This is a genomic window from Ochrobactrum sp. WV_118_8 (assembly GCF_039631535.1).
GTDB lineage: Bacteria > Pseudomonadota > Alphaproteobacteria > Rhizobiales > Rhizobiaceae > Brucella > Brucella anthropi.
Window position 1 is genome coordinate 2,047,403 of sequence record NZ_JBDIUZ010000001.1, and the last position, 230,686, is coordinate 2,278,088.

The following is a 230,686-nucleotide window of genomic DNA, read 5'->3' on the forward strand; positions in this document are numbered from 1 at the left end:
TCTGATAAGTCGAGATGATCAAAACCTATTTCATTCTGAAGAACTTCGAACATGCGGATCACCCATCCGCTTGCTGAAACTCTTTGTCAGCCCGAAGCGACTTCAGCATATTGCGAACCTGCTCCTCGGTGATTTCTTTCACTTTGGGAGCATCCTTGCTGGCAACACGACTGGATATGGCATCTGGCAGCGCCGATAGATGACTTCGAATTTCGGAATAGTCGGTCGAAACGCGCTCACGGACATACGAAATACGAACGACGGTTTTCACATCCTCGGCTGCGGCAATACCGTCGATAATGGCGTTGGAGACAGCACGTAGGCGCTTTGCTTCTGCCTCCGACATTTTGCCATCCATTGAAGCGCCAAGCTTCTCCGCCGTGGCTTCTGCTGCTCGGTTTTCGAGCCAACGCACCACTTCTGCCGAGTCAAAAATCCATGGCTTGCCGATGCTGACATCAGCCTTTTCTACGAATGGCAACCCGGCATCCAACCATTTTGAAATGGTGTTCCTGTCGCGGTCGAGAATCGCCGCCAACTCCTTCAGAGAAACCTGACGAGACTTAGCGACGTCGCGACGCGAACCGTTACGAGTTGTCGGTGCTGTGCTGGTTTCTACCGCAGTTTCGTCACCGGATTTCAGCACCCTCTCAGTTGATTTATTTCCAGCCATGGCCGCTCCAAGATTTGAAAACTCCTTGGATTTATTGGACTTCAGCGGTCTGCAAGATTCTAGACTAAACCCTTCGAGGTCAGGGGTGGTGATGATGAACCCTAAAAAAAATTTTGCGAAAGAGAGATAGCATGCGGTCGCCAATTACCCGCATCCTTTCAGAATTCTTCAGGGTCCCATCGAATAAAATTAAATCTTCATTATATCTTTTACGGTAAGAGAAAATTTACCTGTTGAAACAAAGTATACAGCCATTCCAATTAAATTAACAATTACCCCTACAACACCAAAGCCAAATAGTGGACTTGGGTCAAATCGATAGTGATTTTCGATGTTAACTAAAACTGTAATCACGACACCAAGCACGTATAAAACATAAGCGAGGCAATAAATTACAGCGCTGACCCGAACTACGTATTTGTTAGGTTTGTTTTCCAAATCTATCGCCCCAAATCACGAATTCAAATGCAATTAAACAAAGAACTAATTTACCGCAAGGCCAAGTTCGCGCAAAAATTGTGGCTACCGGAGAAATTTCGGCGTTCGAATTACTTCTTCTGAAAGTTCACGCCAGCGGCTTCTTGCAATTCCGCATTCGTAAAGAGATTGTAGCCTTCTTGAGCAGCTTGACGATGTAGATCAGCCCAGTACTTGTTGCGTCCCTCATCATCTGGGGCCATGTCATACCATTCACCCCACTCATATATTTCATACTCAGCTTTGTGCTGTTTTATGTATTCGTCCGTTTTGTAAAGCATCTCTAAACAAGTACTTCTAGACTCTGGATTGCAATCATACATTGATTTCATTGTTCCAGATAATCTCGCTGAAACAAGGTCATCTAGAGCAAGCTTTGCCTTCTTTATTCCGATATTTGCTGCGTTCAAAAGAACAAGTTTTTTAGGATCTTTATCGCAGTCCATCTTGGAATAGACGTTCGGTGCAATGAGACGTTCTTGCTCGAAGTCTGATTTGTTAAACCTATCGACGTCAATTCCACCTGAGTACCATGCGCTCTGAGTTAACGCGGCTAAAACGATGTATCTATTTTCATTCTGATCATCTGAAATCGTTTCATATGAGACCGATAAACGGTCATCCTCTTTCTTTTTCTCGTCACGGTATTGTTCAAGCTTTGGAAAGAGCATGTAACAAGTCGATACGCCATTGGAACATGTACGCTCTGGAGCCACGCGCCAAGTCAGCGATCCTTTATCCCATCTTTCCAGATACAGCTTACTTTCCCAGTCAAAGCCTTTAGTGCCATAAAGATAGAAGTCGGCTTTCTGCTTACCTTGAGCATGCCAAGCAGGCTGACCAGCTGGGCATTGAAAATCGGCATAAGAAGCTGAGACGGATGCAACGAGAGCAGCTATGCTCAACGCAATTGTACGCATGTAAAATCCCCCTAATCACTGCATAATAGCAAAGCCGATGGGGATTTCTATCTACACTTTCAGATGATTAGCCGCCGGCGGAAAATCCATAAAAGAAGCCCCCGAAACGGAGGCTTCTTGGTTTCGATGTGATGCTCGTCTTACGCGGTCACACCCGCATATTCGAGAGCCTTCGATTCTAGCTGAGATTTCTGCTGTTTTGAAAGCTTCGTTATGATGCTAGCGAGAGCAACGAGATTTGGATTGCCTTCGTCGCGGCCCTTATTCATCAGCTCAGCGAGAGCGTCGTATTCGAATTTTGCGTCTTCGAAAAGCGCCGTCATTGCGCCCCAATTGCCGCCATTCTCTTTATAGAATTGACCAAAAGTGGCTACGATATCGTCAAAATATTCTTGTTTTACAGTCATCCAATATTCCTTTCGTGCTGACTATGAGAATAATGGTCACCGAAATTTTTATCGGCGGCAACCCAAAAATCACGTTTGTGCAAAAATAATTTAACACACTGATTTAGCGTGTTAATTTCGACATCTGACGATTCAGTTCGTGTGCAAAAGACTGCTGAGTAGCTTTCACGCGCAGAGCTTTAGTGATCTGTGCTTGAAACTGATATCGAGGTTTGTAACGCGCGTGATCTGCGACGGAGAGAAGCGGCTTCAGCTGTTCTGTCGGACGAACAGATATCACGCCGGGAAGACGCTTGCGAGCGGCCTTTGAACGCTTCGGTCGTTGCCAATATCCCTTGATTCCGCCGACTTCGCCGAAGAAGATTCCTGGCCGATTTCGTGACGCTCTGAAGTATGCAAATGGGCTGGTGTCTTCACCTTGCGCGCGAGCGGATTCTCTCTGGGATCTGAGGGACGCACGCTTGGATTTCTCTTCTCGATATTGCTTTGACAACTGTTTTGGGTAGCCCCACCTGATGTTGCCTGCTTTGTTTTTGCGAGCGCCAAAAACGAATAGGTCAAAAGGCCCTGAGCCTGCGTCGCCCGTTTTGCGAGTGCCGCCGTCGATCTGAAAACGGAGATAAGCTGCTTGAGCGGGCTGTATTCGAACCTCAGCAAACATCGTACTGAGATTTGAATTTGGCTTCGCTTTTGACAAGACGAAGCCGCGCTCCGTGAATGGAACGCTGCCGTCAAAAGCTTCTTTTACGTGATTTTTCAACGTTTTTTGGGCTTCGAAAGCCAAGCCATTCAGGAAGCCTGCTGCGGCCTTTGGGAATACAGATTTTTCGAGGTTGGTCAGGGATTTTTGTAATGCTTTTTCGTCGAATTGAAAATCCAGTCTCATGCTCAAATATCTCGACTTTAAAATATGTCCGCACAGTAAACCCTGAAAAACTGTGCGGACTTTGGTGCTACTACTACTACCAATAAACTAGACGGAAAGGAAACATCTAGTTTTTATATATTGCTTGCATGACATGTAAATTGCAAGAGAAAAATAAAATAATGACAAAAATTTATCTTCTCTCTTCTAGATAAGCTACTCTAATTCTTAAATCCTCAACGTAATCCTCTAATCCTCTTATTCTACTTTCAGAATCTCTGCATAAAGCTCTTAGTCCGCTACGGTTAGTGTCAATTCTGTTTTCTCCGTTAAATTCGTAAAAAACCAAGGGATTATATATTTCTTCTTTGTGTAATTTAATGGCGTCATACAAACTATTTACAAAATTACCTAGACCTCCGCTTCTAAAGTCATCTAAATTTTCCGTATTTCCAAATATAGTTTCGCTTAAAGATTCATTCAATCCGAATCCGAATTTTTTGACAAAATCTCTGCCGAATACTCTTCCGTACACGGACGGTACTGTAGTTGAATTGCCCATTTCATCATCTATATAATCGTCGAAAATCAGCCACCACAGGTTGTGAATAAATTTCACATGATTGTATCTGTGCGCGTACCCTGTTCCGTCACCGAAAATCGCGCGTGACATTGAAAAACCCACATCATCAAAATGATATTGGAGAGTTTCCCAAGGTTCGTAAATAGATCCGCTTATTTGGCTTCCTTCAATAGTCATTTTAGCTAGTCGACGGATCAAAAGATCAATTTCGGTAAGATTTTCACCTTCATCAAGCTCGTCGAACTTTTGCTCAAGATTATTTAAACGCGTTGCTATAACAGCAGAATGAGCAGATTTTTGCATATCTATTCTCCTTATTTGAGGAATAGCTTCCGCGTCGGCTCTGCAAGATTCTAGATTTATTTTCCTTTCTACGTCTCGAAGAGCATCACTAGAATCGCGTTGTAAAAAAGTGGAGTAATGGGGGGACTACTTATTTTTTATAATTTGCGAGACGCTTATGAAAACGTCCTTTTTCGACGAAATGCTGAATTTCCGGACGAGCAAGTAATGACATCCGACGACGCAGGACTTTGCTAGAAGCACCACGATCAAAGCCATCTGCATCTAGAATGTCCAAAACGCCACGAATAAGCGCATGAAGCGCAGGTCTGAGGGTTTCTATGCGCTCGGCATCTACATGCGCTAAAAGAGCAACGCATGCCTGCGCAATAGCCGTATCTACACGATCAGCCTCTGGCTCTCCGCTTTGCACGAGCTTATTGCGATACTTCGCTTGTCGCTGTGCCTTTGCAATACCTGCTGCACTCAAATTCACTGGACGCGGCATATTCAATCTCCTCTGTCTCTACGAGATGAGAATGAGATACGGCGTTGCAAGAAACTAACTGCCGTTAAATCAGCCGATGAAACTCGTGACGTGACAAACGTCAAGCGGCCGACACCGACGTGAGCATGCTCCGCTAAATCGCACTATCTACGACCGAAGAAAAAGGCTCTACCAGACCCGTGCGAAGCACCCCCGCGAAGCGGAACGGTACAGTCTCAAAAACAAACCGAAAATCGACATCGAAACTCTCTATTTAGAATCGTCAAAATCAGTGTTGACACTTTCGGTCTAAAACCGTTTGACGGCCTACGCTCGTCAACATTGTTTTTATGACAAGAATCCCAGATTGCGTTTAAATGACACGTCTCGAAAACGCGTCATATAGACGCCAAAAATGTTTAAATGACACGAATCCCAACCATGTCATCTAAACGATGTCACGACTAAATGACATGATCTGAAAACGTGTCATCTAAACGCTGATAAACGCAAAATATGTTTAAATGACACAACTCAAAAACGCGTCATCTAAATAATATGAAGGACTAAATGACACGATTCCAAAGTATGTCATCTAAACAAAATCGTCTATATGACACGTTTTCAAATCATGTCATTTAAACGTCTTGACTTATTTGCGCCGACGAAATCATACTCAATACATAAGCCCTGAGTAATACAAAAATGACTAGATTTATACAGCCTGAACCACGCGGTTCCATTTCAGAAGCAGTCTCTACGAGATCACTGACAAAGATAGCACCGGAAAGCCCGCGTCCGCTTGAAATGCTTGATGCCGTGGAAATAACCTCTGCTGACATCTTAACGGCCGATGACGCGGCTCTACATGAACTCCTGATATCTGCTGCTTATGAAGCCGATAAAGATATGGCCAGCGATTTCACGTCTCTGCCCGTCGCAACAGCCTTAAAATTTCTCGGAGATCACGCTCGCAGAGACGCTCTGAAGGTCTCCATGAGACGTTTGATGTCTACAACCGTATCTTACGGCACAAAGAAGACACGTCGCTTTGAAAACGTACCCCTCCTTTTCAGCTGGCTCGAAAGTACTGAAAAAGAAGACATCATCAGATACAGCCTACCTGAGCCAATCCGCATACTGATGCGCGAGATGCCCGCATATGCTTATCTCGAACTCGCGCCTATCAGCCAGATGAAATCTAAATATTCGGTACGCTTATATAGAGTGCTTGCCGCAGCGGCTGCTCGTGAAAAATGGACACCACATGGACAAAACAAGGTTATCGTATCAGCGAGCTTGGAAGACTTGTTTCAATGGACTGGATTTCCAGCTGATAAAGACGGAAGCATGAGCTTTGGTAAATTCCGTCAGCGTGTCCTGAGCGATTTAGACAAAGAGCTGGCAACAGTTAGACGCTTTGGACTGCGTGTTGAAGAAATCAGGAGAGAAGGCCGTGGTCGTCCGCTGGAACGTGTCGATTTCCATTTGAACCTCCGCGCACCATCTCATCACATGACGCGTGCAACTTTCGAACCTGGTGAACATAAGCAGCGCCATATAGGCGGCGTGGACGCTTCGGATTACCGCGTGAATTCAAATATCTGGATCAAAGCCCAAAACGAATTCTGGCGTATCCAGAAGCGCCCTCACGATGTTTACTTTTCGGCTTGGCAGGTAGCTCTTCAAGAAGCACTGGACAAGGCTCCAGTGTCACCGTGTTACACGACGCGCGAGTATCGCGGACAGCGTTTGCTCAACGCTATTGCAACGCTCGGAGCTGATGAAGCAGCATTCAAATTCTGCGCTGAAGAAGTCGCCAATCCTGACATTATTGAACAAAATTCTCCATCGTTGACTGTCGATCATGAAGACGCTGAGAGTGCCAGAAAAGCCCGAATAGAAGCATCAAAAAACGTTCAGACGTCGAACACTGCTTCTGTTAGTGAACGCAAGTCCCCGAAATCGGTCGTTCCGTTCACCAAGCCTGCAAATCTGGGCGTTCAGTCATCTCCTGAACAGGTGTCCTATATCGAAGAAGAGGCACTTGACATCGATATAAGCGACATCGACGTCGAGATGCTCAACGAGCTGATATCCAATGATGACGTGCCGGTGGCGAAAAAACAAAAAGTCGAAACCGTTGTTGAAGAGATAATCGAAGCCGAAATCGAGGAACCAGAAGACGATTTTGGCGTAGACGATATTGCTGCTGCATTTTTAGCAGAAATCGTAGCGGACGATGAAGAAGCACCGAAGAGCAAGCTGGACGGTGTCAAAGAGATAATATGGACAGCCGACCGCGAACTCGATGAAGAAGAAGTTAAGGATCAAGTCCTGCCAATCCTCGCTTCGTATTATTACGATGAATATGAGCACACGCACCGACCGAAGTTGACTATTAGATGGTGGAATAATGGAACGGTAGTTGAAACAACTTTCGGTAAGAAACCAGTTAATGAGCGGGATATAGAAGAAATTACAAAAAGACTTGATGACGAGCGCGTACTTGATGAAGAATTGCCAGAAGTGGAGTATGTAATATGAGCAATACTATAATTGATAACGGTATAGACGAACCATATACGATTACACATGAAGATGGCACAGACGTATACAGATATGTAAGTGACAACCGTGTTTTCTATAAAACGACGACTTATAAAGCTATAAAGGAAGTCGTAGAACAGCCTAAATATATCGTCGAAAAAGCGCTAGTTCTTGAGTACAATGTCGCTGTATTGAACGATTGGGCTGATCTACAGAAGCCATATATCAATAGAATTGTAAAAGAATTCTCTGAACTGCATTCGGCGACTGGCGACATATATGAAATCGTGTTTTCCAGTAAGAACAAGCAATTTCCATTTAAGTGCCCGACATCGATTCAAATCCCTGCAGACATCCGTCTCATCACGGAAATAGAGAGACATTTCAGGGAATTGCATGGAGAGGATTTTTCTGGTTGGACGCTCAAGCACAATCTCGATTGCATATCGACGGCTGCGGAACCTGAGAAATCCAAAAACGCCATCGACAAGAAAGACGTTCTTCGTCCGTCCGTAGATGTGAACACGGTGCCAGAGCATTTGCGCTTCATGTGCACCGCAGCTTTCAAAGACCAAGCCAAGCAGTTCTACGAGGCTTTAAACCGTATTTTTCCATCGTCTGATAGGTCTTGGGTTCGCAAATACTATGTAGAAAAGCTTGATACGTGGTCGCATATAGCTCGTGCAGATGACGCTATCGGCGGTTTGATAAAAAATGTGATGTCCGTCATCGCAGAACACCCTCATTTTCCAGCGTGGTGGCGCTCTTTCGGCGTTCATCTGACCAAGGGAAATCCGCAAGGAGCCATCGATAGCTGCCAGCGCATCCTCAATTACAACGGCGATAAGAAGGTTTTCATCGAAAAAGAAAGCGACCACGATTCAAGTACAATGAGCTATTAATGACTTGAAATAGGAATGAGATCCTAGTATACGACATTCATCAACGACATCGATGCCAGACCTTTTCCGGAATAGATGTCATTCCCGAGGCGTAAGCAAATGAGGTTCTTCTCGATACGAATAACTGCATGAACGGTAACAAGCCAAGTGCTTGTAATCATTGCATAAACGTATTCGAAAGGAACCTAACATGACTTACGTTCAAAAGTTCTATATGGCTGATACTCACTTCGGTCACGAAGCTATCATCGGACTTTGCAACAGACCTTTTAATTCAATTCGTGAAATGGACGATTATATGGTCGACGCGTGGAATTCCGCCGTTCGTCCGACAGACATCATTTACCATCTCGGCGATTTTTGCTTTGGAAGTGCTGCATATGCTAAGCATATTTTCCGTCGTCTGAACGGCAGAAAAATCCTTATACTCGGCAATCACGATGTCGACAGAAATGGGAACGCGCTCCAACATCTTTTAGATCTGTCTTGGGATCAGGAACCCACGCACGCACTTGTCACATCAGACAGCGGCGAACGCATTTTTTTGTCGCACTATGCTCATCGCGTGTGGCCATCCAGCAATCGCGGGTCTGTCCATTTCTACGGACATTCTCACGGCAAACTTGACGCCGTTGGCATGTCTCGTGACGTCGGCTGCGATCTTCCAGATGTCGCTTTTACCCCACGAACTTTCCAGCATCTTAAAGCCAGTCTTCCTGCCTTGACGACCTTCGCCACGGCCTGATTTTCGGCCGTAGCCATTATTCCAAGCACTACGCATACGCATGCCAGCTCCCTGATTTTTTCAGGTCGAGCGCTCAAACAAGGAGATAACCATGAACAACAAGGATAACGGAAAGCCGCGCTTCGGCGCTGAGGTCGCAAAAGAAATGGATGCAAAAGACCAGCATCACGACATTCTGGATGCGATCAATATCGATGACGAATTTAAATTTGATGATGACTATGAATCTGAAAATAAGCAGAGCAATTTCTTTGACCCCGTCATCGAAGATTTCAAAGCAGGACTTCTGTACGAAATCTTTTCTGAAAGTGTGCGCGCGCACTCAGATGAAGCACGTAAAAAATTCTTTGATGTAAATTCAGCCTGCATTTTTATTCTGCGCGCGTCCGAGAATGAAATCCATCTGTTTAACGCCGGAATCGAGGATGTGCTCGAAGGAAATTTTAAGCAGTGCTATCACGGGAATCGGCCTAATAAAACGACCACTCTGAATTTTGAAAATTATTCAGAGGTCTATCAAAAAAGCGCCACGGAACTTCTAAGTCATATCTTTGACTACACTCGCGTATTCATCTACGCAACGCCAGATCATGACGTTTACAGCGAAGTTCATAAGCTTTCCGACGCCGATATCGAGCTTAAACTCACGCCCGAAATTCTTGAGAAATCTATCAAAAAATACATTGATCCGAGTTTCTTTTTGCCGAAAGAGATCGGTCTTCAGCTAGTGAAGATTCCACTTTTCACGTTGATGAAAATCTTCTCAAAAGATCGGTCGACGGGTCAGAGCATCATGATGTCACGTACGTATCTAAACGTCGCTCTTTCCGACGGCAGCGCAAAAACTAAAGGCGACTATCGTCCAGAGAACGATGGCCCAACCCTCGATGATCTTCACGGACTTGGAGCCGCAGGCGAATGGGGACGCGACCTTGCAATCGATCTCGCAGATTGGAAGGCTGGCGAAATTTCATGGGCTGAAGTCGACAAAGGCATCCTTTTGCACGGCGCGCCAGGTACCGGAAAAACCACGTTTGCGTCAGCTCTTGCACGCACATGCGGCGTCGAAATTGTCATGACTTCATATGCTCAATGGCAATCAAAAGGGCACCTTGGCGACTATCTGAAAGCCATGCGTGCAAGCTTTGCTGAAGCCAAAAAGAAAGCTCCATGCATTCTATTTCTCGACGAATTCGATAGCGCGGGCGACCGAAATTCGGGATCTTCGGGAAATGAATCGTACGACAATAAAGCCATCAACGGGCTTCTCGAATGTCTCGACGGCTCTGAAGAACGTGAAGGGGTGGTTGTAATTGCGGCTACCAATCTTCCAAACAAAATTGACCCCGCACTTCGTCGTCCTGGTCGGCTCGATAAGGTAATCGAAATCCCGTTGCCTGATGCTGGAGCGCGTACAGGAATCCTGAATTATCATCTGAAAGGCGACCTCGACGGCGTCGATCTAGAAACTGTTGTTACACGCACTCAGGGCATGGCAGGCGCTTGGCTTGAGGCACTTGTTCGCAATGGACGTCGGTCAGCTCGACGCGCGCGTCGGGATCTGAAGCTAGAAGATTTGTTGGCAGCACTTCCAGCTCGCACGCCGATGCCTGCAGAAGCCTTAGCACGATCCGCAATTCACGAAGCCGGACACGCAATAATTGCAATTGAGTATGAGAAAGAGATCGATTACGCGGAAGTTTGCCGCGAGGTTTTGACAGATTCAGGTGAATTTAATGGCGGTTGCGTAGCAATCATCAGACCGCCATCTGAGATCTTTTTGCGAACGAAAAGCCAAGTTTTAACTATGGTTCGTCATCTGCTCGGCGGTCTCGCAGCTGAAGAGATTGTTTTTGGCGACAAAGGTGACGGCGGCTGGTCTGACTTGAAAGAAGCAACTTTCTGGTGTGCGCGCATGTGGCTATCTACCGGACAGCAGGATCAGCTTACTTTCCTTGCCGAAACGGAAATCGACCCTGTTTTGTCAACGCTCAGGAGCCGTCCAGACGTCCAGAAAAAGATCGAAGCGCTTCTTCAAGAGTGCATGTCGGAAGTAAAAACCATCATCGAAAAGCGCCGAGATGATGTTCGGAAACTGGCGAATGCACTTATCGAACGAGGTCGACTTTCTGGTGATGAAATCAATAAGATTCTGAAGCCAAAACCACGCCTTAGACTGCTCAAAAGCATGCAGAAACCCGAAGAATTCTTTGAATTTCCAGGGGCGTACTATGAGTGCGCATAACGGAAAATGACGATGGCTTTGCGTCGAGTGTGAAACAGAGGGCTGGGGCTGGAAGCCAGAAAAGTGTCCGACGTGCGGACGTACTGACAGCTGGTATATGAATAATGCCTGCATCGATGATCCGCGCACAATGTCGCAGATATTAGCGGATGACATAATTGGGCATCTGAAATTAAAAAATCATTTGCAATAATAAAGGGAGGCAATTGCCTCCCTTTTAATTTCCTGCTTTCATCTTTGCTCTAACTTTATAGTACGCTTCCAAGCAAAACTGCTCCCATTCACATAGAATTTTATATTTTATATCAAGATACTCATTTTTATCATACACGGATGTAGCTGTAGTATCTCGACCCTCGTTCGCGTGTGTGATCATCTTAATATCATTTTTAGTAAGTCGATTTCCATCAACAACAAATTTTGACAGACGTGGAGTCATGGTGGTTGTAAAAGCTTTTCTCAAGTGATGAGTAGACGGAGAAAAAGGCAATGGTTCGAGAATACCACCCTCACCTCTCAATTCCTCAATAACCGTCGAAACCGTGCGCTCGTTCATGTGTCCGTCCATTGAATCACCTTTTTTGTAAGCACGCTGTTGCGGAAAAAGGTAGTCATTATCCGATCTCGAAAGAGCCATCGCGGATTCAACCGCCGATTTTGCAGTCGGCGAAAGCGGAAGAGTACGCCATGCATCTACCTTGTCATCCAGCCGCCAGATCATCCCGTATTCTTCACTTTCGATAAAATCCGACTTTAGAGCTTCGAGCGGGGTTATCCGGCTGCGTAGCGACAATCAAGGTGAGATTCAGCGTCAATCAGGATGAGACTCGCGCCGGGGTGTGACGGAGAGAGGGCGTAGCCCGACCGTAGTCATATCCCGGCGCGGCGCAGATTTTCGACGTCTCATGATCGCGGTCGGTCCGATACATTTCAGGTTTTCTGGATTGGAGAACCAGTTTGTGCCGGGTCGTCATGTAACCGATCATCAGATGAGATTATTCATGAAGTATCGACAAATGCATTCAGTAGAGGTCGCCGCTGCAAAAGCGTCGATCAGCCGGGCCACGGCCTATCGTCTCGATAAGGAGACGCAACTTCCATCCCAAAGCAAAGCACCACGCGGGCGTCGTCGTCCTGATCCGCTTGAGCCGATATTCGATACGGAAGTTGTTCCGCTCCTCAAAGCAGCACCGGGCATCCGCGCCGTGGCCGTTTTCAACGAGATGCTACGGCGGCATCCAGAACTGCCCGAAGGTATCCGCCGCACGCTCGAGCGTCGCATCCGGTCCTGGCGTGCTGTTCACGGTGAGGCCCAGGAGGTCATCTTCCGCCAGACGCATGAACCTGGTCGGCTGGGCCTTTCGGATTTTACTGACATGAGCAGCCTCGGCATCACAGTCGCCGGCCAGCCGCTCGATCATTTGTTTTATCACTTCCGGCTTGTCTGGTCTGGGTTCGAGCATGCTCATGTCATTCTCGGCGGCGAGAGCTTCGTTGCGCTGGCAGAAGGGTTGCAGAACGCCCTGTGGTCTGTGGGGGGCGCGCCCCTTTATCACCGCAGCGACAGTCTGTCGGCCGCCTTCCGCAACCTCGATGCCGATGCCAAGGTCGACCTGACAAATCGCTATGACGAACTGTGTGCCCATTATCGCATGACGCCGACGCGCAACAACAAGGGCATCGCACATGAGAACGGCTCGATCGAAAGCTCCCATGGCCATCTCAAGAATGCTGTTCGTGATGCCTTGCTGATGCGCGGTACCAGGGAATTCGCTGATCTCAGCTCTTACCGCGCCTTTGTCGACGAGATTGTCAGCCGGCGCAACGCCGCCCATGGCAAGCGTATCGATGCCGAGCGGTCCCATTTGCAGGCGCTGCCCGAGCGCCGGACCACGGACTTCGAAGAGGTTGTCGTGACGGTATCTCGCACCGGCGGCTTTACCTTGCGCAAGGTGTTCTACACCGTGCCGTCCCGCCTCATCGGGCATAGACTTCGGGTGCGCTTGTTCGACGATCGGCTTGATGTCTTTGTCGGGGGTACGCACCTGATGACGCTGCGCAGGGGACGTGGCCATGCCGACGGGCGGCATGATCAGGTCGTCAATTACCACCACATCATCCATTCCCTGCGCAAAAAGCCGATGGCGCTGCGTGGTCTCGTCTATCGTGACAAGCTCTTTCCACGGCAGGAATACCGCAGAGCCTACGAGACACTCATCGAGCATCTTCCCGACAAGCAGGCCTGCAAGATCACCGTCGAGCTTCTGGCGCTGGCGCATGATCGCGGCTGCGAGCGCGAACTTGCCGAAGAATTGGCCACGACACTCGATGCCGGAGATCTGCCCGATCTGGCTGCAATGCAAGCGCTCTTCGGTCCCGATCCAGCCAAATTGCCGACCGTCCATGTCCAACTCGCATCGCTTCATGGCTACGAGGCCTTGATCGGGACAGGAGAAGCAGCATGAAGAACGCTCATGTCATCGATGAAGCGCGGCTCGGCATCATGCTCAACGAACTCCGACTGCCGACAATCAAGACTCTATGGTCGCAATTTGCCGAACAGGCCGATCGAGAAGGATGGCCGGCCGCACGCTTCCTATCGGCCATCGCCGAGCACGAATTGGCCGAGCGTGCCCACCGCAGGATTGAAAGGCATCTCGCTGAGGCACACCTGCCACCTGGAAAGACCCTGGATAGCTTCGCTTTCGACGCCGTGCCCATGGTCTCAAAGGCCCAGGTCATGGCAATTACCGCTGGCGACAGTTGGCTCGCCAAAGGTGCCAATATCCTCATGTTCGGCCCACCCGGTGGAGGAAAGAGCCATCTCGCTGCCGCTATCGGCCTCGCACTTATCGAGAATGGATGGCGCGTGCTATTCACCCGAACAACCGACCTCGTGCAAAAGCTACAGGTCGCGCGCAGGGAACTGCAGCTCGAATCTGCTATCGCCAAACTCGACAAGTTCGACTTGCTCATCCTCGATGATCTCGCCTACGTCACCAAGGATCAGGCCGAAACGAGCGTGCTCTTCGAGCTGATATCGGCACGCTACGAGCACAGATCGGTCTTGATTACCGCAAACCAGCCATTTGGAGAGTGGAACCGGGTCTTCCCAGATCCTGCCATGACACTCGCAGCGGTCGACCGGCTTGTTCATCACGCTACGATCTTCGAGATGAATGTCGAAAGCTACCGGCGAAGAACGGCGCTGGAGGAAAAACGCCAACGCGGACGACCGGCATCTTTTGCGACAATCAAAACCTCGACGGTGATTGCCGCGGAGCGACAATCAGAAAGCGACGAAGAGCTTGCCAGCGACATTCAACGTGATAACTTCAACTCGACCGCGACATAAGAATCTCATCCAGATTGTCGCCCGCGTCTCATCCTGATCGCCGCGCTATATCCGGCGCTGTCCCGTGAAGAGCTGGATCATAAGTGATAAACGAGCGGCTGGATTTGTAGCAAATTCAAGTCCATAGATGAGGAGTCCAATCTCGTCTTGTATAAAAGTCCTCTCCTGCTCTGGAGATTTTTTTACTTTTTTAGCGCGCTCAAGGGCTTTCGTAAGTTGCGCAGCAGGCGATGTTTCTATGAGTGAATCAGGTTGATTTAGATACCAACTGAAGCAAGCTTTCAGTGCCGCCACAGTCAGATTTGCTTGTCGAACGAGTTCCCCCTGCCCCCGCTCGATGATATTTGAGCGCACTCTGACGAGGTCTTTTGTCGTGATAGAGGCCACGGGCACTCCGTGCAGTGGCTCAAAATCTCGTTCCAAAACGCTGCCAGACGTTGCGCCGAGAGCCGACTTATAGCCGCGCACAGTGTCTTTCTCTTTATGATCTGATGCCCAAGTGAGGTATGCATTCCTCACTTCTTCCCACGTTTTTCCAATTCCGTGAGAGACGGCAGCTTTATTCTTTGCAAGTGCGACATCCCGCTGTTCACGAAAAGCATCAAAAAGCTCCTGCGGATCTCTGCCCTCTTTAAGCAGCTGACGAGCTTCTACAACGAGCTGACGAAGCGCTGGGATATCTTCGGCCGCAAACATCTCAAAATGCGCAATTGTCCACTTTCCATCGCGCATGATCATCATCCAAGAAGCCTTCGTTTTGTAAGCTCTAAGTGACAATCCAGGTGACTGACTATCGCGAATATCCCCCGTCTGCCCTTTACGGAGCATAGTCTGGATTTTGCGGATTGAATTGCCGTCCAAATTTTCCGACGCCATGTGTGACCTTTTCTGCTGACAGCCTTCTTTTAATTTGTGACCTTGATATGGTCAATAAGGTCACGGCCAAAATAGTTTACAAATGTAGACGCCACCTGCATTAGATATATGGTTTATCAATATGATAGAAACACAATATGTTGACAAACGTAGCTATAGCTAAGAAGATTGTGACCTTACCAGCTGACTCTTAATCAGCGGGTCGTAGGTTCGATCCCTACATCACCCACCACTTTTTCTTCTGAAAACAACCGCTTCCGCTGATAACTGATCCCGATGGATCAGAAAAATTCTTCTTGCCCGAACGTGTATGTGTCTCAGTGCCTGCGGATGATTTTTCGCTTTGGGGAATACTTCAGCTCTGGTTTGCTCATACACTCCCAATACATTACCGATAATTAATTGGCATATTCATATGCGGTTCATCTAAAAAGACAGACATTACTCGCACGCCTTTTAGCGGCGCCCCTGTAAAGAGTAATGGAGTCAAATAGCCATGAAATCGAAGACCGCATTTATCGCTGTAATTGCAACATCTTTGCTTGCTGTACCCGCACTGGCACAAGAAAATAGCAGTGCAAATACTGATAAACCGGCAGCAGAGACGACCGTTGCCCCAAACAAGGACATGAAGGGCAAGCGTGGCCCCGTCGATCTTGAGAAATTCTCACGCATGGATGACCTCAAGGCCGCCGATACCGATGGCGACGGCGTACTTTCTCGCGCCGAAATCGAAGCACTGGCACTCAAGCGCATCGTGAGCCGGGCAGCTGACCGCATGGAGCGTCGCCTCGACGTCAATGGTGATGGCAAGGTTACGCTTGCGGAAGTGGAAAATCAGCGCAAGAAGGAATTCGCTGCACTGGATCGAAATGAGGATGGCAAAATCGATCGCAGCGAAATGCGCGCCGCGAAGATGCATCACCAAGCCAGAGGCTCTCACCACAAAGGTCCACATCATATGGGCAACCACAAAGGTGGTGAGCACAAAGGCCCGATGAAGGATCAGGCAGAGAAGCCACAGGAATAAAGCTGAAATAAAAAAACCCGGGCTCAATGCCCGGGTTTATCATACGCCGATGTCAATTTCACCGTTCAAGAGCGGATGACACCCTTCTTGAAAATGATATTGCCATAAAGCCGCTTCTCACCGGTCCGAATGATCGCGAACGCATCGCGAGCGCGGTGATAAAAGGCAAATCTTTCAACTGGATCGACGGAAATCTTTCGCCCCTCAGCCTTTTCTATGACCGATTCAAATTCCTTGAAAATCGCCGGCGTTTCATTGGGCGCCTGCATGACGGCGGCTGGCTTGTCGACAAAATCGTCCAAAGGCAACAGCGACAACACAGCCTCGGCCATATCCGTTGCAGTGATCCCCGGAAAGTCCAGCACGTGGACACCAGAGGACTGCGCCGGATAATTGGCATCAACAATCACGAGATCGTCTCCGTGCCCCATATCGGCAAGAACCTCGAGCAGCGAGCCGGTCAGCAATGGATTGATGTTCTTCAACATAAGACGTGAGTTCCTATAAAAATTCTGTCGCCTCACACTAAACAACTCGCTTTCAGAATCGCAAGGTCCAAGTGTTGGAAGTTGACCGGTCTTATCTCGTGGTCGGGTCCAGCTTGTCGCGTAGCCAATCACCCACAAAGCTGATCGACAGCGTCGTGAACATGATCACAAATGACGGCGCGAGCATGATCCACGGTGCGCGAGTGAGATATTCGCGACCATAACCAACCATATTACCAAGGCTGGTCATCGGCGGCTGCACGCCGAGGCCCAGAAACGAGAGGCTGCTTTCAAGGAGAATAATCTCCGGGAATGTCAGCGTCATCGAGACGATTAGCGTTGAAGCAATGTTCGGGAGGATGTGTTTGAGATACACTCGCGACGGCGTAGCGCCGAGCTGGGTAACCGCTGCTGCATAACCCTGTGCATTCGCTGAGACAGCCAGCCCACGCGCGATACGGGCATAACGTTCCCAGCCGTAGAAGCCCATCAGGCAGGTCAGCAAAAGAAGCGAGCTTCCGAAAAATGCCAGCACGGCAAGAGACAAAATCAGGAATGGCAACGCCGCCTGAAAATCAGCCAGCATGACCACAACCTGCTCCACCGCGCCTCGAAAATAAGCTGCGAGAAAACCGAGTGTCGTCCCGAACACCGCTGAAATGATCGTCGCACCAAACGCGATGAGCAGCGAAATGCGAATGGATTCGATGAGGCGTGAAAGCACGTCACGTCCCAGCTCATCGGTACCCAGCCAATGCTGTGCGTTCCCCGGCAGTGCGAGGCGGTTTTTCAAGTCAAAGGCTGTGATGTTGTAGGGTTTTATCCAGTCCGCAGTCAGCGCAATCAGGATCATTGCGGCGATCCAGATAAAGCCGATGATAACCATCAGCGGAATGCTTTTACGGCTCTTTTTCGGTTGCGTGGAAACAGTGGCAGTATTGGCGGTCATATCCGTCATCGGTTCAGCCTCACGCCTTGCCCTGCGCCTGACGCAGACGCGGATCGAGATAACCATAGAGAAGATCAACAATGAAATTGGAGATCACCATCGTCGCGGCCACGAGAAGCAATATGCATTGCACGATAGCAAGATCGCGATTGGCTACCGAAACCACGAGCAGTCTGCCCACGCCTGGCCAGGAAAAGAGCGATTCAACCACCACCGCACCTGCAATCAGCGATCCGACCATAAATCCGACGATAGTGACAATCGGAATGGCCGCGTTAGGCAGTGCATGACGCCAGACAACATTTCGCCAGGACACACCTTTGGCGCTCGCCGTGCGAATATAGGGCTGCCCCAGAATCTCGATCATTGCGCTGCGGGAGAACCGCGCCAGAATGGCCGCGCCGCCGAGCCCCATGGTGATTATGGGTAGAATGGCATGCATCCAGCTGTCCTGCCCGCCCGAGGGCAACCAGCCCAACGAAACCGAGAACACCAGCACGAGCAACAAGCCAAGTACAAAACTCGGTAAAGTGAAGCCGATGACGGCAGTAGCCATGACAGCCCGGTCTATGAAGCTGTTGCGATGCAACGCAGCATAAATTCCGGCCGGAATGCCAAGCCCAAGTTTGATCAACAATGCCGGTATCGTAAGTTGAAGCGTCGCGGGAATGCGCTCGGTCACCAGTGCGATTGCAGATTGGCCATCGCGCATCGATATCCCAAGATCGCCGCGCGCAATAGCGCCGAAATAGCGCAAGTATTGCTGCCAGAGCGGATCATCGAGCCCCCAGTTCTTCCGGAAGGCAGCTATCGCTTCCGGTGGCGCGTCCGGTCCCATGATGATCTGGGCCGGATCACCGGACATACGCAAAACGACGAAAGCGAATGTCACCACAAGAAGAATGGTCACAAATGCGCGAACCCCGCGAACCATCAAAAATCTAAGCATGAATATTGTCCGTCTGCAGGCTTCCTGCAAAATGGCAGGCCACTTTGCGTCCCGCTGGCATGTCGAGAAGTTCAGGTGTCTCGCTGCTGCAGCGCGGAGCCGCGAAACGGCAGCGGGGGTGAAACGCACAGCCATTAGGTCGCGCGGCAGGGTTCGGCGGCTCTCCCTGCAGGATGATGCGATCACTGAGAGGAGTTCCAGCGACAGGGACACTGGACACCAGCGCCTGCGTGTAGGGGTGAAGCGGTTTGGCAAAAATCTCGTCCGAGGACGCCTCTTCGACGATCCGGCCCAGATACATGACCGCAACACGATCCGAAATATTGCGTACCACCTTCAGATCATGGCTGATGAAAACCATGGCGATGCCTTCGCGTTCCTGCAAATCGCGCAAAAGATTCACAACCTGCGCCTGAATGGAAACATCCAGCGCCGATACAGGTTCGTCGCAAACAATGAGTTGCGGCTTGCATGCGATGGCGCGTGCAATGACGACACGCTGGCGCTGCCCGCCTGAAAGCTCATGCGAATAGCGCGAAGCCTGATCGGGACGAAGGCCGACCGCTCGCATCAGCTCTGCAACACGCGCTTTCTGCTCAGCAGCGATTCCAATTCCGTGAATCTCCAGTGGCTCAGCAATCTGACGGCCAATCGGCAACCGTCGGTCCAAAGCTGCCAGAGGGTCCTGATAGACAAGCTGCATACGCGCCCGCAAAGCGCGCCAGCTGGCGGTTTTCTGGCGAGGTAGGGCTGAACCTTCAAACGTCACCTCTCCCTCGCTGGGATCTTCCAGACCGAGAAGCAGCCGCCCGGTCGTGGATTTACCCGAACCGGACTCGCCAACAATGCCCAGTGTTGTCGCCGGAGCGACCGATATGGAAAGCCCGTCGACCGCGCGCACCGCGACCGGTTTTGCGAACGGACCTTTGCGCGATGTGTAGGTTTTGACAAGGTCGCGAGCTTCGATGAGAGCGGCTGTCATTGTGCTATTGCCCTTGTGCTCGCCGGGGTTGAAATATGGCCGCCGATGGACGGCAGCAAATACGACGCGGCCGAATAGGGATGAAAACACGAGACCATGCGCCCCTCACCGGCATCGTCCTGCGGAACACCGAGTCTGGGGAGGCTTCGCGCGCAGAGATCATTCGCGCTCAAGCAGCGTGGCGAAAATGCGCAACCTTGCGGAAGCTTGCCCGGCTCAGGAACTGTGCCCTCAATGGGGATCAGACGATTGCGCCCGCTATCAAGGTTCGGAATGGAATCGAACAGGCCGTGCGTATAAGGATGGCGCGGAGCAGCAAAGAGTGCTTCGGTCCGGGCCTGTTCAACGATACGCCCGGCATACATGACGGAAACACGTTCGCAAATTTGCGACACTGCACCAAGATCATGGCTGATAAAGACCACAGCCATGCCGGTTTCCGCACGCAATGCAGCCAATAGATCAAGAATTTGAGCCTGAATCGTAGCATCAAGTGCTGTCGTGGGCTCATCCGCGATAAGGATATCAGGATTGCCCGCCAGCGCCATGGCAATCATCAAACGCTGGTTCTGGCCACCGGAAAATTCGTGCGGATAATTATCGATGCGGCGACGGGCATCGGGTATTCCCACCAGTTCCATCAATCGCAAAACTTCTGATCGGGCTGCAGGTCCTCTCAAATTGCGATGAAGCCGCACGGCCTCCTCAATCTGGCGCCCGACCCGAATAACCGGATTTAGGGAACTCGATGGATCCTGAAAGATCATCGCAACACGGCCACCCCGAACACCTTCGAGCGTGCTGCGCGATGCGGTCAGCAATTCTGTTCCTTCAAGGAGAACACTACCGGAGATCGACGCCTTTTTCGGCAAGAGACCGAGCGCTGCCAGCCAGGTGACAGACTTGCCGCAGCCGGACTCCCCGACTAATCCGACAGCTTCGCCTCGCTCAATCGAAAGGTCGATACCATGCAGAACCGGTACGCCATCAAAGGCCACTTTGAGATTGGAAATTTCGACCAGCGGCATCATGCAATCCTTCTGGTTCATTCACAGTCGCGGGGTTTGAAACCCCAAAGGAAAAGCGAGCCCGATTGAACCGGGCTCGCCTCTACAAATGGATCAGGCCCAGTTGTTTTTGCGGAAGTCCATCGCGAAAGCGGGCGCCGCCTTCCACTTCAATGACTTCGGCTTGGCGGTGAAAGTCGCGTTCTGGTGGAGGACGGTGTAGGCTGGATCTTCACGTTCGCAGATTTCCAGCATCCGCTTGAATGCTTCCTTGCGCTTGGCGTGATCCGTGCTCGTTTCCATAATGACGGAAAGCTTGTTCGCCTCCTCATTCGTCCATTCACCAACCTGTTGCTGCTGACCGTTCGGACCATGCTGGCTGACGATAGACGAAACCGGATCGTTGAACGGTGCGGAGTTGGACCAGTCGCGTACGGCACGCCCCGGGCTCTTCTCCAGAACCTGCTGCCAGTTTTCCTGCATCTGAATTTCGACGTTCAGCCCCACCTGGTTCCACATCTCCACAAGGATCTGCGCGGTTGGGGTCTGGTTCGTGTAGTAGTTGTTGAGCAGGCGGTAAGGGATGGCATCGCCCTTGTAACCGGCTTCCTTCAGAAGCTGCTTGGCGAGATCCGGGTTATATTCCGGAACACTCCAGCCCTGAACGAACATATCGCCATAGTAGTCCCACTGGAGACCAGCCGGAACGACCGTACGACCGGCCCACAACGAATCCACGATCGCCTGACGGTCGATCGCATGGGTAAATGCGCGACGCACCAACGGATTTTCCAGCTGCGGATGGAACTTGTCGAACACAGTTAGACGGTGGTTGAGGATCGTACCGCCCTGAACCTCGAAAGCGTCATTCTTTTCGATACCTTCGATCTGATCCGGTGGAATATCGCAGGCAAACTGATATTCGCCCGAGAGCAGACCATTGACGCGGGAGGCAACTTCCGGCACCTCGATGAAACGGATTTGCTTCAGCGGTGGGCGTCCACCCCAATATTCGTCGTGAGCTTCGAGCACCAACATGTTGTCCGGCTTGAACTCGACAACCTTGTAGGGCCCGGTGGTAACCGGCTTGCGCGCCCAGTCGAGATAGCTAGGCGACTCTTCCCAGCCACGACGACTCATAATCTGGCTGCCGTAACGGGAGATACGGCCTTCCATGGTGACGTCTGGCGTACCGTTCTTGAAGCGCACCGTGTATTTGTCGACAATTTCGACACCCAGCAAGGCTGGCCAGGAACGACGGGCCGTCGCTGGCACTTCAAGCGGCAGTTCCTTGCTTTCACGACCGAGCGGATTTTTCTCCGTGACGTAAATCGTCTTGCCTTCGGCTGGTTGCGTGTCGCCAAACATGCGCTCCTTGCCAAAAGTGAAGGCAACGTCTTCGGCGGTCATCTCATCGCCATTGTGGAACTTCACCCCCTGACGGAGCTTTAGCTCAACCGTCTTGTCATCGATGCGGGTCCATTCGGTCGCAAGACCAGGCACAGCCGAAAGACCGCCCAGCCAGTCGCGGTCGATCAACGCCTCCCAGATACTGGAAAAGAAAACGCGTTCGCCGACATTCGACTGTTCGCGAAGAACGTCGAGCGTGTTGCTGTTTGCCACCTTCTGCACAGCAATAGTGATCGATGGGCGATTGTCAGCCTGTGCGATTGCAAATCGCGGCAGGACGAGCGAACCGGCGGCACCGGCTGAAAGGCCAAGCATCCCGCGTCGGGTCAGATTGATCATTTGGTTGCTCCTGAGATCAATGGTTGCGCGTTGTCAGCCCTTGCGGGCCGGATCTGTAATGGGTCAGTGTCCGGTCGGCATGAGACAGCCGCCACGACAAAGCCTTCTGGGCGTAGTCGCGAACGAGAGCCGCATAAGCGGGGTCTTCAGCCAGGTTGTTGAATTCGTGCGGGTCCGCCTTCAAATCGAAGAACAGCGGCGGCAGGGCCGCAAAATGCACGTACTTGTAGTTTTCGTCCTCGATCACACAGAGGCTGCAATCATCCTGGGAGAGCTGTACCGAGTTCTGCGGCTGATCGTAGAAGACGTCGCGGAAATCGAACTCGTAATGCAATTCTGTGCGCCAGTCGGCGGGTTTCCCCTCACCCAGAAACGGCAGCAGCGAACGCCCGTCGCAAGCGCGCGGCGTTTCCCCGCCGAGCCATTCGAGGATGGTTGGCATGACATCGATGCTTTCGGAAAACCCATCTTCGATCTGGCCAGCGTGCCGGTTCTCTCCCGCATCCTTTATAACCAAAGGAATACGGAAACTTTCGTCGTTGTAGCCGATCTTGCCGAGCAGATGATGATCGCCGAGCTGCTCGCCATGGTCGCTGGTGAAGATGATTAGTGTGTCGTCCCACTGACCAGTTTCATCAAGGTAAGCGAAGACCCGCCCCAGACAATCGTCGATTTCCGTAATCAGGCCGCAATAGGTGGCGCGCATCTGGCGAATCTCGCCTTCGTCCAGCGTTGCGCCGGAGCCTTCCGCCCCATGGAAAAACGAACCACGCCTGATATGATCGATATAGTGCTTCATAAGCGGGTGCTGTGCCGCTTCGGCGTCCGGACTTTCCGCGCGAACCGGCGCAGGCATATCTTCGGCCTTGTACATCGCATGATAAGGCGCGGAAGCGACGAATGGCGGGTGCGGGCGGTAGTAACCGAGATGCAGGAAGAAGGGCTTGCCGTCCCTGCCCTTCAGATATGTCAGCGCACGTTCGGTGAAGAATGTAGAATCCGAGAATTCCTTCGGGATACGCGACGGTTTGTCGGTAGCACCGGGAACGGAATGCTCACCTTCTGGCAGCCAGATATCTTCCCGGTTCTCCGGCAGTTCAAAACCGTTCTGCGCCACCCAGCCGAAATATCCGTCCATATTGGGTTCGAATGCGCCCACTGAGCGAAACCCGTCCATGATATCGCCAAGAACCGTGAAACGCGGATCTCTTGGGGACGTCGAACGCGGGTCAGGCGTCGTCGTCGTGTAACCAATGAGCGCGGGATCATAGCCGATGGCGCGGAGGGCTTTGCCGAGGTTCAAATGGCGCTGATCAAGCGGAACAGTGTTCTGCACTGCCCGATGGTTCATCAGGTAAAGGCCAGTAAGCAGGCTTGCCCTTGCTGGTCCACATGGCACACAGGTCGTGACGTGGTTGCGGAAGGTCAAGCCTTCCCGGCAAAGGCGATCAAGATTGGGAGTTTTGAGGAAGGGGTCGCGCCCCTCCGCCCGCATCAGGTGGGGGATAAAATCTGCTCGCCATTGATCAACGACGATAAGCAGGACATTTTTTCTGGTCATGTTGGCCTCGTTATTTCCGAGGCTTACTAGGACCCTTATATATCAAGGGCATGACCCTTGTGTAATGTTTTGGTGAAGCTCTGATTACAGAAACGCCGGCCAAAGGCCGGCGTTTCGCTCAGATCAGCGGAATAGTCGATCATTCCGCCTTGGCTTCGATATCGACCTTGTCGAGCAGCAAGGTCGGATCCTGCGATGCAGCTACCATTTCGAGAGCGCCAATGCCTTTTTCGGCTTTCGACTTGACAGTCAGCTCGAAAATATTCGGCTTAGCCAGGAACGTCGAAAACGCCGTCGCAACATCCTGCAACTGTGGCTGCTCCGCTGCCAGCTCTTGCAGAGCGGCTGCAGCCATCAGAGACATCGTGCCGCGTACTTCGTCTTCCGACATATCTTTTTCTTCGGCATAAATTTTGATCGCGTTGGCGATAATGCCCTTTTCCTCAACCTTCAGGTTTACCTGCTTGGCCTTGAGCCCGAGCAGAGCGACCTGCATCATCACCTTATCGCCAGAGAAGAATTCCTTCGTCAGGCCGCCCATCAAACCAGACATGGATACGGAACCCATATCCTTACCGCTGATCGAAATGTCCTTGATGATCAGATCCTGATTTGCCTCATCCCAGCTTGCTTCGAAGTTTGAAGACATGGTGAGACTATCATAACCAAGCTTCCGAAGCTGCTGGTAGAACTCGTCATCAGCCTGTGTCGGCACTTTGATCGACATGTCTTCGTAAGCGACGCGCACATCGGTCGGAATACCGTTGTAAGGCTTGTTGAGAGCGACTTCATAGCTCTTCATGGCAAACTGAATGCGTTCAGGCAGCGAAGGAACCGACGATTCTTCGGTTGCAGCCTGCTCTCCTTCATCCGCATTTTCCTCGCCTGCGTCCACATCTTCAGACTTTTCGTATGGCAGATCGGCGTCGATCCCCACTACCCGAAGCGTGCCGAATTCCGGAAGCATGGTCGTGAAAGGGAAGTTTTCAACTTCGTCCTCATTCAGCGCCGCAAACTTCTTCAAGGCTTCGACTGAAGTCGCCCAGGAGAAGCCCTTCAAGGAAGCTTCCTCCATCTTCATGTAGTCCTGACCTTCGGAGAAGGCCAAGCCTTTGATGGTCGCGTCCATCTTCTGATTGTCGAAAGCAACTGCGACGCGTTCGATACCGCCCTTGCCTTTCGATGCATCAGTTGGCTCGATCTTCATGCCGAGCATTTCGACATCGCCCTTACCGATCGTGTCGAACAGGGAACTCAACTGAAGAATAAGCTCGCGCGTCTCATCCTGTGAAAGTTCGTCCGCATTTTCGAGAGACTGGAGCTTCTCCAAGGTTTCGGTGAACGGTACGGCGGGCATACGAGCCGTGAAACCGTTGCTGCGAATCTCATCGTAGCTGAAGTTCGCATCCTTCGTCTTCATGACGATGTTCTTCGCCGAAAACGGGCCATAGACCGGCTTTGCTTCCTTATCGTCCGGGCCTGCCTTTTCGGTATAGAGGCGGGCGAGGAAGACACCATCAATGTCTTTGCCCTCTGCGGCACCCAAGGTGCCTGTCATCTTGTCCGTGACTTTTTCACCGTCTTCACCCGGCACTTGGATCGTGAAGTCGAAAATCGTGCCGCCCGCCGTATAACGAGCAACCTTACCGAGGTTGATATCTTCCAGCGCAACGTCTTTATAGACGATGTTCTGATCGTTATTCGCGACTGTCTGGACAACCTTGATTTCCTGCGCAGTTAGGCGCTTTGCCGAGAAACGACCAACGCGTTCCGGCAGCGTCAGACCGCTATTGCCGAAAGTATCCTTCAGCATGGCTGTATCGAAATTAGCGTCTTCGATTGCCACGCTTGGAATGGAAATCTTGTAGTTTCCGATCTCCGTATCAATGCCCGACGCATTCAACATGCCGGTCAGGAACAGAAACTTGGGGCGACCGTCAACCGAAGCGATACGGACGTTGGAGCCATCCTTCAACGGCAACGTCACGTCGCGCAGATGAATACGTCCGAGAAAGTCGGCTTCGACGGAAGATGCTTTGCCGCCACGCTTTTCAAGCTGCGACGTGATCGTCTTCTCAAGTGTGATCTTGTATCCGGTCAAACCGGCGGCAGCGATAGCGATTACCGCAACTGCCGCCCACAGCGCCTTGCGCCCACCCTTACGGGTTCCGTTCTTTGCCTGCTCCACGATGCTGGTCCTTTCAGCGCAAATTAAAACGGTGTCTGTGCAAGCCATTGCCAGAACGAATTCGCTGACGAAAGGGAGGTTTCGACATCGCGTAAATACGGCTGAAACAACTGCTTAAAACACACAGCCTGAATCGGTCAGGCAGACAGATGCTCTAACTACCTGAAATTGCAAGCGCAAGCAGGATCGTAAAAGTTCCTCACAATATTTTTGGGCTTTCTCAAGCAATACTCGAACAAGGCAACACAACAATCATTGGTAATTTCAACGAAATACCTTCCGCGCCATTTCAGCTATTGAGCCGGTTACTATCCCGTTCATTCAAACACACAGATACTATCAAACGCTCAAAGCGGCTGATCGGGATGCGGAGATGAACCGTAAGCGCCCCAAATGGATTGATCGAAATTCACGATGGCGCCAGTCATCAAGCCGGATTCTTCCGAAGCCAGAAATGCTATCGCGCGGGCAACTTCGACTGGTTCAATCAGCCTTCCGAAAGGCTGGCTCTTAGCCGCTTCATCCAGCCAGTTCTCCGGCGCATTGTGAAACTCGCGTTGGATACGGTCTTCGCCGTCTGATGCCATCCAGCCAATATTCAGGCTATTGATGCGAATACGATTGCGCAAAACCGAATAGGCTACGTTGCGGGTCAGTGTATCCAACGCCCCCTTGGAAGCGCAATAGGCTGCAATGAAAGGCTGGCCGCCCATGGACGACATCGAAGAAATATTGACAATCGTTCCCTCGACCTTGTCGCGCCGGAACAGCTCTATCGCTTCTTGAATGAGGAAGAATGGCGCTCGTGTATTCACCGCAAACAAACGGTCGAACAATTCCGGGCTCGTATCCAGAATAGTGCCCCGATCCGTCAAACCAGCAGCGTTTACGAGAACGTCAAGCCTTCCAAAAACACGGTCGGCTTCCGAAACGATCCTGCGGCAGTCTTCCACCTTCTCAAGATCAGCCTGCACGAAGACCGCTTTGGCTCCGAGATTTGCTAACTGATCGACTTGCGCTAGCCCTTTTTCAACCGAACGCCCGCATATAACGAGACCTTTGGCGCCTCTCTCTGCAAACAGTTTCGCAGTTGCTGCGCCAAGCCCTTGCGTGCTTCCGGTAATGACGGCAACTTTGCCATTGAATTGTCCGTTCATTCTACGCTCCGAAAATCCCGGTCAGACCCGACCGCCCAGTTCAGCAGTCAGGTCGGCGAGTTCCTGCCCACCTGCCATGAGGCTTTGCAATTCGTCCATGTCCACATCGTTCTTCGTTCGCGTTCCAAGCGTTATCCCGCGATTGAGAACTGTGAATTTGTCACCGACCGCATGAGCATGACGGACATTGTGCGTAATGAAGATCACACCCAGCCCGCGTGAGCGCACCAGATTGATGTATTTGAGAACCATCGCCGTTTGCCGGACCCCCAGCGCGGAGGTCGGTTCATCGAGGATCAGCACTTTCGCGCCGAAGTAGACGGCGCGGGCAATCGCCACACACTGCCGCTCACCGCCGGAAAGCGTTCCGACAGCCTGCTGCGGGTCACGGACATCGATCCCGATCTTGCGCATCTCCTCACGCGTAACTTCTTCCGCCTGCTGCGTATCGAACCAGCGTATTGGGCCGATGCCCTTGGTCGGTTCTCGTCCCAGAAAGAAATTCCGCATGACCGACATTAGCGGGATCATCGCAAGATCCTGATAAACTGTCGCAATCCCATGATCGAGCGCATCGCGCGGACTGTTGAAGGTGACGGGCTTTCCTTCGACCAGAAAGTCGCCGCTGGTCGGCTTGTGCACGCCAGAAAGCGTCTTGATCAGCGTTGATTTACCGGCACCATTGTCGCCAAGCAGGCAATGGACCTGCCCCGGCTCGACACTCAGCGAGACGCCGTTCAACGCTATGACGGGGCCGAAATGTTTAACGAGATTGCGAACTTCGATGATGGGTGTCGTCATGGCAAATCTCCCTCTCAGCGCTCGCCGGTCGCACGCTTGCGAATGAAATTGTTGAAGAGCACCGCGATCAGAAGCATTCCTCCCAGGAAGACCAAATACCAGTCCTGATCGATCTGGGTATAGGTCAGCCCGATCAGAACCATGCCGAAGATGATCGCGCCGAAGAACGCACCAATTGCAGAACCATAACCGCCGGTCAGCAGACAGCCGCCAATGACTGCAGCGATAATCGCCTCGAACTCCTTCTGGAAGCCACGGCGCGCATCGGTTGAACCGGCATCCAGAACGGTAAGAATAGCCACCAATGCCGCAGCCATTGCCGTGCACATGAATAGCGTTGTCTTGACGCGACGGACAGGAACACCGGAATTGCGTGCAGCCAGAGCATCACCGCCGGCCGCGAAAATCCAGTTGCCAAAGCGTGTGCGTACCAGCACATAGGTTGCAATAAGTGCGATGGCGATGAACCACAGAACCTCGACCGGCACGCCTTTTACCGAAGGCTCACCATTGGGAAATTTGTCAATCAGATCGTTTTCAGCCATCCAGGCGAAAAGTCCCTGAAAAGCATCGCCGGAAAACAGGCCTGCCAGATAACTGCCCGCTACAGCTTCCTTCACGCCACGCAGCTGCGTAGCGCCACCTGTTGCCCATTTCAGCCCGACCAGCGACAGACCACGCAAAATGAACAGGAATGCGAGCGTCACAATAAATGATGGCAATCCAGTACGGATAACAATCTGCGCATTCACCATCCCCACGAAAGCGGCGAACAGCAGCGTGACGATGATGGCGACACCGAGCGGCACCTGCCAGACGACCAGAGCAGCGGCAAAGATCAGGCCTGCAAAAGCTACCATCGAGCCGATAGACAGGTCGAATTCACCACCGATCATAAGAAGCGCTGCGGCGACTGCCAGAATGCCGAGCTGCGAAGCAGGAGCCATGAAGTTCATGATGCCGGCAGCAGTAAACATCGCCGGATTGGCAACTGAAACGAAAAAGACCGTAATTAGGATCAGGCCGGATACCGCTCCTAATTCCGGTCGGCTCAGGAGCCGTTGCATTGGGCTCGCCGACTGAAGCCGCTCATCCTTCGATAGCGCCGCTGTGTTGGCCTTTTCATGGGGAAGTGGCTCACTCATGATCTTCTCCTGATGCATTCTGGGCACAGAGACCCGTTCCCGCCCATTTTCATGGGCGGGTTCGATATCAGATAGTCGAAACAATGCTTACCGGATGCCCTTGGCCGAAAGTTCCACGACCTGCTTGGCCTTGTCCTTGGTGATCAGGTTCGGGCCCGATGGAACATTACCGCCCGGCATCAAACCGTACTTTGCATTAAGCGCGAGGAACGAGACCGGAAGGTAGCCTTGCAGGAACTGCTGCTGGTCGATGGCGAAGTCCGCCTGTCCCTTTTCAACAGCTTCCAGGAAGCCAGCCGACATGTCGAACGTCGCAACGTGGATTCCGCTGCGACCGCTTTCGGCAGCGGCTTTCACAGCCGGTTCTCCTGCAAGTGTCGCATTGAGCGTCAGGATTGTGTCGACGGCAGCATCAGATGCCAGAGCAGCGCGAACCTTGGCTTCGTTTTCAGCAGGATCGGTCGATGTCGGCAGAACCGTTACATCACCAAAGCCCTCCTTGAAGCCTGCGCAGCGCTGATCGAGCGAGACGTTACCCACTTCCTGGTTGACGCAAATGCCCTTCTTGCCGCCAGCATTCTTCAATGCTTCGCCTGCTACCTTACCGGCATCGAACTCATCCTGACCGACATGCAGCAGAGCGCCAAGCTTCTTCGAGGCATCGGAACCGGAATTCATGGAAATGACGGGAATACCGGCTGCTACAGCACGCTGGATCGATGGTCCAAGCGCATCCGCATCTGGAATGGAAACCACAATACCCTGCGGCTTCTGATTGATCGCCGCATCGATAAGCTGGGCCATCTGCACCATGTCAAAGGTTTCCGGTGCACGATAATCGACCTTTGCGCCCGTATCCTTTGCCGCTTCGGCGACGCCGTTCTTGACGACAGACCAGAACGGATCCGATGCCTGACCGTGACTGACGACAACGATATTAATATCGGCCGCGTGGGCTGCGAAAGACGCAGCCAGCAACGCCACCCCGGCCACTGCCGATTTCAATAGAGATTGCATGTTCACTCCTCCCTTGTCCGGCACTCCCCGCCGGTTTGCGTTAACGCTTTACCTTCCGCCTGCTGTATTCCGGCGCTCCTCCAAGCGTTTTACCCGTGAATACATGCAGATCGTGGATCTTTTCAATAGAATGAAACATTCATAACAAATTCTCGTAGAATTATAATTCCATTTCTGGTAGCTCATGTCAATCGCATAAGCTGCCGACGATATGCTTATTTCCCAAAGGAGTTGCGCAGCACCAAACGCTTCGACCATCGTTTCTGGAGGAATGACAATGGCTGATAGAGCTGAGGTTGTGGTGGCGGGCTTGATCGGGTCCGGCTTCATGGGCAAGACGCACGCCCTTGCGCTCGCTAACGTCAATCGCATTTTCGACCTACCTATCGATGTGCAGCTTCACACATTGGCCGATGTGAATTCTGAAACGGCGTCAAAAGCCGCAAAACAACTGGGATTTGCAAATGCCACTGGAGATTGGCGGGAATTGATCACCAACCCGGATATCAATCTCATCGACATCACGACGCCAAACCGGTTTCACAAGGAGATGGCGCTCGCCGCCATTGAAGCGGGCAAACACGTTTATTGCGAAAAGCCGCTTGCACCCACCGCTGCCGAGTGCCTCGAAATGACGCTCGCCGCAGAACGGCGAGGTGTTCAGACAGCCGTTGGGTTCAACTATCTGAAAAACCCTATGATAAAACTGGCCAAGGAAATCATCGACAGCGGAGAGCTAGGTGAAATTCGCAGTTTTCGCGGTATTCATGCCGAAGATTTCATGGCCGATGCCCGCATTCCGTGGACCTGGCGGCTCTATCCGGCAGGTGGGGGCGGAGCATTAGCCGATATCGGCAGTCACATCATTGCCGCCGCGCGCTATCTCGTTGGGCCGATAACAACGGTCATGGGAGACGCCGTCACCATCATCAATGAACGCCCAGATAGTTTGAACCTTTCGCAGATGAAACCCGTGGAAACAGACGATGTCTGCCGCGCTTTCGTGCGTTTTGAAAACGGGGCAACGGGCACAATCGAAGCGAGCTGGATCGCCAGCGGTCGCAAGATGCAGCACGACTTCGAAATTTCCGGATCGAAAGGCTCCCTCTTCTTTTCACAGGAACGCTTCAATGAGCTCGACCTGTTTCTCTTTTCCGACAAAAAAGGACAACAAGGCTTTCGCAAGATCTTTGCTGGCCCCGAACACGAACCCTATGGCGCATTTTGCGTAGCGGGCGGCCACCAGATCGGCTTCAACGATCTCAAGACGATCGAAGTTCGCGACTTCCTGTTGGCCATTGCGGGGCAGAAGACCAATCACGCCGACTTCCGCGAGGGTTACGAAGTCCAGAAGGCTGTAGAAACCATCTACGCCTCTTCCCGCGAGCATCGGTGGAAAAATGTCTAGTGGTCTGATTCCGACATTTGTATCCCTCGGATATGAGCGCTGAGCAAATGTCGGAATCAAAAAGACCACTAGTAACTTTATGAATCTAGTGGATTTTTCGAATTTGACGTTTGAAACGAAATTTATATCGGACGGGTATCAAACGTCAAATTCAATCCACTAGCCAATACGTGAGGTCGGATGGACGATGAACTCGCCATCCACCGTCATGATTTTCGCTCGAATACCATAGACGTCGTGCAGCAACTGTGGCGTGAGAACTTTCGTTGGCTCCCCATCTGCAACGATACGTCCCTTGTCGAGCAAAATAAGGCGCGTGCAATGCTGTGCCGCAAGGCTCAGCTCATGCAATGAGGCGACAACAGTCCTCCCCTCTTTTGCAAGTTCGGCAAAACTTTCCATCAATCCAAGCTGATGAGAAGGGTCGAGCCCAGCCACCGGCTCATCGGCGAGTATTACGGGCGTATCCTGCGCCAGAACGCGCGCAATCAGCGCGCGTGCCCGTTCTCCGCCGGAAAGCTCGATCGCCGACCGTTCCCGAAATCGGGTAACATCCATACGCTGCATTGCGGTCTCGATGAGCATTTTATCCTGTGCGCTCATGCTCGCAAAAACCGGCTTCAAGGCGGAGCGTCCCAAAGAAACAAGCATCTCCACGGATACCGGCCACGCGACATCACGCTCCTGCGGCAGATAAGCGAGGTTCTGTGCTTTTGTCGAAGCGCTCATGTGGCGCACATCGCCTGTGTCGAGCGAAATTTCCCCGCTGGACCTCACAAGTCCCAAAATGGCGCGCAACAATGTCGTCTTGCCAGCACCGTTAGGTCCGATCAGTCCGATGAATTCACCACCATGCATATCGAAACTTGCCTCGCTGAGTACTGCCTTCCCGCCAAGCGTAACGGAAAGATTCTTTATCGAAAGCGATGTCATACGAGTTGCCTCCGATACTTGAACACAAGCCAAAGAAAGAATGGTGCGCCAATGATTGCCGTCAGGACGCCCAGTTTCAGTTCACGTCCCGGCATGACGATGCGCACCAACACATCAGCAGCCAACAATAGGGCAGCCCCGCCGAAACCGCTGGCAACCAGCAATCGTGACGGACGTGCACCGACAAGCGGTCGCAGAAGATGAGGAACCACCAACCCCACAAAACCGATTGCACCGGCAACAGCGGTGGAAGCACCCACGCAGGCCGCTGTGCCCAGCACGGCAAAAAGCTGCACACGAGCCAGATTGACGCCCATCGTTGCCGCAGCATCAGCCCCCAGTGTCAGACTGTTGAGTGATCGCCCGAGTGCCAGAAGCATCGCCCAGCCAACAAGGATGAATGGTGCGGCGAGAGCCACATGCGTCATCGATCTGTCGGCCAGTGAACCGAGCATCCAGAAGACGATCTCCATTGCAGCAAAGGGGTTAGGTGACAGGTTGAGCGCCAGCGCCGTCAATGCACCGGCGAGACTGGTCACCGCGACACCGGCCAATATGACAGCAAGCGTACCAGCATTGCGCCCCGCCAGAAGCTTGACGAGAAACACCGACACAAAGGCACCTGCAAGCGCGAGGAGCGGCAAAGCCAGCGGGAACAGAAGCGAGAGACCGCTATAAATAGCAATAACAGCGCCGAATGACGCGGATGCGCTCACACCGAGCAGGCCGGGTTCCGCAAGCGGATTGCGCAGGTAACCCTGCAAGGCAGCGCCTGATAATCCAAGCGAAGCCCCGATAAGGAGCGCGAGCAGTGCCCGAGGCAAGCGAATTTCGCGCATGACCAGTACGATCATCTCGTTGTCATCGCCGAAAAGCGCCTTAAGACTATCGGTGATACTAATCGCGGCAGGCCCCGTCAGCAGTGAAACGATGAAAAGCAAAGCCACAAGCATGGCCAGTCCGACGAGCAGAAGATAGAAGCGGTTCCGTTCAGTCACGCGCCGCCTCCGCAAGTTCTGCCACAGCTTCGACGCTGAATGGCCCACCGCAAACCGTCAGATTATCCGCTATCGTCACCGCCCTCGCCTGTTTTTCAAGCGCTCGCAACGCCGGATGTTCGAAATTCTCGAAAGCCAGCGCAGGCGCACGATCTCTTGAACTGCGCACCAGAATATCCGGCTTCTCAAGAATCAGCTTTTCCAGCGGCAGCGGAGCTGAACCGCTGACGCCTGCCTTGTCGGCCAGATTATCAAGTCCGGCAAGACGCACAGCCTCATCGACCAGCGTTCCCCGGCCGGATGTGTAACTGTTGGCATAATAAAGCGCGACTGTCTTGCGACGGGTCGGCGGCTGGATTGCCGCCAGAGCAGTTTTCATTTTATCGATTTCCCGGCTGGCTTCCGTTTGTCTGCCGAGCACCTCGCCCATGCGACGCAGATGATCTTCTATATCGCCGAACGTGCGGGCGGGCGCGAACTCTTCCACACGGATACCCAGTCTGCGCAACAGCCCAACCGTTGCTCTCGACGAGAATGTGCCCGCCAGCACAAGATCTGGTTTCATCAGAAAGACTTCTTCTGCCTGCGCATGGTTGACCGGAAACTCCCGGGCTTTCGCAGCCATGACGGATAGTTCCGGGTCCTGCGACAAGTAAGAAACCGATCGCAACTGGCCCTCATTGGCCAGCAACAATGCCAGCTGATCGGTGCATACGTTGATGGAAACGACGTGATGGGGAATGTCCCCCGCGTTTGCTGAATTTCGAACGAATAGGGCCAGCCCCGCCGCGAGGCAGAAGCTGGTTATCCAATTTGCGGACGCCCTTTTCATTCTCTGTTCAGCCTCAGAAATTCCGGGTCAATCCGACATTGATGGTGCGCCCCGGCGCAATATAGCCAGAGCTGGTCTGATAGTCCTTGTCAAAGATATTCTCGACCGAGAACTTCAACTGCGATTGCTTGTCTATGGAATAGAGTGCCACGAAATCAGCAGTCACATAATCTCCGAGTTTCTTGCTATTTGCAGCATCTGCATAACGCGAACCGCCATAGATCAGCCTTGCGGTCAGATCGAGCTTTTCAATCGGCGTGAAATTGACCTCAGCCGCAGCCTTGAAACGTTCACGATAAGGAAGATCCTTATCCGTATCCTCATCAATTGGCTGCTTCAGGTCGATAGAACCCTTGACGCCCCAGCGATCATCAAAACGATGCGCCAATGTGGCTTCGAAACCCGTAACCTTCGCGCTGGCAACATTATAAGGCAGATAGGATGGTGCGGTGCTCATGATCGCATCGCGCAACCATGTCTGGTAGAAAGCCATATCAAGGCTTGTCGAAGCCGTAGCCTGCCAGTTCAAGCCGATTTCATATGATCGGGACTTTTCCGGCTGCAAATCAGGATTGGCGAAGCCTGGATAATAAAGCTCGTTGAAAGTCGGCGCCCGAAAACCCGTGGCATAGGATGACCGCAAAACAAGGTCCGGCAGAACTTCATAACTCGTACCGAGATTGTAGGTCACGACATCGCCGAACTGCCCATTATGGTCGTAACGCAGCCCGCCATCGAAGCGCAGCGCCTCATACTCCAGCGAATACTGACCAAATACAGCAGCCAGATCGCGGCTGGTTTCATCATAAGCAACGGTGGTGTTGATCTCCTCGCGATAGGCTTCCACACCGGCGGTCACGGTGTGGTTAACCGTGCCGGTGTCGAAACTCTTCTCGGTCGAGGCAAAAACGCCATAACGCTTGGTTTCAAACCGGTCCGAACCGCTCACGTCTTTTCGGAAGTTACGGCTGTTGTCGATACCGGTGCTGAATTCCAGCGTGGATGACCAATCCGCCGTATGATCAATGCGTGTTCCGATCTTGCCCGTAAATGCGGTACTATCGGCCTGGTTCGGTGACGGTGCCTTGGCATCATACTGATTGCGCCCTCGGCTGAGGAGACCGTCTGCATAGATTTTACCCCAGTCGAAATCCTTCGACAGGGCAAAGTTGAACGAGCCCTGCAAGAATCCATCGCGATCTGGTTCATGGCCATAGGCATCCGATGTGGTGAAGTCATATCCTTGCGTGCCGGTTATGGCCGCACCAAAGGCATAGTCGACACCGTCGTTGCTTCTTCCCTGTATGGTCCCGGAAGCATATCCACCCCATGGATGGCTGACACCGGTAGAAAGACTGCCGCACCACGAGCGCTCACCGCAGGCTCCGCCTTGCTTGGTGATGATATTGATCACCCCGCCCATGGCATCGGCACCGTATTGCGCAGAATGAGAGCCCTTGGCAATTTCAACACGGTCGATGGAACTCAGAGGAATGTTCGCAAGCGCAGTTGCTCCGGTTGTCGCCGACGCCGTGCGCGCACCATTGATGAGAACAACCGTCTGCTTGGAAGACATGCCACGCATGTAAATGTCCGACGACGAGCCCTGCCCGCCGTTCGTCTTTATGGAGATACCGCTATAGGACTTCAGCAACGATTGGAGATCGGGAGCAGCCGACCGTTCGATATCCGCTGAATCGATAACCGTTACAGATGAGGTCGAGCGCTGCAGCGAAGACGCGCGGCGCAATGGCGTAACCACGATTGTATCGAGGACGACACTGTCAGCACTATTCGGCAGACTTTGAGCAAGCGTCGTGGACGGCAGCGCAAGAACGCTGGCCGATACCAATAAAACAGATGATTTCAAAAGATGCATTTTTCCCTCAACCCGCCGAACCGAAGAACGATACCGGCTTTTCATCGCACCGCAGGTTGAAGTGATAGTGGCACTGAAGGCCCTTCTTCCTGACGGCAACATTTCAACAATGTCACCGCCACGGACAGCCGCGCCTGGACACACCCCGTATCCATGCATGGGTGACCGGATACGGCAGGTCTCCTGACTTCCGGGTCGTCGCTTTCCCTCCGCCTTCCCGAGTGCACCTAATGCTTTCAGTGGCTTTTACCGCTTGCACGGCTGTGGAGGATAGCTCTCCGGTTACAGTTGCGGGGGCAGTCGCGGCATCAACCAGGATGGCTTCACCGTGTTCCCTTTTCATCCGCCTGAACAGCGGAACCGTTTCCTGAGAATTGCGATAGCAACATGGTTAAGGATTCGCAACTCCGCTAAAGCACAATCCGGCACAGAAAACTGAATCACATTCGCAAGGAATGGATTCAGCCTCCTGATTTTAAAGAATTTTCCTATCGCAGGAACGCACGGAAACGCTGAAGCGCGAAGTAGAACAGCACAGAGCCAATGACGATCAGCGCCAGAAATTGCGGCCAGACGACACCGAGCCCTGCTCCGCGAAACAGGATCGATTGGGCCAATATGACGAAATGCGTATTCGGCGCTGCCAGCATGATTGTCTGGATGATTTCAGGCATGCTTTCGCGAGGTGTTGTCCCTCCCGAAAGCACCTGCAAAGGCAGAAGCACCAGCATGAGCAGCATTCCGAACTGCGGCATCGAACCAGCCGCAGTTGCCAGAAAGATGCCAAGGCTGGTCGTCGCAAAAAGCTGGAGCGCCGCGCCAACGAGAAACAGCGATACCGACCCATAGATAGGAACGGCAAGCAGCCCCTGCACCACGAAAACCAATGCAAATGCCGAGGCAACCAGCACGACCAGCCCCATGGACCAAATCTTGCTGACCATGATTTCAACCGGCGTCACGGGCATAACCAATAGATGTTCTATGGTTCCGTGTTCGCGTTCCCGAATGAGCGCCGCGCCCGTCAGGATGATCGATAACATCGTAACCGATGAAATCACATTGTTGATCGCGCCGAACCAGCCCTTGTTCAAATCCTGATTGAATCTCGCTCTGAGATTGAGTTCAACCGGCGTTTGTGCGCCACCGCGATAGCGATTTAGAAACTCGCCCACCTCACTCGACACAATCGACTGCACATAGCCGCCACCGGTAAAGGCCTGGCTCATTCGGGTTGCATCGACATTGAGCTGAATTGTCGGCGAACGACCCGCCAGAAGATCACGCTGGAAATTCGGCGGTATATTCAGAGCGAAAGTATCAAGCCCCTCATCCATCCGGGCATCCATTTCATAGGATGAAATCAGCTTCGGAGGCACGAAATATGGCGGATAAAATGCCGTCGTGATCCGGCTCGAAACCGGCGACTGATCTTCGTCGACAATCGCTATCGCCGCATTGTTGAGGTTTTCGGGCATTGCCTTCGATGCCGTATAGATCGCAAGCGTAAAGGCATAGACAATCAGGATCAGCAGCATCGGATCGCGAGCCAAACCACGCAGTTCCTTCACGCCAAGCTGGAATATGTTAGATACCCGCATCTTAGCTCGCCTGTTTCTTGAGAAGAACGATAGCGAGCGCCATGAGAACCGGCACCGCGATCAACAACGGCAAAAACGAACCTGCCAGATCGGCAAAACCCAGTGCCTTGGAAAAAACCCCGCGCGAAATGGTTACGAAATAAGTCGCGGGATAGATTTTACCGATGAACGCGCCTGCACCTTGCAGCGACGATACGGGGTCAATGATACCGGAATACTGCACAGCCGGAATGAGTGTCAGAAGTGCCGTTCCGAAGATCGCTGCAATCTGGCTGTTCATGAAGGTGGACAGCACCAGCCCCATGCCGGTCGCAATTGTGACATAGAGCAGCGCCGCCAGCGCATAAGTCGGAAAACTCCCTGTGAACGGCACCCGGAAAATAAACACCGCAAAGGCTGTCAGCATCAGGAAATTCAAAAATGCCAGCCCGATATAGGGCAACTGCTTGCCGAACAAAAACTCGAATTTCGTCACCGGCGTCACGTAAAAATTGATGATCGACCCCAGTTCCTTTTCCCGAACCACGCTCAACACTGCCAGCATCGAAGGGATCATGAGAAGCAGTAGCGGAATCACTGCCGGCACCATAGCTACGAGGCTTTGTACGTCTGGGTTATAACGATAGCGTATCTCCAGATTGAAACTGCCAACATTTGCCGCGTTGCCATAAAGCTCGCGGGCTTTTTGCGTCAGCCAGTTGGCGTGCATGCCTTGAACATAGCCTTTGATCGTCTCGGCACGAGTGGGCATCGCGCCGTCAATCCAGGCAGCAACTTCCACCGGGCGGCCGCGCATGACATTTGCGCCGAAATTTGGTGGTATCTCGATAGCCAGACTGATCTCGCCATCGCGCATTCGTCGGTCCAGATCGTCATAATCGGTTATGGGAACCTGTTCAGAAAAATATCGCGAGCCTGCAATCTGCTGCGTGTAATCGCGGCTGATCGTCGTATCGTCACGATCAAGCACGGCAAACTTCAAATCCTCGACATCCAGGTTAATACCGTAACCAATAACGAACATCAGGATAACGCTACCTAGAATAGCCAGCGTTGCGCGGATCGGATCACGCTTCAGTTCCAAAGCCTCACGTCGTGTGTACGCCAGCATTCGCCGCAGGTCCGGCCACCAGCCTGGAGCCTTCTTTGGATGTGCTTCACCTGCCTCTCCCATTTGATCTGAAATAGCTACCGGCAATGGCGCTGACTGTTCTGTCTCGCCAATAGCGTCCTGCAGATATGCGACGAAGGCTTCTTCCAGAGTTTCAGCATTGCGACTCTTGGTAATCGCCTTCGGCGTATCGCTGATCAGCACCTTGCCCGCATGCATCAGCGAAATCCGGTCGCAAAGCTCCGCTTCGTTCATGAAATGGGTAGAGACGAAAATCGTCACATTGTCCTTTCGCGACAGATCAGCGAGGATTTGCCAGAAAGCATCACGAGCGACCGGGTCCACACCCGATGTCGGCTCATCGAGAATGAGAATATCAGGTGAATGGATCAAAGCCACAGCCAGTGACAGGCGCTGGCGGATACCGAGCGGCAAGGCATCGGGTAAGGAATCCATGACCTCAATGAGATCAAAGCGTTCGGTCAATTCCTTGATACGGCGTTCGGTCAGATCCGGCGCCATATCGAACAATTTGGCGTGGAGTTCCAAATTCTGACGAACAGTCAACTCCGAATAAAGCGAAAACGCTTGCGACATATATCCGACATGGCGGCGTATATCGATATCCTTGGGATCGACCTCTCGCCCGAACAGTCGCGCCGTTCCGTCGCTGGCAGGCAACAGCCCGGTCAGAACCTTCATGGTCGTGGTCTTGCCGCAACCGTTGGAACCCAGAAAACCGAAGATTTCACCGCGCGGAATTCGAAAACTTACATTATTCACCGCAGTGAAGCTGCCAAAACGAACGGTGACGTGTTCTGCCTCAATCGCGATTTCAGCATCCGCACCGAAGTCGCGGTGCGGAATTTCGATGTCCTGATGGCCTTTCCGCAATTCCTCCGGCAGGAGCGCAATGAAGGCCGCATCGAGATTTGGAGTGTTGGTGCGCTGCAGCAATTCCTGCGGTGTACCTGTCGCCAGAATCTGTCCATCATTCATCGCGACCAGCCAGTCGAAACGCTCGGCTTCTTCCATATAGGCGGTCGCGACAATGACGCTCATTCCGGGACGATCCTTGCGGATATCGTCAATCAGTTCCCAGAACTGGCGCCGGGATAGAGGGTCGACACCGGTCGTCGGCTCATCGAGTATGAGTAGATCGGGATCATGGATGAGCGAACAGCAGAGGCTGGTCTTCTGCTTCATGCCGCCCGATAGTTTGCCAGCCGGACGATCCGCGAAAGCCGACATACCCGTGCGCGCCAGAAGATCGGCGATACGACGCTCACGCTCTTTTCGATTATGCCCGAACAGCCGTCCGAAAAAGTCGATATTCTCGAACACCGAAAGCGTGGGATAGAGGTTCTTCCCAAGCCCCTGCGGCATATAGGCGATACGGGGATAGGCAGACTGAAGATGACGCTTGTCCGAAATATCACCGCCGAGAACCTCAATGCGTCCCTGTTGCATCGTTCGCGCTCCGGCGACCAACGATAACAGGCTTGATTTCCCGACCCCATCAGGTCCGATCAGACCGACCATGCAGCCGACGGGAATATCAACGTTGACGTTGCGCAGAGCACGCGTCTTCCCATAGGACAGCCCTACGCCTTGCGCCCGGACGACAAAGCTGTCGTCATTGGCGCCAGCTTTGACAGTAGAACCATTCATTTCACGGTTTCCGCGAGATTCTTCGGCCATTCGGCATTGGGGTCAAGCTTGACATAGGCCATGCCCGGCAATCCGGTTTTCACCTGTTGGATATATTTTTGAAGCAGTTCTTGCGGGATTTTAGCCTTCACGCGGAACATCAGCTTCTGGCGCTCTTCCTCCGTTTCTACGGTCTTCGGCGTAAATTGGGCCACATCGGCCACAAAGCTGATCTTTGCAGGAATGACATATTGCGGCGCGGCGTCGAGAACAATCCGGGCGTCGGCCCCCATGGCCACCCGCCCGGCTTGCCCCGTCGGCAGGAAGAAAGTCATGTAAACGTCGCTGACATCTACAAGATTGAGCACCCTCCCACCTGCGGAAAGCACTTCACCCGGTTGGGCAACGCGGTATTGAACACGTCCTGGCTTGGGCGCTCTCAAAGTGGCGTCGTTGATATCTGCCTCAATGCTTGCGATTGCAGCCTTGGCTGCCTCGACCGACGCCTCGGCATCCACCACCTGCGCCTTGGCGGCACCAATAGCTGCTTCCGTGGCCGCAAGTTGCGCCTTGGCTGCACCGACAGCAGCTTCTGCACCCTGCGCAGTTGCACGGTCATCGTCCAGGACTTGCTGGGAAACCGTGCGCGATTGCGTCAATTGCTGGGAGCGGGCCAGACGGCGCTGGGCGGCATCCAGTTGCGCTTCGCGCTGTGCCACGGTCGCCTCTGCAGCCGTGTGTTCGGCTTCGCGCTGCGTGACAAGACTGCGCGCTGTCTCGATACCGATCTCTGCCCGGCGCAATTGCGCCTCAGCTTGCTTGCGCTGGCTTTCCAGCTGATCCGTATCCATACGTGCAAGAATATCATTTACCTGAACGAAATCCCCTTCATCTGCGAGGATTTCGCGAATGCGTCCCGGGCTCTTCGTCGAAATATCGATTTCAACCGCCTCGATGCGTCCATTGCCCTTGGCGATACCGTCCGGCAACCCATCGCCATTCAGCGTTTTCCAAGCATAGTACCCGCCTGCGGCAAGGACGATAATCGCTCCAGCCAATATCCATTGCTTACGGTTGAAAGCCATAATGAAACACCCTCATTGCCATCGTCGTCACAACGCCGTCTTCAAACGAAGCACCGGCAAGCAGTCGCCGCCTGCAAGGGTTTTGATTGTCCCCACCGCCCCGCCTCCGGCATCTGCCAGAACCTTCTCGGGAATGATATGGAACTACCTTTTCATTTAGCAACCGGTGAATTGGGGGAAGCGATCCAGAATCGCAAACTCCCGGTTAGACCTACTCTAATCGGAGTAAAGGTTGCCCGCCTTGATTAGGATCAAGAACTGCTAGAGCGTTTCCCTTTCAAGTTGGATCATATCCGCACGAGTTGAAGTAATTCTGAGCCTCTTGCGGTTCGATGAGTTCAACCATCTGACCGATGCGATCCCAAAGCCCATTGACTGTTCTCTCGGCAGCCTTTCGTAAAAGCGCCTTCAGCTTGGAGAAGGCCTTTTCGATCGGGTTGAAGTCTGGACTGTAAGGTGGAAGGAACATCATTGTCGCGCCGACCGCCTCGATCAATTCTCTTGCTGCCGGTCGTTTGTGGCTGGACAGATTATCGAGGATGACAATATCACCTGGTTTCAATGTTGGAACCAACACCTGAGCGACATACGCCTCGAACCAATCACCGTTGATGGGGCCGTCGATGACAAGTGGCGCGACCATTCCCGTATTGCGCAGCCCCGCAACCAACGTGGTCGTTTTGCGATGGCCGTGAGGAAAACCCATTCGCAACCGCTCACCCTTGCGGCACCGCCCATGACTACGGGCCATATTGGTCGCTGTCCAGGTCTCATCGATGAACACGAGCCGCTCTGGATCGAGATCAAGTTGCTCCTCGAACCAGCATTGCCGCTTTTCCAGAACGTCTGGACGGCTTTGCTCTACAGCATGGCCAGTCTTTTTTTACGCGTTTGTTCGTGCCGGACAAGAAAGCGGTGCAGTGCCGACTTGCTGATTATGATGCCTTGGGCGGCCAAATCACTGCGAAGTTCGAAGAGAGTACCGTCCCTGTGTTCGGCGAGCCAGATCATGATCTGATCAGCATGAGCTTCTGTCTTGTGAGAATTGCGGTCGCCGCCCAGTGGACCGGGTCGAACATTTCCCTGCTGGAGTTGAAGGTTACGCCAACGGCTAACGCTGGCTGCGCTTACACCGAAACGCTCAGCAGCCTCTCGATGCGATGCACCGCCATCAACGGCAGCAACTACACGTATTCGAAGATCAATGGAAAGGGCTCGCGACATATCTGCCGACCTCCATCGGCAGATAGCTTGAATCAGAAAGTAACTGATTTGCAAAGCCTGCTGATTCAATCAGGCAGGGAAACGCTCTAAAATATAGAACAATGTTGCTAGAGACGCGGGTGCTGATTTTATGAAACAGAGGGGAGTAACGCCGACAGCACCCGCTGGCTGTCGATAGACGACGTTACAGAAAGATCGCGCTCATGCGCTCGACAGATTGATTTAGCCGGGGTGCCATTCGAGTAGGGCCTCGGCACCCCGGGTCACCGACTCTGGTGGAAACCGGCAACGATTGTTGGTTAGCACCCGCTCAAACGAAGCTCTTTGATTTCAATCAAACAAACAACAATTCCGCACATCGTCGTCGTTTTTTGCCGTTAGTTTTTCCGGGGCCTGCACTTGCCCCACGTCTTTTTCAGATAGTTCGACACACCTTTCAGCTTCGGGTCGGAGAGGAAACCCTGACGAAAGAGAATGCTCCCTTTCACCTCCGGCAAAGATTCATTGAATTCTAGCTGGCGCTTGATTTCAGTCACGCCCTCGCCCGCCTGCCAACTGGGTTCAAGTGTGGTTCCAGAACCGGCCCGATAGAGTGCCAAACCAATATAAAGATCGGTCTTCGTGCCGCGAACGGTATCGGCCCACCATTTCGCAATCGTCCCGTAAGACACATCCTTGCGGCCAAAGGACCAGTAAATCTGCGGCGCGATATAGTCGATCATGCCTTCTTTCACCCAACGCCGGGTGTCGGCAAAATCTCCGTCATAGTTCGTTTTCCCGGCGCGGGTTGCAGAACCGCGGGGATCGTCCGCAGCGTTGCGCCAAACGCCACTCGGGCTGATGCCGAAACGGACATTTGGTTTGATGGCTTTTATCTTGTCCGAAATCTCCCGCACCAATGTATGGGTATTGTAACGTCGCCATTCGTATTTGCTCGAAAAGCGTGTGCCAAACCGTGCATATGATTTGTCGTCGTCGAGTTTCGACGATGCGGTTTCGTAGTAGAAATAATCATCGAACTGAATCCCATCGACATCGTATTTCTGGACGACCTCTGCCGTCACATTCGTCACCCATTCACGGACAGCCGGAATGCCAGGATCAAGGACGTAACGGTCGGCTGAAACACCGACCCAGCCGGGATGGGACTTGAAAACACTGACTGGCGACTCGTTTGACGAATTCCGCAATTCCTTGCGGGTAGACGGCTTCGTATCCATCGAAACACGGTAGGGATTAAGCCATGCATGCAGTTCTATGCCGCGCTTATGCGCTTCCTGAATTGCAAATTTCAGCGGATCAAAGCCGGGATCTTTACCGAGAGTTCCAGTCAGATAGGACGACCACGGCAAATAGGATGACGGATAAAATGCATCGGCAGTCGGCGAAACCTGAAAGATGACAGCATTGATACCATGCTCAGATGCTTCATCGAAAAGTCTGAGCAGCTCTTCTTTCTGACGCTTTATGCGTTCGGCATCGTCCTCGATACGGGACGAACTGCGTGACGGCCAATCGAGATTGAGAACTGTCGCTATCCAGCTGGCATGAAATGCATCGCAGTCGAGGGGCATGAAATCGTTCCGTCTAAACAACTCGTCAGGCAAGGGTTTGAAATGGTTCTTTAACGCATCAGAGCGCCGTGGGTCCATTTGGACGCACAAAGGTCGCTCTAATTTACTGAAATTACGCATCGTGCTTTCCAAAAAATCGATCCCGATTTTTGGCCCGATGCTGTAGCTTAAAGATAGAAAAGCAACAGCGAGGGCAGCATGTACAAGAATATTCTCGTAACCACCGATGGGTCAGAATTTGCAGAGCGCGGGCTCGTCCACGCATTTAAACTGGCACGAACAGTCGGCGCGAAGGCGACGGTGCTGACTGTCACCGCTCCCTATTCCGTTTCGGGGCTTCCTGGCGGCTGGACTGATAGCCCTGCCTTCATCGAGCGCTTCGAACAAGAATGGAACGAGTATGCCGATAAATCCCTCGCTCGTGCGCGCGAACTGGCGGCTGAAACGGAAGTCGAAGTTCATACGCTGCATGTGGTTGCGCCACATCCGGCGACATCAATCATCGAAACTTCTAAAGAACTGCGCAACGATCTTATCGTCATGGCTTCCCATGGTCGTCGCGGACTGAAAGGTATGCTTCTTGGCAGTCAAACCTACGAGGTCCTGACGCGCAGCAACACACCGGTTCTAGTGGTAAAATAAAGCCACATCGAAAGGGCCCGAAATTATCGGACCTTCTTCCTTTTCAGCCAGTCTGGTGACCCGTCGCGCTTTCGATATCGATACGGAAGAAGATCGGTTCAAGTTTGCGTTCGTGTCCGTCCTTCGCGACCGTCTTTATGTATGCCGGTTCCCACCAGGTCGGTTCCGAAGCCATAAGCGCGACGATCGCATTTTTTTCGTCATCACCATCGATTTCCCGATAATGACCGTTCAGCACAACGGTGCGCCAGTTTGTCCGGGATTCGATATGATCGAAAAGAATACAAACTGCATCATTCTTGCGCAGGGCCTCGGTCTTCTGCCCATCGGTGGTAAAAGAATAGAGCGAGCCGCCGCTGAACCGGAAACTAAGCGGTACGATAAACGGGCGATTTTCGAGAACATAAGCCAGCCGCCCGAGATGGGTGTGCTGTATCATGTCCCGGATATCGTATTCCGACATTTCCCTGATCATCATGGCACGCCTCCGTTGTTTGTTTATCTGCCAACAAACTAACATAGGGCGGGCCTACAGCTTTGACTGCAATCAAAACACAAGCAGAGCTAATTTATCAGACGAACAAACGCCCTTCCGCGATCTTGACCGCCGTGCCTCCAATCCTCGCTCCTGTGAGCTGCTGCTTGGCAACGTCCAGTTCGAGACGGATCCGCGAAGGTCGCCCCATCTCCATTCCCTGCTCGATCCACCACTGCGAACTGCCGTCAACAGGTTTGTCGTTCTTCTGGATCATGCCTGCAAAGGCGGCTGCAGCCGAGCCCGTAGCCGGATCTTCATAGACATTCGCCCCCGTTACAAACATGCGCGCATGGAAATTGCTGTCGAACAAAATCGTTTCGCGGCAATAGACGTAAATCGGCAAAGGTCGGCCATCGACGTGTGGGAGGCTTTCGTTCACATAGACCGGGTCAATGGACACTTTTGCTGCGGCAATCAGATTGTGAACCGGCACGAGCAGATAAGGTGTACCCGCGCTCCAGACGCCAGGCACATGGTTCTCAAATCCGATCTCATGTGTACCGAGACCGATCGCAGCAGCGGCCTCCTCTTTCTCGACCTTGACATCAACTCGCTCTGGCAGGCGGGGCAAATCGAACTCGGCGAAGGCGCTATTCTCTCCCAATATCACACCGCAGCGAACAATACCGACCTTCTCTTCCAGAGCCACGAGCCTGTCGGTCTCATCACCCGTTTTACGACGGCGAGCCAGCGACACGGCAGCCCCTACTGTCGGGTGCCCGGCAAAGGGAAGCTCATAATCAGGCGTGAAGATACGCACCGCCGCTTCATGTGCGGGATTGTTCGGGGGAAAAATGAAAACCGTTTCGGAAAGATTGAACTCGCGTGCGATGGCCTGCATACGCGCATCGGTCAAACCTTCGCTATCATGGACGACAGCCAGCGGATTTCCAGCCAGAGCCTTGTCGGCGAAAACGTCGAAAACCTCATAGAATCTGCCGGAAACGGCGGCGTCATTCATCCCTTATTCTCCCCTCGACCTACACACAAAACCGACTGCGAGGTCGGTTTCACTCCATTGTCTCATGCTTCGCATTGTCTGCGAGCATAGCCAATTTCGCGCCGCTGTCATCTGCAAGTCTGGCCAAGCTTTAGAGATTGTTGAAATGCCAGTCGGCAAATGCTCGCACATAGGACGGTGTTGCGTCTCCCATCGTTTGAGCTGCCTTCACTGGTATGATCTCTGATAGTTCCGGTTCTTCCTCCGCAGAAAGATATCGTTCAATCCGTGATACCAGATCGGTTGACGGTGCATCGAAATAATAACGGCGGAAAAGCGCGATGCTACGGTTTCCTGTCACAAGATTGATCTGTCGCTCCGCACGTGCGTCAAGAAGATCAAGACCCGTTTCCTCGCGAACCTCCCGTTGCCGATTGGCGTCATAATCGACAGCTCCATCGACAATGTCATTATCATCCACTGAGCCTGCCGGAAAATAGACCCTTCCCGCCCCGGCATTTTGTGTGCTCATACGCCCGGCGATCAAATGTCCTTCGCTCGAGACAATCACACCGACACCGAAAATGTGCCACGGACGTTCCTGCGATACGTCATGCCGCCAGTGCATCAGCGTTGCAAAACTGGTGCGCTTGAAGCCGGCCTGAAACATGCCGCCAATCAGTTCTGCGTGTGGTGCCAGATAGAATTCGCCATCGAACAAAGTGGGGTTGGCTGCCCGCTCACGTGTCCAGTTCGAAGCAATCGCTTCGTGGTTATCCACGGTATATGATAAAGGACCGGGCAGTACCCGGACATCGGCACTGTCAATAATGTGGACAGTATTTTCCCGAACCTGCTTCATCGCTCAAACCATGTTCAATGTCACTGCAACCGGACAATGATCGCTTGCTTTCGGGCGATCCCAACCTGTTCTAGGATAACGCTCGATCTGCTGATCAGGTGGAAAAATCGTGCGCCAAGGCTGGCCACGCCGAATGATATTCGGAACCGCCTTCTCATTCTTCTTCGCAAAAGAAGGCGATGCCATGATGTAATCAAGCTGGCAAAGATGACGCTCCTGCGGCCCGCGCGTATGGTAAAGCGTCCAGCGGTCCATAACGGGACGGCGCTCGACCAGATTGACCGCAAACCCGTCGGCTAAGAGCACGTCCAACGCACTTTCTTCTTCAACCATTGGCGTGAACTGATAGCCGTTCCATTCATCGCCCCCGATAATGATCCGCTCACGATAATCATTGAAATCACCACAAATCAGCCAGCGGCGATCTGCAACATTGGATGGTCCGAACTTATCTTCGATGATACGGCGCATGGCGCGCGCCTCTGCGCGTCGCACCGGCAGAGATGCTGTCCGTCCGTCAAATCCGTTGCGCGCGCCCGTCATCGATTTCAGATGCGTAACGAAGAGCGATATGGGCTTCCCGGCAATGCGGATATCCACATTCAGGCAATCCCGCTTGAAGATTCGGTCATGGGGTTCCAGCCCAAGTTCCCCAAGTACGGGCTCGTAGAGGCCAAAATCATTATAGGTTACATAAGCATAGCTGGTGACTTCGTCGACTTCGATGGGCTGTCCGTCCCGTGTCGTGTCGCGCATCATAACGGCAACATCTATGCCGCGGCTGTCATTGCCATCTATGAGATATTTATGTCGGAAACCGTGGCCTATCATCTTGAAAAGATAGCCATATTCAAACGCATTCAACGCCGCCAGATTATCCACCTCTTGCAGGCAGAGAATATCAGCCCGCGTTTCGGCAATCGCCAGAGCCGTCATCTGGCGTGTGTCGTCTGCGTGCGCCACAGCGCGCGCCTGCTCAAGAAGGCGATACTGCGCCTCATCGTTGATCTCGAACAATTGCAGGGTGCGATCCTGATGCAATTCATTGCGAAAGCCGGAAAAATCAAACCGGCGCATCAGATTTTCGACATTGAAAGTAGCTATGGTAAACATGTCTTCGCAATCTCTCTGCTTGCTGGGCGATTGGCAAGAGGATGATTTCCGAAACCAATAAATTTCTGCCGAAGCGGTGACTTGGATATAAAGTATACCCATATATCGGGAGAACGATGATTAAAGCGAGCTGAAACGATGCGAAAAATTGTGCGCCTGACGATACTGACAGGGCTATTCGTTGCAGGCATTGCAAGTGTGGGTTCAGCCGTCGAACTGCGTAACAGCCAATATCTTCCCTCGCTGAAACCGAGCGGACCGTTGATTATCGGCGGTCAGGCGGGTGCCAATCGCACAGATCCGAGCGCTCGCAACTGCTACGGTTCAACGCTTTGCCGGGAAAGTGGAACTTATATCACCGAACATGGCGTATTAAACTACAAGAACGGCGATACTCTGCAATATCGACGCACGATGCAGCCACCGACCGCAGGCGCGCGCCCCAGCAGCAATCATATCCAGTGGTGTTCAAATCGGTATCGCAGTTACCGAACATCCGACAATACATTCCAGCCGTTGGCTGGTCCCAGGACAGGCTGCAATTCGCCATTCCAGTAAGAAAAAAGCCGGGTCTGAACCCGGCTTTTTTATTTCCACCAACCTAGGCGGCAGCGGATTTCGTATGAGCACGTATCAAACGACCAAGGCGCTTGATGCCTTCATCGATCATCTCATCGTTGGCGCATGAATAGCTGAGGCGCAGCGTGTTGGCACCGCTGCCATCAGCAAAAAATGCCCGCCCGGGAACAAACGCCACTTTCTCGCTATCAATGGATGCAGCAAGTAGCGCTGCGCCATCCATGCCTTCCGGCAGCGTGACCCAGATGAACATACCGCCTTCAGGCTTCGTCCAGCTTGTGGTTTCAGGCATATATTTCGCCAGCGCTTCGAGCATCTTGTCGCGACGGTGCTTATAAACCTTGTGCAGCTTCGCGACCTGAGTACCAAAGCCGCTGCTCGCAACACGCTGAATAGCGATCTGGTTGATCGTGGACGAATGAAGGTCCGCAGCCTGCTTCATGAGAACAAGCTTACGAATGACTGGCTTCGACGCAACCACATAGCCGACACGCAAACCCGGAGCCAGCGTCTTGGAGAAGGAACCGCAATAGATGGTGCGGGTCTTCTCGATGTCACTGCCATTGCGGGCAATGTCCAACGCCAGAATTGGCGAAATCGCATCGCCATTGTAGCGAAGATACTGGTAAGCCGCATCTTCGATAACCGGAATATCGAGCTCATCAACCTGTGCGAGCAGTTTCTCACGACCGGCAAGATCGACGGTTTCCCCTGTCGGGTTGCTGAAATCGGCAGACAGATAAGCGAACTTGACCTGACCGCCGGCTTTCTTGGCAGCCTCTGCATAGGATTCCGGCGTGCGGTTGCCGTTGATCGCCAGCATATCGTAATTGGGCTCGTAAGCGTTGAAAGCCTGCAGCGCGCCAAGATAGGTCGGTGCGGTCACCAGTGCTGTGTCGGCGGGCGACAAAAACAGCTTGCCCAGATAATCGAGAGCCTGCTGCGAACCCGATGTGATGAACACATTGTCTTCCGTGCAGGGAATGCCAATCTTGGCAAGTTCTCCGACCAACCAGGTGCGCAGCGGCTTGTAGCCTTCCGAAACGGAATATTGCAGCGCTGCGTTGGCTTCTGGACCCGTAAGAATGTCCTTATAGGCTGCCTGGAATTCTTCGTGCGGGAAAAGAGCCGGATCAGGAATTCCGCCCGCAAACGAAATAATATCTGGGCGTTCCAGAAGCTTCAGCAGTTCGCGGATTTCCGATGCGCGCATACGTTTCGAGCGCGTTGCAAATACATTTTCCCAGTCCAACACGGGAAATCTCCTCAATTAGACTATCCGTACATTTTACGGAACTTGTAATAGCTAAGTCTCCTCAAAACTTGGCTATTGGATGTGAAGCTCTAGCGCACTTTTCGGCAAGCGAGAACAGCTTTTCCCATGCTTCTATGGAATAAAGATATTCGGAATTGTTTTGGGCCTCAAAGTGCACGAAACGAAAAATCTGGCACAGAATTTGGGTTCTTTTCGTTCGCCTTACGTTGACGATCAACCCGGCCATAGAGTGCCAACTACGAAGGGGGCGCAAGAAGCGCCCCCTCTTTTCGACCTTCATCGAGGCCGAAAACCAGATGGCATTCTGGTTCTGGCGCCCATGTCATTTGCAGACGGCCAGAACCTGAACCCCGCCGATTTTAGTTGCGAGCCTTGTCGACAAGCTTGTTCGCTGCGATCCATGGCATCATGCCGCGGAGCTTTTCGCCAACTTCTTCGATCTGGTGGCTATCGTTGTTGCGACGGATGCCCTTGAAGCGAGCAGCACCTGCGCGATATTCCTGCATCCAATCGGAAGTGAACTTGCCGGTCTGAATGTCTTTCAGAACACGCTTCATTTCTTCCTTGGTTTCGGCGGTGATGATGCGCGGACCAGTGACGTATTCGCCCCACTCTGCAGTGTTCGAGATCGAGTAGTTCATGTTGGCGATGCCGCCTTCGTAGATCAGGTCCACGATCAGCTTCATTTCGTGCAGGCACTCGAAGTAAGCCATTTCCGGCGCGTAGCCAGCTTCAACGAGAACCTCGAAACCGGTGCGGATCAACTCAACCACGCCGCCGCAGAGAACAGCCTGCTCGCCGAACAGATCGGTTTCGCACTCTTCCTTGAAGGTAGTTTCGATGACGCCTGAACGACCGCCGCCAACGCCCGAAGCGTAGGAGAGAGCCAGATCATGAGCATTGCCCGAGGCATCCTGATGAATGGCGATGAGGCAAGGAACGCCGCCGCCCTTCTGGTATTCGCCGCGCACCGTATGGCCTGGGCCCTTCGGTGCGATCATGACGACGTCAACCGACTTCTTCGGCTCGATGAGGCCAAAATGCACGTTGAGACCATGAGCGAAAGCGATTGCCGCGCCATCACGGAGATTGTCGTGAATGTGTTCCTTGTAGATGTCAGCCTGTAATTCGTCAGGCGTTGCCATCATCATGAGATCGGCCCACTTGGCGGCGTCAGCAACATTCATCACCTCGAAGCCGTCAGCCTGTGCCTTCTTCGCGGTCGCAGAACCTTCACGAAGGGCCACACGCACGTTAGCGGCACCGGAGTCTTTGAGGTTCAGCGCGTGGGCGCGGCCCTGGCTGCCATAACCGACGATAACCACCTTCTTCGACTTGATCAGGTTAACGTCTGCATCCCGATCGTAGTAAACGCGCATTTCCTTATTCCCTTCGTTCAGATTGTTCTTCGGCTTCCTTGCGTCCACCGATGTGATTAGGCCCCATAGAGGGCGAAAAACTGCTTGGTGGCGCGCCGGGCGTCCCGGATGACCACGTCGTCAGTCAGTTCGAGATGGTCGCCAAGCAGCAACCGTATTTGCATGTCCCGGACGACAAGCCCGAAAAACGTGCGAAATGCCTCATCGATATCGTCGAAGGCCAGCAAACGTGCCTCCTGCCCCATATGGAGAATGGGCTTGAGGCGCTTGGCCATGGCCACAGGACCGTTGGCCAGCACGATATCACCTAATGTGGACTTGCCGGACGCCGCATGGCTGACCGCCAGCCGGTTCAGGGCAATGGAGGTTTTTCCCGACAGCACCAGCAGCCAGTCGCGCGCGAAATGTTCCAGGCTCGAAAAAAGAGATTCCGCATCCAGCTTTTCACGGGTCAGCGGAACGACGCGAACTTTCGATGCCTGCCAGCGAACCATTGCCGTCAACAGACCGTCGCGATCGCCAAACCATTTATAGAGGCTTTCTTTCGAGCAGTTGGCGGCACGAGCAATACTTGCCGTCGTCAAAGCGCGGTCCCCGCCTTCCACTAGAAGGCGCAACGCCTGCTCCAGAACATCGTTCTGACGCGGCGAAAGAGCCTGCATTTCGTCGCTGGTATCAGTCACGGGTCTTTTCCTCCACCTTGTACCGTACGGTACGGTTCCCAATTCATAATTACTGTTTCTTCAGCGGTCAAGCATGTTTTCAAAAATTACGGTCGCCTAAAGCGGGATTAATTTTCATCGACAACAAATGCAAAAAAGCGCCTCCCCAAAACCGGAAAAGCGCTCTTTAAAACTATCAATTCAGATGAGTTACAGATTCACCTGCGTTCCAATTTCCACAACACGACCGGTGGGAATCTGGAAATATTCGGTCGCGTCCGATGCCGTTCGGGCAAGCAGGATAAACAGCTTGTCCTGCCATAGCGGCAAGCCGGAATGAGCCGACGCCTTGAGCGAGCGGCGCGACAGGAAGAACGACGTCGTCATGATATCGAATTTCCAGCCAAGCTTTCGACAGATGCCGAGCGCTCGTGGAATATTCGGTTGCTGCATATAGCCGAAGGTAAGCGTCACCTGCATGAAGCGCTCGTTATATTGGGATACACGCGCGCGGTCGGCACTTGAAACCCACGGCTTCGATGCCGTCACAACCGTCAGTATGACGTTATTCTCGTGCAAAACCTTATAGTGCTTCAAGCTGTGCATGAGCGCAGTGGGAGCGCTTTTAGGGTCGCCCGTCAGAAACACAGCCGTGCCCGGCACGATGGTCGGCGGACGTTTGGTCATTTGTTGGACGATCAGATCCAGTGGAACTTCGGCCTTGCGGGTCTTGTTAAAGAGATGCCGCGTTCCGCGCACCCAGGTCCACATGATGAGAACAAGTATCGCGGCAATACCAATCGAAGCCCAACCACCCTCATGGACTTTGATGATATTTGCACCGAAGAACATAATATCGATGATCAGGAAGCCAACAATAATCGGCAGGGCGCGGCTCACGCGCCAATTCCAGATGCGTGTCATCACGATATAGAGAAGGACCGTCGTGACCAGCATGTTGCCGGTAACTGCAATGCCATATGCAGCGGCCAGATTGCTGGACTTCTCGAATCCGAGCACCAGAATAACCACCGCCAGCCCCAGAAGCAGGTTGACGCGCGGAATATAAATCTGGCCGTGCAGCTTTTCCGAGGTGTGCTGGATTTCAAGGCGCGGCAGAATGTTGAGCTGAACGGCCTGACGTGCCACCGAATAAGCGCCCGTAATAACTGCCTGGCTAGCGATAACAGTCGCTGCAGTTGCCAGCAGGACCATGGGCAACAGCGCGAAGCTCGGCATCATCTGGAAGAATGGCAATGCAGCGGCTTCGCCATGTGAAAGGATGAAGGCTGCCTGTCCAAAATAGTTGAGCAGAAGGCATGGGAACACGATCCAAAGCCATGCGCGAACGATTGGCTTGCGTCCAAAATGACCGAGATCGGCGTAAAGAGCTTCGGCACCGGTCATTGCGAGGAACACGGCACCAACCGTGATAAAGGCAATGCCCGGGCTGATCATCAGAAAGCGTACAGCATAATAGGGATTCAGCGCCACCATCACCGTAGGATCATCGAAAATATGCCAGAGACCCGACGCACCCAGCGCCAAAAACCACAATGCCATAATCGGTCCGAAGACGATGGCCACCTTGCCAGTGCCGAGTTTCTGCACCGAAAACAGCGTCACAAGAATAACGACAGTTATGGGAACGACGAACGGAGTAAGATCAGGAGCGACAATCTCAAGACCTTCCATCGCCGATAGAACGGAGATTGCGGGCGTGATGACCGCGTCGCCGAAGAACAGCGCCGCACCGCAGATGCCTACCCCCAAGATAAGGTCAGGCCGGCCTTTCAACGCACCTCTGACAAGAGCCATCAACGAAAGAATGCCGCCTTCGCCGTTATTATCGGCGCGCAGAACAAACAGCACATACTTGATGGTCACAACCAGCGTCAGTGCCCAGAAGATCAGTGAAACAACACCCAGAATGTCGCTGCGGGCGAGAATGCCATCGCTCGCCGCCGCATGAAGGGCTTCACGAAAAGCATAGATGGGGCTGGTGCCGATGTCACCGTAGACAACGCCCAGCGCCCCAAGCACCAGCGTTTTCATGCTCTCATTGTGCTGTTCGGCATCTTCAGCAAAAGCGACGCTTTCAGGAACACCAACGGCAGGCATAGCGGCCTGTGTGGGCGTGTCATTGCCATTTAGCTCGCCGCTCATATGCAGGCACCTCGCAACTTCCTGAAAAGATTCTGGCTGGAGTTACTGGAGATCGATTTCAGATAATGAGTGTATTCGCAAAAAGTTGCGAATTGCCGCATCGCCGCCGCACCGTTGCCCAAATCAGCTTTAATCATAAGCATGGTATCGATTGAACGTAGCAATTCGTCCAAACGCAACCGCAATAGAACTGCCTCGGCGCAGAAAGCAGACGTCGGAAAACTGCTTCAATGCTTCCCTCATACGATCCCGCGTCCCCCAACGCATCTGAATAGTGGCGGACGCCTAAAGCTTGTCTCACCCGAATGCAAATGCGCTTTTTGCAAAGCTTCAACCCGAGCCATGCACCAAGCGCATTGACTAACATCTTATGCCAATGCCGCAATATAGCGGCTTACAGTTACCGGCATTCCATACATGAGTGCATCGGCGGTCAATCCATGTCCAATGGAAACTTCACTCAACTGAGGGATACGTTTTACCAGCGCCGGCAGGTTGTCTACTGTAAGATCATGCCCCGCATTGATATCGAGGCCTAGCGCCGTAGCGGCATTTGCAGCCTTTTCCAGTCGATCCAGTTCACGTATTGCGGCTGCCCGGTCATCATAGGTCGCACCATAAGGGCCGGTATAGAGCTCCACACGGTCCACACCGATAGCAGCTGCGCGTTCGTATCCAAGCGGATCGGGGTCGGCGAACAATGACACCCGCATTCCGCCTACTTTCAAACGGGCCACGATAGGAGCCAGAAAGTCAGATTTCGACACGAAATCCCATCCATGATCCGAGGTCGCCTGTGTTGGATCATCAGGAACGAGCGTCACCTGCTCAGGCTGATGTTTCTCCACCAGATCGAGAAATGCTTCGCTTGGAAAACCTTCGATATTGAACTCCGCCTGCGGAAACTCGTCATCGATCAAAGCGCGTATATCACCCAGATCGGAAAACCGGATGTGACGCTGATCGGGACGCGGATGCACTGTCAATCCCTCAGCGCCTGCTGCAAGCGCAGCGCGGCCCAGACCGGTAACGCTTGGCCAAGGCAAATCACGCCGATTTCGCAGCATCGCAACAGCGTTGAGATTGACCGATAATTTCGCAGGCATTGGAGACTCCCGGATAGATATCCCGCTTTATAACGCCTGCCACGAAAAAATGTGAGTGCTTTGCCGTCGCACCGCAGCCGCAATCCCCAACCATGAAATCTGCCTGCAACAAACTGGGTTTGCATAGTTTTTCCAGTTCGCATCAATTTGGAGACTGTCCGCAACCTTTGCCCCCGCTTCGACGTTTAAATCTGATCAATGATGGAGGTCTATGATGCGAAATGAGGACATACCCGTCATTCGCCGCATTCCAACAAACCGGGAAGACGTTTTTGCTTTTGCAATTGAAGGACATCTCGACGATGCGTCATTGGAGAACCTCTACGGGCTTCTCGACGCAGCTTACGAAACGCATGAAGAAATTGACCTCCTGATCCGCCTCACCGGATATGAAGGTTTCGACTGGACGGCTGCGTTCTCGGAAAGCATGCTGTCCATGCGCTCCAAATCCCTGAAAAAGCTCCGACATTATGCAATCGTCGGTGGCCCCTTGTGGATACAAGCCAGCATAACCCTCATGCAGCCTTTCCTGTCCATAGAGCTTCGCGCTTTCGAAGCCGACGAAGAAAACGAGGCCTGGGAATGGCTGAGTGCCCGACCGACAGACGAATAATTATTTTACAATGGTCAAACGTTCGGCAGCCCGCGTGATCGCCGTATAAAGCCACCGCTCACGCGTATCGCGAAACGCAAAACTTTCATCGAAGAGCACGACTTCATCCCATTGGGAGCCCTGTGCCTTGTGCACAGTTAAAGCATAACCGTAATCGAAATCGTCGTAGCGTTTTTTGGTCTGCCACGGAATTTCACTGTCGGGGTCTTCGAACTGCGCCTTCAGCAGCTTGATCTTCGCCACACCGCGATCATCATCCTCAGGTGTAACCAGCAGATTGATACCGGGCTTCACCGTTTCCTTGGACGATGTCATCACCTTCCAGAGCGATCCGTTGAGAAGTCCCTTGGCAGGATCGTTGCGCAGGCAAACCAGTTTGTCGCCAGCCTGCGGGTAATCAGCAGTAAAGCCTTTTAGCTCCCGAAGGCGCTGGTTATAGCGGCGGCGCGTCCGGTTGGTACCGACGAGCACCTGATCGGCGGCTAACACCATCTCCTGATTGACGTCGCCTTTTCCGATAACCTTTGCAGCGCCATGGTCACCATAAGGAAGTTCACGCCCTTCCCGCACATCAAGCGCCATACGGATGATCGGATTGTCCTGCGCCTGACGATGAATCTCGGTCAGAAGATAATCCGGCTCGTGTTCCGTAAAAAAGCCGCCGCCGGAAATCGGCGGCAACTGCCCCGGATCGCCAAGAACGAGGATGGGCGTGCCGAAACTCATCAAATCCCGCCCCAGCGCCTCATCGACCATGGAACATTCGTCCACGACGATCATCGCGGCTTTGGCGACAGGGCTCTGCCGGTTAAGCGAGAAGGTCGGCGCGATGGAAGTCTTGCCAGTCGTTTCGTCCTCAATCGCTTCTTCGCCACGTGGGCGATAGATCAGCGAATGAAGCGTGCGTGCGTTGCTAGCGCCTTTCGAGCGCAGCACCTGTGCCGCCTTGCCGGTAAAGGCCGCAAACTGCACATCGCCATCCACATGCTCGGCAAAATAGCGGGCGAGCGTCGTCTTGCCCGTACCCGCATAGCCGAACAATCTGAAAATAGGGCTGCGGCCGTCTTTGAGCCACTGCCCGACGGCCTTCAGCGCCTGATCCTGTTCCGGTGAAAACTGCATGATCCTTTCAGACAGGATTCGCCGCCCGAAAACAAGATCAAACCGTGATCAAACGGTTTTGCTCACCAGTGCTGCAAATCTGTCGAGATCGACATTGCCACCACTGACGATCACCCCCACACGCTTACCTTGCAGCTTCGACGCCATCTGTCGTGCGCGAGCAAAAGCGAGACAGCCTGTCGGTTCGACCACCATTTTCATCCGGCTGGCGAAGAATTTCATGCCGTCAACCAGTTCATCGTCGCTAACGGCCAGAATATCACGAACAGTTTCGCGGATGATGGCAAAGGTCATGTCGCCAAGAGCTTGCGTCTGGGCGCCGTCCGCCAAGGTCTTCGGCACGTCGATGTGCACAATCTTGCCGGAGCGGAGCGACTGCTGGCCATCATTTCCGGCCATCGGCTCGACACCGTAGACGTCGCATTCCGGCGACAAGGCTTTTGCCGCTAGCGCTGAACCGGCCAACAGGCCACCACCGCCAAGACAGACAAACAGGGCATCAAGGGGACCGGTTTCCTCAATCAATTCCTTTGCCGCAGTTCCCTGCCCCGCAATTATATCAGGATGATTGAATGGCGGAATGAGGGTCAGCCCACCCTCTTCGGCCAGGCGCTTCGAAAGCACATCGCGGTCTTCTTCATAGCGGTTATAGGTAACAACCTTCGCGCCATAGCCTCGCGTTGCATCAAGTTTCGCGCGCGGCGCATCCTCAGGCATGATGATGGTCGCGCCAATACCGAGCAGTTTTGCCGCAAGCGCGATCGCCTGCGCGTGATTACCGGACGAAAAAGCCAGCACACCTCGCGCTTTTTGCTCATCCGTAAACCGCGACAGAGCATTGAAAGCACCACGAAATTTGAAGGCACCGATGCGCTGGAAGTTCTCGCATTTGAAAAAGAACTGAGCGCCGGTTTCGCGGTCGATAGTTGACGACGTGAACACCGGCGTATGGTGCGCGTATCCTTCGATCTGCTTTGCGGCCGAAATAACATCATCATAAGTTGGAAGCTGGTTCATCATTCGCCTCTTCATTCTCTATTTCAGCATCGGCCATAGGCTCAGAACGAGCAGCAGGGCCATGATAAGGTTGAACCATTTCAATCGAACAGGATCGGAAAGCCAGTTGCGCAGCAATGTGCCAAACCCTGCCCAGACCGAAACGCTCGGCAAATTCACAATCGCGAAGGCGGAGCTGACCAGGAGCACGGCGACATAATAGTTGTCGTGATTGGCATAGGTGGCAATTCCCGTGATCGCCATTACCCAAGCTTTCGGATTGACCCATTGGAATGCCGCTGCCTGCAAGAAAGTCATTGGCTCAGCTTTATCTCGATGCTTTGCCTCTCCGATGGAACGCGACATAGCAATCTTCCAGGCAAGGTAAAGCATATAGGCGCCACCAGCGAATTTCAGCGCGGCATAGAATGACGGCACCGTTTCGATCAAAGCGCCGAGCCCGAAGCCGATCGCAAGCAGCAACACGAAGAAGCCCACACCGATTCCCAGCATATGCGGGATCGTTCGACGGAAACCAAAATTTACGCCTGATGCCAGAAGCATGAGATTATTTGGCCCCGGCGTAACGGACGACACGAAGGCGAAGACAAGAAGCGCCAGAAAAATTTCAACAGACATAGGACGGCCCCAATTTATGGGGACAAATTAGCTCAATAAAAAACCGGCACAATCGAAACATTGTGCCGGTTTTCAAACATATTGTATCGATTTCAGTTGAAAGCTTTTACATGCCTTCCGGGCCACGATTCATGGCTGCAACACCCGTACGGCAGGTCTCAACCAGTCCGAGTGGCTTCATGATCGAGATGAACTGATCAATCTTGGCAGTCTTCCCGGTGATCTCCAGGATGAAGTGATCCGTCGTCGCATCAACCACCTTGGCCTTGAACGCGTCGGCAAGACGAAGCGTTTCCGCCCTCGCCTCACCTTTGCCGGCAACCTTCACCAGTGCCAGTTCACGTTCAACCGGACGGTCGTGGCCAAGCTCAGAGGCGCGATGGCTGAGATCTACGACGCGGTGAACCGGAACAATCCGGGCCAGCTGGTGGCGGATCTGGTCAAGCACGTGCGGCGTGCCGCGCGTCACGATCGTAATGCGCGACAGGTGCTTTTCATGCTCGGTTTCCGAAACCGTCAGGCTTTCAATATTGTAGCCACGTCCGGAGAAAAGACCGATCACACGGGCAAGGACACCCGGCTCATTGTCGACGAGTACCGCAAGCGTATGCGTTTCCGGCGTTTGCGTTTCGGCTGCAATGAAATAGGCCGATCCGGAAGCTAGGTTCTGTGCATTCATGATTTCTTTCCTCCGGATCAGACGAGCGCGCGGCCCTTGGCATCGATGGCGTTGGCGACAGCTTCATCCGTTGCTTCATCCGGCAACAACATTTCGTTATGCGCCTTACCCGATGGGATCATTGGGAAGCAGTTGGCGAGATTTGCCACGCGGCAATCGAAAATAACCGGCTTGTCGATGTCGATCATTTCCTGAATGGCGGCATCGAGGTTGCCCGGCTTGTCACAACGGATACCATGTGCGCCATAGGCTTCAGCCAGCTTCACGAAATCCGGCATCGCCTCGGTATATGAGTGCGACAGGCGATTGCCATGCAGGAGCTGCTGCCACTGGCGCACCATGCCCATATACTGGTTATTCAGGATGAATATCTTGATTGGCGCATTGTGCTGGATGGCAGCTGACATTTCCTGAATGCACATCTGGATCGAGGCATCGCCCGCGATATCGATAACCAGTGCATCAGGGTGTGCGATCTGTACTCCGAGCGCTGCCGGCAGTCCGTAACCCATGGTGCCGAGGCCACCAGAGGTCAGCCAGCGGTTCGGTTCCTCGAAGCCATAGAATTGCGCAGCCCACATCTGGTGCTGACCAACTTCCGTGGTGATGTAAGTCTTCCGATCCTTGGTCAGTTCATAAAGCCGCTGAATTGCATACTGCGGCATGATGACGTCCTTGTTCGGCGCATAGGCGAGTGAATTGCGGGCACGCCAGCGATCGATCTGTTCCCACCAGGCACCGATTGCCTGCTTTTCCGGCTTCTTGTCAGAGGCACGGAACTGCCGAACAATATCTTCCAGAACATGCGCAACATCGCCGATGATCGGAACATCAACGCGAACGCTTTTGTTGATGGAGGATGGGTCGATATCGATATGAATTTTCTTCGAGTTCGGAGAAAATGCGTTCAGACGTCCGGTAATACGGTCATCGAAACGGGCACCGACGCACAGCATGACATCGCAGTCATGCATGGTCATGTTGGCTTCGTAAGTGCCATGCATACCGAGCATGCCGAGCCAGTTCTTGCCGGAGGCCGGATAGGCGCCCAGCCCCATCAGCGTGGATGTGATCGGGAAATTGCTGATCTCAACCAGCTCGCGCAGCAGACGGGAAGCTGCCGGGCCGGAATTGATCACACCGCCGCCAGAATAGATGACGGGCTTCTTTGCATTGACGAGCAGACGAACGGCGTCCGAAATTGCCTGCGCCTTGCCGTCGAGAACCGGACGGTAGCTGGTGCGCGGCGCGGTTTCCGGCGGCGTGTAAATACCCTTGGCGAACTGGATATCCTTAGGAATGTCGACCACAACGGGACCGGGACGACCGGTGGAAGCGACATGAAAGGCTTCGTGCAGGATGCGTGCCAGATCGTTGACGTCCTTCACCAGCCAGTTGTGCTTGGTGCAGGGGCGCGTGATACCGATCGTATCGCATTCCTGAAACGCATCGGAGCCGATCAGCGTTGTCGGAACCTGACCGGAAATGCAAACCAGCGGAATGGAGTCCATCAGGGCATCCTGCAGCGGCGTAACGGCATTGGTCGCACCCGGACCGGAGGTAACAAGCATCACACCAACTTTGCCGGTCGAACGCGCGTAGCCTTCCGCAGCGTGTCCTGCGCCCTGCTCGTGTCGGACCAGAACGTGCTGAACCTTGTCCTGCTGGAACAGTTCGTCATAGATCGGAAGCACAGCGCCGCCGGGATAACCGAAGATGCTCTCCACACCCTGATCGATCAAAGCCTGAATGACCATTTCTGCGCCGGTCATTTCGCGTGGATTGCTTGCTTCCTGCGTTTCTGCGGCGTTTGCGTCCGCCTCACGTTTACCTGCAGTCATTGTTCTCTTCCCGTCGTCTGCATTTCATTTCTTATTTGGATAATAAAAAAGGCCCCCGAGGGAGCCTGTCTTTCGCGCATGGGAGCTTTCGCCGGATGGTTACACCATCCTGCCCATGCGCGCCCGTACCACAAGAATAATAATCGTGTTCATGGTGGCGGACACTAATAGCCGGATTTGGCGTCGTCAACGCATAAATACATCGCCCGCGATATTTTCTTAGGCTCACCCGCCCCAAACGATAACTTTATTTCAACGGAAGATTCTTATCCTGACGCGAAACCTCCTGTTGAAAGTTGGGGCGGAGTGGGCAGCATGAGCGAAATCGGGGACAGTTCCAACGCGCGAGAACAGAGCGAATATGTGCAGCGCAATCGCACGGAAGGCTATGTCATCCAATGCGATGGCGAGAGTGCCATCGTCTCAGCGCTATCAGGCCCCTCTTCGGCAGCATCTGACGATTATTGGGCCGTAGGCCAGCTTATATCCATTCAGGCAGGCGACAATCGCGTCGTGGGACTCATCCGCAACGTGCTTGTTCCCGGTGATGTCTGGATACGCGGCGGTGACAACACGCTCCATGTCCATGTCGAGTTTCTGGGTGAAGTTCGCGTGCAACCGACCGGGCAGACCACTTTCAACGGCGGTATTTCGCAGTTTCCCCATCCCGGCGCTATTGCTCACCGTATCCGCGCCACCGACCTTGCTGCCATTTATGCGCAAACAGGTCACAGCAGCGTTTCAATCGGTACACTCACGCAGGACGCAACCGTTCCGGCTTACATATCGGTCGATGATCTTATCTCCCGACATTTCGCTATCGTCGGCACAACGGGCGTCGGCAAATCGAGCGCAGTCATCCTGCTGCTACGCCGGATCGTCGCCGAAAAGCCCAATCTGCGTGTGCTCATTCTTGATCCACACAATGAGTTCGCGAGCGCATTTCCCGATCTGGCCGTGGCGGTCGATCAGACGAATATCGAACTGCCATTCTGGATGCTGCGGCTGGATGAATTTGCAGATGTGATCTTTCGCGGGCGCGCGCCGGACCCGATGGAACTCGATATATTGCGTGATCTGGTTCAGCTAGCCCGCGAAAAAATGCAGGGCACAGAACTGTCAGCCGCGAAAACATTGCGACGGCAGCTTGCCGACCGCCAGAGCGTCAGCGCCGACACTCCCATCGCCTACCGTCTGCTTGACCTGATAGCCCTCATCGATGAGCGTATGGGTCTCCTCGACAGCAAGGCGGAACGTCCCTATCTGCGCAGCCTCAAAGCTCGGCTTGAATCGATCTCTGCCGATCCCGGCTTCCGTTTCATGTTCGCTGTAACTGGCGGCTCGGAAACAATGCGACAGGCCATTGGCCGGATTTTTCGCATCCCGCTGAACGGAAAACCCATCTGCACATTCCAGCTTGCAGGCTTACCATCCGAGGTTGTCAACGCTGTTGCTTCCGTCTTGTGCAGACTGGCATTCGATATCGCCCTTTCAAGTGAGGGCAGCCTACAGACACTGGTAATCTGCGAGGAAGCCCACCGCTATATTCCAACCGACCGCGACGCCGGGTTCTGGCCGACAAGGCAGGCAATATCCCGAATTGCCAAAGAAGGTCGAAAATACGGTTCCTATCTCGGAGTTATAAGCCAGCGCCCCGGCGAGCTTGATCCAACGATCCTCTCACAGTGCAATTCGATTTTTGCGATGCGGCTCGGTAATGAACGTGATCAGGAAATCATCAAAGGTGCCATTCGCGGCGGCGCACAGAGCATGGCAGGCTTCCTGTCATCCATCGCCAACCGCGAAGCGATAGCCTTCGGCGAAGCGTTCTCAACACCGATGCGTCTCACATTCGAAACCATCCCACCTCATCAGCTTCCCGGACGCAGCAAAAGCGAGAGCGCTCTTTCCAGCTGGCGCAACGACGAAAAGATATCCCTCGACCGTATCGTTGAAAAATTACGTGCTTTTGAGAACAGTTCACAGACGGAACCGGTGGACCAACTCGGAGACGAGGATAATCTGTGGGGCAGCCCAGTCTCCACCAGTCGCCGTGACCAAGCGCCTACCGACGAAGCTTACCATCGCTCATCTTCTTCGCCGAGGCCACAAACATCACTCAGTCTCGACACAAAACAGAGTATTGAGAAGATGGGCGAACTGGTGCGCAGCTTTCGCAAGGATCGCGAGCGCTAGATAGTGTAGCGAATCCGAAAGTCCTATCAGCCTGAAGCTAGGCGCAGACGCGGTTACGGCCCATATTCTTCGCGGCATAGAGCATCTTGTCAGCGCGACGATAGAGATCTTTCGAGGTCTCGCGCCGATCCCATATCGCAAGACCGATACTGACGGTAACGCCAAGCTTTTCATCGCCAAGATCGATTTCGAGCGTCGATATGGCCTTGCGAATACGATTAGCAAGCTTGATCATCAATTCCGCGTCCATGTTCGGCGCAAGGACTGCGAACTCCTCGCCACCAAGCCGGGCGACAACATCATGATACCGTGTATAGTCCTTGAGACACCGCGCCACCTCCTGCAGCACGACATCGCCAATGTCATGTCCGTAGGTATCGTTCACGGCCTTAAAGTGATCGAGATCGATAATCATCAGTCCGACAGGCCGCTGTATACGGTCGAACTGGACCAGATATTCCTTTAGCGCCTCGTCGAAATAGCGCCGGTTCTGCATACCGGTCAGGCTGTCCGTCAGCGCGGCATGTTCGAGGGTCTGCGACCGTTCGGAAAGATCCTGCGTGATGACCTGCAGTTTGCCGTGGTCCAGCGCATCGGTGCGAATTTGGGGATAGATCAGGAACAACCCGCAAGCGATTGTCGCAATCAGCACCCAGATTGTGACGTGGTTCAGTTGGTCGAGTCTCGAAACCAGCTCATAGGCGTTCGCATCAAGAGGCAATGTCTGCAATTGTCCGATGTCGACACGAGCTTGATAAAGCAACAGCCCGATACCGAACATCAAAACAATCAGAATAAAAAATGCCCGTTCCGATTTATGAAACCGCATAGCCCGCGCCCACCTCTCCTGTTTCAGAGAGTGCCAGCGAGTTATTTCGTTGTCGTTAATTGAGCGAAGGCATCATCGGAATTTGCGTGCGTGCACCAGCGATCATCAAGCTGATTTCGAAACCAGGTCGACTGACGCTTTGCATATTGCCGAGTGGCGATAACCGAACGTTCAATGGCTTCTTCCCGCGACATCGAGCCTTGCAAAAATGCCGTGATTTCACGCACACCGATGGCCTTCATTGCCGGCAATGCCGGGTCGAGATCAAGCACCAGCAATGCCTTCACTTCGTCAATCGCACCATTGTCCCACATCAGGGCAAACCGCCGGGCAATACGCTCTGAAAGCCATGTCCGGTCCGGCAGCAAGACGATCTTGCGGGCGCTATCATCGTCTACCAGTGCCTGTCCCTTCGTCTGTTGCCATACAAGAAGCGACTTTCCAGTGCCTTCAAAAACCTCCAGCGCCCGAACGATGCGCTGGCTGTCGAAAGGTTGAAGGGTTGCGGCCATCTCCGGGTCACGTTCGCTCAGAAGCCGGTGAAGAAGTTCCGGACCGTCCGTCTCCATACGTCCTCGCCAATAGGCGCGAACATCACCCGGCACCTCTGGCATCTGCGACAGTCCACCGAGAAGCGCTCTGAAATAAAGCCCCGTCCCGCCAACGAAGATCGGGGTCCTGTGCTTCATGGCAGGTTGCGTTAGCAGGTCAGCTACATTATCCAGCCATCGTCCGGTCGAATAGGACGTCGATGGCGCGACGTGTCCATAGAGATGATGTTCTGCCGCAGCGAGATCCGCTTTGTTCGGCCGCGCAGTCAGAAGGTCAAGAACATCGTAAACCTGCATGGAATCAGTGTTCACGATGAAACCGCCGGTCTCATGAGCCATGCGAATGGCAAGTGCCGACTTGCCGCTGGCCGTCGGGCCAGCTATCAGGATTGCATTCGTGATCGCACCCTCATTCATCGTCGGAATTGCTCTCCATGTCCCAACAGGTTTCTCTCGTCGCCACTTTGATTGCCAATCCGGCCAAGGCCTCGCTTGCATCAGCGCTTGGGATTAAAGCCTCAGCGGCAGTGAATGCAACTGGACTCTATTGGCTGGCCGACAACATTGCCTGCGACATTGCGCTTCCATCGGGGATCAGCAGTGACGAAGCCGAAACCCTGCTGCGCCATTCGCTTGATGGCGCGCCGGTCGACGTGGTGGTGCAGGAACAGGAGCACCGACGCAAGAAAATTCTGATTGCCGACATGGATTCCACGATGATCCAGCAGGAGTGCATCGATGAACTGGCAGAGGAAGCCGGGCTGCGCGAGCATGTGGCTGCAATCACCGCGCGCGCCATGAACGGCGAGATCGCTTTCGAACCAGCCTTGCGCGAGCGGGTCGCCTTGTTGAAAGGTCTGCCGCTCAACGTAATCGACAAGGTCATTTCAACCCGCATTACACTGATGCCCGGCGGCCCGGAACTCGTGCGCACCATGCGTAAACATGGCGCCTACACGGCGCTTGTGTCCGGCGGTTTCACCTCATTCACCCAGCGTATCGCCGAAATGATCGGCTTCAACGAAGATCGTGCGAACAGGCTGATCGACGATGGCTTGCATCTGACCGGGCTGGTCACAGAACCAATTCTCGGCCGGGAAGCCAAGGGCGAGAAACTCGAGGAAATCGCCGAACGTCTTGGCCTCACACCAGATGATGCAATCGCAGTAGGTGACGGGGCGAACGATCTCGGCATGATTCAGCTTGCAGGCACCGGCGTCGCACTCCACGCAAAGCCGACCGTAGCTGCGCAGGCCAGAATGCGGGTTGACCATGGCGACCTGACCGCCCTCCTCTATATTCAGGGCTATCGAAAGAGGGATTTCGTTCAATGATCATTCTGGAAACGCCACGCCTCATCATCCGGAACTGGGAAGATCGCGACCGCAACCTTTTCCATGTCATCAATTCCGATGAAGAAGTCATGCGTTTCTTTCCCTTTCGCAGAAATCGCTCGCAATCGGATGAACTGTTCGACCACCTCCGGAAGATGATTTCTGAAACGGGTCTCGGTTTCTATGCGCTGGAAGAAAAAGAAGAAGGTCAGTGCATCGGTTTCGCCGGTCTCGCCCGCACTGACCTTGAACCTTATTTACCGGATGGCACCGTTGAAATCGGCTGGCGGCTGGCCCCTCCCTTTTGGGGCAAAGGCTATGTGACCGAAGCAGGCAAAGCGCTGATCGAATACGCTTTCGGCACCCTTGGCCTCACCGAAGTGGTTTCCTTCGCTGTCCATAATAATGAGCGGTCTACAGCCGTCATGCGCCGCATCGGCATGACCGGCGACCCGTCGAGCGATTTCGACCATCCCCGCGTGCCGGATGAAACTCCGCATTTGAAGCTTCATTCGGTCTACCGCATTCAAGCAGCCTGACCGGCCACCCAGCCCGAAGACCATGCCCACTGGAAATTATAGCCGCCGAGCCAGCCGGTAACATCGACGACTTCGCCGATGAAAAACAGGCCGGGAACGGATTTGGCTTCCATGGTCTTGGAGTCGAGATCGCGCGTATCGACCCCTCCAAGCGTAACCTCCGCCGTACGATAGCCTTCCGAACCGGCGGGCTTGATGCGCCAGTCGTTTATCACGGCCTCGACACGGCGGAACATCTTGTCGGACATATCCGCCAGATGACCGGTCACACCAATTTCCTCGGCTATGGTCTGCGCAAGTTTTCTCGGAAGATAAAGCGCCAGTGCGGTCTGCAATGCCTGCTTGCCGTTCTGTTTGCGCTGCTCACGCAGGGCTTCGAAAATGTCCGTCTCCGGTAGCATCGCAATGCGGATTTCATCTCCTTCACGCCAGTAGGAAGAAATCTGCAGGATCGAAGGACCACTGATACCGCGATGTGTGAAAAGCATCGCTTCGGCAAATTTCGTTTTGCCACAGGAGACAACGGCATCGACGGCAACACCGGCCAGCGGTTTCAGCCGTTCCAGCGTGTTGGGTTCAAACGTCAATGGCACCAGTGCCGGGCGCGTTTCGACAATCCGCAATCCAAATTGTGTCGCGATATCGTAGCCGAAGCTTGTAGCTCCCATCTTCGGGATCGATTTTCCACCGCATGCCACAACCAGTGATCGACAGCGAACAGGTCCATCCGTTAGCTGAAGCGTAAAACCATGTGCGGATTTTTCGAGCGAACTGACACTGCAACCAAGCTTTAGTCGTGCACCATGGCGCTTCATTTCCCCCAGCAACATCTCAATTATCTGCAACGCCGAGCCATCACAGAAGAGCTGCCCGAGTGTCTTCTCGTGATAGGCGATACGATGACGTTCCACGAGCGCAATGAAGTCGCGCTGCGTGTAGCGGCTCATAGCAGAGATACAAAAATGCGGGTTCTGTGAGAGATAATTTTTCGGACTTGCATGAAGATTGGTGAAATTGCAGCGACCACCGCCCGATATACGGATTTTCTCACCGGCTGCCTTTGCGTGATCCACGACCAGCACGGAACGCCCGCGTTTGGCCGCCTCGATGGCACACATCATGCCTGCCGCGCCAGCGCCTATGACCACAATATCGACTGTTTCCAACTCACCCTACTCCGAATGGCGCCGGTCCATAGCATACCGGAGGCGAATGAAACAGAAGGCTCTGCCATTTCGAACGACAAATAAGGAAGTACTCGAATCTCTTTGTACGGTTCTGGCGCCAAGTGGCTCAAACCGCAAAACAAAACGGCATTGCAGATTTCCCTGCAATGCCGCTTCAGCAGTACATTCAATTGAGGATCAATTGATCCGGACAGTCACGAAACGCAGTTCCCCCGAACGAGAAGCCAGCATCATAAGTGCATTCTTGCGTCCTTCTCGGCGCAGTGCGTCAATGCGCTTCTTCACGTCTTCCGGCGTCTTCACGTTCACCTGCCCGATATCGACGATAACATCGCCGGTTTCGATACGCTTCTCGCCAGCAGCTGAACCAGGAGAGACGTAAAGAACAGCAACGCCTTCTACATCTTCGGCAATGCCAAATTCTCCGCGAACATCGTCATTCAGCTCGCTGAGCTTCATTCCAAGAACGCTCGGGGCAGCGTCACTCTTCTGTTCTTTTTTTGACGTATCCGGCGTTTCCGCACCTTCATCACCGCCCTCGCCCTCGGGCAGCGGAGCCTGATCTTCCGTCGCAGCTTCGGTGCTCTTGTCATCCTCGACCAGACGTCCGAGCTTGACCTTCACCGTCTTTTCCTCACCCTGACGAACCACGACAATCTCGACTTCCTTGCCAACCGGGGTTTCTGCAACCAGTCGCGGCAGATCGCGGGCGGTATCGACCGGCTTGCCTTCGTAGCGGATCACGACATCTCCGGCTTCAATGGCCTTGTTGTCGACACCGGAATTTTCGATCAGCCCGGCAATCAGCGCGCCCTTGGCTTCCTTCAGTCCAAGGCTCTGAGCGATATCCTCGGTAACAGGCTGGATACGTACACCAAGCCAGCCACGGCGAACTTCACCGAACTCCTTGAGCTGGTCGATAACACCCACAGCCATTTCCGCAGGGATGGCAAAGCCGATACCGATAGAGCCGCCCGAGGGCGAGATGATTGCAGTGTTGATACCGATCACCTTGCCATCCATATCGAACAGCGGCCCACCGGAATTGCCACGGTTGATGGCCGCATCGGTCTGGATGAAGTCATCATAGGGACCGGAATTGATATCTCGCTTGCGGGCCGAAATAATGCCCGCAGTCACCGTTCCACCAAGACCGAAGGGATTGCCAATCGCAAGGACCCAGTCGCCGATACGCGCCTTTTCCGAATTACCGAACTCTACGGCCTTCAGCTTATGCTTGGACGGATCAACCTTGAGGATCGCCAGATCGGTCTTGATGTCTTTTCCGACCAGTTCCGCTTTCAGCTTGGACCCATCGTTGAAATTGACTTCGATCTCATCCGCATCGGCGATGACGTGATTGTTCGTGACGATGAAGCCCTTTTCGGCATCGATGACGAAGCCGGAACCCAGCGACTGGACCTTGCGTGATTCATCGCCTTGCGCGCCGCCCTTGTCACCGAAGAAGTCCTTGAAATATTCCTGGAACGGAGAGCCTTCCGGCACCTGCGGCATCGGAACCGCACCGTCACCTTCGCCATCTTCCTTGACGGTCTGTGAGGTCGAGATGTTCACCACTGCATCCAGCAGCCCTTCGGCCAAATCGGCAACAGAAGCCGGCCCCTGAGCCGCGATTGCCGGAGGTGTTCCTACCGAAAGAGTGCCAGCGACGGTCATCGCCCCCAATGCCACGGTTGCGAAAAGGGTGCGAGCAAATCCCGCCTTTGGTGCAATTACCATGAAGCCCTGCTCCGTTCCTGTCTGCTTGCAGTCGTTTGATTAGCGATAGATGTACTAAGGCTTGATCGCTGCAAAATACGGCCTGTTTACGGCCCCGCATAGACTACAGACAATAAATAACGGAAGGAAAGCGGCTTATCCCCTGACAAGCCAGACAATGCCGACGCCGATTGCGAGCGCTGCAATCCCGGCAATGCGCAACATGTTCTCCGGCGTCTCACTCGCTTCACGAGCAAGCTTCTTCGCCAAGGAAGGAAAGCCGCCGTAGAGCAGCCCTTCGAGAACGAAGAGAAGACCTACGGCGGCTAGAAAATCGCTCATGAGCGTTTGACCCGGTTGTTACTGGGCAGGCGTTGCCAGCTTGCCGCCAGCATCGCGGAAGAACTTGAAGAACTCCGAGTCCGGCGAGAGAACCAGCGTTGTATCCGGGGTCTCAAGGGCTTCACGATAAGCAGACATCGAGCGGTAGAAGGCGAAGAAGCCAGGGTCCTTGCCTGCAGAGCCTGCGAATATCTCACTGCGCTGCGCATCGCCTTCACCACGAAGGATTTCCGATTCCTTGCGCGCTTCTGCAATCGTTTCGACGACCTGACGATCCGCGACAGCGCGGATGCGCTGGGCAGCTTCACGGCCACGGGCACGCAGGCGCTCTGCTTCGGCAAGACGCTCTGCCTTCATGCGGTCATAGGTCTGCTGCGAAACTTCAGCCGTCAGATCGGTACGACGGATACGCACATCGGCGATGGTCAAGCCAAGCGACGTCGCATCGGGACGAAGCTGGTCACGCACTTCGCGCATCATGTCGCCACGCTCTTCCGAAAGTGCCGCTTCGAATCCGCGCTGGCCGTAGACGCTACGCAATGCAGCATCAAGACGAGTACGAAGACGCTGCTCGGCAAGCAGCGTGCTGCCCGAAACGGTTTCACGGAACTTGCGCGCATCGGTAATGCGATAAACGAGGAACGCGTCGACGTCATAGAACTTGCCGCCCGAAACCTGAACGCGGATATCGTCCAGATCGAAGCGCAGCAGGCGATCATCGATCAACTGCACAGTATCTGCATCAAGGAAGCCAAAAGGTAGTTTGAAGTAGATGCCCGGTTCCGTCTTCACATCAACGATCTGACCGAAGCGAAGCACGATAGCCTGCTGACGCTCGGATACGATGAACGTGGCGGAGTAGATCAGGAAAGCGATGACGGCGATAATGCCGCCAATGATTGGGAGCCTGTTCTGAGCCATTACTGGTTACCTCCGCTCGGGGTCGTCGTGGTCGCATTCACGCCTGGGCGTGGCTGCTGGCGCATGAGTTCGTTCAGCGGCAGATAAGGCACGACATCCTTTCCAGGTTCGACAATGACTTTCTTGGTGCTCTTCAGCACCTGTTCCATGGTTTCGAGGAACAGACGGTTACGCGTTACTTCCGGCGCCTTCTGGTATTCACCCAGAACGGAGCTGAAACGCTGCGCCTCACCTTCCGCGTCCTGAACGACACGGTTCTTGTAAGCGGCTGCTTCTTCGCGAAGCTGGGCTGCTTCACCACGAGCCTGACCGAGCTTCTGGTTCGAATACTGGTTCGATTCTTCCACGAAACGGTCTTCGTCCTGTTCGGCACGCTGCACTTCATCGAAGGCATCAGCCACTTCACGCGGCGGTGCTGCATCTTCGATGGAAACGGCATTGATCTGGATACCCGTTTTGTAGGTATCGAGCGTCTGCTGAACAATATCGCGAACACTGGATGCGATTGCCGAACGGTTGTCGCGGAAAACGTCCTGAGCCGGTCGACGGCCAACGATTTCGCGGATCGCGCTTTCAGAAACCTGCTGCACCATCGCATCCGGATTATCGACGTTAAACAGATAGGCCTGCGGATCGGAAACGCGATACAAAACCGAGAACTGAACGTTGACGATGTTCTGGTCGCCCGTCAGCATCAGGCCCTGCGTCGCACTTCGGTTGCCCTGCCCACCGATATTGATCTGCTTTTCGACGATCTGCGCCTTTTCATAGGTTTCAATCGGCCACCAATGGAAATGCAGTCCCGGTTCGGACACTTCTTCCTTCGGCTTGCCGAAGCGCAATTCAACAGCGAGTTCGTCCGGCTGCACGGTATAGACGGACTGGAAGAGCCAGAAGCCGACAACTGCCGCGCCAATAAGGAAAAGAACGCCGCGATTGCTGCCGCCCTTGCCACCACCACCGGGGAAGACCTGCTTCAGACGATCTTGTCCTTTGCGCAGAATATCTTCGAGATCAGGTGGTGTGTTCTGGCCGCCGCCACGTGGGGCCTTTGGCCCTTGTCCCCAAGGACCGCCATTATTGTTGTTATTGTTATTATCGCCGCCGCCACCCCATGGGCCGCCGCCACCATTCTGATTACTCCAGGGCATCCTCACCTCTCGTCCAGGCGACGGGAAAGCGAGCTGCCCACTCCCGTCATCAACTAATGTTTCCGTTTTATAGGCATCGGGAGGTCCGCTTTCAACGCGAAGACGACAAAATTCGTGAACTATGCTTTACACAGCACGTTTTTCGTACACAAAATAGCGCGTTGGGTGACTATCCTTGTCACCAGCGGGCACATCCTCCTGCGAAACGACGCGCCAGATTTGGAGGTCGATTTCTGGAAAATGCGTATCTCCATCGATCTCGGCCAGCACGCGGGTCAGGTGAATATGGTCCGCGAGAGGCAAAGCCTGCGCATAAATTTTCCCGCCGCCTATGACGCAAACCTCTCCGACACCCAGGTCAGCGGCCAGTTTTTGTCCGAGCGCAATTGCCTCTTCGAGAGAACCGATAGCACTTGCACCTTCAGCCTGAAATCCGTTGTCCCTCGTCACGACAATATTGGGCCGTCCCGGCAAGGGGCGCCCAATAGATTCCCAAGTCCGCCGCCCCATGATAACCGGCTTGCCGAGCGTCAGGGCCTTGAAGCGTTTGAGATCGGTTGAAAGCCGCCACGGCATATCATTGTCGCGCCCAATGACGCCGTTTTCGGCGGCAGCAACAATGATCGAAACAATCGGTTCTTGTACGGACATGGAATGCCTCAAACAGCAATCGGCGCTTTGATCGTCGGATCGGCCTCGTAGCGCTCAAGCTGGAAGTCCTCGAAACGAAAGGCAAAGAGGTCCTTCACATCCGGATTGATCCACATTGTCGGCAATTTCTTTGGTATTCGGGTAAGCTGCAGGCGCGCCTGATCGAAATGATTGGCGTAAATATGCGCATCCCCGAGCGTATGGATGAACTCTCCCGGTTTCAGACCGGCAACCTGCGCGATCATCATCGTCAACAACGCATAGGAAGCGATATTGAACGGCACGCCCAGAAATATGTCCGCAGAGCGTTGATAAAGCTGGCAGGAGAGTTTTCCATCGGCGACATAGAACTGGAAAAGACAGTGGCATGGCGGCAAAGCCATTTCATCGACCAGCGCCGGGTTCCATGCCGATACAATCAGTCGCCGCGAATTGGGATTTCCATGCAGCATCTTGAGAAGATTCGCGATCTGATCGATATGACGACCATCCGGCGCTGGCCAGGAGCGCCACTGATAACCATAAACCGGGCCCAAGTCGCCATTCTCGTCTGCCCATTCATCCCAGATCGAGACGCCATTTTCCTTCAGATAGGCGATATTCGTATCACCTTTCAGAAACCAGAGCAGCTCATGGATGATCGAGCGAAGATGCAGCTTCTTGGTCGTGAGAACCGGAAACCCCTCTTCGAGATTGAAGCGCATCTGATGTCCGAAAACCGATCGCGTACCTGTACCCGTGCGGTCACCACGGTCGGTGCCGTTATCCAGCACATGTTGAAGAAGATCGAGATAGGTGCGCATGGGGGATGATCCAGAATCCGATTCGTTTAAGCCACTATAAAGAAAAACCCCGGTGTAAGGCACCGGGGCTTCGGATTCACCAGATCGCTGTGGATCAAAGGCCGCCGAGTTTTCCGAGCTGCTTGGCGACCAGATAATAGAAGGTAACGCGATTCTTGTTGCGATCACCCTTCATGACTTCCGCAACATGCGCGACGACTTCGTCACCCTTAGCTTCGTCATCAACGCCGAGTTTCTTGGCAACCCAATTGGTGCGGACGCGCTTCAATTCTTCCGGGTCCGTTGCCGAAACGAGCGAGGAATCGCGATTGCGCAGCGCAATACCCAGATGCTTGACGATCTTGTCGACTACAGCTTCATCGGCACCGGCATCGTAGCGACGGACATCCGCGAGATATTCACTCATATATCCACTCTCCTTCGAATGGGGTATCAGCACCCCGTTTCAGCCACGGAATCCGGCTATATAAGAATTTACTTGCCGACCCCGATATGTTGCGAGGATTGACCAGCAAATGCAGGCTGTCAATGAAAAATGAACACAAGGGCTGGTTGTCGGGAGCCTATTGGCAAAACCCGTTAAAAACTACGCACCCTCTTCCAATCATGATCAACCGCGCCTATATACGGCGTGTCGGCGCAAGCTGACTATGGTGATAAATGGACGGTGTAATAAACCCATTGGACCCGGGGGCGGTACCCGGCGCCTCCACCAGAATACAAATCAGCCTATCGGTTTGTATTGTGGCGGGGGCGAAACAGGATCGACAAGGGTGTAAAGATCGCTCTTTTACTCGGCATGATACCACCGTTATCGGGTCAATTGAGTAGTTGCAAATGACAACAAAGCTCAGGGTTATGCTCTCGCTGCCTAATGGCGGTGCGGGAAACCCACTCTAAAGTCCTTAGGGTTAGCCCCTTAAGGCGGGGTTCGGAGGCACCTGGCAACAGAAGCCTCCACTTTCCCTTTCACATTGCTTATGCAGCGGCGGCTTCCGTATCGAGTTCACTTGCCTTGCGCGAAAGAACGATCTGCGTCAGCACGAAGGCTGTGAGCGCACAACCGGCAATTCCGCCGACCATCGGCACAGCCGTTCCGTCAAAGAACGAGCCTGTCACACCAATGGCAACGCCGCCAATCACGAAATGCAGCGTACCCATCAGCGCAGAAGCAGTTCCTGCAATCTCGCCGTGGTCTTCCAGAGCCAGCACCGCCGTTGTCGGGATGACAAGGCCAAGGAAACCATAGCCAACGAACAGGAAGCCTGCGATCAACCAGAGCGACTGATGCCCCATGAGTGCGGCGGCGAACATGGCGAGCATTGCCGCTGCAAATCCGGAAACGGCGAATCGCATGACACGGCGAAGCCCGAAGCGTGCCCCCAACCAGCCGTTCAACTGCGAAACGCCAAAGAACGATACTGCATTGGCCGAAAACGCGATGGCATATTGCGTCGGCGTCAGGCCGTAATGGTCGATAAGCACGAAGGACGAGTTGGCGAGATAGACGAAAAAGGACGCGATGCCAAAGCCGCCAACAAAGACCAGTCCGAGGAAATAGCGATCCTTAAGCAGACGACCGTAGCCGCGCAAGGCGCTGCCCAGATTGCTTTCAAGCCGGGCCTCTGCTGTCCGCGTCTCTTTCTGTGCAGTGGCCACCAGAATGATACCAATAACGGCAGCGACCAGAACCGCCCAGAAAACACCACGCCAGCCAAAGAAGCTGATGATGACGGAACCGGTCAGCGGCGCCAGAATCGGCGAAATGGAGAAAACCAGCATCAGAAGCGACATCAGACGCGCTGCCTCGATACCTGTGTGAAGGTCTCGCACGACGGCGCGCGGGATGACCATACCAGCTGCGGCACCCAGCCCCTGAACGAAGCGGAAAAGCACGAGCACATCTATATCGGTCGCGACGGCGGAGCCAATGCTGCCGATACCGAACAAGACCAGACCGCCATAGAGCGGAAGTTTACGCCCGACCATATCGGACAGCGGCCCGCAGAAAAGCTGCGCAACCGCGAGAGCAATGAAAAAGGCCAGAAGGCTCATCTGCACCGCACCAGTTTCCGCGTGCAAATCGGCGGCAATGGTGGGCAGAGCTGGCAGATACATATCGATCGCAAATGGGCCAATGGCGGAAAGAAGGCCAAGAACAATGGCATTGCGCACAAGACTGGAAGCCATGGGGGACGCGCTTTCATCAATGTTTCGTGAGGTTCCCGCACCGATTTCGGATCTCCGGTTTTGCTTGGGAGGATGGCGCCGTCGGGCTCGCAAAACCGGTACAGGACAGATAAATATTTGTATTCGCTACCGGTTTTCGTTCCATCTTAACGATATCGACCTGTTTTCCATTACGGTCGACACTTGAAAACTCTGTAGCGAAAGGCATTCTATACGCATGGTCAAAACAGATTTGACACTGATGTCAAATTAGACACCATTGTCCAAAACGTCAAGCTATCTTATGTTGGAGTCATGAAGCCTACTGACATTATCGACATGGCCGCCCTGCCCGAGAAGCGTGCTGCATCCGAAAAGGGCCTGAATTCCGCGGTAATAAAGCCCGGACAGTGCATGAAGCGCGACTTCATTTTGTGCTCTGCTGCGCGTGTTTTCAATCGCGACGGATTTCAAGGCGCGAGCATAGACCTCATTGCCAACGAAGCGGGCGTGTCACGTCAAACCATCTATAATCACTATCGCGATAAGGAAGCTTTGCTTGCTGCCGTCGTCGAGGATGCGCTTGCACGTATGAACGCGAGCCTGTTCGCAGTTCTGGCCACTTTCCCCCAGACTGGCGAAAATCTGGAGCATGATCTGGTGGCTTTCTCGATCCGTATGAGCCGGAATTGCATATACGATTCGTCCGGTGCGTTTCTGCGCAAGGTAATGCAGACCAATGAGACCAACCTGCCGCTTGCAGCCAATATTTGCAGCACCAAAGGCCCGGCACAAGCCATCCCGGCCATAGCAGCCCGTCTGGCGCGCCTCGCCATGGATGGTCATCTGCGCGTCGACGATCCGGACCTTGCCGCACGCCATTTCATGGCGCTTATCAATGCCGACACGCACTACCATATGCTAACCGGTCAGGGTGTGGACGATGCAATCATCGAAAAGAGCGCCGTCAACGGAGTACGCACGTTCCTGATGGCCTTCGGAAGTCGATAGAGGCAAGCGCACCCTATTGCGTTCAAAAATTGCACATCTTTCCGCCACAGGCGTCGCCCTATTGCTTTTTCAGATCATATATCATCCGTTCCGGCGAGAACGAACTTGACATCGACCTCCGAATCCGTGGGATAAGCAAACCATGGTACAGGACCTAATCCGTTACGATATTCTCGCTCAGGAAGCCCTACGCGGCGTCATTCGCAAGGTTCTTGCGGAAGTGGCCAAGGCTGGCTTGCCAGGCAACCATCATTTCTTCATCACGTTCCTGACTGGAGCGCCCGGTGTGCGAATTTCCTCGCGCCTGAAGGAGAAATATCCCGAGCAGATGACAATTGTTTTACAGCATCAGTTCTGGGACATGCTCGTTACGGATCAGTTGTTCGAAGTCGGTCTGTCTTTCGGTGACATTCCTGAAAAGCTGACTGTACCTTTTTCTGCCGTCCGTGGTTTCTACGACCCTTCGGTCAATTTCGAACTCGAATTCGATGTCGCGATCGCACAGCCAGAAAGCGACAATGACGAAGGCGGCAATGTAGCCCCTATCGAAATCCTCCCCACGGAAGCACCGGTCGAGAAGGCAGAAAAGCCTAAATCGAAGTCGCGCAAGACTGCAGCCGAAAAAGAAGCCGCTGCGGCCAAAGACAACAATCCAGATGATGGCACCGACAAGGAAGCCAAACCTTCTGCCGATGTTGTTTCACTGGATGCTTTCCGGAAAAAGTAATTCCGCACACACCATCCTCATGTGAATAATGGGCCAGAAACCCGTTTGTTTGATTGGACAGTTCCGTTTCACTGTTGATCGTGATCAATGGTGAAAAGCAAACCGGCGCTTTATACTCTGTTCTGACGGCAACCAGTTCAGGATTGAGTTCGATGATTCGTGCAATTGCTCAGGCAGTATTGTGGGTAAGCGGCATTGTCGCGGCTTTCTTCGTGGCAAAAGACGAACCCAACTTTCCGCTTCTGCAGATGACAGTTGGGCTTATACTTCTTATTCTGGCGTCCTTGGCCATCTGGTGGTTCACCAACCCCAAAGATCCACAGAAGTAGAACCAGCCTATTACGAGCTTGCGAGACAGGGCCGAAACGCGGTAATTTTTCAGGAGCCTTCAACATTTCCGCGTGGTTCCATGAGCGATATCGTCAATCTCAGACAGTTCAAAAAGCAGAAAGCCCGCGCTGAAAAAGAAAAGCAGGCTGACCAGAACCGCATTCAATTCGGTCGTACGAAGACCGAAAAAGCTTTCGCTCGCACGGAGACGACAAAAGCGGAACGTTTTCTGGATCAGAACCGTCTGGAAAAAAACGATAAGCCGGACGAGACAAAGTGAACTCGTCAGGACGTTTACGCAAACATTCCGTCAGTATTCGCGGGCACGCAACCAGCTATACGCTTGAAGACCCGTTTTTCGAACTGGTTGAGGAAATTGCGGCCACACGGGAGCTTTCCGTAGCGGCCCTGATCGCAGAAGTCGACAGCAAGCGTGACAGATCAATCAATCTGTCTTCCGCACTTAGACTTCATGTTCTGGATTGGCTCAAATCCAGAGTAACTCAAGGCTGAGGTACAGGCACCACAGGCGTCGTTTCCAGACTTTTCAGGAATTCGTTGAGGGATTGACCACCTTCCGGCGATGCCAGAGGATCTTTCGATCCACCCGCCGGTCCGCCTTGCGGCTTCTCAGCCTCAAGCCGTTGAGCTTCCGCGGCGGTTTTCCGAGCCGCTTCGCGCGCACTGGCTTCGGCACGACGTCTCACCTCGTCCTCACGCTGCGAACGATCACGTTCCACTTCATCTGCTTCGAACAGCCCAAGCTGACGACGAAGGCGCTGCTTCTCCATCAAACTCGCCTGCATGGATTCAACACGTTCCTGTTCGCGTTCAAGCGCACGCTGGGTCAGAAACTGAACGAGCGGCTGCTTGTCGAATGACACCTCCGGCGCGCTATAACTTCCGCCGAGAGAAAAGGCCACCTGCGGAGAAATACCTGTATCGGCGCCATCCCCGTTCTGGAACGTCAAAGTACCGTTTCCGCCAATTCCCAGTGTCGACAGATCGAATTGCAGATCGCTGAGAAGAGCCGCATTTCCATCGCTCAGATTTGCCGCAGCCATACGCGCGACACCGCCGCTGATCGTAAAGTCAAACCGCGCGTTGCCTGGCGCAAATGTGCCCTGCCCGGCTGCCTTGTCGGCAATGCCGACAAATTGCTTGGAAGCAAGCTTGTCGGAACCGGAGAACTGATCGCCCGTTGCATCGGCCGCCGCTATCATTGCAGGCAATGCCGCCCCATCCAGACCGTCGACGGTGAAATTCTCCACGTCAAAACTTGCCGCTCCCGCCAGCGATCCGACCAGCGCCGCAACGCTCTCGCCGCTACCATTCAGATTGACGGCAGCTTTCACCACACCGCCCAGCGGTGCAGAACCGTTCTCTAGCTGGTAAAAATCCTTGAGCTTTGCGCCACTCCATTTGAGCTCTGTCGAGAGGAGTGCATTCTTGTCGCTATTGCTCAGAGAAACGTTTCCAACCAGATATCCACCTGCCCAGTTGCCGGTCAATTCGTTCAACTGAAGACTATCCATGGTCTTCAGAAGCCGTGTTGAAAACTCCGTAGCGGTCCCGAACCCTTCCATATGAGCTTGCGCCACGTTGAGCTTCATATCCAGCAATAACGGCAGGGACGGACGGACCGCGAATGCACCACGCGGCCAGATTGTCTTCGCGGTGGGCTTTGCCGGCTCAAATGCATCCTGCCCAAGCATGATAGCAGCAAGACTATCAACCTCGAGCGTTGCGAGCTTTGCCTCACCCTTCAACTGCGGCAGGCCGCTATCGGCAAAATTGGCCTCCAGCCGCGCGGAAACATCTTCTCCATCCAGCTTTCCTGTCAGATTGGGAAACCGCAAGATACCCTTTGCGAACTGAAAATCGCTGGCAAGGTCTGCTGAAAGACCTTCACCAAATCCGGGCAGCGCGAAACCGACCGTTGCGATGAATGGTTGCAGATCGGCGGAACTCAGCTGGGCCTTGCCGCTGGCAGCGATATCCCCTCCGACCAGCGAAATCACACCATCAGTTGTGGCCGTCCCGTCAGGCGCCGTCAGTTTGAGTAATGTCCGCATACCTGCACTCGGCGCGCCCTGCATGCTCAGGTCGGCGGTAAGTTCACCAGCCAGCCCCAAGGGCAAGGCGGGCATACCGATCAACGCAAGTACCACTTCACCTTGATCCGATGTAGCAGTGCCGTTCAATTGCATCTGCAACGGCTCGCTCTCACCCTCGCCACCGCTCGCCGTGCCCGACAGGTCCAGCTTCATGCCGCCTGTTTTTCCGGTAACACTGAACGAAAACTCCCCGACACCGGGAGCGCTTTCGGTGTTCGCCTCAGCAGGCCGGGCACTCTTACCCTTGGATGCCGCGCCTTTAGCAGGTGTCTTGTCCGCCACTGGCACGGACGGCGCCACCGCATTGGCGATGACATTGATCTCGCTATCCTCGAACAGCCCAGGGAAATTTGCCGCGCGCAACGAAAGCGCATGAAACAGCGGTAGCTGGGGATAGCGGTTGGCCATCAGCGAGAGGAAACGCGAAAGATCTCCAGACAGTATCGTCGCATCGAGCGAGCCGGAAGGCGTATTGGAGAAGGGTTCGTAGGTGCCTGTTGCAGTAAGCGTCGTGCCCGCTACATCGCCAACCAGCAGCCGGTCGAAATCGAAGCGCCCGTCATGCAGCCGGAGCGCCATGTCGACATTGGCCGCTTCCATGTCCTGATAGCGGACAGGCCCCGCCTTGAATGCCAGGTTCAGCGATTGGCCATCGAGAAAATCCAGCCCGTCACCACTGGAAAAAAAGGCTGTAAAAGCTTGCAGCGCTTCGCTTTCCACCGCTCCACCATTGAGGGCGAGCGTAATTGCAGGCTGTGCCAGACCCTTTACTTCGCGAACAAACGAACCTTTGAGTGTGGTTTTCCCCAACGCAATTTCGAGATCGTTGATCCGCTGCATTCCGTCGCGAAGATCGACCTGTCCTGAAAAACCCGCGCCTTCGAGCTTGCGCACGGAATCGTCCACAGTCTCGTTCAGCCAGCTTGCGAGACCGGACGGCTGACGCGAGGCAACGAGCATATCCCCCTTGAAGCCGAAATCCTTGCCAACCGAGAGCGTACCCTTGGCTTCCACCTTGGTTCGCCCCGGAAGATCAGCAGCGAACTGACGAATATTCCAGTTCTTTCCGTCAGGTTCCGCGCTCACTGTGACCGAGCGTATCGTTGTGCCGCCCGCGATGACGGCAGGAAGGCGCAAATCCACATTGCCGGGTATGGTGGGAATGGGAAGTTGTTCGAGAACGCGGCGCGCTATCGCAATACGATCAGTAACCGGCACGGCAGAACCGGATTGTTCTTCGCTGGCGGCTTCATTCGGGCCCCAGAAAAGCTGCTGTCCGTCGGCGCTGACCTCGAAACGCGGCTTGGCGCCATAATCAATGAATGCCTTGCCATTCACCACATAAGGATTGTCGGCAGGCCCCTGCTCCATCCGGAATTCGCTGGCATCGAAGCGACCGCGATCCGCCTTGAATTTACCGGTTACGCGTACGCCACTGAAAAAAGGCATTACCGTCGGTGTCTTCTGATCCTTAGTCGTCTTGACAACCATATCGGAAGAGCGGAGCGAAAAATCACCGGCGTAGTCGAGCCGACCTTCTGTCACGGTCACATCGCCATCGGTCTCGAAAGTAGCCGGGATTGCCTCCGGCGAAATGCGAGCGCGTACGCGCAGCGAACCGTCCGGCTTCGCCTCGCCGCTTGTAAGGTCGATCGCCAGCTTTTCGCCTTGAAGAACGAGACTTCCGTTTGCCTGCCACGGACCTGCAAGACTGTTTGCGGAGATCACGGCATTGAGTCCGGTAGCTGTGTGACTGCGACCGCTTGCCTCTTCGCGAAGGGTAATTGTTCCGTCACTAACGGAAAGCCGCTCCAGCTTGATTTTCGTCGGATCGAGCGGCGTCGACGGGCGGATTGCCCAATCGACCTTACCGCTTTTGTCCAAGGAAATCGTGGCTCGCGGGCGATCCACGCGCATATCGAAAATCAGAAGTTGGCCGCGCAGAAACGGCATCAGTTCGGCATCCATCGAAAACGTATCGACGGTCATCACTGGATGAGCCGCATCGGATCCAACACGCACATCGGAGAAAGCGACAGAAGGAAACGGCAAAAGCCGTGCGCTGACGTCACCAGCGACCTTAACAGGGCGCCCCAAAACACGGCTGGCCTCGCGCTCGAAATCGGCACGATAGCCGCTCCAGTCAACAAAAGGCGGCACGACAAGTGCTGCCGTCAACAGCAGCACGAGAAGCCCGCCGACGATGACGAATATGCGGCCCAAGAACCAGCTCCGGTCAAACAGATTGCAAGTTAGCGCGAAACAAAGAGTGAATCACGCTGTCTTTATCTGCGCAACATAACGGCATCGATCCGGCGACAACAAGGCAAATTGCATCACAGCCATATCGATATGCACGCCTGCCCGAATCAAACTCTTGGCAAACCCGTCCAAACGGCTGATTTGAATCAGGAAATCAGTATTTTGCCCGGATTCATGATGTTGTCTGGATCGAGCGCTTTCTTGATGGCCCGCATGTAGTCCGTGGCTTCACCCAGCTCCATGGCCAGATACTTCATCTTGCCCTGCCCGATGCCATGTTCGCCGGTGCAGGTTCCTTCCATGGCAATGGCACGTTTTGCCAATCGGTCCATGAATGCTTCGGCACGCTCCATTTCGCTCACATCATCCGTGTCCAGAAGCAGGAGAAGATGGAAATTACCATCCCCCACATGCCCGACAATTGGTGCTATCAGGCCTGTTTCGGCAAGGTCTTTTTCCGTCTCGCCGATGCAATCGGCCAGACGCGAAATCGGTACGCAGACATCGGTGGAAACACCCTTGCAACCGGGCCTCAGCAAAAAAGATGCAAGATAGGCGTCGTGACGCGCCCGCCATAGCCGGTCGCGTTCCTCGGCATCGTGGGTCCACTGGAAATTGCCCCCACCATTGCCTGCAGCAATTTCTCCAAACAATTCCGCCTGTTCGGCAACGCCGCTTTCCGTGCCGTGGAACTCGACAAACAGATAGGGCTGTGCCTCATAAGGCAGTTTGGAATGGAGGATCAGCGCCTGCATCTGAAGCGTGTTTACAAGCTCGATACGTGCAACGGGGATACCCATCTGGATGGTTTCAATCACCGTGCGGCAAGCCGAATCCACATCCGGGAAAGGACAGATACCGCCGGAGATCGCCTGCGGTATCCCCTGTAGTTTCAATGTCAGTTCGGTGATGATGCCAAGTGTTCCCTCGGCTCCGACAAGCAGCCTCGTGAGATCGTAACCCGCAGCCGTCTTCTTCACGCGCTTGGAAGTCTCGATCAACCGCCCATCGGGCATCACGGCTTTCAGCGCCAGCACATTCTCGCGCATAGTCCCATAACGCACCGCATTCGTACCGGACGCACGGGTGGAAGCCATACCGCCCAGCGTGGCATTGGCACCCGGATCAATTGGAAAGAACAGTCCGGTATCGCGCAGATATTCATTCAATTCCCGGCGCGTAATACCCGGTTCCACCACGCAATCCAGATCTTCCGCATGTACGGCAATCACCCTGTTCATGCGCGTAAGGTCAAGAGAGACACCACCAGCGGGCGCGTTCACCTGCCCTTCGAGCGACGAACCGGCACCGAAGGCGATAACCGGAACGCGATGTTCAGCACAAATGCGGACTACATCCTGCACCTCCTGCGCAGTCTCCGCAAAGATGACGATGTCCGGCGCCTGCGTCGGCACATAGGTCGTCGTGTGACCGTGTTGTTCGCGGATAGCCTGACCGGTCTGCGCACGCTCACCGAAACGCTGCTTGAGAATACCCACTGCTGCGGCAATACCGTCCTCATTGCGTGCAAGCGCGACAACATTTTCAAGCGACATCGTTCATTCTCCGAAATTCATAGTCAAACAGCAGGCAACGCCAATGCGACCGGGTCTTGTCCAAGATGCTCGGCAACGGCGCGGATCACCAGATTATGGTCCTCGCGCTGCGGCAGCCCCGATACGATTACGGCGCCGATCACGCCTGCCCCTGCAACGCGGATCGGAAATCCGCCGCCCGCCAGCGCGTAATCTTCGACATTCAATGCTTTATGGAGAGCAAACATGCGATCGTCGCGATTCTGTTCCAGAACAAGACGATAGGTCGAAGCATGAAAGCGGCGCACGACATTGAACTTACGGCGCAACCATTCCTGATTGTCCACTGTGCTTCCGGCGGTCGTCGCATAAAACAATTGCCGGTCCCACAGGGAAATTTCGGTGGCAATGCCGAGCTTTTCCTTCACGGCGATATCGCGAATGCGATGACCAAGCGCGAATGCTTCATTCTCGTCAAATGACGGAAAAATAAGCGCCTGTTCCTGCCGGATGATCTGCGCAATCGCCTGCTTGCTGTCGTCGCCCTGTGCCATTCTCTGCATTTCCCCGATGAGCTGCACGAAATCTGTGCGTTCCTTGTGCGCCTTCGATCACGTGATTGCAATAAGGGTTGTCCGCCATCAAACTTGATTGATCGGATGCAATCCACTAGTGGAGCCCTATGGTTCAGAACCCCAATATAGATGTGCCCCTGAAAGGCGATCAAATACCGGAATTTGTCGAAACCGCCGTATTCAAGCGCGACGTGTTCTCGGAAACGCATGCCGGTTATTTCATAGGCAACCCCGAGACCCGCATCATTCGGCGCGTCGTAAGCGCTGCTCCCTGGTGGTCGAAGCCGCTGGCATGGATATTGGCCCGGCGCGAAATCCGCGGCCTCAAGACGGTACGCGGTATTGAAGGTGTCCCACAGCTCCTCGCCGTCGACAAGGACGGGCTGTATCGATCCTGGACGGAAGGCACACCGCTGCATCTTGCGCGGCCTTCCGATCCGAAATGGTATCGCACCGCACACCGCATCCTGCGCGATATGCGTCGTCTTGGTGTCACCCACAACGACCTCGCCAAACCGCAAAACTGGCTGATGACACCCGAAGGTGAAGCAGCGGTCATCGATTTCCAGCTTGCAAGCGTTCATCGTCGTCGTGGCGCGCTCTATCGCCTGATGGCCTATGAAGACTTCCGCCATCTCATCAAGCAGAAGCGTGCTTTCGCAAAAGACCTGATGACACCGACGGAAAAGCGCATTCTGGCGCGCCGTTCTCTGCCGTCGCGCATCTGGCTGGCGACAGGCAAGAAAGTCTACAACTTCATCACTCGCGGCATTTTCAGCTGGTCGGACGGTGAAGGCACTGGTGACCGGATCGACAATGAAGGCCCTGCAATTCAGGCTGCCCTCAAATCCGATCCACGCGTGACCGATGTAGCGCTCGCGCTCTATTCACTGCCAGCCAAGGGCGTCGGCATCTACGCTTTCGTGGAGACTCTCAACGCCGACGAAAAAAGCCTGCGCGCGCGCTTGAAAGGCCAGAAGGTTGAACTGATCCAGCCAGTTGCCCATCTGCCCCGGCGCGCTGACGGGACCATCCGGGACGACATTCTGCGGCTGATCGCGATGAACCAGATGACGGAGCTCGATGATCTTCTGCAGCGTGAACCGGAACTGCGTGGACTGGTTGAAGCACTGGCCTCGCATCGCCTGAACTTTACGGATCGTCGCGTTACTCAATTAGAGTAGTCGAATATTTTAACCCTTTCGCTGGTCTTTCAGCCGCGAATCATTACATTCGGGTCAAATGTCTGACTTTCCCGACGATATGCCGTTTTTCGGCGATGACGACGCTCCGGCAGGCCGCACGCCTGCTCCCGGTGGCATTGCCGCACGTGCCATGGCAGCACGCAACCAGCAACGTGGCGAGCCTGATTACCTGAAAGGGCTGAACCCCGAGCAACGTCAGGCAGTCCTGACGACGGAAGGTCCTGTTCTGGTGCTTGCCGGTGCGGGCACGGGAAAAACGCGCGTTCTGACAACGCGTATCGCACATATTCTGACCACCGGCCTTGCCTATCCAAGCCAGATTCTCGCCGTGACTTTCACGAACAAGGCCGCGCGCGAAATGAAGGAGCGTATCGGTCATCTGGTCGGCGGCGCAGTCGAAGGCATGCCGTGGCTCGGCACGTTCCACTCGATCGGTGTTAAGCTTTTGCGCCGCCATGCGGAACTTGCAAATCTGACATCGGATTTCACCATCCTCGACACTGATGACGTGATCCGCCTCATCAAGCAGCTCATTCAGGCTGAAGGCCTCGATGACAAGCGCTGGCCTGCCCGCACCTTCGCCAACATGATCGATGGCTGGAAGAACAAGGGATTCGGGCCATCCGATATTCCTGAAGGCGATGCGCGCTCGTTCGGCAATGGTCGCGGACGCGAGCTTTATCAGGCCTATCAGGAGCGCCTGCGCACATTGAACGCCTGCGATTTCGGCGATCTTCTGCTGCATCCGATCCGTATCTTCCGCAATCATCCGGATATCCTGCGCGAATATCACGCGAAGTTCCGCTACATTCTGGTGGACGAATATCAGGATACGAATACGGCGCAATATTTGTGGCTGCGTCTGCTGGCGCAACGACCAAAATCACGAACGACAGCGCCAACGCAGGCCGGAGGCTCGCCGGTACAGCCCGCCAAGGCATTCGAAGCCTCCCGCAGGACCGATGAGCGCAGCGAATTCGGCGTGAGCGGAGATAAAGTTAATCTGTGTTGCGTCGGCGACGACGATCAGTCGATTTACGGCTGGCGCGGAGCAGAAGTGGACAATATTCTTCGCTTCGAAAAGGATTTTCCGGGCGCAGTCGTCATCAAGCTTGAGCGCAATTACCGCTCCACAGCGCATATCCTCGGTGCAGCCGCCCACCTGATCGCACATAACGAGGGTCGCCTTGGTAAAACGCTGTTTACCGAAGCACCCAATCCGGACGATCCACGGGTCAAAGTTCATGCGGCCTGGGACTCGGAAGAGGAAGCCCGCGCTGTCGGCGAAGCCATTGAGCAGGCCCAGCGTCAGGGGCATCTCCTCAACAACATGGCGATCCTCGTCCGCGCTTCTTTCCAGATGCGTGAATTCGAAGACCGTTTTGTCACACTCGGTCTCAACTACCGCGTCATCGGCGGCCCACGCTTTTATGAGCGGCTCGAAATCCGTGATGCGATGGCCTATCTGCGTGTCGTTGCACAACCGGCCGACGATCTGGCGCTGGAGCGCATCATCAACACGCCGAAGCGTGGTCTGGGTGAAGCCGCGATCCGCCAGATCCATGACTATGCACGTGCACGCGATATTTCGATGTTTTCTGCGGCCTGCGATCTCATTGAAACCGAGGAATTGAAGCCGAAGCCACGTTCCGCACTGCGCGAAGTGGTCGAGAATTTCCTGCGCTGGCAGTCCCTGATCGACAACACGCCGCATACCGAACTGGCCGAAACCATCCTTGATGAATCCGGCTATACGGCCATGTGGCAGAACGACAAATCGGCAGAAGCACCGGGCCGGCTTGAAAACCTCAAGGAACTGATCCGTTCCATGGAGGAGTATGAAAGCTTGCGCGGTTTCCTTGAGCATGTCGCACTCGTGATGGACGCCGAGCAGAATGAGGATCTGGATGCCGTCAACATCATGACGCTGCATTCGGCCAAAGGTCTGGAATTTGAAACCGTCTTCCTTCCCGGCTGGGAAGAAGGCTTGTTTCCGCACCAGCGCGCGCTTGATGAAGGCGGGCGTTCCGGCCTTGAGGAAGAGCGCCGCCTCGCCTATGTCGGCGTGACCCGCGCCAAGAAAAACCTGCATATATGGTTCGTTTCCAACCGACGCATCCACGGCATGTGGCAATCGACCATTCCTTCCCGGTTTCTGGAAGAACTACCGGAAGCGCATGTGGAAGTGGCCGAACTGGAAGGCAATTACGGCGGTTACGGCGGTGGCTATGGACAGTCCCGCTTCGACAAGGCTGATCCATTCCAGAATTCTTATTCGACACCCGGCTGGCAGCGCGCGCAGCAGAATCGCTCCGATGCCACCCGTAACAACTGGGGTTCTCGTTCGGGCAGCAAAGTGGAACGCATCGGCTATGGCGAGACCGATTCCGGTTTTGGAGCTGGTCGTGGCTCCATCAAGGGACGCACGATTGACGGTGAACTGGTGGCCAAGTCAGTGGCCGACAAGCCATCGGCCTTCAAGGCGGGCGACCGCGTGTTCCATATCAAGTTCGGCAACGGAACGATCTCGCTTATCGATGGCAACAAGCTGACCATCGATTTCGACAAGGCCGGACAGAAGCGCGTTCTCGATAGTTTCGTCCAGCCGATCTAGTTTCCATCACAGATGAAGGATCAGGGCAGCCGGACTATTCCGGCTTGCCCTTCGCCCATGTTACATCACCCTTGTAAAGCGGCACGGTTGAAAGCGACGTTTTCGCTGAACCGTCCTGAACCTGTGTCGCATGGGCGAGATAAAGCAGAGTATTGTTTGTCTTGTCGTATATGCGCGTGATGACAAGCTTCTTCCAGATCAAGCTTGTACGCTCGGAGAACACCCGTTCCCCGCCCTTGCCGAGATCGATATCTGCGATAGTGATCGGCCCTGTCTGCTCGCATGAGATGGAAGCATTGGACGGGTCCTCGAACCAGTTGCCTTTTTGCAACCGGTCGATCATGCCGCGCGAAAACGACGCCAGATGACAGGTTACGCCCTGCACTTTCGGGTCCTGTACCGCATCGATGACGATATCGTTTCCAAGCCAGTCGACGCCAACCTTGCCAACTTCTTCAGCCGGAGCGGCCGAAGCCGCAACGACCAACATGGGAGCAAGCAACAACCCGGCAAAACGCTTCAGTCCGACCATATCTTCCAGCCTCCAGAACTGTTGTGATGCCAAGGTGGGTAAACAATTGCGGCTTTGCAAGAGCCGGAATTCAGCCGCTCCACTTTTCCAGAAACGTTTCGATTTCGAGCGTCTGGATGTCTGGAACCGCTTCATAGAGCTTTTCCACCGACCAGTTCCACCATTCGAGTTCGAGCAGTCGGTCTATGACAACATTATCGAAGCGTTTGCGGATGAAACGAGCTGGAACACCGCCGACCACATGATAGGGTGGCACGTCCTTTGTTACGACCGCATTCGCGCCAATCACTGCCCCATGTCCGATCTGAACACCTGGCGTGATGACCGCACCATGACCAATCCATACATCGTTGCCGATCGCCACGCGCTGCGCCTGACGCCTTGCCCGGAACTCTCCATCAACGCCTAGATAGCGAAAATATTCATTCGGCCGATAGCTGACTTTATGAGTCGTCAGCCGCTCCATCGGGTGTTCGAGAGCGTTGATGCGAACATTCGCGGCAATGGAACAAAACTTGCCGATCTCGGCATAAATCCCCTCACCGTTTCGCTCGAAATAGGTGAAGTCGCCGACCGTGACTTCACGAAGAATCACGCGTTCGCCAATATCGGCATATCGCCCCAGCTTGACGGATTTCAGTTGAGCCGTGGAATGAATGCGGGGTTCGCTGTTCTGGAAACGCAGATCATCCGACGATGTCATTGCAAATTCACCTCAAACTTCCCCGCAGCACAGTCGGTTCTGGAACGAACCGCCTAAGCCGCTTCCTGCGCACTATCTTCCTCGCCGGAAAGATAATCCTTGATAACATTCGGCAGAACATCGTCAAACTTCGCAATAAGGGTCTGGTGAATTTTGGCACGGAACGCGGGATCGAAACGCTCAAACCCCTGCACACAGCCGAAGGGTGCTGATCCTGTTTCGATTGCTTGCAGTTCTTCCACCCAGCGCTTCTCCTGGACGAAATCCAGATAAGCCAGTTCTCTCACCGGGCGAACGGAGGCTTTGTGCCGCAAAATCTCCAGATGATTGGCGAGAGCGACCGTATTGAACTGTTCGATATCGCGATATCGAAAACCGACCTGCCGATTCAGAACATCGGGACGTTCGGTGAAAAAAGCCGCCAGCGTGCTGCGCCGCAACGGATGTGGGTGATGATGAATCGACATGAATCGATCCTTCATGCCAGCAGTGACAGCGCCTTTCCATTGCGCCATGCGGAATTTCGGAAACGTATATTCATACCGCGATATCTTGCCAAGCAAATGGCGCAGCTTGTACTTCCAGCGGGTGTTTTCAGGTCGCACCCAATCGCCATGAAGAACAGGGCGCTCGTTCTCATAGAGATCGGATACTGTCAGCGGAGCATTCACGAAGAAATCGTCGTTGGAATAAATAAAATGCTCCGACAGCCCAGGTATCCGCCACATCGCACCTTCAATAGCGCGGGCGTTGAACGAAGGGCGAGCAGCCGGCAAACCATCAAAAATATCATCATGTGATACGATCTGGATAAAAGAAGCATCACATTTGCCCTCATGCTTGAATGCATCGAGGAAACGGGGCTTCTGATGATCGGTGATGATGAAAATGCGCTTGATGAACGGGGCGAATTTGATGACGGAAGCGATGTTATAATAAATCTCGCCATTATCGAGATAACGTTCGTTTGTAACGGCTTCGAAATGCGTGCGATCAGAATTTGGCGCGAACCTTTTTCTGGCAGCCATATGCGCGGGATCCTGCCCGTCAACCCAAGCGATTACGTAATCGACTTCCAATATTGCTCTCACAAGAAATTGCAATTTTATGACCGAAATATATCAGTTCGATCAACCTTGCAAAAAGAAAGAACGAAGAAGCTGTTCAACTTTAGTCACGCGAATGAGACAGGAGCCAAACTGTGCGAAGAGCCATTTCCACCGCGCGACAAATAGTCAAAAGTTTCAGAAATTATTGAAAATTGAGCAAATGGCCGTACATTACCGCCATGCTCTTCATAATGCAGGATGCGGCTATATCGACCGTTCTGCAACGCATAAAGAAAAGATAGATTGTTGATCAGCGCATCAAGGCGCGTTCGGAAATTCAAGGCTGACTGGACATGAAAAAATTCCTGCCCATCTTCATCATCGCCTTCATCGTCGTTATCGTCGGCGCTGCGGGTCTCAATCTTTTTCGAGACAAGGAAGCGGCTAAAGAACCCTTCGGCGGTCCGCTTAACCTTGTGACCATGGATGGCACGCCTTTCACCGAGAACGACCTGCGCGCTGCGCCAGCAGCAATCTTTTTCGGCTTCACCCATTGCCCGGACGTCTGTCCCACCACGCTCTATGAGCTTGATGGCTGGCTGAAGCAGCTTGGGCCGGAAGCCAGTGACATCAAGGCTTATTTCATCACCGTTGATCCGGAACGCGACACGCAGGAAGTCATGAAGACCTATGTCGGCAACGTTTCCGACCGCATCATTGGCATCACCGGTACACCACAGAATATTGCTGATATGGTCAAATCCTACCACGTCTATGCCAAGAAGGTTCCGGGCGAAGACGGCGAATATACGATGGATCATACAGCATCGGTATTTCTGCTCGACAAAGGCGGCCGCTTCCGCAGCACAATCGCCTATCAGGAAAACCCGGATACGACTCTGGAAAAGTTGAAGAATCTGGCCAAAGGCGCTGCAAAGAGCTAAATAGAATCTACGAAGCATTTCCATCGGAAATGCGTCAGAGCCTGAATCAAAAAGCGGCATGTATGTGCGAAAATGGTGATTCTCGAGTACCGGAGCGCAATGTACTTCTGAGCATGGTCCCGAAAAGTTGCAGACTTTTCGGGACCATGCACTAGAGAAAGCTACATGAGCACCGGAACGCAGAAAAATTGCAACTTGCAGCCATACAGGGCGGCTTTTGGAACAGACTCTCAAAGATAGAGAGCTTTATTACTTCATGGCCCAGTCACGACTTTTCTTTTCGGCGGATAAGGCGGAAGCCGAGCGCGTCTACAACATTCTCGAACAGGCTTTCGAGGAAGACGGCTTCCCCATCGCTATCACCGAAATCGATGAAGACCGGCAGATTTTCGAGGTGTCGGTCTATGTCGAGGGCGATGCCGAAGATGTCGCCAAGCGGATCGATGCGTTGGTCGGTGCAGACATTTTCTCCGTTGAAGAACTGCCCGACATCGACTGGGTCACGCATTCGCTGGAAGGTCTGAAGCCTGTCAGAGCCGGGCGTTTCTTTGTCCATGGCTCGCACGACCGCGACAAGATCGAAGCAGGCGACATCCCCATTGAAATCGATGCTGGTCTTGCCTTCGGCACCGGCCATCACGGAACGACGGCAGGATGCCTTGAACTGATCGAGGAAACTGTCAACAGCGAACACCCGACCAATGCGCTCGACCTTGGCACCGGCAGCGCTGTTCTTGCCATCGCCATAGCCAAGCTCGCTCCCATTCCTGTACTGGCTACCGATATTGATCCTGTCGCCGTCACCGTCGCCGCAGAAAATGCCGCCAAGAACGGTGTGGCAGAACATATCGTTACGGCAACGGCAGAAGGCTTCGGCCACCCGATCTTCCGTTCCTATTCGCCATTCGACCTGATCGTCGCCAACATTCTTGCCAATCCGCTTATCGAGCTGGCACCTTCCCTCAAGGAGCATCTGGCATCCGGCGGTTCCATCGTTCTTTCCGGAATACTTGACAGTCAACACGATGCAGTGCTCGCTGCCTATCAGGCACAGGGACTCACCCACCAAAAGACGCTGCATCGCGAAGGCTGGGTAGCAATTCATCTGAAATAACAGGCCGTTTGAACCACGGCGTATTCCTGTTTTGAGCGAGTTAAACCTATGGCTTTTCAGAGTTTCGACGTCACCACAAATCCGGCCAATGGCGGCCCACGCGTTGCGAAGCTGCGCGCGAAAATGGCCGAACTTGGCCTTGACGGATTTCTGGTTCCTCGCGCAGACGAGCATCAGGGTGAATATGTTCCGCCCCATGCGCAGCGCCTTGCCTGGCTGACCGGCTTCACCGGATCGGCTGGTGCCGCGCTCATCCTCGAGAACAGCGCCTATATCTTCGTCGATGGACGTTATGAACTGCAGGTCCGCGCCCAGACCGACCCGAAGGTCTTCTCCTATGAAAGCCTTGTCACAAATCCACCGGCTTCCTGGCTGGCAGAAAACGGCAAAGGCCTGAATATAGGCTTCGATCCCTGGCTCCATACAATTTCCGAAGCCCGCGCCTTGCGCGAAGCGCTTGAAAATCAGGGCGGTCAGCTCGTTCCCGTCGAAATCAATCTTGTTGACGCCGTATGGAACGATCAGCCTGAAGTGCCAACGGCAGAGGTGACGATCCAGCCTGCCCGCTTCTCCGGCCATGAAGCGGAAGACAAGATCAAGGAAATGCAGGCGGCAGTCGCCGCAAGCGGCGCCAGCGCAACTGTCCTGACCGATCCGTCATCAGTTGCATGGGTGTTCAATATCCGCGGCAAAGACGTGTCCAACACACCACTGCCGCTGAGCTTTGCCATTATCCCTGCAAAGGGCGAACCAGAGCTTTTCATCGATGAACGCAAGCTTGCCATTGAACCGCGCGCCTATCTGACCCAACTCGCCAAGCTCTCGGCACCGAACGATCTGGAAGGACACCTCAATGCTCTCGCGGCCAAGGCAGAAGCTATTCTTCTCGACCCGACCCTTGCGGCTGAGCAGCTCCGCCTCGTTGTCACCAGCGCAGGCGGCAGTGTGATCGAAGGCAAAGACCCTGCCCGTATTCCACGCGCAATCAAGAACAAGGCTGAACTTGATGGCTCACGCGCCGCCCATGAGCGCGACGGTGTGGCTATGGTCAATTTCCTCTCATGGGTCGACGGCCAGAAGCCCGGCACAATCGATGAAATCAGCGCAGCGCAGAAGCTGGAAGAATCGCGTGCCGATGCCGGGCGCGACTTCCAAATGCCGCTGGAAGACATATCCTTCGACACGATCTCCGGTGCGGGGCCGAACGGCGCAATCATCCATTATCGCGTCAATACCGACACCAACAGAACGCTTGAAGATGGCGAGCTATATCTGGTCGATTCCGGCGCACAATATCGCGACGGCACCACCGACATCACCCGCACCGTCCCCATCGGCAAGGTAACACCGGAGACGATCAAGGCATTCACGCTCGTGTTGAAAGGTGTGATTGCGATCACCACGGCTCGCTTCCCGAAAGGCACACGTGGGCAGGATATCGACGTTCTGGCGCGCATCGCACTATGGAAGCATGGTTTCGACTATGCGCACGGAACCGGCCACGGCGTCGGCTCCTACCTGTCGGTGCACGAAGGCCCGCAGAGCATTTCGAAAAAGGGCGCGCAGGAACTGCTGCCAGGCATGATCCTTTCCAACGAGCCGGGCTATTACAAACCCGGTTCATTCGGCATCCGCATCGAAAACCTTATCATCGTTACCGAACCGGAAGTGCCGGAAGGCGGCGACATTGCGATGATGGGCTTCGAAACACTGACGTTCTGCCCTATCGACCGTCGTCTGATCGACAAGTCGCTTTTCACGCACGAGGAAATCGACTGGCTGAACAGCTACCATGCCAGCGTGCGCGAGAAGCTTTCAGGCCACCTCAAGGACGCTGAACGCAAATGGCTTGAAGCGGCAACCGCACCGCTTTGATAATGCATTCACACCGTGAAATGGCGTAGCGCGATCAAAAGCGCTACGCCAGCAAAGAACATGGTCATCATGCTGAGCCGCAACGAAAGCACGATGCAAACCGCGAGTACGAGCAGTTCCCGCCAGCCATGATCCGAAGCAGGCGCAGCCACGATGGCCGTCAGAACGGCTGCAGGCACGGCGTTGAGCGCCGCTTCCACCCGGTAATGCACACGGCTGAAGCGTGACAGGACCAGATGCCCGCCAATACGGGTGAGATAAGTGCAGAGCGCGCCCGCAAGAATGATCCAGATCGTGGTGGACATTTACGCCTCCCCTTCGCGTGGCTTGGCAATAATCGCCGCAAGAACAATGCCGCCAAGTGCGCCCAGCGAGACATGCCACGGAGATCCCACGAACTTGTAGGCCGCCACGGCTGAAATCGCACTGACGACAACGACCGGCAGCCAGTTTTGTCGATGACGGAAACTCATCACCATGCCGAGAAAATAGATCGGCAGCAGAAAGTCGATGCCAAAGGCATAGGGATTCGTGATCAGATTGCCGAACAGCCCGCCAATCAGCGCTTCGAGAACCCAGGTCAGATAGAATGTGAGGCCAATGGCCATATACCAGACGAAGGTGACCGGCTTACCGGCTTCCGCTCGTTGTTCAACTTCCGCATACTGGATGTCTACCAGTACGAAAAAGGCCAGTGCCTTCTGCCATGGCTTGAAGTGACGGATACGCCGACCCGTGCTCGCCGAATAAAGCACGTGCCGGAAATTGACGGCGAAGATCGACATGACAATCATCCACGGCGCAATGTTCTGGCCGAAAAGATCGAGCCCGACCATCTGGCTGGCACCGGCATAGATGATGGAACTCATGAACACCGCTTCGGCGAGCGACAATCCGTTATCGACAGCAAGCGCACCGAACAGCAGGCCAAAGGGCGCGCCGGCAACGACAAGCGGAAGTCCGCGCCGGACACCGTCAATAATATCGGCGCGCGCTGAAGCCCTTACGGGCCGAAAAGTCTGATCCACGAATATTCACTCCTCCGAATGAAGAGTAGTTAGGAAATTCTGGGGCCTGTTGGAATATGATTTCCCAAAAAATCATACTATTAAACAGGAATGCCGCATTTGCGCATCACTCATAAATCCGGCTGATGCATTCATGAACGATTATGATTGTTGTGGAACGGTCTTTTCGATTTTGTGCATCCAGTCTACGAGCGGACGAGCCCGTTCGGTGAAGTCGACAAGACGATCCGCCAGATCGGCACGGGTAATCGTTTCAGGGTCGATTTCTATCCGCACCGAGAAATGCCGATTGCGAATTGCTTCCAGCAAATCATCATCGGTCACGGCCTCGAAACCACGTGGCGTGCGTTTCAGCCGGTCGTAATCGCTGATTTTCAAACCATTTTTCTTGAGTTTCGCGACCATGGCGCGGAATTCTTCCGGCTTCTCGGCAATGGCCGTGCGTATAGCCAGAAGCAGTTCCTTCTTTGGCCCCCACCAAGCCACACAGGCGTAGCAGTCGCGGACACCCGGCAGGCCGATGCAGACATAGAAGCAACCACTCTCGTCCCATTTGGTACCCGATTGTGACAGCAACGCAGACAGGTGACGGTTATAGGGGGCCTTGTCCTTGAAAAATCGCGTATCGCGTTTGATGCGGAACTGCGATTTCACCCGATCGCCCTTGAACGGCAGACCGGCTTTTTCAAAACGACCCGTTAATTCCTCGACAAGATCTCCAAGAGGTTCCTTCAGCTGCTGCTCGAAAAGATCCTTGTTCTCTACGAACCATTCGCGATTCTGGTGAAAATCCAGAGCTTTCAGAAACGGGATCGCTTTTTCACCAAAACCGCTGAACGGGGCCATTATTCTTCTCCGACCAGTGTAAACCAGGCGTCTTCATCGATGACTTCGATGCCCAACTCGGATGCCTTGGCGAGTTTGGAACCAGCGCCCGGTCCGGCCACCACAAGATCGGTCTTTTTCGAAACCGATCCGGCTGTCTTTGCTCCATAGCGTTCGGCCATGGCTTTCGCCTCATCGCGCGACATACGTTCCAGACTGCCGGTAAATACCACCGTCTTGCCTTCGACCGGCGAACCGGTCGATACGAGTGCAACTTCGTCTACAGGAGTCACTCCTGCTTTGAACAAGTTGTCCAATACTTCGCGATTATGCGGCTCCGCATAAAAATCCACGACAGCTTCAGCAACGATGGAACCGATGCCCTCAACGGCAATCAGTTCCTGCCAGGCTTCATTGCCCTTGTCGGTGCGGTCACCCTCTTTTGGCGGAACTGCTTCCAGAGCAGCTTCTTCAAAGGCAGCATAAGACAGATAGGCGCGCGCAAAGCGCTTGGCATTCACCTCACCAACATGACGGATACCAAGGCCGAACAGAAAGCGATGCAGGGCAATCTCGCGCCGATCATTGATCGCATCATAAAGCTTCTTCACGGAAGTCGCGCCGAAACCTTCAATGTTCTCCAGTTTCTTGAGAGGCGATTCAGCCTGTCGCTGTTGCAGCGTGAAGATATCGGCAGGCGATTTGATCTTCAGGCTGTCATCTTCGGCATGGAAGAAAAACTCGACCTGCTTTTCGCCAAGGCCTTCAATATCGAACGCATTGCGCGACACGAAATGACGAATGCGCTCGACCGCCTGCGCAGCACAGGTCAGGCCGCCAGTGCAGCGATAGACCGCCTCGCCCTCTTCGCGCACGGCATGACTGTGACAGACCGGGCATTCATGCGGGAAATGGAACGGCGAGGCATCGGCCGGGCGCTTTTCCAGTACAACATCGACAATCTGTGGGATCACATCGCCTGCGCGCTGCACGATGACCGTATCGCCGACGCGAATATCATGCTCATCAGCACGAATACGCTCACCCTTGAGTCCGATACCCTTGATATAGTCCTCGTTGTGCAGCGTCGCATTGGTCACGACCACGCCACCGACGGTGATTGGCTCCAGCCGCGCCACTGGCGTCAGCGCGCCGGTGCGCCCGACCTGAATGTCGATGCCGCGCAAGATCGTCGTAGCCTGTTCTGCCGGAAACTTGTGCGCAATGGCCCATCGTGGGCTGCGCGAGCGGAAACCGAGCCGCGTCTGCAGATCGAGCCGATCAACCTTATAGACGACACCGTCAATGTCGTAGTCGAGCTGAGCGCGCTCAAGACCGATGGCGCGGTAATGCGCGAGCAATTCGTCTGCACCGTGAAGCCGCTTCGTCAGCGGATTGACCGGGAAACCCCATTCGCGGAAAATCTCGACCATGCCCATCTGCGTATCGGCAGGCATGTCCGACATTTCGCCCCAGGCATAGGCAAAGAATTTCAGCTTGCGGCTCGCCGTCACCTTGGCATCGAGCTGGCGCAGGGAACCTGCTGCCGTGTTGCGCGGGTTCACATAAGTCTGCTTGCCTTCCGCAGCCATCTGCTCGTTGAGCGCGAGGAAGTCACTTTTGGCCATATAGACCTCGCCGCGCACTTCCACGACGGAAGGCGCTCCAGCCGGAAGCCTGTTCGGAATTTCGGCAATGGTGCGGATATTCGCCGTCACATTCTCGCCGGTCGTGCCGTCACCGCGCGTCGCACCGCTAACCAGAATTCCATTCTCATAGCGGATCGACATGGAAAGCCCGTCGATCTTCGGTTCAGCGGTAAATGCGATGGAATTATCCGGCAGATGCCCCAGAAAGCGATAGACACTGCCCACGAAATCGCGGACGTCATCGTCTGAAAACGCATTGCCGAGCGAAAGCATCGGGCGTGCATGAACAACCTGCGCAAATTTGGAAACAGGTGCTGTACCAACACGCAAGGACGGGCTGTCTGTCCGCACCAGATGCGGGAAGCGCGCTTCAATCGCATCGTTACGCCGCTTCAGCGCATCATACTCGGCATCCGAAATCTCTGGCCGGTCATTGGCATGATAGAGCTCATCATGATGCGCAATTTCACGCGCCAGCCGTTCCAGTTCTGAAGCGGCTTCAGGTTCAGTCAGTTTTTCGACGGGAGTATCGGTCATAAGCGGAGCAAAACCTGCTGATTCAATTTTGCTCAACATAACCAAGAAATGGCATCGCGCCTACACCGGCCCGACATTACGAACATGCATATCCCCTGACAGCGTCATGTCAGGAGACGAGCGCACTATCTCTTTGTTTGTACGCATTATCCGACGCAAAACCGCTTCGCACTTTTGCTGGAAACGCTCAATTCTCGGCCAGCAGGCGTTCTGCTGCTGCGCGCGCTTCGTCGGTAATGCTGGCACCGGCCAGCATGCGGGCAATCTCTTCCTGCCGCTCATCCACCCCGATGGAACGGATCGAGGTAGACATACGGTCTTCATTGGTCGCAGACTTGGCAATCAGGAAATGCGTGGAAGCACGCGCCGCCACCTGCGGCGCATGTGTGACCGAAAGCACCTGCACGCGCCCGGAAAGCCGTGCAAGGCGCTGCCCGATGGCATCTGCCACCGCACCGCCCACGCCGGTATCAATTTCATCGAATACGAGTGTCGGAGCAGAACCGCGATCCGCAAGCGCCACTTTCAGCGCCAACAGGAAACGTGAAAGCTCACCACCCGAGGCGACCTTCATCATCGGCCCGGCCCGTGTGCCCGGATTGGTGCGTACCCAGTACTCAACCGTATCGATGCCTTCAGCCGCCCGTGCTTGCGCGTCGGTCGTCATCTCGACAATGAATTCGGCGCGCTCAAGCTTCAGCGCCGGCAATTCGGTCATTACTGCAGCCTTTAGATGCTCTGCTGTTTCCTTACGCAAACTGGAAAGCTTGGCCGCCGCCGTGTCATAGGCCACCCGCATTTCGGCCGCCTGACTTTCAAGCTGGATCAGCTTTTCTGCTCCGGCATCCAGATCGGCAAGATCAGCATCCATCTTGTCACGCAGCGCAGGCAATCCCTCTACTGCGACAGAATATTTGCGTGCGGCGGCGCGCAAAGCAAAAAGCCGCTCCTCAACCTGTTCCAGCACGCGCGGATCGAAATCGATTTCGCGCATGGCATGATCTATACCGTCCTGCGCGAGAGCCAGACTGTTGAGCGCCTCGTCAATTGCCTTGCAAACCGGCTCCAGCAGATGCGGCGCTTCCGGGATCTTGCGCTCCAGACGACGCACAAGGCTTGCCAGAGACGGCACAGGTGATCCCTGCCCCGACAGTAACTCACCGGCTTCGTTCACATCACCCGCGATCTTTTCGGATTTCATCATGATCGCGCGGCGCTCGGCGAGCTCTTCTTCCTCGCCGGGCTGCGGATCGAGCTTGGTCAGTTCTTCAACTGAAGACCGCAGGTAATCGCCTTCACGCTCGGCCTGCTCGACGCGGGCACGATGCTTGGCAAGTGCTGTTTCCGCATCGCGCCAAGCCTTGTGACGCTCGCGAACCACTGCGGCCTCTGGCTCGAGACCGCCAAAAGCATCCAGCAATGTACGGTGAAGATCGGTATCGATCAGCGCGCGGTCGTCATGCTGGCCATGGATTTCCACCAGCCTGCGTCCGAGATCACGAAGAAGCGCGACGCTCGCCGCCTGATCGTTGATGAAGACGCGCGTGCGACCATCACCCATCTGCAGGCGACGCAGAATGATGTCGCCATCATCGTCAAAACCGTTATCGCGCAGAAATATCCGGGCCGGATGCGCGCCCGGCACATCGAACACTGCAGTCACCTGCCCTTGATCGGCACCATGACGCACCAACGAGGCGTCGCCACGTGCGCCAAGTGCCAGTGAAAGCGAATCAAGCAAAATAGACTTGCCCGCCCCGGTTTCACCGGTAAGTACGGACAAGCCTGTCTTGAACTCGATGTCGAGCCTTTCAATCAGAACAATATCGCGGATCGACAGGTGCGACAGCATGTGAGAATCAGCTTATGAGCCGCCGCCGGTGATGAGCGACGAAGCCTTGGCCAGCCACGAATTACCGTTTTCGCGTGGCTCAAGACCACCGCTCTGCAGAAGCTTGTAGCTGTCCTTGTACCACGGGCTGTCCGGATAGTTCTTGCCGAGAACCGAAGCGGCCATCTGGGCTTCCGACGTCAAGCCAAGCGCATAGTAGGCTTCGACGAGACGAGCCAGTGCTTCTTCCACCTGACGGGTATTGGAATATTCCTCCACAACGCCGCGGAAGCGCTTGATAGAGGCAAGGTATTCCTTGCGTTCCAGATAATAGCGACCAACCTGCATTTCCTTGCCAGCGAGCTGGTCGCGGGCGAAGCGGATCTTGGCCTTGGCATCATCCGTATATTCGGAATCCGGGAAACGATCGACCACTTCCTGCATCGCAGCGATTGCGCGACGGCTTGCAGCCTGATCGCGGGTCACGTCCGGAATCTGGCGGAAGTAGGAAAGACCGATGATGTAATAGGCATAGGCCGATTCAGGCGAAGTCGGGTAAAGCGTGTTGTAACGCTTCGCCATCGAGATCGCTTCTTCGTAATTGCCCTTGCGGTAGTTGGTGAAGGCAGCCATCACGAGCGACTTGCGTGCCCATTCTGTGTAGGGATGCTGGCGATCGACGGCGGCGAACTTCTTCGCAGCTTCATCAAGGCGACCTGCGTCCAGATTGGCGAGACCTTCATTGTAGGTTTTGTCGGCAGGATCAATCGTCTCGACATACTTGGTGAGATCGATGTCGTCGTCCTTGCTGGCACAACCGGCGAGCGGGATAAGAACGGCGATAGCGCCAGTCAGCAGCGCGGTTTTCGTCACACCCTTGAATTTGAAACTCGTCATGCGGTCTCCGGCCTTCTGACAGCGTCATTCCTGTTTGGAGTTGCGTGCTTCTAGCACTGCACGGCAGCTCCATCCATACAAATCATTCAGCTTCAGCGAATGTACGAACATAGCTGACGCTGTTTTGGCCGTCCATAAACCACATGCAGGCGAAATCGGCAATCGTCTAGTGGTCTGAATCCGCCGGACGGCGTATCGAAACGCGTAACCAGTGTGAATTGTCCCCGGTATTGGCTACCCGTATGGGTAGTTGCTCCCCGATCAATCCACCGTAGAACGGCGCACCGACTCAATTGTGAGGTGAACCGGCGAACACGGCTCAATTAAGGCCATGCGCCGATACATACTATTTCTTGGCTAAATTTAGAGCGCCCATGGAGCCGCTATATTCGGCTTCACAGCAACGAAATCCGACGCTCTCGAGTTCTGGCGAACACCGGAAGCCTCGACAATATCGAACGCCGTCTTGTCCGACAGCAGCGCCTTCACCGTTTCCGCATTCAGCCTGTGACCACTGCGGTAGGACCGGAAACAGCCGATGAACGGCAGACCGGCAAGTGCCAGATCGCCGACGGCATCGAGCGTCTTGTGACGAACGAATTCGTCCTTGAAACGCAGCCCGCCCGGATTGATGACAGAATTGTCGTCACCAATGACAAGCGAATTGTCGAGCGACGAGCCAAGCGCATGGCCGGAAGCCCAGAGACGTTCCACATCCTTCATGAAACCGAAAGTCCGCGCGGTGGAAAGCTCCTTGCGGAAAGTCGCTTCCTCCACGTCGTCTGCAAATTTCTGCCGACCGATCAGCGGGCATTCGAAGTCGATCTCGACTTCAAACCGCGTACCGGCGAAGGGGCGGAATTCACCCCAGGAACCGCCAGCTTCGACGCGAACCGTTTTCAGAATGCGAATAAAGCGTCGCTTTGCTTCCTGTGTGACAACACCCGCCTCATCGAAAGCTTCGATAAAACGCGCAGAAGTACCATCGAGAATGGGAACTTCGGGACCGTCGATTTCAACGACAAGGTTATCAATGCCCAGCGCGGCGACCGCCGCCATCAAGTGCTCAACCGTGTCGATCTTAGACTCTTTCGGCCCAAGCGACGTGCAGAGGTCAGTTGCGCCAATCTGTGAGACATGGGCGCGCACTTCCGGCGCCTTGCCCTTCAGATCTGAACGCTGGAATACGATTCCCGTATCGGCATCGGCCGGGAAAAACGTCGCCGAAGCTGGAGCTCCGCCATGAACGCCGACGCCCGAAAGCGTAACCGCACGACCAATTGTCTTTTGATAAGCGCTCAAGAGAGTTCCAATCTGCTGAATAAAATGAATACAGGCCGTTTAAACGGAATTTCAACACAGCCCATTTCGCAATTCTTTGCGTCTATATGGATAGATATAGCTAAAATTGCGACAGGAAATACAGAGGGTTCACCAACTCGTGCTGCCCGGACCATACTCCGTTACAATTAAAATAATAATTTGCGTGACTTGAACAAAATCACGCTTTCTTACGAATGTTTTGATTTTGTTTACTGAAACGAAAAAGCCGCGGGGGTTACCCGCGGCTTTCCTATTCACTCACCGAAATGGCTCAGTTCGACTGACGGCGCAGGAAGGCCGGGATTTCGAGCTGATCTTCTTCCGAAGCGGCACGCGGCTGCGGACGACCCTGATCATCAAGCTGGCCGCGACGCGGTGCGTAGATGGACGAGTCCTGCTGCGGAGCGCGGCGTTCAGCCGGACGCATGCCAGGTTCACGGTGCTGAGCCGGTTCCAGACGAGCTGCAGGCTGATCTTCCTCACGACGCGACAGACCATGAGTCAGGCGCTTCAGGAGGCTCATCGGGCCGCGCGGCTCTTCCTGTGCAGGCTGCTGCGGAGCACGACGGGCATTAATTTCAGCCTGTGCAACCGGCGGAAAATCCGAAACGGCAGGCATGCGCGGAGCAGGACGCGGTTCACGAACCGGCTGTTCATGCATCTGCGGCTGCTGGTAGGCCTGTGGCTGTGTTGCCTGATGACCTGCCGGTGCCTGCGGCATCGGTGCACGGGCAACCGGAGCGCGTTCGAAGGACTCCGGTGCCGGAGCCTGGAAAATGCGGCTCTGCGGACGGAATTCCGGCTCAGCAGAAGCTGCAGGAGCTGCTGGTGCGGCTGGAATTTCAGCTTCGGCAGACTGGATCGCCTGGGCAATCGGATCGACCTGACGCGGCTGTTCAACAACTGGAGGACGAAGTGCGCCATGCGGAGCCATTGGCTTCGCCTGTGCGGTCTGCTTTACCGGCTGGCGAAATTCCAGCGGCGCAGGCGCCGCGTCTCCTAACTGCTTATCGATACCGGTAGCGACGACAGAAACGCGGATGACGCCTTCGAGGCCTTCGTCGAAGGTTGCGCCAAGGATGATATTCGCATCCGGATCGACTTCTTCGCGAATACGCGTAGCAGCTTCGTCGACTTCGAACAGGGTCATGTCGCGACCACCGGTGATCGAGATCAGGAGGCCCTTCGCGCCGCGCATCGAGGTTTCGTCAAGCAGCGGGTTAGCGATTGCAGCTTCGGCAGCAGCCATTGCACGGCCTTCGCCGGAAGCTTCGCCCGTACCCATCATAGCCTTGCCCATTTCGCGCATCACCGAACGAACGTCGGCGAAGTCGAGATTGATGAGGCCTTCCTTGACCATCAGGTCGGTGATGCAGGCAACGCCCGAATAAAGCACCTGGTCAGCCATTGCGAAAGCATCGGCGAAGGTGGTCTTGTCGTTGGCGATGCGGAAGAGGTTCTGGTTCGGAATGACGATAAGCGTATCGACGTTCTTCTGCAGTTCTTCGATGCCGAGATCGGCAGTCTTCATGCGGCGGGCGCCTTCGAAATGGAAAGGCTTGGTCACGACGCCAACGGTGAGGATACCCCGTTCACGGGCAGCGCGCGCCACGACCGGAGCAGCGCCGGTGCCGGTGCCGCCGCCCATACCGGCGGTCACGAAGCACATATGCGTGCCATTCAGGTGATCGACGATTTCGTCGATACACTCTTCAGCAGCCGCACGGCCAACTTCTGGCTGGGAACCAGCACCAAGACCCTCTGTAACGGCAGCGCCGAGCTGGATCATGCGTTCGGACTTCGACATCGTCAAAGCCTGAGCGTCGGTGTTGGCCACGACAAAATCCACGCCGCGCAGACCGGCATTGATCATGTTGTTGACCGCATTGCCGCCGCCGCCGCCGACACCGAATACGGTGATGCGGGGCTTCAGCTCGGTGATATCCGGCTTTTGCAGATTGATAGTCATAGGTCCTTGTTCCTCTTAAGCCTTACCACCGCTTCGCCGCCGCGGTGTGGATTGGTTGTTACCCAGATGGTCACGCCCCAATAATTCAACACGCTATTTCAACAGCTTACACAATACTTACTACTCAGAAACTCTCTTTCAGCCATTGGCTGACACGTTGAATGCGCCCACCCGTACCGGTCATGAGACCGGAGGAAGCCGCTTTCACCGACCGCTCTTCTATCCCGGCCACCTGCGGGTAAATCAGAAGTCCAACGGTCGCGGCAAAAGCTGCCCCCTTAGCCGCCTCAGGCAATCCCGCTATTCCTAGAGGACGCCCGATTCGTACATTTCTTGCAAGGATTCGCCTGGCTGCCTCTGGCATTCCTGGCAGCTGGCTTGCGCCGCCCGTCAGAACCACACGCTTGCCGACAATATGTCCAAGACCTGACTGGTTAAGCCTGTCGCGCACCAGTTCCAGCGTCTCTTCCACTCTTGCACGGATAATCCGCGTCAGGACCGAGCGCGGATATTGATTGGGTACATCACGCTCATCGTCGCCGATGGGCGGAACGGAAATGAGATCGCGGTCATCGGCAGCGCTCGGCAGAGCGGAGCCATACATGACCTTCAGACGTTCGGCATCTTCCATCCGGGTGGAAAAGCCGCGAGCCACATCCATCGTCACGTGATTGCCGCCAATGGCCACTGCATCGGCGTGAATAAACTTGCCTTCGGAGAAGACGGAAATCGTCGTCGTGCCGCCGCCCATATCAATGCAGGCAGCACCCATTTCAGCTTCGTCGCCGACCAGAGCGGCAAGACCGCTGGCATAAGGCGTTGCAACGATGGCTTCCACCGACAAATGGCAGCGATTGATGCAAAGCTCCAGATTGCGCAGTGGCGCTGCATCGGCAGTCAGCACATGCATATCGACGCCAAGGCTGTCGCCCAGCATGCCGAGCGGATCGCGAATACCGCGTTCGCCATCGAGTGTGTAGCCAACCGGCAGCGAATGAACGAGGTGACGCTCGGCTGCAAGCGCCTGCTTGGCACCGGCAGCCAGAACACGACGAATATCGGTCTGCTCGACTTCATGGCCGCCCAGATTGACGCTGGCCGTGAAGGTTTCGCTCTTGAGGCGACCGGCTGAAATATTGACGATCAGGCTATCGACGGTCAGACCAGCCATGCGCTCAGCTGCATCGACCGCAAGGCGGATCGACTGCTCTGCCGCATCCAGATCAATGATGACGCCCGACTTGACGCCCCGCGAACGCTGATGGCCGATGCCCAGCACTTCCATACGGTGCGTGCGGCCCGGCAGCAGTGCGCCGCCTTCATGAGGACGCAACCGTGCGATGACGCAGGAAACCTTGCTCGATCCGACATCCAGAACCGTTAACAGGCGCACCTTGCGCCCTGCAGCTCCGCCTTGTGATGATCCCTTGCCGCCCAGAATACTCATACGCGCTTCCCCGTGCGGGATAGTTCTTTTTTACGCTCTGCCAGAAACTTCTGGCGCTGCTCCATACCACTTGCAGTCAATTGGACCGTCACGCGATCATCGAGACGAAGATCGACCGCAGCGATATCGCGCGACAGAAGATGCTGGTCCTGATCGAGCTTCTCGACCTGCGCGAGCGCCTTCAGCGGATCGGTTTCCGGCAGCATGATGCGCACGCCATTATCCAGAAGCAGGTCCCAGCGACGATCGCCGACACGGATGTAGGCGCGAACCTTTCCGGCCAGACCCGGATAGGCAGCGATTTCATCAACGAAGCCCTTGACCTTCTTTTCCGCGCCATCGCCCACGACGAGCGGCAACGAATTGTAACGGCCCGGACGGAACGGAACGATGGTATCGCCGGCGGCATCGATCAGCGCCAGATCCTTGTCGTTTTGCCAGATGGCGAACGCCTTGCGTTCATGCAACGAGACAAGAACCGTACCAGGATAAACCTTGCGAACTTCTGCGCTTTCAACCCATGGCAGCTTGTCGATGGATTGGCGCGCTTCTTCAGCGCTCAGACCGACGAGAGATGTTTCGCCATCGAGATCGAGCTGACCCAGAATATCGATATCGGACGTCTCGTTGTTGCCGACGACCTTTATATCCTCAATTGCGAAACCGAGTGTGGAAGCAGTCGCCTTGACCACCTCCGGCGTGTGACCGCCAACCGCCATGCCATAAAGGCCGGTAGCACCAAGGAAACCCAGCATGCCGACAGTGCCTGCATGGCGCGGAATATTTACATTGCCTTGGAAAAGGCGAGCAGCAAAGCGAAACGGCTTGCGCAGGAAACGCGGCAGGACAAAAGCAGCACCCGTCGCCCCCGATGCATCCCGCATCGAGCCCGAGCGCCCATATCCGTCCGATTTTCCGTTCAACGCAAACAAGACGCGTCCTCCACCATCCAACTCAACAATTCACCGAAAGAGATACCAGCCGCTTTGGCGATATCAGGCACGAGCGAGGTAGGAGTCATCCCCGGCTGGGTATTGATTTCCAGCCAGATAACTTCGCCATCATCAGAGAAACGATCGTCGAAACGGAAGTCTGACCGGCTTACGCCCCGACACCCGATTGCCCGATGCGCCGTAAGGGCCATTGTTTGTATTTTTTGGTAAATATTTGGTAAAATTTTTGCCGGACACACGTGAGATGACGCGCCTGCAACATATTTTGAATCATAATCGTAGAACTGATGACCGACCGGAATGATCTCACACACGTCCATGACGCGATCACCCATCACGGCACAGGTCAATTCCCGGCCGGGAATGTATTTTTCGACCAGAACCTCGGCACCGTAGTTCCACTCAGCCGAACTGATGATTTGCGGCGGATGCGTCTGATCCTCCTTGACGATCACGACGCCAAAGCTCGAACCTTCGCGAACAGGCTTGACCACGTAAGGCGGCTCCATCGGATGCTCAGTGCCGATCTCAAAACGGTTGAGCAGAAGCGAGGAAGCAACAGCAACACCGGCAGCAGCCGCAACCTTCTTGGCGCGGTCCTTGTCCATGGCGAGCGCCGATGCGAGCACGCCCGAATGCGTGTAGGGAATCTGGAGATATTCGAGAACGCCCTGAATAGCGCCATCTTCACCGAAAGGGCCATGCAGCGCATTGAACGCAACGTCAGGCTTCAGTTCGGCAAGAACGCTGGCAACATTGCGATCCACATCAATACGCGTCACGCGATAGCCGCACTCTTCAAGGGTCACAGCGCAAGCCGTTCCGGAGGACAAGCTGACCGGGCGCTCCGAAGAGAAACCGCCCATCAAAACGGCGACGTGCTTTCCCGTCATGTTAGCATCCCCTCTGCGCAATCCCCTGCGCATCAATTAAACAGAATCCAAGCAACCCAGCAGCGAAGGCCGCAGGCACCCGCGGCAGGAAAATCCTGCCGAATCAAATCACTGTGTGGTTAACCCTAAAGAATCAGAGGATTGATTCCGTGACAAGACCCTATAGAAAGGGACGAACCTTACGCGTCGCTTGTGAAGGCAAAAAAGCCCGGAATATCAGGTAGAAAATCCGGGCAACTTTTTTATCAAAATTTTCCAAGAAACTCTTCAACCGGCTCGCCCTCGCGGAACAAACCGAGACGTTTGATTTCCCAATGAAGGCGAATACCCGAATTTTCAAAAACTCTGGCGCGAACCGTTTCGCCCAAAGTCTCCAGATCGAGCCCCGTTGCGGTGCCTGTATTGATCATAAAATTGCAGTGCATTTCGGACATCTGCGCGCCGCCGACGCGCAAACCGCGGCAACCTGCCTTGTCGATTTCCTTCCAGGCCGATGTGCCTTCCGGATTCTTGAAGGTCGAGCCGCCTGTCTTTTCGCGTACAGGCTGCACCGTCTCGCGATGATGCTGCACCTCGTCCATGGCTTGTTTGATCGCTTCATGCTCGCCGGGAGTTCCCTCGAACAAGACAGAGGTAAAAATCAGATCCGGCGATGCTGAGGAATGCCGATACGCGTAGCCCATATCCGCATTGGAAAGCACATGCACCTCGCCCTTGCGATCAAGGGCGCGAACCTCCACGACGCGCTCGCGCGTTTCCACGCCGTTGGCGCCTGCATTCATGCGCAAAGCCCCGCCCATGCCGCCGGGTATGCCATGGTAGAAGTGGAAGCCAGCCAGCCCCGCTTCCAGCGCCGCTGCGGCTACGCGCTTGTCAGGCGTCGCCGCGCCTGCCCGCAGCTGCGTCTCAGAAACCTGATCGACTTCACCGAAGCCTTTTGCGGAAAGCCGCACGACAAAGCCTGGAACACCGCCATCGCGCACGAGCAGGTTGGAGCCGATGCCAACCACGAGAATCGGTATCTCTTCCGGCACAGCCTTCAGAAATGAGGAGAGGTCTTCTTCATCGGCAGGCTGAAATAGAACCTGTGCCGGTCCGCCAGCGCGGAACCAGGTGATCTTGTCCATGCCGGCATCGGGCGTCAGCCGACCACGCAAGCCCGACAATTTGCCGTCGAGCTTCTTCAGAAGCGTCTCGCCGCTTTCCATCTTACTTCTTACCCTGTTCAGCCAGTTCTTTCGGCAGCGCATATGCCCACTGCGTAATATTGCCTGCGCCGAGGCAGACCACGAAGTCGCCCGGCTCCGCTATCGAAGCAACCAACGGTGCCAGTGCTTCTGGCCCGCTGGCATAGCGCGCATCGCGATGACCTGCGGTTTTGATGCGCGATACGAGCGCCTCGGAATTGACGCCTTCGATAGGGTCTTCGCCAGCCGTATAGACCGGCGCCACGATAACCGTATCGGCATCGTTGAAACATGCCGCGAATTCATCAAACAGGCTTGCCAGACGCGTATAGCGGTGCGGCTGCACAATGGCGACCACACGACCTTTTGTGGCTTCACGTGCAGCTTTCAGCACGGCGCGGATTTCAACCGGGTGATGGCCGTAATCGTCGAATATCTCTACGCCGTTCCACGTGCCCGTATGGGTAAAGCGACGTTTCACACCGCCGAACGAACCAAGGCCACGACGAATATCGTCGGCCGCGATACCCAGCTCATGCGCAACGGCGATTGCCGCCGTCGCATTGGATACGTTGTGCTGCCCCGGCATCGGCAGACGCAGATCCTTGATCTCGGTTGCCTCGCCCTTGCGCGAACGGATCACGACATCGAACAGACTCGCAGCACCATCCATGCGGTGATTGACAAAACGCACATCAGCCTGCGGGTTTTGGCCATAAGTCACAATGCGGCGGTCTTCGATCCGGCTCACCAGAGCCTGCACTTCCGGATGGTCAAGGCACATCACGCCAAAGCCATAGAACGGAACATTCTCGACAAACTGCGCGAAAGCCGCACGCACGGCATCGAAATTGCCGTAATGATCGAGATGTTCCGGATCGATATTGGTGACTACCGCGATATCGGCTGGCAGTTTGAGGAACGTGCCGTCGCTTTCGTCGGCTTCCACCACCATCCAGTCACCATCGCCCATACGGGCATTGGTACCGTAAGCATTGATGATACCGCCATTGATGACGGTCGGATCAAGATGCCCGGCATCGAGCAATGCGGCGACCATTGAGGTCGTGGTGGTCTTACCATGCGTACCGCCAATCGCAACCGCATGACGGAAGCGCATCAACTCGGCCAGCATTTCGGCGCGGCGCACGATAGGCAGCAGCTTTTCGCGTGCAGCAACCAGCTCGGGATTGTTTTTCTTGATCGCCGTCGAAACGACAACAACTTCGGCATCACCGATATTTTCAGCCTTGTGGCCGACAAAGACCTCAATGCCTTTTTCACGCAGGCGCTGCACATTGGCGCTGTCGGACTGGTCAGAGCCCTGTACCCTGTAGCCGAGATTATGCAGCACTTCGGCAATACCGCTCATGCCGATGCCGCCAATTCCGATGAAATGGACAAGCCCGATATTCAGCGGCATTTTCATGGCCGAGTTCCTTCTTTGAATTCCTGAACAGATTTACCTGCTGCAATAGCCTCTGCCAGATCAGCAAGCAACTGCGCTGCATCCGGCTTACCAACGCTTTTTGCAGCTTTTGCTTGTGCTTCGAGGCGCTGTGGCTCATTCATCGCAGCCTGGAGTATCGCGGCCAAGCGTTCTGGCGACAATTCCGACTGGCGAACAACCTCGCCACCGCCGACAGCCGCGAGCGCTGCTGCATTCGCTGCCTGATCATGATCGAGCGCGTGCGGAAACGGCACCAACATCGCCGGACGACCGATCACGGTGATCTCAGAAACGGTCGAAGCACCGGACCGCGAAATCACGAACTGGGCATCCGCCATGCGTGCTGGCATATCGTTGAAAAACGGCGCAACGTCAGCGGGAACACCAAGTTTCTTGTAAGCTTCGCGTACAGCGGCTTCGTCTTCCTTGCGAGCCTGCTGGGTGATCAGCAGCCGCGCCCGGTCGTTCTCTGACAGCAAAGCCACGGCAGCGGGAATGGCAGTCGAAAAGAACTGCGCGCCCTGGCTACCGCCAAAAACCAGCAGGCGGAAACGTTCATCCGCCTTGACCGGTTTGTAGGGAGTTCCGGCTGCAGTCAGAACTGGTGGACGCACCGGATTGCCGGTCGTAGCCGTCTTTTCGGCATGGGTTCCACCGGTCTCGGGCAGGAAACCACCAGCAATTGCTTTCACGCGACCTGCAAGGCCCTTATTGGCGCGACCCATGACGGCATTCTGCTCGTGCACCATCGTCGGGATGTTCATGTTGCTCGCGGCATAGAGCGGCGGCAGCGTCGGATAGCCACCAAAGCCCGCAACGAGTTTGGGCTTCAGCCTGCGGAACAATTTACGGGAATCGAGATTGCCCTGCCATAGTGACCAGAACGTCTTCAGGAGCGCTATCGGGTTGCGGCCTGCAATTGTTGCCGAACGAATGACATGAACATGATCTTCCGCGAAGGCACCCGCGAAACGCTGCGCGCGCGCATCGGTCGCCAGATGGACGTCCCAACCACGCGCCTTCAGTTCATGCGCCAGCGCTTCCGCCGGAAAAAGATGACCGCCCGTTCCACCGGCGGCCAGTACGATTACGCCTTTTACCATCAGCCCCTCACAGCGCAGGAATGCGTTTGCCCATATCGACACCGCTACCGACCGTATGGGTCATACGGGCTTCCGGACGGCGGCGCGTCAGAGCCAGAAGGATGCCCATCGTGATGGCGATGGCAATGAGCGAGGAACCGCCATAGGAGATGAACGGCAGGGTCATTCCCTTTGCAGGCATGAGATGCAGGTTCACAGCCATGTTGATGATCGACTGGAAGCCGAACAGAATGACAATCCCCGAGACAGCCAGACGAGTGAACGGATCACGCTCGCGCAGCGCAATCGAAAGGCCGCGCACGACGATGAATGCGAAAAGCAGCATGATAATCATGCACAGGATGATGCCGTATTCTTCTGCCGCAACCGAGAAAATGAAATCGGTATGGCTGTCCGGGATAATGCGCTTGATGGTTCCTTCGCCCGGACCTTGTCCGAACCAGCCGCCGCGCAAAATGGCTTCGCGACCGGCATCCACCTGGAACGTATCGCCCTCGCCTGTCATGAACCGATTGATACGACCCGCCACGTGATCGAACATGAAATAGGCTGAAACGCCGCCGCAAACAGCAAGACCACCCAGGACCAGAATCCAGAACATCGGCAGACCGGCGAGAAAGAACATCGCACCCCATGTGCCTGTGGTCAGCATGGTCTGGCCAAGGTCAGGCTGGAGAACGAGCAGAGCCGCAACAGTGCCGAACAGCAGCATGGCAAGAAAATTGCCGGGCATTTCGCCACCGCGTTCACGCTCCGAGAACAGCCAGGCGCAAACCACCACGAAAGCAGGCTTCATGAATTCCGATGGCTGGATGGAGATACCCGCCAGATTGACCCAGCGCCGCGCGCCCTTCACTTCGATACCGAAGAACAGTGCTGCAACCATCAATACGAGGGAAATACCCAGCAGTATCAAAGCAAATCGCCTGATCTGGCGCGGCGAGAGAAACGACACGCCGATCATGACGCCAACTGCCGGCAGCATGAAGAAAATCTGGCGCTCGACAAAATGGAACCCGTCGAGGCCAATACGCTGGGCCACGGCAGGACTTGCAGCAAATGACAGCAGAATGCCAAGCCCCATCAGGGCCAGACATGCAGCGAGGAAGAAGCGGTCTATTGTCCACCACCAATTGGCGACAGGACCGCGATCGACACGGCTTACCATCAGCTTTTTCCTCCTATAGGTTCAACACCCGGAAGCGCCAGAACAGCGCTGCGGAATGCATCGCCGCGTTTTTCAAAATTCTGGAACTGGTCGAAGCTCGCGCAAGCAGGCGACAGCAGCACAACCGGTTCGGGAGCAGCATCGTTACCGGCATCGCGGGCAGCATGTTCAACGGCGACTGCAAGCGTGTCAGAAATCTCGAACGGCGCCGCATCGCCAAGCGTTGCGGCAAACTGTGCTGCGGCTTCGCCGATCAGATAGGCCTTGGCAATCCGTGGGAAGAACCCGGCCAGCGAAGCAATTCCGCCAGCTTTCGGCACACCGCCTGCAATCCAGTAGATGTTTTGCGGGAAGGAGGACAATGCCGGAGCTGTTGCTTCCGCATTGGTCGCCTTGGAATCGTTGACGAACAGGACTTTCCCGCGATGCCCAACCTGCTCCATGCGATGGGCCAGACCGGGAAAACTGTTCAATCCCACCTGGATTTCTTCAAGGCTTAAGCCCACCGAAAGGCAGGCGACGACAGCCGCAAGCGCGTTCTGTGCATTATGTGCGCCGCGCAGCGAACCGATACCTTCCAGAGAAGCGATTTCATCGATTTCGCCCTCCTGCGACCAGAGCAGCTTTGCGCCGTCAGCAAAATAGCCTTTGCCGAGGCGCTTTTCCTTGGAAATCCGCACGACATTTACGCCGTCACGATAAAGCCGGTCCGCAATGGCTTCGCAATAATCATCATCAACGCCGACAATTGCCGTATCGCTCGCGGCCACCAGACGTTCCTTGATCGCGCCGTAGTTTTCCATCGAGCCATGACGGTCGAGATGATCCGGCGTCAGATTGAGCAGGATGCCCGCCGTCGGGTTCAGCGATGGCGCAAGATCGATCTGGTAGGATGAACATTCGACCACATAGAAGCGCTTGGCCTGCGGCGGCTCCAGCGTCAGGATTGCCGTGCCGATATTGCCGCCAAGCTGCATATCCCGGCCAGAAGCCTTGATGATATGGGCAATCAAAGCGGTCGTCGTCGATTTGCCGTTGGTGCCGGTAATGGCGATGAACGGGCAATCGGGAGCAATATGATTGCGCTCGCGGACGAACAATTCCACGTCACCGATGATTTCGACGCCTGCGGCATGGGCCAGATCGACGGTCCAGTGCGGCTTTGGATGGGTCAGCGGAACGCCCGGCGAAAGCACGAAAGCCGCAAATTGCGACCAGTCAGCCTGCCGAAGATCACCTGTGGCAATGCCCGCGCTCTGGGCACGGGCAACACTGTCGGGATTGTCATCCCAGGCAATGATCTTTGCGCCGCCCGCAAGAATGGCCTTGGCGGTCGCGATACCCGACCCGCCCAGTCCGAAAAGGGCGACTGTCTTATCCTTGAGGGCGGTGATCGGGATCATTCGATATGCCTGTTATCTGAGCTTCAGGGTGGAAAGACCGATCATCGCGAGAATGATCGCAACGATCCAGAACCGGATCACGACCTGGCTCTCGGTCCAGCCCTTCTTTTCGAAATGGTGGTGAATAGGCGCCATGAGGAAGACACGCTTGCCGGTCAGCTTGAAGGAGCCAACCTGAATGATGACGGAAAGCGCTTCGACGACGAACAGGCCACCGATGATGGCGAGAACGATTTCATGCTTCGTTGCAACCGCAACGGTGCCCAGCATACCACCCAGCGCCAGCGAACCCGTATCGCCCATGAAGATAGCGGCGGGAGGCGCATTGAACCACAGGAAGCCGAGGCCCGCGCCGATAACAGCGCCAAGAACCACAGCAAGTTCACCTGTGCCCGGCACGAAATGAATTTGCAGATAGTCAGCGAAGATCGCGTTGCCGGAAAGATAGGCAATGAAGCCGAAAGACGCCGCGGCCACCATGACCGGTACAATTGCAAGCCCGTCGAGACCATCTGTCAGGTTTACGGCATTGCCTGCGCCAACCATGACGAAGGCTGCAAACGGAATGAAGAACCAGCTCAGATTGACGACGAACTGCTTGGCAAACGGAAATGTCAGCGAAGAGGAGAACGGCTCCTGCCCTGCCCGCATGATGACAAAAGCGGCAACAGCGGCGATCAGGAATTCGATGCCAAGACGCGCCTTGCCGGAAAAGCCCTTGTCAGACTGCTTCGTCACCTTGAGATAATCATCATAGAAGCCGATGGCGCCGAACCCCACCGTAACCAGCAGAACGACCCAGACATAGACGCTGGCCAGATTGGCCCAGAGCAGGCACGACACAAGAATGCCGGTCATGATCATGAGACCGCCCATGGTGGGCGTACCGGCCTTCTTGAAATGGGTCTGCGGACCGTCAGCGCGGATCGGCTGGCCTTTCCCCTGACGCACCCGAAGCGAGTTGATGATCGACGGGCCGAACAGGAACACGATCAGCGCCGATGTAATCATCGCGCCGCCGGTGCGGAAGGTAATGTAGCGGAACACATTGAGCGGTGTCATATGTTCGGCGAAGAAGGTGAGAAGCATCAACATGTAGAGAAAAATCCCTCAAATACCGCTTACTCCGCGGGTTCCACCGGCGGAAACTGGCTAATCAACGTCTTGACGATTTTGGAAAAGCCGATCCCCTTCGACGATTTCACCATGATGACATCGCCCGGACGGACCGCCTTGATCACCAGCGGCAACAATTCGTCGGTGCTTTGCCTGTACTCGGTCTGAATTTCAACCGGCAAGGCATTTTTCAGCGCCGACATGTCCGGTCCACCGATAAAAAGCGTATTCACTTCAGCATCCACGATCGGGCGCGCGAGATCGGCATGAAGTTTGCCCGACTGACGGCCAAGCTCCAGCATGTCGCCTAAAACCGCGATGCGACGGCCACGCGAACCTTCCGGTGTGGTCGAATGCAACAGCGACAGGGCTGCGCGCATCGAGGTCGGATTGGCGTTGTAGCTCTCGTCGATCAGCGTGAAGGTTCCTTCAGGATGCTGAAGCACATGGCGCGCACCACGACCGCCTTCTGCAGAAAGCGTCGCCATGGCCATCATCACCTTGGCGATATCAGCTCCGACCAGATCAGCGGCCCCAAGAACGGCGAGCATGTTCTGCACAATATGACGGCCCGGCATACCAACCTTCACGGCTGCTTCATGCGTTCCGATTTTGACCGTCATGCAGGAGCAGGTTGGGTGCAGCTTCACTTCGCGCAGACGATAGTCGGACCGGGCGTTCTCGCCGAATGTGGCAATGTGTTCGACACCGGCCTTTTCGGCCAGTTCTTCCAGCTGTTTGAAGCGCTTGTCATCACGATTGAGAAGCGCATAGCCGCCTGGAACTATGCCTTCGAAAATCTCCGCCTTAGCAACGGCGATTTCTTCCAGATTGGCGAAATGACCAAGATGTGCCGGTGCAATCAGCGTGATCAGCGCCACATGCGGGCGCACCATCTTCACCAGCGGACGAATTTCATCGTGATGGTTCATGCCGATTTCGAAAACGCCGTAATCCGTATCGGCAGGCATGCGCGCAAGCGTCAGCGGCACACCCCAATGATTGTTGAACGACGCCACAGAAGCATGGACCTTGCCGACTTCCGAAAGAACGTGACGCAGGGCTTCCTTGGTCGTCGTCTTGCCAACCGAACCAGTCACCGCGATGATCTGCGCCTTCGAGCGTGCCCGCGAGGCAATGCCGAGCTTGGTCAGGGCCTCAAGCACATCCTCGACCACGATCATCGGTACTTTGGAATTGCCGAATGCGGGCAGACGATGCTCGGCCACCACAAGAAGACCCGCACCAGCGGCCATGGCGCTGGTTACGAAATCATGCCCGTCGAACTGTTCGCCCTTGATGGCGAAAAAAGCCTCGCCCGGTTTCAGCGAACGGCTGTCGATTGAGATGCCGGTTATGCCGCCGGGAAGGTTGCCAAAGGGCCTGCCTTCCATGGCTTCAACCATATCGTTGGATGTCCAGAGCCAGTCACTCATTCCGAGCGCTCCTCAAGGCGGGCAGCAAGTGCTGCTGCAACTTCCGCATGATCAGAGAACGGCAAGGTAATGCTGCCGACAATCTGGCCCTCTTCATGCCCCTTGCCTGCAACGACCAGCGTATCGCCCGCCTGCATCATGGAAACAGCGGTAAAGATAGCCTCTCGACGATCACCAATTTCGGTCGCGCCCGGCGCTGCTGCCATGATTTCCGAGCGGATTTGGGCTGGAACCTCCGAGCGCGGATTGTCGTCCGTGACGATTGCCACATCCGCCAGTCGCGAGGCGATTTCGCCCATGATCGGACGCTTTCCCTTGTCGCGGTCGCCGCCGCAACCGAAGACCACGATCACCCGGCCCGTCGTGAACGGACGCACCGAAGTCAGAACATTTTCCAACGCCTCAGGCTTATGGGCGTAATCGACATAGGCTGGAGCGCCATCTTCCGTCGCACCGACGAGATCGAGCCGTCCCGGCGCACCTTTGAGGAGCGCCAAGGCACGCATTGCAGCAGCAGCCGGAACGCCCGTAACCATGGCAAGCCCTGCGGCAACCAGCGCGTTCGCAACCTGAAAATCCCCTGCGAGCGGCAATTCGATCTCAAAAATCTCGTCGCCGATGCGCACTTCGACATGCTGGCGGAAACGCTCGTGCTCGACCCGCTTGAGAGCAATGAAATTGCCTTTTCGTCCGACCGTCTTCACGTCGCATCCGGCAAGCGTCGCCGCCTCGATGGCCTGCGCCGAGAAATGATCGTCGGAGAAGATGATGGCTGGCGCACCCTTCGGCAAAAGCATGTTGAAGAGACGCATCTTCGCGCCAAGATATTCCTCGATGGTCGCGTGATAATCCATATGGTCACGACCGAGATTGGTAAACGCACCGGCAGCGAGCTTGACACCATCAAGACGACGCTGATCAAGGCCATGCGATGAGGCTTCCATGGCCGCATGGGTCACGCCTTCATCGGCAAGCTCTGCCAGAACACGATGCAACTCCACCGGATCGGGTGTTGTCAGCGAATTATAGTCGCTGCGCGTCGGCGAAAACACGCCGGTCGTGCCGATATTCGCCGCCGGAAAACCGGCATAGGCCCAAATCTGCCGGGTAAAGGACGCGACGGAAGTCTTGCCGCTGGTGCCTGTAACCGCAACCATAACTTGTGGCTGCTTGCCATAGAACTGCGCCGCAGCAACTGCCAATGCAAGGCGGGGATCATCGACATGAAGAACCGGGACGCCTGCGTCAGCGACAGCCGTATCCTTGCCTGCGATGATGGCGCTGGCGCCGCGCTTGACGGCATCGACGACAAAAGCCGCACCGTCTGCTTTCACGCCTTTCAACGCTGCGAAAAGAAAACCGCGTTCGACCTTGCGGGAGTCCGACGTGACGCCGGTGATCTCCACCTCACCGGCATCGCCGGAGGCCAGTTCCTTAAAGAGAGCGATTTCCTTCAGTTTCATGGTCATACCAAATCCAGATTCAGTTGTGCGCGTTTCGCTGCAAGGGCTGCTTTATGCGAATCAGTCGTATTCGTTGGAAACCATTGCTGGCGGCACTTCCTGTTGAAAATCAGGCTTGCCGCTTAAATTGCTAACCATTGCTGGCTGGGCTTCGAGTTGGAAATCGGGCTTCACGCCGAGGAACGATGCAGATCGGCGGATGATCTCCGAAACCATCGGTGCTGCGTTGAGACCTGCGGTTGCGCTGAACTTGCCTTCTTCCGGCTTCGGTTCGTCGATGATGGTCAGCACGACATAGGTCGGATCATCCATCGGAAATGACGCCAGAAACGCGTTGAAACGCACGTCCTTCGAGTAGCGGCCATGCACAACCTTTTCCGCCGTGCCGGTCTTGCCGCCGACGCGGTAGCCCGGAACAGTGGCCCGCTTGCCGGAGCCGCCCTGAGCGGTCGCGTTGAGGCGATAGAGGTAACGCATATCCGCAGAAACCTGTGGATGAATGACCTGCTTGGCCACCTGATCAGCCTGAGCCTGCGTGCGCATCAGGAAAGTCGGCTCCATCAGCTTGCCGCCATTCATCAATGCAGCCGCACCGACCGCCGTCTGCAACGGCGTCGTCATCATGCCGTGGCCGAACGAAATGGTCATCGAATGGACCTTCTTCCACACACGCGGCTCAACGGGACGCGCCACTTCCGGCAACTCCGTCTGCATGCGGTCGAGAAGGCCGATCTTCTTCAGGAATGCGCGATGGCCTTCAATGCCGACGGCATCCGCCTCGCGGCCCGAACCGATATTGGACGAGAAGATGAAGACTTCCGGCAGCGTCAGCCAGCGGCCCTTGCCGTGGAAGTCACGGATCGTCTGGCGACCGAACACCAGCGGACGGCTGGCATCGAGTTTCGACTGCAAGTTGAACTTGCCGGAATCGAGCGCCATTGCCGTGGTAAAGCTCTTGATGGTCGAACCCATTTCATAGGTGCCTGCCGACATGCGGTTCAGGCGGTCCTTGTCCAAAGCATGGACCGGGTTGTTCGGATCAAAATCCGGCACCGATGCCATGGCGATCACTTCGCCGGTCTTGACGTTCAGCACCACAGCGCCGGCAGCAATTGCCCGGTAGCGTTCCATGGCCTTGACGAGTACGTCACGCATGATGTGCTGCACACGAATATCGATCGAGAGGCGCACCGGCTCCAGCGACTGTCCGGTTGCGAGCCCCACGGAACGCAGATCGGTCAGCCCCTGACTGTCGATATATTTCTCCATGCCCGCAATGCCCTGATTGTCGACATTGACGAGACCGAGGATATGCGACGCGGTCGGGCCACCCGGATAGAAGCGGCGCTTTTCCGTACGGAAGCCGATGCCCGGCACGCCGAGCGCCATGATCTGGCTCTGCTGGCGGGGCGTCAGTCCTCGCTTGATCCAGACGAAACCGGCACCACTTTTCAAACGCTTATATGTCGCTTCCCAATCAAGATCGGGCAGCACCGTCGACAGCATTTCGATGGTTTCGTCGGGATCTACGATCTTGCGCGGCTCTGCATAGAGCGAAGCAGTCTTGATGTCCGTCGCGAGGATTTCGCCGTTGCGGTCGAGAATATCCGGGCGTGACGCGAGCTGGTGAACCGCCGGACCTGCATTATCCTCATTTTCGCCGCCGATGACACCGAAATAAATGAGCTTGCCGCCCATCACACCATAGATGCCGACAAAACAGGCGATGGCCATCCAGAGACGATTGCGCGCGCGGTTGCCATGCTTTTTGCGCGAGCCGACAAACGCCATGTTGCCGGCCAGCTTTTCATCGCCAACCGGCTCGACACCGTCATCTGCCTGCATATTCTTTTTTTTGAAAAGTCTCAGCCGCATGATCAGTGCCTCGCCCCGCTTTTCTTGACGCTGCCGGTCGTGATGGCATCCTTTTCAAGCACGCCGCTTGCAAGCAGTTCATCGCTGCCGGAGATGATCTTCTGGATATCGTCAACCGGACGTTCCGGAATTTCGTGGACACCCAGCACAAGCTGTTCGGCTTCGATCGGCTGGAGGTTGAGTTCCTTTTCGTAGACACCAACGAGACTTTGCAGGCGGCCAGGCTGAGTCATCAATGCCCAGTCGGCGCGCAGGAGCGTGATCGTGTCTTTCTCGGAGTCGATCTGTCGCTTCAGCTTGGCGATGACCGCGATCTGCTTTTCCGCGTCATATTTGATCGTGTAGGTGACGGTCGCCGCCACCAGCATCGCCGCTATCATGATGATATCGAAAGTACGCAGCACTCGTTCAACTCCGGGCCAGTTCGTTCGTCTCGGGCAGTTTGGGCAGTCCGAAAAGCGATAAATCGTCTTCCAGTGGCGGATTTTTCGTCCTTATTCCAGCGCGCAGCTTCGCCGAGCGCGCACGTGGATTTCGTTCTTCTTCCTCTGCGGTCGGGCCAACAGCGCCCTTGACCGCGGGTGTAAAGCTCGGGAGACGGACATGTGTTTCCGGCAGATGACGCGATCCGGCACTACCGCCAGCGCGGTCAGCGAAATAGCGCTTCACCATGCGGTCTTCGAGCGAATGGAAGGTCACGACAACCAGCCGACCGCCCGGTTTCAGAATGCGTTCGGCAGCAAGCAACGCCCGCGCCAGTTCGCCCAACTCGTCATTCACATAGACCCGCAACGCCTGAAACACCCGCGTCGCCGGATGGATGCGATCCTTCGGATTGCGTCCCACCAGCGTTTCGATGGCATTGGCAAGATCGAGCGTACGTGTGAAAGGCTGTGCGGTCCGGCGCTTGTCGATCATGCGTGCAATGCGGCCTGCATGGCGCTCTTCGCCCAGAAAATTGAAGATGCGGGCAAGATCACCGGTCTTGAGACGGTTCACCACATCGGCAGCGCTTGGTCCTTTTTTCGACATGCGCATGTCGAGCGGACCATCCTTCTGGAAGGAAAAGCCGCGCTCGGCCTCATCGATCTGCATCGACGATACGCCAATATCGAGCACAACGCCGTCCACCTTGCTGCCTGCTCCCTTAACCTTCGAGACTGCTTCATCAAGAGCAGAGAACCGGGACTCGACCAGATCGAGCCGGCCCGGAAACTGCTTTTCCATCGCCCGTCCGGCTTCGATTGCGGTCGGATCGCGGTCAATCGCGATCACGTCCGCTCCCGCTTCCAGTATGCGACGCGTATACCCGCCAGCACCGAGTGTCCCATCGACAATCACTGCGCCAGATACAGGCTTCAGGGCGTCGATCACTTCGGCGATCAGCACCGGAACGTGACGGACTTCAGCCCCTTCGGCTTGAGAATTGTCTCCGCCGAGGCTTGCCATCATTCCGATCCTTTCCCGGGTACTTGGCCCGTTTTTAAAGCGTCTCGCGCTTCAATCTTTTGTTTTCACGCATGTTTTGTTCCAAAATCGGTTCCCAACTTCAGGAAACATGCTTTCGTGTTTTGCTTGCGGATTCCGCCCATTTGCCGTCAACGTGGCGACATGGCGGATTCGTTCGTCAGTTATCGGATATTAAGCTTAATGAAGCGTTATCCTTTGGCTCAGCACATCTACAGAACTGTGCCAGCCCCATAATTTTCAACAGGGATTTTTTGAAGGCAGCTTGCGCTCAGCACTTGCCCGAAAGCGGACATTTGCTTCAATCCAAATGCGATGGACCCACACACTATGCATCACAAGCTTATGATTTGTGATGCCCCGCCCCCTGTTGACGCCCTCCCATCATTGGCATATTTAATGCAAATAGTTTGCAACTGCATAAACACCCAAGGCATTGAGTATGGCACCCCATGGAGCAGGCCCCTCCGGCGCTGGCGAAGTAACATTTGAAGGCTGGCGACGTGATCGCGGCGAAGCATCCATGTCCGATGTCCACCGCTCGATCCGAGTCAATCGTTCAGGTTCAAAGTTCCGTCGCGCACTTTCCTTCTTCGGTCCCGGCTATCTGGTAGCCGTTGGCTATATGGATCCCGGCAATTGGGCCACCTCGCTCGCTGGCGGCTCTCGCTTCGGCTATACGTTGCTATCCGTCGTACTGCTGTCCAATCTTATGGCCGTGCTACTGCAGGCGCTTTGCGCACGTCTTGCCGTCGCAACCGGCCGCGATCTGGCACAGGCTTGCCGCGATGCCTATCCGCGCTTTCTCGCATGGCCGCTCTGGTTCCTGGCCGAACTGGCAATCTGCGCCACCGATCTGGCGGAAGTCATCGGCACCGCCATCGGCCTCAACCTGCTCTTCGGCATTCCGCTGGAAATCGGTGTCATCATCACTGCTGCCGATGTGCTTCTGGTTCTTTATCTTCAGAACAAGGGATTTCGCCGTGTCGAGGCGCTCATCATCACCCTTCTGGGCGTGATTGCGCTCTGCTTCCTTATTCAGATTCTGATGGCGCAGCCGCAATGGGGCGCAGTCATCAAGGGCTTTGCGCCAACGACCGACATCATCCGCAATCCGGACATGCTTTATATCGCCCTTGGTATCATCGGCGCCACGGTCATGCCGCATAATCTCTATCTGCATTCGGGCATCATCCAGACACGCGATTACGGCCACACGACCGCTGAAAAGCGCGAAGCCATACGCTATGCGACGCTGGATTCCACCATTGCGCTGACATTCGCACTCCTGGTCAATGCATCGATCCTGATCCTCGCTGCGGCAAGCTTCAACGCCACCGGCAATACCGGTGTCGAAGATCTCGACAAGGCCCATGCTCTTCTGAACCCGCTATTGGGATCGGCCCTCGCACCAACACTTTTTGCGATTGCGCTTCTCTGTTGCGGCCTGAACTCGACCATCACCGCGACGATGGCCGGTCAGATCGTGATGGAAGGCTTCATCGACATACGTCTGAAGCCGTGGCTGCGCCGCGCGATCACCCGCTTCGTGGCTATCGTTCCGGCTGCCGTCGTGACGATCATGTATGGTTCGCAAGGAACGACCGAGCTTCTGATCCTGTCTCAGGTCGTGTTGAGTCTTCAGCTGCCCTTTGCCATCATTCCACTCGTCATGTTCACGGCGGAGAAAAAGAAGATGGGATCGCTGGTCGCTCCACGCTGGGTGACGATTCTTGCCGCCATTACCGCTGCGATCATCGTCGTCCTGAACATGAAGCTGATTTACGATTTCATGTCCGGCGTGCCAATTTAAGCCCCTCCCGAGGCTCTTGGAATGGGCGGTTCCGTATCACGGAGCCACCCTTTCTTTTACTTCACCGCCGCGTTGCCACCGTCGGCATAAAGCGCTGAACCAGCGACAAAACTCGACATCGGGCCTGCCAGAAACAGCGCTGCCTGCGCGATTTCTTCAGGCTGGGCGATCCGCTTCATCGCATGCAGGCCTGCGGCCCATTCCTTCTGCTTTTCATCTCCGCCCATCGGCGTATCAACACCGCCCGGCAGAAGCGCATTCGCCCGGATGCCACGGGCACCGTAATCAGCGGTTATGCCCTTGACCATCCCCATGAGAGCTGCCTTCGAGGTTCCGTAAACCGACATGCCGGGAATGCCAACGCTCGTGCCGACAAATGTCGAGGTGAAGACAATCGAGCCGCCGCCCCTTTCGAGCATCAGCCGGATTTGCGATCTCGCTCCCAGAAATGCCGAGGTCAGGTTGCCCGCCAGCACCCCTTCCCAATCATCGGGCACGATTTCGGCAAGCGGCGCGATAGGGCCTACAGTGCCAGCATTGTTGACAGCTATATCAAGCCCGCCGAATTTATCCTTCGCTGCCGTAGCAAGTGCCTCATGCGTTTCAGCTTCTGAGACATCGCCCGCAACACAATGCGCCTTTCCGCCAAACGCCGCGATCTCCTCCGCAACACGTTCCAGACCGGCAAGCCCGCGAGCATTCAGCACAAGGGTTGCGCCTTCTCTGGCAAAGAGCAATGCAGCGGCGCGCCCTATTCCGGACGATGCGCCGGTGATGATTGCGACCTTGTCTTTCAAACTGGACATACTGAACCTCCGTGATTTCGTGGAGGTCCCAATTAAAGTCCCGGCGGTAACGCAACTATCCGTTTCTTGCGTTTGAATGCTGAAGCAGTCAATTAAGAGCATTTCCAAAAAAAGCGTGAAACGGTTTTGCGTAGGCAATGCGACAACACAAACAGTTAGAGCGGTTCCAACGCTTCTTTTAAAATAGAAGCCGCTCTAGAGAAAATTGTCAGTCGGTCTGTAAGCCGGGTTCTGTATGGCCGGGCTTTCGCCCGACGTGGCAGCCATTCATCTGGGACGGATGTCGCCACCCGCCTCGTGCAACCCACCCGGACGGCTGATCCGGAAACCGATTGCCGGCCCTTACGAGCCAGCGCGCCGTCCCTATTCGGTTTTGCTCCCGATGGGGTTTACCGTGCCGTCTGCATTGCTGCAGACGCGGTGGGCTCTTACCCCACCCTTTCACCCTTACCCCGTCATCCCTGCCGTTTCGTTGCGCAACGGTACGGAAGACGGGGCGGTCTGCTTTCTGTGGCACTTTCCCTGGGGTCGCCCCCGCCGGGCGTTACCCGGCATCGTGTTTCCATGGAGCCCGGACTTTCCTCACCTGCCGCCTTTCGGCATATGACAAGCGCGGCTGCCCAACCGACTGACAGCGCGCATATAGCAACGATAGCGGAACAGTGGAACCGGATTCCGGAAAAAATCTGCAGTCACCGGAAACAGAAAAGCCGACAGTGTCTCCACTGTCGGCTTTCCGTTCACATCAGGCGGCCTTTACTCTACGCGACCGCCGACGTAAATCTGCATTCGCATCCTGAAAATGCATCAGAGAGCGCGCATATAGGCCTTGACCGAGCTGCAATATTTCGCCGAGGTCGGGTTCATACGCTTTGCACCGTGACCGGCATTGTACTTCAGGATCGTGCCGCAAGTGCTGCCGCCGCCGAGCTTCTGCGCTTGGGCCAGATACTTCATGCCGAACTGGATGTTCGTGGAAGGCTCATAGAGACCCTTGGCTGAACCCGTGTAGCCGAGGCCACGTGCGGTCGAGAGCTTGATCTGCATCAGGCCGATTTCACCGGCCTTGCCACGCACATTCGGCTGGAAATTGCTTTCGTGACGCACAACCGCATGGGCAAGTGCGGAAGGCACGCCATAGGTCGATGCGTAACGATTGATAATGCTCGAATAAGCGCCGCCGCTCTTGGCGTTACGAGCAGTCGTGTCCTTCGACTGCGAACGCTTAGCAGCAGAACCCTTGCCCGTAGAATTCTTGGCAGTCGGAGCCGCACGGCGGCTGACGACCGATGCCTTCTTCGGCGCTTTGGTTGGCTTTTCCGCCTCGGCAGTCTTGTTCTGCTGGCGTGCCTTGAGGAGAGCTGCGAGGTTGGTCGGTTCAGTTGAAGGGGCACTCAGTGCTGGATTCAGGCCAAACGAACTCATCGCGCCAACAAGGGCGCAAACAACAACAAATTTAATTTTCATAACCTACCGTCTTGGAACGTTTCTTTTCTCAGACTGTCTGTCTTGGGTAAAAACAGTCCTGTTTTTTGATCCCGCCCGATATGGGTTGTCAGGCCCTTGTCCGCTGGGATTGAGCGATGAAGTGCCGGGCAAATGCAGCCGAAGATTGGTTGTAAAAGTAAAATAGTCTTACAGGTTGTAACATTCGTGATTCACACAAACGCGGCGTAAACCTTCGTCACAACCCTTCTGCAACCGGGCTGGATCGATCTATTTTTATGAAATCATTACAGAAATACGAATCAACGCTGGATAGAGAGATTAACCGCCTGCATCTCGTCAGGCGGTAACATTCTGCAGGGAAAAAATTAGCCTGTAGAGGGTATCTATAGTAGATACATCAGCCACCCCGTCCACATTTTGTGTCCGAAAATGTCGCTGAAAGGCCTTAATCACAGTCTCGGTGCCTTCATCGAAGACACCAGTGATGGCGATTTCGTAGCCATAAAGTGCCAGCATGGATTGCAACGCCTCGACCGGCTGGCCGTTTTCGCCACGTGCCAGAAACCGCCCGCCGCGGATCGACGTCGGCTGGATATAGTGGCCGATACCCGCCTCGTGGAGCCGCTTCCAGGGAAAGTTATGGCCCGGGTCTGTCTTGCGCGAAGGTGCAATATCCGAGTGGGCCAGAACATTTTCCGGCTTGATAGCATAACGCTCGCATATATCGCGGCAAAGGCGGATGACCGCATCGATCTGCGCATCCTTGAACGGCGGATAGTCTTCGAGATTACCCGGATTGACGATCTCGATGCCGATGGAAGCGGAATTGATGTCCGTTTCGCCCTTCCAGAAGCTCTTGCCCGCATGCCAGGCACGGGCCTTTTCCGAAACCATCTGCACGATCTGCCCGTCTTCATGGACAAGGTAATGCGCGGAAACTTCCATATCTGGCGATTTAAGAACCTGCACGGCCTCTTCGGCAGTCGCCAGACCGGTATAATGGAGAATGAGAAAGGCAGGCACCTTGCCGTCGCGACGCAGCCCGAAATTGGGTGACGGATCAAGCGTTGCACCGGCGAAATCGGGCCGGTCAAGCGCCAGCTCCTGCAACAACTCGCTCTCGATTTCGCGCACGCTGCTCATGCAGCCTCCAGATTCTTCTCAATGCTTGCCCAGGCAGCGTTTATCGCTGCCAGACGCCTGTTGGCAATGGTTATGAATTCAAGCGGCAAGCCCTCTGCCACCAGCCGGTCCGGATGATGTTCCTTGACCAGCGAACGATAGCGCTTGCGGGCCATCTCGAAGGAAACGCCGCGCTCCAGCCCCAGAATGGCATAAGGATCGTCAGCACCGCGCTGGACATGCCGGATCGCGATACGATCGAAAGCGACTTCATCATAGCCGAAAATATCCGCAACGCCTGCAAGGAAGGCCATCTCTTTTTCATGCACATAGCCGTCAGCGGTGGCTATATGAAAAAGACCGTCGAGGATATCCTCAAGCAGATGGCAATCGGGTTGCCCTTCACTGCACAATCCGGCGAGCTGACGCGCATAGGATTCATAGCCAGCGACATCCTGCTTGGCGAGATCATAGAGCCGCGCGACATGCGCCGTCTCTTCCTTCGGCACGGCGAATATGTCCTGAAAGGCGCGGATTTCGTCCTGTGTGACGACCCCGTCGGCCTTGGCCATTTTGGCGGAAAGCGCGATCATCGCGATGGAGAAGGCCACCCGGCGCCGTGTATCGGCGTCACCTTCGAAAACGGTGCGCACGGCTTCGATAACGCCAGTAATGGCATTCGACGCCACGTAAGTGACAAACTCACCAATGCGAACCCAAATCGACATGGGACTTTTCTATAGAATTCCGAGTGAACTGAAAACCGCCCAGGCGAGCAAAAGTCTAAAAAACAAACATTTAGAAAGAATATCAGGACATTGGCTTAGATTGTTGCCGAGTTCCGCAACGAACGCTTATTGCTGGGGTTTGCGTTCGTCGAAGGAACGCTGTGCGGCCGTGGCTGCTGCTTCTCCAGCCGTCTGTGCCTGCTGATCCGTCTGACCGACAGATTTTGCCGCAGCGACAGCATTGGTCCGTGCGCGTTCAATGGCTGCTGCCTTCTCTTCCGGGCTCACCACACCGGAACTGTCGCGGAGCGACTTGACCAGATCGGGGCCTTTCTCCGTGCTTCCACTTTCTGCCGGTTTGGCAGGCTGCGATACAGCAGCAGCGCCCTGCTCGCCGCCATTCGTGGTGGCAGCAGTCTCGTCGTCTCCTTTGCCGCAAGCGGCAAGCACAACAAGAACAATCGCAGAGATGAAAAACAGGAAGTTACGGTTCATGACAAAAGCCATAACCGAACCGAGCCTGCGTTGAAACACGGAAAACGCAGAATGCCCGTCTTTTCCCGACATGGTTGCTTTAACGTTCATCTCAATCCTAAAACCATTGGCTTAAAGCCTTTGACCGAAGCCTATTGGCACGAATGGCGACCCGGAAACCGGATCGCCACCCGCATGCTAGTGCATTACGACTTCCCAACCTTAGTTGGAAGGCGCTGTCCCTGTACCTGGCGCCGGGGTAGCCGGTGCCGGAGTTGCCGGGGCTGGCGTCGTCGTCGTGTCATTGTTCGAGGGCGCTGCCGGCGCGGATGGTGCCGGTGCGTTGCTCGTGTCGTCCTTCTTGTCATTGCACGCTGCAAGGCCGAGAAGCGATACGGCGGCGACAGAAGCAATCAGAAACTTCTTCACGTTGGCTCTCCTTCCTAGATCAGGCTCGTTGGCCTGGTTTCAGGCATTAAATGGCAATATTGCCAAACGCCTCTCTCTGTTTTCTCCGTGCGTGACCGGTTGATCCGGCCAATCACCTTTTCGGTCACTCATCGACACAGAAATCCCGTCGACTCGGACCGTCACACAAGAAAACGGCAACGGCGCGAAAAAGTTCTCTCAAATAGTCTTACCGACCGTAATAAAGCGACAGTATTACAGGCGTATAGCCGCATTCATCTGGTTTAAAAACCCGCAACTAATTCGTCACGCCCCTGTCATTGGACGATGTTTAACTTGGCAAAATCAAAGTCGGGATTCGTGCATTAGGGGAATTTTTGATGACACAGCAAGCATCAACCGACACAATTCTAAAACAGGCCGTGACCCAGAACAGCGCCCTCTCGCGGGCAGGCTTTTCTGAAAGGCTGTTTGCCTGGCTGTTCAAAGGGCTGGTCTATCCGCAGATATGGGAAGACCCGGAAGTTGATATGGCAGCTCTGGCTATAGAGCCGGACCACCGCATCGTCACCATCGCGTCCGGCGGATGCAATGCCATGTCCTACCTGACCGCCGATCCGGCACGTGTGGAGGCGGTCGATCTCAATCAGGCACACGTCGCGTTCAACCGGCTGAAGCTTGCGGCTGTCAAAAACCTGCCCGACTACGATGCATTCTACCGATTTTACGGGAAAGCCGACGACAAGACCAATCTTGCCGCTTACAAGCGCTTCATCCGCCCACATCTGGACAGCGAAAGCCGCGCCTATTGGGAAAAACGCAAATGGAATGGCCGCCAGCGTATTTCCATTTTCTGGCGCGACCTCTATCGCCACGGCTTGCTAGGCGTCTTCATCGGCATGGGCCATCGCGTGGCGCGCTTCTACGGGATCGATCCGCGCGACATCTTGAAGGCGCGCACAATGGAAGAGCAGCGTAGCTTCTTCGACACGGCGCTTGCCCCTCTCTTTGAAAAACGCATGGTGCGCTGGGCCACAGCCCGCAAATCATCCCTTTTCGGACTGGGCATACCGCCACAGCAATATGATGCCCTTGCCACTGCAGGAAACGGCGACATGGCGCTTGTCCTGCGCAGCCGTCTTGAGAAACTCGCTTGCGGTTTCCCCCTTACCGACAATTATTTCGCCTGGCAGGCGTTCGGGCGCGGCTATAGCGGCAATGAGGAAACCGGGCCTCTCCCGCCCTATCTGTCACGCTCCAATTTTGAAACAGTACGCACACGCGCTGATCGCATGACCGTACAGAACGCAAGCTATACCGATTTTCTCGCTGCCAAGCCTGCGGCATCCGTCGACCGCTATATCCTGCTGGATGCGCAGGACTGGATGAATGACGAGCAGCTCAATGCCCTCTGGAGTGAAATCACCCGTACGGCAGCACCAAATGCCCGTGTCATCTTTCGTACCGCAGCCGAACCGAGCCTGCTTCCAGGACGGGTGGCACCGCAGATTCTGGATCGCTGGGAATATCAAGCCGACGAATCCCGCACCCTGCACGACCGCGATCGCTCGTCGATCTATGGCGGGTTCCATCTTTATGCGCTGAAGGATGCCTGACATGTCGCGCAGCCCATGGAGCGTTCAGGGTATAGACCATGCCAACCTCATGGATCGGGTCTACCGTCGTCAGCGACACTTCTATGACGCGACCCGCAAATACTATCTTCTGGGTCGCGACCCCATGATCGCAGGACTGTCCGTACCCAAGGACGGCACAGTTCTGGAGATCGGCTGCGGCACCGGCCGCAATCTGATAAAAGCTGCAGAAAACTACCCCGATGCAAAACTCTTCGGCATCGATATTTCAGCAGAAATGCTGGATACGGCACGCCGGGCGGCGGAGCGCGCTGGCATCGAAGATCGCGTCCGGCTTGATCGTGCGGATGCGGCCCAGTTCGATCCAGAACGACTGTTCGGGCAAGCTGGCTTCGACCGGATTTTCATTTCCTATGCCGTATCGATGATACCGCAATGGCAGTCGGTCATTCGTGAAAGCATCCGGCACCTCAATGCGGGCGGAGAATTGCATATCGTCGATTTTGGCGATCAGGCCCGGCTGCCGCGCTGGTTCGGAAAGGCACTCTTCCAATGGCTGGAATGGTTCCATGTCACACCGCGCAGCGACTTGTTCGCGGTTTGCGACCAGCTTGCGCAGGAACGCAGTGCTGTCGTTGAGAAGCGCATTCTTTATCGCGGCTTTGCCTGGATAACGGTTGTTCGTTCGACAATGCCACCCTCTGCCACAGATTAGCACCAAACTTGCCCGCCAGACTGGTGACGTCCGCCTCCGGATCGCGTAACCGTTAGAGGACTGATTCGCGACACGGAACCACTATATGAACCGTCTGGCCAGCTGCAGCATTCTCGCCCTCGGCGCTTTACTTCTCTCCGCCTGCACGACGGTGGATTACGACTTTTCCGACGTAAAGAAATCGGGCAGCTCGGTGGCCCGGATCGCACCGCCGTCCGGCTCGGTAAAAGCACCGCGCTTCGGTGATCGCGACCCGCACGACTGGACCGGCAAAACGCCCTGGCACTATCCGATCCACGGCACAGACGTTTCCAAATATCAGACCAACATTGACTGGAGCGCCGTGCGCGCCAGCGGCATTTCCTTCGCCTTCATCAAGGCGACAGAGGGCGGTGACCGCGTCGACGACCGTTTCAAGGAACACTGGAACGGCGCCCATCAGGCAGGCATCGCACGGAGCGCCTATCACTTCTACTATTTCTGCCGCCCGGCCATTGAACAGGCCCGCTGGTATATCCAGAACGTGCCGCGTGATCCGAGCGCGCTTCCACCCGTTCTCGATATGGAGTGGAACCCGCAATCGCCAACCTGCAAGCTGCGCCCCAACGCAGCCGTTGTGCGCAAGGAAATGCGCATCTTCCTGCAGGCGCTGGAAAAGCATTACGGCAAACGCCCGATTGTTTACACGACGGTCGATTTCTTCGATGACAACGACTTGCGGCAGATGGCAGACTATCCGTTCTGGCTGCGCTCCGTTGCCGGTCATCCGGACGAGAAGTACGGCCCGCATCCGTGGACGTTCTGGCAATATACCGGCACCGGCTCCATTCCCGGCATTAAGGGCGACGCCGATATCAATGTCTTCGCAGGCGATGCCAACTCGTGGAAAAAGTGGCTGGAAAGCAACAAGGTCCGCTAACACGGCGCAGTTTGGCAGTTCACACCAAGTTTTGCTTCATTTCCGGGGCTTGTTGGGGCAATAGCTAAAACAATCCCCGAAAGGGAGCCTTTTGCTCCCAATCTATTAGTGTGAGTTACCAATGAAGTTTTTTGCTTCAGTTATCGCAGCCGCCTTGCTTGCATCGACAACCATGTCGGGTGCACAAGCCGCCGCGTCTCCGGCGCCTGCTGCGACGCCAACTGAAAACACCGTCAATCTTCCCAAGCCGGAATGCGAGATCGATTACGGCCAGTGGATGGACAATCTGACCAAAGAAGCCCGCGACGCCGGTGTCGGCGAAAAGGGCATCGCCGAATTGCACAAGGCCATGCTTGAGCAAAAGGTGCTTGATCGCGACCGCAAGCAGACTGTTTTCAACCTGACCTTCACCGAGTTTTCCAAGCGCCTCATCTCGGAAGCGCGTTTGAAGAAGGGTCGTGAAAATCTGGCCAAATATGCCGACGTCTTCAAGAAGGTTGAAGATACCTATGGCGTTCCGGGGCCAGTCCTTGCCGCTTTCTGGGGGCTTGAAACCGACTATGGCGCCATTCAGGGTGATTTCGACACGCTGAATGCGCTTGTCACCCTCTCCTATGATTGCCGCCGTCCAGATCTGTTCCGCCCGCAGTTGATCGCCCTTCTCAAGCTATTTGATCAGGGCGTCGTCGATGCCGCGACAACCGGCGCATGGGCTGGCGAAATCGGCATGATGCAGCTTCTGCCGAAGGATTATCTTGAACGTGGCGTCGATGGCGACGGCGATGGCAAGGTCGATCTGAAGGGCAGCGTTCCCGATGCCATGATGACCGCAGGCCGCATGATTTCGGAACTCGGCTGGAAGCGTGGCCAACCTTGGCTGGAGGAAGTTCGCCTGACCAAGGATCTGCCTTGGGAAGAAGCGATCCGCACCAACCGCAAGCCACATTCCTGGTGGGCTGAGCAGGGTGTGATGGGCCTCAACGGTCCACTCGGCCCGGATGATGGCGACGCGTCGCTTCTACTGCCGCTGGGCCGCAAGGGACCGGCTTTCCTGTCCTATCCCAACTTCGACGTGTTCGTGGAATGGAACAAGTCCATCGTCTACGCCACAACGGCTGCTTATTTCGCAACACGTCTGGCTGGTGCACCTGCCTTCGATCCGGGCGATCCAGTTCCGGGTCTGACACAGGACCAGCTAAAGGAACTTCAGACCAAGCTCCAGGCCCGCGGTTACGACATGGGCGGAAAGATCGACGGCGTGTTCGGTCTCCTGACCCGCGATGCCGTGCGCGCCGAACAGATGCGCCTTGGAATGCCTGCCGATTCATGGCCGACACAAGAGCTTCTCGATAGGCTCTGATCTCGACAAGGCGCGGTTCAAAAAACCGCGCCTTTTCCTTTCCTGAAATGAAATGCGCCCCATGCTCACAACGCTGATTGTCGTCCTTCCCGTTTTTGCGCTGATTTTCTCCGGCTGGGGAGCCTTCAAGCTGAAAATACTCGGGCCTCATGCGATAGCGGAGCTGAACCGTTTCGTCGTCTATCTGGCGCTGCCCGCCCTTCTCTTCGACATCATGGCCAATACGCATGGCAGCGAGCTCTGGCAGCCGGGGTTCATCGCAGTGTTTCTGCTTTCAAGCGCCATTGCTTTCGCATTGCCCTTTCTGGTGCGACTGCGTGGAAAGCTGCCTCTGGCGGATACCGCGCTTGACGGGCTGAACGCCGCCTACCCGAATACCGGCTATATGGGCATTCCGCTTTCGATGATCGCCTTCGGGTCAGGCGTTTTGGCAGCAACCACCATTTCGATCATCATCACCGTCTGCGTCACCTTTGCTTTTGCGATCGTGCTGATCGAAATCGGCCTGCAGACAGAGAAGAAGCCGCTTCATCTCATCTGGAAAGTCATGCGGTCCCTGATCCGCAATCCACTGCTTGTCGCTCCGGCGCTCGGCGCGTTGGTGTCCTTTCTGGGACTCACCATCCCCGCCCCGGCCGAAACCTTCCTGAAGATGCTCGGTGGTGCCGCATCCCCTTGCGCACTGGTAGCGCTTGGCCTGTTCCTCGCCCAGCCGCGCAAGATCGAACGCGAAAGCGTCAATGCCATCGCTTTTCTTGTTTCGGTCAAGCTCATCGTCCAGCCGCTCGCAACCTGGCTGCTGGCGGTCTATGTATTCGGACTACCTCCCCTGCTCGCGCAAAGCGCTGCCCTTCTTGCAGCACTTCCGACTGGCACAGGCCCCTTCATGCTGGCCGAGCACTATCGTCGCGAGGCGGCGATAACCTCCAACGTCATCCTCTATTCGACAGTGATATCTATCCTCACCTTGTCGGCATATTTGGCGCTAATTCGCTAAAACGCGCAAAAAACACCGCCAAAAGCCGGTGGCAACTACGGCGAAAACAGTACCAAACGTAGCAGTTCGGTGTCTTTTTCATGAAATGTGAACAAATTTTTCTAGTCAAATATTTCAATAGTTTAGGTGGTAAACGATAGGTTTATTTCTCCATCACGCCAGATTGCAGCACGAAATCTTCTTTTGTTCGAGGCGTTTTGCGCTTAGATTCCAGCTTCCTACCAGCGCGCGTCCGGTCACCCGGGCGCATATGAAGGAGACAGACCAATGGGACTTACGCGATCTTTAAATGTCCTCATGATCTGTGCGGCATTTGCATTTGTTGCAGCGTTGATAGCAGGCGTCATCCCTTAGGGGAATTAGCCTAAACCATTACGGCGGCTTCGGTTTTGAGGATAGGCCGACCCGCACGAAAATGAAAAGCCCGGCGTCACCGCCGGGCTTTCTTTATCTTAGGCAACTTCCAGAGCTGCTTCCGTCTTCGGCCTTATGCCGATCATGTGGCAGATCGCAAAGGGCAGATCGGCGCGATTCATCGTGTAGAAATGGAAATCCTGCACGCCGCGTTCGATCAGATCCATCACCTGCTCGGCGGCGATTGCGGCCGCTACCAGCTGATGCGTCTGCGGATCGTTGTCCAGTCCTTCGAAACGCTCCGCCAGCCAGCTTGGAATATGCGTCGCCGACCGCGCGCAGAAATTCTTGACCTGTTTGAAATTGTGCACCGGCAGAACACCTGGAACGATCGGGATATAGATACCAGCACGGCGAACACGCTCGACATAACGCTCGTAAAGGTCGTTCTCGAAGAAGAACTGGGTGATGGCGCGCGTTGCACCATTATCGACCTTGCGCTTCAGCATATCAATATCGGTGGCAAAATCCGGGCTTTCCGGATGCTTTTCCGGATAGGCGGAAACCGAAATGTCGAAATCGGCAATATTGCGCAAACCGGAAACCAGTTCGGCGCCATTCTGATAACCACCCGGTGTCGGCACATATTTCTCACCAATACCCGCTGCCGGATCGCCGCGCAGCGCCACGAAGCGGTTGACACCGAGAGCCGCGAATTCACGCACGACACGATCGACTTCCTCGCGTGTTGCATCCACGCAGGTCAGGTGCGCCGCTGGTTTGACATCGGTTTCCTTAAGGATGCGCGCCACGGTACGCGCCGTACGTTCACGTGTGGAACCACCGGCACCATAAGTCACGGAAACGAATTCGGGCTGCAGCGGAGCGAGCCGCGTCACCGTATCCCAGAGACGCTGTTCCATTTCCTCCGACTTGGGCGGGAAGAATTCGAACGATACCCGGGTGGTCTGGCCAACATCCGGTCGGCGGGAAAGACCGTAAAAACCCATCAAACTGTCTCCGTCATGCTCATTATCTGTTTTTGTCGCATTGTCTTTATCCCAAAACCGGTTCCCACTTTTGGGAGACATGCGAAGCCGGATCGGCGATAAGAAGGCGTGGATCGCGAGCAAGCCACAGCTTCACTGTCAGCCCCTCTTCTCCATTGGCCGCCTTCGGCTCCAGTTCCAGTGTCTTTTCCGGCTCAAGACCGGCATCTCTCATCCAGCCCAGCATCTGCTCGTCGCTGAATCCAAGCCGCAAATGGGCGTGTTCCTCACGCAGGAATTCGAGCTTGTGCGGCGCAAAATCAACGATCAGCAGTCGCCCGTTCGGACGCAATGCCCGCGCGGCTTCCCGAATGGCGGCGAGCGGATCGTCAAGGAAATGCAGAACCTGATGAATGGTCACCAGATCGAAGCTCTCACGCTCCACAGGCAGCGCATAGACATCGCCCTGGCGAACCTGCGCATTGCCGATGGCTGCAAGGTCGAGATTGGCTCGCGCCACAGACAGCATGTCACGATTGATGTCTATACCGACACCCCGAAGGTAAAGCGGGGCAAAAAGCTCCAGCAACCGGCCAGTGCCGGTGCCGACATCCAGCATCGCCTGAAACGGCTTGTCACCGATAACCTTTTTGAGGGCTACTTCAACCGCATTCTCGGAAACATGCAGCCTGCGAATCTGATCCCAACTCCCGGCATTGGCACTGAAATAGGCGGCGGCCTTTTCCTGACGGCTGGACTTCACCTGCGAAAGTCGTTCCATGTCACGCTCAACCAGCGCATCCGCCTTGTCGAGGCGGGCCAGAAGCCCTCGCGCAAGATCGCCGCTGATCGCATTGTCTGCGAGACGGAAATAAGCCCACGCGCCTTCCTGATAGCGATCGATGAGATCGGCTTCTCCAAGCAGCTTCAGATGGCGCGAAACCCGCGGCTGGGATTGCCCCAATATCGTCGTCAGGTCGGAGACGGTGAGATCACCGCGCGAAAGAAGCGCCAAAATACGCAAGCGGCTTGGTTCAGCCACCGCCTTCAGCACATCTACCATCAGATCGAGTTGCAGTTGCAAACCGGTCATGCCTTCCGCTCTTGATTGATCCATCACCTCATTTACGGTCCATCGCGGCAATCCGTAAAGATATAAAGATATGTTTATATGGAAAGTAATTCCTGCGCAAGCGATTTTCGTGGCACAATGAAGCAGACAAAGGATTCGCCTCAATAACTGACTGTAAGGATAAGCCATGCGTGCAGGCACAATGCGCCAGAAGGCAATCGCCAAATCGCTGACGCTCCTGCTTCCAGCCGTACCCTATTCGGATTCCGAGCCGATCCGCGCTGCGGCGCTCAGCCCCCATATGAAGACGTTGCCGCCGTCTACTGCCGTGTGGCTGGCGACGGTCGCGCATGTGCGCCACACGCATACTGATTACGATGCACTGCGGGATGATGGATATGACAAGGATTCAGCGCGTTTCTTCGTGCTGGATGCGATCAACACCAAGCTGACCGAATGGCGCGCCACGCGCCTTCTGTCGCCCGAAGACGACGAAGCCGTGGAGATGTGAAAACGCCGCCCCCAGGCGGCGTTTGATACGCGATAGAACACCGGCTACTCGGTGCCGTGGCCTTGCAGATATCCATGTTCACGCGGGTTCGGCATCACAAGGCTGACGACGAAGACAATCACCATCATCGCGGTCACATACCAGAAGAAGCCGCTTTCCATGCCCTGCTGCTTGAACCAGAGCGCCACATATTCAGCCGTGCCGCCAAAGATCGCATTGGCGATGGCGTAGGAAAATCCGACGCCCAGCGCCCGCACTTCCGCCGGAAACAATTCCGCTTTCACGATGCCGCTGATGGAGGTGTACATGCTGACAACCGCCAGAGCGATCACGATATAGATGAATGCCCAGGTCGAGCTCTGCACCGAACCGATCAGCGTCATGAGCGGGATTGTTGTCAGGATTGAAATGCCGCCAAAGCCAATCATCATCGTCTTGCGTCCGATCCTGTCGGACAACGCGCCAAAGAGCGGCTGCATCAACATATAGGCCAACAACACGAAGGTCATGGTTTCACTGGCCGTTTCCTTGCTCATGCCAGCAGTGTTGACCAGATATTTCTGCATATACGTGGTGAAAGTATAGAAGGCGAGCGAACCGCCAGCCGTGAAGCCGACGACGACAAGGAAGGCCTTGCGATGGTTCTTCCAGATATTGGCGAAGCTGCCCGCCGCCTTGTTGTTGCGGGTTTCTTCCGTCGAGGTCTCGTGAAGGGTCCGCCGCAGAAAAAGCGCGACGATGGCTGCAACACCGCCGATGGCGAATGGAATGCGCCAACCCCAGGCATGAAGCTCGTCCGATGTCAGGAAGAACTGCAGGACCACGATCACAAGAACAGCGAGCAACTGCCCGCCAATCAGCGTGACATACTGGAACGAGGAGAAGAAACCACGGCGCCCAGCCAGCGCCACCTCGCTCATATAGGTAGCGGTAGTGCCGTATTCGCCGCCCACGGAAAGGCCCTGCAAGAGGCGCACGATCAACAGCAGGAATGGCGCCAGAACACCTATCGTTTCATAGGTCGGCAAAATGGCGATGGCGAAAGAGCCAAGGCACATCATCGTAACCGAAATCAGCATGGATGTGCGCCGACCAAGCTTGTCGGCAATACGGCCAAACAGCCAGCCACCGATGGGGCGCATGAGGAATCCAGCCGCAAAAATCGCAGCCGCATTCAGCAACTGGCTGGTCTGGTCCTCCGCAGGAAAAAACTGCGATGCGAAATAAAGCGCACCGAAGGAATAGACGTAAAAATCGTACCACTCCACCAGATTACCCGATGCGCTGGCCACGATGGCAAAGACGCGGCGGCGCGTGTCATGGGCATCATGTGCCGCTTCGACCTCGCCATTGGCGTCAGCATGCATTTCTGCATTGTTCATTCTGAAAACTCCCGATAGCAGGCGGTTCTCAAACAGCCTGCAAGCCGCCGACCCCAAGCAGGGATTACCGAAATCGGCGATTGTTTCACTTCGTAAACATAAAATTACGAACCGCATTCAACCCGAAAGCAGGCTCATATTTGAAATGTCCTCCCGGTCGAAATCACGCTGCTTGGATCTATTGCGAAGACGCAAAGACGCCTGAAACAGTCCTTGAACCGGCGGCCTCGGCGTTCATTCCCATTGAAAAATAAAAACGGAGCAAGAGCATCGAAACCGGCCTCCTGAACGAAATCGCAACGGGGATGGCGCGCATCGCGGCGTTACGATCATGACAGCTCATATTTAGAGCGGTTTCAGGATGCGGCCAGACCATAGGAACAAAATCGTTTGCATGCAATCTATTCCAATATTAGAAATTGCTTAAATGCATAATTGACGTTACCGAGCGATGAGCCTCCAATATAAGGCATTGAAATAATTATAAAATAATTGGCTTCTTCTACACGGGCAATCGATCAATTCCCCGTGTAGAGCGATCTTCGGGCAACTATCTCTTCTGAACAACCAGGAAAGTACGCGGAAAACGCAGCAGGACTTTCCTGTCTACTGCCACCGGATAATGCGGCGCAATCCTCGCCTTGTAAGCCTTCAGATAGTCGGCCTGCTCCTGTTCATCGAGCGGATCGAGAAACGGTCGCAATCCGGTCGCCTTTACCCATTCCACAATCGCATCAACGCCATCCAGCGGATGGTTATAAACCGTGTGCCATATATCGAGCCGGGCGGCCTGACCGGCGAGCGCATTATAATATTCCATCACCGGGGGCAGAGGTCCCCTGCCCTTGGCGCCGATCTTGGCAGCAAAGGCCTCTGTTTTTGCGACGTCACGCATACCGACATGGGTCTGCTCGCCCATATTGTCAGGCATCTGGACGGCCAGCACCGCGCCGGGACGAAGCAGCGACAAGAGGCGTTTCATCTGCTCGATGTGATCCGGCAGCCACTGGAAAACGGCATTGGAGAAGAGGACATCGGTTTCCGCATCCGGCTCGTAGCTCGCCACATCGCCGATGGCGAAATCCACCTTCGGCAGGCGGACCTTGGCCTTCTCGATCATGTCTGGCGATGTATCGAAGCCGGAAACATCAGCTTCCGGCCAACGCTCAACCAGAAGCTCCGTCGAGTTACCCGGTCCGCAGCCGATATCGACAACCTTGCGCGGCTTATCGACCGGTATCTGGGCCAGAAGATCGCGTGCCGGGCGGCTGCGTTCGTCTTCAAACTTCAGATATTGCTTTGCAGACCAGTCTTTCATCATGCTTCCCTTCATCAAATAAAAAAGGCCGGTGCATTGCACCGGCCTTAGCTTTAAAGCGCCAAAGGTTCGTTGAGGTTCTGGCTATGGCGAGACGAAAATGGTGAGGTTCGAGAACCGGAGCGGAGCGTACTTTGCGTACGTGAGCACCGGAAGCGCAGAACCACGCCATTTGCAGACCGCCAGAGCCTGAACATCTCAAACCTTACCGTGTGAGCGGCTTATAGGTCACCCGTTTCGGGTTGACGCTATCCGGTCCAAGACGACGGATCTTGTCGGCTTCATAGTCCTCGAAGTTGCCTTCGAACCATTCAACATGGCTGTCGCCTTCGAATGCGAGGATATGTGTTGCCAGACGGTCGAGGAACATACGATCGTGGCTGATGATAACGGCGCAGCCAGCGAAGTTTTCCAGCGCGTCTTCAAGCGCGCCGAGCGTTTCCGTATCGAGATCGTTGGTCGGTTCGTCGAGCAGCAGGACATTGCCGCCGGACTTCAGCATCTTGGCAAGGTGAACGCGATTGCGCTGACCGCCGGAAAGATTGCCGACCTTCTGCTGCTGGTCGCCGCCCTTGAAGTTGAACGCACCGCAATAGGCTCGGGAGTTCATTTCAAACTTGCCGAGCTTGATGACGTCATTGCCGCCGGAAATTTCTTCCCAGACGGTCTTGTTGGCATCGAGCGCGTCGCGGCTCTGGTCCACATAGGAAAGATGAACCGTATCGCCAATACGAACCGAACCGTTATCCGGCTGTTCCTGCTCCGTCAGCATCTTGAAGAGCGTCGATTTACCGGCGCCGTTCGGGCCGATCACACCGACAATGCCGCCTGCTGGCAGCTTGAAGCTCAGATCGTCGATCAGGAGACGGTCGCCATAGCCTTTCGACAGACCCTCGACCTCAATGACCACCTGACCGAGTCGCTCGCCGACCGGGATAATGATCTGCGCATCGCCAGGGCGACGCTCTTCCGCGCTCTTGACCAGTTCGTCATAGGCCTTGATACGCGCCTTGGACTTGGCCTGACGGGCCTTCGGGCTTGCAGAAATCCACTCGCGTTCACGCGACAGCGCCTTTTCACGGGCAGCCTCTTCGCGGCCTTCCTGCTGCATGCGCTTGGCCTTGGCTTCCAGATAGGCGGAATAATTGCCTTCATAAGGAATGCCGCGACCACGGTCGAGCTCGAGAATCCAGCCCGTCACATTGTCGAGGAAGTAGCGATCGTGGGTGATGATCAGCACTGAACCCGGATATTCACGCAGGTGCTTTTCAAGCCATGCGGTGGTTTCGGCGTCCAAATGGTTGGTCGGCTCGTCAAGAAGCAGCAGATCAGGCTTCGAAAGCAGAAGCTTGCAAAGTGCCACACGGCGCTTTTCACCGCCCGATAGTTTGGTCACGTCGGCGTCACCCGGAGGGCAGCGCAGCGCTTCCATGGCCATTTCAACCTGGCTTTCGAGATCCCAGAGGTTCTGGCTGTCGATGATGTCCTGAAGCTTCGCGCCTTCATCCGCGGTTTCGTCGGAATAGTTCATCATCAGTTCGTTGTAACGGTCGATGATCGCCTTCTTGGCGGCAACACCTTCCATCACATTGCCAAGCACGTCCTTGGAAGGATCGAGTTCCGGTTCCTGGGCGAGATAACCGCAGGTCGCGCCATCGGCCAGCCAGGCCTCGCCGGTATATTCCTTATCGAGACCGGCCATGATCTTGAGGATGGTCGACTTACCGGCGCCATTCGGGCCGAGAATGCCGATCTTCGCGTCGGGATAAAAGGAGAGGTGGATATTCTCCAGAATCTTCTTGTTGCCGTAGGCCTTATTGAGGCCGGACATGTGATAAATGAACTGGCGTGCCATAAAGCGCGTCGTCTCCGCAGGTTGAGAAGCGCGATCGGTCTTAACATTGCCGAACCGCGCGGAAATTGCTGACGCGTATGTAGGCCAAATATGCCCCGGACGCAAACGGCAACCCACGAAACGGAAGCAGCCGGAACCGCAAATCAAACTCTGACGAAAACCATAAATAATGAAACCGGGCGCGGATATTTCCGTCACCCGGTTTCCCCTCTGGCCACCGTCCGCGAAAGTTTCCTCCCTTTCATCGGACGGCCTGCAAGTTATGACGTGGAATCCCGTTTAAAACGCCCCCGATTGCCCTTCAAAAACCCCGTCTGCAAAGCTAGATTTGCCCAAGCTTTTGCGCTTTTCAAGCGGAATCTGCACAAAAAACGCAATTGCCTAAAATTCATTCACACTCCGTTCCAGTGCCTGTTTAATCGACGCCGCAACGGAGGAGATTGACTATTTGCACGGCATAAAATCAGATGGCGAAATGACATTCAAAACCATTCATCATCTGCCGGTTTCAGACAAATCAGAACTCCCGTTCCGCACCGTCCGCGCCGGGACACCGCGAGCCGTTGTCCAGATATGCCACGGCCTTGCCGAACATTCCGCACGCTATGAACGCTTCGCGTCCGTCTTGGTCGCGGCGGGCTACCACGTCTATATCCACGACCATCGCGGCCACGGCGCCAATATCGGTGCTCATGCGCCAAGGGGAATGTTCGCACAAAAGCAGGGCCATCTTGTGGCTATCGAGGACGTGCGCGCGCTTAACCGGCATATTCACGAGAACCATCCGGGCCTTCCGGTCGTGCTTTTCGGACATTCCATGGGCGGGCTGATCGCGCTGAACTATGTTCTGGACTACGCTGACACAGTCGATGCCGCCGCGATCTGGAATGCCAATGTCGATGGTGGCGCGGAAAGCGCTGCAGCGCTCGCACTTCTTTATATGGAGCGCATGCTGAAAGGCTCGGATGTTCCGAGCACCATTCTGCCAAAGATGACTTTCCGCGCCTGGGGTCGATCCATAAAGGGCCACCGCACGCTATTCGACTGGCTCTCGCACGACCCGGCAGAGGTCGACGCCTATGTCGCCGATCCGCTTTGCGGCTTCGATGTCAGCGTGGCGTTATGGATCGACATTTTCCGCTTGATCCGCCGCGGCGCCGACGACCGGAACTTTTCCAATATCCCGCGAAACATGCCCTTCAATCTTGTTGGTGGAGCCGAAGACCCTGCAACGGTGAACGGGGCCGCCGTGCGCAGACTGGCAGACAGAATGCGGAAAATGGGTTTCGAGCGTGTCAATTGCACGATCCTGCCCGCCACCCGCCACGAGAGCCTCAATGAAATCAACCGGGATGAGGTGACACAGAATTTTCTGGATTGGCTGGCGGAGGCTCTTCCGTATCCGGCAATGTCCGGCTAAAAAACGGCAGTCAACCGATCAATAGAGCTATTATCCGGGCCAGAACTCACGTTTACTTGAACCGTCTTGGCTTTGCCATCCAATCAATGCTATGGAGCGCGCCTTGCGCGTTATCGGGTTTCCGGGCAGGAAAGCCGAGCTTAAGCAGATAGCGCGAGGAATAAAGGAACACTCCGCTTGGACACACCGACGATTTCTGTGGTTATCCCCTGCCGCAACGAAGCCGACAATCTTGCCTTTTTGCTGGATGAAGTCGATGCCGCCATGCAGGGCCGCGCATACGAAGTCATCGTCGTCGACGACGGTTCGACGGACTCGACCAGCGATGTACTCGCGGGCCGCATTCATGCCGGCAAGCCACTCCGCCATCTGCGCCATGACCGGTCGTCAGGCCAGAGCGCTGCTGTGCGCTCCGGTGTTTTCGCGGCACGCGGCAAGATCGTCGTGACTATGGATGGCGACGGACAGAACAACCCCGCCTATCTCCCGGTTCTGGCAGATGCACTGTTAAAGGCCGGGCCTGATTACGGCATTGCAGCCGGACAGCGCCTCAAGCGCACGGATACGAAACTCAAGCAGCTTTCGTCTCGCTTTGCCAACAATCTGCGCGGCGCGATCCTCAAGGACAAGACCCGCGATTCCGGCTGCGGCCTGAAAGCGCTGCACACTGACCTGTTCCGGCAACTGCCTTTCTTTGACGGATGGCATCGCTATCTGCCTGCTTTGGCAATCCGCGAAGGTTTCGACGTCGTGCATGTCGATGTTGTCGACCGCGAACGCCGCCACGGCAAATCCAATTACGGCATTCTAGACCGTGGAGTGCGTGGCATTCTGGACCTTTATGGCGTCTGGTGGCTGCGGAAGCGCCGCAAGGTCGTTCCGCGTGTGAGAGAGATCACCCATGACTGATATTTTCAACAGCCTGTCACAGTGGCTGCACGAGGTTTTCGTGGCCCAGTGGGATGGCTGGATCGTGCTGGGCTTCGTCGCTCAGGCCTGTTTCACCATGCGCTTCGTTGTGCAGTGGTTGGCTTCCGAAAAGGCAAAACGCAGCGTCATGCCGGTTGCCTTCTGGTTCTTCTCACTCTTCGGTGGCACTTTGCTGCTGATCTATGCGATCCAGCGTAAAGACCCGGTCTTCATCGCTGGCCAAGGACTTGGCCTCATCGTCTATGTTCGCAATCTCTGGCTCATCGCCAATGAGAAGAAGCGGCTGACAGCCGGGGAGTAAACTCCCCGGTCGTTTCCAGAGCATTTCTGGACGCAAAACCGGTTTCCACTTTTGCTGGAAATGCTCTAGTGGATTGAATTTGACGTTTGATACCCGTCCGATATAAATCCCGTTTCAAACGTCAAATTCGAAAAATCCACTAGATTCATAAAGTTACTAGTGGTTTTTTTGATTCCGACATTTGCTCGGCGCTCATATCCGAGGGATGCAAATGTCGGAATCAGACCACCAGTCAGGCCCGAAGCGTCCGCCCAACCGAACGATAATCTAGCCCGGTGCCTGCAATATCTTCTGCCTTGTAGACATTGCGCAGATCAATCAGCACATTTCCGGCCATGACATTGGCCACTCGCTTAAGATCCAGCGCACGATAAGCGTTCCATTCGGTCAGCAGGGCAACGACGCCTGCGCCCTTCGCCGCTTCGTAAGCTGAATTGCACCAGACAACATCAGGAAGCACCGCCCTGGCAGCGTCCATGGCCTCAGGGTCATGCGCCTGAACCTTGATCCCGGCTTTCTGAATGGCCGCGATAATGTCGAGCGCAGGAGACTCGCGAATATCATCGGTGTTCGGCTTGAAGGCGACGCCCAGGACAGCAACCGTGTCTGCACCGTTTTCCTTGGCCGCAGTCACGATCCGTTCGGCCATCGACTGTTTGCGCGTCTCATTGACCGCAATGACCTGTTCGATCAGCGATTGCGGCGCATCATATTTCTTGCCCGTCGCAGCAAAGGCCCGCGTATCCTTCGGGAAGCACGATCCGCCGAAGCCCGGACCGGCATGCAGGAATTTCGAGCCGATGCGATTGTCCATACCGATGGCGCGCGCGACTTCCTGCACATTGCCGCCGGTCTTCTCACAAAGGTCCGCAACCTCGTTGATGAACGTCACCTTCATGGCCAGAAAAGCATTGGCCGCATATTTGATGATTTCCGCATTTTCCAGCGACGTGACGACCATCGGCGTTTCACGCAGGTAAAGCGGACGATAGAGGCGCTGCATCGCGGCCCTGCCGCGCTCGTCTTCCACCCCAACAACAACACGGTCGGGTCGCATGAAATCTTCTATTGCCGAGCCTTCCCGCAAGAATTCCGGATTGGACACCATCGAGAACGACACAGCCGGACTGGCAGCCTTGATACGGTCGCGTATGCGCGCATTGGTGCCAACCACGACCGTCGACTTGATGACGACCACGGCGCCCGGCTTCATGGCGGCGGCGATTTCATCCGCAGCTGCTTCGATATATTGCAGGTCCGCCTCGCCATCACCACGACGGGATGGCGTGCCAACAGCGATGAAGATGACGTCGGCATCGGCGATACTTGCCGGAAGATCGGTGCTGAACTCCAGCCGACCATCGCGAATATTGCGGGTCATCAACTCATCAAGCCCTGGCTCGAAGATGGTGACTTTCCCGGCCTTTAGCCGCTCGATGATCGACGGGTTTTTGTCGACGCAGGTAACGTGAAAACCAAATTCGGCAAAACACACACCTGAAACCAGACCCACATAGCCCGTTCCGATCATCGCCAGCTTCATATGTTCAGTCCTTCAGTTTGGCTTCGCGTGAGATTCCGGCCCCGGTTTGCCGGAAATGGCAGCGTTAGAGAACCGGAGCATCGTTCACTTAAAGTTACATGCAGACCGGAAACGTCAAACAACGCCATTTGCAGGCGGCTAGAACCGAAATATCGGTAGGCTCACAGCCATTTGTCGTAGTCGGATACCAGAAGATGCAGCGGCTTCTCGTTTTCATCGATATTCGAAAAACGGCCAATCGGCTCGCGGAAAATATTGTCGGTCAGGTCGTCGTTGACGGTCGAAACCTCGCCGATCAGCACATCGCCGCCTTCCCCCCAGAAAGCATGCCAATTGCCCGGCAGCAGCGTCACACTTTCGCCCGGCTGCAGCTTCAGATGAGCACCAGCCTTCTGCGTCACAAGGCGTCCGTCGGTGGCAACAGTCACGTCGGTTTGCTCATCCACACTGCCATCCGGCAGCGAGTTGAACAGTTCCAGCACCAGCGTGCCCCCACCACGATTGATGATGTCTTCGGCCTTCACCACATGCCGGTGCATCGGAGAAAGCTGGTTCTTGCGCGAGATCATGATCTTTTCGGCATAAAGCATGCCACCGCCGCGCTTGAGGTCTTCTGCGTTGCCGTTACGCGTGGTGAAGAGGAACAGGCCAAGATCGGCGAACTTGCCCTGCCCGTAGTCCGTAATATCCCAACCAAGGCGCGCATCGCGAATGGCATGCGCATCCGAAGAGGTCCGCGCCTTCAATTCCTCGGGCGACCAATATGCGAAAGGCGGCATGACATAGCCGAAAGAGCGGATGAAAGCGTCGCTTTCGCGGATGATTTCGTTGATTTCAGAACGTTTCATGGCCACCGAGCCTCCCATGGAATGAAACAGATTGGGATGTGGTTGACGTGGTAACTGGCTTTTAAACCAATTTGCAATCCCGGAAACGCTCCGAAGGCGGATGTAACACATATTTGCGACGATCTGATCACGCCGCAAAAGCGACATTTTGGCGTGTCGTCTTTACGCGAAAACCATGTCGCATCCCAATGCGCGTTTAGAATAGTTCAGTGATTGAATCGGGATAACGGAAGCTAGTTCACAGACCTCGGGAGATGTGAGCAAGCCATTGAGATAACGGGACAAGCCGTGCTTCCGGAAGACAAAGGGAACACCGGATCGAGCCATAGTCGCTGGGAGAACAGCAGAAGGCAGATCCAAGATGGAAAGCAAGGGTTCGAGGCTATGGACGTTCGCAACGAAATGCTGGGGCTGTTGACCGGGCGCGACCCCAATTTCAGCCTGGAGCAGAAATTCTACACCGATCCAGAGTATCACAAGCTGGATCTGGAGAACATTTTCTACAAGGACTGGCTGTTTGTCGGCCATGATTGCGAGCTGCCGAAGACCGGTTCCTATATGACCGTGCAAATCGGCGCTTATCCTGTTGTCATCGTTCGCGATGCGCAGGGCGGCATTCGTGCTTTCCACAATTCCTGTCGCCATCGTGGCTCGCGCATTTGCGCGGCTGAAAAGGGAACCGCCGCAAAGCTCGTCTGCCCTTATCACCAGTGGACCTATGAACTGGACGGGCGTCTGCTTTTCGCGCGTCAAGTCGGCCCTGACTTCAAGCCTGCCGAATACGGCCTGAAGCCGGTTCATTGCGAAACCGTCGCCGGCTATATCTATGTCTGCGTCGCCGAGGAAGCGCCCGATTTCGGTGCATTCCGCAATCTGGTCGAGCCTTATCTCGCACCGCACAATATCAAGGATGCAAAGGTCGCCTTCGAAAGCTCGATCATCGAGAAGGGCAACTGGAAGCTCGTCTGGGAAAACAACCGCGAGTGCTATCACTGCGCCGCGAACCATCCAGAACTCTGCCGCACCTATCCGGAAGCTCCGTCGGCAACCGGCGTGCAGGGCGTGATGGAAGATCCGGAGATCAACCAGCTCTGGAAGAATTGCGCCAGCATCGGTCTGCCTGCAGAATTCAACATGTCCGAAGATGGGCGCTATCGCATCACCCGCATCCCACTTCTGCGCGACGCGGTGAGCTACACCATGTCTGGCAAGGCGGCTGTCAAGAAGCCTTTGAGCGATCAGGTAGCTGGTAACACGAATATCGGTGCAATGTTGATGTTCAACTATCCATCAACTTGGAACCACCTGATGGCAGATCATGCGATTTCCTTCCGCGTTCTGCCGATCAGCGCCGAGGAAACGCTTGTCACCACCAAATGGCTCGTCCACAAGGATGCCGTCGAAGGCGTGGACTATGATCTCGATGAACTGACCCATGTGTGGATCCAGACCAATGACCAGGACCGGCAGATCGTTGAAGAAAATGCGGTGGGCATTCGCTCGCCCGCTTATCAGCCGGGCCCTTACTCGGTTGAACATGAAGGCGGCGTGATGCAGTTCCTCGAATGGTACACCAACACCATTACGCCGCGCCTGCGTGGTGAAGCGGCAAAGCTCAGCCGCGTCGCCTGATTTTTGAAATGCAGTTGAAGAAGTGAGAAGGCCATGCAGCCTCTGAAATATCTGGACGAGATGCTGCCGTGGAACGACAGGTTGCAGATGCTGGAATGCATCTCGGCCATCGAAGAAGCGCCAGACGTCATGACCTTCTCCTTCAAGACCGCCGAGGACAACTGGTTCCGCTATACGCCGGGCCAGTTCGTTACTCTGGAACTGCCGATTGAACGGGCAGATGGCCTCGGCCCGGTGCTACGGACCTATACGCTTTCCTCGACCCCTTCCCGCCCCTACCACGTCTCCGTCACCGTCAAGGCGCAGAAGGACAGCATCGGCACGCGCTGGATGCTCGACAATCTGCGTCCGCCGATGAAGATCAAGGCTTACGGACCGAACGGCGATTTCTCGCTCGCCAATCATCCGGGCGAAAAGTATCTTTTCGTCTCTGCGGGTTCCGGCATCACGCCGATGGTTTCCATGACGCGCTGGCTCTTCGACTGTGCCCCTGCGACCGACGTCGCGTTCATCAATTGCGCGCGCACGCCGGACGACATCATTTTCCGCCGTGAACTGGAGCTGCTCGCCGGTCGCATGGAAGCAATGCATCTGGCCTTCATTGTCGAGCAATCATCGGCACGCCATGTCTGGCCGGGCTTGCACGGGCGAATAGACCGTGCCCGGCTTGAACTGCTGGCACCTGATTTCCTGCATCGCAAGGTTTTCTGCTGTGGACCGGAGCCGTTCATGAACGGTGTACGTGGCCTGCTGGAAGACGCCGGGTTCAACATGGCCAACTATCATCAGGAGAGCTTTAATCCGGCCAGCGAGATTTCGTCGGTTCCGGTGCCGTCCACGCTCTCCGAACCGGCGAGCACAGCGACAGCACCCATCGCCCCGGCCGTGGCAGCAGCCAGCGTCGTCTTCAGCCTTTCCGGCGTGGAAGTAGAATGTACGGAAAACGACACAATCCTGCTTGCCGCCCGTAGTGGCGGCCTCAAGATTCCGAGCGCCTGCGAGTTCGGAATCTGTGGCACCTGCAAGGTGAAGTGCCTCGGCGGAGAGACCGAGATGAATCACAATGGCGGCATTCGCGACGACGAAATTGCCGAGGGCTATATCCTCGCCTGCTGCAGCCGCCCACGCGGTCGCGTGGAGATCGATGCTTAGAGCGTATCCCGAAAAGTGCGAAGCGGTTTTTGGAATAAGATGCGCGCTCTGAAAATCAGGCTTTCTTCAGAAACTCGGTCCGCAGCACCAGTCCCTTGACCTGCTTGGTGCTGCAATCGACTTCGTCCGGGTTCCCGGTGAGGCGAATGCCCTTGACCAGTGTTCCCCGCTTCAATGTCGTGGAGGTTCCCTTGACCTTCAGGTCCTTGATCAAGGTAACGGAATCGCCGTCATTCAACTGAGTTCCATTGCTGTCGCGGACGATAACATCTGTCATGATGGTTTCCTGTCTGGTGTCTGATTTGAGCCGTCCGTAGCACTCTTGCCGATGTTATACCAGAACGCGGCTTATTGCTGGTCTCGTGAACCCTGTCTGGCTATAGTCGGTTACGGAATAAGCAAAGCGAGTATTCTATGATCGGTCATGCACTTGTGGTTGTCGACATCCAGAATGATTTCTGCCCCGGCGGTGCGCTAGCCGTCGATCGCGGTGACGAAATCATTCCCACCGTCAACCGGCTGATCGATGAAAGCGAACACGTGATCCTCACGCAGGACTGGCACCCGGCCAATCATTCAAGCTTCGCCTCGACTCATGCCCACGCCCAGCCTTTCGATACGATCGAGATGGCCTATGGCCTGCAGACGCTCTGGCCCGACCATTGCGTTCAGGGTCGTCATGGCGCAGATTTTCACGCCAACTTGCAGTGGACGCGGGCACAACTCGTCATTCGCAAAGGCTTTCGCATCGGCATAGACAGCTATTCTGCATTCTTCGAAAACGACCGCAGTACGCCGACCGGTCTTGGCGGGTATTTACGCGAACGTAACATTGGTTCGCTCACTCTGGCGGGACTGGCCACCGACTTCTGCGTCGCCTATTCGGCGCTCGACGCCATTGCAGAAGGCTTTCAGGTGCGCGTCCGTCTGGATGCGTGCCGCGGGATCAACCTTAATGGCTCAATGGACATCATGCTGCAGAAGATGAAACAGGCTGGTGTCGAGTTGATTGACGAGCCTGTTTCAGCATCACATTTACTCTAGTGGTCTGATTCCGACATTTGCGTCCCTCTGATACAGGCGCCGAGCAAATGTCGGAATCGCAAAGACCACTGGTAACTTCATGTATCTAGTGGATTTTTCGAATTTGGCGTTTGAAAAAGCATCTCATGAAGTCGGGATTCAAACGTCAAATTCAATCCACCAGTTCGCCGTCCGGCAGCACGACGAAGATCAACACAGCGATGATGGTGATGAAGAACCGGAACGCGGATTCGATCCCGTTCCAGGTTTGCGACATCCACATGCCGAACCATTCGCCGCCAACCGACATGAAGCCGACCTGCCAGACCAGAAAACCGAGTGCAAGACCGGCAATGGCCCATTTCTTCGAACGGTTGAAGCTGACCGCCCGGTCAGTCAGACGACCGAGCATCGCAAACGCCCCGATCCAGCACAGGATCGCCGTCAGCGTCTCTGCCGCGATGATGAGAATATAGGCGGCATTGTGCAGCATCGGATTAGTGATGGCGCGATACTTGATCGTGGCATCGGGAAAGATGGTATCCATCATCAGGACGTGCTGCACGAAGCCGAAATTCGTGTCGTAATCGGTGATATTACCGAACGAAACCAGCGTTGCGAAAAAGGCTATAGCCGCCACAAAGGCGGTTTTGCTCAAACGTGTTACGATCATGGAAATCCCCTTCCCCGAATGAGCCGCAGCGCGCCGATCATGATCCCCTGAAAACGATCTGCAGCATGAAAGCGCGATGTCAGTCGCGTCCGGTGATGGTCCTCAACTCCGGCGATTCGGTCAAGGATCGGGTAGGAGGGCATTTTAGGCCCTCCTACCACACCACCGTACGTACGGTTCCGTATACGGCGGTTCATGAAGCGTAGTATAGGCGTCGGTGTTCCTTCAGGAACGAGATCAGCCCGATTTTGGTGAAGTAGGCATTCGGTAGGGCTTCGTGCATGTGTGAGGTTCTGGCATTCCACCATGGTCCCCGGCCATTGCTGGCACTTATCCATGCACGCTCCTTCTTTATGCCTCGTTGCATCAGGTTTCTTGCGCGCGCGGCTGGTTTCGTCCATTGCCGCCACAGGGTAGCCCGCAGCTTGCGGTGAACCCATCCATCCATTTCCTCGAACGTCCCCTTCACGTCAGCCAGCTTAAAGTAAGCTGTCCAGCCGCGCAGGATCGGCGCTAGGTCCTTGATGGTGGCGTCAATGGCCCGGCCACGCCCAGCCCGGAACTGGGCTTTCAGTTTGCCACGAAGACGCTTCACACTTTGTACCGCCACCTTGAGGCGGGGCATACGGTGGAACGTCATCGTATAACCCAAAAAGACCCGGTTCCATGGATGGTCAACAGCACTTTTGGTGGCGTTGACCTTCAGCTTCAGTCTCCTTCCAAGGAAGGCGGTGAGCGAAGCCATCACCCGTTGACCGGCACGTATTGACCGCACATAGATATTACAGTCGTCGGCGTAGCGGCAGAAGCGATGTCCGCGCTGTTCCAGTTCCTTGTCCAGATCGTCGAGCAGGACGTTCGATAATAGCGGAGACAGGGGACCGCCCTGCGGCGTTCCCTCGCTTCGCATTGTCGTCATCCCGCCCATCATCAACCCGGCTTGCAGATAACGGCGGATCAACCGCAGCACCCGTTTGTCGTAGACCTTGCGTGCCACTCGTGCCATCAGCACATCGTGGTTTACCCGGTCGAAGAACTTCTCCAGATCAAGATCAACCACAACGCGGTAACCGTCGGCCACATAGGACCGTGCGGCAAGGATCGCATCATGGGCACTCCGCTCCGGCCTAAAGCCGAAAGAGGAATTGGAGAAGCCTGGGTCGAAGATCGGCATCAGCACCTGATGTATCGCCTGCTGGATGAGGCGGTCGAGAACCGTGGGAATGCCAAGAAGGCGTTTCCCGCCGCCGGGCTTGGGGATTTCCACCCCGCGCACCGGCGCTGGCTCATACCGACCCGCCAGCAGGTCTTCCCTGATGCGCGGCCAATGCGATACGAGATGCTGCTTCAGGTCGCCAACGCTCATCTTGTCGATGCCCGCCGCTCCCTTGTTCGACACCACGCGGTGTAAGGCCGCTATCATGTTATCGCGACTGACGATCATTTCCATCAGTTGCATCGCGTCCTTCGGTTGTGAGTTGGACGATCCTGCCGTGACGTTTGATGCGCCCAAGGCATCCTCTCGCAGCTTCCGGCCACTACCTTCCGCATGGGCATGGGGCGTTTCAGCTCCATTATCTGCATCTGCTGTCGTCATCGAAAGATCGTTCTCCATCCGACACTTCATGTTCAGCCCTTCGCCGTCCGGTACGGCTACTACGGCATCTGCTGACTTCTGCCGCCCTATTCCGTCGCTTCTCAGCGGCGGTAGCACACCGTTGCCGGTGGCGAGGCGACAGATCTCCCGAGGTAAGACGCGTGACCTTCATGCCATATACCTGTCGCATCTACAGCCGCATCATCCGGGTGATATCGGGCTTTGGGTAAATGGGCCCCCTTGCCCTGATGCGACTGCCTCTTATGCGCTTCCTGTTCGTCAGGCCGGCACTTTGCTTACAGCTTCCTTCAGACCCCGCCTTACGACAACGCCCTTGCTGTTCGGCTAACGGTTCCCATCACCAGGGCCCGTAGAGGACTTTCACCTCCAAGTCATCGAACGGATACCATCCCGGTCGAGCGATGCTTGCGCACCACGCGCCATGCTCGGCGCACCCAACAAAAAGGGCAGCCGAAGCTGCCCTTCTAATCCAGGGATACAAGGCCAACTAGTGCCCTGTCACCTCTTCGGCTTCTTCCTGCCAGTTCGGATTGAGCCGGTTGTAGCGCAGCGAAGACATAAACGAGAGACCGATCAAAGCCGCGCCGATAAGGCCGGTAATGACTTCCGGAATATGTACCAGCGTCTGGACATACATGATGACCGCCAGAACCAGGATCGCATAGAAAGCACCATGTTCGAGGTAACGGTACTGACCCAGCGTCTTGCGCTCGACAAGCATGATAGTGAGCGAACGCACATAGAATGCACCAATACCGAGACCGATAGCGATGATGAACAGGTTCGTGGTCAGCGCGAACGCACCGATAACACCGTCGAACGAGAAGCTGGCATCCAGCACTTCAAGATAGATGAAGGCGCCGAGACCACCGCGATGGACCATATCCATCTGCTCCTGCGTCGCATCCAGAACCTCGCCCAGTCCTTCGACAGCGAGGAAGGTCAGGAGACCGAACAGGGCTGCGATCAGGAAGGTGTGCGAATGTTCGGCATCAAGCTGGTACGAGAAGAAGATGATCAGAGCGATTGCCACACCGATCTCGACCCCCTGCACCGAAGCAAACTTCGACATACGGCTTTCGATGGCCTTGATCCAGTGCACGTCCTTCTCGACATCAAAGAAGTACTTCATGCCGACCATCAGCAGAAATGTACCGCCAAAGGCAGCAATACCTGTATGGGATTCCGAGATCACGCGAGCATATTCATCCGGCTGCCAGATCGCGAGTTTCAATGCAGAGATCGGATCGGTCCACATGGCAACGGCGACAATGGCAAGCGGGAAGATGATGCGCATGCCGAAAACGGCAATGATAATGCCCCAAGTCAGGAAGCGATGTTGCCATTCCGGCGTCATGTCGCGCAGGATGCGCGCATTGACGATAGCGTTATCGAAAGAAAGCGATATTTCGAGAACGCTCAAAACTGCACAGATGATGAAGACGGAGACCATTCCCCCAAAAGTGCCGGTCATTTCGAAACCGAGCCAAACGGCACCAGCGAGACCCAGTACGGTAAAAACCATGGGCCAAATAAAGTAACGAAGAGTGGCCATTTCAAACCATTGAATTCTTATTGTTTATCAAACGGAAACAGACACTGGCCGCTACAGCACACTGCCGTGAAGCGAAATCCGCTTCCCGTCGCGCGCTCTACCTGACCACTGCTCTTCCCGCCAAGGCGTACCGGCTATGTAAGTAGCTTGCCAGATGCAAACAAGAGAAAGCGTGGCAATAATTTGGCCAATTTGCGGATTTGATGTGCTGAAATATTTCGTTACTATTCCGTGATACTAAAGTAGAACAGCCTCACAGCTCCACCTACTCGCTCTCATAGTAAAATCTGCCGGAACGTCAGATTTGTACGAATTGTCACGTGGCAAAAACTTCATCACAACATAGATTTATAATGTGGGCTGCGCACCGCTGCCGGTTGCAGGCCTTTCAGGAATAAGGGAATTCAACAGATGATTGCTCCGGAAGAGCTACAGCGCCGAATAGAAAAAAGACTTGCCGAGAGCAGTTTTTCACAACCAGAACTTCTGATCCGGCGGGCGCATCGTTTGGCGCAGGAAGGCAAGAACGGATCAGCCTCGGTGGCCGACGCACTGCTGAAGGAAGCCGGTTCGCAAATAGGTCTGCAGGAGCTTTCCGAAATAATCGACCACAAGCCCTGGCTGCTCGAAACGATTATCAATGGCGCTGGGAAAAAGGTCGGCAACTCCGACCATCATTAGATGTGCGTTAGAAAAAACATTTAGAGCGCATTTCCAGTATTTTTCTTTCTATATATGACTGCAAGGGGAGACACAGATGATGATAACCGGACCTCAATGCCGTGCAGCCAGAGCGCTTGTGGAATTCTCACGCGACCGTCTGGCCCAACTGTCAGGGATCGACGCAGCGACCATCGAGCAGTTTGAGCGCAAGCTCGGTACGCCAACGGGCGAACAGATACAGGCATTGGCCAATGCGCTGGAAAAAGCCGGAGCGCAATTCATTCCCGAAAATGGTGGCGGTGTCGGGGTACGCCTGAAATTCAATCGCTCCGAGACCAAACGCATTGCCAATCTGGAGAACGAGGGCGGCCCGACTGCCTCCGACGAGGTGCCGTAGCAAGCGCAGGCTTTTCGATAGCGCGTCCTGAAAACGACCGCGTAAATAGTTGGAGCGCCGACCCGGTTCAATCAGATCGGCGCTCCAGACTCTCAATTCCTGAAAAGACTTACTTGTCAGTCAGGGCTGGCGGATCCAGACGCTCCTGCATCTTGATCGTCACCAGATCCTTGGCTTCAAGATCATAATCTTTGAAAGCAGCACCGCGAAGAACCTGATCGTCATAGGTCTTGACGTAGTAAGTCATGTTCTTCATGTCGGCGATGGTCGTCCACTGCGTGTATTCGAGCGGCGTTGCCGGGTCCACGATCCAGCCCTTGGGAATATCAAAATTGTTGGCGATATGCTCGGCCAGACGAACGCTTTGCGGCCCGCTCGGCACCTTTGCCGCCGACAGAACGAAAGCGGTTGCGCGCACAAACCTTGATGGAGGCGTCGTGTCTCCAGGCACGCCCAGCATACCCGATCCTTCACCCAATGGCGTGAAAGTAGCGCCATTGACCTTGAGCGGCTTGGTATTGTCCGGCGACAGGTGAACATAATTGCGCAGATTGGTCATGTGCCAGTCGAAGGACGGCGAATTCGTCATCACTCCGAGCGGATTGTCATAAACCTTCAGCTTGCCATCGATGGGTTCAATGACAATCGATGCACCCGTCGCATCGTGCAGTGTATAATGCACAGGTGGTGCGAAACCCATATTGGGTTGCTTGACATCAATGACGGCAATGCTGCCAAGAGCTGCCTTCACTTCCGCCACTGTGGAGAAATTGGTCAGGGCCCAGCTCAGAACATCCCAAGGAGCAAGGCTGTCTTCCGCCTTGGCCGTGGAAGGATCCTGGAACTTGGCGTAATCCGGGAAATAGAGGATGCCGCCCGCAAGTCCCTTCTCATTCATGCCATCCGTGAGAGCCGGAATGCCGAATGCATTCATGCCGATCACGGCATATTTGCTCTTCCATTGCTTGCCGGGTTTCGCATCGGCGGCGGTCGCCGTGAAAGCATAGTTTCGCGGAACGACAATCATATCGGACTTGAGTTCGAACCCGAATTCCATCGTGCGCGCATAGACCATACCACCGTCGCTCGTCGGGAGAACGAAGCTGGTGCAGGCGAAAGCTGCCTGAGGAACGACCAGAGCTGCAGCGATGAGAGCGGTTGCAGCGCCCCGCGCAAACATCCGGCGAGACGACTTCCAGAAAGATTGTTTCGTTTTCATGATGACCTCGTTACTCCACGATTTGTCATATTAAGAATTGCCAAAATAACTTCCTCGCCTCACCTCAATGAGAAAAGAGGCGCCGCTCCCATTCCGAATAAATGGTTGCACCTGATGAAAATAAACAGAACAAACCTTAATATAAGTATCAATTTTCAGTTTATTTCCCTGAATGATTAACATATATATGGAGAAAGATTTAAATCTGATGTATTATCGAAATTGCTAATACATAATCCAGGGGGGTTTTTCGGTGAAAGACGGAAGATCGCGTAACCAGAACGGGAATTTACTGTTAAAATTTTCCAGAAGTATTATATTAGCATCAGCTGTTTTAATAGGTATGTCAGCGACATCGTTCGCGGCAGATGCCGTGACACCACAACCAGAAATTCAGGACCAGCAGCGCTGGCGCGTGATTTTCAGCCCATATGTCTGGGGCGCATCGTTGAACGGCACTGCAGGTCTGCTGGGCCGCAGCACGGATGTTAACGTCCCATTCCGCGAGATTTTCGATAATCTCGATATGACTTTCATGGGCAATGTCGATATCAGCAACGGCACGGTTGGTTTTTTCATCGACGGTCAGTACGTCAAGACCAGTCAGGATGAAAACCTCCGCGACAACGAACTCGCCCTCGATATCAAGACAACCACCTTGGCAGCTGGTGCTTATTATCGCGTCTATGAACAGCAGCTCGAGGGAACGACGCTCTTCGGAAACCAGCGGATTTTCGCGATTGAACCAACCGTGGGTGTTCGCTGGACAAGACTGGAGGCCGGACTTGAAGTTGGCCCTTACAGCGAGTCGCGCAAGGTGGAATGGACCGATCCCTTTGTAGGCGCGCGTGTCTTCTACGACATCAATGACCGGTGGAACATTTTTGCGGAAGCCGACATTGGTGGTTTCGGGGCCGGAACCAAACTCAGCGCCAATGGCCAAATCTATCTTGGATATCGAACAATGGTTTTCGATATTCCCACGACATTCCGTGTCGGCTACCGGGCGCTTTATCAGGACTACAAGGACAACGATACGGTTGAGAATTTCAAGTATGACGTGACCCAGCATGGGCCAGTCGTTGGTTTCTCCGTCTCGTTCTAGTTCACAACAAGTTAGTTTCTGTTGTTTGACCCGCCGGCAAAACCGGCGGGTTTTTTGCTATTCTCTCCCCTTGATCAGCTCTAAGTAAAATTCAACGACTTCCGGTAATAATAAGCGGGGAATAATGTGGGGGAATGAATGACCTATATCTTCGAGCTGCCGATCTATCTTTCTTTTACGGCCTTCGCCGTACTTGGAATTGTGTTCTATGCGGTTGGACGTTTCGCGCTCGACATGCTGTCCAAACATGCAGCCAGCGACGTTCTGTCCATTCCGATCGGTGCTTTCATCAGCACCATTGCGACGGCCTGGGCCTTGTCGCTCGGTTTTGTTGCCGCTGATATCTGGAGCGTCAATTCCCGGGCAGATCAGGCGATCAGTGAAGAACGCTCGGCCATTTCCCGTCTGATCGGAACGTCCAGGGCCGAGATATTGAATGCGCCTGAACTTACTGCCGCCCTCACCGGCTATCGCCTTGCCGTAATCGATGACGAATGGCGCGAAAAGATCAATGTCGAGCCAGCAGCTTCCGTTGAAACGGCGTTGCAGAGTATCCGGCGCGAGATCATCAATCTGGCACGCGCCGACGTGCCGTCACCCGTTATCTCCCAACTCATCAACGATTTCGATGAATTGCAGGACGCGCGCAATACCCGTCTGGCTGTCGGATCAACCTCAATCGACTATTACAAATGGTATCTCGTGCTTTCTCTTACATTCCTCACGGCGATAACCATTGCAGCGACCCATGCGGACCGTGTGCGAGCTGGTGTAAAGGCGCTCGTCATTTATTCGCTGACAGCCTCATTCTGCCTCTGGATTCTCGCAATCCACGCCAATCCCTATCAGGGGCTGGAACGCCTTGAACCGTCCCTGCTTTTCACCAGCCACAAGCACGGTTAAGATAGCTGAAGATTCGATTTATTTTATCCTGCTGAAATTGCAGGGAAATCTTCTCAATCGAACGCGGAGCAGCGATTTGATGAAACTGCTGGGCGCTGGCGTCCTCATAGGCTTGGCCTTCCCGGTCGGAATGGCTTCTGCACAAACCTTCAGCGTCTGCCACGGTTATGAATGCCATTACCGGACCAAAGTTACGCTGACCGCGAAGGACCAACAGCGTATCCGGAACCTTCTGCAAAATGGCAGTCGCAGCGCAGATGGCGAACGGAAAGCACTGCGAACGGCAATTGCTATCTTCGAACAGCGCGGCACCGCAGCGATTGGCGTCCGGGACAAGCCGAGAATGCAATTCGGCAAGGCCCGCATCAAGGGCCAGATGGATTGCATCGATGAATCGACCAATACCGATAACTTCCTGCGCTACCTGCAATCACGCGGCTGGCTGAAGCACCACACTGTCGCGCGACGCACGTCCCGCGGCGCTTTCTTCGATGGACGATATCCGCACTGGACGGCAGTTGTCGAAGACAAGCAGGGCCAGAAATGGGCCGTCGATTCCTGGTATGAGGCAGGCGGCGGACCGCCAGACATCATGCCACTGCAGCAATGGAAGCAGCGCGGTTATATGGGCGAGCGTTAAAACCCGTCCGCCCGTCTTTCCACTTACAATCACTGCCTTATATCGCCCTGCGAAGGGCATTCACTCAATAGCGAACGGGCATCCTGCCCTAGAGATTACCGGGCATCACAGAGGGGACGATCCATGCCGATTTTGAAGCGGTCTTTTTCCAGCATCTGCACTACAGCGCTCGTTGCAGGCAGCATGCTTGCCGCACCGATTGCCGAAGCTTGCACACGTTTCGTGTATCACGGGGCCAACGATCAGGTGATGACCGCCCGATCCATGGATTGGAAAGTGGATGTTGCGACCAATCTCTGGGTCTTTCCACGCGGCATGAAACGTTCCGGCGAGGCCGGCAAGAACTCGCTTCAGTGGACATCCAAGTATGGCAGTGTGATCGCCTCCGGTTACGACATTTCCACGACAGATGGACTGAACGAAGCAGGACTTTCCGTTGGCGCATTGTGGCTCGTTGAATCGGAATATCCGAAATATGACGGCACCACACCGGGCCTCAGCATCGCGGCTTGGGCGCAATATGTGCTTGATAACTTTGCCACAGTCGACGAGGCGGTCAAAACTCTGCGCGCAGAGCCTTTCACCATCGTGACGGACAAGGTCCCCGGTGAAGACAGACTGGCCACGTTGCATCTGGCCATATCCGATTCCAGCGGCGACAGCGCGGTCATCGAATATATCAACGGCAAGCAGGTGATCCATCACGGCAAGCAATATCAGGTGATGACCAATTCGCCGACATTCGACGAGCAGCTTGCGCTCAACTCCTATTGGACCCAGATCGGCGGCACTGTCATGCTGCCGGGCACCAATCGCGCCGCCGACCGTTTTGCGCGCGCATCGTTCTATGTAAACGCCGTCCCGAAAACCGACGACCCTGTTGAGTCGATTGCCAGTGTTTTCAGCGTCATCCGGAACACCTCGGTGCCTTTCGGCCTGACAACACCTGACCAGCCGAACATTTCCTCGACACGCTGGCGGACGGTGGCCGACCAGAAGCGCATGCTGTATTTCTTCGAATCGGCTTTGACACCCAATGTCTTCTGGGTTGATCTCAAGGAAATCGACTTTTCGCCAGAAACCGGCAAGGTCAAGAAACTCGACCTCGGCGTCAATCAGACCAACACGTTCAATGGCGTCGTCAACGACAGTTTCAAGGAAAGCGAGCCCTTCAAGTTCCTCGGTCTTTGAGCTGGTTCTACAGTTTTTTGCTGAACCAATCACGCTCCGTTGCGTTAGTTATCCATAACCAACCCAGAACGGAGGACCAACCAATGGACTGGAATCGCGTTGAAGGAAACTGGAAACAGGCCAAGGGCAAGATCAAGGAACAGTGGGGTAAACTCACCGATGACGATCTCGACCAGATCAATGGCCGGCGCGAGCAGTTGGAAGGCAAAATCCAGGAACGCTACGGCATAGAAAAAGACCGCGTGCGTTCTGAACTGGATGATTGGTACAATCGCCAGACCTGGCTTTCATAAAGCCGCATCCTTCAAGAGAAAGCCCTGCCCATTGGCAGGGCTTTTTCAATTATCACCGGCAGCCATCCACGCGCTGCAGAGAGGCGGAAAGCCCCATCAGGGAGAAGGTATAGCGGGTCTGCGTACCGCGTGCCGATGTTGCCTGCACATTGAGCGTTTTGCCCGCGCGCATTGCCCGCATCAGCTTCGCTTCATCGGCAACATTTTCCGCCCAGGCGCGATTGCCCTCGCTGAAGAACGGAAAGCGCGCGCCATCCACCATCACATTGACCGAACTGTTGGCTTTCAGCTGATATCCCATCACCAATTGAGGGCTATACTGGCCATCCGCCTTGGAAATAATCACGAAATTATCACCGTGCTGCACGCCGGTCGGCTGAAAATTGATCGGTACAGTCAAAGCATAGCATTTGTTACCCGCAAGCTCGGTGTTCTGGTAAACGCCCCAATCGCGGAATTCACCCAAATAACTCGTCTTCGCTGAAGCCGCGAGAGAGCTCGCCACCAACCCTGCCAATGCCAGCGCAACGGTGGTTGCATTTTTTCTCATCGCCCAAAACCTCCATTTTGTCGCCAGTTCACGTCACTTAAAAAATTGTTTCATTGCGTTACTATTTTCTTAACGAACTGCTAAAATTTGTTGAAAGTTTGCGATGGAAACCAAAAACACCGGTCTGTTGGAACAGACCGGTGTTTTGCAAATATGAGATATGTTGAGGAATCTAGAACCGAAACTGAAGTCCCAGTGAATAGCTAACCTCGCTTCCGTCATCATGTGCGAAGCGGGCGTTGATTTCACTGAACATACCGATGTCATCCGTAACCGCCAGCTGGGCACCCAGCTGAGCGCGTCCAAACTCCTTGTCAACATCACCAAGAAACGCAATTCGGTCACGACCATCGGCCATGGTGGTCAGGCCGATTGTCTCAGGGCGCCCGTCGGCCAGCTCCCTCACCCATTTCACACTCGTATATGGTCGCAGGACCATACCGTTTGCAAACGTCATCGTGCCATGCAAACGCCAGCCAACGCTCACTTCAAGTGAATCAAAATCCTGTTTCGCATAGTCGAGCGCGGTTCTGAAAGCGTCGCCTTCATTGAAGGCATCGATACGGTAGCGCATGTAATCGAGACCGGCCACCGGTCCGCTCTTCACACCTGCCCAGCTAAAATCATGTCCACCTTCAATGCGGGCGCCCCAGGACAAGGCGAAAGTATCTGATTGCAATTGCTGGTTCAGCAGAACCGGGCCGTTCATGGCTCGCAAGAATACCGAGCGATCATTGTCGAAGCTGGTTCGCCCGATATTGATGTCGCCCGCAAACCAGTTTGAGGCCGCATCCTGATAAAGAGCATAGACAGCCCCCTGCCAACTATCGCCATCTATCGAACCGTCATCTGCCAGCTTGTCCCGGCTGCGCTGAAAGCTGAAGCTTCCCCCAAGCGTCCATGCTGCATTGTAACGATAATCACCGAGGAGGTGGAAGCCAACACGATTCGCGTCCGAAACTCCGGGCAGATCAAAACCGCTGCCCGGATATAACTCCCCTTCCACGCTCGCTTCGCCGCTGAATGTCCCAACAGCGCGATCACTTTCAAGCAAGGTCAGCCAACGGCGATTGTGCAAACCTGTCAGTGCTTGATGTTGACGCTGCAGCTGATCCGTCATTTGACGGATCATTGTGCCGCCGGAAGCTGTGGAAGCAAGCAGATCAGCGCCCGTCAGTTCCAGAACGAGACGGGTCAACAGCCTTGAAAAGTCCTGGAGCCTCTGGTCAATACGCTCCTGGCCGAAGGCATTGGTGAGAACATCCTTGTTGTCGAGGCTCGGCGTATGCCAGGTTGAACCGCCGGGAATCGCTGGATTGTCCGTCTGCTGATAACCGTCGAGATCGCCAAGTTCCCAGTTCGTCGCTTCAATGAACAAGACCGGAATATTGAGGCCGTTGAAGCTTTCCCCGTCACTGCAACAACCGGTTCCAGCCGGATATTCGTGGTTGAGACCGGGATTGGTGAACAGAGGAATATCAAGCTCGTTCGCGATGCGCAGAATCTGGTCACGATAAGCAGTCAAAACCGGATTATCGATGCTGTTGCTGCCAGCATGGGCATACATCTTGTCGCCGGTAATGAGGCTATCGAGGTTGATCATGCCGAGCATGTTTGCGCGCTGCTCATCGCTAAGCGAAGCGACATAGGCTCTCGATCCGCGCAAGCCCTCTTCTTCCGCTCCAAACCCGACGACTTCCAGACCGTTCTCCAGAGGAATGCCTGCCAGATTGCGGGCGATCTCGGTCAAGACGGCTGCACCGGAGGCGTTATCGTCGAGCCCTTGCAGCGTTGGACGGCCGTAATAGGTGTCGTAATGTGCGCCGAGAACCAGATACTGACCGCTCGTACCGGGCGCAGATGCAATAACATTCTGCGAACTGCGGCTGCCAGCCCAAGTAAAGTCCTGCCTGACTGTCTGGTAACCAAAGCCGAGACGCGATTGCATCCAGTCCGTCGCACCGGCGAAACTGGCCGTGCCGCGATAACGACCAGGATATTCAGTAATCAGCCTCTCGAGCGTCCCGTTGGCATATTGGCCATAGTCATATGCGAAAGCTTCTGTTGCAAAACCCGCGCTTGTAATACCGGCTAATAGAACAACCACCCGTGCCATGCGCCGAAGCGCTGACGTCTGCGCCATCTTCATCTGATTTGAAGCGACTATTCCCACAGCCAAACGTTTATCAGGCCGGACTTCCCATTTATAATACACCATGTACCCCATTCATTATTATACTGCATGGTGTAATTGGTATTTAAACGAGCTTGCGACGTCACGGAAATATTAAAGAGAATTCACATATAACTTACGGTCAAAGGGAAAATTCCAGATCAACAGAAGACGTATTCTTGAAACACTGGATAGAAAATGGAGCCGCAGTTCAGGCGGAAGTACAGCTCATCGGTACGAATTAATTGAAGGAGTAAATGGTGGGCCCGGAGGGACTCGAACCCCCAACCAAGCGGTTATGAGCCGCCGGCTCTAACCAATTGAGCTACAGGCCCCACGCAACGTTGACCTACCCTAAAGAAAGCCGGGATACAAGCTGTCAAATGCATCAGTTGCCCTAATGCGCACATATTCAGTTGCGATGCATACAACCTAGAGCATTTCCTGCAAAAGTGCGAAGCGGTTTTGCCTAGGATAATGCGACGAAACAGATAGTTAGAGCGGTTCCAGCGACTCCGCTTTAACTGGAACCGCTCTAAAACCACGGTATTTCTGATTTGAACCAGCAGTTGTAATTGGCACACAATTCGAATCTGATATCGTCGGCTTCATACATAAGAGGGAACTTAAGAAATAAGCGATTTCAAAGGCAAAGTGGCCACCCGCTCCGGTGTAACCAGCTTTGCCAGAGCTGCCTCAACTTTCTCTACAGGAGATTTTATGAACAACCGCGCTACCACTCTTCTTGCAACCTCCTTTTCTGCAATCATGCTCGCAGGCGCGCTGACGCTGCCAGCTCTGGCACAGGAGAATCAGATGACGAAGCAGCCTGCGCGTATCGCCGTCACTGGCGAAGGCACCATGACCGCCTCGCCCGATATGGCCATCCTCAATCTCTCCGTATTGCGCGAGGCGAAGACCGCTCGCGAAGCTATGACCGCCAACAACGAAGCCATGGCGAAAGTACTCGAAGCCATGAAGAAAGCCGGTATCGAAGATCGCGATCTTCAGACCGGCGGCATCAACATCCAGCCGCGCTACGTCTATCCGGACGACAAGAATGGTCTGAAAGAACCAAGCATTACCGGCTATACGGTTTCGAACAGCCTGACTGTACGCGTGCGCGATCTGGCCAAGGTCGGCAATGTGCTTGATGAATCCGTCACGCTCGGCGTCAATCAGGGTGGCGATCTGAGTTTCGTCAACGACAATCCGGCAGCCACGATCAATGAAGCGCGCAAGCGTGCCGTTGCCGACGCCATCGCCAAGGCGAAGACGCTTGCCGATGCTGCCGGTGTAGGCATTGGCCGCGTTGTCGAAATCAACGAGCAGAGCCGCCCACCCATGCCGATGCCAATCGCTCGTGCTCAGTATAAGACCATGGCCGCAGCAGCGCCGGAAGATGCCGTGCCCGTTGCAGCTGGCGAGAACAGCTATAACGTTTCGGTCAATGTCGTTTTCGAAATCAAGGAATAACGGCAATCCAATTGGCAATTGCGAAGGGGCGCTCCAGCGCCCCTTTTCTTTTACCCGCCACGAAGAAAAGCTCCGGCCTGATTTACTCAGGCCGGAGCTTTTGAAACTTAAGCCGTGCGCCTTAGCGAATGATCGGGCAACCACGAACATTTGCGAACACGACACCGGCAGGGCGACCATGACGGAAGCCACGAACTTGAACCGACTTGCCGCGATAGACGACACGCGCATTGCGGATGCCCATGCGATTAGCCTTCATCTTGGCGCCTTCGATGGAGCAGGCACGACCACGATAAGCTGGACGGCCATGGTGGTAGCCTCGGTAATCGATATTCACGATGGCAGAGCTTGCCGACGTGCTGATGGCTGGAGCGACAACCGGCGAGGCGGCGCTGGCGGAAGCTGCCGTCGTGAAGATGGCGGCAACACCAAGAGCAGCGGTTACGACGAACGACTTGAGCGAAATAGCAGACATCTTTGAACCTCTTCGATTTGTTTTCAGGTCTTGCCTGAGGCATCCGAGAAGTAGCGCCCTATAGATGAACAGAATGAAAAACCAACGTTCATGTGCCGTTCAGCTTCATATGAAGTAGAAGGAATGCCTGCGCACTGCTCTTATAAACTAAATAAATTCAATGCGTTATAAGGGAACAAAATCCGCGCTGCGATATTTGAAGCATAGATTAAATTTACGCAATGTTTGAAAAACGCAAACGAGCCATCAGCGGTGGCTCGGCATCACCATATGATCGAGATAATCGTCGTCATCTTCCAGATCGTGATCGAAAGCCGTCACCTTGCCGCGAACGGAAATACCTGCCTCATACACCGTTTCGGGTGAACCCGAAACCAGCGGATGCCACCAATAGAGATCCGAACCTTCTGCAACCAGACGGTAGGCGCACGTCACAGGCAGCCAGTCCACCTCGTCAACGATCTCCGGCGTCAGAAAAACGCAGTCCGGCACCGTCTTCTTGCGGTTCGGATAATCACGGCACTGGCAGCTGTCCGGGTTGAGCAGCGTGCAGGCAACGCTGGTCCAGTAAATCTCGTTTGTGTCGTCATCCTGCAATTTATGCAGGCAACATTGGCCGCAACCGTCACACAGGCTCTCCCACTCGCTGCGGGTGAGCTGGTTCAAGGTCTTGGTGCGCCAGAATGGTTTGTCGTTCATAATGCAGCGTATAATGGAATTATGTCGGGAATGGCGTGGACAAATCGCCGCCATTTCAGAACACTTGATATTCGATCCGGATCGGGCTATTAGACCCGCGTCATCATCATGACCGTAAGCGTCTTACGTTAGGCAACGCATCAATCTCGCCGGGAACGGCAATTTGCATTGATGTTTCGTTGCGCCTTCCCCGCAGAATATTCAGGAATACACATGTCTCAGTTTGAATGCGCACGCCGCAGGAAGCTGCCTGCACGCTATGCATCTATTGTGATGCCGTTCATCCTATCGATCATGATGACATTCATCGTGTCGTTGATTGCAACCGCCAAGAGCCTTGGCATTGCCCATCCCAATCTCGCATCCAGCTGGATGTCGGCATGGGCCCTTTCGTGGGTGGTCGCCTTTCCAGTTCTCCTCGCCATTCTGCCCATCGTGCGCAGAATGGTCGCTATGGTGTGCGACCCGCATTAACAGTTAGAGCGCGTTTCGATCTGATAAGATCAGATCGGCACTCTAACGTCTTCTATTTCAAGCATAATCTTATCGATCCTCGTTTCACTCCGGTCGGATTATGCTCTAAAAAAGCAAAAGCCGCGCATCTTGATGCGCGGCTTTTTCAATTCTCTTGCAGGCGGCTCAGCGGAAAATAGCTTCGCCTTGTTCATCCACGATCTGCCGTCCCTTGTTCAGCGAAATGCTGGCGGCATCTTCGATGCCGGGGCAACGGTCGGCACGAACGAAGCGATATTCCTTCACTTCGCCATCGATCGTCTTGGAAATGACGCCGCAGACCTGATACTGCCCGCCCTCGCTATAGGGCGTGGCAATGATCAGAAAATCCTTGTGTTCAAGGCGACCCGCCTCTTTCGGCTCTGCCGGTGTCTCGGAGGCAGAGCCTCCACCGAAAAGACGCTTCAAAAAAGACATATCGCCTCCCCTTCCCGTATGTTTTTGTTCAGTTCAGCTATCCAGGCCCTAGCTATCGAGGAACGAACGCAGCTTGCGCGAACGGCTCGGATGCTTCAGCTTGCGCAGCGCCTTGGCTTCGATCTGACGGATACGTTCGCGGGTAACCGAGAACTGCTGGCCGACTTCTTCCAGCGTGTGGTCGGTGTTCATACCGATGCCGAAACGCATACGCAGAACACGTTCTTCACGCGGCGTCAGCGAAGCCAGAACACGGGTCGTCGTATCGCGCAGATTGGCCTGAATCGCTGCATCGATTGGCAGAAGCGCGTTCTTGTCCTCGATGAAATCGCCCAGATGTGAATCTTCCTCGTCGCCAACCGGCGTCTCGAGCGAGATCGGCTCCTTGGCGATCTTCAGCACCTTGCGCACTTTTTCGAGCGGCATGGCGAGCTTTTCAGCCAGTTCTTCCGGCGTCGGCTCACGACCGATTTCATGCAGCATCTGGCGCGACGTGCGGACGATCTTGTTGATCGTTTCGATCATGTGCACCGGAATACGGATGGTGCGCGCCTGATCGGCAATCGAACGGGTGATTGCCTGACGAATCCACCATGTCGCATAGGTCGAGAACTTGTAACCGCGGCGATATTCGAACTTGTCGACCGCCTTCATCAGACCGATATTGCCTTCCTGAATGAGATCGAGGAACTGCAGACCACGGTTCGTGTACTTCTTGGCAATCGAGATGACGAGACGAAGGTTGGCTTCCACCATTTCCTTCTTGGCGATGGTCGCTTCGCGTTCGCCCTTCTGCACCTGATTGACGATACGGCGGAATTCGCCGATGGAGATCGCGGTTTCGGTCGCCAGCATCTGGATTTCCGAACGCAGACGGTCGATGGCGCGCTCTTCCTTGGCTGCGAATTCCTTCCAGCCACGGGCTGAAAGCGTGCTCACGCGCTCTACCCATTTCGGGTCCAGCTCGTGGCCCTGATATTCCTTCAGGAATTCCTCACGACGCACACCGAAGGATTCGGCCAGACGCAGCAGCTTGCCTTCGTTCTGAACCAGACGCTTGTTGATGTCGTAAAGCTGTTCGACGAGCTGTTCGATACGGTTCTGGTTCAGCGACAGCGACTTCACTGCCTTGATGAGCTGATCCTTCAGTTCCTTGTAGCGACGTTCCTGGCTCGACGACAGTTCGCCCGTCGCGGCCAGACGGCCCTCGACCTGCTGATCCTGCAGCTTGCGCAGCTTCTTGTAGGTATCGGCGATGAGATCGAGCGTTTCCATGACCTGCGGACGTAGTTCGGCTTCCATGGCCGCCAGCGACAGGTTGGCTTCGTCCTCGTCCTCTTCTTCCTCTTCCGCGGGCATGTCGCCGCCGACATTGGTAATGTCGTCGTCATCACGCGAGCGGCGCTGAGGCTTGTCATCGCGCGGCTTTTCCTCTTCCACGCGCTCGATCACCGGAGCCTGTTTGGCTTCCGGACCGGCATAGGTGGTTTCGAGGTCGATAATTTCGCGCAGCAGAATATTGGAATCGTTCAGCTGGTCGCGCCAGATGATGATCGCCTGGAAGGTCAGCGGGCTTTCGCAAAGCCCGGCGATCATGGTCTCGCGACCAGCCTCGATGCGCTTTGCAATCGCGATTTCGCCTTCGCGCGACAGAAGCTCGACGGACCCCATTTCGCGCAGATACATGCGCACCGGATCGTCGGTACGGTCGGTCGGCTCTTTCTTGGTCGTGGTGGTGGCAACAGCCGTACCGCCGGATTCGACCAGATCGCCGCCCTCTTCCGAGTCGTCGTCGTTGTTTTCTTCGCGGTCGTTGTCCTGCTCGTCATCTTCAACGACGTTGATGCCCATATCGGAAAGCATCGACATCGTGTCTTCGATCTGCTCGGATGTCACTTCCTCGGAAGGCAGCACGGCGTTCAGCTCGTCCATGGTGACGTAGCCGCGCTTCTTCGCGAGTTTGATCATCTTCTTGACAGCATCGTCAGAAAGGTCGAGAAGCGGACCGTCGGCAGCACCTTCGCGCTCGACTTCGGCTTCTTCGTTTTCCTTAACCTTCGTTGCCATATGTTCTTCTCCAGGCGACCCCGGTCGCTTCTAAGATATATAGAGTTCTCGGACAGTTTTGCGAGGTCGCAATCCGTCAGTTGATTCTGCGAGTAGCCGATTTCCTGTTAATGGCGGATTAACCTTGCCATCGGTATCGGGCTTCTTCATCTCCGATTTCTTGTGGGCAGATCAGGCGGTCAACCAGACAACGCCACTTTCCGGGCCACTTTTCCGGCCCAAATCCGGCTTGCTGCCTTGCAGCATCGGATATCACCGGTTTCTGTTCTTTTCCTTATTCGAACTGTCGTGATTCCGTCATTTACGCCACACGTCAAGAGCGACTCACATGATTCGGGCTTAAAAAGCGAATCATTTGTTGTCGCGACCTCTTCGTTGGCCAGATAGAGCACGTTTTCCGGATCGCAACCCCGCATTTCCGGCTGTTCTCGCAGAACTGATTCGGAAATCCGAATCAGAAACCGCCGGGTGGGCGCCCCGAAGACAGTCCAAAACCGTCGATCAGAGCTTCAGTCGCATCAGCTTTCAAAATCTGATTTTGTATATCTCTGAGACGTGCAAACAATTCGCCCGTCTCGTCTGTTTCAAGTGCGGCCTCAACGGCCCGCAGCTCCTTATGTAGTGTGCGCGCACGCTGATGCAAGTGAAGCGCCTGACGAAGGGCTTCGCGCGCGTCGTCTTCTGCGGCCAGAGCCGTCGCAGTCCAGAGTTTCGCACCCTTCACCACGAGTTCGAGCATTTCAATCTGCTCGCCATGACCGGCATTGACCAGTGCGTGCCGCATGGCGTGACCATCTTCCATATGGCCGGCAGCCAGCACATCCAGCATGGCCAGATGCAGCGACTTGAGTGCCTCATGTCCCAGATCGAGTGCCGCCAGCGTCTCGAAATCCTCTTCAATCAGCCGTGGGTGATTGAGAAGCGTCAGCACGATGGCAGTTTCGCGCAAGGGGGCATGTGATCCAGCGCCCGGCCTGCCGCCCTTTACCAGCGTGGAGCGCACCAGACTGTCGGAAATCGCAAGGCGGCCATTGCCGCCCGCCGGTCCGCCGCGTCCCCGTCCGCCATCATTCCTGCGGTTGAAAGACGAATTGCGCTGTCCGCCGACTTGATACCCCTGACGCCCCTGGCCAAAAAAGGCTTGTGCCCGGTCGCGCATATCCTGACTGTAGTGGCGCCGGATATCCTCATTCGCGATGCGGCTGGTAATTTCACGCAGCCGCGCCTCCAGTTCGGCGCGGCGTTCCGGCGTATCGAACACACCGCCCGTCGTTTCCCGCGTCCACACCATATCGACCAGCGGTCTGGCGTCACGCAGGACCGCATGAAATGCGGCTGGGCCTTCCGCCTTGACCAGATCGTCCGGGTCCTGCCCTTCCGGCAATAGTGCAAAGCGCAGCGATTTGCCGGGCTGCAAGGCAGGCAATCCAAGATCGACGGCGCGATAGGCGGCGCGAAGCCCTGCACCATCGCCATCGAAACACAGAACCGGTTCAGGGCTGATGCGCCAGAGAAGTTCGAGCTGTTCTTCCGTCAGCGCCGTACCGAGCGGAGCCACCACCTGATGGATACCCGCCTGCGCAAGCGCGATCACATCCATATAGCCTTCAACAGCGATGATGGATTTGGCCGGTTCTCCAGCTTGCGGCTGGCAGGCCTTGCGCGCCCGCAATCCGTTATAGAGAACCCGCCCCTTGTGAAAGAGTTCGGTTTCCGGCGAGTTCAGATACTTGGCCGGAGCGTCCGCAGAAAGCGCACGCCCGCCGAAAGCAATGATCCGCCCGCGCAAATCCTCGATCGGGAACATGACGCGATCGCGAAAACGGTCGTAGGAAACGGCAATCCCCTCGCCGTGCACAACAAGGCCGCACGCCTCGATCTGCTCGCGCGACACGCCTTTGCCAGCCAGAAACTCCTTCAAGGCATTGCGCGACTCTGGCGCATAGCCAATGCGGAACGACTGCTGCGTTGCGGTCGAAAGTCCGCGATCCCGCAGATAGGCGCGTGCCTTGGCTCCAACGGCGCTTTGCAGCTGGTTTTCGAAGAACTGCGCAGCCAGCTCCATGACATCATAAAGCGTCGCGCGCTGTGCCTCACGCTTTTCCATTTCCGGATCGCGCGCAGGCATCGGAACGCCTGCCATATCGGCCACACGCTCCACTGCTTCCGGGAAACTCAGTCCTTCAAGATCGGTTAGAAACTTGAAGTGATCACCGGTCACACCGCAACCGAAACAATGATAGCGACCCTTGCGATCTTCGCAGTGAAAGCTTGGTGTCTTCTCGCCATGAAACGGACAGCAGGCCCAGAAATCACCCTTCGGAGGATTGCTCTTCTTGCGGTCGAACGAAGCGCGCGTTCCTATCAGCGTCGAGATCGGGACGCGGTCTCTGATCTCATCGAGAAAGGAGGGCGGAAAACGCATTACAGATTTCACTTTCAGTTCGTTCAGACAGCGGGAGTGTATTCCTTAGAGTATATAGGCGCGCCCGTTCTGACAGTCCATCGTGCAGGCATGTCCCTCCCCGCTAATCACATGTCGCTGCCAAACAAGCCCGCTGTCACAAAACTGTCATATATCCGTCATGACGCTGCGGGAATGGATTGCTTTTAATTGCGAACAAGCCCATATCTCTTGAAGAATTGATTAGCCGGAACATATTTTTTCTTCATTTGTTGCGTTAGCTCAATCACAGATGTCAACCTCCAACCCGAAGGGATTTTGCCGTGAATGGTTCTTTGGTCCTTTTGCATCTGGCCGGTGCAGTTGCGCTCCTGCTTTGGGCGACACGCATGGTCCGGACCGGGGTGGAGCGTGCCTATGGCGACCGGCTGCGCAGACGCTTGCGCAACCAGATGCAGAACCCGCTGCTTTCCGTCGCCTTCGGCCTTGCCCTTGCTGTCGCCCTGCAAAGCTCGACAGCGGTTACGCTTCTCGTCGGTTCATTTGTCGGTTCAGGTTTCGTAAGCGGCGTTGCAGGCCTCATGGCCGTGCGCGGCGGCGAGCTTGGCTCCGCCCTCGTCGTCAAGATCCTGAGCTACGACCTCACGCTTCTGGTACCGCTCTGCCTTGTCATCGGCACAGGCATCTTCATGACCACCGAACGCCGCGACTGGCGGCAGATCGGACGCATTCTGGTCGGTATCGGCCTGCTCATCATGTCACTGGAAATGACCGGACAGGCCACCGAGCCGCTGCGGCAAAGCGAATTGCTGCCGGTCATCGTCGACTATCTGTCAAGCGACCCGATCACTGCCTATCTGCTCGCAGCACTCATGACATGGCTGTTTCATTCCAGCGTTGCCGCCGTCATCCTGCTGACCACCTTTGCCTCGCGCGGGCTGATCCATCCAGAGCTCGCCGTGGTGATGGTTCTCGGCGTCAATCTGGGGTCTTCGATCATCGCCCCGATCCTGACCCGGCATGCGCCACCTGAAACCCGCGTCGTGCCACTCGGCAACCTTTTGATGCGCGGCGCCGGGTCACTCATCATGCTCGTGCTTTACCAGACCTTCAAACCATCGGTCGCCTTTCTCGGCACCGATCCGGTTTCGCAGGTGGTCAATGCGCATATCCTGTTCAATGTCATCGTGATGATTGCCGGTATTCCGCTTTCTGGCCTCGTGCTGCGCGCAACCGAGGCTCTGGTCAATCTCAATGCGGACAAGGGCAGCCCCGCCTCGCAGCAGCCCATCGAGATCGAGCAATATAGCGCGCTCGACACTGCCGTGCTCGACCGTCCCTCGCAGGCGCTTGCCAATGCAACCCGCGAAGTGGTCGGCGTCTGCGACACGATCGAAGTCATGCTGCGGCGGATCATCGAGCTTTATGAGAAGCCCGATCAGGTGCGGATCGATGAACTTGAAGCTCTCGATGACCGCGTGGACAAGCGCCATGCTGCCATCAAGCTCTATCTGACCAAGCTTGCAACCCATGAGCTGAGCGATTTCGAGTCGCTGCGCATGCAGGAATTGCTGGGCGCATGTGTGAAGCTTGAGCAGGTCGGCGACATCATCGTGCGCAACATGCTGGCGCATGTTCAAAAGAAGATGGATCACAAGCTGGAATTCACCGAAGAAGGCTGGAAGGAACTCAGCCATTTCCACGCCATGGTTCTGGCCAATGCGCACATGGCATTCAATGTGATTGTCTCACGCGATGGCCGTACGGCCCGTCAGCTCGTGCAGGAAAAGGACCAGCTGCGTGAACTGGAAAAGCAGACCAGCATGCGCCATTTCAGCCGACTGCGCGAAGGCGCCACCCGCAGCATCGAGACCAGCAGCATCCATCTCGACACGATCCGCGACCTCAAGCAGATCAACTCGCTTCTCGCTTCAATGGCCTATCCGGTCCTCGAAGAACAGGGCCTTCTCAGCGATACGCGACTGAAAGCCGTCAAGCAGGGCTGAGTATAGCGCCAAACAATAGAAAGCCCCCGTCAGAGCGGGGGCTGAAACAAAAGCGAAAGGCACTTATGCCTCACGCTTTCACTGCAGAAGCGATTTCACGATGGCGCTGGCCTTGGTGAAATCCATCTTGCCTGCATAGCGTTCTTTAAGAACGGCCATGCACTTGCCCATGTCGCGCAGACCTTGAGCACCGATTTCGGCAATCACATCCGCACAGGCCTGTTTGACCTCATCCTCGCTCATCTGCTGCGGCAGAAATTCGGAAATGATCGTGATTTCCTCCCGCTCCGCTTCAGCGAGCTCAAGACGGCTGCCTTCTTCATAGATGCGGGCGGATTCTTCGCGCTGCTTGACCATCTTGCCGAGAATACCCAGCAATTCTTCATCCCCGACCGGGTCCTTGCCAGCAGTACGGTTGGCGATATCTCGGTCCTTTACCGCAGCCAGGATCAAACGCAGCGTCGACATGCGACGCTTCTCCTGTGCTTTCAGCGCGGTCGTGAGGGCCTGGGAAATCTCCTGGCGAAGCATAACGTCTCTCCTGACGGTGTAAGTTCTTTGTTGTTCGTTTCCTGCATCTATACAACAAGCGAATAGAATCGCCGAGCTGTCCGAACCACCATCCCGAGAAATAATAATACGACGATTATCGTCATTATTTCAGGAAAGCATGGCCTCGGACGATTGACCCGGCGTCCAAGTTTCTCTATTGCTCAAGGCTTAGCAGGACATCGGCACGTGCTCGCGGCGGGAGGTTTAAAATCCCCGCTGCCTTTTGGCGCATATATGACCCTTGACGCTTCATCTTTCAAGCCACCCTTCCGGTGGTCGTTGGAACACGAACGCGTGCCGCATAAAGCATGCCGCCCAAAAGTGGGAACCGGTTTTGGGACAACGGCATGCATGGAAACAAACAGTTAGAGCGTCGATTTGATTCCATCAGTTCGACGCTCTAGCTGGCAACGAAATAACAGCACACGCTGGCGCGCGGCTAACAATCAGGAGTGCAGACCATGACAGAAACCACATCGAAAACAGCACCCTGGACTGTTGAGAAGCGAACCGCCATCCTCGTACTTGCGGACGGAACCGTGATCGAAGGCAAAGGCCTCGGTGCAATCGGTGCGATTGAAGCCGAGGTCGTGTTCAACACGGCGCTGACCGGTTACGAAGAAATCCTGACCGACCCGTCTTATGCCGGTCAGATCGTAACCTTCACCTTCCCGCATATCGGCAATGTCGGCACCAATGCCGAAGACGTTGAAGACCTGACGCCGGCCAATCGCCACGGCGCAGTCGGCGCGATCTTCAAGGCTGACATCACGTCACCATCGAATTTCCGCGCAACGGAAGATCTGGATGCGTGGCTGAAGCACCGCGGCGTCATTGCACTGGCCGGTATCGATACACGCGCGTTGACCTCGCTCATCCGCGAGCGCGGCGCACAGAACGCAGTCATTGCTCATGATCCGAGCGGCAAGTTCGACCTCGAAGCACTCAAGGCACGCGCCGCCGCATGGAGCGGTCTTGAAAATCTCGATCTCGCCAAGGACGTCACGGTTGGCCAGAGCCTCACATGGAAAGAAACTCCATGGACGCTCGCAGACGGCTATGGCGAACAGGACACCCCGGAATATCACGTGGTGGCGCTCGACTTCGGCGTGAAACGTAACATTCTGCGCCTGCTCACCGGCCTCGGCGCAAAGGTCACCGTGCTGCCTGCAACGGCAACGGCTGAGGACGTTCTGGCCCACAACCCGGATGGCGTCTTCCTGTCCAACGGTCCTGGCGATCCGGCAGCGACCGGCGCATATGCCGTTCCAACCATCAAGAAGCTTGTCGAAACCGATCTTCCGGTCTTCGGCATCTGCCTCGGCCACCAGATGCTTGCGCTCGCACTTGGCGGACGCACCGAGAAAATGCATCAGGGCCATCACGGCGCCAACCATCCGGTGAAGGACTACACGACCGGCAAGGTCGAGATCGTATCGATGAACCACGGCTTCGCGGTCGATTCAGACTCGCTGCCGGAAAATGTCGAGGAAACACATGTGTCGCTCTTCGACGGCACCAATTGCGGCCTGCGCGTCGTCGGCAAGCCGGTATTCTCGGTGCAGCACCATCCGGAAGCATCGCCCGGCCCGCAGGATTCGCACTATCTGTTCCGCCGCTTCATCAACCTGATCCGCGAAAAGAAGGGCGAAACGCCGCTTCCGGAACGCGAACAGGCGGCTTAGAGCGCATCCCGAAAAGTGTGAAACGGTTTTCGGAAGAGATGCGCGTCAAAACAAACAGTTAGAGCGCCGATCTGATTCAATCAGATCGAAACGCGCTCTAAGCCATCCAAAAGAATTATCGAAGTAAAAGGCCGGAGTAAAAACTCCGGCCTTTTCATTTTCCGTATCGATCAAACCTCTGAGGGCTTGGCCAAGGGCGTTGGACGCACCCGCGCCACCACGATGACCAGTGCCAGAAAAACCAGTCCGGCTCCCACAGCATAGGGCATTCCAGCGAAGACGAACGGCGCATTCATGCCGGTGAACACGGCGAAAAGCTGCGTGAAGATGAGCGGGCCGATGATGGTCGTAATACTCGACACGCTTGTCAGTGCACCCTGCAATTCGCCTTGCGCGGAAGGCGGAACCTTGCCTGCCGCAATACTGCGCAGCGGCGGATCGGCCAGACCTTCCAGCGCCGTCAGGAAGATGACGGCATAAACCATCCAGCCTTCCCATGCGATAGCGTATCCAATCATGCCAAGACAGGAGAACAGCACGCCTGTGATCGCCGTGCGCCGCTCGCCAAGCACCGGCAAGACCCTTGGCAGAACCAGCGCCATCACGAACGCCGCGCCGATACCGAAAAGCCCCAGCGACAGACCTATCTGGGCTTCGCTCCAGTTATAGCGATAAGCACCGACGAAGGCCCAGACGGACGGATAGACGGCATGGGCCAGCCAGAACAGGAAGAAGACCAGCACCACCCAGCCGATGCCGGGATAGTTTCGCATCTGCTTGAGCGCGCCCAGCGGATTGGCGCGGGCGATCTGGAAGGTGCGCCGGTTTTCACGCGTCAACGTCTCCGGCAACAGGAAATAGGCGAGGATGAAGTTGATGAACGACAGGAACGCCGCTCCGTAGAACGGAACGCGCGGACCGAACTCCCCCAGCAAGCCGCCCAGCACCGGACCAAGCGCAAAGCCGACACCGAAAGCAATGCCGATCAGGCCGAAATTGCGCGCACGATTGCTGTCATCGCTGACATCGGCAATGTAGGCGGATGCCGTCGCGAAGCTTGCTCCGCTGATGCCTGCCAGCACACGACCGACAAACAGCATCCAATAGGTGGTTGCGAGCGCACAGATCAGATTGTCGAGTGCGAAGGTGAAAATCGAGGCGAGCAGCACCGGCCGGCGCCCGAAACGGTCGCTCAGATTGCCGATCATCGGCGCGAACAGGAACTGCATTCCGGCATAGACCAGCAAAAGCCAGCCACCATCGACGGCTGCAGTGCTGATATCCGCGCCGGTCAGTTCTTCGAGAAAAGTCGGCAGAACCGGCATGATGATCGCAATGCCGATAATGTCGAGGAACAGTGTCATAAAGACGAGTAACAAGCCCCGCCGTACAAACTGGGGATCATGCATGGGACACCTGAAATATGCTCCACGACTGAAAAGGTGGAACATTCATAAATTGTGTTGATTGGAGAACTCGCGCACCATCGCCGCTCAAAATTGAGCGTCACGCTTGCAAATCGGAAAAAGGCCGCGCCGGTGCGAATGCATTTATCTGGAAAATTATTTCACGACAAGGCGAATATTGCAGGCTTTCGACAAAAAGAACGGGCGTTTTTCCTCACAAAGAAAAAGGCGGTCGAAACCGCCTTTTTCTACAGTATCAGAACGACTTTAAACATCACCGCTGAATGTATCGCAGGATTCCAGCTTGCCGCTATCGAAGCCGCGCTGGAACCACTTGGCGCGCTGGGCGGATGTGCCATGATTGAAGCTTTCCGGAACAACATAACCCTGACTACGGCGCTGCAGCGTGTCATCACCGATCTGGTGTGCCGCATTCAGAGCTTCTTCAAGGTCGCCTGCTTCCAGAATACCCTTCTGCTCCGTGTAGTAACCCCATACACCGGCGAAGCAATCGGCCTGAAGCTCAACACGAACCGACATCTGGTTGGCCTGCGCTTCGCTCATCTGCTGACGCATCTGGTTGAACTTGGGCAGAATGCCAAGCAGGTTCTGGATATGGTGCCCGACCTCATGCGCAAGGACATAGGCCTGTGCGAAATCGCCGGAAGCGCCAAAACGGTTTGCCAGTTCCTTATAGAAACTCAGATCGATGTAGAGCTTGCGATCGCCGGGGCAATAAAACGGCCCGGACGCCGCGGAAGCAAAGCCGCAAGCCGAACGAACCTGTCCGGAAAAGAGCACCATGGTCGGCGGCGTGTAGGTCTGGCCGCGTGACTTGAAAATGCCGCTCCAGACGTCTTCCGTCTCGGCCAGCACGGTGCGGGCGAACTGCGTTGTCTCATCATTGGCAACCGCGCCCCCCTCGGCAGCGGTCCGTCCGGATTGACCGGCTTGCTGGGTTACGCTTGGCCCCATGCTGCCATCGCCGAACAGGATCGGCAGCGGATCGATACCAACCGCACGCAGCACGAAGAACATCACCACCAGAATGAGAATACCGGAAATGCCGCCACCGCGAACGATTCGAAAGCCGGGACCGCCAAGGCCCCCGCCGCGACCGAAGCCGCCACCTATGCCACCGCCCTGCGCCCCGCGCTGATCTTCCACATTGTCACTTTGCCTACGGCCTTGCCAGCGCATTGACCAACTCCCCTACACCGTGCCGCTCTCGACGAAGCAGCACCAAACTATACATGTAATTGTCGCATAAAGAGTTGGCACGGCAACATAAAAAGTAAATGGCAGTGTCAATCACAAACGAAGACTCTTTCGCAATAGTTTGGACAATAGAAATCCCCTCCTGCTTCGATAGACAAAACCTGTCAAAACAAGCACCAATGGAAGGGATCCTAGAAAAATTGACGGCTTCCTTCACAATGTCACAAACATGAAGGCGAAGCCTCCACAATCTATACGCTAGTAATTGCGGAAATGCGCGGCATTCGCTAAAGCATGCTCTGTCCATGGGGGCATAGACGATGCAGAATCGAAAACAACTTTATTCGATCCAGATATTACGCGGTCTTGCGGCAACGGCCGTCCTGATCGCCCATACGATCGAGCATCCGCGCGCAGAAACAAACAATGCCATCACGATGCTGGGTGTTTTCGGCGTTCAACTGTTCTTCGTCATCAGCGGTTTCATCATCGCCTATGTCAATGCCGATGGCCCGTTCAGGCCCGGTGACTTTCTGCTGCGCCGCGTTTTCCGCATCGTGCCGCTTTACTGGCTCTGCACGATCACGGTTTTCATCTGCGCTCTCTATCTGCCGTCACTGTTCAAGACGACGGTTCCGGATGTGGGCTATTTCATCAAATCGCTGTTCTTCATACCCGCCGCCACACCGGGTGACCCAAGCGATTGGCGCCCGATCTTCAAACTCGGCTGGTCGCTGAACTACGAATTGTTCTTCTATCTCGTATTCGCCTTGTTCTGGTGGTGCAAAAATGCCTTACAGCGCACGATCTTGCTGACCGGTATCTTCGGCGCATGTGTCATCGGAAGCTTCTTCGTCGAACCATCGGCGAGCATCGCTGCATTCTATCTTCACAAGAACCTGCTGACATTCATGTGCGGCATGTGGCTGGCCGAAGCGGAAAAACACCGCCTGTGGGAAAAATTGCCCCCGGTGGCGCTGGCCGGAATTGGCGTCCTCGCCATAGCGGCTCTTTACGGCACCTTCTCCACCCACTGGTCGCATTCAACAACTTCTTCACTTATCTCATCATGTGCGGTGCGGCTGTTTTACTGGTTGCCGGTGCATTGGGCATCGAGCGCTGGCTCGGCGACCTGCGAGACAATTTCTTTGTCGACCTCGGGGCGACTTCCTATTCGCTCTACCTGACCCATATGTTCGTGGTCGGTTTTGGCTGGGCGGTGATGCGGAAGCTGAACCTCGGCCCCACACTTGAGATCGCCGGCATGGCTGCCATCGTGATTGGTGCGATCATCGCAGCAAAGATTTCCTATCGCTTGATCGAACTACCGTCGAACAGGCTCGGCCATATGCTCACAAAGCGCAACAAACCATCGCTGAAGGTCGCTCAGGCAGAAGCCTGATCGACCCGCGAGCACTGTGTTTCGGTCATAACATCGACAGAGAAAGTATGAGGCGGGCAAGAATTTTCGTGAATGCCCGCACTTTCTTTGAAATAAAACGATTTGTGGGGTTCCGCTTTCGGAATCGATTGCCTATAAGGCCCGCTTAGCCCACAGAATTCATACGCTGCCAACCCGCCGGAAAACCGTGCGGGCTTTTCTGGCAGGCTAAGCAGCATGTCTCTCGAAAGTGGGAAGCGGTTTCGAGACAAAGACATGCGTAAAACAAGAGCATGATCCCGAAAATGGGAACCGGTTTTCGGACAAGATCATGCGCGCGAAGAAGATAGGACGAGCGCCCATGCCGAAACGTACAGATATCAAATCGATCCTGATTATCGGCGCGGGCCCCATTGTCATCGGCCAGGCTTGTGAATTCGACTATTCGGGCACGCAGGCCTGTAAGGCGTTGAAAGAGGAAGGCTACCGTATCATCCTCGTCAACTCCAATCCGGCCACGATCATGACCGATCCCGATCTGGCGGATGCAACCTATATCGAACCGATCACGCCGGAAGTGGTCGCCAAGATCATCGCCAAGGAACGCCCGGACGCGTTGCTGCCGACCATGGGCGGCCAGACCGCGCTGAACACCGCATTGTCGCTCCGCCGCATGGGCGTTCTTGAGCGCTACAATGTCGAGATGATCGGCGCCAATGCGGAAGCCATCGACAAGGCGGAAGATCGCGCGCTTTTCCGCGAAGCCATGGAAAAGATCGGCCTTGATACGCCGGAATCCCGCCTCGCCAACGCCACCGAAATCAAGGACGAAGACCGCAAGCGCCACGAAACCAAGCGCGCCGAAGTCAAGGCGCAGTTTTCGGGTGACGATCTCGACAAGGCGCTCGACAAGCTTGAAACCGAATGGCAGCTCGGCGAAGTCGAACGCAAGCAGCGTTACATGACGCATGCACTTGCAAAGGCTGCGCAGGCGCTCGACGTGGTTGGCCTGCCTGCCATCATCCGCCCAAGCTTCACGCTCGGCGGCACCGGCGGCGGCATTGCCTATAACCGCCAGGAATTCTTCGAAATCATCGAGCGCGGTCTGGACGCATCGCCGACGACCGAAGTGCTGATTGAAGAGTCGGTTCTGGGCTGGAAAGAATATGAAATGGAAGTCGTCCGCGACAAGGCGGACAACTGCATCATCATCTGCTCGATCGAAAACCTCGATCCGATGGGCGTACACACCGGCGATTCGATCACCGTCGCGCCTGCGCTGACGCTGACCGACAAAGAATACCAGATCATGCGTAACGCCTCGATTGCGGTGCTGCGCGAGATCGGCGTCGAAACCGGCGGCTCCAACGTGCAGTTCGCGATCAACCCGGCCAATGGCCGCATGATCGTCATCGAAATGAACCCGCGCGTGTCGCGTTCTTCGGCGCTTGCTTCCAAGGCGACCGGCTTCCCGATTGCCAAGGTCGCAGCCAAGCTTGCCGTCGGCTACACGCTCGACGAACTCGACAACGACATTACCGGCGGCGCAACGCCTGCCTCGTTCGAACCATCGATCGACTATGTCGTCACCAAGATCCCGCGTTTCGCCTTCGAGAAATTCCCCGGCTCCTCGCCAATCCTGACCACTGCCATGAAATCGGTCGGTGAAGTGATGGCCATTGGCCGTACTTTCCAGGAAAGCTTGCAGAAGGCGCTGCGCGGTCTTGAAACCGGCCTGACCGGCCTCGACGAAATTGCCATTCCGAACATCGAGGAAGGCGACGAGAAGAACGCCATCCGCGCTGCCATCGGCACGCCGACGCCGGATCGTCTGCGCATGGTCGCGCAGGCCATGCGCCTCGGCCTGACCACCGAGCAGGTGCACGACGCATCGAAGATCGATCCGTGGTTTCTCGAACAGATCGAAGCCATCGTAAAGACCGAAGAGCGCATCCGCGAACACGGCCTGCCGCAGGACGCTGAAAACCTGCGTATGCTGAAAGCCATGGGCTTCTCCGATGCGCGCCTTGCAAGCCTGACGGATCAGGACGCGGAAGACGTTGCCAAGCTGCGCGGCGAACTCGATGTGCATCCGGTCTACAAGCGCATCGACACCTGCGCTGCCGAATTCGCTTCGCCGACTGCCTACATGTACTCGACGTATGAAACGCCTTTCGTCGGCCAGCCGCGCTCGGAAGCCGAAGTCTCGGATCGCAAGAAGGTCGTCATTCTCGGCGGCGGTCCGAACCGCATCGGTCAGGGCATCGAGTTCGACTATTGCTGCTGCCATGCGGCTTTTGCGCTCAATGATGCTGACTATGAAGCCATCATGATCAACTGCAATCCGGAAACGGTTTCGACCGACTACGACACGTCGGATCGTCTCTATTTCGAACCGCTGACAGCGGAAGACGTGCTGGAAATCCTGCGCGTTGAACAGGAAAAGGGCACGCTTCACGGCGTGATCGTGCAGTTTGGCGGCCAGACCCCGCTCAAGCTCGCCAATGCGCTTGAAAAGGCCGGCATCCCGATCCTCGGCACCTCGCCAGACGCCATCGACCTTGCGGAAGATCGTGACCGTTTCCAGAAGCTGCTCATCAAGCTTGATCTCAACCAGCCGAAGAACGGCATTGCCTATTCGGTCGAACAGGCACGCCTCGTCGCAGCCGACCTCGGCTTCCCGCTTGTCGTGCGCCCGTCTTATGTTCTCGGTGGCCGCGCCATGCAGATCATCCATGATGAACGCTCGCTGCAGAACTATCTGCTCGACACCGTGCCGGAGCTGGTGCCGGAAGACATCAAGGCCAAGTATCCGAACGACAAGACCGGCCAGATCAACACGCTGCTCGGCAAGAACCCGCTTCTGTTCGATACCTATCTGACGGAAGCCATTGAAGTGGACGTCGACTGCCTGTGTGACGGCAAGGACAGCTTTGTCGCCGGTATCATGGAGCATATCGAGGAAGCTGGCATTCACTCCGGTGACTCGGCCTGCTCGCTGCCGGTGCATACACTTTCGCCTGAAACCGTTGCCGAGCTGGAACGCCAGACGGCGGCGCTTGCCAAGGCGCTTCATGTCGGCGGCCTGATGAATGTGCAGTTCGCCATCAAGGACGGCGAAATCTTCATTCTCGAGGTCAATCCGCGTGCATCGCGTACGGTTCCGTTCGTCGCCAAGACGGTCGGCACTCCGATCGCCAAGGTTGCAGCCCGCGTCATGGCCGGTGAAAGCCTGGAAGCAGCACTCGGCGCCTATGGCGGCAAGCCGAAGACGCCTTCCCGCCCGCATATCGCGGTCAAGGAAGCTGTGTTCCCGTTTGCCCGTTTCCCTGGCGTCGATACGCTGCTCGGACCGGAAATGCGCTCGACCGGCGAAGTCATGGGCCTCGACTACGACTATGCTCTGGCCTTCGCAAAGGCACAGCTTGGCGCAGGCGTTGAACTGCCGCGTGAAGGCACGGTCTTCGTATCTGTTCGCGACGAGGACAAGGAACGCGTGCTCGGTGCGGTCCGCAAGCTTGCAAGCATCGGCTTCAAGGTCATGGCAACCGGCGGAACACAGAAGTTCCTCGAAGCCAACGGCGTCGAATCGACCAAGATCAACAAGGTCATCGAAGGCCGTCCGCATGTGGAAGACGCGATCCGCAATCGCCAGATTCATCTCGTCTTCAACACGACGGACAGCGCCAGTGCTGTTTCCGACTCCAAGTCGATCCGCCGCGCAACGCTGATGCAGAAGCTGCCTTACTACACGACCATGGCGGGAGCTGAAGCCGCTGCTGAGGCCATCGCTGCGCTCAAGGCCGGATCGCTGGAAGTGCGCCCGCTGCAGGACTACTTCCGCTGATAGCCTGAAGACATCCCGAAACAAAAAAGCCGCCGGTCATCCCGGCGGCTTTTTTCATGCTGTTTTCAAGGCTGGCAGCTCCAGAGGCTTACCTGAAGGATCGTCTTCCAGATTGATCTGCTGTGTGAAAAGACCGTCATGCAAATGCGGCTTGCCGAGATGGATCACAGCTGCATCCTTCAATTCGGTGTTCAGCATGTCGCGAATCCTGTCATAGGCTTCAGCGTCGAGACCATCGAGCGCACCGTCAATCACGATCCACTGCGGTTTCTGCAATATGAGGCGGGCGAAGGCGATACATTGGCGCTCATCGTCCGTCAGCACGCGATCCCAGCGCGCAACACGATCCATGCTCGTGGAAAGCCGTTCAAGCCCGGCACGCCGCAGGACATTTTCCAGATCCTGTTCAGAAAATTTCTTGATATCAAGCGGATAGACGATCACGCCCTTGAGGTTGCCCGGCGGGAAATAAGGCGCGCGCGGCATAAAGGCGACACCATCGCCAACCGGCATGCCGATCCGCCCCTCGCCCCATGGCCAAAGCCCGCCCAATGCGCGGAACAGCAGCGTTCTTTGCGTTTCGGTCCCGCCCGTCACAAGCACCCGCTCGCCGGGTTTTACCGAAAAAGCCTTGCGGGAGAGCTTCAGGCACTGATCGGGGGCGGCGATGGAAACACCGTCCAGCGTCAGCCTGTCATCTTCGTTCGTCTCAAGATCGATCTGCCGGTCCAGATGACCAAGCTCGTCCATGCGCAGCACCGCCTGACGGAAACTCGCGACACGCAGCAGCGTTGCCCGCCAGTCCGCAATCGCCCCGAAATTGTCGACGAACCAGCGCAGCGCATTGTGCACCTGTGAGAATGCGCCGACGGCCATCATCAGCCCGCCAAATGTCAGGCCCCCGCCGAAATAGACCGGAGCCGCCACGAGGATCGGCGCCACGATTGTCAGCCAGCCGTAACCGGCCGTTACCCAGGTCAATCGCGTGGTCGCATAGACGATCTTGCGGATTGCGGCCAAAACCGCATCTATATCCAGATCGAGACGACGTCTTTCATCCCCTTCGCCGCGCGACAGGGTGATGGCATCCAGATGTTCGTTGACCCGCATCAGCGATGCGCGGAAATCCGCCTCACGCGCATAGCGATTGGCGTTGATATTGACCAGACTGCGCCCGACGATCCATGTCAGCCATGAGGCAGAGGCCGCGTAGATGATGACAGCCCAGACCATGTAGCCGGGAATGGAGAAGCTGTAGCCAGCGACATGAAACACAAAGCCACTTGAGAGCGACCACAGGACACCGACGAAGCTCACCAGAATGACGGTCGACTGGAGGAGGTTGATCCCAAGATCGCACGACATTTCTGCAAAGTGACGTGCATCCTCATGCAGACGCTGATCGGGATTGATGCCGATCTCGCCGGCATTGGCGAGACGAAATGCCCGACCCGGCACCAGCCATTGCCCCACGAGATCGCGCGCCAGTCCTTCACGCATCTTGAGCTTGAACATCTGGTTGAGCCAGGTTTGCGATACGTTGAGCACAAGCAAGCTGCCCGCAATCCCGAAGAAAACCATCAGCTGATGGAAGAAAGCCTGCAAATCCTTGCGCGCAAGCGCATCGTAGAAGGGTTCGTTCCAGCGATTGATGGCAACCTGTCCGATGGCGATCAGCACGATGAGAACGAAAATACCGGTCCCGAGCGCAATCAGCGTGTTGCGCACCGGCGAGACCATAAAGGCTCCCACCATCATCGAGACTTGGGAAAAAAGATCGGTTCCGTCGCGTGACGGAGAACCACCAATCAGCTTGGCCGAACTCTTGCGAAGGCGCTCCGAGACACTGCGCCTGGGTTTTTTGCGGCGGCGCTCTTTCTTGGGCGCACTCCGCTTCGTCTTGTCCTTGTCTGGTTCAGACGTCATGTCCTGCCTCGCTGCCCATCCGCCCGCTCAATTTTGCAGATATGTTTGCAACATGCTGAATATCTACGTCACGTGGAAGTCAAAGATAGGAGAGCACACGCTTTTCGCGCGCGCCAGCTGCGATGACCCACAACAATATGCGGGTTTTACCGCAAATCATTCGTTGCAATTATGGTCTGAACGCTAACCCTGCCGGAAAAGTCCATGACCGTTACAATCCAACCCATCGACAAAGTGCTCATTTACGCGACATGGAACGACCGGCTTCTGGTTTTTGAAGAACCGGATTTTCCTGAAACGCCGCTTCAGGTGCCGGGCGGCACGGTCGATGCGGGAGAAGACATTCTCGCCGCCGCCTATCGCGAATTCGCCGAGGAAACCGGCCTCGTCTATGACGATGGCATGATCCATCTCGAAACCGTCGATTATGACTATCCCGAACAGGGGCAGACAGAGCCTCACCGCCGCCACTGCTTTCATCTGCGATTGAGAAACGCCGTACCTGAAACCTGGGATCACTATGAAATGTCGCCCTGCGACGGAAGCGCCCCGATTCTGTTCCGGCTGTTTTGGCTCGACCGATTGAGCGCGCAAAACCGGCTCGGGCTCGGAATGGCAAAAAGCCTCAGTAAAATCAGTTTTTAGCTGACAATTTTAGCTGTCTTGTATTGGTCAAATTTGTCGCATATAGTTAGCGCATCGATTTTTCGGTCAAGTGACTTTGCGACCCGTGCGGCCCGCCGTGCTTCCTGACGATCTCCTGTCCATAAATTCGATTCACAGGGACGTGTGCGAAGCATACGGACTACTCTACTACTAATGTTACAAAGGAATTTCCCATGGCTACGGGAACAGTTAAGTGGTTCAACACGACCAAGGGCTTCGGCTTCATTCAGCCTGATCAGGGCGGCACGGACGTATTCGTCCACATTTCCGCCGTTCAGCGCGCTGGTCTGGCCACGCTCGATGAAGGTCAGAAGGTTTCGTACGAAATCGTACAGGACCGTCGTTCGGGCCGTTCGTCTGCCGACAACCTCGTCGCAGCATAAGTTTTGCCGTAAGGCAGAGAAAAGGCGGGTCCTCGGACCCGCCTTTTTTGTTTGTCCGCTTTTCTGCTCACACCCTTGCCAGCGCGCTCGCGCCCAGAATCAGGGCCGCAATCAGCGCAGCAATGGTGCGGACGTGATTCCATAGGGTCCAGTCGCGCACATAAGTAAGCCAGACATCGGCCGACGCGGCGGCACTGGCATCCATCGCCGCGAGCTGGTTGTTCAGCGGCACATTCAAAGCCATCGTGACGCCAATAGTGCCGACAAGATAGACGGCAGCGCCGATCACCGCCCATTTCGACAAATTTCCAAAGCCCATCAATCCCAGTACGATAATCACCAGACACAGCAATGCCGTGCCGAAAAAGGCGGCAAAGAACGTTCCGTTGATAACGGTGATATTGATCGACTGCATCGCCGCTATGCCCGCATTGGCCGGAATGCGTGCCAGCGCGGCCATCACGAAACTTGAGAACGCATAGAAGATGCCGCCTGTAATCGCGCTCCCCCATGCCGTCAGCAGAACAAGTAGTTGAAAACTCATCGTCATGATTGTCCCTCCCATGTGCCTTCAATGGCAGCCTTGCGCGCAAAATCTGCAAACCGGCGCGGCTTGCGCCCGAGAGCTTCCTCCACACCATGTGCCACACTGGCATTGCGGCCATCGAAAAGCTCGACGAAAAGATAGCGCAAAAGCGTGATGACATCTTCCGGCAAGGCCTGCTCGCGCAGCGCCGCCTCATAATCGGCGTATGAGACCGAATTGAACGACAAGTCTTTGTCAGTCGCCCTGGCAATCTCGCTTACTGCATCGCTGAAGCTGAACAGTTCCGGGCCGGTGAGTTCATAGAGCTTGTTGCGATGTCCCGTTTCGGTGAGGACAGCAACGGCGACATCGGCAATATCGTCAACATCGATGAAGGGTTCTTTCGTCGGCCCGACGGGTAAGGTCAGCGAACCTGAAAGCAATTCTTCCCGCATGTAGTTTTCGCTGAAATTCTGCATGAACCAGCTGGCGCGCAACACGGTCCAGTCCAGCCCGGAATCCTGCAGAACCTTTTCCGCAATTTCCGCCTCCTCCTCACCTCGCCCGGACAGAAGCACGACATGCTTCACATCCGCCTTCTTTGCCGCCAAAAGAAATGCGCGAATGGCATCAACGGCACCCGGCAGGGCCAGATCCGGCTGGTATGACACATAGGCACTGTCGATGCCGTCAAGCGCGGCAGCCCAGGTGGATTGGTTGGCCCAGTCAAAGGGAACCTCGGTGCTCCGCGACACAGAACGCACGGACACCCCCTTCTCCCACAACCTCTCAGCGACACGCCTGCCGGTTTTGCCGTTGGCGCCAATCACCAGATAACGATCATTACGATGTGTATTCATCTTCCGTCTCCCAAAATATGAGCAACCCTCATATTTGCAATATGTGAGCAACTCTCATATTCTGTCAAGAGCGAAAAATGTGAGTCCGCCATGAAGCAGAATTCCGCCACGGAAACAGAAACAACCAGTGCACCGATCCTGCGCCGCACCCCCAGCCAGAGCCGGGCGCAGGAAAAGATTCGTCGCATTGCTGAATGCGCCACGGCGCTGATCGCCGCCAAAGGCAGCGACAGTCTCAAGATGAGTGAGATCGCCCAGCAGGCCGGTATCTCGATTGGCGCGCTCTATCAGTATTTTCCTGATAAAAGCGCCCTGATCCGCTACCTGTTTGAAAGCTGCAATGCCCAATCGCGCCAGTGCATCGAGGAAGGTCTTGCAGCGGCCCATTCTGCCGATGAGCTGATTGTCGCGTTCAATGCATTGATCGATGAATATCTGGCACTGATGCGTCAGGAACCGGCAATGTGCGACATCTGGTCGGCCACGCAGACCGACAAGTCCCTGTCAAAACTGGAAATTGCCGAAAGCAGGCAGAATGGTCGGTTGCTTGCTGATACGATCCGCCGGATTGCCCCCGGCAAGGTGTCCGCACAACTGGACAAGACTGCTTTCCTCCTGATGCATTTTGGCGAATCCACCATGCGCATCGCCGTCGACGTTTCGGAAGAGGAAAGCATGACGCTGATAGAGGCCTATAAAGTAATGGCCACACGCAGCTTGCGAGACCTCCTGGCAGGATGACGCCAAATATCGCCCGGTCCGATCAGTTTCGTTGCGTTAATATGTCAGCATTGCTGATGGATCTGTTCGTTTCGGCAACACATTTTTGCGAAATCCAGCAATTGCCGATGAAATCACAATCCTTCTGTTGCGCTTCCTGCGCCGATGGGACATAGAAAATCCGCAAAACCGGACGCGCCCGGTGCCGGTTAACAGAGCCTGCCATCTATGGAGATCTATCATGGCATTTCTCGCCGACGCCCTTTCTCGTGTAAAGCCATCTGCGACCATCGCGGTCAGCCAGAAAGCACGTGAGCTGAAAGCCAAGGGCAAGGACGTGATTGGTCTCGGTGCGGGCGAGCCCGACTTCGACACGCCCACGAATATCAAGCAGGCTGCCATCGACGCGATCAATCGCGGTGAAACGAAGTACACGCCCGTTGCCGGTATTCCTGAACTGCGTCAGGCCATCGTTGCCAAGTTCAAGCGTGAAAACGGCCTCGACTACAAGCCGGAACAGGTCATCGTCGGCACTGGCGGCAAGCAGATATTGTTCAACGCCTTTATGGCGACGCTGAACCCCGGCGATGAAGTCATTGTCCCTGCCCCTTACTGGGTCAGCTATCCTGAAATGGTAGCGATCAACGGCGGCAACCCGGTTTTCATCAACACGAAGATCGAAGACAATTTCAAGCTGACCGCCGCCGATCTGGAAAAGGCCATCACGCCCAAGACCAAGTGGCTGATCTTCAACTCGCCGTCGAACCCGACCGGCGCGGCTTACACGGAAGCGGAACTGAAGGCTTTGACCGACGTTCTGGTTCGTCACCCGCATGTCTGGATTCTGACCGACGACATGTATGAGCATCTGGTCTATGGCGATTTCGTCTTCACGACGCCTGCTCAGGTCGAGCCTTCGCTTTACGACCGCACGCTCACCATGAACGGCGTGTCGAAGGCCTATGCCATGACCGGCTGGCGTATCGGCTATGCGGCAGGACCGCTGCAGCTCATCAAGGCCATGGATATGGTGCAGGGTCAGCAGACTTCGGGTGCCTGCTCCATCGCACAGTGGGCCGCAGTCGAAGCACTCAACGGCACGCAGGATTTCATTCCGGAAAACAAGAAAATCTTCCAGGCCCGTCGCGATCTGGTCGTGTCGATGCTCAATCAGGCCAAAGGCATCAAGTGCCCGACACCGGAAGGTGCGTTCTACGTCTATCCGTCCTGTGCTGACCTCATCGGCAAGAAGACGGAAGCCGGTAAGGTCATCGAAAGCGACGAAGACTTCGTAACCGAACTGCTGGAAGCAGAAGGCGTCGCCGTCGTTCACGGTTCGGCTTTCGGTCTTGGACCAAACTTCCGCATTTCCTATGCAACGTCAGACGCGCTTCTCGAAGAAGCCTGCACGCGCATCCAGCGCTTCTGTGCCAGCCTGCGCTAAACAAAACAAAATAGAATAACGAAGGGGCCGAAAGGCCCCTTTTTCGTTTCTGTATTTCTGACAAAAAGAGGCGGCTTGGCAAAAAGCCAAAAAAAAAGCCAGACAAATGTCTGGCTTTGAGTTTTGAAGGTGCCTTTGAGGCAAACCTCCAGAGGGGAACACTCAGCCTGCGCAAATGGGAGGAGGAAACGCAGCGCTGAGATGATCTTTATATGCCTGTTGCCCATTGTTTTTGCAATGCGACTTTAGCGCAATGCAGCTATGCATTTTACGCATGACTAGATTAAGAAAGAAAATTATTTAAAAACAAAAGCTTACAGCAAATTGAATTACTTCGTAATATTATAATCTGCAAATTAGCCGCCTAAAGCATGAGCATCGGCAAAACAACGATGCCTCCAAATTTGGCAAATCACCCTTTCTGAGTCGCTCAAAGCAGATGTCATGCAACTGTCACGGCTATGCAGCGGGCCTGTCACACAACGCGCCTAAAAGCCCCGGCAAGACGCCGCGCATAACGCGCCTGGCGGATGTGCAGCGCGCGAAAAGTGCTGCGACAATAGATAGACCCGAGAAGGATCGTAGCCGTGCGGATCGTTCAGATTACAGATACCCACCTCAGCCCCATTAAGCCGCACTTCAATCGCAACTGGGAACCGCTCGTTGCCTGGATCGATCAGCAAAAGCCCGATCTCGTCATTCACACCGGTGACCTGACCGTCGATGGCGCAGACGTAGAGGCTGACCTTCTGTTCTGCCGCACCTGCCTGAACGAGCTTCCGGCGCGTGTTCTAAGTCTTCCGGGCAATCACGATATCGGCCATCTTCCCGAGAGCCACCAGCCGGTCAATCCGCAGCGCCTGATGCGCTGGCGTCGTCATATCGGTCCGGACCGCTGGGCGGAAAATTTCGGCAACTGGCGCATCATCGGCCTCAACAGTCTCGTCATCGGCTCCGGTGAAGCCGAAGAAGCGGAACAGTTCCAGTGGCTCGAAGACGAATTGAAGAACAGCGATGGCAAGCCCGTCGCCGTCTTCGCCCACAAGCCGCTCTTCGTGGACGATCCGGATGAAGGCGACAGCGGCTACTGGGGCATTCGCCCTGCCCCGCGCCAACGTCTTTATGATCTCTTCGCTCAGTATAATGTTCAGCTTCATGCCAGCGGCCACCTGCATCGTGCATGGTCGGGCGACGCCTTCGGTACGAATTATGTCTGGGCGCCTGCCGCAGCCTTCATCGTCGGGCCGATGGAACGCGATCTCCCCGGCGAACGTATCCTCGGAGCCGCCATTCACGATCTCGATGAAGTCGCCACAAGCAGCATCGTCCGCATCGATGAGCTGACGCCCTATGTCATCGATGACGTGGTGCATGAAGTCTATCCACACCACGCTGGTGACGGCGAGAAAGTCGCTGAGGAGACAAGCCAGTGAGCACGCTCGTCCTTCGCGACATCGGCAAATCCTACGGGGACAATCGCATTCTCGATGGCATTTCCATCGAAGCAGCAGAAGGCGAATTCATCGCCCTCGTCGGCCCGTCGGGCTGCGGAAAGAGCACATTGCTGCGTATTCTCGCCGGTCTCGACCATGCGGATGAAGGAAGCGTGGAGCTTGCAGGGCGTAACATAACCGGCGCCCACCCTGCGGACAGGAACATTGCCATGGTGTTCCAGTCCTACGCGCTCTATCCCCACCTGACGACGGCGCAGAACATCGCGGTGCCGCTTGCAATGCGTGATCTGACCGCCGTGGAACGCCTGCCAATGATCGGCACTTTCATTCCCGGCCAGCGCAGGAAGCGCGCCGCCATCCAGAAGCAGGTCAGGGCAACAGCAACAAGCCTCAAGATCGACCATCTGCTCGACCGCAAGCCGGGCCAGATGTCCGGCGGCCAGCGCCAGCGCGTGGCCCTTGCCCGCGCGCTCGTCCGCCAGCCCGGTGCATTCCTGATGGATGAACCACTGTCGAACCTCGATGCCAATCTGCGTGTTCACACCCGTGCGGAAATCGTCGAATTGCATCGCCGCGCCGGTGTCCCGACTATCTATGTGACCCACGACCAGGCTGAAGCGCTCAGCATGGCCGACCGCGTTGCAGTGATGATGGGCGGAAAACTGCTGCAGATCGACACGCCAACCGCAATCTATAACGATCCGCGCCATATCGAGGTCGCACAGTTCATCGGCACGCCGCGCATCAATATTCTGGAAGCATTGGTCAGCGATAACGGCATGGTGCATTTTGCCGGTCGCCCCATCCTGCAGGACGTCGCCGCCCATTCCGGCACTAATATCCGCATCGGCATTCGTCCTGAGCATTTTCAGCTCAAGCCGCATGACAAGACAGGCATTGCGGGCACGGTATCGCGGATCGAATTTCTCGGCTCGGAAGTACTGGTCTATCTCAAGGCTCCCGGCGCCTCACAAGATCTCACTGTGAAGCTCACACCCGAACAAGCTCGTGACATTGTCGTCGGCCTGCCGGTGGGCCTGCATTTCGATGCCAGCCACGCCCACCTCTTCGGAGAAGATGGTTTGCGCCTGCGCCAGCCCGCCGGGAACATCGTCAAACCTGCATCGCCGGCAAAGGCTGCCGCTCATGTCTGATTTTACGCTATCCGGCCCTGCGGCCACCAGCGCGCGCACTGCGGCTGATGAAGCCCGCCGCCGCGAAGAACGGCTGGGCTGGAAACTCGCAGCTCCAGCCATCGTTCTGACGGTGCTGCTGATCCTCCTGCCGACAGCCGCCGTCATTTTCTGGAGCCTGACCAATTTCGAGCTTGGCTATGACGGTTTCGAATTCATCGGGCTGGAAAACTATGCCGAACTCTTCAGCGACCGGACGTTTCTGGTCTCGCTGAAGAACACCGCCATCTATACCGCGATCGTGGCACCGGCCTCCGTCTTTCTCGGCCTCGGCGTGGCCCTCCTCATCGAAGGTGAAGTTCGCGGCAAATCCTTCTTCCGCACGGTCTATTTCCTGCCGGTCGCTTCGCTCCTCGTCGCCATGGCAACCGTCTGGCAATATCTGCTGCATCCGACACTCGGCCCCGTCAATGCCATGCTGGGCATGATCGGTATTGCCGGTCCCAATTGGCTTGGTTCCAGTGACACGGTTCTGACCAGCCTTGCGATGATCGGCGTATGGCAGAGCGTCGGCTTCAACATGGTGCTGTTTCTAGCCGGGCTCACCGCCATTCCGCGAGAACTCTATTCCGCAGCCGAAGTGGACGGCGTGAAAAACAGCTGGGAACGCTTCCGGCTGGTCACGTGGCCCCTGCTCGGACCCACCACGCTTTTCGTCACGACGATCAGCATCATCAATGCCGTGAAGGTGTTTGAGACGGTCAAGACGCTGACCGAAGGCGGCCCGAACAAGGCATCGGAAGTCCTGCTCTGGACCATCTATCAGGAAGGCTTCGTCTATCTGCGCGTCGGTTATGCCTCGGCAATGACGGTGATCTTTCTCGCGGTTCTGGTGATCCTGATGATGTTGCAGTTCCGCGTGCTGGACCGCCGCACCCATTACTGAGGAAACCCGGATGACATTGGCTCGTTCTTTCCGTCTTGGCATTCTTTCACTGGGTGCCCTGCTTTTTCTCGCGCCCTATATCTTCATGCTGTCAACGGCAGCAAAGTCGCAGCAGGATATTTTCTCGTCCTCCCTGTCGCTGATCCCGCACAACTGGGCACTCCTGGATAACCTTGCCAAGGCATTCAGCCGTGTGCCGATGGGGCTCTTGCTGTTCAACGGCGTAGTCGTCTGCGCGCTCATTCTGGTCATTCAGGTCGTGGTCGCCATTCCCTGCGCCTATGCCATGGCAAAGCTCAATTTCCGCGGCCAGCGCACTATGATGATGATGGTCATGCTCGGCCTGCTCGTGCCGATCCATGCCACCGCATTGCCCTTCTATGTCGGCTTCAATCAGCTCGGCGTGCTCAACAGCTATTTTGCTCTCAGTGCTCCGTTCTTCATCTCGGTCTTCGGCATATTCCTGTTTCTGCAGTTCTTCCGCGCCATGCCGGATGATCTCATCAGCGCCGCGCGTCTCGACGGCATGTCAGAGGCAGGCATCGTCATGCGGGTGATCGTACCCAATGCCTGGCCCGCCATCACCGCCTTCTCGATCTTCTCGGTAGTTGCGCACTGGAACGATCTGTTTTGGCCGCTGATCGTCATCAACGGCATGGAGCGCGCCACGCCACCATTGGGTCTCCTCTATTTTCGCGCTGCGGAAGCAGGTGACGATTATGGGGCCTTGATGGCGGCAACCCTCATCATCACGCTGCCGCTGCTGCTTGCGTTTCTTGCCGCCCAGCGCCGCTTCATCGAAGGCATCACCCTCACCGGCCTCAAGGGCTGAATTCTTCCCTCCCATCCTCCACAGGAGTTCAAACATGAAACGCTTTTCCGGTGCACTCGCCGCTCTGGCTATGGCAACAGGCCTCGGCTCGCCCGCCTTTGCCGAAACGACGCTGAATGTGCACTATCCGATGCCAGGCTTTTTCAAGGATGTCATGGCTGACATCTCTGGAAAGTTCATGGCAGAAAATCCGGACATCAAGATCAACTTCGTCAGCCCCTCGGCAACCTACGAAGAAGGCATCCAGACGATCATGCGTCAGGCCGGAACGTCGGAAATGCCGGACATCACCTTCACTGGTTTGAACCGCCTGCGCGTATTGGCCGAGCGCAACATCGGCGTCGACATGAAGCCGCTGGTCGAAAAAGAAACCGACATGGAAGCACAGGGCTTCACTGATCACCTGCTGAGCCTCGCCCGCGTTGGCGACCGTCAGGTTGGTCTTGCTTTCGCGACCTCCAACCCGATCATGTATTACAATGCCGATCTGGTTAAGGCTGCAGGCGGCAATCCCGACACGCCTCCAACCACCTGGGATGAAGTGATCGAGCTCGGCGGCAAGATCAAGGCACTCGGCAACGGCAATGAAGGCATTGATTTCCGCTGGCAGGGCGACGACTGGATGTTCTCGGCGCTTCTGTTCGGCGCAGGCGGTACCATGCTGACCGAAGACGAGAAGAAGGTCGCCTTCGACGGACCGGAAGGGCTCGAAGCCTTCAAGCTGGTCGACCGCATGGTGAAGGAAGGCGGCATGCCGGTTCTGACCAAGGCAGCGGGTGAGCAGGCTTTCGCGGCTGGCAAAGTCGGCTTCTCGTTCCAGACGACTGGCGCGCTGCGCAACACGATCAAGAATGTCGGCGACAAGTTCGATCTTCGTACCGCGAAAATTCCTCTTATCAATGCTGAAAAGGGTCGCCTGCCAACCGGCGGCAATGCCGTTGTTATCCTGACAGAAGATCAGGCCAAGCAGGATGCGGCATGGAAATTCGCCAAGTTCGCTGCCGGCCCTTACGGCGCTTCCGTTGTCGTTCCCGGCACCGGCTATGTGCCGAACAACGAACTGGCTGCAAAGTCCGACGAATATCTCGGCAAATTCTACGCGGAAAATCCGCTGTTCAAAGCCGGTCTCAGCCAGATGTCACTGATGATCCCGTGGTATGCCTTCCCGGGTTCGAATGGCGTGAAGGTGACGCAAACCATCGTGGACAATCTTTCGCGCGTCGTTGAGCAATCCGCCACGCCGGAAGACGCCCTTGCCGATGCATCCAAGGAAGTGCAGCGCCTGCTGCCACGCAAATAACCAGCCATCGCCATAAGCAAAAAGGCCGCGCTGGCGATCAGCGCGGCCTTTTTATGAACAGTAAGATACGATCAATAGGTCCAGTTGCGGGCCTTCGAGAACAGGAAGTCGCGGAAAGCGTGCAGTTTCGCGGAGTTCTTCAAGGCTTCTGGATAGCAGAAGAACGTATCGAAGGACGGTATTTCTTCCAGTTCCGGCAGAAGCTGCACCAGCCCGGATTCCTTGTCGGCCATATAATCGGGCAGAACGGCGATGCCGACGCCACGCTGCACAGCGCGACGGATCGACAGCAGATTGTTCACCTGCAACGCGGGAATGCGCGTGCTACCATCGGCACGCCCGGCAATCTCCAGCCAGTTTAGGCCTGTCAGATAGCTTGGCGCCGGTTCACCGAAAGTCACGACACGATGCTGATCGATCTCATCGATCGAATTCAGCTTGCCATATTTCGAAACATAACCAGCCGACGCATAGACATGCATATGCACTGTGAACAGCCGGCGCTGGATCAAATCTGGCTGCTGCGGTTGCCGCAACCGGATGGCACAATCCGCATGACGCATCGTCAGGTCCAGTTCCTCATTGTCGAGGATCAACTGGAGCTGGATATCGGGATAAAGCTCGACAAATTCCTGAATCCGCTCGATCAGCCAGCCGGAGCCAAGACCAACAGTCGTCGTCACGCGGAGACGGCCTGTCGGCTTTTCCTTGCTCTCAGCAAGCTTCGAGCGAACGTTTTCAAGTTTCATCAGCACGTCGTGCGCCGTGCGATAAAGCGTTTCGCCCTGCTCCGTCAAAATGAGCCCGCGGGCATGACGATGAAACAGCGGGACGCCGACATCCTGCTCCAGCGCGCTCACCTGACGCGAGATAGCCGATTGCGACAGATGCAATGTCTGGGCTGCGTGGGTGAACGACCCAGCCTCAGCCGCAGCATGAAAAATGCGCAGTTTATCCCAGTCGAGCGGAGCGACCACGATTATCCCCTCTCATTGTTTTCACCGCATTCACCTTACGCAAAACCGCCTCACACTTTTGGCTTGGAAATGCTTTACTCCGCAGCTTCGTGCAGCGGTTCCTGTGCGGCAAGCCAGCGCTCGGCTTCCAGAGCAGCCATGCAACCCAAACCGGCGGCAGTCACAGCCTGCCGATAAATATCGTCCGTGACGTCGCCCGCAGCAAAAATGCCCGGAACGTCGGTAGCCGTCGAATCGGGTGCAGTCCACAGATAGCCGTTCGGCTTCTGCTTGAGCTTGCCCTCGAACAAAGAAACCGCAGGTGCGTGGCCGATAGCGACAAAAACACCGTGCGTGTCGAGTTCCTGCGTCTCGCCCGTCACGACATTCTTGAGGCGTACGCCGGTCACAGTTGCGCCCATCGGCGGCTTTGCCTCGGTGCCAAGGATTTCATCGATCACGCTGTTCCAGACCACCGAGACGTTCTGGCGCGAAAGCAGACGATCCTGCATGATCTTCTCTGCACGGAAGCCATCGCGGCGATGCACGACCGTCACGCTCTTGGCGATATGGGAAAGATAAAGCGCTTCCTCAACAGCGGTATTGCCACCGCCGACAACGACCACATCCTTGCCGCGATAGAAGAAACCGTCACAGGTCGCGCAAGCAGAAACGCCACCGCCCATGAAGGTCTGCTCGCTGTCGAGGCCAAGCCACTTGGCCTGTGCACCCGTGGCGATAATCAGGGCATCGCAGGTATAGATCGTGCCGGAATCACCCTTCAGGCGGAAAGGACGCACCGTGGTTTCAACCTCGGTAATAATATCATGGACGATTTCGGAGCCGACATTTTCCGCTTGCTTTGCCATCTGTTCCATCATCCATGGCCCCTGCACCGGATCGGCGTAGCCCGGATAATTTTCCACATCGGTGGTGATCATCAGCTGACCACCCTGCTGGAGACCGGCAATGATGAGTGGTTTCAGCATGGCGCGAGCAGCATAAATCGCAGCGGTATAACCAGCAGGACCTGAGCCGATGACTATGACTGGCGCGTGACGCTGTGACATGAAGTTCTCTCCGGTCCCGGAACGTCTTGATCTGATTGATCCAGATCAGCGCTCCACATGTTTGTTTTCACATGTACCTTGTCCAAAATGTTCCACACTTTGGGGGTACTCTAAAATCGATTTAAAGCGGCGGGTTCCGGCTCACCAGAATCGCTTTCGCGCCTGTTTGGCCAATGCCCCGACATTATGGCCAAGGTAGGTCTGCCCCTCAATGTTTGCAAGGTTCCACAGGGATTTGCTGTGCTTTAGCCACAGCTTGTGACCTTTAAGCAAAGCCTTTGACAGCCAGCGCATTGCGGGTGGATCGATCTCACGCTAAACAATGGAAAATTTGCCTAACCTCGGAGCCGTCCGCCATTTATAAGACAGTCGCCAATATCTGTGCGCGTTTCGGCCTCCTCATGGCGGTAGCCATGCTTCTGCCTGCAGCAATCGACCTGCGCGACGGAAGTGACGACTGGCTGATCTTCGTGCGTTCAGCTGCGGCAACCGGCGCGCTCTCCGCCCTGATTCTGCTGGCCACCCAGAACCAGACGATGCGCTTCACCCCGCGCCTTGGCTTTCTGCTGACGGCGTGCCTCTGGCTGACAGCGAGTTTTCTGGGTTCGATACCGCTTTATTTCTCGCATTTGCCGATCAGCTATGCGACGGCCTTCTTCGAGGCCATGTCGGGCGTCACGTCAACCGGCGCGACCGCGCTGACCGGGCTCGACAACATGCAGCGCGGCATTCTCCTGTGGCGCTCGCTTCTCTGCTGGATCGGGGGTATCGGCTTCATCGGTTTGGCTCTGTTGATGCTGCCGTCCCTGCGGGCGGGCGGGTTGGCGCTCTTCCATATGGAGAATTCCGACAAGTCGGAAAAAATTCTCCCGCGCATGAACCAGATCGCGCTCGGCATCGTGCTGGCCTATCTCAGCCTGACCGCCGCCTGCATCATTGCTTATTTTGCCGTCGGCATGAGCATGTTCGACGCCATCAACCACGGCTTCACGACGATTGCGACAGCAGGCTTTTCCACTCACGACAGCTCCATCGGCTTTTATCAGGGAAACCGCCCGCTCCTGGTCGTGTCCACGATCTTCATGGCCCTCTCGGCCCTGCCCTTCGTGCTCTATATCAAGGCCTTCATGCCACGCCGCATGGAATCGCTTGTCGACCCGCAGGTGAAACTGTTCTTCACGATCGCAATCAGCTTCAGCTTTGCACTCGCGGTGGTTCTGCGACTTGGGTCCGATGTGCCTTTCGGCGACGCGCTGATCTCGGCTTCGTTTCATTTTGTCTCGGTCATGACGACAACAGGATATGCCACGGAAGACTATTTCCTGTGGGGACCACCCGCGATTGGAATTTTCTTTCTCGCTTCATTTCTGGGTGGCTGCGCCGGGTCTACATCAGGCGGCATCAAGATGAACCGCCTCATCATCCTTTGGAGCTTGACGCGCGCCAATCTTGCCCGGCTCATCATGCCACATGCTGTCATCAAGATCCGCTACGGCAGCTCGGAAGTTTCCGGCGAAATCGCACAGAACGTGCTTCTCTATCTGTTCCTCTACTGCGCCTCGCTGATTATAGGCGCGGTGCTGCTTGCTTCACTGGGCCTCGACTTCGTGTCGGCCTTCACTGGCGCGCTGACTGCCCTCTCCAATATCGGCCCCGGCTTTGGCGACACCATTGGCCCCGTCGGCAACTTTTCCACCATTCACGACCCGGCATTGTGGGTCCTTTCCTTCCTGATGCTGGCAGGGCGTCTGGAGCTCGTTACCGTGTATATCCTGTTCACTCGCACTTTTTGGGTGCGTTGACAGAACGTTAGGCAGTTTACATCCGCCCGTTTCATTTGATATGAGCAGGATTAGATTGCGCCACGATGGCGACGAATGTTCTATAATTACCCCGGAATGAAATTTCCTTGCGCGCGGAGTTACGCATGCCGATCAAGGCCGATCTGGATGAAATCGATTGGAAAATCCTTCGGGAGCTCCAGAATAACGGGCGCATCACCAATGTCGAGCTGGCCGAACGCGTCGGTATTTCGGCTCCGCCCTGCCTGCGCCGTGTGCGCAAGCTGGAAGAAAGCGGCGTTATCCGGGGCTATCGGGCCATTCTGAATGGCAATTCCCTTGGACAGGATTTGGTCGCTTTCTGTTCGGTTGGCCTCCATCGCCAGGCAGATGCCGACCTCAAGGCTTTTGCCGAGAAATCCAAGCAGTGGCCTCTGGTACGCCGCGCCTGGATGGTTTCGGGCGAGTCCGATTTCCTGCTCCATTGCGTCGCGCGCGATCTCAACACGTTCCAGACCTTCGTGATCGAGGAACTGACCGCCGCTCCCAATGTGGATTCCGTGCGCACCGCACTGACCATTCGTCCGGTCAAGGACGAACCGCTGATGATTCTCTGATATTTCGACGGTTTGCGCCGGGAATTATACCAGGTCTGGATGAGCTTGCCTTATCAAGACCTGGTTAAGCCCGTGCGGCAATTGAGCCTTTTCAGGGCGTGATGCGTCAGCATCGCAGCGCCCTGTCATTACTTGTTACTTCCCGGCGAATACGCGCTCGTAGACAGCGCTGATGGCAGCTGCTTCCTTTTCGAGCGGGAAAGTCGCGCGAACATGCCTGAGAGCATTCTCGCCATCGCGTTCCGCCAGAGCCGGATCTGCCAGATAAGGTTCGATAGCCTTGCGCAGGGCATCTCCGTCACCGGCCGCAACCGATGTTCCGGTGCCTTCCACGATCATTTCCGCATAGGCACCCGCATCGCTGGCAACGACTGCCGTTTGCGAGGCCATGGCTTCAAGCGGTGTCAGCCCGAAACCTTCATTGCGCGAAGGCGCAACATAAAGCGTCAGGCGGCGATACCAGACGCGGATATCCGGCACTTCCCCCAGAATGAGGATACGGTCCTGCAAACCGGCAGCGGCGATCTTCGCCTTCAGCGCATCCTCGAAAGACTGGTGTTCTGCAGTCGTGCGTCCGGTGATGATGGCCGTCCAGTCCGGATATTGCGGCAACAGCGCAATCATCGCATCGACGAAAAGGTCTGTTCCCTTGGAGGAACGCACGCGACCGAAGCAACCGACAGCATATTTTCCGGGCAGGCCCGACGCCGCGAAACTGTCCTCATCGCCGACAGGCGGATGGAAACGCTGCAGATCCACCCCATGCATGATGACCTGATGCGGGACTTCGAGAAAGCTTCCCGAGCGACCACTCGTTGCAATCACCGCATTCATGCGGCGGATGAGCCATTTGGTAAACGGCTTGTGGTCTCGCTGTGCAGCTGAGGTAAAGATCAGCCTCAGTTTCATGCGCAGCACATCGCGCATGAAAATACCGGCGAGCATTTCAATATTGCGCCGCGCATGCCAGATGCGGAACGGTTTCGTCGCTGGCTTTGACCAGAAGGACCAAAGAGCGCTCCATCCCAGATGCGGAAGCGTATCCGGCAGGCCCGGCCCCATCGTCGCAATGTTCAACCCCTTTGCGCGCTGCAAGGGGATCAGCTGAACGATTGTCGATGTGACACCGGAGAGGCGGCGCTTGAAATTCGGCGCCACCACCTCAACGTCCTGAACCCGAACCGGTCCGGAATCTGGCTTATGCACGGACACGGAAATCAGACGAACTTCAAACCGACGATTTCGTAGGAACGCGAACCGCCCGGTGCGTTGACTTCAATCGTATCGCCTTCGCCCTTGCCGATCAGCGCACGCGCAATCGGCGATGAAATGGAGATGCGGCCTTCCTTCACATCGGCTTCCTGATCGCCGACGATCTGGTAGACTTTCTCTTCTTCCGTATCCTCGTCGATCATGGTGACGGTGGCACCAAACTTGATGCGGTCACCCGACAGCTTCGAGACATCGATAATCTCGGCCCGCGCGACCAGATCTTCCAGTTCGTTGATACGACCTTCATTCAGGCTCTGGGCTTCTTTCGCAGCATGATATTCGGCATTTTCCGACAGATCGCCATGCGCACGTGCTTCGGCGATCGCCTCAATAATCCGAGGGCGCTCCGATTGCTGACGCCAGCGCAGCTCTTCCTTGAGCTTTTCGAAACCGCCAGGGGTCATAGGGAACTTTTCCATACCCAGTCCTTTCCTTCGTCCGGTACTCACCTCTCCCCGAGGTCCTGTACGCACCGGCATCTTGATTTGCCCGCCTCACCTCGCGCAATGCTTGGATAGTGCGAGGCGCTTTTCGAAGGCCAACCAGCCTCCGACACACAAAAAGAAAACGGTCACCGAAACATCCGCCTCGGAACCGTTCGAATAGCCGTTCACAGAACTATAGCATTTCCATCAACCATTTCACGCGGAAAAATATGTCTCTGTCAACTGTGCCCTTAAGCGGCACCTATTGCGCGTTAACCGGCCAGCTCGCGGGCCACTTCTCCGGGCCTCCGGCATAATTGCCATCGCAATCGCCTTTTGAACGTTCCTGCACCAGAACGAAACGCACCCGGCCCTCGCCGCTGTCAGTAGCTTTCCAGACATCGTAAATGCCGCAATCTCCAAGCCCTCTCCCCTTGAAGAAGGCCGTCAGCGTCAAGGTTTTCTGGGCCCAGTCGATGTTCCATGCCGTGTCGGTCACAGTCGGGCCATCGTCGGAAATGGTCGGTAGCGAGATCGGCACAGTCTTGTTTTCGTAGCGGCTGTAGAAGGCATAAGGCTGATTGTAGGCGCCCGGCGATCCGCATGGCAGGCCAATAAGATCGAGGCCATCGGCAATCTTCGTCTCGAAACCGCCTGCATTGCGGAACGTGCCGGGGCTTGCCCCGCCACAGACCGCCGCCTCGTCGGAAAAATCCTTGCGGATGTCAGCCGGTATCTGCTCGACCGTTTCGATCAGCTTGAGCTGTGGCGGAACAGGCGCCGGTTTGCTGCCCTTGACCTGCAATGCCTCGACAGTTCCGTCGCGCGATTGCTGTTCGTCCACATAGATCAGCCCGCCGACAAGGCCGGAAAGCGAATAGGTCGAGGTCTTTCCGGCAAATTTCAGCTGCAGTTTCTGACCGTTCTTCATCCCGTCGAGCGCCTTGACCACATCGCCCGTATAATCCAGCTGATCGTCCTGCGCCTTCAAAGCCGAGACATCGACATCGAGCAGTGTTTGACCGTCGATGGAAATCTCCAACTTGCCAGTTTTCTGCGATGGATCGACATAGGAAAGCCGGAGTAGCGGCTTCGAGCCTGACTGGCTGCTGCGAAAGATGCCAAGCCCCGGCGCGCCATCGCTTGCGACCGGCGTAAGAGTCAAAGTGCAGTTTTGCGCGAAATCGCACAGAACCAGCGTGTCGCGAACCTTCTTGAAAGCAGCCTGCGATTCCCCACCCGCCAGAAACAGCAGCGTTGTGGCAATCAATGCCACAACAGCGGGTTGACGTTTCAAAGAGAGCATAAAACACTCCGTCAGTAAGAAATCGCTCTAATTATAATCAGACTATGCATGAATGTCGCAGAATCGGAAGTTCCCTTGCCGCCTGCCCATAATATTGCCTATAGCATGACGACCGGGAAAGGCTGAAAAGCGTCCGGTTTCTCTTTCTGCAATGACATATCCCGAACCGAGGTAATGATGACGCGCGTACAGGCCAATATGCTGCTGCTTCTGGCAGGCGTCATCTGGGGCATGGGTTTCGTCGCCCAATCGACGGCAATGGCCAGTATCGGCCCGTTTCTGTTCATCGGTATCCGCTCGGCAATCGCCGCCCTTACTGTCCTGCCATGGGCCGTAGCCGAGGGCCGTCGGGCGAAGACCAGCCTGAGCCGCTCGAACTATCTCTTCTTCATGTTCATCGGACTGAGCCTGTTTACCGGGCTTGTTCTCCAGCAGATCGGGCTCATCACCACATCCGTCACCAATGCCGGTTTTCTGACCGGGCTCTATGTCGTCATGGTGCCAGTGCTTGGCGTCGTCCTGTTTCGCACTTGGCCGCATCCCGTCGTCTGGCCGAGTGCGGCGGCATGTCTGGCAGGCATATTCCTGCTTTCCGGCGGAACGTTGACTGCGCTCAAGCAAGGTGACTGGCTGGTCATTTGCGGCGCGGTCTTCTGGGCCTTGCAGGTGGTCCTGATCAGCAGGGCAAACCGTGCAGGACGGCCGATAACACTGAGCTGCATCCAGTTCGCAACCAGCGCCTTCGCAGGCCTTGCTATCGCCTCCATGATCGAAGACTTCAACTGGACGGCCATCGCACTCACCTGGAAGGAAATTCTTTTCACCGGCGTCTTCTCGTCCGGCATTGCCTTCACCTTGCAGGCCATAGGACAGCGCTATACGACTTCCGCACAGGCCGCGATCTTCCTGTCGTCGGAAGCGCTTTTTGCGGCCCTGTTCGGTGCGCTCTTTCTCGGCGAGCGGGTGACCTTCATCGGCTTTATCGGCTGCGGACTGATCTTCGCCGCCATGATGGCGGTGGAACTCATTCCCATGTTCTGGAAACGCAAGTCGGCTCTTGTTCCTGAACCTGCCGAGTAAAGTGCGTCAGAGCCTGAACCAAAATGGTGATTTTCGAGTACCGGAGCGGAGTGTACTTTTGGGTACATGAGCACCGGCACGCAGATAATTGCCATTTGCAGCCACACAGGTCGACTTTTGGAACAGGCTCTACCCCTTGAAGATAAGAGCTGCCCCACCTGCTATGAACGCAAAGCCCAGCAGATGGTGCCAGGTAAAGGCTTCCTTGAGATAGAACACCGAGAACAGGCTGAAGATCACCAGCGTGATGACTTCCTGAATGGTCTTCAGCTGCGCCGCCGAATAGACCTCGTGCCCGATGCGGTTGGCCGGAACCGCGAGGCAGTATTCGATCAGAGCGATGCCCCAGCTGATGAAAATGACGGTGACGAGTGGCGTGCTGGTGAATTTCAGATGCCCGTACCAGGCGAATGTCATGAAAACGTTCGAGCCGATGAGAAGCAGGATCGGCAGGACGCTCGGCGAAATCAGTGCTGACATGGAAATGACTTCAGGGACCGGGAGGATGTTGTCGGCGGCATGGCCCGAAACCGCTGCATGGTGATAGAACAAAGGCGGCATTTTGCCAATCCTGCGCGCTGGAGCGCGTTTCACTCCGGCCGGTTTATGCTCTGGCCGCTGCCCTGATTACGCCACAGCACTTAACGCGAGCGCTGACTCTTCCTTTACGCTTCCAAGCTAATATTCGTGGAACGCCATCGGTCTGGTCTCCTGAAGAAAAGGTATGGACATGAGTTCTGCGTTGTCCGCCACCGCTCCAGTCAGCCGCCAGCGCTCCCGGTTGCGAAGTCTGGCCCCATCCTTGTCCCTCGCCTTGCTGGCTATCATCGCCGGTTGTTCCGGTGAAAGCGCCCCGCGCCCGCAGGCCAGTGTCGGCAATTCCGACGTGATGGTTCCCGATGCACCGATTGCAAATGCTGCCCCGGTTGTAGACGCACCCGTCATGCAGGAGCCACAGCAAGAACGCATCGTCGGGCTTGCCGAGGAGGAAGAGAACCACGTCACGCAATCCACGCAGCAGAGCCAGCCGCAATATTCCGGCGACTATGGCTTCTCAGCCCCGATTCAAAATCCGGTAACAGCAGCCGAAAACATCTATACGATGTCCAATGCGGAAACCGCCTGCCGCACGCGCCTGAAACGGCTCGGCGTCGTCTTCAAGGAAAAACCGCCGATCTATCGCAGCAGTGCCTGCCAGATCGCAAATCCCATCGAGGTGTCCGGCTTCAACAGCGGCTCCATCGCGTTCAAACCGGCGGCAACGCTGAACTGTCAGGTGACCGAGGCCTTTGCCCGCTGGATCAAAGGCGACCTGCAACCTGCCTCGCGTATGCGCTATCTGTCCGGCGTGAGCACGATCTATAATGCCGGGGGCTATTCCTGCCGCACCATGAACAGCCGTCGCGGCGCGAAAATGTCGGAACATTCACGCGGCAACGCCATCGATGTCACCAAGATCGTGCTGAACAACGGCAAGAACATCATGGTGCGCAAGCCGGGCTTCTTCGCCTTTCGCGAAAAGGGCCTGCTCAACAGCGTTCGCTCCGATGCGTGCGGCTATTTCTCGACAGTTCTCGGCCCCGGCTATAACCCGGAACATGCCGATCACTTCCATTTCGACCTGATGCAGCGTCGCAGCGGCTATCGCGCTTGTAAATAGAGCATTTCCAGTAAAAGTACGAAGCGGTTTTGCGTAGGATAATGCGTGAAAACAAATAGATAGAGCGGTTCCAACCACCGGTTTTAACCGGAACCGCTCTAAATAAGCCCGGCGCAATGCCGGGCTTGACGATACTTTATTCCTCCGGCGGCACCGGCGTCGGCTTGCCGTTTTCATCCAGAGAAACCATGACGAATTCGCCATGGGTCACGAGATCCATCTGCTGGGTCAGGTAACGCTGTGCCCAGGCTTCCACCCGCAGCGTGATCGAGCTGCGCCCAACCCGCGTAATCTCGGTATAGACGCAGAGCGCGTCACCGATCTTCACCGGCTTGGCAAAGGACATTTCACGAACCGCTGCCGTCACCACGCGGCCCTTGGCGCGTTCTGCAGCACGAATGCCGGATGCGGAGTCCATCTGCGCCATCACCCAGCCGCCGAAAATATCGAACGCCGCATTCGCATCCTTGGGCATGGCCGGAACGCGCAATGTCAGCATGCCCTTCGGCGCATTGTCAGTATTCATCGAAGTCGGTCCTTAAGTGCTTGAGAGAGTCGCCCTTTAATATGAGACAAGCCCGCCACGAAGAAAAGTACCGCATGAAGCGCTTAAACCGTTAGTGTGAAAGCCGATTTCAAGAGGTCGATATTCATTAATCATGAATTGAAATCGAAAAATCGTGATGCACGTGAATAATAATCTTCATGTTATAAGTAATTAAAGAAAGTATATTAGAGGAATGACATATGAAACTATCGGTTAAGTCCTCCATAGTTACATTAGCACTTCTTGTTTCAACGAATGCTTATGCATCATCGGCAATTGTAACATCGACAATTAATCTTCGCGTCGGCCCGGGCACCCAGTACGGAACCATCGGGGCGATCCCGAATGGCGTCGGCATTACAGTGGCTGGCTGCACCAGCGGTTATGGCTGGTGTCAGGTGACCTATGGCGGCATGACCGGCTGGGCTGCATCGAGCTACATCGCCATTCAGACAGGCAACGGCTATACGACGAACGACAATTTCGGATCGACCGCCGCAGCGGTTGGCATACCGCTCATCGCAGGCATCGCCATCGGTTCGGCACTGGCGGCCAACAGCGGTCCCTATTGGGGACCCGGCTGGGGTCCAGGCCCTTATCGCGGCTGGAACGGTGGCGGCAATGTCTATAATGGCTGCATCGGGCGTAATTGCCAGTCGAACAGGGGACCAGCACGCCCACACTGGACGGACCGTCCCGGCTGGAACGATCATCCGGGCTATCATCCCGGTTTTGGCCCCGGCTTCGGGCATGGTTTTGGCCCCGGCCCTCGCATGCGTCTCGGCGGCAGGCTGTAAAGCCGCCTCTGGAGCCACACTTCCTGACAACCTTCTGTCAGGAGCATCGCCGGATAGGGTAAGGGTGCGGAGGATTTCACCTTCGCACTCTTTTCATTTGGACGCTGAAAATCCATATTGAGGGCATGGCTTCCTCAAAAGACAAACACTCCCAGGATTCGCACGACAAGGCTGGCGGCTTCGGTGAAGCACCACATTCAGGTGGTTTCGGCGAAATGCCTCAGGCCGAACTTTCCGGTGCGCCCCTTTCCGGCCCCATCGCCGGCCCCATCGCCGATTGGGCGAAGGAGATCGGCGACGAGGCTGCGAAACCACGCGCGAAAAACCCAAAACAACCCAAGAAAATTCCTGAGCGCAGCAAGGAAGCGTCGCGCAGCGGGCGCGGCACATCCATGGGTGGCGCTGCATCCGCCAAGGAGCGTGCAGCGGCTGGCCTCAATCCGGTTGCTGGTCTCGACATCAGTCTGGAAGACGCTGCCGGACTGAACCCGTCCGGTGCGACCGCGACAGTTCAGGCCCTGTCGGACCTGATTGCCTCCGGCAATCCGCTGTTCAAGAACGGCGAACTCTGGACGCCTCACCGCCCGGCACGTCCGGATAAATCCGAAGGCGGCATCGCCATCGAGATGGAAACCAGTTTCGAACCGTCCGGTGACCAGCCGACGGCAATTCGCGATTTGCTGGAAGGGCTGGACAACGACGACCGCACGCAGGTCCTGCTCGGTGTCACCGGTTCGGGCAAGACCTTCACCATGGCGCAGGTCATCCAGCGGACGCAGCGCCCTGCCCTGATCCTGGCGCCGAACAAGACTTTGGCCGCGCAGCTTTATGGCGAGTTCAAGAGCTTCTTTCCGAACAACGCCGTCGAATATTTCGTTTCCTACTACGATTATTACCAGCCGGAAGCCTATGTGCCGCGCTCGGACACTTATATCGAGAAGGAATCGTCCATCAACGAACAGATCGACCGGATGCGCCACTCGGCCACCCGCGCGCTGCTCGAACGCGACGATGTGATTATCGTCGCTTCCGTATCGTGCATCTACGGTATCGGATCGGTCGAAACCTATACGGCCATGACCTTCGAAATGAAGATCGGGGACCGGCTCGACCAGCGCCAGCTGCTCGCCGATCTCGTGGCCCAGCAATACAAGCGGCAAGACATCAATTTCGTGCGCGGCTCGTTTCGCGTGCGCGGCGACACGATCGAATTGTTCCCGGCTCACTTGGAAGATCGCGCCTGGCGCATTTCCCTTTTCGGCGATGAGATCGAGACCATCACCGAGTTCGACCCGCTCACCGGCCAGAAGACCGGCGATCTGAAATCGGTCAAGATTTATGCGAATTCGCACTATGTGACGCCGCGTCCGACCCTCAATCAGGCGATAAAGTCGATCAAGGAAGAGCTGAAGCATCGTCTTGTCGAACTGAACAATGCCGGGCGTCTGCTGGAAGCCCAGCGCCTCGACCAGCGCACGACATTCGATCTCGAAATGCTGGAAGCAACCGGTTCCTGTGCGGGTATTGAAAACTATTCACGCTATCTGACAGGCCGCAATCCCGGCGAGCCGCCTCCGACGCTGTTCGAATATATTCCGGACAATGCGCTGGTTTTCATCGACGAAAGCCACGTCACGGTTCCGCAGATCGGCGGCATGTATCGCGGCGACTTCCGCCGCAAGGCAACGCTTGCCGAATATGGTTTCCGCCTGCCATCCTGCATGGACAATCGCCCGCTCCGTTTCGAGGAATGGGACGCCATGCGCCCGCAGACCATTGCCGTTTCGGCAACGCCGGGCGGTTGGGAAATGGAAGAAGCTGGCGGCGTGTTCGCAGAACAGGTCATCCGCCCGACCGGGCTGATCGATCCCCCTGTCGAAATCCGCCCTGCCAAGTCACAGGTCGATGACGTGCTCGGCGAAATTCGTGAAACGGCACAGAAGGGTTACCGTACATTGGTCACGGTGCTGACCAAGCGCATGGCCGAAGACCTGACGGAATATCTGCATGAACAGGGCGTGCGCGTTCGCTACATGCATTCCGATATCGACACGCTGGAACGTATCGAAATCATTCGCGATCTGCGTCTCGGCGCCTTCGATGTGCTGGTTGGCATCAACCTCCTGCGCGAAGGTCTCGACATTCCGGAATGCGGCTTCGTCGCCATTCTCGATGCCGACAAGGAAGGCTTCCTGCGCTCGGAAACCTCACTGGTTCAGACCATTGGACGTGCAGCGCGTAACGTTGACGGCAAGGTCATTCTCTACGCCGACAATATTACCGGCTCGATGCAGCGCGCGATGGATGAAACCAGCCGCCGCCGTGAGAAGCAGGTTGCCTATAATGAAGAGCACGGCATCACGCCTGCCTCGGTGAAGAAGAATATCTCGGACATCCTCGGCTCAGTTTACGAGCGCGATCATGTCCGCGCGGATATTTCGGGCTTTGCGGAAGAAGGCGCGATGATGGGCAACAATCTTGCCGCCCATCTGGAGCATCTGGAAAAGCAGATGCGCGACGCCGCTGCCGATCTCGACTTCGAAAAGGCCGCGCGCCTGCGCGACGAAATCAAGCGGCTGCGTGAGACGGAACTGGCTATTGCCGACGATCCGCTGGCACGCGAGTTTGAGGCGGGCGATGCAGGTGCAAGCCGCAACAAGGGCAAGCCCACCGGCAATTCACGTTTCCGCAAGCCGGCGCTGGATGAAATGGGCGCCGATACGACGCGCCCGCTTGACAAGTCGTCTTTGTTCCAGAAGCCATCGCTTGACGATATGGGACCGGGCACCGACATGGCAAAACCGCTCTTCCGCAAGAACACGCTTGATGAGATGACGGTCAAGCGGACCGAAGTGCCAAGTGGCGGCGGCGATGCGGCGATCCGCCGTGAGCGTGCAGGCATCGGGTCTTACGAGGACCCTGCCGAAACAGCGCGCAAGAAACGCCGCCCCGGCAAGACAGGCCGACCGGGACGGTGACCGAGATCGTTGATTATGTGTTGGAAGACTTACCGGTCTTCCAACACATCACGAACGGCCATTCGATTTTCTATATTCAGCGGCACTGCCCGCCATTCATAATGCGATAGCCTGCACGGTCGGCTTCGCAACGATTGGGGAAAGTGCGCCTGTCGTTCCCACGGCGTGCACAAACAGGCATATATTCCCGCGTGCAAGCACCCGCGCCCGGCCTGCCCGGTCTGTTGCCCTGATGCGGCGGACGCATGCCGCCTTCGCCGCCCCATCCCGGACCCGGTCTTGATGAGCACTGGCCATTTGCGATGACGCGATAGCCCTCAGCTCTTGCCTGACAGGAATTGCCGAAGGTCTTGCGCGAAGAACCGCGCGTGGCGCAGACGGGAGCATAGATCATCGGGCACATCTGCGGCTGCGACGGTCCGGGGCGAATCGGCGGACGATAATCCGGGCCGCCTTCGGCAACACAACCGGCGAGAAGCAGAGCGCCCGCAAGCACAGCCAATTGTCTGAATCGATGAAACTGCATTTTCCTCTCCCTTGTCCGGATAAATCCGATCTGTCCCGGACACTAAAATGGCGCAACCTACGATAAGAGCAAGTCTTTTCGCAAAAGTGCAAAACCTTGCAGACCATATCGACAACCCGCCCATATAGGTTACTTTGGCCGAAGTTGAGGGGCGGAACAGGCAGCATGAATCGTTATCGGCACGGCATAGCATTTATCCTGGCTTCGCAGCTTTTCAGCCTGCCTTCCGGCGTGGCTGCATCCTATGCGGCGAGCGAGCCGAACCCGCCGGTTTATGCGCCGCCTTTACCGCCGGAGAAGAAAGTCCCGACCGTCGGCCGCATCTGCCAGCTCATCGGTGCCAATGCCGACATCCACGGCATCCCGCGCGACTTCTTCGCCCGGCTGATCTGGAAAGAAAGCCGGTTCGATCACAACGCGGTCAGCCCTGTCGGCGCTGAAGGCATTGCGCAGTTCATGCCTTATACTGCTAAGGAGCGTGGGCTTGCCGACCCTTTCGACATAGAACAGGCCATCCCCGCATCGGCGAGTTTCCTGCGCGATCTTAAAGGCGCTTTCGGCAATTGGGGCCTTGCAGCCGCCGCCTATAATGCAGGGGCCGGGCGTGTTTCCAGCTGGATGCGGTCCGGTGGATTTCTGCCGCTCGAAACTGAAAATTACGTGCTGGACATTACCGGCGCACCTGCCGATGACTTCGCGGCAGGCAAGGAGGTCGTGAACCGCCCACTCGATCCCAAGCTCGCCTTCGTCGATGCCTGCAAGCGCCTGCCGATCATCCGCAGCGCCACAATTCCGATGTCGCGCGTGAAACCCAAGCCATGGGGCATTCAGGTCGCGGGTAATTTCCGCCGCAGCGCGGCGGCCAATCAATGGGTGCGCCTGCGCAAACAGTTCAGCGCCGTGCTGGCAGGCCACGACCCCGTTATCAGCCGGATACGGACGCCGATGGGACGCCGTGGCATCTATGCAGTACGCATCGGCGCCAACAGCCGCGGAGAAGCCGACAGCATTTGTGCGAAGCTGCGCGCCGCCGGTGGCGCATGCATAGTTTCGCGCAATCGATGAAAATACCAGGACATATCCGTTTAAATTCGCGATATATTAGGGTTAGCCTGTTCTATTTTGGGATTGAGTCGATGATTTTCTTGAAACAATCGTAAAAAATTCTGACGATACCGGTTCAAAGATAACCAATCATGTTCCCCCCAAAGAATTTGCTTGCCAAATACCGCTTCATAGATCAGTCTCCACCTGTTCGGGCATTTAGCGAACAAATGGAAGACTGGAAGAACGGCGCGCCGGGGCCGCTATAAGTTCCGGGTCGAAGGCTCCCCTTCGGCAATGATCGGTTCCTTCCCAATGTCGAGAACTGCCTGCATAACCCTCTGCCGGGTGTGTGGTGCGCTTGGCAGAATTTGTAATACCACTGTCTCCACAAGAGAAGTGGCGCCAAGGAAAAGGAACGGATCCCATGGCACAGACCGGACTGGTCAAATTCTTCAATACCGAAAAAGGTTTCGGTTTCATCAAGCCGGACGACGGTGGCGCTGACATCTTCGTACACATTTCTGCTGTACAGGCTTCTGGCCTCACTGGCCTCGCAGACAATCAGAAGGTTTCCTACGAGACGGAACCGGATCGTCGCGGCAAAGGCCCGAAGGCCGTGAACATCACCGTTACCGGCTGATCGTTCATAAAAGAACCTACCACTTGCCCCGGCTTTTGCCGGGGTTTTTTATTGCCGGTATGCAACCCTGAACGGATCATCATTCAGGCGCGAAATATTACAGATGCTGCAAGTAATTGACCGGAAACTGACAGCTTTCCATCGCCCTTCACCATTGTTCAGCCTCCATTCATGTCGAAACAGTTAATTAGTTATTCATAAACGATACGTGTGTGCCCGGTCGGCGAGCGTATCGGAGAAATTACAGTCGAGCTTCTGAAGGAGCGAACAATGAACCGATTTGCGAAAACAGCCATTCTGGCAGCGGCATCCCTTGCGGCTGTTGCCGTACCGCTTGCAACAGCATCGGCAGATTCCTGGGGCCGCCATGGCTGGGACCGTGGCGGATGGGATCGTCCCTACTACCGCGACCGGCATCGCAACCATGGCGACGCCGTTGCCGCAGGTGTGATCGGTCTTGCAGCAGGTGCCCTCATCGGCAGCGCGCTGAGCCAGCCGCAACCGACCTACGTGCAGCCTGCCCCGGTCTATGCACCGCCTCCGCCGCCGCCAGCTTATTACCCGGCAGCCCCGGCTCGTCAGGCGACTTATTATCGCTCAAGCTATGAGCCATGGAGCCGTGGCTGGTACCAGTATTGCGCCGACCGTTACCGGTCATTCAATCCGAATACCGGCACCTATCGCGGTTATGACGGACGTGATCACTTCTGCTCCGCAAATTAAAGCACATCCCGAAAAGTGTGAAACGGTTTTCGGATAAGATGCGCGTCAAAACAAGTGATTAGAGCACCGATCTGCTTCAACCAGATCGGTGCTCCAAAGCAAACCATCCCGATGAAAAGCCGCCTTTAAAGGCGGCTTTTTTTTATGCATATCCGATGTCGTTCAAAAATGGATTGGAGCGCCGTTCATCACCGAACCGACCACCGGGACCATGCCCGCAAATGAAACCGATATCGTCCCCGAGCGGCAGCAGCTTTTCCTTGATGGAGCGAATCAGCGCCGCGTGATCACCGCCTGGCAGATCAGTGCGCCCGACCGAGCCGTTGAAAAGCACATCACCGACTATCGCAAACCGCGCTTCCGGGTTGAAGAACACGACGTGCCCCGGCGCATGGCCCGGCGTGTGGAAGACGTCGAATTCGTGCCCGGCGACGGAAACCTTGTCACCTTCGTCCAGCCAGCGGTCCGGCGTAACATTGCGCACGCCTTCAGTGATGCCATATTTTAGGCCGGTCGCTTCCAGATTATCGAGCAGGAACTTATCATCCCGATGCGGGCCTATAATGTCCACATTCAGGGCTTCCTTGAGATCAAGGGCAGCCGCAGCATGATCGATATGGCCATGCGTGATCCAGATGGCCTCGACATCGATCCCTTGGGAATCAATCGCCTCGCGGATGCGATCCAGGTCACCGCCCGGATCGATCACGACACCCTTCTTGGTCTCGCCATCGAACAGAATGGTGCAATTCTGCTGGAAAGGCGTGACGGGAACGATGATGGCCTGCAATTGCCCCATAGTCTTACTCCACTTGAATAAATAGCGGTCCGGAAGGTGCTTTCTGACACAGAGATAGTGTCCTGTGCCCGTCAGGTGAAGCTTTAAATAGATACGGGCGGCTGATAGCCGCCCGTTTTCCCTCTCCAGGATTGTCCGAGGCGCTTTCTCCGAAAACCGTTTCACGGTTTCCGGGATAGGCCCGACAGTTCGTCTTACCGGTTGTCCCCACAACCATGCGGTCTCCAGAGCGCGTTTCGATCTGATTGAATCAGACCGGCGCTCCAACTGTTTGCTTTCACGCACATGTTACCCGATCGAAGCGGGATCAGAAATCAGTCCAGTGGACTGATTTCCCTGCGTAGGCGTTTCACACTTCTCGGGATGTCTTAGTGCGTCAGGCCTTGGCGGCCATCGCGTTCTTGATCAGGCCGACAACGGCCGTGAGCACGATACCGCCAATGCCGCCGCCTGCCAGCTGACCAACAACACCGTTGAGAACGGAATCGAGGCCACCGCCAGACAACATCGGAAGCAGCTGCCCGAGGATGACACCACCGATGCCGCCTGCCACCGTGTTACCCGTGGTGCCCAGACTGATATTCTTCACTGCTCCGGCGATGTTGCCACCAACCGCGCCAGCCACAAGCTGGAGAATGATAGGTAGTAGAGATTCCATAATCGTCACCCCATCTGAGTTTTAAACCGGAGTAGCGCGACTCCGGTAAAAAAATCTTGTGCCGAAACTTTCCAATGTCAAACAATAAGCGACGGAATAACAAAAAAGCGGCCCTAAGACCGCTCTTTTTCTGTTTAAAACTTGGTTCGGCACCTACTATTCGGCTGCCGCCCGCTTTGGCTGAACTTCCGCAGAATAGTCATTCATTAGAACATTTGTAATTTCGGAAGGTTTGAAACGGTATTGACCGATCTCGGATACCGGCGTCACTTCCGCTGCTGTTCCGCACAGGAAGCATTCGGAGAAACCGGCAAGTTCTTCCGGCATGATTGCCCGCTCGATGACTTCAATGCCGCGGCGCTTGGCAAGATCAATGACCGTGCGACGCGTAATACCGTCAAGGAAGCAGTCAGGCTTCGGCGTATGCAGTGCGCCGTCCTTCACGAAGAAGACGTTTGCACCGGTTGCTTCCGCAACCTGTCCGCGCCAGTCGAGCATCAATGCATCGGCATAGCCCTTGGCTTCGGCGGCGTGCTTGGAGATCGTGCAGATCATATAGAGACCGGCAGCCTTCGAGCGCGAGGGCGCAGTGCGCGGGTCCGGGCGGCAATATTCAGCGATATCGAGCCGGATGCCCTTCATCTTTTCTTCGGGCGAGAAATAGCTCGGCCATTGCCAGATGGCGATGGCAAGATGAATGCGGTTGTTCTGCGCCGAGACCCCCAGTGACTCCGAACCGCGCCAGGCAATCGGGCGAACATAGGCGTCTTCAAAACCCTGCTTCTTCAGAAGCTCGCGGCAGGCATCGTTGATTTCTGCAACGCTGAAAGGAATCTCGAAACCGAGAATGCGTGCAGATTCATGCAGGCGTTCGGTATGCTCATTGAGCTTGAAGATCTCGCCGCCATAGGCGCGTTCGCCTTCAAACACGGCGCTCGCATAATGCAGACCATGGGTCAGCACGTGGATTTTTGCATCTTTCCAGTCGACGAATTCTCCGTCCAGCCAGATAAATCCGTCCCGTTGATCGAATGGAATCGCAGCCATTTTCTTGCTCCTAAATATTTCATCGAGCATTTCTTTTTTCAGGATGAAACCTTGGAAATGCCCTGTCTATGCATTTTGATGCGCATCCCGAAAATCGCCTCATACTTTTCGGGATGCGCCTCAGCAGCGCTGTCTCGATCTGGTTTCAGGTCGACTTCAGACCAGATAAACTTCTCCGCATCCCGTCTTCCCCAGCTAAATCGATATAACTGGTGAGACGGCCACCTTTTCCTGCGTAATTGCTGGCCTTTTTGTTCAAAATGCTTTGAGGTCACGCAAACATATTGCGCGAATCCCAGGCGGAGCATGCATGGAAAGAAAATAAATCCTCCACAGGGTTCGAATATTGCGACAACCATTCCATCACCAACCCATTGAGACGGTGGCGGGTAGCCCGTTAGCGCAATTATTCCTCCTCCTTGCACGTATCAGCGCAAACATTATTCCAAAAAAGCCAGCTCACACTTATCGAAAATTATCTGGGCGATTGAATTATGTCAATAATGCTGACATATTTAACGCAACAGAACGGAGCACAGATGTGAATTCGACGAACGATATGAATTATATAAGCAATCCGTTGACGGCTGAGGAGGCGGCCGACCTCAACGTGATCGAACTACTGTTTTTTTCCTATCGCGACTTTACCGCCGACCCTGATCTTATTCTGGAAAAGATCGGATTCGGGCGGGCGCATCACCGTGTTCTCTACTTCATCAACCGAAAGCCCGGCATGACGGTTGCCGAGCTGCTGGAGGTCCTGCGGATCACCAAGCAGAGCCTGTCGCGCGTGCTTAAACAGTTGATCGATACGGGGCATGTGGTTCAGGCCACCGGCCTTCACGACCGCCGCCACCGCAAGCTTTATCCGACCAAGAGCGGCCGCCAGCTCACGCTTGCCCTCGCCCTTCCGCAGTCACGACGCATCGCACGTGCACTGGAGGACTGTGCGCCGCAGGACCGGGAAGTCATCGAGCGCTTCCTCTATAATATGGTCAACCCCGAGCGGCGCGCCCAGATCGACGAGTTTTCTGCCGAAGATAGTTCGACCAGACATCTCTGAACCGAGTGACACTGGGCTTGAGTGTTACGTCTAGTTGCACAAAGTGTCTGAATAAAAAAACGTCAGGCCGTGGCGAAAATGGTGGGTTTCGAGAACCGGAGCGCAGTGTACTGCTAAGCATAGTCCCGAAAAGTTGTAGACTTTTCGGATAAGATTATGCGTCTGAGCAAGTACATGAGCACCGGAAGCGCAGAAAAACGCTGTTTGCGAGCCAAGGTATGGCGACTTTTGGATCAGACAATAAGTGCTTGTATAAAAACAGGTCCACGCAGGCAGTGAATGGACGTGCCGCATTCCAGTCGATAATATGTGCACCAAAGCATCGGGCATAAGCTGGAATGCTGAAGTAAAATTATCGGAATGGGATCGAAAGACGCCATGGCTGTAGAAGAAGAAAAGACGCTCTCGGACGACGCGCCACATCTCCTCGTCGTTGACGACGATACGCGTATCCGCAGCCTTCTCTCACAATATCTGACCAATAGCGGATTCCGTGTCACCATGGCTGGAAGCGCTGCCGAAGCGCGCCGCAAACTGGAAGGCATCGATTTCGATCTGCTGATCCTCGACGTCATGATGCCGGGAGAAACCGGCGTTTCGCTGACGCGATCGCTGCGCGAGCAGAAGAACGTCCCCATCCTGATGCTGACGGCATTGTCGGAAACCGACAGCCGCATCGACGGTCTGGCTGCCGGAGCGGACGATTATCTGCCCAAGCCGTTCGATCCCCGCGAGCTGACGCTTCGCATCAACAATATCCTGCGCCGCGGCGCGCCACCCGCACAGCCGAAAATCGAGCAGATCGTGTTCGGCCCCTATACTTTCTTCATCCCGCGCCGCGAGCTGAAAAAGGGTACGGAAACCATCAAGCTGACGGATCGTGAGCAGGATATCATGGCGATTTTCGCCGAGCGTGCCGGCGAGACGATCCCCCGCCATGAGCTGACCGGTCAGGATGGCGATGTCGGTGAACGCACGATCGACGTCCAGATCAATCGCCTTCGCCGCAAGATCGAGCAGGACCCGGCCAATCCGGTCTGGCTCCAGACCGTGCGCGGTATCGGCTACAAGCTCAGCATCGAATAGCAACCATCGGCAATCAGGAATATCGCGATCAGAAAATGGTGTTTTCTCAAAACGCAGGGCGGCATGTACCAAAGGTGCAGCCGCAATGTTGTTCATGGAAAACGCCATTTGCAGACAGCAATATTTCCGGAAGCGTTTTTCGAGCCAAAAAGTGTGAAGCGGCTTTGCGACAAAATAAGTCTTTTGAGCGCAACCACAGGGTACTGAGGGACGTTTTAACACGATGAAATCGCCCTTGAGAAAATTCTCCCGCTGGTTAGCGCGCATCATGCCGAAGGGGCTTTATGCGCGTTCGCTCATCATCATCATTGCCCCGATGGTTCTGCTCCAGTCCGTGATCGCCTATGTGTTCATGGAGCGTCACTGGCAGATGGTGACCGAACGACTGTCGACCGCCGTTGTGCGCGATATTGCAGGCATCATCGACATTCTCGAAACCTATCCGCAGGAACCGGGCTACGACAATCTCATCCGCATCGCGCAGCAGCGGCTGGCGCTGAACATTTCGATCCTGCCGCCCGATCCGCTGCCACCTCCCGGGCCAAAGCCCTTTTTCGCCATTCTCGATTACTTCCTGAGTGAAGAGATCACCCGCCAGATCAATCGCCCCTTCTGGGTCGATACGGTGGGCGATTCCGATCTTATCGAAATCCGCATCAAGCTGGAGGACAAGGTGTTGCGCGTCTTTGCGCGGCGCAGCCAGGCCTATGCATCCAATACAGGCATCTTCCTGACGTGGATGGTGGGCACCGCGCTCGTTCTGCTGATCATCGCCATCGCATTCCTGCGCAACCAGATCAAGCCGATCCAGCAGCTTGCCGAGGCCGCAGAGAGTTTCGGCAAGGGGCGACCAATGCCGGAAGGGTTCCATCCGCGCGGAGCCGAGGAAGTGCGCCGTGCAGGCATCGCTTTTATTCAGATGCGCTCGCGCATCGAACGCCAGATCGAGCAGCGCACGGCCATGCTTTCCGGCGTCAGCCACGATCTGCGCACCATTCTGACCCGTTTCAAGCTGCAGCTTGCGCTGGCTGGCCACTCGATCGACACCGAGCCGCTCAATCAGGATATTGCCGACATGCAGACGATGCTCGAAGGCTATCTCGCCTTTGCGCGCGGCGAAGGTTCGGAGGAAACCGCAAGCTACGATGTCACGAGGCTTTGCGAAAAACTGGAGCATGAAGCACGCCTGCGCGAGCGCGGCTTCAAGTATCATATTGAAGGCGACAGCGAGGTCCATGTGCGTCCGAACGCCTTCTCGCGGCTGGTCAGCAATCTCGTCTCGAACGCCTTCCGTCATGCGCAGAATGTCGAGCTGTCGATTTCGCATGTTGAAGGCTGGCTGAAAGTCGTTGTGGACGATGACGGGCCGGGTATTCCGGAAGACCGCCGCGAAGACGTCTTCAAGCCTTTCGTCCGGCTGGATGAAGCGCGAACGCAGGATTCGGGCGGCACAGGCGGGCTGGGTCTTGCTATTGCACGCGATATTGCACGCAGCCACGGTGGCGACATTACGCTGGAAGACGCTCCGACCGGCGGCCTGCGCGCGACCATCCATATTCCGGCTTAAAGCGTTCTGGCCCCGTCAAATGCACGGCTGCACGTCAAGGCAGAGCGATCCGACAACGGAGTTCCATACTTCCAACGCTATTCTTTTCCCTCATCCTGAGGAGCCGTTGAAAACGGCATCTCGAAGGGCGAGGGAAAACGCACGATGCTAGCCCTCGTCCTTCGAGACCGCTCTTTCGCAAGCTCAGGAGCCTCCTCAGGATGAGGGAGAAACGCGCTTGCTTAATGCGAAATCATCCGCTCTCAATAAAGCTTGCCACCATTCGGCACGGGCTTGTCGATTGCAGCGAGAACCACTTCGCCATCTTCATCCGGCATACCGAGTGTCAGCACTTCCGACATGAAGGGGCCGATCTGTCGTGGCGGGAAGTTCACGACTGCCATGATCTGTTTGCCGACCAGCTCTTCCGGCGTGTAGTGCCTGGTGATCTGGGCTGACGACTTCTTGATGCCGATCTTTTCACCGAAATCGATCTTCAGCTTAAAGGCAGGCTTGCGGGCTTCGGGAAATGGCACAGCTTCCACGATGGTTCCGCTGCGGATATCGACCTGTTCGAAATCTGCCCAGGTGATGGTGGTTGCTTCGCTCATTTTTCACTCCCCGGCCCGCGCTCTCGGCCTCGCAGAAAACCCGGCGCGAGCGCCGGGCCAAAATTCAACTGATTTATAGTCAGGCGCGACCGACGGTCTCGAACACCACGCATTCAAGCGCTTCACGCGCCGTAACACCCGACCAGACCACAAACTGGAAGGCCTGGAAATAGGCTTCACACGCTTCCAGCGCCGCCGAAAGCAGCACTTCAACCTGACGACTCGTCGGTTCCGCACCACCTGCCAGCAGCAGCGACTGGCGATACATGATCGCGCCTTCCTGCTGCCAGAGATCGAAATGGCCCATCAGAAGCTTTTCATTGATGAGCGACAGCAGGCGCATCACTTCGTTCACACGTGGCTCGGCCACCTTGATGTCGAATGCGCAGGCCAGATGCAGTGCCTCGAAATCCTCCATCCAGGAAAACGAGATGTGATAGTCAGTCCAGTTGCCCGCAACCGAAATTGCGATTTCGTCGTCGCCAGTCCGCTCGAACGTCCAGTCGTTTGAATGCGCGACCTGTTCGATCACATCCACCGGATGTGCCTCACGTGCGAATTCAAGCTCAAGAAGGCTCATGTCCGTTTCCTGTTCTGGGAACCATCTGCCCCCAGATGCTTCCTAATTCCCGGCGCGCAAGTCATTGCTCGCCCGTGCCGGCCACCGCGCAAGAACAAGCGCAGGAAAACAGGCACGAATTGATCGGTTGAGGAACCGGCATGCACGACGGCATGCAGGCGCCTCAATGGCACACGCACATACGCAACTGATACTGGAAAGCAGCCTGAAAGACGCGAAACCTGACACTCAGCCCCTCGCCGCCGCCTACATGACCGCGTTACGAATCATGTAGTGTTTTCAGTCTATTGATGCTGAATCTGAACGCCAGCCCCTTTTGAACAAAGAGCCGTGAAAGCATGTGGAAATATACGAGGGACCGACCGCGACCCTTGCCTTAACCGACTCTAAGACAAGGGTTTTTGCCACTTGCGGCCTGTTAATAAATATTCAGGGATTATTTTTGGATTTTGCCGAAGATGAAGCTGATTTTGCCGATTTGGCTTCAGAATCAACTTCGAATTTCGCAAGACGTGCTTCGAGAGCTTCGATTCTTGCCAGCAACGCGCTGTTTTCCGCACGCGCCTTGATTGCCATTTCACGAACGGCTTCGAAGTCTTCGCGCTGCACGACATCGAGTGTGTTCAGCACGCGTTCTCCTTGCGAACGCAACGCCGTTTCCACTTCACGGCGCACGCCCTGGGCAGCGCCTGCCGCATCCGTCACAAGCTTGGCGAATTCATCAAGAACCCGGTTCTGTCCGCTGGTCATGGCAATCATTCCTTATTTCCAGGTGAGACCTGTTGAAAACATAAATTTGAAATAGGGCCGTCTCAGTTCCGATGCAAGCGCAGCTATAGAAAGTGATCAGGTTCGGCGCACTTGAATCAAAACCACGGGCCACGCGAAAATGACGGCGACCGGAAACCGGAAGCGCCACTAGCGAATGTACTTAAGGCTACCTTAAGGGTAGATCAGCACCGGAAGCCCAGAAAACGCGATTTGCAAACGCGATTTGCAGCCGACGGGAACAGCTTGACCATAACGGGTCGGTCCAGCATGTTCCGTCACAAAACGGAGTGATTTCATGATTGAGACGTTGCTGCCCGCATCGGCGCTCGCCTTCCCAAATATCGATCCGGTGATTTTCCGGGTCGGACCGCTGGCAGTGCACTGGTACGGCCTCGGCTATGTCGTCGGCATCATGTTCGCCTGGTGGTACGGCAAGAAGCTCTTGCGAAGCCACCGCCTGTGGGCCAACAACCAGCCGCCCATGGCGCCGGAAGCCCTCGATGATTTCGTCATCTGGGCAGCGCTTGGCGTCGTGCTCGGCGGTCGCATCGGCTACGTGCTCTTCTATAATTTCTCCTATTATATCTCCAACCCGCTTGCCATTCCGGCGGTATGGGATGGCGGCATGTCGTTTCACGGCGGCATTTTGGGCACAACGCTCGCCATGATCCTGTTTGCCCGCTCGCGCGGCATCAAGGTCTGGAGCATGTTCGACACGATTGCCGCTGGTGTTCCGGTCGGACTTGGTGTCGTGCGCGTCGCCAATTTCATCAATTCGGAACTCTGGGGTCGTGTCAGTGATGTGCCGTGGGCAGTCTACTTCCCCAATGGAGGCCCGCTGCCGCGTCATCCAAGCCAGCTTTACGAAGCGTTCCTTGAGGGTGTAGTCCTCTTCCTCGTGCTGTTCCTGCTCGTCTGGGTCGGACGCAAACTGAAGAAGCCCGGCTTCATTGCAGGCGCTTTCGTCACGGGCTACGGCCTCAGCCGCATCGTGGTCGAATTCTTCCGCGAGCCGGATGCGCAGCTCGGCTATCTCTTCGGCGGATGGCTCACCATGGGTATGGTCCTCTCGGTGCCGATGGTACTGATCGGGCTTTGGGCCATGTGGCGCGCAAACCGGACCGCAGCCAAGGATGCCTGATCTTTCGCTGAAAGACCGGCTGAAACGCCTGATCGCCACCTCCGGGCCGATCAGCGTTGCCGATTACATGGCAGCCTGCCTCGGCGACCGCGAGGCGGGCTATTATACGACGCGTGAACCTTTCGGACGCGACGGTGACTTCATCACCGCGCCGGAAGTAAGCCAGATGTTCGGTGAACTGATCGGCATCTGGTGTGTCAGCGAATGGGACGCGCTGGGACGACCGGACAATATCGTGCTTTGTGAAATCGGCCCCGGTCGCGGCACGCTGATGAGCGATATGCTGCGCACTATTGGCAGGCTCGCCCCGCAAATGCTGGACCATGTGCGTGTCGCCATGGTCGAAACAAGCCCGCGCCTTGCCGAAAAGCAAAAGGAAAAACTGTCCGACGCAGGCGCGAAGATCGACTGGTTCGAACGCTTTTCCGATATTCCCGCCGATACTGCCAACGGGCCGCTGATCCTCGTCACCAATGAGCTGTTCGATGCGATCCCGTTCCGGCAGTTCGTCAAGGTCGATGGCCGCTTTGTCGAACGGATGATTGCGCTCGATGACAAGGATGAGTTCCATTTCGTCAGCGGTCTGGGTGGTATAGATCCGGCGCTGTTACCTGTAGGCCATGCGGAAGCACCCGAAGGCGCGATCTTTGAAGCAGCCCCTGCGCGCACGGCCTTGATGCAGGAAATTGCCAGCCGTATCGCGACCACACGCGGCGCAGCGCTCAACGTCGACTATGGCCATCTGAAAGCCGGTTTCGGCGACACGCTGCAAGCCATGTTGAAACACGGCTTTGACGATGTATTTGCCAATCCGGGCATTGCGGACCTCACCAGCCATGTCGATTTCGACATTCTGGACAAGACCGCGCGGGCCAGCGGCTGCAAGACCGGAACAATGACGCAGGGCGAATTTCTGCTCGCAATGGGCCTGCTTGATCGCGCCGGACGGCTCGGTACGGGCAAGGACGCAGCGTTTCAGGAAAAAATCCGACAGGACGTCGAAAGACTGGCCGCACCCGATCAAATGGGAACCTTGTTCAAGGTTCTCGCATTGAGTGACGGGCTGACACGCCTCTATCCTTTCGAAACCAAGTGATGCCCTTCCCTTCAAAAAGCTTCAATTGACAAGCCAGCGGACCTCCCCCACCATCCCGCCGTTTACGAAAGCCAGCAAGATGACCGATATGCCGCAACCACTCCGCTCGCCTCTCCTTGAAAAGCCCGTCGGACAGAACGGGAAGCGGATCGCGCATGGCTTTTTCACCCGCAAGGGCGGTGTTTCCGATGGCATCTATACGGGCCTGAACGTTGGAAGCGGGTCAAACGATGTGCCGGAAAAAGTTGCCGAGAATCGCCGCCGCGTCGCCGAGAACCTTGGCGTTGCACCCGATCATCTCATGACCGTGCATCAGGTTCATTCGCCCGATGTCCTCCACGTCACCGAGCCGTTCGGCGCTCCACGCCCGAAGGCCGACGCAATGGTCACAAATGTGCCGGGCATCGCCATTGGTGCTTTGTCTGCCGATTGCGGGCCTGTGCTTTTTGCAGATCACGAAGCGGGAATCATCGGCTCCGCCCATGCCGGATGGCGTGGCGCTTTCGGCGGTGTCCTTGAAAACACGATTGAAGCCATGATCGGCCTCGGTGCGAAACGCGAGAACATCGTTGCTGTTCTCGGGCCGACCATCGGGCCGGAAAATTACGAAGTCGGGCCGGAATTCTATGCAGAATTCATCGGCAGAGATGCTGCCTACACCACCTATTTCCGGCCTTCCGACAAGCCGGAACACAAACTGTTCGATCTGTGGACATTCATCACCGACCGGCTGACGAAGGCTGGTGTGCGGGCAGAATCCCTTCGCCAGTGCACCTATGCCGATGAGGAACAATTCTATTCCTACCGGCGCACCACCCATCGCAACGAACCCGACTACGGGCGTCAGATTGCAGCGATCGCCATCATAGAAGATTAGGAGAACCGCATGGCCCTTCACTTCGAGCCGGAAGAATTCGCAGCACGTCGCGACCGTCTGATCTTGAAGATGGAGGAGGAAAAGCTGGATGCGCTTCTGCTGTTCGCGCAGGAGAGCATGTACTGGCTGACGGGCTATGACACGTTCGGCTTCTGCTTCTTCCAATGCCTTGTCGTGAAGGCCGACGGGTCGATGGTGCTGATGACACGCTCCGCCGATTTGCGGCAGGCGCGTCATACGTCGAACATCGAGAACGTCGTCGTCTGGACCGATCGCGACAATGCCAATCCGGCTTCCGACCTGCGCAATATCCTGACGGAACTCGACCTTCTCGGCACCCGGATCGGGATCGAGTACCAGACACATGGCCTTACCGGCGCCAATGCGCGCAAGCTGGACGAACAGCTGCAGAGCTTTGCCAAGCTTTACGATGCTTCCGGCATGGTGGATCGCCTGCGGCTGCTCAAAAGCCCTGCGGAAATTGCCTATGCGAAACGCGCCGCCGAACTCAGTGACGACATACTCGACGCTGCGATAAAGCTCACCAAAGGCGGGGCGAGCGAAGCCGATATTCTGGCTGCGATGATGAGCACCAATTTTGCCGGCGACGGCGATTTTCCCGCCAACGAATATATCATCGGCTCGGGCGACGATGCCCTGCTCTGCCGCTACAAATCCGGTCGGCGCAAGCTGAACAAGAACGACCAGCTCACGCTCGAATGGTCGGGCGTCTTCCGGCATTACCACGCGCCGATGATGCGCACGATCGTCGTCGGCAAGCCGACCACACATCATCTGGAGCTCTATGCGGCTGCACGCGAGGCGCTGGAGGCCGTGGAAGCAGCCATGACGCCCGCCTCGACATTCGGCGACGTCTTTGACGCCCATGCGCGGACCATGGAAGCACACGGCCTTACCCGTCATCGCCTCAATACCTGTGGCTATTCGGTGGGAGCACGTTTCACGCCATCATGGATGGACCCGCAGATATTCTATGCCGGAAACCCGGAAAGCATCCAGCCGGACATGACGCTTTTCGCACATATGATCATCATGGATTCCGACACCCAAACCGCCATGACGCTGGGGCAGACATATCTCACAACAAATGGCGCAGCTCAGCCATTATCCCGCCATTCTCTTGATATGATTGTAAAATGAGGCGCAATCGGCGATAAAACTGCCACAAGCGCAACCCGGAAACTGCAAAGCGGCTTTCGGGCAAGATGCACGTCGATAAAATCGATAGATTATTTTGAACTGAAAATGCCCGACCGCAGAGAACCTGCGCCTTCAGGAGCATGAAGCCGAACATGAACAAGGCACGTCTTTCAACGATGTTGTTGCTGGCCGGAGTGCTTACAAGCGTCCTGGCCGCCTGCAACAGCACTGAGTCCGCTCTGAACGTACAGGGTAGCAATCAAAATTCCGGGCAAAATTCCGGGCAAACTACTACGCCAGCCGCGACACCGGGCACCCCGGCGACGGGCACCGCTCCCGTGCAGCCCACGGGAACAACTCCTGCCACGACCGGCACAGCACCTGCGACGACCACGCCAGTGGCACCGCAGCGCAGTGCAGCGCTCAAGCCGGGCAAGTTGCATATCGCCCCGATTGTCGGCGCACCGGTCAATGTGGTGACGCCGCTGACCCATCGCATGAATGACGATGCCAAGTCGAAAGGCATTGAGCTTGCAGGCAATAACGACCCGAGTGCTGCCTACGTCATGAAGGGATATTTCTCCGTTCTTTCGGAAGATAATCAGACCACCGTGCTTTACGTCTGGGATGTTCTGGATGCTTCCGGCAACCGCCTTCACCGGATACAGGGGCAGGAGAAAGTTCCAGGTGCTGCCGCAGACTCATGGAGCGTCGTTCCGGCTTCCGCAATGCAGACAATCGCCGACCGGACCATGCAGGAATATTCGACCTGGCTTGCGGCAAATCGCGCATAGAAACTTGCTTTGGCAGCAAAAGACTGAAATCTTTTGCTGAATCTGTTTTGCCTACTGTGGGAAAGCCGGAAAACCGGGCTTTTTACAGCAATTGTGTTCCCGAGGGCCTTGCAATGGCGATGACTCTTTGCAATAGGCCCCACATCCGAAAGAAAACCTTTCTAGCTGCAGTACTTGGCCGGTCAGACCGTACGCAGCTTTAAAGTTTTTAAGAGATTAAGTCCGTTCCGGCGGACTGTTGCGACAGAACCAAACTGCAAACCGCGACCGCATCGGCGTCAGAGGCAAAAGAATGAAACTTTTCGCAGGCAACTCCAACCGGGTTCTTGCCGAATCCGTTGCTCAGTATCTCAACATTCCACTCGGTAAGGCCAGCGTCCGTCGCTTCGCCGATCAGGAAATCTTCGTAGAGATTCAGGAAAACGTGCGCGGCGAAGACGTATTCGTACTGCAATCGACTTCCTACCCGGCAAACGATCACCTGATGGAACTGCTCATCATGATCGACGCCTTCCGCCGCTCGTCGGCACGTCGCATCACCGCCGTCCTGCCCTATTTCGGCTATGCCCGTCAGGACCGCAAGCCCGGCCCGCGCACGCCGATCTCTGCCAAGCTGGTCGCCAATCTCATCACCGAAGCCGGTGCGAACCGCGTCCTGACGCTTGACCTTCATGCCGGTCAGATTCAGGGCTTCTTCGATATCCCGACCGACAACCTCTACGCCGTTCCGGTCATCGCCCGCGATGTGAAGGCCAATTACGCGACCGGCAATTGCATGGTCGTTTCGCCTGACGTTGGCGGCGTGGTTCGCGCCCGTTCGCTCGCAAAGCGCATCGATGCGCAGCTCGCCATCGTTGACAAGCGCCGCGAACGTCCAGGTGAATCGGAAGTCATGAACGTCATCGGCGACGTTTCCGGCAAGGACTGCCTGCTGTTCGATGACATCGTCGATTCCGGCGGCACGCTCTGCAACGCAGCTGAGGCCCTGTTGAACAAGGGCGCCAAGAGCGTCACCGCTTACATCACGCACGGCGTTCTGTCCGGCGGCGCGGTTGCCCGTATCGCCTCGTCCAAGCTGAAGGAACTGGTCATTACCGATTCCATCCAGCCGACCACCGCCATCAACGATGCGCCAAATATCCGCGTCCTCTCGATCTCGGACCTGATTGGCGAGGCCATCGCCCGCACGGCAGCGGAAGAGTCCGTTTCGAGCCTGTTCGACTAAAACACCAGCCGGATTACAATTCCGAGACATGCCGCCAGCAACAGCACGAGCGGCATGTTGAGCCTCAGAACAACAAGCAAGAATGCCGCCGCGCCTGCAATCAGGACGGCGGCATTGTCTATTGTGCTCCAGACCGGCAGCGGCAATGTGAAGGGACCTATAGCCTTCTCGACAACCTGCGAAAACAGGACATGCAGCGAGAACCACAGCGCCAGATTGGCAATCACGCCGACGACCGCAGCCGTGATCCCGCCCAGCATGGCCGACAGCCAGCGCACCTGACGCAGCCGCTCCACGAATGGCGCGCCCGCCAATATCCATAGAAAGCAGGGCACGAAGGTAAACCAGAGCGCGATCAGTCCGCCGAAAAGGCCACCCAGAAGTGGTGGCAGGCCCGACAGGTTCGCAGCCCCCACAAAGCCGACAAAAGCCAGCACGAGGATCAGCGGTCCCGGCGTGGTTTCCGCCAGACCGAGCCCGGTCAGCATTTCCCCCGGCTTCATCCAGCCGAAATGCTCGACCGCCTGCTGCGCCGTATAGGAAAGAGCTGCATAAGCGCCCCCAAATGTCACCGCAGCAAGCTTCGAAAAGAAGGCGGCTTCCTGCACAAAAACATGCGCGCCACCAAAAGTGAAGAAAAGCCCGAGCAAAGGCAAAAGCCACAGCCCGCCCCAGATGAGCGTTTGCTGCGTGAATTCGCGCAAGGCGCCAGGCGTCGCCTCTCCCATAATTGCGGCAGCACCATTTCCCTGCACGATATGCCGCAGGCCACCTGCAAGAGCCGCCAGCAGAACGACGAGCGGAAACGGCAGTTTCAGGAAGGCTATCGCAACGAATGCCGCAATCGCCACCGCATAGGAAAACCCCGAAGCCAGTGTCCGTTTGGCCATGCGATAAAGCGCTTCAAAAACCACGGCGAGAACCGCAGCCTTGAGGCCGAACAACAGCCCGGCCACGATGTCGACATGCCCGAAGGAGATATACAGCGCCGATAATACAAGCATGACGACAGCGCCGGGCAGCACGAACAGAAGCCCTGCCAGAAGGCCGCCGCGCCAGCCCTTAACCGCCCAACCGGAATAGGTCGCAAGCTGCATGGCTTCCGGCCCCGGCAACAACATGCAGAAATTGAGCGCATGGATCAGCCGCTCCTGATCCATCCATTTCTTCTCATCCACGAGAATGCGCTGCAGCATGGCGATCTGCGCGGCCGGCCCGCCGAAGGACAGAAGCCCGATCTTGCCGAATGTCGCGAAGAGTTCTTTGTAACCCGGTTGCTGAATTGGCTGTGTCACGCTGCTGCCCTGAATGATCCGTTTCGCAAGCTGTCGGCGAGGATCATTACAGGTTCATGACAGTTTTCACAGCTTACTCCGCCGCAGCGCCTTCTTCCGCCAGATCGTCCGGCGCATTCGGGTCGCCCGGTGCCGTTTCGCAGGCGAGATCGGGAAAATTGACGATGCGCATTCCCTTGAAATCGTTGCGGACCACCAGAAGCCCGCGTTCTTCAAAATAGGTCAGCAGACGCCGGGCACGGCTGAACGAGTGCGTGCCATAGGCGCGCGCCAAAGCCGCATCGGAAGGACAAGGCGCGCCGGTTACCGCCGCCTGCGCCACGATCAGGAACACGCCCTGCACATCGTCGGTGAGGCTTTCCGACAGGGCCAGCGCCTGCTGCCATGTTTCGCCACTGGCCACATCGCTTTCAATGCTGGCCTGCGCCACTGCCAGCCTGCGGCGGAAGGCAGGGAGAGCCAGCGGCTCGCCCGGAACGCGGTGAATGCGACAACGCACCAGAAAGTCCTGATAAAGCACGGCCACGGACCGGAACGACGCTTCCGGATCGTCCACGATCTCGCGCATCACCTTTTCAAGGAGCTCATCCCGTTCGGCTTCCACCATGCCGGGGAACAAAGGTTCCTGTGCCGGTTCGGCTTCGGGCTTCGGCTTTGCTACCTGCGCCAGAATCTCCGCCGTCGATGGCGGCGGTGGAGGCGGCGGCGCTCTGCGCACGGCAGCACGGATTTCCTGCGGCGCAGGCGTGAAGATGAGGTCGAGCGCATCTTCCGGCGCATCAGGAAGCGGCATCAGTTTCGGCGATGAAGACCGCGCCGATGTCTCCACCTTGCCGATCTTGATCGGCAATGGACGACGCGACAATGCGGGGCCAAGCGCCACGAAATGCCCGCGCTGCAGATCGCGGAACATTTCCGCCTGCTTGCGCTCCATGCCCAGAAGATCAGCGGCGCGCGCCATATCGATATCGAGAAATGTACGCCCCATGAGGAAGTTCGAAGCTTCAGCTGCAACGTTCTTGGCAAGCTTCGCCAGTCGCTGCGTGGCGATAACACCCGCAAGGCCCCGCTTTCGTCCGCGACACATGAGATTGGTCATCGCGCCGAGCGACAGCTTGCGCGCTTCATCCGACACTTCACCGGCGGCGGCAGGCGCAAAAAGCTGCGCCTCATCCACAACCACCAGCATCGGATACCAATAGTCACGCTCGGCATCGAACAAACCGCCAAGAAAAGCCGCAGCCGAGCGCATCTGCTGCTCGACATCGAGACCTTCCAGATTGAGCACCACCGAAACACGATGCTGGCGGATGCGTCCGGCAATGCGTGTCAGTTCGGCTTCGGTACGGGCGGCATCGACAACGACATGGCCGTAAAGATCGGCAAGCGTGACGAAATCGCCTTCAGGGTCGACGATGCACTGCTGCACCCATTGCGCGCTCTGTTCCAGAAGGCGGCGCAAAAGATGCGATTTGCCGGAGCCGGAATTGCCCTGCACGAGCAAACGCGTGGCGAGAAGCTCCTCAAGATCAAGCATGGCCTGCTTGCCACCGCCAAGCGCCGCTGCCGAGGCAGAACCGCTTCCAGCAACTGCACCCATGTCGATACCGACCTGCATCTCGCCTCCTTGTTTCAA

The 230,686-nt window shown here is 55.5% G+C and carries 210 protein-coding genes, 1 tRNA gene, 2 other RNA genes, 1 pseudogene and 1 riboswitch (1 of these 215 only partly in view); of the genes and pseudogenes, 80 read left to right on the forward strand and 134 right to left on the reverse strand.

The window, feature by feature from the left end; translation table 11 throughout:
- From ABDF71_RS09980 to ABDF71_RS10015, 8 genes are all read right to left on the reverse strand, one after another.
- Nucleotides 1-53, reverse strand: the 5' end (the start) of a protein-coding gene (locus tag ABDF71_RS09980; protein ID WP_500061532.1) for a terminase gpA endonuclease subunit. The gene continues 2,077 nt to the left of window position 1, outside the view; only the first 53 of its 2,130 coding nucleotides appear in the window; its start codon is at nt 51-53; its stop codon lies beyond the left edge, outside the window.
- 5 nt (nt 54-58) lie between these two features.
- Nucleotides 59-817, reverse strand: coding sequence for a DUF1441 family protein (locus ABDF71_RS09985; RefSeq protein WP_500061533.1), 759 nt, complete (start codon nt 815-817; stop codon nt 59-61).
- Nucleotides 818-862: 45 nt separating this feature from the next.
- A complete protein-coding gene (locus ABDF71_RS09990) occupies nt 863-1,111 on the reverse strand; it encodes a hypothetical protein (RefSeq protein ID WP_500061534.1) in 249 nt (82 codons plus the stop codon).
- Between the two features lie 110 nt (nt 1,112-1,221).
- A complete protein-coding gene (locus ABDF71_RS09995) occupies nt 1,222-2,070 on the reverse strand; it encodes a hypothetical protein (RefSeq protein WP_500061535.1) in 849 nt (282 codons plus the stop codon).
- Between the two features lie 140 nt (nt 2,071-2,210).
- The gene (locus tag ABDF71_RS10000; protein ID WP_500061536.1) at nt 2,211-2,477 is read right to left on the reverse strand and encodes a hypothetical protein; all 267 of its coding nucleotides are present in this window, start codon (nt 2,475-2,477) and stop codon (nt 2,211-2,213) included.
- A gap of 103 nt (nt 2,478-2,580) precedes the next feature.
- Nucleotides 2,581-3,363: a hypothetical protein gene (locus tag ABDF71_RS10005; RefSeq protein ID WP_500061537.1), complete on the reverse strand. Its 783-nt coding sequence runs from the start codon at nt 3,361-3,363 to the stop codon at nt 2,581-2,583.
- Between the two features lie 172 nt (nt 3,364-3,535).
- Entirely contained in the window at nt 3,536-4,228 is a 693-nt protein-coding gene (locus ABDF71_RS10010; RefSeq protein ID WP_500061538.1) for a hypothetical protein, read from the reverse strand.
- Between the two features lie 130 nt (nt 4,229-4,358).
- The gene (locus ABDF71_RS10015) at nt 4,359-4,715 is read right to left on the reverse strand and encodes a hypothetical protein (RefSeq protein WP_500061539.1); all 357 of its coding nucleotides are present in this window, start codon (nt 4,713-4,715) and stop codon (nt 4,359-4,361) included.
- A 684-nt stretch (nt 4,716-5,399) separates the two neighbouring features.
- On the opposite strand from ABDF71_RS10015, the gene ABDF71_RS10020 reads away from it, so the two are divergent.
- From ABDF71_RS10020 to ABDF71_RS10035, 4 genes are all read left to right on the forward strand, one after another.
- Nucleotides 5,400-7,241 (forward strand): replication initiation protein, encoded by a 1,842-nt coding sequence (locus ABDF71_RS10020; RefSeq protein ID WP_500061540.1) that lies wholly within the window; start codon nt 5,400-5,402, stop codon nt 7,239-7,241.
- Nucleotides 7,238-8,146 (forward strand): hypothetical protein, encoded by a 909-nt coding sequence (locus ABDF71_RS10025; protein WP_500061541.1) that lies wholly within the window; start codon nt 7,238-7,240, stop codon nt 8,144-8,146. Before ABDF71_RS10020 ends, ABDF71_RS10025 begins: the two co-directional genes overlap by 4 nt.
- Nucleotides 8,147-8,336: 190 nt before the next feature.
- Complete coding sequence (locus tag ABDF71_RS10030; RefSeq protein WP_500061542.1) at nt 8,337-8,891, forward strand: hypothetical protein; 555 nt, start codon at nt 8,337-8,339, stop codon at nt 8,889-8,891.
- A gap of 91 nt (nt 8,892-8,982) precedes the next feature.
- The gene (locus ABDF71_RS10035; protein WP_500061543.1) at nt 8,983-11,136 is read left to right on the forward strand and encodes an AAA family ATPase; all 2,154 of its coding nucleotides are present in this window, start codon (nt 8,983-8,985) and stop codon (nt 11,134-11,136) included.
- Between the two features lie 217 nt (nt 11,137-11,353).
- On the opposite strand, the gene ABDF71_RS10040 is transcribed toward ABDF71_RS10035, so the two are convergent.
- Nucleotides 11,354-11,929 (reverse strand): hypothetical protein, encoded by a 576-nt coding sequence (locus tag ABDF71_RS10040; RefSeq protein ID WP_500061544.1) that lies wholly within the window; start codon nt 11,927-11,929, stop codon nt 11,354-11,356.
- Nucleotides 11,930-12,095: 166 nt separating this feature from the next.
- Between ABDF71_RS10040 and istA the strand changes: the two genes are divergently transcribed.
- Nucleotides 12,096-13,601: an IS21 family transposase gene (gene istA / locus ABDF71_RS10045; RefSeq protein ID WP_500060850.1), complete on the forward strand. Its 1,506-nt coding sequence runs from the start codon at nt 12,096-12,098 to the stop codon at nt 13,599-13,601.
- Nucleotides 13,598-14,491, forward strand: coding sequence for an IS21-like element helper ATPase IstB (istB, locus tag ABDF71_RS10050; protein WP_500060852.1), 894 nt, complete (start codon nt 13,598-13,600; stop codon nt 14,489-14,491). The genes istA and istB overlap by 4 nt, the downstream gene beginning before the upstream one ends.
- Nucleotides 14,492-14,536: 45 nt before the next feature.
- Here istB and ABDF71_RS10055 read toward each other — a convergent pair whose 3' ends face one another.
- The gene (locus tag ABDF71_RS10055; RefSeq protein ID WP_500061545.1) at nt 14,537-15,367 is read right to left on the reverse strand and encodes a site-specific integrase; all 831 of its coding nucleotides are present in this window, start codon (nt 15,365-15,367) and stop codon (nt 14,537-14,539) included.
- A 496-nt stretch (nt 15,368-15,863) separates the two neighbouring features.
- Here ABDF71_RS10055 and ABDF71_RS10060 point away from each other — a divergent pair, with 496 nt between their 5' ends.
- Nucleotides 15,864-16,397, forward strand: coding sequence for an EF-hand domain-containing protein (locus tag ABDF71_RS10060; RefSeq protein ID WP_437260027.1), 534 nt, complete (start codon nt 15,864-15,866; stop codon nt 16,395-16,397).
- Nucleotides 16,398-16,462: 65 nt separating this feature from the next.
- Here the strand turns inward: ABDF71_RS10060 and ABDF71_RS10065 are convergent, their stop codons facing one another.
- The 12 genes from ABDF71_RS10065 to ABDF71_RS10120 all read right to left on the reverse strand — a co-directional run bounded on the left by ABDF71_RS10065 (nt 16,463) and on the right by ABDF71_RS10120 (nt 30,390).
- Complete coding sequence (locus ABDF71_RS10065; RefSeq protein WP_010659810.1) at nt 16,463-16,885, reverse strand: RbsD/FucU family protein; 423 nt, start codon at nt 16,883-16,885, stop codon at nt 16,463-16,465.
- A 91-nt stretch (nt 16,886-16,976) separates the two neighbouring features.
- Complete coding sequence (locus ABDF71_RS10070) at nt 16,977-17,843, reverse strand: ABC transporter permease (RefSeq protein WP_010659809.1); 867 nt, start codon at nt 17,841-17,843, stop codon at nt 16,977-16,979.
- Nucleotides 17,844-17,853: 10 nt separating this feature from the next.
- Nucleotides 17,854-18,783: an ABC transporter permease gene (locus ABDF71_RS10075; protein WP_012091824.1), complete on the reverse strand. Its 930-nt coding sequence runs from the start codon at nt 18,781-18,783 to the stop codon at nt 17,854-17,856.
- Nucleotides 18,776-19,765, reverse strand: coding sequence for an ABC transporter ATP-binding protein (locus tag ABDF71_RS10080; protein ID WP_500061546.1), 990 nt, complete (start codon nt 19,763-19,765; stop codon nt 18,776-18,778). Before ABDF71_RS10080 ends, ABDF71_RS10075 begins: the two co-directional genes overlap by 8 nt.
- Complete coding sequence (locus ABDF71_RS10085; RefSeq protein ID WP_500061662.1) at nt 19,762-20,796, reverse strand: ABC transporter ATP-binding protein; 1,035 nt, start codon at nt 20,794-20,796, stop codon at nt 19,762-19,764. Before ABDF71_RS10085 ends, ABDF71_RS10080 begins: the two co-directional genes overlap by 4 nt.
- 90 nt (nt 20,797-20,886) lie before the next feature.
- The gene (locus ABDF71_RS10090; protein ID WP_151662981.1) at nt 20,887-22,521 is read right to left on the reverse strand and encodes an ABC transporter substrate-binding protein; all 1,635 of its coding nucleotides are present in this window, start codon (nt 22,519-22,521) and stop codon (nt 20,887-20,889) included.
- A gap of 16 nt (nt 22,522-22,537) precedes the next feature.
- Complete coding sequence (gene pehA, locus ABDF71_RS10095) at nt 22,538-24,082, reverse strand: phosphoric/sulfuric ester hydrolase PehA (RefSeq protein ID WP_029928959.1); 1,545 nt, start codon at nt 24,080-24,082, stop codon at nt 22,538-22,540.
- A 139-nt stretch (nt 24,083-24,221) separates the two neighbouring features.
- Complete coding sequence (locus tag ABDF71_RS10100; protein ID WP_500061547.1) at nt 24,222-26,270, reverse strand: aq_1923 C-terminal domain; 2,049 nt, start codon at nt 26,268-26,270, stop codon at nt 24,222-24,224.
- Between the two features lie 347 nt (nt 26,271-26,617).
- Nucleotides 26,618-27,427, reverse strand: coding sequence for an SDR family oxidoreductase (locus ABDF71_RS10105; RefSeq protein ID WP_151662980.1), 810 nt, complete (start codon nt 27,425-27,427; stop codon nt 26,618-26,620).
- Nucleotides 27,428-27,448: 21 nt separating this feature from the next.
- Nucleotides 27,449-28,228, reverse strand: a complete 780-nt coding sequence (locus tag ABDF71_RS10110) for an ATP-binding cassette domain-containing protein (protein WP_010659800.1) — start codon at nt 28,226-28,228, stop codon at nt 27,449-27,451.
- A gap of 14 nt (nt 28,229-28,242) precedes the next feature.
- The gene (locus tag ABDF71_RS10115) at nt 28,243-29,373 is read right to left on the reverse strand and encodes an ABC transporter permease (RefSeq protein WP_010659799.1); all 1,131 of its coding nucleotides are present in this window, start codon (nt 29,371-29,373) and stop codon (nt 28,243-28,245) included.
- Nucleotides 29,374-29,460: 87 nt separating this feature from the next.
- Nucleotides 29,461-30,390, reverse strand: coding sequence for a sugar ABC transporter substrate-binding protein (locus ABDF71_RS10120; protein WP_012091817.1), 930 nt, complete (start codon nt 30,388-30,390; stop codon nt 29,461-29,463).
- A gap of 277 nt (nt 30,391-30,667) precedes the next feature.
- On the opposite strand from ABDF71_RS10120, the gene ABDF71_RS10125 reads away from it, so the two are divergent.
- Complete coding sequence (locus ABDF71_RS10125) at nt 30,668-31,798, forward strand: Gfo/Idh/MocA family protein (protein ID WP_151662979.1); 1,131 nt, start codon at nt 30,668-30,670, stop codon at nt 31,796-31,798.
- Nucleotides 31,799-31,957: 159 nt separating this feature from the next.
- Here the strand turns inward: ABDF71_RS10125 and ABDF71_RS10130 are convergent, their stop codons facing one another.
- The 9 genes from ABDF71_RS10130 to ABDF71_RS10170 form a co-directional block, all read right to left on the reverse strand.
- Nucleotides 31,958-32,731 (reverse strand): ABC transporter ATP-binding protein, encoded by a 774-nt coding sequence (locus ABDF71_RS10130; protein WP_151662978.1) that lies wholly within the window; start codon nt 32,729-32,731, stop codon nt 31,958-31,960.
- Nucleotides 32,728-33,729: a FecCD family ABC transporter permease gene (locus ABDF71_RS10135; protein ID WP_500061548.1), complete on the reverse strand. Its 1,002-nt coding sequence runs from the start codon at nt 33,727-33,729 to the stop codon at nt 32,728-32,730. Before ABDF71_RS10135 ends, ABDF71_RS10130 begins: the two co-directional genes overlap by 4 nt.
- Nucleotides 33,722-34,561, reverse strand: coding sequence for an ABC transporter substrate-binding protein (locus tag ABDF71_RS10140; RefSeq protein ID WP_151615724.1), 840 nt, complete (start codon nt 34,559-34,561; stop codon nt 33,722-33,724). The genes ABDF71_RS10135 and ABDF71_RS10140 overlap by 8 nt, the downstream gene beginning before the upstream one ends.
- A 13-nt stretch (nt 34,562-34,574) precedes the next feature.
- Nucleotides 34,575-36,440, reverse strand: a complete 1,866-nt coding sequence (locus ABDF71_RS10145) for a TonB-dependent receptor domain-containing protein (RefSeq protein ID WP_500061549.1) — start codon at nt 36,438-36,440, stop codon at nt 34,575-34,577.
- Between the two features lie 156 nt (nt 36,441-36,596).
- A riboswitch (cobalamin riboswitch) is annotated at nt 36,597-36,820 on the reverse strand.
- Nucleotides 36,821-36,928: 108 nt separating this feature from the next.
- Nucleotides 36,929-38,041 (reverse strand): ABC transporter permease, encoded by a 1,113-nt coding sequence (locus ABDF71_RS10150; protein ID WP_259030009.1) that lies wholly within the window; start codon nt 38,039-38,041, stop codon nt 36,929-36,931.
- Between the two features lies 1 nt (nt 38,042).
- Complete coding sequence (gene rbbA, locus ABDF71_RS10155; protein WP_500061550.1) at nt 38,043-40,823, reverse strand: ribosome-associated ATPase/putative transporter RbbA; 2,781 nt, start codon at nt 40,821-40,823, stop codon at nt 38,043-38,045.
- Nucleotides 40,820-41,887, reverse strand: a complete 1,068-nt coding sequence (locus ABDF71_RS10160; protein WP_029928981.1) for an HlyD family secretion protein — start codon at nt 41,885-41,887, stop codon at nt 40,820-40,822. Before ABDF71_RS10160 ends, rbbA begins: the two co-directional genes overlap by 4 nt.
- Before the next feature lie 277 nt (nt 41,888-42,164).
- A protein-coding gene (locus ABDF71_RS10165; RefSeq protein WP_011982578.1) for an IS630 family transposase occupies nt 42,165-43,111 on the reverse strand; the annotation gives its coding sequence in 2 pieces (ribosomal slippage) (nt 42,165-42,772 and nt 42,772-43,111; 948 coding nt in all).
- A gap of 377 nt (nt 43,112-43,488) precedes the next feature.
- Nucleotides 43,489-44,685 (reverse strand): glycoside hydrolase family 10-like protein, encoded by a 1,197-nt coding sequence (locus tag ABDF71_RS10170; protein ID WP_010659789.1) that lies wholly within the window; start codon nt 44,683-44,685, stop codon nt 43,489-43,491.
- 198 nt (nt 44,686-44,883) lie between these two features.
- On the opposite strand from ABDF71_RS10170, the gene ABDF71_RS10175 reads away from it, so the two are divergent.
- Nucleotides 44,884-45,327 carry a universal stress protein gene (locus ABDF71_RS10175; protein WP_010659788.1) on the forward strand — a complete coding sequence of 148 codons (444 nt, stop codon included), beginning with the start codon at nt 44,884-44,886 and terminating at the stop codon, nt 45,325-45,327.
- Between the two features lie 43 nt (nt 45,328-45,370).
- Here ABDF71_RS10175 and ABDF71_RS10180 read toward each other — a convergent pair whose 3' ends face one another.
- From ABDF71_RS10180 to ABDF71_RS10195, 4 genes are all read right to left on the reverse strand, one after another.
- Nucleotides 45,371-45,805: a pyridoxamine 5'-phosphate oxidase family protein gene (locus ABDF71_RS10180; RefSeq protein WP_010659787.1), complete on the reverse strand. Its 435-nt coding sequence runs from the start codon at nt 45,803-45,805 to the stop codon at nt 45,371-45,373.
- Between the two features lie 94 nt (nt 45,806-45,899).
- Nucleotides 45,900-46,826, reverse strand: coding sequence for a PhzF family phenazine biosynthesis protein (locus tag ABDF71_RS10185; RefSeq protein ID WP_010659786.1), 927 nt, complete (start codon nt 46,824-46,826; stop codon nt 45,900-45,902).
- 130 nt (nt 46,827-46,956) lie between these two features.
- A complete protein-coding gene (locus ABDF71_RS10190; RefSeq protein ID WP_010659785.1) occupies nt 46,957-47,667 on the reverse strand; it encodes an NUDIX hydrolase in 711 nt (236 codons plus the stop codon).
- Nucleotides 47,668-47,670: 3 nt separating this feature from the next.
- Nucleotides 47,671-48,780: an endonuclease/exonuclease/phosphatase family protein gene (locus ABDF71_RS10195; protein ID WP_010659784.1), complete on the reverse strand. Its 1,110-nt coding sequence runs from the start codon at nt 48,778-48,780 to the stop codon at nt 47,671-47,673.
- Between the two features lie 138 nt (nt 48,781-48,918).
- Between ABDF71_RS10195 and ABDF71_RS10200 the strand changes: the two genes are divergently transcribed.
- Nucleotides 48,919-49,338: a BA14K family protein gene (locus ABDF71_RS10200; protein ID WP_010659783.1), complete on the forward strand. Its 420-nt coding sequence runs from the start codon at nt 48,919-48,921 to the stop codon at nt 49,336-49,338.
- Nucleotides 49,339-49,381: 43 nt separating this feature from the next.
- Here the strand turns inward: ABDF71_RS10200 and ABDF71_RS10205 are convergent, their stop codons facing one another.
- From ABDF71_RS10205 to ABDF71_RS10225, 5 genes are all read right to left on the reverse strand, one after another.
- On the reverse strand, nt 49,382-50,614 hold the full coding sequence (locus tag ABDF71_RS10205; RefSeq protein WP_151663969.1) for an aminotransferase-like domain-containing protein: 1,233 nt from the start codon (nt 50,612-50,614) through the stop codon (nt 49,382-49,384).
- A 380-nt stretch (nt 50,615-50,994) separates the two neighbouring features.
- On the reverse strand, nt 50,995-52,014 hold the full coding sequence (ilvC, locus tag ABDF71_RS10210; protein WP_010659781.1) for a ketol-acid reductoisomerase: 1,020 nt from the start codon (nt 52,012-52,014) through the stop codon (nt 50,995-50,997).
- Nucleotides 52,015-52,070: 56 nt separating this feature from the next.
- Nucleotides 52,071-52,697 carry a TetR/AcrR family transcriptional regulator gene (locus ABDF71_RS10215; protein WP_151615731.1) on the reverse strand — a complete coding sequence of 209 codons (627 nt, stop codon included), beginning with the start codon at nt 52,695-52,697 and terminating at the stop codon, nt 52,071-52,073.
- 189 nt (nt 52,698-52,886) lie between these two features.
- Nucleotides 52,887-54,842 (reverse strand): potassium transporter Kup, encoded by a 1,956-nt coding sequence (locus tag ABDF71_RS10220; protein ID WP_010659779.1) that lies wholly within the window; start codon nt 54,840-54,842, stop codon nt 52,887-52,889.
- A gap of 368 nt (nt 54,843-55,210) precedes the next feature.
- The gene (locus ABDF71_RS10225) at nt 55,211-55,948 is read right to left on the reverse strand and encodes a pyridoxine 5'-phosphate synthase (protein ID WP_151615732.1); all 738 of its coding nucleotides are present in this window, start codon (nt 55,946-55,948) and stop codon (nt 55,211-55,213) included.
- A gap of 214 nt (nt 55,949-56,162) precedes the next feature.
- Between ABDF71_RS10225 and ABDF71_RS10230 the strand changes: the two genes are divergently transcribed.
- Entirely contained in the window at nt 56,163-56,561 is a 399-nt protein-coding gene (locus tag ABDF71_RS10230; protein ID WP_012091800.1) for a SpoIIAA family protein, read from the forward strand.
- Here the strand turns inward: ABDF71_RS10230 and ABDF71_RS10235 are convergent, their stop codons facing one another.
- The 5 genes from ABDF71_RS10235 to ABDF71_RS10255 form a co-directional block, all read right to left on the reverse strand.
- On the reverse strand, nt 56,562-57,683 hold the full coding sequence (locus tag ABDF71_RS10235) for an ATP-dependent DNA helicase (protein WP_010659776.1): 1,122 nt from the start codon (nt 57,681-57,683) through the stop codon (nt 56,562-56,564).
- 48 nt (nt 57,684-57,731) lie between these two features.
- Nucleotides 57,732-58,700, reverse strand: a complete 969-nt coding sequence (locus tag ABDF71_RS10240; protein WP_500061663.1) for a threo-3-hydroxy-L-aspartate ammonia-lyase — start codon at nt 58,698-58,700, stop codon at nt 57,732-57,734.
- 18 nt (nt 58,701-58,718) lie between these two features.
- Nucleotides 58,719-59,318: a LysE family translocator gene (locus ABDF71_RS10245; RefSeq protein WP_010659774.1), complete on the reverse strand. Its 600-nt coding sequence runs from the start codon at nt 59,316-59,318 to the stop codon at nt 58,719-58,721.
- A 106-nt stretch (nt 59,319-59,424) separates the two neighbouring features.
- A complete protein-coding gene (ilvN, locus tag ABDF71_RS10250; RefSeq protein ID WP_010659773.1) occupies nt 59,425-59,997 on the reverse strand; it encodes an acetolactate synthase small subunit in 573 nt (190 codons plus the stop codon).
- Between the two features lie 17 nt (nt 59,998-60,014).
- Complete coding sequence (locus ABDF71_RS10255; RefSeq protein WP_012091798.1) at nt 60,015-61,838, reverse strand: acetolactate synthase 3 large subunit; 1,824 nt, start codon at nt 61,836-61,838, stop codon at nt 60,015-60,017.
- Between the two features lie 315 nt (nt 61,839-62,153).
- Here ABDF71_RS10255 and ABDF71_RS10260 point away from each other — a divergent pair, with 315 nt between their 5' ends.
- A complete protein-coding gene (locus ABDF71_RS10260; protein ID WP_500061551.1) occupies nt 62,154-64,034 on the forward strand; it encodes an ATP-binding protein in 1,881 nt (626 codons plus the stop codon).
- 37 nt (nt 64,035-64,071) lie between these two features.
- Here ABDF71_RS10260 and ABDF71_RS10265 read toward each other — a convergent pair whose 3' ends face one another.
- Nucleotides 64,072-64,863 carry a GGDEF domain-containing protein gene (locus tag ABDF71_RS10265; RefSeq protein WP_010659770.1) on the reverse strand — a complete coding sequence of 264 codons (792 nt, stop codon included), beginning with the start codon at nt 64,861-64,863 and terminating at the stop codon, nt 64,072-64,074.
- A gap of 41 nt (nt 64,864-64,904) precedes the next feature.
- Nucleotides 64,905-65,831: a tRNA (adenosine(37)-N6)-dimethylallyltransferase MiaA gene (miaA, locus tag ABDF71_RS10270; RefSeq protein WP_010659769.1), complete on the reverse strand. Its 927-nt coding sequence runs from the start codon at nt 65,829-65,831 to the stop codon at nt 64,905-64,907.
- A gap of 17 nt (nt 65,832-65,848) precedes the next feature.
- Here miaA and serB point away from each other — a divergent pair, with 17 nt between their 5' ends.
- Nucleotides 65,849-66,748 (forward strand): phosphoserine phosphatase SerB, encoded by a 900-nt coding sequence (gene serB / locus ABDF71_RS10275; RefSeq protein WP_151663972.1) that lies wholly within the window; start codon nt 65,849-65,851, stop codon nt 66,746-66,748.
- Nucleotides 66,745-67,287 (forward strand): GNAT family N-acetyltransferase, encoded by a 543-nt coding sequence (locus ABDF71_RS10280; RefSeq protein ID WP_010659767.1) that lies wholly within the window; start codon nt 66,745-66,747, stop codon nt 67,285-67,287. Before serB ends, ABDF71_RS10280 begins: the two co-directional genes overlap by 4 nt.
- Here ABDF71_RS10280 and ABDF71_RS10285 read toward each other — a convergent pair.
- The 8 genes from ABDF71_RS10285 to ABDF71_RS10320 all read right to left on the reverse strand — a co-directional run bounded on the left by ABDF71_RS10285 (nt 67,275) and on the right by ABDF71_RS10320 (nt 74,467).
- A complete protein-coding gene (locus ABDF71_RS10285) occupies nt 67,275-68,453 on the reverse strand; it encodes a BaiN/RdsA family NAD(P)/FAD-dependent oxidoreductase (protein ID WP_151615733.1) in 1,179 nt (392 codons plus the stop codon). The two genes, ABDF71_RS10280 and ABDF71_RS10285, sit on opposite strands and share 13 nt — an antisense overlap.
- A 198-nt stretch (nt 68,454-68,651) precedes the next feature.
- Nucleotides 68,652-70,214 carry a Do family serine endopeptidase gene (locus ABDF71_RS10290; RefSeq protein WP_010659765.1) on the reverse strand — a complete coding sequence of 521 codons (1,563 nt, stop codon included), beginning with the start codon at nt 70,212-70,214 and terminating at the stop codon, nt 68,652-68,654.
- 135 nt (nt 70,215-70,349) lie between these two features.
- Nucleotides 70,350-70,535 (reverse strand): DUF2065 domain-containing protein, encoded by a 186-nt coding sequence (locus ABDF71_RS10295; protein ID WP_006467185.1) that lies wholly within the window; start codon nt 70,533-70,535, stop codon nt 70,350-70,352.
- Between the two features lie 18 nt (nt 70,536-70,553).
- Nucleotides 70,554-71,456: a protease modulator HflC gene (gene hflC / locus ABDF71_RS10300; protein WP_010659764.1), complete on the reverse strand. Its 903-nt coding sequence runs from the start codon at nt 71,454-71,456 to the stop codon at nt 70,554-70,556.
- Nucleotides 71,456-72,607 carry an FtsH protease activity modulator HflK gene (hflK, locus tag ABDF71_RS10305; RefSeq protein WP_012091791.1) on the reverse strand — a complete coding sequence of 384 codons (1,152 nt, stop codon included), beginning with the start codon at nt 72,605-72,607 and terminating at the stop codon, nt 71,456-71,458. Before hflK ends, hflC begins: the two co-directional genes overlap by 1 nt.
- A 126-nt stretch (nt 72,608-72,733) precedes the next feature.
- Nucleotides 72,734-73,258 carry a dihydrofolate reductase gene (locus ABDF71_RS10310; RefSeq protein WP_010659762.1) on the reverse strand — a complete coding sequence of 175 codons (525 nt, stop codon included), beginning with the start codon at nt 73,256-73,258 and terminating at the stop codon, nt 72,734-72,736.
- Nucleotides 73,259-73,266: 8 nt separating this feature from the next.
- On the reverse strand, nt 73,267-74,061 hold the full coding sequence (locus ABDF71_RS10315; protein WP_151663974.1) for a thymidylate synthase: 795 nt from the start codon (nt 74,059-74,061) through the stop codon (nt 73,267-73,269).
- A gap of 94 nt (nt 74,062-74,155) precedes the next feature.
- The gene (locus tag ABDF71_RS10320) at nt 74,156-74,467 is read right to left on the reverse strand and encodes a DUF2853 family protein (RefSeq protein ID WP_010659760.1); all 312 of its coding nucleotides are present in this window, start codon (nt 74,465-74,467) and stop codon (nt 74,156-74,158) included.
- 188 nt (nt 74,468-74,655) lie between these two features.
- Between ABDF71_RS10320 and ssrA the strand changes: the two genes are divergently transcribed.
- Nucleotides 74,656-75,023, forward strand: a transfer-messenger RNA (tmRNA) gene (gene ssrA, locus ABDF71_RS10325).
- 16 nt (nt 75,024-75,039) lie between these two features.
- Here ssrA and ABDF71_RS10330 read toward each other — a convergent pair.
- Nucleotides 75,040-76,251 (reverse strand): multidrug effflux MFS transporter, encoded by a 1,212-nt coding sequence (locus tag ABDF71_RS10330; protein ID WP_010659759.1) that lies wholly within the window; start codon nt 76,249-76,251, stop codon nt 75,040-75,042.
- A gap of 294 nt (nt 76,252-76,545) precedes the next feature.
- Here ABDF71_RS10330 and ABDF71_RS10335 point away from each other — a divergent pair, with 294 nt between their 5' ends.
- From ABDF71_RS10335 to ABDF71_RS10355, 5 genes are all read left to right on the forward strand, one after another.
- Nucleotides 76,546-77,241, forward strand: coding sequence for a TetR/AcrR family transcriptional regulator (locus ABDF71_RS10335; RefSeq protein ID WP_029376072.1), 696 nt, complete (start codon nt 76,546-76,548; stop codon nt 77,239-77,241).
- A gap of 142 nt (nt 77,242-77,383) precedes the next feature.
- On the forward strand, nt 77,384-77,968 hold the full coding sequence (locus ABDF71_RS10340; protein ID WP_010659757.1) for an SspB family protein: 585 nt from the start codon (nt 77,384-77,386) through the stop codon (nt 77,966-77,968).
- A 53-nt stretch (nt 77,969-78,021) separates the two neighbouring features.
- Complete coding sequence (locus tag ABDF71_RS10345; protein WP_036563653.1) at nt 78,022-78,297, forward strand: hypothetical protein; 276 nt, start codon at nt 78,022-78,024, stop codon at nt 78,295-78,297.
- An 80-nt stretch (nt 78,298-78,377) separates the two neighbouring features.
- The gene (locus ABDF71_RS10350; protein WP_010659755.1) at nt 78,378-78,578 is read left to right on the forward strand and encodes a DUF4169 family protein; all 201 of its coding nucleotides are present in this window, start codon (nt 78,378-78,380) and stop codon (nt 78,576-78,578) included.
- Nucleotides 78,575-78,811 carry a ribbon-helix-helix domain-containing protein gene (locus ABDF71_RS10355; RefSeq protein ID WP_010659754.1) on the forward strand — a complete coding sequence of 79 codons (237 nt, stop codon included), beginning with the start codon at nt 78,575-78,577 and terminating at the stop codon, nt 78,809-78,811. The genes ABDF71_RS10350 and ABDF71_RS10355 overlap by 4 nt, the downstream gene beginning before the upstream one ends.
- Here ABDF71_RS10355 and ABDF71_RS10360 read toward each other — a convergent pair.
- From ABDF71_RS10360 to ABDF71_RS10370, 3 genes are all read right to left on the reverse strand, one after another.
- The gene (locus ABDF71_RS10360; protein WP_151663976.1) at nt 78,802-82,638 is read right to left on the reverse strand and encodes an AsmA family protein; all 3,837 of its coding nucleotides are present in this window, start codon (nt 82,636-82,638) and stop codon (nt 78,802-78,804) included. The genes ABDF71_RS10355 and ABDF71_RS10360 overlap by 10 nt on opposite strands.
- A 185-nt stretch (nt 82,639-82,823) precedes the next feature.
- On the reverse strand, nt 82,824-84,233 hold the full coding sequence (locus ABDF71_RS10365; RefSeq protein WP_151615737.1) for an FAD-binding oxidoreductase: 1,410 nt from the start codon (nt 84,231-84,233) through the stop codon (nt 82,824-82,826).
- Nucleotides 84,234-84,256: 23 nt separating this feature from the next.
- Nucleotides 84,257-84,766: a heme-degrading domain-containing protein gene (locus tag ABDF71_RS10370; RefSeq protein ID WP_012091768.1), complete on the reverse strand. Its 510-nt coding sequence runs from the start codon at nt 84,764-84,766 to the stop codon at nt 84,257-84,259.
- A gap of 128 nt (nt 84,767-84,894) precedes the next feature.
- Here ABDF71_RS10370 and ABDF71_RS10375 point away from each other — a divergent pair, with 128 nt between their 5' ends.
- Together ABDF71_RS10375 and ABDF71_RS10380 are read left to right on the forward strand one after the other, a co-directional pair.
- Nucleotides 84,895-85,971, forward strand: a complete 1,077-nt coding sequence (locus ABDF71_RS10375) for a serine/threonine protein kinase (RefSeq protein ID WP_151615738.1) — start codon at nt 84,895-84,897, stop codon at nt 85,969-85,971.
- 58 nt (nt 85,972-86,029) lie between these two features.
- Nucleotides 86,030-88,606, forward strand: a complete 2,577-nt coding sequence (locus ABDF71_RS10380; RefSeq protein ID WP_151663977.1) for an ATP-dependent helicase — start codon at nt 86,030-86,032, stop codon at nt 88,604-88,606.
- Nucleotides 88,607-88,640: 34 nt separating this feature from the next.
- Here the strand turns inward: ABDF71_RS10380 and ABDF71_RS10385 are convergent, their stop codons facing one another.
- From ABDF71_RS10385 to ABDF71_RS10395, 3 genes are all read right to left on the reverse strand, one after another.
- Nucleotides 88,641-89,138, reverse strand: coding sequence for a CreA family protein (locus ABDF71_RS10385; protein WP_010659748.1), 498 nt, complete (start codon nt 89,136-89,138; stop codon nt 88,641-88,643).
- A 70-nt stretch (nt 89,139-89,208) separates the two neighbouring features.
- The gene (locus ABDF71_RS10390; protein ID WP_151663978.1) at nt 89,209-89,841 is read right to left on the reverse strand and encodes a DapH/DapD/GlmU-related protein; all 633 of its coding nucleotides are present in this window, start codon (nt 89,839-89,841) and stop codon (nt 89,209-89,211) included.
- Between the two features lie 53 nt (nt 89,842-89,894).
- On the reverse strand, nt 89,895-90,869 hold the full coding sequence (locus tag ABDF71_RS10395; RefSeq protein ID WP_192799926.1) for a stealth family protein: 975 nt from the start codon (nt 90,867-90,869) through the stop codon (nt 89,895-89,897).
- A 374-nt stretch (nt 90,870-91,243) separates the two neighbouring features.
- On the opposite strand from ABDF71_RS10395, the gene ABDF71_RS10400 reads away from it, so the two are divergent.
- The 3 genes from ABDF71_RS10400 to ABDF71_RS10410 all read left to right on the forward strand — a co-directional run bounded on the left by ABDF71_RS10400 (nt 91,244) and on the right by ABDF71_RS10410 (nt 94,823).
- Nucleotides 91,244-91,834 carry an SCO family protein gene (locus tag ABDF71_RS10400; protein WP_151615741.1) on the forward strand — a complete coding sequence of 197 codons (591 nt, stop codon included), beginning with the start codon at nt 91,244-91,246 and terminating at the stop codon, nt 91,832-91,834.
- A 256-nt stretch (nt 91,835-92,090) separates the two neighbouring features.
- Nucleotides 92,091-92,948 carry a 50S ribosomal protein L11 methyltransferase gene (locus ABDF71_RS10405; RefSeq protein ID WP_151615742.1) on the forward strand — a complete coding sequence of 286 codons (858 nt, stop codon included), beginning with the start codon at nt 92,091-92,093 and terminating at the stop codon, nt 92,946-92,948.
- A gap of 48 nt (nt 92,949-92,996) precedes the next feature.
- The gene (locus tag ABDF71_RS10410; RefSeq protein WP_151615743.1) at nt 92,997-94,823 is read left to right on the forward strand and encodes an aminopeptidase P family protein; all 1,827 of its coding nucleotides are present in this window, start codon (nt 92,997-92,999) and stop codon (nt 94,821-94,823) included.
- A gap of 8 nt (nt 94,824-94,831) precedes the next feature.
- On the opposite strand, the gene ABDF71_RS10415 is transcribed toward ABDF71_RS10410, so the two are convergent.
- The 22 genes from ABDF71_RS10415 to rsmH all read right to left on the reverse strand — a co-directional run bounded on the left by ABDF71_RS10415 (nt 94,832) and on the right by rsmH (nt 121,828).
- Nucleotides 94,832-95,128, reverse strand: a complete 297-nt coding sequence (locus ABDF71_RS10415; protein WP_010659742.1) for an AzlD family protein — start codon at nt 95,126-95,128, stop codon at nt 94,832-94,834.
- Entirely contained in the window at nt 95,129-95,851 is a 723-nt protein-coding gene (locus ABDF71_RS10420; protein WP_151615744.1) for an AzlC family ABC transporter permease, read from the reverse strand.
- 141 nt (nt 95,852-95,992) lie between these two features.
- Nucleotides 95,993-96,697 (reverse strand): DUF2461 domain-containing protein, encoded by a 705-nt coding sequence (locus ABDF71_RS10425; RefSeq protein WP_500061552.1) that lies wholly within the window; start codon nt 96,695-96,697, stop codon nt 95,993-95,995.
- Nucleotides 96,697-98,862 (reverse strand): NAD-dependent DNA ligase LigA, encoded by a 2,166-nt coding sequence (gene ligA / locus ABDF71_RS10430; protein WP_151615745.1) that lies wholly within the window; start codon nt 98,860-98,862, stop codon nt 96,697-96,699. Before ligA ends, ABDF71_RS10425 begins: the two co-directional genes overlap by 1 nt.
- A 187-nt stretch (nt 98,863-99,049) precedes the next feature.
- Nucleotides 99,050-100,714: a DNA repair protein RecN gene (gene recN / locus ABDF71_RS10435; protein ID WP_151663980.1), complete on the reverse strand. Its 1,665-nt coding sequence runs from the start codon at nt 100,712-100,714 to the stop codon at nt 99,050-99,052.
- A gap of 12 nt (nt 100,715-100,726) precedes the next feature.
- Nucleotides 100,727-101,590: an outer membrane protein assembly factor BamD gene (locus ABDF71_RS10440; protein ID WP_010659737.1), complete on the reverse strand. Its 864-nt coding sequence runs from the start codon at nt 101,588-101,590 to the stop codon at nt 100,727-100,729.
- A gap of 363 nt (nt 101,591-101,953) precedes the next feature.
- Nucleotides 101,954-102,892: a UDP-3-O-acyl-N-acetylglucosamine deacetylase gene (gene lpxC / locus ABDF71_RS10445; RefSeq protein ID WP_151663981.1), complete on the reverse strand. Its 939-nt coding sequence runs from the start codon at nt 102,890-102,892 to the stop codon at nt 101,954-101,956.
- A gap of 292 nt (nt 102,893-103,184) precedes the next feature.
- Complete coding sequence (gene ftsZ / locus ABDF71_RS10450) at nt 103,185-104,882, reverse strand: cell division protein FtsZ (protein WP_151663982.1); 1,698 nt, start codon at nt 104,880-104,882, stop codon at nt 103,185-103,187.
- A 124-nt stretch (nt 104,883-105,006) separates the two neighbouring features.
- Nucleotides 105,007-106,329, reverse strand: coding sequence for a cell division protein FtsA (gene ftsA / locus ABDF71_RS10455; RefSeq protein WP_012091753.1), 1,323 nt, complete (start codon nt 106,327-106,329; stop codon nt 105,007-105,009).
- Entirely contained in the window at nt 106,326-107,261 is a 936-nt protein-coding gene (locus tag ABDF71_RS10460; protein ID WP_010659733.1) for a cell division protein FtsQ/DivIB, read from the reverse strand. Before ABDF71_RS10460 ends, ftsA begins: the two co-directional genes overlap by 4 nt.
- Nucleotides 107,249-108,175 carry a D-alanine--D-alanine ligase gene (locus tag ABDF71_RS10465; protein WP_151663983.1) on the reverse strand — a complete coding sequence of 309 codons (927 nt, stop codon included), beginning with the start codon at nt 108,173-108,175 and terminating at the stop codon, nt 107,249-107,251. Before ABDF71_RS10465 ends, ABDF71_RS10460 begins: the two co-directional genes overlap by 13 nt.
- A 245-nt stretch (nt 108,176-108,420) precedes the next feature.
- On the reverse strand, nt 108,421-109,383 hold the full coding sequence (gene murB / locus ABDF71_RS10470; RefSeq protein WP_151663984.1) for a UDP-N-acetylmuramate dehydrogenase: 963 nt from the start codon (nt 109,381-109,383) through the stop codon (nt 108,421-108,423).
- 1 nt (nt 109,384) lies between these two features.
- On the reverse strand, nt 109,385-110,791 hold the full coding sequence (gene murC / locus ABDF71_RS10475) for a UDP-N-acetylmuramate--L-alanine ligase (RefSeq protein ID WP_151663985.1): 1,407 nt from the start codon (nt 110,789-110,791) through the stop codon (nt 109,385-109,387).
- Entirely contained in the window at nt 110,788-111,915 is a 1,128-nt protein-coding gene (gene murG / locus ABDF71_RS10480) for an undecaprenyldiphospho-muramoylpentapeptide beta-N-acetylglucosaminyltransferase (protein ID WP_151663986.1), read from the reverse strand. Before murG ends, murC begins: the two co-directional genes overlap by 4 nt.
- 7 nt (nt 111,916-111,922) lie before the next feature.
- A complete protein-coding gene (ftsW, locus tag ABDF71_RS10485; protein WP_071630023.1) occupies nt 111,923-113,083 on the reverse strand; it encodes a putative lipid II flippase FtsW in 1,161 nt (386 codons plus the stop codon).
- On the reverse strand, nt 113,083-114,486 hold the full coding sequence (gene murD, locus ABDF71_RS10490; protein ID WP_094513923.1) for a UDP-N-acetylmuramoyl-L-alanine--D-glutamate ligase: 1,404 nt from the start codon (nt 114,484-114,486) through the stop codon (nt 113,083-113,085). Before murD ends, ftsW begins: the two co-directional genes overlap by 1 nt.
- Nucleotides 114,487-114,498: 12 nt before the next feature.
- The gene (gene mraY / locus ABDF71_RS10495) at nt 114,499-115,581 is read right to left on the reverse strand and encodes a phospho-N-acetylmuramoyl-pentapeptide-transferase (RefSeq protein ID WP_012091745.1); all 1,083 of its coding nucleotides are present in this window, start codon (nt 115,579-115,581) and stop codon (nt 114,499-114,501) included.
- 26 nt (nt 115,582-115,607) lie between these two features.
- Nucleotides 115,608-117,038, reverse strand: coding sequence for a UDP-N-acetylmuramoylalanyl-D-glutamyl-2,6-diaminopimelate--D-alanyl-D-alanine ligase (locus ABDF71_RS10500; RefSeq protein ID WP_010659725.1), 1,431 nt, complete (start codon nt 117,036-117,038; stop codon nt 115,608-115,610).
- A complete protein-coding gene (locus tag ABDF71_RS10505) occupies nt 117,035-118,507 on the reverse strand; it encodes a UDP-N-acetylmuramoyl-L-alanyl-D-glutamate--2,6-diaminopimelate ligase (RefSeq protein WP_029929043.1) in 1,473 nt (490 codons plus the stop codon). The genes ABDF71_RS10500 and ABDF71_RS10505 overlap by 4 nt, the downstream gene beginning before the upstream one ends.
- Nucleotides 118,508-118,561: 54 nt before the next feature.
- The gene (locus ABDF71_RS10510; protein ID WP_010659723.1) at nt 118,562-120,376 is read right to left on the reverse strand and encodes a peptidoglycan D,D-transpeptidase FtsI family protein; all 1,815 of its coding nucleotides are present in this window, start codon (nt 120,374-120,376) and stop codon (nt 118,562-118,564) included.
- Nucleotides 120,377-120,378: 2 nt separating this feature from the next.
- Nucleotides 120,379-120,780, reverse strand: coding sequence for a cell division protein FtsL (ftsL, locus tag ABDF71_RS10515; protein ID WP_010659722.1), 402 nt, complete (start codon nt 120,778-120,780; stop codon nt 120,379-120,381).
- A gap of 4 nt (nt 120,781-120,784) precedes the next feature.
- Nucleotides 120,785-121,828, reverse strand: a complete 1,044-nt coding sequence (gene rsmH, locus ABDF71_RS10520) for a 16S rRNA (cytosine(1402)-N(4))-methyltransferase RsmH (protein WP_192800248.1) — start codon at nt 121,826-121,828, stop codon at nt 120,785-120,787.
- Nucleotides 121,829-122,285: 457 nt separating this feature from the next.
- Here rsmH and ABDF71_RS10525 point away from each other — a divergent pair, with 457 nt between their 5' ends.
- The gene (locus tag ABDF71_RS10525; RefSeq protein WP_010659720.1) at nt 122,286-123,656 is read left to right on the forward strand and encodes an Nramp family divalent metal transporter; all 1,371 of its coding nucleotides are present in this window, start codon (nt 122,286-122,288) and stop codon (nt 123,654-123,656) included.
- A gap of 56 nt (nt 123,657-123,712) precedes the next feature.
- Here the strand turns inward: ABDF71_RS10525 and ABDF71_RS10530 are convergent, their stop codons facing one another.
- From ABDF71_RS10530 to ABDF71_RS10560, 7 genes are all read right to left on the reverse strand, one after another.
- Nucleotides 123,713-124,462: an SDR family oxidoreductase gene (locus tag ABDF71_RS10530; RefSeq protein ID WP_151663988.1), complete on the reverse strand. Its 750-nt coding sequence runs from the start codon at nt 124,460-124,462 to the stop codon at nt 123,713-123,715.
- 204 nt (nt 124,463-124,666) lie between these two features.
- Nucleotides 124,667-125,094, reverse strand: an RNA gene (gene rnpB / locus ABDF71_RS10535) — RNase P RNA component class A.
- Nucleotides 125,095-125,269: 175 nt separating this feature from the next.
- Nucleotides 125,270-125,929, reverse strand: coding sequence for a lytic transglycosylase domain-containing protein (locus ABDF71_RS10540; RefSeq protein ID WP_010659717.1), 660 nt, complete (start codon nt 125,927-125,929; stop codon nt 125,270-125,272).
- A 318-nt stretch (nt 125,930-126,247) separates the two neighbouring features.
- Nucleotides 126,248-127,054 carry an N-acetylmuramoyl-L-alanine amidase gene (locus tag ABDF71_RS10545; protein WP_029929047.1) on the reverse strand — a complete coding sequence of 269 codons (807 nt, stop codon included), beginning with the start codon at nt 127,052-127,054 and terminating at the stop codon, nt 126,248-126,250.
- The gene (locus tag ABDF71_RS10550; RefSeq protein ID WP_010659715.1) at nt 127,051-127,761 is read right to left on the reverse strand and encodes a J domain-containing protein; all 711 of its coding nucleotides are present in this window, start codon (nt 127,759-127,761) and stop codon (nt 127,051-127,053) included. Before ABDF71_RS10550 ends, ABDF71_RS10545 begins: the two co-directional genes overlap by 4 nt.
- Before the next feature lie 126 nt (nt 127,762-127,887).
- On the reverse strand, nt 127,888-128,346 hold the full coding sequence (locus tag ABDF71_RS10555) for a hypothetical protein (RefSeq protein ID WP_309600575.1): 459 nt from the start codon (nt 128,344-128,346) through the stop codon (nt 127,888-127,890).
- Nucleotides 128,347-128,457: 111 nt separating this feature from the next.
- Entirely contained in the window at nt 128,458-128,664 is a 207-nt protein-coding gene (locus ABDF71_RS10560) for a hypothetical protein (protein ID WP_010659713.1), read from the reverse strand.
- Nucleotides 128,665-129,023: 359 nt separating this feature from the next.
- Between ABDF71_RS10560 and ABDF71_RS10565 the strand changes: the two genes are divergently transcribed.
- From ABDF71_RS10565 to ABDF71_RS10585, 5 genes are all read left to right on the forward strand, one after another.
- On the forward strand, nt 129,024-130,259 hold the full coding sequence (locus ABDF71_RS10565; protein WP_151663990.1) for a BtaA family protein: 1,236 nt from the start codon (nt 129,024-129,026) through the stop codon (nt 130,257-130,259).
- A gap of 1 nt (nt 130,260) precedes the next feature.
- Nucleotides 130,261-130,953, forward strand: coding sequence for a class I SAM-dependent methyltransferase (locus ABDF71_RS10570; RefSeq protein ID WP_010659711.1), 693 nt, complete (start codon nt 130,261-130,263; stop codon nt 130,951-130,953).
- Between the two features lie 85 nt (nt 130,954-131,038).
- Entirely contained in the window at nt 131,039-131,872 is an 834-nt protein-coding gene (locus tag ABDF71_RS10575) for a glycoside hydrolase family 25 protein (RefSeq protein ID WP_094513929.1), read from the forward strand.
- A 121-nt stretch (nt 131,873-131,993) separates the two neighbouring features.
- On the forward strand, nt 131,994-133,232 hold the full coding sequence (locus ABDF71_RS10580) for a lytic murein transglycosylase (protein ID WP_151663991.1): 1,239 nt from the start codon (nt 131,994-131,996) through the stop codon (nt 133,230-133,232).
- 61 nt (nt 133,233-133,293) lie between these two features.
- Nucleotides 133,294-134,229 carry an AEC family transporter gene (locus tag ABDF71_RS10585; protein WP_094513930.1) on the forward strand — a complete coding sequence of 312 codons (936 nt, stop codon included), beginning with the start codon at nt 133,294-133,296 and terminating at the stop codon, nt 134,227-134,229.
- Between the two features lie 452 nt (nt 134,230-134,681).
- Here ABDF71_RS10585 and metF read toward each other — a convergent pair whose 3' ends face one another.
- Nucleotides 134,682-135,593 carry a methylenetetrahydrofolate reductase [NAD(P)H] gene (gene metF / locus ABDF71_RS10590; protein ID WP_012091731.1) on the reverse strand — a complete coding sequence of 304 codons (912 nt, stop codon included), beginning with the start codon at nt 135,591-135,593 and terminating at the stop codon, nt 134,682-134,684.
- A gap of 46 nt (nt 135,594-135,639) precedes the next feature.
- On the reverse strand, nt 135,640-136,665 hold the full coding sequence (locus ABDF71_RS10595; protein ID WP_010659707.1) for an ArsR/SmtB family transcription factor: 1,026 nt from the start codon (nt 136,663-136,665) through the stop codon (nt 135,640-135,642).
- A 166-nt stretch (nt 136,666-136,831) separates the two neighbouring features.
- Here ABDF71_RS10595 and ABDF71_RS10600 point away from each other — a divergent pair, with 166 nt between their 5' ends.
- The gene (locus ABDF71_RS10600; protein WP_010659706.1) at nt 136,832-137,155 is read left to right on the forward strand and encodes a DUF2293 domain-containing protein; all 324 of its coding nucleotides are present in this window, start codon (nt 136,832-136,834) and stop codon (nt 137,153-137,155) included.
- A 44-nt stretch (nt 137,156-137,199) separates the two neighbouring features.
- On the opposite strand, the gene ABDF71_RS10605 is transcribed toward ABDF71_RS10600, so the two are convergent.
- The 3 genes from ABDF71_RS10605 to ettA form a co-directional block, all read right to left on the reverse strand.
- On the reverse strand, nt 137,200-138,537 hold the full coding sequence (locus ABDF71_RS10605) for an MFS family transporter (protein WP_029376068.1): 1,338 nt from the start codon (nt 138,535-138,537) through the stop codon (nt 137,200-137,202).
- 550 nt (nt 138,538-139,087) lie between these two features.
- Entirely contained in the window at nt 139,088-139,855 is a 768-nt protein-coding gene (gene tam / locus ABDF71_RS10610; RefSeq protein ID WP_151663995.1) for a trans-aconitate 2-methyltransferase, read from the reverse strand.
- A 205-nt stretch (nt 139,856-140,060) separates the two neighbouring features.
- Nucleotides 140,061-141,710 (reverse strand): energy-dependent translational throttle protein EttA, encoded by a 1,650-nt coding sequence (gene ettA, locus ABDF71_RS10615; protein ID WP_012091727.1) that lies wholly within the window; start codon nt 141,708-141,710, stop codon nt 140,061-140,063.
- Between the two features lie 475 nt (nt 141,711-142,185).
- On the opposite strand from ettA, the gene ABDF71_RS10620 reads away from it, so the two are divergent.
- The 3 genes from ABDF71_RS10620 to ABDF71_RS10630 all read left to right on the forward strand — a co-directional run bounded on the left by ABDF71_RS10620 (nt 142,186) and on the right by ABDF71_RS10630 (nt 144,361).
- Entirely contained in the window at nt 142,186-143,130 is a 945-nt protein-coding gene (locus ABDF71_RS10620; RefSeq protein ID WP_151663993.1) for an alpha/beta fold hydrolase, read from the forward strand.
- A gap of 177 nt (nt 143,131-143,307) precedes the next feature.
- A complete protein-coding gene (locus ABDF71_RS10625) occupies nt 143,308-144,039 on the forward strand; it encodes a glycosyltransferase family 2 protein (protein ID WP_010659700.1) in 732 nt (243 codons plus the stop codon).
- Nucleotides 144,032-144,361, forward strand: a complete 330-nt coding sequence (locus tag ABDF71_RS10630) for a lipid-A-disaccharide synthase N-terminal domain-containing protein (RefSeq protein ID WP_012091725.1) — start codon at nt 144,032-144,034, stop codon at nt 144,359-144,361. Before ABDF71_RS10625 ends, ABDF71_RS10630 begins: the two co-directional genes overlap by 8 nt.
- Nucleotides 144,362-144,593: 232 nt before the next feature.
- On the opposite strand, the gene ABDF71_RS10635 is transcribed toward ABDF71_RS10630, so the two are convergent.
- Both ABDF71_RS10635 and ABDF71_RS10640 read right to left on the reverse strand, forming a co-directional pair.
- A complete protein-coding gene (locus ABDF71_RS10635; protein ID WP_012091724.1) occupies nt 144,594-145,904 on the reverse strand; it encodes a UDP-glucose dehydrogenase family protein in 1,311 nt (436 codons plus the stop codon).
- 161 nt (nt 145,905-146,065) lie between these two features.
- Nucleotides 146,066-146,752, reverse strand: a complete 687-nt coding sequence (locus ABDF71_RS10640) for a D-lyxose/D-mannose family sugar isomerase (RefSeq protein ID WP_012091723.1) — start codon at nt 146,750-146,752, stop codon at nt 146,066-146,068.
- A 384-nt stretch (nt 146,753-147,136) separates the two neighbouring features.
- Here ABDF71_RS10640 and ABDF71_RS10645 point away from each other — a divergent pair, with 384 nt between their 5' ends.
- A complete protein-coding gene (locus ABDF71_RS10645; RefSeq protein WP_012091722.1) occupies nt 147,137-148,384 on the forward strand; it encodes an aromatic ring-hydroxylating oxygenase subunit alpha in 1,248 nt (415 codons plus the stop codon).
- A gap of 33 nt (nt 148,385-148,417) precedes the next feature.
- Nucleotides 148,418-149,536: an FAD-binding oxidoreductase gene (locus ABDF71_RS10650; protein ID WP_012091721.1), complete on the forward strand. Its 1,119-nt coding sequence runs from the start codon at nt 148,418-148,420 to the stop codon at nt 149,534-149,536.
- Between the two features lie 55 nt (nt 149,537-149,591).
- Here the strand turns inward: ABDF71_RS10650 and ABDF71_RS10655 are convergent, their stop codons facing one another.
- On the reverse strand, nt 149,592-149,813 hold the full coding sequence (locus ABDF71_RS10655; protein WP_010659694.1) for an alkylphosphonate utilization protein: 222 nt from the start codon (nt 149,811-149,813) through the stop codon (nt 149,592-149,594).
- A gap of 137 nt (nt 149,814-149,950) precedes the next feature.
- Here ABDF71_RS10655 and pncA point away from each other — a divergent pair, with 137 nt between their 5' ends.
- Nucleotides 149,951-150,580 (forward strand): bifunctional nicotinamidase/pyrazinamidase, encoded by a 630-nt coding sequence (pncA, locus tag ABDF71_RS10660; RefSeq protein WP_012091720.1) that lies wholly within the window; start codon nt 149,951-149,953, stop codon nt 150,578-150,580.
- A gap of 151 nt (nt 150,581-150,731) precedes the next feature.
- On the opposite strand, the gene ABDF71_RS10665 is transcribed toward pncA, so the two are convergent.
- The 3 genes from ABDF71_RS10665 to ABDF71_RS10675 all read right to left on the reverse strand — a co-directional run bounded on the left by ABDF71_RS10665 (nt 150,732) and on the right by ABDF71_RS10675 (nt 154,405).
- Nucleotides 150,732-151,232 (reverse strand): DUF2165 family protein, encoded by a 501-nt coding sequence (locus tag ABDF71_RS10665; protein WP_010659692.1) that lies wholly within the window; start codon nt 151,230-151,232, stop codon nt 150,732-150,734.
- A gap of 193 nt (nt 151,233-151,425) precedes the next feature.
- Nucleotides 151,426-152,829 carry a group II intron reverse transcriptase/maturase gene (gene ltrA, locus ABDF71_RS10670; RefSeq protein ID WP_011982869.1) on the reverse strand — a complete coding sequence of 468 codons (1,404 nt, stop codon included), beginning with the start codon at nt 152,827-152,829 and terminating at the stop codon, nt 151,426-151,428.
- A gap of 508 nt (nt 152,830-153,337) precedes the next feature.
- Entirely contained in the window at nt 153,338-154,405 is a 1,068-nt protein-coding gene (locus tag ABDF71_RS10675; RefSeq protein ID WP_012091719.1) for a DUF475 domain-containing protein, read from the reverse strand.
- Nucleotides 154,406-154,816: 411 nt separating this feature from the next.
- Between ABDF71_RS10675 and ABDF71_RS10680 the strand changes: the two genes are divergently transcribed.
- Nucleotides 154,817-155,086, forward strand: coding sequence for a hypothetical protein (locus ABDF71_RS10680; protein ID WP_010659690.1), 270 nt, complete (start codon nt 154,817-154,819; stop codon nt 155,084-155,086).
- Nucleotides 155,087-155,162: 76 nt separating this feature from the next.
- The gene (locus ABDF71_RS10685) at nt 155,163-155,465 is read left to right on the forward strand and encodes a helix-turn-helix domain-containing protein (protein WP_012091718.1); all 303 of its coding nucleotides are present in this window, start codon (nt 155,163-155,165) and stop codon (nt 155,463-155,465) included.
- Between the two features lie 109 nt (nt 155,466-155,574).
- On the opposite strand, the gene ABDF71_RS10690 is transcribed toward ABDF71_RS10685, so the two are convergent.
- The gene (locus ABDF71_RS10690) at nt 155,575-156,684 is read right to left on the reverse strand and encodes a linear amide C-N hydrolase (RefSeq protein ID WP_151663702.1); all 1,110 of its coding nucleotides are present in this window, start codon (nt 156,682-156,684) and stop codon (nt 155,575-155,577) included.
- Nucleotides 156,685-157,027: 343 nt separating this feature from the next.
- Between ABDF71_RS10690 and ABDF71_RS10695 the strand changes: the two genes are divergently transcribed.
- The 5 genes from ABDF71_RS10695 to ABDF71_RS10715 all read left to right on the forward strand — a co-directional run bounded on the left by ABDF71_RS10695 (nt 157,028) and on the right by ABDF71_RS10715 (nt 160,816).
- Nucleotides 157,028-157,789 (forward strand): hypothetical protein, encoded by a 762-nt coding sequence (locus tag ABDF71_RS10695; RefSeq protein WP_235918643.1) that lies wholly within the window; start codon nt 157,028-157,030, stop codon nt 157,787-157,789.
- 138 nt (nt 157,790-157,927) lie between these two features.
- Nucleotides 157,928-158,692 carry a bestrophin-like domain gene (locus ABDF71_RS10700; protein WP_012091715.1) on the forward strand — a complete coding sequence of 255 codons (765 nt, stop codon included), beginning with the start codon at nt 157,928-157,930 and terminating at the stop codon, nt 158,690-158,692.
- Between the two features lie 79 nt (nt 158,693-158,771).
- Nucleotides 158,772-159,332 (forward strand): hypothetical protein, encoded by a 561-nt coding sequence (locus tag ABDF71_RS10705; protein ID WP_500061664.1) that lies wholly within the window; start codon nt 158,772-158,774, stop codon nt 159,330-159,332.
- 123 nt (nt 159,333-159,455) lie between these two features.
- Entirely contained in the window at nt 159,456-160,523 is a 1,068-nt protein-coding gene (locus ABDF71_RS10710) for a linear amide C-N hydrolase (protein WP_010659684.1), read from the forward strand.
- Between the two features lie 83 nt (nt 160,524-160,606).
- A complete protein-coding gene (locus ABDF71_RS10715) occupies nt 160,607-160,816 on the forward strand; it encodes a CsbD family protein (RefSeq protein WP_006467262.1) in 210 nt (69 codons plus the stop codon).
- 52 nt (nt 160,817-160,868) lie between these two features.
- On the opposite strand, the gene ABDF71_RS10720 is transcribed toward ABDF71_RS10715, so the two are convergent.
- From ABDF71_RS10720 to ABDF71_RS10730, 3 genes are all read right to left on the reverse strand, one after another.
- Nucleotides 160,869-161,366 carry an invasion associated locus B family protein gene (locus ABDF71_RS10720; RefSeq protein WP_012091713.1) on the reverse strand — a complete coding sequence of 166 codons (498 nt, stop codon included), beginning with the start codon at nt 161,364-161,366 and terminating at the stop codon, nt 160,869-160,871.
- A gap of 172 nt (nt 161,367-161,538) precedes the next feature.
- Complete coding sequence (locus ABDF71_RS10725; protein ID WP_235918642.1) at nt 161,539-163,509, reverse strand: autotransporter domain-containing protein; 1,971 nt, start codon at nt 163,507-163,509, stop codon at nt 161,539-161,541.
- 288 nt (nt 163,510-163,797) lie between these two features.
- A tRNA-Ile gene (locus ABDF71_RS10730) sits at nt 163,798-163,874 on the reverse strand.
- A 385-nt stretch (nt 163,875-164,259) separates the two neighbouring features.
- Between ABDF71_RS10730 and ABDF71_RS10735 the strand changes: the two genes are divergently transcribed.
- Nucleotides 164,260-165,015, forward strand: coding sequence for an SIMPL domain-containing protein (locus tag ABDF71_RS10735; RefSeq protein ID WP_010659679.1), 756 nt, complete (start codon nt 164,260-164,262; stop codon nt 165,013-165,015).
- 121 nt (nt 165,016-165,136) lie between these two features.
- Here ABDF71_RS10735 and ABDF71_RS10740 read toward each other — a convergent pair whose 3' ends face one another.
- Both ABDF71_RS10740 and ABDF71_RS10745 read right to left on the reverse strand, forming a co-directional pair.
- A complete protein-coding gene (locus tag ABDF71_RS10740) occupies nt 165,137-165,490 on the reverse strand; it encodes an antifreeze protein (RefSeq protein WP_094513956.1) in 354 nt (117 codons plus the stop codon).
- Nucleotides 165,491-165,736: 246 nt separating this feature from the next.
- On the reverse strand, nt 165,737-166,189 hold the full coding sequence (locus tag ABDF71_RS10745; RefSeq protein WP_151663651.1) for a YcgN family cysteine cluster protein: 453 nt from the start codon (nt 166,187-166,189) through the stop codon (nt 165,737-165,739).
- Between the two features lie 213 nt (nt 166,190-166,402).
- Here ABDF71_RS10745 and ABDF71_RS10750 point away from each other — a divergent pair, with 213 nt between their 5' ends.
- Nucleotides 166,403-166,663, forward strand: coding sequence for a DUF2798 domain-containing protein (locus ABDF71_RS10750; protein ID WP_040129169.1), 261 nt, complete (start codon nt 166,403-166,405; stop codon nt 166,661-166,663).
- Nucleotides 166,664-166,828: 165 nt separating this feature from the next.
- On the opposite strand, the gene ABDF71_RS10755 is transcribed toward ABDF71_RS10750, so the two are convergent.
- From ABDF71_RS10755 to dnaG, 3 genes are all read right to left on the reverse strand, one after another.
- Nucleotides 166,829-167,119: an HlyU family transcriptional regulator gene (locus tag ABDF71_RS10755; protein ID WP_010659675.1), complete on the reverse strand. Its 291-nt coding sequence runs from the start codon at nt 167,117-167,119 to the stop codon at nt 166,829-166,831.
- A 48-nt stretch (nt 167,120-167,167) separates the two neighbouring features.
- Nucleotides 167,168-169,186, reverse strand: coding sequence for an RNA polymerase sigma factor RpoD (gene rpoD, locus ABDF71_RS10760; RefSeq protein WP_010659674.1), 2,019 nt, complete (start codon nt 169,184-169,186; stop codon nt 167,168-167,170).
- Nucleotides 169,187-169,640: 454 nt separating this feature from the next.
- Nucleotides 169,641-171,611, reverse strand: a complete 1,971-nt coding sequence (dnaG, locus tag ABDF71_RS10765) for a DNA primase (RefSeq protein WP_151663650.1) — start codon at nt 171,609-171,611, stop codon at nt 169,641-169,643.
- Nucleotides 171,612-171,913: 302 nt separating this feature from the next.
- Between dnaG and ABDF71_RS10770 the strand changes: the two genes are divergently transcribed.
- Nucleotides 171,914-173,596 (forward strand): Na/Pi cotransporter family protein, encoded by a 1,683-nt coding sequence (locus ABDF71_RS10770; protein WP_094513958.1) that lies wholly within the window; start codon nt 171,914-171,916, stop codon nt 173,594-173,596.
- 78 nt (nt 173,597-173,674) lie between these two features.
- On the opposite strand, the gene ABDF71_RS10775 is transcribed toward ABDF71_RS10770, so the two are convergent.
- Nucleotides 173,675-174,127: a GatB/YqeY domain-containing protein gene (locus ABDF71_RS10775; protein WP_010659670.1), complete on the reverse strand. Its 453-nt coding sequence runs from the start codon at nt 174,125-174,127 to the stop codon at nt 173,675-173,677.
- 482 nt (nt 174,128-174,609) lie between these two features.
- Between ABDF71_RS10775 and carA the strand changes: the two genes are divergently transcribed.
- Nucleotides 174,610-175,833 carry a glutamine-hydrolyzing carbamoyl-phosphate synthase small subunit gene (gene carA, locus ABDF71_RS10780; protein WP_094513960.1) on the forward strand — a complete coding sequence of 408 codons (1,224 nt, stop codon included), beginning with the start codon at nt 174,610-174,612 and terminating at the stop codon, nt 175,831-175,833.
- A 170-nt stretch (nt 175,834-176,003) separates the two neighbouring features.
- Here carA and ABDF71_RS10785 read toward each other — a convergent pair whose 3' ends face one another.
- On the reverse strand, nt 176,004-177,242 hold the full coding sequence (locus ABDF71_RS10785; protein ID WP_094513961.1) for a TCR/Tet family MFS transporter: 1,239 nt from the start codon (nt 177,240-177,242) through the stop codon (nt 176,004-176,006).
- 264 nt (nt 177,243-177,506) lie between these two features.
- The gene (gene ypfJ / locus ABDF71_RS10790) at nt 177,507-178,439 is read right to left on the reverse strand and encodes a KPN_02809 family neutral zinc metallopeptidase (RefSeq protein ID WP_010659667.1); all 933 of its coding nucleotides are present in this window, start codon (nt 178,437-178,439) and stop codon (nt 177,507-177,509) included.
- 338 nt (nt 178,440-178,777) lie between these two features.
- Here ypfJ and ABDF71_RS10795 point away from each other — a divergent pair, with 338 nt between their 5' ends.
- The 3 genes from ABDF71_RS10795 (at nt 178,778) to carB (ending at nt 183,685) form a co-directional block, all read left to right on the forward strand.
- The gene (locus ABDF71_RS10795) at nt 178,778-179,644 is read left to right on the forward strand and encodes an acyltransferase family protein (protein WP_151663649.1); all 867 of its coding nucleotides are present in this window, start codon (nt 178,778-178,780) and stop codon (nt 179,642-179,644) included.
- A gap of 35 nt (nt 179,645-179,679) precedes the next feature.
- Nucleotides 179,680-179,859 carry a hypothetical protein gene (locus tag ABDF71_RS10800; RefSeq protein WP_192800238.1) on the forward strand — a complete coding sequence of 60 codons (180 nt, stop codon included), beginning with the start codon at nt 179,680-179,682 and terminating at the stop codon, nt 179,857-179,859.
- 340 nt (nt 179,860-180,199) lie between these two features.
- The gene (carB, locus tag ABDF71_RS10805; protein WP_010659665.1) at nt 180,200-183,685 is read left to right on the forward strand and encodes a carbamoyl-phosphate synthase large subunit; all 3,486 of its coding nucleotides are present in this window, start codon (nt 180,200-180,202) and stop codon (nt 183,683-183,685) included.
- A gap of 54 nt (nt 183,686-183,739) precedes the next feature.
- On the opposite strand, the gene ABDF71_RS10810 is transcribed toward carB, so the two are convergent.
- Nucleotides 183,740-185,611: an ABC transporter ATP-binding protein/permease gene (locus ABDF71_RS10810; protein ID WP_094513962.1), complete on the reverse strand. Its 1,872-nt coding sequence runs from the start codon at nt 185,609-185,611 to the stop codon at nt 183,740-183,742.
- Nucleotides 185,612-185,815: 204 nt separating this feature from the next.
- Here ABDF71_RS10810 and ABDF71_RS10815 point away from each other — a divergent pair, with 204 nt between their 5' ends.
- Nucleotides 185,816-186,256, forward strand: a complete 441-nt coding sequence (locus ABDF71_RS10815; RefSeq protein ID WP_437259970.1) for an NUDIX hydrolase — start codon at nt 185,816-185,818, stop codon at nt 186,254-186,256.
- Between the two features lie 194 nt (nt 186,257-186,450).
- Nucleotides 186,451-186,660 carry a cold-shock protein gene (locus tag ABDF71_RS10820; RefSeq protein WP_006471898.1) on the forward strand — a complete coding sequence of 70 codons (210 nt, stop codon included), beginning with the start codon at nt 186,451-186,453 and terminating at the stop codon, nt 186,658-186,660.
- A 67-nt stretch (nt 186,661-186,727) separates the two neighbouring features.
- Here the strand turns inward: ABDF71_RS10820 and ABDF71_RS10825 are convergent, their stop codons facing one another.
- Nucleotides 186,728-187,210, reverse strand: a complete 483-nt coding sequence (locus ABDF71_RS10825; RefSeq protein WP_151663646.1) for an anthrone oxygenase family protein — start codon at nt 187,208-187,210, stop codon at nt 186,728-186,730.
- Nucleotides 187,207-188,046, reverse strand: coding sequence for an NAD(P)H-binding protein (locus ABDF71_RS10830; RefSeq protein WP_151663645.1), 840 nt, complete (start codon nt 188,044-188,046; stop codon nt 187,207-187,209). The genes ABDF71_RS10825 and ABDF71_RS10830 overlap by 4 nt, the downstream gene beginning before the upstream one ends.
- Nucleotides 188,047-188,136: 90 nt before the next feature.
- On the opposite strand from ABDF71_RS10830, the gene ABDF71_RS10835 reads away from it, so the two are divergent.
- The 8 genes and pseudogenes from ABDF71_RS10835 (at nt 188,137) to ABDF71_RS10870 (ending at nt 195,875) form a co-directional block, all read left to right on the forward strand.
- Nucleotides 188,137-188,787 (forward strand): TetR/AcrR family transcriptional regulator, encoded by a 651-nt coding sequence (locus tag ABDF71_RS10835; RefSeq protein ID WP_151663644.1) that lies wholly within the window; start codon nt 188,137-188,139, stop codon nt 188,785-188,787.
- Nucleotides 188,788-189,007: 220 nt separating this feature from the next.
- Nucleotides 189,008-190,210 carry a pyridoxal phosphate-dependent aminotransferase gene (locus tag ABDF71_RS10840; RefSeq protein WP_010659659.1) on the forward strand — a complete coding sequence of 401 codons (1,203 nt, stop codon included), beginning with the start codon at nt 189,008-189,010 and terminating at the stop codon, nt 190,208-190,210.
- A gap of 15 nt (nt 190,211-190,225) precedes the next feature.
- Nucleotides 190,226-190,415 (forward strand): annotated as a pseudogene (locus ABDF71_RS10845) (hypothetical protein).
- A gap of 382 nt (nt 190,416-190,797) precedes the next feature.
- Nucleotides 190,798-191,643, forward strand: coding sequence for a metallophosphoesterase family protein (locus tag ABDF71_RS10850; RefSeq protein WP_151663643.1), 846 nt, complete (start codon nt 190,798-190,800; stop codon nt 191,641-191,643).
- Nucleotides 191,640-192,818 (forward strand): ABC transporter ATP-binding protein, encoded by a 1,179-nt coding sequence (locus ABDF71_RS10855; protein WP_029929110.1) that lies wholly within the window; start codon nt 191,640-191,642, stop codon nt 192,816-192,818. Before ABDF71_RS10850 ends, ABDF71_RS10855 begins: the two co-directional genes overlap by 4 nt.
- Nucleotides 192,811-193,743, forward strand: coding sequence for a carbohydrate ABC transporter permease (locus ABDF71_RS10860; protein WP_151615336.1), 933 nt, complete (start codon nt 192,811-192,813; stop codon nt 193,741-193,743). Before ABDF71_RS10855 ends, ABDF71_RS10860 begins: the two co-directional genes overlap by 8 nt.
- A gap of 10 nt (nt 193,744-193,753) precedes the next feature.
- On the forward strand, nt 193,754-194,575 hold the full coding sequence (locus ABDF71_RS10865; RefSeq protein WP_010659654.1) for a carbohydrate ABC transporter permease: 822 nt from the start codon (nt 193,754-193,756) through the stop codon (nt 194,573-194,575).
- A gap of 34 nt (nt 194,576-194,609) precedes the next feature.
- Nucleotides 194,610-195,875 carry an ABC transporter substrate-binding protein gene (locus tag ABDF71_RS10870; protein WP_010659653.1) on the forward strand — a complete coding sequence of 422 codons (1,266 nt, stop codon included), beginning with the start codon at nt 194,610-194,612 and terminating at the stop codon, nt 195,873-195,875.
- A gap of 71 nt (nt 195,876-195,946) precedes the next feature.
- Here ABDF71_RS10870 and ABDF71_RS10875 read toward each other — a convergent pair whose 3' ends face one another.
- Together ABDF71_RS10875 and trxB are read right to left on the reverse strand one after the other, a co-directional pair.
- On the reverse strand, nt 195,947-196,852 hold the full coding sequence (locus ABDF71_RS10875; protein WP_010659652.1) for a LysR family transcriptional regulator: 906 nt from the start codon (nt 196,850-196,852) through the stop codon (nt 195,947-195,949).
- A 74-nt stretch (nt 196,853-196,926) separates the two neighbouring features.
- The gene (gene trxB / locus ABDF71_RS10880; protein ID WP_010659651.1) at nt 196,927-197,901 is read right to left on the reverse strand and encodes a thioredoxin-disulfide reductase; all 975 of its coding nucleotides are present in this window, start codon (nt 197,899-197,901) and stop codon (nt 196,927-196,929) included.
- A gap of 401 nt (nt 197,902-198,302) precedes the next feature.
- Here trxB and ABDF71_RS10885 point away from each other — a divergent pair, with 401 nt between their 5' ends.
- Complete coding sequence (locus ABDF71_RS10885; protein WP_029376059.1) at nt 198,303-199,703, forward strand: TrkH family potassium uptake protein; 1,401 nt, start codon at nt 198,303-198,305, stop codon at nt 199,701-199,703.
- Nucleotides 199,704-199,828: 125 nt separating this feature from the next.
- Nucleotides 199,829-200,299 (forward strand): Lrp/AsnC family transcriptional regulator, encoded by a 471-nt coding sequence (locus ABDF71_RS10890; RefSeq protein ID WP_010659649.1) that lies wholly within the window; start codon nt 199,829-199,831, stop codon nt 200,297-200,299.
- Nucleotides 200,300-200,434: 135 nt separating this feature from the next.
- On the opposite strand, the gene ABDF71_RS10895 is transcribed toward ABDF71_RS10890, so the two are convergent.
- The 3 genes from ABDF71_RS10895 to ABDF71_RS10905 form a co-directional block, all read right to left on the reverse strand.
- On the reverse strand, nt 200,435-201,505 hold the full coding sequence (locus tag ABDF71_RS10895) for a glycosyltransferase family 4 protein (protein WP_029929114.1): 1,071 nt from the start codon (nt 201,503-201,505) through the stop codon (nt 200,435-200,437).
- Between the two features lie 11 nt (nt 201,506-201,516).
- Nucleotides 201,517-201,990, reverse strand: coding sequence for a transcription elongation factor GreA (greA, locus tag ABDF71_RS10900; protein ID WP_010659647.1), 474 nt, complete (start codon nt 201,988-201,990; stop codon nt 201,517-201,519).
- Between the two features lie 268 nt (nt 201,991-202,258).
- Complete coding sequence (locus ABDF71_RS10905) at nt 202,259-203,302, reverse strand: DUF1176 domain-containing protein (RefSeq protein ID WP_151615338.1); 1,044 nt, start codon at nt 203,300-203,302, stop codon at nt 202,259-202,261.
- A 177-nt stretch (nt 203,303-203,479) separates the two neighbouring features.
- Between ABDF71_RS10905 and ABDF71_RS10910 the strand changes: the two genes are divergently transcribed.
- Nucleotides 203,480-204,382: a DMT family transporter gene (locus tag ABDF71_RS10910; RefSeq protein ID WP_151615506.1), complete on the forward strand. Its 903-nt coding sequence runs from the start codon at nt 203,480-203,482 to the stop codon at nt 204,380-204,382.
- 129 nt (nt 204,383-204,511) lie between these two features.
- Here the strand turns inward: ABDF71_RS10910 and ABDF71_RS10915 are convergent, their stop codons facing one another.
- Nucleotides 204,512-204,862: a DMT family protein gene (locus ABDF71_RS10915; protein ID WP_010659644.1), complete on the reverse strand. Its 351-nt coding sequence runs from the start codon at nt 204,860-204,862 to the stop codon at nt 204,512-204,514.
- A 250-nt stretch (nt 204,863-205,112) separates the two neighbouring features.
- On the opposite strand from ABDF71_RS10915, the gene ABDF71_RS10920 reads away from it, so the two are divergent.
- Nucleotides 205,113-206,042 carry an extensin-like domain-containing protein gene (locus ABDF71_RS10920; RefSeq protein ID WP_151615339.1) on the forward strand — a complete coding sequence of 310 codons (930 nt, stop codon included), beginning with the start codon at nt 205,113-205,115 and terminating at the stop codon, nt 206,040-206,042.
- A 136-nt stretch (nt 206,043-206,178) separates the two neighbouring features.
- Here ABDF71_RS10920 and ABDF71_RS10925 read toward each other — a convergent pair whose 3' ends face one another.
- Nucleotides 206,179-206,568 (reverse strand): acyl-CoA thioesterase, encoded by a 390-nt coding sequence (locus tag ABDF71_RS10925; protein WP_010659642.1) that lies wholly within the window; start codon nt 206,566-206,568, stop codon nt 206,179-206,181.
- Between the two features lie 221 nt (nt 206,569-206,789).
- Here ABDF71_RS10925 and ABDF71_RS10930 point away from each other — a divergent pair, with 221 nt between their 5' ends.
- Together ABDF71_RS10930 and uvrB are read left to right on the forward strand one after the other, a co-directional pair.
- Entirely contained in the window at nt 206,790-207,386 is a 597-nt protein-coding gene (locus ABDF71_RS10930; protein ID WP_029929120.1) for an SH3 domain-containing protein, read from the forward strand.
- Nucleotides 207,387-207,601: 215 nt separating this feature from the next.
- Nucleotides 207,602-210,364: an excinuclease ABC subunit UvrB gene (uvrB, locus tag ABDF71_RS10935; RefSeq protein WP_374710373.1), complete on the forward strand. Its 2,763-nt coding sequence runs from the start codon at nt 207,602-207,604 to the stop codon at nt 210,362-210,364.
- Between the two features lie 76 nt (nt 210,365-210,440).
- On the opposite strand, the gene ABDF71_RS10940 is transcribed toward uvrB, so the two are convergent.
- Nucleotides 210,441-210,890 (reverse strand): Kazal-type serine protease inhibitor family protein, encoded by a 450-nt coding sequence (locus tag ABDF71_RS10940; RefSeq protein WP_010659639.1) that lies wholly within the window; start codon nt 210,888-210,890, stop codon nt 210,441-210,443.
- A gap of 165 nt (nt 210,891-211,055) precedes the next feature.
- On the opposite strand from ABDF71_RS10940, the gene ABDF71_RS10945 reads away from it, so the two are divergent.
- The 3 genes from ABDF71_RS10945 to ABDF71_RS10955 all read left to right on the forward strand — a co-directional run bounded on the left by ABDF71_RS10945 (nt 211,056) and on the right by ABDF71_RS10955 (nt 213,300).
- Nucleotides 211,056-211,955: an SPOR domain-containing protein gene (locus ABDF71_RS10945; protein ID WP_010659638.1), complete on the forward strand. Its 900-nt coding sequence runs from the start codon at nt 211,056-211,058 to the stop codon at nt 211,953-211,955.
- Nucleotides 211,956-212,361: 406 nt separating this feature from the next.
- Complete coding sequence (locus ABDF71_RS10950; protein WP_010659637.1) at nt 212,362-212,577, forward strand: cold-shock protein; 216 nt, start codon at nt 212,362-212,364, stop codon at nt 212,575-212,577.
- Between the two features lie 270 nt (nt 212,578-212,847).
- The gene (locus ABDF71_RS10955) at nt 212,848-213,300 is read left to right on the forward strand and encodes a BA14K family protein (RefSeq protein WP_151663640.1); all 453 of its coding nucleotides are present in this window, start codon (nt 212,848-212,850) and stop codon (nt 213,298-213,300) included.
- 142 nt (nt 213,301-213,442) lie between these two features.
- Here ABDF71_RS10955 and ABDF71_RS10960 read toward each other — a convergent pair whose 3' ends face one another.
- The 4 genes from ABDF71_RS10960 to ABDF71_RS10975 form a co-directional block, all read right to left on the reverse strand.
- A complete protein-coding gene (locus ABDF71_RS10960) occupies nt 213,443-214,099 on the reverse strand; it encodes an MBL fold metallo-hydrolase (protein ID WP_029929127.1) in 657 nt (218 codons plus the stop codon).
- A gap of 376 nt (nt 214,100-214,475) precedes the next feature.
- Entirely contained in the window at nt 214,476-214,757 is a 282-nt protein-coding gene (locus tag ABDF71_RS10965; protein ID WP_010659634.1) for a hypothetical protein, read from the reverse strand.
- A gap of 156 nt (nt 214,758-214,913) precedes the next feature.
- Nucleotides 214,914-215,804, reverse strand: coding sequence for a branched-chain amino acid aminotransferase (locus ABDF71_RS10970; protein ID WP_010659633.1), 891 nt, complete (start codon nt 215,802-215,804; stop codon nt 214,914-214,916).
- Nucleotides 215,805-215,842: 38 nt separating this feature from the next.
- Nucleotides 215,843-216,163, reverse strand: a complete 321-nt coding sequence (locus tag ABDF71_RS10975; protein WP_500061553.1) for a hypothetical protein — start codon at nt 216,161-216,163, stop codon at nt 215,843-215,845.
- Nucleotides 216,164-216,345: 182 nt separating this feature from the next.
- Here ABDF71_RS10975 and ABDF71_RS10980 point away from each other — a divergent pair, with 182 nt between their 5' ends.
- The 3 genes from ABDF71_RS10980 to ABDF71_RS10990 all read left to right on the forward strand — a co-directional run bounded on the left by ABDF71_RS10980 (nt 216,346) and on the right by ABDF71_RS10990 (nt 219,520).
- Nucleotides 216,346-216,867 (forward strand): MarR family winged helix-turn-helix transcriptional regulator, encoded by a 522-nt coding sequence (locus ABDF71_RS10980; RefSeq protein WP_010659631.1) that lies wholly within the window; start codon nt 216,346-216,348, stop codon nt 216,865-216,867.
- Between the two features lie 378 nt (nt 216,868-217,245).
- A complete protein-coding gene (locus tag ABDF71_RS10985) occupies nt 217,246-217,953 on the forward strand; it encodes a response regulator (protein ID WP_012091674.1) in 708 nt (235 codons plus the stop codon).
- Between the two features lie 223 nt (nt 217,954-218,176).
- Nucleotides 218,177-219,520 (forward strand): ATP-binding protein, encoded by a 1,344-nt coding sequence (locus ABDF71_RS10990; RefSeq protein WP_010659629.1) that lies wholly within the window; start codon nt 218,177-218,179, stop codon nt 219,518-219,520.
- A gap of 242 nt (nt 219,521-219,762) precedes the next feature.
- On the opposite strand, the gene ABDF71_RS10995 is transcribed toward ABDF71_RS10990, so the two are convergent.
- The 3 genes from ABDF71_RS10995 to ABDF71_RS11005 all read right to left on the reverse strand — a co-directional run bounded on the left by ABDF71_RS10995 (nt 219,763) and on the right by ABDF71_RS11005 (nt 221,440).
- Nucleotides 219,763-220,110 (reverse strand): tRNA-binding protein, encoded by a 348-nt coding sequence (locus tag ABDF71_RS10995; protein WP_010659628.1) that lies wholly within the window; start codon nt 220,108-220,110, stop codon nt 219,763-219,765.
- A gap of 79 nt (nt 220,111-220,189) precedes the next feature.
- The gene (locus ABDF71_RS11000; protein ID WP_010659627.1) at nt 220,190-220,690 is read right to left on the reverse strand and encodes a type III secretion system chaperone family protein; all 501 of its coding nucleotides are present in this window, start codon (nt 220,688-220,690) and stop codon (nt 220,190-220,192) included.
- A gap of 429 nt (nt 220,691-221,119) precedes the next feature.
- Complete coding sequence (locus tag ABDF71_RS11005) at nt 221,120-221,440, reverse strand: accessory factor UbiK family protein (protein ID WP_151663638.1); 321 nt, start codon at nt 221,438-221,440, stop codon at nt 221,120-221,122.
- 316 nt (nt 221,441-221,756) lie between these two features.
- Here ABDF71_RS11005 and lgt point away from each other — a divergent pair, with 316 nt between their 5' ends.
- From lgt to ABDF71_RS11035, 6 genes are all read left to right on the forward strand, one after another.
- On the forward strand, nt 221,757-222,602 hold the full coding sequence (gene lgt / locus ABDF71_RS11010) for a prolipoprotein diacylglyceryl transferase (RefSeq protein ID WP_010659625.1): 846 nt from the start codon (nt 221,757-221,759) through the stop codon (nt 222,600-222,602).
- Nucleotides 222,595-223,698, forward strand: a complete 1,104-nt coding sequence (locus tag ABDF71_RS11015; protein ID WP_151663637.1) for a class I SAM-dependent methyltransferase — start codon at nt 222,595-222,597, stop codon at nt 223,696-223,698. Before lgt ends, ABDF71_RS11015 begins: the two co-directional genes overlap by 8 nt.
- A gap of 79 nt (nt 223,699-223,777) precedes the next feature.
- Entirely contained in the window at nt 223,778-224,575 is a 798-nt protein-coding gene (pgeF, locus tag ABDF71_RS11020; RefSeq protein ID WP_036563639.1) for a peptidoglycan editing factor PgeF, read from the forward strand.
- A gap of 9 nt (nt 224,576-224,584) precedes the next feature.
- Nucleotides 224,585-225,736: a M24 family metallopeptidase gene (locus tag ABDF71_RS11025; protein ID WP_125300061.1), complete on the forward strand. Its 1,152-nt coding sequence runs from the start codon at nt 224,585-224,587 to the stop codon at nt 225,734-225,736.
- 140 nt (nt 225,737-225,876) lie between these two features.
- Nucleotides 225,877-226,530 (forward strand): hypothetical protein, encoded by a 654-nt coding sequence (locus tag ABDF71_RS11030; protein ID WP_010659621.1) that lies wholly within the window; start codon nt 225,877-225,879, stop codon nt 226,528-226,530.
- Nucleotides 226,531-226,822: 292 nt separating this feature from the next.
- Nucleotides 226,823-227,755 (forward strand): ribose-phosphate pyrophosphokinase, encoded by a 933-nt coding sequence (locus ABDF71_RS11035; protein WP_010659620.1) that lies wholly within the window; start codon nt 226,823-226,825, stop codon nt 227,753-227,755.
- Here the strand turns inward: ABDF71_RS11035 and chrA are convergent.
- Together chrA and ABDF71_RS11045 are read right to left on the reverse strand one after the other, a co-directional pair.
- Nucleotides 227,752-229,050, reverse strand: a complete 1,299-nt coding sequence (chrA, locus tag ABDF71_RS11040; protein ID WP_151663636.1) for a chromate efflux transporter — start codon at nt 229,048-229,050, stop codon at nt 227,752-227,754. The genes ABDF71_RS11035 and chrA overlap by 4 nt on opposite strands.
- A gap of 73 nt (nt 229,051-229,123) precedes the next feature.
- Nucleotides 229,124-230,668, reverse strand: coding sequence for an ATP-binding protein (locus ABDF71_RS11045; protein WP_010659618.1), 1,545 nt, complete (start codon nt 230,666-230,668; stop codon nt 229,124-229,126).
- Nucleotides 230,669-230,686 lie beyond the last annotated feature (18 nt).

Bases quoted from the DNA above. Each gene is read 5' to 3' on its own strand.
- ABDF71_RS09995 (WP_500061535.1), bottom strand. From the start codon at position 2,070: ATGCGTACAATTGCGTTGAGCATAGCTGCTCTCGTTGCATCCGTCTCA.
- ABDF71_RS10000 (WP_500061536.1), bottom strand. From the start codon at position 2,477: ATGACTGTAAAACAAGAATATTTTGACGATATCGTAGCCACTTTTGGT.
- ABDF71_RS10005 (WP_500061537.1), bottom strand. From the start codon at position 3,363: ATGAGACTGGATTTTCAATTCGACGAAAAAGCATTACAAAAATCCCTG.
- ABDF71_RS10010 (WP_500061538.1), bottom strand. From the start codon at position 4,228: ATGCAAAAATCTGCTCATTCTGCTGTTATAGCAACGCGTTTAAATAAT.
- ABDF71_RS10015 (WP_500061539.1), bottom strand. From the start codon at position 4,715: ATGCCGCGTCCAGTGAATTTGAGTGCAGCAGGTATTGCAAAGGCACAG.
- ABDF71_RS10020 (WP_500061540.1), top strand. From the start codon at position 5,400: ATGACTAGATTTATACAGCCTGAACCACGCGGTTCCATTTCAGAAGCA.
- ABDF71_RS10025 (WP_500061541.1), top strand. From the start codon at position 7,238: ATGAGCAATACTATAATTGATAACGGTATAGACGAACCATATACGATT.
- ABDF71_RS10030 (WP_500061542.1), top strand. From the start codon at position 8,337: ATGACTTACGTTCAAAAGTTCTATATGGCTGATACTCACTTCGGTCAC.
- ABDF71_RS10035 (WP_500061543.1), top strand. From the start codon at position 8,983: ATGAACAACAAGGATAACGGAAAGCCGCGCTTCGGCGCTGAGGTCGCA.
- istB (WP_500060852.1), top strand. From the start codon at position 13,598: ATGAAGAACGCTCATGTCATCGATGAAGCGCGGCTCGGCATCATGCTC.
- ABDF71_RS10055 (WP_500061545.1), bottom strand. From the start codon at position 15,367: ATGGCGTCGGAAAATTTGGACGGCAATTCAATCCGCAAAATCCAGACT.
- ABDF71_RS10060 (WP_437260027.1), top strand. From the start codon at position 15,864: ATGAAATCGAAGACCGCATTTATCGCTGTAATTGCAACATCTTTGCTT.
- ABDF71_RS10065 (WP_010659810.1), bottom strand. From the start codon at position 16,885: ATGTTGAAGAACATCAATCCATTGCTGACCGGCTCGCTGCTCGAGGTT.
- ABDF71_RS10070 (WP_010659809.1), bottom strand. From the start codon at position 17,843: ATGACGGATATGACCGCCAATACTGCCACTGTTTCCACGCAACCGAAA.
- ABDF71_RS10075 (WP_012091824.1), bottom strand. From the start codon at position 18,783: ATGCTTAGATTTTTGATGGTTCGCGGGGTTCGCGCATTTGTGACCATT.
- ABDF71_RS10080 (WP_500061546.1), bottom strand. From the start codon at position 19,765: ATGACAGCCGCTCTCATCGAAGCTCGCGACCTTGTCAAAACCTACACA.
- ABDF71_RS10085 (WP_500061662.1), bottom strand. From the start codon at position 20,796: ATGATGCCGCTGGTCGAAATTTCCAATCTCAAAGTGGCCTTTGATGGC.
- ABDF71_RS10090 (WP_151662981.1), bottom strand. From the start codon at position 22,521: ATGATCAATCTGACCCGACGCGGGATGCTTGGCCTTTCAGCCGGTGCC.
- pehA (WP_029928959.1), bottom strand. From the start codon at position 24,082: ATGACCAGAAAAAATGTCCTGCTTATCGTCGTTGATCAATGGCGAGCA.
- ABDF71_RS10105 (WP_151662980.1), bottom strand. From the start codon at position 27,427: ATGAACGGACAATTCAATGGCAAAGTTGCCGTCATTACCGGAAGCACG.
- ABDF71_RS10110 (WP_010659800.1), bottom strand. From the start codon at position 28,228: ATGACGACACCCATCATCGAAGTTCGCAATCTCGTTAAACATTTCGGC.
- ABDF71_RS10115 (WP_010659799.1), bottom strand. From the start codon at position 29,373: ATGAGTGAGCCACTTCCCCATGAAAAGGCCAACACAGCGGCGCTATCG.
- ABDF71_RS10120 (WP_012091817.1), bottom strand. From the start codon at position 30,390: ATGCAATCTCTATTGAAATCGGCAGTGGCCGGGGTGGCGTTGCTGGCT.
- ABDF71_RS10125 (WP_151662979.1), top strand. From the start codon at position 30,668: ATGGCTGATAGAGCTGAGGTTGTGGTGGCGGGCTTGATCGGGTCCGGC.
- ABDF71_RS10130 (WP_151662978.1), bottom strand. From the start codon at position 32,731: ATGACATCGCTTTCGATAAAGAATCTTTCCGTTACGCTTGGCGGGAAG.
- ABDF71_RS10140 (WP_151615724.1), bottom strand. From the start codon at position 34,561: ATGAAAAGGGCGTCCGCAAATTGGATAACCAGCTTCTGCCTCGCGGCG.
- ABDF71_RS10145 (WP_500061549.1), bottom strand. From the start codon at position 36,440: ATGCATCTTTTGAAATCATCTGTTTTATTGGTATCGGCCAGCGTTCTT.
- ABDF71_RS10150 (WP_259030009.1), bottom strand. From the start codon at position 38,041: ATGCGGGTATCTAACATATTCCAGCTTGGCGTGAAGGAACTGCGTGGT.
- rbbA (WP_500061550.1), bottom strand. From the start codon at position 40,823: ATGAATGGTTCTACTGTCAAAGCTGGCGCCAATGACGACAGCTTTGTC.
- ABDF71_RS10160 (WP_029928981.1), bottom strand. From the start codon at position 41,887: ATGGCTTTCAACCGTAAGCAATGGATATTGGCTGGAGCGATTATCGTC.
- ABDF71_RS10170 (WP_010659789.1), bottom strand. From the start codon at position 44,685: ATGCCCCTCGACTGCGATGCATTTCATGCCAGCTGGATAGCGACAGTT.
- ABDF71_RS10175 (WP_010659788.1), top strand. From the start codon at position 44,884: ATGTACAAGAATATTCTCGTAACCACCGATGGGTCAGAATTTGCAGAG.
- ABDF71_RS10180 (WP_010659787.1), bottom strand. From the start codon at position 45,805: ATGATGATCAGGGAAATGTCGGAATACGATATCCGGGACATGATACAG.
- ABDF71_RS10185 (WP_010659786.1), bottom strand. From the start codon at position 46,826: ATGAATGACGCCGCCGTTTCCGGCAGATTCTATGAGGTTTTCGACGTT.
- ABDF71_RS10190 (WP_010659785.1), bottom strand. From the start codon at position 47,667: ATGAAGCAGGTTCGGGAAAATACTGTCCACATTATTGACAGTGCCGAT.
- ABDF71_RS10195 (WP_010659784.1), bottom strand. From the start codon at position 48,780: ATGTTTACCATAGCTACTTTCAATGTCGAAAATCTGATGCGCCGGTTT.
- ABDF71_RS10200 (WP_010659783.1), top strand. From the start codon at position 48,919: ATGCGAAAAATTGTGCGCCTGACGATACTGACAGGGCTATTCGTTGCA.
- ilvC (WP_010659781.1), bottom strand. From the start codon at position 52,014: ATGCGCGTTTACTACGATCGGGATGCAGACGTTAACCTGATCAAGTCG.
- ABDF71_RS10220 (WP_010659779.1), bottom strand. From the start codon at position 54,842: ATGAGCGGCGAGCTAAATGGCAATGACACGCCCACACAGGCCGCTATG.
- ABDF71_RS10225 (WP_151615732.1), bottom strand. From the start codon at position 55,948: ATGCCTGCGAAATTATCGGTCAATCTCAACGCTGTTGCGATGCTGCGA.
- ABDF71_RS10230 (WP_012091800.1), top strand. From the start codon at position 56,163: ATGCGAAATGAGGACATACCCGTCATTCGCCGCATTCCAACAAACCGG.
- ABDF71_RS10235 (WP_010659776.1), bottom strand. From the start codon at position 57,683: ATGCAGTTTTCACCGGAACAGGATCAGGCGCTGAAGGCCGTCGGGCAG.
- ABDF71_RS10240 (WP_500061663.1), bottom strand. From the start codon at position 58,700: ATGAACCAGCTTCCAACTTATGATGATGTTATTTCGGCCGCAAAGCAG.
- ABDF71_RS10245 (WP_010659774.1), bottom strand. From the start codon at position 59,318: ATGTCTGTTGAAATTTTTCTGGCGCTTCTTGTCTTCGCCTTCGTGTCG.
- ilvN (WP_010659773.1), bottom strand. From the start codon at position 59,997: ATGAATGCACAGAACCTAGCTTCCGGATCGGCCTATTTCATTGCAGCC.
- ABDF71_RS10255 (WP_012091798.1), bottom strand. From the start codon at position 61,838: ATGACTGCAGGTAAACGTGAGGCGGACGCAAACGCCGCAGAAACGCAG.
- ABDF71_RS10260 (WP_500061551.1), top strand. From the start codon at position 62,154: ATGAGCGAAATCGGGGACAGTTCCAACGCGCGAGAACAGAGCGAATAT.
- ABDF71_RS10265 (WP_010659770.1), bottom strand. From the start codon at position 64,863: ATGCGGTTTCATAAATCGGAACGGGCATTTTTTATTCTGATTGTTTTG.
- miaA (WP_010659769.1), bottom strand. From the start codon at position 65,831: ATGAATGAGGGTGCGATCACGAATGCAATCCTGATAGCTGGCCCGACG.
- serB (WP_151663972.1), top strand. From the start codon at position 65,849: ATGTCCCAACAGGTTTCTCTCGTCGCCACTTTGATTGCCAATCCGGCC.
- ABDF71_RS10280 (WP_010659767.1), top strand. From the start codon at position 66,745: ATGATCATTCTGGAAACGCCACGCCTCATCATCCGGAACTGGGAAGAT.
- ABDF71_RS10290 (WP_010659765.1), bottom strand. From the start codon at position 70,214: ATGGTAATTGCACCAAAGGCGGGATTTGCTCGCACCCTTTTCGCAACC.
- ABDF71_RS10295 (WP_006467185.1), bottom strand. From the start codon at position 70,535: ATGAGCGATTTTCTAGCCGCCGTAGGTCTTCTCTTCGTTCTCGAAGGG.
- hflC (WP_010659764.1), bottom strand. From the start codon at position 71,456: ATGGCTCAGAACAGGCTCCCAATCATTGGCGGCATTATCGCCGTCATC.
- hflK (WP_012091791.1), bottom strand. From the start codon at position 72,607: ATGCCCTGGAGTAATCAGAATGGTGGCGGCGGCCCATGGGGTGGCGGC.
- ABDF71_RS10310 (WP_010659762.1), bottom strand. From the start codon at position 73,258: ATGTCCGTACAAGAACCGATTGTTTCGATCATTGTTGCTGCCGCCGAA.
- ABDF71_RS10315 (WP_151663974.1), bottom strand. From the start codon at position 74,061: ATGCGCACCTATCTCGATCTTCTTCAACATGTGCTGGATAACGGCACC.
- ABDF71_RS10320 (WP_010659760.1), bottom strand. From the start codon at position 74,467: ATGAGTGAATATCTCGCGGATGTCCGTCGCTACGATGCCGGTGCCGAT.
- ABDF71_RS10330 (WP_010659759.1), bottom strand. From the start codon at position 76,251: ATGGCTTCCAGTCTTGTGCGCAATGCCATTGTTCTTGGCCTTCTTTCC.
- ABDF71_RS10335 (WP_029376072.1), top strand. From the start codon at position 76,546: ATGAAGCCTACTGACATTATCGACATGGCCGCCCTGCCCGAGAAGCGT.
- ABDF71_RS10340 (WP_010659757.1), top strand. From the start codon at position 77,384: ATGGTACAGGACCTAATCCGTTACGATATTCTCGCTCAGGAAGCCCTA.
- ABDF71_RS10350 (WP_010659755.1), top strand. From the start codon at position 78,378: ATGAGCGATATCGTCAATCTCAGACAGTTCAAAAAGCAGAAAGCCCGC.
- ABDF71_RS10365 (WP_151615737.1), bottom strand. From the start codon at position 84,233: ATGTCGCTTGAAAATGTTGTCGCGCTTGCACGCAATGAGGACGGTATT.
- ABDF71_RS10370 (WP_012091768.1), bottom strand. From the start codon at position 84,766: ATGGCACAGGGCGACGACAGCAAGCAGGCGATTGCGCAGATCATCCGG.
- ABDF71_RS10375 (WP_151615738.1), top strand. From the start codon at position 84,895: ATGGTTCAGAACCCCAATATAGATGTGCCCCTGAAAGGCGATCAAATA.
- ABDF71_RS10380 (WP_151663977.1), top strand. From the start codon at position 86,030: ATGTCTGACTTTCCCGACGATATGCCGTTTTTCGGCGATGACGACGCT.
- ABDF71_RS10385 (WP_010659748.1), bottom strand. From the start codon at position 89,138: ATGGTCGGACTGAAGCGTTTTGCCGGGTTGTTGCTTGCTCCCATGTTG.
- ABDF71_RS10390 (WP_151663978.1), bottom strand. From the start codon at position 89,841: ATGACATCGTCGGATGATCTGCGTTTCCAGAACAGCGAACCCCGCATT.
- ABDF71_RS10395 (WP_192799926.1), bottom strand. From the start codon at position 90,869: ATGGCTGCCAGAAAAAGGTTCGCGCCAAATTCTGATCGCACGCATTTC.
- ABDF71_RS10400 (WP_151615741.1), top strand. From the start codon at position 91,244: ATGAAAAAATTCCTGCCCATCTTCATCATCGCCTTCATCGTCGTTATC.
- ABDF71_RS10405 (WP_151615742.1), top strand. From the start codon at position 92,091: ATGGCCCAGTCACGACTTTTCTTTTCGGCGGATAAGGCGGAAGCCGAG.
- ABDF71_RS10410 (WP_151615743.1), top strand. From the start codon at position 92,997: ATGGCTTTTCAGAGTTTCGACGTCACCACAAATCCGGCCAATGGCGGC.
- ABDF71_RS10415 (WP_010659742.1), bottom strand. From the start codon at position 95,128: ATGTCCACCACGATCTGGATCATTCTTGCGGGCGCGCTCTGCACTTAT.
- ABDF71_RS10425 (WP_500061552.1), bottom strand. From the start codon at position 96,697: ATGGCCCCGTTCAGCGGTTTTGGTGAAAAAGCGATCCCGTTTCTGAAA.
- ligA (WP_151615745.1), bottom strand. From the start codon at position 98,862: ATGACCGATACTCCCGTCGAAAAACTGACTGAACCTGAAGCCGCTTCA.
- recN (WP_151663980.1), bottom strand. From the start codon at position 100,714: ATGCTGTCGCACCTGTCGATCCGCGATATTGTTCTGATTGAAAGGCTC.
- ABDF71_RS10440 (WP_010659737.1), bottom strand. From the start codon at position 101,590: ATGACGAGTTTCAAATTCAAGGGTGTGACGAAAACCGCGCTGCTGACT.
- ftsZ (WP_151663982.1), bottom strand. From the start codon at position 104,882: ATGACTATCAATCTGCAAAAGCCGGATATCACCGAGCTGAAGCCCCGC.
- ftsA (WP_012091753.1), bottom strand. From the start codon at position 106,329: ATGAGTATTCTGGGCGGCAAGGGATCATCACAAGGCGGAGCTGCAGGG.
- ABDF71_RS10465 (WP_151663983.1), bottom strand. From the start codon at position 108,175: ATGACGGGAAAGCACGTCGCCGTTTTGATGGGCGGTTTCTCTTCGGAG.
- murB (WP_151663984.1), bottom strand. From the start codon at position 109,383: ATGGAAAGCGGCGAGACGCTTCTGAAGAAGCTCGACGGCAAATTGTCG.
- murC (WP_151663985.1), bottom strand. From the start codon at position 110,791: ATGAAAATGCCGCTGAATATCGGGCTTGTCCATTTCATCGGAATTGGC.
- murG (WP_151663986.1), bottom strand. From the start codon at position 111,915: ATGGTAAAAGGCGTAATCGTACTGGCCGCCGGTGGAACGGGCGGTCAT.
- ftsW (WP_071630023.1), bottom strand. From the start codon at position 113,083: ATGGTAAGCCGTGTCGATCGCGGTCCTGTCGCCAATTGGTGGTGGACA.
- murD (WP_094513923.1), bottom strand. From the start codon at position 114,486: ATGATCCCGATCACCGCCCTCAAGGATAAGACAGTCGCCCTTTTCGGA.
- mraY (WP_012091745.1), bottom strand. From the start codon at position 115,581: ATGTTGATGCTTCTCACCTTCTTCGCCGAACATATGACACCGCTCAAT.
- ABDF71_RS10500 (WP_010659725.1), bottom strand. From the start codon at position 117,038: ATGAGTGACTGGCTCTGGACATCCAACGATATGGTTGAAGCCATGGAA.
- ABDF71_RS10505 (WP_029929043.1), bottom strand. From the start codon at position 118,507: ATGACCATGAAACTGAAGGAAATCGCTCTCTTTAAGGAACTGGCCTCC.
- ABDF71_RS10510 (WP_010659723.1), bottom strand. From the start codon at position 120,376: ATGCGGCTGAGACTTTTCAAAAAAAAGAATATGCAGGCAGATGACGGT.
- rsmH (WP_192800248.1), bottom strand. From the start codon at position 121,828: ATGATGGCAAGCCTCGGCGGAGACAATTCTCAAGCCGAAGGGGCTGAA.
- ABDF71_RS10525 (WP_010659720.1), top strand. From the start codon at position 122,286: ATGGCACCCCATGGAGCAGGCCCCTCCGGCGCTGGCGAAGTAACATTT.
- ABDF71_RS10530 (WP_151663988.1), bottom strand. From the start codon at position 124,462: ATGTCCAGTTTGAAAGACAAGGTCGCAATCATCACCGGCGCATCGTCC.
- ABDF71_RS10540 (WP_010659717.1), bottom strand. From the start codon at position 125,929: ATGAAAATTAAATTTGTTGTTGTTTGCGCCCTTGTTGGCGCGATGAGT.
- ABDF71_RS10545 (WP_029929047.1), bottom strand. From the start codon at position 127,054: ATGAGCAGCGTGCGCGAAATCGAGAGCGAGTTGTTGCAGGAGCTGGCG.
- ABDF71_RS10550 (WP_010659715.1), bottom strand. From the start codon at position 127,761: ATGTCGATTTGGGTTCGCATTGGTGAGTTTGTCACTTACGTGGCGTCG.
- ABDF71_RS10555 (WP_309600575.1), bottom strand. From the start codon at position 128,346: ATGAACGTTAAAGCAACCATGTCGGGAAAAGACGGGCATTCTGCGTTT.
- ABDF71_RS10565 (WP_151663990.1), top strand. From the start codon at position 129,024: ATGACACAGCAAGCATCAACCGACACAATTCTAAAACAGGCCGTGACC.
- ABDF71_RS10570 (WP_010659711.1), top strand. From the start codon at position 130,261: ATGTCGCGCAGCCCATGGAGCGTTCAGGGTATAGACCATGCCAACCTC.
- ABDF71_RS10575 (WP_094513929.1), top strand. From the start codon at position 131,039: ATGAACCGTCTGGCCAGCTGCAGCATTCTCGCCCTCGGCGCTTTACTT.
- ABDF71_RS10580 (WP_151663991.1), top strand. From the start codon at position 131,994: ATGAAGTTTTTTGCTTCAGTTATCGCAGCCGCCTTGCTTGCATCGACA.
- ABDF71_RS10585 (WP_094513930.1), top strand. From the start codon at position 133,294: ATGCTCACAACGCTGATTGTCGTCCTTCCCGTTTTTGCGCTGATTTTC.
- metF (WP_012091731.1), bottom strand. From the start codon at position 135,593: ATGGGTTTTTACGGTCTTTCCCGCCGACCGGATGTTGGCCAGACCACC.
- ABDF71_RS10595 (WP_010659707.1), bottom strand. From the start codon at position 136,665: ATGACCGGTTTGCAACTGCAACTCGATCTGATGGTAGATGTGCTGAAG.
- ABDF71_RS10600 (WP_010659706.1), top strand. From the start codon at position 136,832: ATGCGTGCAGGCACAATGCGCCAGAAGGCAATCGCCAAATCGCTGACG.
- ABDF71_RS10605 (WP_029376068.1), bottom strand. From the start codon at position 138,537: ATGAACAATGCAGAAATGCATGCTGACGCCAATGGCGAGGTCGAAGCG.
- tam (WP_151663995.1), bottom strand. From the start codon at position 139,855: ATGAAAGACTGGTCTGCAAAGCAATATCTGAAGTTTGAAGACGAACGC.
- ettA (WP_012091727.1), bottom strand. From the start codon at position 141,710: ATGGCACGCCAGTTCATTTATCACATGTCCGGCCTCAATAAGGCCTAC.
- ABDF71_RS10620 (WP_151663993.1), top strand. From the start codon at position 142,186: ATGACATTCAAAACCATTCATCATCTGCCGGTTTCAGACAAATCAGAA.
- ABDF71_RS10630 (WP_012091725.1), top strand. From the start codon at position 144,032: ATGACTGATATTTTCAACAGCCTGTCACAGTGGCTGCACGAGGTTTTC.
- ABDF71_RS10635 (WP_012091724.1), bottom strand. From the start codon at position 145,904: ATGAAGCTGGCGATGATCGGAACGGGCTATGTGGGTCTGGTTTCAGGT.
- ABDF71_RS10640 (WP_012091723.1), bottom strand. From the start codon at position 146,752: ATGAAACGTTCTGAAATCAACGAAATCATCCGCGAAAGCGACGCTTTC.
- ABDF71_RS10645 (WP_012091722.1), top strand. From the start codon at position 147,137: ATGGACGTTCGCAACGAAATGCTGGGGCTGTTGACCGGGCGCGACCCC.
- ABDF71_RS10650 (WP_012091721.1), top strand. From the start codon at position 148,418: ATGCAGCCTCTGAAATATCTGGACGAGATGCTGCCGTGGAACGACAGG.
- ABDF71_RS10655 (WP_010659694.1), bottom strand. From the start codon at position 149,813: ATGACAGATGTTATCGTCCGCGACAGCAATGGAACTCAGTTGAATGAC.
- pncA (WP_012091720.1), top strand. From the start codon at position 149,951: ATGATCGGTCATGCACTTGTGGTTGTCGACATCCAGAATGATTTCTGC.
- ABDF71_RS10665 (WP_010659692.1), bottom strand. From the start codon at position 151,232: ATGATCGTAACACGTTTGAGCAAAACCGCCTTTGTGGCGGCTATAGCC.
- ltrA (WP_011982869.1), bottom strand. From the start codon at position 152,829: ATGACGACAGCAGATGCAGATAATGGAGCTGAAACGCCCCATGCCCAT.
- ABDF71_RS10675 (WP_012091719.1), bottom strand. From the start codon at position 154,405: ATGGCCACTCTTCGTTACTTTATTTGGCCCATGGTTTTTACCGTACTG.
- ABDF71_RS10680 (WP_010659690.1), top strand. From the start codon at position 154,817: ATGATTGCTCCGGAAGAGCTACAGCGCCGAATAGAAAAAAGACTTGCC.
- ABDF71_RS10685 (WP_012091718.1), top strand. From the start codon at position 155,163: ATGATGATAACCGGACCTCAATGCCGTGCAGCCAGAGCGCTTGTGGAA.
- ABDF71_RS10690 (WP_151663702.1), bottom strand. From the start codon at position 156,684: ATGAAAACGAAACAATCTTTCTGGAAGTCGTCTCGCCGGATGTTTGCG.
- ABDF71_RS10695 (WP_235918643.1), top strand. From the start codon at position 157,028: ATGTCAGCGACATCGTTCGCGGCAGATGCCGTGACACCACAACCAGAA.
- ABDF71_RS10700 (WP_012091715.1), top strand. From the start codon at position 157,928: ATGACCTATATCTTCGAGCTGCCGATCTATCTTTCTTTTACGGCCTTC.
- ABDF71_RS10705 (WP_500061664.1), top strand. From the start codon at position 158,772: ATGAAACTGCTGGGCGCTGGCGTCCTCATAGGCTTGGCCTTCCCGGTC.
- ABDF71_RS10710 (WP_010659684.1), top strand. From the start codon at position 159,456: ATGCCGATTTTGAAGCGGTCTTTTTCCAGCATCTGCACTACAGCGCTC.
- ABDF71_RS10715 (WP_006467262.1), top strand. From the start codon at position 160,607: ATGGACTGGAATCGCGTTGAAGGAAACTGGAAACAGGCCAAGGGCAAG.
- ABDF71_RS10720 (WP_012091713.1), bottom strand. From the start codon at position 161,366: ATGAGAAAAAATGCAACCACCGTTGCGCTGGCATTGGCAGGGTTGGTG.
- ABDF71_RS10725 (WP_235918642.1), bottom strand. From the start codon at position 163,509: ATGGCGCAGACGTCAGCGCTTCGGCGCATGGCACGGGTGGTTGTTCTA.
- ABDF71_RS10735 (WP_010659679.1), top strand. From the start codon at position 164,260: ATGAACAACCGCGCTACCACTCTTCTTGCAACCTCCTTTTCTGCAATC.
- ABDF71_RS10740 (WP_094513956.1), bottom strand. From the start codon at position 165,490: ATGTCTGCTATTTCGCTCAAGTCGTTCGTCGTAACCGCTGCTCTTGGT.
- ABDF71_RS10745 (WP_151663651.1), bottom strand. From the start codon at position 166,189: ATGAACGACAAACCATTCTGGCGCACCAAGACCTTGAACCAGCTCACC.
- ABDF71_RS10750 (WP_040129169.1), top strand. From the start codon at position 166,403: ATGTCTCAGTTTGAATGCGCACGCCGCAGGAAGCTGCCTGCACGCTAT.
- ABDF71_RS10755 (WP_010659675.1), bottom strand. From the start codon at position 167,119: ATGTCTTTTTTGAAGCGTCTTTTCGGTGGAGGCTCTGCCTCCGAGACA.
- rpoD (WP_010659674.1), bottom strand. From the start codon at position 169,186: ATGGCAACGAAGGTTAAGGAAAACGAAGAAGCCGAAGTCGAGCGCGAA.
- dnaG (WP_151663650.1), bottom strand. From the start codon at position 171,611: ATGCGTTTTCCGCCCTCCTTTCTCGATGAGATCAGAGACCGCGTCCCG.
- ABDF71_RS10775 (WP_010659670.1), bottom strand. From the start codon at position 174,127: ATGCTTCGCCAGGAGATTTCCCAGGCCCTCACGACCGCGCTGAAAGCA.
- carA (WP_094513960.1), top strand. From the start codon at position 174,610: ATGACAGAAACCACATCGAAAACAGCACCCTGGACTGTTGAGAAGCGA.
- ABDF71_RS10785 (WP_094513961.1), bottom strand. From the start codon at position 177,242: ATGCATGATCCCCAGTTTGTACGGCGGGGCTTGTTACTCGTCTTTATG.
- ypfJ (WP_010659667.1), bottom strand. From the start codon at position 178,439: ATGCGCTGGCAAGGCCGTAGGCAAAGTGACAATGTGGAAGATCAGCGC.
- ABDF71_RS10795 (WP_151663649.1), top strand. From the start codon at position 178,778: ATGCAGAATCGAAAACAACTTTATTCGATCCAGATATTACGCGGTCTT.
- ABDF71_RS10800 (WP_192800238.1), top strand. From the start codon at position 179,680: ATGCGGAAGCTGAACCTCGGCCCCACACTTGAGATCGCCGGCATGGCT.
- carB (WP_010659665.1), top strand. From the start codon at position 180,200: ATGCCGAAACGTACAGATATCAAATCGATCCTGATTATCGGCGCGGGC.
- ABDF71_RS10810 (WP_094513962.1), bottom strand. From the start codon at position 185,611: ATGACGTCTGAACCAGACAAGGACAAGACGAAGCGGAGTGCGCCCAAG.
- ABDF71_RS10815 (WP_437259970.1), top strand. From the start codon at position 185,816: ATGACCGTTACAATCCAACCCATCGACAAAGTGCTCATTTACGCGACA.
- ABDF71_RS10820 (WP_006471898.1), top strand. From the start codon at position 186,451: ATGGCTACGGGAACAGTTAAGTGGTTCAACACGACCAAGGGCTTCGGC.
- ABDF71_RS10825 (WP_151663646.1), bottom strand. From the start codon at position 187,210: ATGACGATGAGTTTTCAACTACTTGTTCTGCTGACGGCATGGGGGAGC.
- ABDF71_RS10830 (WP_151663645.1), bottom strand. From the start codon at position 188,046: ATGAATACACATCGTAATGATCGTTATCTGGTGATTGGCGCCAACGGC.
- ABDF71_RS10835 (WP_151663644.1), top strand. From the start codon at position 188,137: ATGAAGCAGAATTCCGCCACGGAAACAGAAACAACCAGTGCACCGATC.
- ABDF71_RS10840 (WP_010659659.1), top strand. From the start codon at position 189,008: ATGGCATTTCTCGCCGACGCCCTTTCTCGTGTAAAGCCATCTGCGACC.
- ABDF71_RS10860 (WP_151615336.1), top strand. From the start codon at position 192,811: ATGTCTGATTTTACGCTATCCGGCCCTGCGGCCACCAGCGCGCGCACT.
- ABDF71_RS10865 (WP_010659654.1), top strand. From the start codon at position 193,754: ATGACATTGGCTCGTTCTTTCCGTCTTGGCATTCTTTCACTGGGTGCC.
- ABDF71_RS10870 (WP_010659653.1), top strand. From the start codon at position 194,610: ATGAAACGCTTTTCCGGTGCACTCGCCGCTCTGGCTATGGCAACAGGC.
- trxB (WP_010659651.1), bottom strand. From the start codon at position 197,901: ATGTCACAGCGTCACGCGCCAGTCATAGTCATCGGCTCAGGTCCTGCT.
- ABDF71_RS10885 (WP_029376059.1), top strand. From the start codon at position 198,303: ATGGCGGTAGCCATGCTTCTGCCTGCAGCAATCGACCTGCGCGACGGA.
- ABDF71_RS10890 (WP_010659649.1), top strand. From the start codon at position 199,829: ATGCCGATCAAGGCCGATCTGGATGAAATCGATTGGAAAATCCTTCGG.
- greA (WP_010659647.1), bottom strand. From the start codon at position 201,990: ATGGAAAAGTTCCCTATGACCCCTGGCGGTTTCGAAAAGCTCAAGGAA.
- ABDF71_RS10905 (WP_151615338.1), bottom strand. From the start codon at position 203,302: ATGCTCTCTTTGAAACGTCAACCCGCTGTTGTGGCATTGATTGCCACA.
- ABDF71_RS10910 (WP_151615506.1), top strand. From the start codon at position 203,480: ATGACGCGCGTACAGGCCAATATGCTGCTGCTTCTGGCAGGCGTCATC.
- ABDF71_RS10915 (WP_010659644.1), bottom strand. From the start codon at position 204,862: ATGTCAGCACTGATTTCGCCGAGCGTCCTGCCGATCCTGCTTCTCATC.
- ABDF71_RS10920 (WP_151615339.1), top strand. From the start codon at position 205,113: ATGAGTTCTGCGTTGTCCGCCACCGCTCCAGTCAGCCGCCAGCGCTCC.
- ABDF71_RS10925 (WP_010659642.1), bottom strand. From the start codon at position 206,568: ATGAATACTGACAATGCGCCGAAGGGCATGCTGACATTGCGCGTTCCG.
- ABDF71_RS10930 (WP_029929120.1), top strand. From the start codon at position 206,790: ATGAAACTATCGGTTAAGTCCTCCATAGTTACATTAGCACTTCTTGTT.
- uvrB (WP_374710373.1), top strand. From the start codon at position 207,602: ATGCCTCAGGCCGAACTTTCCGGTGCGCCCCTTTCCGGCCCCATCGCC.
- ABDF71_RS10940 (WP_010659639.1), bottom strand. From the start codon at position 210,890: ATGCAGTTTCATCGATTCAGACAATTGGCTGTGCTTGCGGGCGCTCTG.
- ABDF71_RS10945 (WP_010659638.1), top strand. From the start codon at position 211,056: ATGAATCGTTATCGGCACGGCATAGCATTTATCCTGGCTTCGCAGCTT.
- ABDF71_RS10950 (WP_010659637.1), top strand. From the start codon at position 212,362: ATGGCACAGACCGGACTGGTCAAATTCTTCAATACCGAAAAAGGTTTC.
- ABDF71_RS10955 (WP_151663640.1), top strand. From the start codon at position 212,848: ATGAACCGATTTGCGAAAACAGCCATTCTGGCAGCGGCATCCCTTGCG.
- ABDF71_RS10960 (WP_029929127.1), bottom strand. From the start codon at position 214,099: ATGGGGCAATTGCAGGCCATCATCGTTCCCGTCACGCCTTTCCAGCAG.
- ABDF71_RS10965 (WP_010659634.1), bottom strand. From the start codon at position 214,757: ATGGAATCTCTACTACCTATCATTCTCCAGCTTGTGGCTGGCGCGGTT.
- ABDF71_RS10970 (WP_010659633.1), bottom strand. From the start codon at position 215,804: ATGGCTGCGATTCCATTCGATCAACGGGACGGATTTATCTGGCTGGAC.
- ABDF71_RS10975 (WP_500061553.1), bottom strand. From the start codon at position 216,163: ATGGTTGTCGCAATATTCGAACCCTGTGGAGGATTTATTTTCTTTCCA.
- ABDF71_RS10985 (WP_012091674.1), top strand. From the start codon at position 217,246: ATGGCTGTAGAAGAAGAAAAGACGCTCTCGGACGACGCGCCACATCTC.
- ABDF71_RS10990 (WP_010659629.1), top strand. From the start codon at position 218,177: ATGAAATCGCCCTTGAGAAAATTCTCCCGCTGGTTAGCGCGCATCATG.
- ABDF71_RS10995 (WP_010659628.1), bottom strand. From the start codon at position 220,110: ATGAGCGAAGCAACCACCATCACCTGGGCAGATTTCGAACAGGTCGAT.
- ABDF71_RS11000 (WP_010659627.1), bottom strand. From the start codon at position 220,690: ATGAGCCTTCTTGAGCTTGAATTCGCACGTGAGGCACATCCGGTGGAT.
- ABDF71_RS11005 (WP_151663638.1), bottom strand. From the start codon at position 221,440: ATGACCAGCGGACAGAACCGGGTTCTTGATGAATTCGCCAAGCTTGTG.
- lgt (WP_010659625.1), top strand. From the start codon at position 221,757: ATGATTGAGACGTTGCTGCCCGCATCGGCGCTCGCCTTCCCAAATATC.
- ABDF71_RS11015 (WP_151663637.1), top strand. From the start codon at position 222,595: ATGCCTGATCTTTCGCTGAAAGACCGGCTGAAACGCCTGATCGCCACC.
- pgeF (WP_036563639.1), top strand. From the start codon at position 223,778: ATGACCGATATGCCGCAACCACTCCGCTCGCCTCTCCTTGAAAAGCCC.
- ABDF71_RS11025 (WP_125300061.1), top strand. From the start codon at position 224,585: ATGGCCCTTCACTTCGAGCCGGAAGAATTCGCAGCACGTCGCGACCGT.
- ABDF71_RS11030 (WP_010659621.1), top strand. From the start codon at position 225,877: ATGAAGCCGAACATGAACAAGGCACGTCTTTCAACGATGTTGTTGCTG.
- ABDF71_RS11035 (WP_010659620.1), top strand. From the start codon at position 226,823: ATGAAACTTTTCGCAGGCAACTCCAACCGGGTTCTTGCCGAATCCGTT.
- ABDF71_RS11045 (WP_010659618.1), bottom strand. From the start codon at position 230,668: ATGCAGGTCGGTATCGACATGGGTGCAGTTGCTGGAAGCGGTTCTGCC.